The 226,613-nt window shown below is 62.6% G+C and carries 219 protein-coding genes, 5 tRNA genes and 3 pseudogenes; 115 read left to right on the top strand and 112 right to left on the bottom strand.

Features of this window, described 5'->3' with window-relative positions; genetic code table 11:
- The first annotated feature begins 293 nt into the window (after positions 1–293).
- Entirely contained in the window at positions 294–3,941 is a 3,648-nt protein-coding gene (locus tag BLT75_RS01120) for a vitamin B12-dependent ribonucleotide reductase (RefSeq protein ID WP_093026860.1), read from the top strand.
- Positions 3,942–4,316: 375 nt separating this feature from the next.
- On the opposite strand, the gene BLT75_RS01115 is transcribed toward BLT75_RS01120, so the two are convergent.
- Entirely contained in the window at positions 4,317–5,861 is a 1,545-nt protein-coding gene (locus BLT75_RS01115) for a trimethylamine methyltransferase family protein (RefSeq protein WP_093026859.1), read from the bottom strand.
- A gap of 234 nt (positions 5,862–6,095) precedes the next feature.
- A pseudogene (locus tag BLT75_RS01110) lies at positions 6,096–7,313 on the bottom strand (pyridoxal phosphate-dependent aminotransferase).
- 257 nt (positions 7,314–7,570) lie between these two features.
- Between BLT75_RS01110 and cysS the strand changes: the two are divergent.
- The 3 genes from cysS (at position 7,571) to BLT75_RS01095 (ending at position 11,472) form a co-directional block, all read left to right on the top strand.
- Positions 7,571–8,968, top strand: a complete 1,398-nt coding sequence (gene cysS, locus BLT75_RS01105) for a cysteine--tRNA ligase (RefSeq protein ID WP_093026858.1) — start codon at positions 7,571–7,573, stop codon at positions 8,966–8,968.
- 93 nt (positions 8,969–9,061) lie between these two features.
- Positions 9,062–10,693: a citramalate synthase gene (cimA, locus tag BLT75_RS01100; protein ID WP_093026857.1), complete on the top strand. Its 1,632-nt coding sequence runs from the start codon at positions 9,062–9,064 to the stop codon at positions 10,691–10,693.
- Positions 10,690–11,472 carry a squalene/phytoene synthase family protein gene (locus BLT75_RS01095; protein ID WP_093026856.1) on the top strand — a complete coding sequence of 261 codons (783 nt, stop codon included), beginning with the start codon at positions 10,690–10,692 and terminating at the stop codon, positions 11,470–11,472. The genes cimA and BLT75_RS01095 overlap by 4 nt, the downstream gene beginning before the upstream one ends.
- A gap of 123 nt (positions 11,473–11,595) precedes the next feature.
- Here the strand turns inward: BLT75_RS01095 and BLT75_RS01090 are convergent, their stop codons facing one another.
- Positions 11,596–12,813, bottom strand: a complete 1,218-nt coding sequence (locus BLT75_RS01090; RefSeq protein ID WP_093026855.1) for an MFS transporter — start codon at positions 12,811–12,813, stop codon at positions 11,596–11,598.
- A 100-nt stretch (positions 12,814–12,913) separates the two neighbouring features.
- On the opposite strand from BLT75_RS01090, the gene BLT75_RS01085 reads away from it, so the two are divergent.
- Genes BLT75_RS01085 through BLT75_RS01075 form a run of 3 tightly spaced genes read left to right on the top strand, consistent with a single transcriptional unit; the run spans position 12,914 to position 14,529 of the window.
- Positions 12,914–13,546, top strand: a complete 633-nt coding sequence (locus BLT75_RS01085; protein ID WP_093027311.1) for a DNA-3-methyladenine glycosylase family protein — start codon at positions 12,914–12,916, stop codon at positions 13,544–13,546.
- Entirely contained in the window at positions 13,543–14,208 is a 666-nt protein-coding gene (locus BLT75_RS01080; RefSeq protein WP_093026854.1) for an alpha/beta hydrolase, read from the top strand. The genes BLT75_RS01085 and BLT75_RS01080 overlap by 4 nt, the downstream gene beginning before the upstream one ends.
- A gap of 21 nt (positions 14,209–14,229) precedes the next feature.
- Positions 14,230–14,529, top strand: coding sequence for a putative quinol monooxygenase (locus BLT75_RS01075; protein ID WP_093026853.1), 300 nt, complete (start codon positions 14,230–14,232; stop codon positions 14,527–14,529).
- A 147-nt stretch (positions 14,530–14,676) separates the two neighbouring features.
- Here the strand turns inward: BLT75_RS01075 and BLT75_RS01070 are convergent, their stop codons facing one another.
- On the bottom strand, positions 14,677–15,255 hold the full coding sequence (locus BLT75_RS01070; protein WP_093027309.1) for an rRNA large subunit pseudouridine synthase E: 579 nt from the start codon (positions 15,253–15,255) through the stop codon (positions 14,677–14,679).
- A 213-nt stretch (positions 15,256–15,468) separates the two neighbouring features.
- On the opposite strand from BLT75_RS01070, the gene BLT75_RS01065 reads away from it, so the two are divergent.
- Positions 15,469–16,053 (top strand): HNH endonuclease, encoded by a 585-nt coding sequence (locus BLT75_RS01065; RefSeq protein ID WP_093026852.1) that lies wholly within the window; start codon positions 15,469–15,471, stop codon positions 16,051–16,053.
- A 72-nt stretch (positions 16,054–16,125) separates the two neighbouring features.
- Here BLT75_RS01065 and BLT75_RS01060 read toward each other — a convergent pair whose 3' ends face one another.
- The 3 genes from BLT75_RS01060 to rocF form a co-directional block, all read right to left on the bottom strand.
- The gene (locus BLT75_RS01060; protein ID WP_093027307.1) at positions 16,126–16,467 is read right to left on the bottom strand and encodes a zinc ribbon domain-containing protein YjdM; all 342 of its coding nucleotides are present in this window, start codon (positions 16,465–16,467) and stop codon (positions 16,126–16,128) included.
- A gap of 67 nt (positions 16,468–16,534) precedes the next feature.
- The gene (locus BLT75_RS01055; RefSeq protein ID WP_093026851.1) at positions 16,535–17,596 is read right to left on the bottom strand and encodes an ornithine cyclodeaminase; all 1,062 of its coding nucleotides are present in this window, start codon (positions 17,594–17,596) and stop codon (positions 16,535–16,537) included.
- 21 nt (positions 17,597–17,617) lie between these two features.
- On the bottom strand, positions 17,618–18,544 hold the full coding sequence (rocF, locus tag BLT75_RS01050; protein ID WP_093026850.1) for an arginase: 927 nt from the start codon (positions 18,542–18,544) through the stop codon (positions 17,618–17,620).
- A 109-nt stretch (positions 18,545–18,653) separates the two neighbouring features.
- Here rocF and BLT75_RS01045 point away from each other — a divergent pair, with 109 nt between their 5' ends.
- Positions 18,654–19,079: an Lrp/AsnC family transcriptional regulator gene (locus BLT75_RS01045; protein ID WP_093027305.1), complete on the top strand. Its 426-nt coding sequence runs from the start codon at positions 18,654–18,656 to the stop codon at positions 19,077–19,079.
- Between the two features lie 82 nt (positions 19,080–19,161).
- Here BLT75_RS01045 and BLT75_RS01040 read toward each other — a convergent pair whose 3' ends face one another.
- From BLT75_RS01040 to BLT75_RS01025, 4 genes are all read right to left on the bottom strand, one after another.
- Complete coding sequence (locus tag BLT75_RS01040) at positions 19,162–19,623, bottom strand: disulfide bond formation protein B (protein WP_093026849.1); 462 nt, start codon at positions 19,621–19,623, stop codon at positions 19,162–19,164.
- Complete coding sequence (locus tag BLT75_RS01035) at positions 19,623–20,201, bottom strand: YqaA family protein (RefSeq protein ID WP_093027302.1); 579 nt, start codon at positions 20,199–20,201, stop codon at positions 19,623–19,625. The genes BLT75_RS01040 and BLT75_RS01035 overlap by 1 nt, the downstream gene beginning before the upstream one ends.
- Before the next feature lie 185 nt (positions 20,202–20,386).
- Positions 20,387–20,461, bottom strand: a tRNA-Asn gene (locus BLT75_RS01030).
- Positions 20,462–20,593: 132 nt separating this feature from the next.
- Entirely contained in the window at positions 20,594–21,214 is a 621-nt protein-coding gene (locus tag BLT75_RS01025) for a thiamine phosphate synthase (RefSeq protein WP_093026848.1), read from the bottom strand.
- A gap of 201 nt (positions 21,215–21,415) precedes the next feature.
- On the opposite strand from BLT75_RS01025, the gene BLT75_RS01020 reads away from it, so the two are divergent.
- The 4 genes from BLT75_RS01020 (at position 21,416) to BLT75_RS01005 (ending at position 25,401) form a co-directional block, all read left to right on the top strand.
- Positions 21,416–22,162, top strand: coding sequence for an RNA methyltransferase (locus tag BLT75_RS01020; protein WP_093026847.1), 747 nt, complete (start codon positions 21,416–21,418; stop codon positions 22,160–22,162).
- Positions 22,163–22,231: 69 nt separating this feature from the next.
- The gene (ctaA, locus tag BLT75_RS01015) at positions 22,232–23,374 is read left to right on the top strand and encodes a heme A synthase (protein ID WP_093026846.1); all 1,143 of its coding nucleotides are present in this window, start codon (positions 22,232–22,234) and stop codon (positions 23,372–23,374) included.
- 8 nt (positions 23,375–23,382) lie between these two features.
- Positions 23,383–24,852, top strand: a complete 1,470-nt coding sequence (locus tag BLT75_RS01010) for a carboxypeptidase M32 (protein ID WP_093026845.1) — start codon at positions 23,383–23,385, stop codon at positions 24,850–24,852.
- A gap of 84 nt (positions 24,853–24,936) precedes the next feature.
- On the top strand, positions 24,937–25,401 hold the full coding sequence (locus BLT75_RS01005; RefSeq protein ID WP_093026844.1) for an MAPEG family protein: 465 nt from the start codon (positions 24,937–24,939) through the stop codon (positions 25,399–25,401).
- A 9-nt stretch (positions 25,402–25,410) separates the two neighbouring features.
- On the opposite strand, the gene BLT75_RS01000 is transcribed toward BLT75_RS01005, so the two are convergent.
- Positions 25,411–25,761, bottom strand: coding sequence for a DUF6614 family protein (locus BLT75_RS01000; RefSeq protein ID WP_093026843.1), 351 nt, complete (start codon positions 25,759–25,761; stop codon positions 25,411–25,413).
- A 119-nt stretch (positions 25,762–25,880) separates the two neighbouring features.
- The gene (gyrA, locus tag BLT75_RS00995; RefSeq protein WP_093026842.1) at positions 25,881–28,622 is read right to left on the bottom strand and encodes a DNA gyrase subunit A; all 2,742 of its coding nucleotides are present in this window, start codon (positions 28,620–28,622) and stop codon (positions 25,881–25,883) included.
- 192 nt (positions 28,623–28,814) lie between these two features.
- On the opposite strand from gyrA, the gene BLT75_RS00990 reads away from it, so the two are divergent.
- On the top strand, positions 28,815–29,084 hold the full coding sequence (locus tag BLT75_RS00990) for an usg protein (RefSeq protein ID WP_093026841.1): 270 nt from the start codon (positions 28,815–28,817) through the stop codon (positions 29,082–29,084).
- Between the two features lie 283 nt (positions 29,085–29,367).
- Here BLT75_RS00990 and BLT75_RS00985 read toward each other — a convergent pair whose 3' ends face one another.
- Positions 29,368–30,321: a radical SAM protein gene (locus BLT75_RS00985; RefSeq protein WP_093026840.1), complete on the bottom strand. Its 954-nt coding sequence runs from the start codon at positions 30,319–30,321 to the stop codon at positions 29,368–29,370.
- A 158-nt stretch (positions 30,322–30,479) separates the two neighbouring features.
- Between BLT75_RS00985 and zwf the strand changes: the two genes are divergently transcribed.
- Genes zwf through pgi form a run of 3 tightly spaced genes read left to right on the top strand, consistent with a single transcriptional unit; the run spans position 30,480 to position 34,198 of the window.
- Positions 30,480–31,916, top strand: coding sequence for a glucose-6-phosphate dehydrogenase (gene zwf, locus BLT75_RS00980; protein ID WP_093026839.1), 1,437 nt, complete (start codon positions 30,480–30,482; stop codon positions 31,914–31,916).
- The gene (pgl, locus tag BLT75_RS00975; protein ID WP_093026838.1) at positions 31,913–32,584 is read left to right on the top strand and encodes a 6-phosphogluconolactonase; all 672 of its coding nucleotides are present in this window, start codon (positions 31,913–31,915) and stop codon (positions 32,582–32,584) included. The genes zwf and pgl overlap by 4 nt, the downstream gene beginning before the upstream one ends.
- A 9-nt stretch (positions 32,585–32,593) precedes the next feature.
- On the top strand, positions 32,594–34,198 hold the full coding sequence (gene pgi, locus BLT75_RS00970) for a glucose-6-phosphate isomerase (protein WP_093026837.1): 1,605 nt from the start codon (positions 32,594–32,596) through the stop codon (positions 34,196–34,198).
- Here pgi and BLT75_RS00965 read toward each other — a convergent pair.
- Complete coding sequence (locus BLT75_RS00965) at positions 34,195–34,665, bottom strand: acyl-CoA thioesterase (protein WP_093026836.1); 471 nt, start codon at positions 34,663–34,665, stop codon at positions 34,195–34,197. The two genes, pgi and BLT75_RS00965, sit on opposite strands and share 4 nt — an antisense overlap.
- Before the next feature lie 188 nt (positions 34,666–34,853).
- On the opposite strand from BLT75_RS00965, the gene BLT75_RS00960 reads away from it, so the two are divergent.
- Positions 34,854–36,473 (top strand): long-chain-fatty-acid--CoA ligase, encoded by a 1,620-nt coding sequence (locus BLT75_RS00960; protein WP_093026835.1) that lies wholly within the window; start codon positions 34,854–34,856, stop codon positions 36,471–36,473.
- A gap of 311 nt (positions 36,474–36,784) precedes the next feature.
- Here BLT75_RS00960 and BLT75_RS00955 read toward each other — a convergent pair.
- Positions 36,785–36,874 (bottom strand) — tRNA-Ser (locus BLT75_RS00955).
- Positions 36,875–36,998: 124 nt separating this feature from the next.
- Here BLT75_RS00955 and BLT75_RS00950 point away from each other — a divergent pair.
- From BLT75_RS00950 to BLT75_RS00910, 9 genes are all read left to right on the top strand, one after another.
- Positions 36,999–37,838: a DUF2059 domain-containing protein gene (locus BLT75_RS00950; protein WP_093026834.1), complete on the top strand. Its 840-nt coding sequence runs from the start codon at positions 36,999–37,001 to the stop codon at positions 37,836–37,838.
- Complete coding sequence (locus tag BLT75_RS00945; RefSeq protein WP_093026833.1) at positions 37,838–38,644, top strand: DUF2059 domain-containing protein; 807 nt, start codon at positions 37,838–37,840, stop codon at positions 38,642–38,644. The genes BLT75_RS00950 and BLT75_RS00945 overlap by 1 nt, the downstream gene beginning before the upstream one ends.
- 223 nt (positions 38,645–38,867) lie before the next feature.
- Positions 38,868–39,440: a 50S ribosomal protein L21 gene (locus BLT75_RS00940; RefSeq protein ID WP_093026832.1), complete on the top strand. Its 573-nt coding sequence runs from the start codon at positions 38,868–38,870 to the stop codon at positions 39,438–39,440.
- Positions 39,441–39,451: 11 nt separating this feature from the next.
- Positions 39,452–39,721, top strand: a complete 270-nt coding sequence (rpmA, locus tag BLT75_RS00935; RefSeq protein WP_093026831.1) for a 50S ribosomal protein L27 — start codon at positions 39,452–39,454, stop codon at positions 39,719–39,721.
- A 96-nt stretch (positions 39,722–39,817) separates the two neighbouring features.
- Entirely contained in the window at positions 39,818–40,426 is a 609-nt protein-coding gene (locus BLT75_RS00930; protein ID WP_093026830.1) for a LysE family translocator, read from the top strand.
- Positions 40,423–40,959 (top strand): GNAT family N-acetyltransferase, encoded by a 537-nt coding sequence (locus BLT75_RS00925; RefSeq protein WP_093026829.1) that lies wholly within the window; start codon positions 40,423–40,425, stop codon positions 40,957–40,959. The genes BLT75_RS00930 and BLT75_RS00925 overlap by 4 nt, the downstream gene beginning before the upstream one ends.
- A 37-nt stretch (positions 40,960–40,996) precedes the next feature.
- Positions 40,997–42,031, top strand: coding sequence for a GTPase ObgE (gene obgE, locus BLT75_RS00920; RefSeq protein WP_093026828.1), 1,035 nt, complete (start codon positions 40,997–40,999; stop codon positions 42,029–42,031).
- The gene (gene proB / locus BLT75_RS00915; protein ID WP_093026827.1) at positions 42,019–43,125 is read left to right on the top strand and encodes a glutamate 5-kinase; all 1,107 of its coding nucleotides are present in this window, start codon (positions 42,019–42,021) and stop codon (positions 43,123–43,125) included. Before obgE ends, proB begins: the two co-directional genes overlap by 13 nt.
- A gap of 54 nt (positions 43,126–43,179) precedes the next feature.
- Positions 43,180–44,442, top strand: coding sequence for a glutamate-5-semialdehyde dehydrogenase (locus BLT75_RS00910; protein WP_093026826.1), 1,263 nt, complete (start codon positions 43,180–43,182; stop codon positions 44,440–44,442).
- On the opposite strand, the gene BLT75_RS00905 is transcribed toward BLT75_RS00910, so the two are convergent.
- Positions 44,443–45,039 (bottom strand): histidine phosphotransferase family protein, encoded by a 597-nt coding sequence (locus BLT75_RS00905; protein ID WP_093027300.1) that lies wholly within the window; start codon positions 45,037–45,039, stop codon positions 44,443–44,445. It abuts the gene before it with no gap.
- A 49-nt stretch (positions 45,040–45,088) separates the two neighbouring features.
- On the opposite strand from BLT75_RS00905, the gene BLT75_RS00900 reads away from it, so the two are divergent.
- The 5 genes from BLT75_RS00900 to tsf all read left to right on the top strand — a co-directional run bounded on the left by BLT75_RS00900 (position 45,089) and on the right by tsf (position 48,856).
- Positions 45,089–45,271: a DUF3553 domain-containing protein gene (locus BLT75_RS00900; RefSeq protein ID WP_093026825.1), complete on the top strand. Its 183-nt coding sequence runs from the start codon at positions 45,089–45,091 to the stop codon at positions 45,269–45,271.
- A gap of 108 nt (positions 45,272–45,379) precedes the next feature.
- On the top strand, positions 45,380–46,135 hold the full coding sequence (gene olsB / locus BLT75_RS00895; RefSeq protein ID WP_093026824.1) for an L-ornithine N(alpha)-acyltransferase: 756 nt from the start codon (positions 45,380–45,382) through the stop codon (positions 46,133–46,135).
- 1 nt (position 46,136) lies between these two features.
- A complete protein-coding gene (gene olsA, locus BLT75_RS00890) occupies positions 46,137–46,964 on the top strand; it encodes a lyso-ornithine lipid O-acyltransferase (RefSeq protein ID WP_093026823.1) in 828 nt (275 codons plus the stop codon).
- 170 nt (positions 46,965–47,134) lie between these two features.
- Complete coding sequence (gene rpsB, locus BLT75_RS00885; RefSeq protein WP_093026822.1) at positions 47,135–47,902, top strand: 30S ribosomal protein S2; 768 nt, start codon at positions 47,135–47,137, stop codon at positions 47,900–47,902.
- A 78-nt stretch (positions 47,903–47,980) separates the two neighbouring features.
- A complete protein-coding gene (gene tsf / locus BLT75_RS00880; protein ID WP_093026821.1) occupies positions 47,981–48,856 on the top strand; it encodes a translation elongation factor Ts in 876 nt (291 codons plus the stop codon).
- A 481-nt stretch (positions 48,857–49,337) separates the two neighbouring features.
- On the opposite strand, the gene BLT75_RS00875 is transcribed toward tsf, so the two are convergent.
- From BLT75_RS00875 to BLT75_RS00860, 4 genes are all read right to left on the bottom strand, one after another.
- Positions 49,338–50,093 carry an autoinducer binding domain-containing protein gene (locus BLT75_RS00875; protein ID WP_093026820.1) on the bottom strand — a complete coding sequence of 252 codons (756 nt, stop codon included), beginning with the start codon at positions 50,091–50,093 and terminating at the stop codon, positions 49,338–49,340.
- The gene (gene aroQ, locus BLT75_RS00870; RefSeq protein WP_093027298.1) at positions 50,090–50,539 is read right to left on the bottom strand and encodes a type II 3-dehydroquinate dehydratase; all 450 of its coding nucleotides are present in this window, start codon (positions 50,537–50,539) and stop codon (positions 50,090–50,092) included. The genes BLT75_RS00875 and aroQ overlap by 4 nt, the downstream gene beginning before the upstream one ends.
- A gap of 100 nt (positions 50,540–50,639) precedes the next feature.
- The gene (locus BLT75_RS00865; RefSeq protein ID WP_093026819.1) at positions 50,640–51,128 is read right to left on the bottom strand and encodes a MaoC family dehydratase; all 489 of its coding nucleotides are present in this window, start codon (positions 51,126–51,128) and stop codon (positions 50,640–50,642) included.
- Positions 51,129–51,140: 12 nt separating this feature from the next.
- Positions 51,141–51,965 carry an enoyl-CoA hydratase-related protein gene (locus BLT75_RS00860; RefSeq protein ID WP_093026818.1) on the bottom strand — a complete coding sequence of 275 codons (825 nt, stop codon included), beginning with the start codon at positions 51,963–51,965 and terminating at the stop codon, positions 51,141–51,143.
- Between the two features lie 56 nt (positions 51,966–52,021).
- Here BLT75_RS00860 and BLT75_RS00855 point away from each other — a divergent pair, with 56 nt between their 5' ends.
- On the top strand, positions 52,022–52,678 hold the full coding sequence (locus BLT75_RS00855; protein WP_093027296.1) for a histidine phosphatase family protein: 657 nt from the start codon (positions 52,022–52,024) through the stop codon (positions 52,676–52,678).
- Positions 52,679–52,683: 5 nt separating this feature from the next.
- On the opposite strand, the gene BLT75_RS00850 is transcribed toward BLT75_RS00855, so the two are convergent.
- The gene (locus BLT75_RS00850) at positions 52,684–53,679 is read right to left on the bottom strand and encodes an NADPH:quinone oxidoreductase family protein (RefSeq protein ID WP_093026817.1); all 996 of its coding nucleotides are present in this window, start codon (positions 53,677–53,679) and stop codon (positions 52,684–52,686) included.
- Positions 53,680–53,818: 139 nt separating this feature from the next.
- Here BLT75_RS00850 and BLT75_RS00845 point away from each other — a divergent pair, with 139 nt between their 5' ends.
- From BLT75_RS00845 to BLT75_RS00810, 8 genes are read left to right on the top strand one after another with little or no spacing between them, the layout of a single operon-like run.
- Positions 53,819–54,976: an acyl-CoA dehydrogenase family protein gene (locus BLT75_RS00845; RefSeq protein ID WP_093026816.1), complete on the top strand. Its 1,158-nt coding sequence runs from the start codon at positions 53,819–53,821 to the stop codon at positions 54,974–54,976.
- 5 nt (positions 54,977–54,981) lie between these two features.
- On the top strand, positions 54,982–56,097 hold the full coding sequence (locus tag BLT75_RS00840) for an acyl-CoA dehydrogenase family protein (RefSeq protein ID WP_176827796.1): 1,116 nt from the start codon (positions 54,982–54,984) through the stop codon (positions 56,095–56,097).
- Between the two features lie 9 nt (positions 56,098–56,106).
- Positions 56,107–56,925 carry an SDR family NAD(P)-dependent oxidoreductase gene (locus tag BLT75_RS00835; protein ID WP_093026815.1) on the top strand — a complete coding sequence of 273 codons (819 nt, stop codon included), beginning with the start codon at positions 56,107–56,109 and terminating at the stop codon, positions 56,923–56,925.
- 9 nt (positions 56,926–56,934) lie between these two features.
- The gene (locus BLT75_RS00830; RefSeq protein ID WP_093026814.1) at positions 56,935–57,864 is read left to right on the top strand and encodes an SDR family NAD(P)-dependent oxidoreductase; all 930 of its coding nucleotides are present in this window, start codon (positions 56,935–56,937) and stop codon (positions 57,862–57,864) included.
- A 12-nt stretch (positions 57,865–57,876) separates the two neighbouring features.
- Complete coding sequence (locus tag BLT75_RS00825) at positions 57,877–58,878, top strand: NAD(P)H-dependent flavin oxidoreductase (RefSeq protein ID WP_093027292.1); 1,002 nt, start codon at positions 57,877–57,879, stop codon at positions 58,876–58,878.
- Between the two features lie 3 nt (positions 58,879–58,881).
- Positions 58,882–59,532, top strand: coding sequence for a histidine phosphatase family protein (locus tag BLT75_RS00820; RefSeq protein WP_093026813.1), 651 nt, complete (start codon positions 58,882–58,884; stop codon positions 59,530–59,532).
- Positions 59,533–59,542: 10 nt separating this feature from the next.
- Positions 59,543–60,571 carry a phosphotransferase family protein gene (locus tag BLT75_RS00815; RefSeq protein ID WP_093026812.1) on the top strand — a complete coding sequence of 343 codons (1,029 nt, stop codon included), beginning with the start codon at positions 59,543–59,545 and terminating at the stop codon, positions 60,569–60,571.
- A complete protein-coding gene (locus tag BLT75_RS00810; protein ID WP_093026811.1) occupies positions 60,571–61,362 on the top strand; it encodes an IclR family transcriptional regulator in 792 nt (263 codons plus the stop codon). Before BLT75_RS00815 ends, BLT75_RS00810 begins: the two co-directional genes overlap by 1 nt.
- Here BLT75_RS00810 and BLT75_RS00805 read toward each other — a convergent pair.
- Genes BLT75_RS00805 through BLT75_RS00795 form a run of 3 tightly spaced genes read right to left on the bottom strand, consistent with a single transcriptional unit; the run spans position 61,359 to position 63,297 of the window.
- On the bottom strand, positions 61,359–61,961 hold the full coding sequence (locus BLT75_RS00805) for a 2-hydroxychromene-2-carboxylate isomerase (RefSeq protein ID WP_093026810.1): 603 nt from the start codon (positions 61,959–61,961) through the stop codon (positions 61,359–61,361). The genes BLT75_RS00810 and BLT75_RS00805 overlap by 4 nt on opposite strands.
- A complete protein-coding gene (locus BLT75_RS00800; RefSeq protein ID WP_093026809.1) occupies positions 61,961–62,695 on the bottom strand; it encodes an SDR family NAD(P)-dependent oxidoreductase in 735 nt (244 codons plus the stop codon). The genes BLT75_RS00805 and BLT75_RS00800 overlap by 1 nt, the downstream gene beginning before the upstream one ends.
- Positions 62,692–63,297, bottom strand: coding sequence for a glutathione S-transferase family protein (locus BLT75_RS00795; protein WP_093026808.1), 606 nt, complete (start codon positions 63,295–63,297; stop codon positions 62,692–62,694). The genes BLT75_RS00800 and BLT75_RS00795 overlap by 4 nt, the downstream gene beginning before the upstream one ends.
- 166 nt (positions 63,298–63,463) lie before the next feature.
- On the opposite strand from BLT75_RS00795, the gene BLT75_RS00790 reads away from it, so the two are divergent.
- From BLT75_RS00790 to BLT75_RS00775, 4 genes are all read left to right on the top strand, one after another.
- Complete coding sequence (locus BLT75_RS00790) at positions 63,464–64,204, top strand: enoyl-CoA hydratase/isomerase family protein (protein ID WP_093026807.1); 741 nt, start codon at positions 63,464–63,466, stop codon at positions 64,202–64,204.
- A 73-nt stretch (positions 64,205–64,277) separates the two neighbouring features.
- Positions 64,278–65,516, top strand: a complete 1,239-nt coding sequence (locus BLT75_RS00785; protein ID WP_425441105.1) for a serine hydrolase domain-containing protein — start codon at positions 64,278–64,280, stop codon at positions 65,514–65,516.
- A complete protein-coding gene (locus BLT75_RS00780; RefSeq protein WP_093026805.1) occupies positions 65,516–67,471 on the top strand; it encodes an acetoacetate--CoA ligase in 1,956 nt (651 codons plus the stop codon). Before BLT75_RS00785 ends, BLT75_RS00780 begins: the two co-directional genes overlap by 1 nt.
- A gap of 15 nt (positions 67,472–67,486) precedes the next feature.
- A complete protein-coding gene (locus BLT75_RS00775; protein WP_093027290.1) occupies positions 67,487–68,350 on the top strand; it encodes an acyl-CoA thioesterase in 864 nt (287 codons plus the stop codon).
- On the opposite strand, the gene BLT75_RS00770 is transcribed toward BLT75_RS00775, so the two are convergent.
- The 3 genes from BLT75_RS00770 to BLT75_RS00760 all read right to left on the bottom strand — a co-directional run bounded on the left by BLT75_RS00770 (position 68,347) and on the right by BLT75_RS00760 (position 72,375).
- A complete protein-coding gene (locus BLT75_RS00770; protein ID WP_093026804.1) occupies positions 68,347–69,117 on the bottom strand; it encodes an SDR family oxidoreductase in 771 nt (256 codons plus the stop codon). The genes BLT75_RS00775 and BLT75_RS00770 overlap by 4 nt on opposite strands.
- 132 nt (positions 69,118–69,249) lie before the next feature.
- A complete protein-coding gene (locus tag BLT75_RS00765; protein WP_093026803.1) occupies positions 69,250–71,001 on the bottom strand; it encodes a SulP family inorganic anion transporter in 1,752 nt (583 codons plus the stop codon).
- A 147-nt stretch (positions 71,002–71,148) separates the two neighbouring features.
- Positions 71,149–72,375, bottom strand: coding sequence for an acyl-CoA dehydrogenase (locus BLT75_RS00760; protein WP_093026802.1), 1,227 nt, complete (start codon positions 72,373–72,375; stop codon positions 71,149–71,151).
- Positions 72,376–72,472: 97 nt separating this feature from the next.
- Between BLT75_RS00760 and BLT75_RS00755 the strand changes: the two genes are divergently transcribed.
- A complete protein-coding gene (locus tag BLT75_RS00755) occupies positions 72,473–73,384 on the top strand; it encodes a LysR substrate-binding domain-containing protein (RefSeq protein ID WP_093026801.1) in 912 nt (303 codons plus the stop codon).
- Positions 73,385–73,397: 13 nt separating this feature from the next.
- On the opposite strand, the gene phoB is transcribed toward BLT75_RS00755, so the two are convergent.
- From phoB to BLT75_RS00705, 10 genes are all read right to left on the bottom strand, one after another.
- Positions 73,398–74,087 carry a phosphate regulon transcriptional regulator PhoB gene (gene phoB, locus BLT75_RS00750; RefSeq protein ID WP_093026800.1) on the bottom strand — a complete coding sequence of 230 codons (690 nt, stop codon included), beginning with the start codon at positions 74,085–74,087 and terminating at the stop codon, positions 73,398–73,400.
- Between the two features lie 15 nt (positions 74,088–74,102).
- Positions 74,103–74,804 carry a phosphate signaling complex protein PhoU gene (gene phoU, locus BLT75_RS00745; RefSeq protein ID WP_093026799.1) on the bottom strand — a complete coding sequence of 234 codons (702 nt, stop codon included), beginning with the start codon at positions 74,802–74,804 and terminating at the stop codon, positions 74,103–74,105.
- A gap of 17 nt (positions 74,805–74,821) precedes the next feature.
- Complete coding sequence (pstB, locus tag BLT75_RS00740; RefSeq protein ID WP_093026798.1) at positions 74,822–75,619, bottom strand: phosphate ABC transporter ATP-binding protein PstB; 798 nt, start codon at positions 75,617–75,619, stop codon at positions 74,822–74,824.
- A 12-nt stretch (positions 75,620–75,631) separates the two neighbouring features.
- Positions 75,632–76,990: a phosphate ABC transporter permease PstA gene (gene pstA, locus BLT75_RS00735; protein WP_093026797.1), complete on the bottom strand. Its 1,359-nt coding sequence runs from the start codon at positions 76,988–76,990 to the stop codon at positions 75,632–75,634.
- Positions 76,987–78,447 carry a phosphate ABC transporter permease subunit PstC gene (pstC, locus tag BLT75_RS00730; protein ID WP_093026796.1) on the bottom strand — a complete coding sequence of 487 codons (1,461 nt, stop codon included), beginning with the start codon at positions 78,445–78,447 and terminating at the stop codon, positions 76,987–76,989. The genes pstA and pstC overlap by 4 nt, the downstream gene beginning before the upstream one ends.
- Positions 78,448–78,517: 70 nt before the next feature.
- A complete protein-coding gene (locus tag BLT75_RS00725; RefSeq protein WP_093026795.1) occupies positions 78,518–79,546 on the bottom strand; it encodes a substrate-binding domain-containing protein in 1,029 nt (342 codons plus the stop codon).
- 222 nt (positions 79,547–79,768) lie between these two features.
- Positions 79,769–80,818: a sensor histidine kinase gene (locus BLT75_RS00720; RefSeq protein WP_093026794.1), complete on the bottom strand. Its 1,050-nt coding sequence runs from the start codon at positions 80,816–80,818 to the stop codon at positions 79,769–79,771.
- Positions 80,819–80,839: 21 nt separating this feature from the next.
- Positions 80,840–81,364, bottom strand: a complete 525-nt coding sequence (locus BLT75_RS00715; protein WP_093026793.1) for a gamma carbonic anhydrase family protein — start codon at positions 81,362–81,364, stop codon at positions 80,840–80,842.
- Positions 81,361–82,002: a guanylate kinase gene (gene gmk, locus BLT75_RS00710; protein ID WP_093026792.1), complete on the bottom strand. Its 642-nt coding sequence runs from the start codon at positions 82,000–82,002 to the stop codon at positions 81,361–81,363. Before gmk ends, BLT75_RS00715 begins: the two co-directional genes overlap by 4 nt.
- Positions 82,003–82,020: 18 nt before the next feature.
- Positions 82,021–82,911, bottom strand: coding sequence for a YicC/YloC family endoribonuclease (locus BLT75_RS00705; protein ID WP_093027288.1), 891 nt, complete (start codon positions 82,909–82,911; stop codon positions 82,021–82,023).
- Positions 82,912–83,159: 248 nt separating this feature from the next.
- Here BLT75_RS00705 and BLT75_RS00700 point away from each other — a divergent pair, with 248 nt between their 5' ends.
- Positions 83,160–83,825, top strand: a complete 666-nt coding sequence (locus BLT75_RS00700; protein ID WP_245706297.1) for a PAS domain-containing protein — start codon at positions 83,160–83,162, stop codon at positions 83,823–83,825.
- A 45-nt stretch (positions 83,826–83,870) separates the two neighbouring features.
- Here BLT75_RS00700 and BLT75_RS00695 read toward each other — a convergent pair whose 3' ends face one another.
- Positions 83,871–85,241, bottom strand: coding sequence for a class II 3-deoxy-7-phosphoheptulonate synthase (locus tag BLT75_RS00695; RefSeq protein WP_093026791.1), 1,371 nt, complete (start codon positions 85,239–85,241; stop codon positions 83,871–83,873).
- Between the two features lie 168 nt (positions 85,242–85,409).
- On the opposite strand from BLT75_RS00695, the gene BLT75_RS00690 reads away from it, so the two are divergent.
- Positions 85,410–86,414 carry a GlxA family transcriptional regulator gene (locus BLT75_RS00690; RefSeq protein WP_093026790.1) on the top strand — a complete coding sequence of 335 codons (1,005 nt, stop codon included), beginning with the start codon at positions 85,410–85,412 and terminating at the stop codon, positions 86,412–86,414.
- A gap of 94 nt (positions 86,415–86,508) precedes the next feature.
- Here BLT75_RS00690 and BLT75_RS00685 read toward each other — a convergent pair whose 3' ends face one another.
- Positions 86,509–86,919 carry a hypothetical protein gene (locus BLT75_RS00685; RefSeq protein WP_143028492.1) on the bottom strand — a complete coding sequence of 137 codons (411 nt, stop codon included), beginning with the start codon at positions 86,917–86,919 and terminating at the stop codon, positions 86,509–86,511.
- 36 nt (positions 86,920–86,955) lie between these two features.
- Complete coding sequence (locus BLT75_RS00680; RefSeq protein WP_093026788.1) at positions 86,956–88,068, bottom strand: PQQ-dependent sugar dehydrogenase; 1,113 nt, start codon at positions 88,066–88,068, stop codon at positions 86,956–86,958.
- A gap of 159 nt (positions 88,069–88,227) precedes the next feature.
- Here BLT75_RS00680 and BLT75_RS00675 point away from each other — a divergent pair, with 159 nt between their 5' ends.
- The 6 genes from BLT75_RS00675 to BLT75_RS00650 all read left to right on the top strand — a co-directional run bounded on the left by BLT75_RS00675 (position 88,228) and on the right by BLT75_RS00650 (position 93,887).
- Positions 88,228–89,421 (top strand): ABC transporter substrate-binding protein, encoded by a 1,194-nt coding sequence (locus BLT75_RS00675; protein ID WP_093026787.1) that lies wholly within the window; start codon positions 88,228–88,230, stop codon positions 89,419–89,421.
- A 135-nt stretch (positions 89,422–89,556) separates the two neighbouring features.
- Positions 89,557–90,345: an ABC transporter ATP-binding protein gene (locus BLT75_RS00670; protein ID WP_093026786.1), complete on the top strand. Its 789-nt coding sequence runs from the start codon at positions 89,557–89,559 to the stop codon at positions 90,343–90,345.
- The gene (locus tag BLT75_RS00665) at positions 90,342–91,172 is read left to right on the top strand and encodes an ABC transporter ATP-binding protein (RefSeq protein WP_093026785.1); all 831 of its coding nucleotides are present in this window, start codon (positions 90,342–90,344) and stop codon (positions 91,170–91,172) included. Before BLT75_RS00670 ends, BLT75_RS00665 begins: the two co-directional genes overlap by 4 nt.
- A 71-nt stretch (positions 91,173–91,243) precedes the next feature.
- Positions 91,244–91,576 (top strand): hypothetical protein, encoded by a 333-nt coding sequence (locus BLT75_RS00660; RefSeq protein WP_143028491.1) that lies wholly within the window; start codon positions 91,244–91,246, stop codon positions 91,574–91,576.
- Positions 91,576–92,586: a branched-chain amino acid ABC transporter permease gene (locus BLT75_RS00655; RefSeq protein WP_093026783.1), complete on the top strand. Its 1,011-nt coding sequence runs from the start codon at positions 91,576–91,578 to the stop codon at positions 92,584–92,586. The genes BLT75_RS00660 and BLT75_RS00655 overlap by 1 nt, the downstream gene beginning before the upstream one ends.
- Positions 92,583–93,887 carry a branched-chain amino acid ABC transporter permease gene (locus BLT75_RS00650; protein ID WP_093026782.1) on the top strand — a complete coding sequence of 435 codons (1,305 nt, stop codon included), beginning with the start codon at positions 92,583–92,585 and terminating at the stop codon, positions 93,885–93,887. The genes BLT75_RS00655 and BLT75_RS00650 overlap by 4 nt, the downstream gene beginning before the upstream one ends.
- A 192-nt stretch (positions 93,888–94,079) precedes the next feature.
- Here BLT75_RS00650 and BLT75_RS00645 read toward each other — a convergent pair whose 3' ends face one another.
- Positions 94,080–95,630 carry a helicase HerA-like domain-containing protein gene (locus tag BLT75_RS00645; RefSeq protein WP_093026781.1) on the bottom strand — a complete coding sequence of 517 codons (1,551 nt, stop codon included), beginning with the start codon at positions 95,628–95,630 and terminating at the stop codon, positions 94,080–94,082.
- 439 nt (positions 95,631–96,069) lie between these two features.
- Here BLT75_RS00645 and BLT75_RS00640 point away from each other — a divergent pair, with 439 nt between their 5' ends.
- Positions 96,070–96,684, top strand: coding sequence for an invasion associated locus B family protein (locus tag BLT75_RS00640; RefSeq protein ID WP_093026780.1), 615 nt, complete (start codon positions 96,070–96,072; stop codon positions 96,682–96,684).
- Between the two features lie 63 nt (positions 96,685–96,747).
- Here BLT75_RS00640 and BLT75_RS00635 read toward each other — a convergent pair whose 3' ends face one another.
- Genes BLT75_RS00635 through BLT75_RS00620 form a run of 4 tightly spaced genes read right to left on the bottom strand, consistent with a single transcriptional unit; the run spans position 96,748 to position 100,994 of the window.
- Positions 96,748–97,956, bottom strand: a complete 1,209-nt coding sequence (locus tag BLT75_RS00635; RefSeq protein WP_093026779.1) for a beta-ketoacyl-[acyl-carrier-protein] synthase family protein — start codon at positions 97,954–97,956, stop codon at positions 96,748–96,750.
- Between the two features lie 8 nt (positions 97,957–97,964).
- Positions 97,965–98,222, bottom strand: a complete 258-nt coding sequence (locus BLT75_RS00630) for an acyl carrier protein (protein WP_093026778.1) — start codon at positions 98,220–98,222, stop codon at positions 97,965–97,967.
- A gap of 30 nt (positions 98,223–98,252) precedes the next feature.
- A complete protein-coding gene (gene lpxD, locus BLT75_RS00625) occupies positions 98,253–99,344 on the bottom strand; it encodes a UDP-3-O-(3-hydroxymyristoyl)glucosamine N-acyltransferase (RefSeq protein ID WP_093026777.1) in 1,092 nt (363 codons plus the stop codon).
- Positions 99,345–99,380: 36 nt separating this feature from the next.
- Positions 99,381–100,994, bottom strand: coding sequence for a L,D-transpeptidase family protein (locus tag BLT75_RS00620; RefSeq protein ID WP_093027284.1), 1,614 nt, complete (start codon positions 100,992–100,994; stop codon positions 99,381–99,383).
- Positions 100,995–101,353: 359 nt separating this feature from the next.
- On the opposite strand from BLT75_RS00620, the gene mepK reads away from it, so the two are divergent.
- On the top strand, positions 101,354–101,923 hold the full coding sequence (gene mepK / locus BLT75_RS00615) for a peptidoglycan L,D-endopeptidase MepK (protein WP_093026776.1): 570 nt from the start codon (positions 101,354–101,356) through the stop codon (positions 101,921–101,923).
- A gap of 266 nt (positions 101,924–102,189) precedes the next feature.
- Here mepK and BLT75_RS00610 read toward each other — a convergent pair.
- Both BLT75_RS00610 and BLT75_RS00605 read right to left on the bottom strand, forming a co-directional pair.
- Positions 102,190–102,273, bottom strand: a tRNA-Leu gene (locus tag BLT75_RS00610).
- Positions 102,274–102,352: 79 nt separating this feature from the next.
- The gene (locus tag BLT75_RS00605) at positions 102,353–103,483 is read right to left on the bottom strand and encodes a HupE/UreJ family protein (protein WP_093026775.1); all 1,131 of its coding nucleotides are present in this window, start codon (positions 103,481–103,483) and stop codon (positions 102,353–102,355) included.
- Here BLT75_RS00605 and BLT75_RS00600 point away from each other — a divergent pair.
- The 5 genes from BLT75_RS00600 (at position 103,482) to BLT75_RS00580 (ending at position 107,826) form a co-directional block, all read left to right on the top strand.
- Positions 103,482–104,282, top strand: a complete 801-nt coding sequence (locus BLT75_RS00600) for a DUF4198 domain-containing protein (RefSeq protein WP_093026774.1) — start codon at positions 103,482–103,484, stop codon at positions 104,280–104,282. The two genes, BLT75_RS00605 and BLT75_RS00600, sit on opposite strands and share 2 nt — an antisense overlap.
- Positions 104,283–104,383: 101 nt before the next feature.
- The gene (locus BLT75_RS00595) at positions 104,384–105,187 is read left to right on the top strand and encodes a glutathione S-transferase family protein (RefSeq protein WP_093026773.1); all 804 of its coding nucleotides are present in this window, start codon (positions 104,384–104,386) and stop codon (positions 105,185–105,187) included.
- 54 nt (positions 105,188–105,241) lie between these two features.
- Positions 105,242–106,135, top strand: coding sequence for a PfkB family carbohydrate kinase (locus BLT75_RS00590; protein ID WP_093026772.1), 894 nt, complete (start codon positions 105,242–105,244; stop codon positions 106,133–106,135).
- A complete protein-coding gene (locus BLT75_RS00585; protein WP_093026771.1) occupies positions 106,132–107,046 on the top strand; it encodes a pseudouridine-5'-phosphate glycosidase in 915 nt (304 codons plus the stop codon). Before BLT75_RS00590 ends, BLT75_RS00585 begins: the two co-directional genes overlap by 4 nt.
- 78 nt (positions 107,047–107,124) lie before the next feature.
- Positions 107,125–107,826: a DUF502 domain-containing protein gene (locus BLT75_RS00580; protein WP_093026770.1), complete on the top strand. Its 702-nt coding sequence runs from the start codon at positions 107,125–107,127 to the stop codon at positions 107,824–107,826.
- Here BLT75_RS00580 and BLT75_RS00575 read toward each other — a convergent pair.
- Both BLT75_RS00575 and BLT75_RS00570 read right to left on the bottom strand, forming a co-directional pair.
- Complete coding sequence (locus BLT75_RS00575; protein ID WP_093026769.1) at positions 107,823–108,860, bottom strand: patatin-like phospholipase family protein; 1,038 nt, start codon at positions 108,858–108,860, stop codon at positions 107,823–107,825. The genes BLT75_RS00580 and BLT75_RS00575 overlap by 4 nt on opposite strands.
- Positions 108,861–108,908: 48 nt before the next feature.
- On the bottom strand, positions 108,909–109,319 hold the full coding sequence (locus tag BLT75_RS00570; RefSeq protein WP_093027282.1) for a SufE family protein: 411 nt from the start codon (positions 109,317–109,319) through the stop codon (positions 108,909–108,911).
- Between the two features lie 146 nt (positions 109,320–109,465).
- Between BLT75_RS00570 and BLT75_RS00565 the strand changes: the two genes are divergently transcribed.
- Entirely contained in the window at positions 109,466–109,990 is a 525-nt protein-coding gene (locus tag BLT75_RS00565; protein ID WP_093026768.1) for a hypothetical protein, read from the top strand.
- 90 nt (positions 109,991–110,080) lie between these two features.
- Here the strand turns inward: BLT75_RS00565 and rnd are convergent, their stop codons facing one another.
- The 3 genes from rnd to purM form a co-directional block, all read right to left on the bottom strand.
- Positions 110,081–111,238: a ribonuclease D gene (gene rnd, locus BLT75_RS00560; RefSeq protein ID WP_093026767.1), complete on the bottom strand. Its 1,158-nt coding sequence runs from the start codon at positions 111,236–111,238 to the stop codon at positions 110,081–110,083.
- A gap of 126 nt (positions 111,239–111,364) precedes the next feature.
- Positions 111,365–111,961, bottom strand: a complete 597-nt coding sequence (gene purN / locus BLT75_RS00555; RefSeq protein ID WP_093026766.1) for a phosphoribosylglycinamide formyltransferase — start codon at positions 111,959–111,961, stop codon at positions 111,365–111,367.
- Positions 111,958–113,004 (bottom strand): phosphoribosylformylglycinamidine cyclo-ligase, encoded by a 1,047-nt coding sequence (gene purM / locus BLT75_RS00550; protein WP_093026765.1) that lies wholly within the window; start codon positions 113,002–113,004, stop codon positions 111,958–111,960. The genes purN and purM overlap by 4 nt, the downstream gene beginning before the upstream one ends.
- 105 nt (positions 113,005–113,109) lie before the next feature.
- Between purM and BLT75_RS00545 the strand changes: the two genes are divergently transcribed.
- A tRNA-Ile gene (locus tag BLT75_RS00545) sits at positions 113,110–113,185 on the top strand.
- 4 nt (positions 113,186–113,189) lie between these two features.
- On the opposite strand, the gene BLT75_RS00540 is transcribed toward BLT75_RS00545, so the two are convergent.
- Entirely contained in the window at positions 113,190–114,518 is a 1,329-nt protein-coding gene (locus tag BLT75_RS00540; RefSeq protein ID WP_093026764.1) for an ATP-binding protein, read from the bottom strand.
- Positions 114,519–114,562: 44 nt separating this feature from the next.
- On the opposite strand from BLT75_RS00540, the gene BLT75_RS00535 reads away from it, so the two are divergent.
- The 13 genes from BLT75_RS00535 (at position 114,563) to BLT75_RS00475 (ending at position 127,182) form a co-directional block, all read left to right on the top strand.
- A complete protein-coding gene (locus tag BLT75_RS00535; protein ID WP_093027280.1) occupies positions 114,563–115,477 on the top strand; it encodes an MBL fold metallo-hydrolase in 915 nt (304 codons plus the stop codon).
- Between the two features lie 78 nt (positions 115,478–115,555).
- Positions 115,556–115,630, top strand: a tRNA-Asn gene (locus tag BLT75_RS00530).
- 221 nt (positions 115,631–115,851) lie between these two features.
- The gene (locus BLT75_RS00525; RefSeq protein ID WP_143028490.1) at positions 115,852–116,079 is read left to right on the top strand and encodes a hypothetical protein; all 228 of its coding nucleotides are present in this window, start codon (positions 115,852–115,854) and stop codon (positions 116,077–116,079) included.
- 228 nt (positions 116,080–116,307) lie between these two features.
- On the top strand, positions 116,308–116,478 hold the full coding sequence (locus BLT75_RS24275) for a hypothetical protein (protein ID WP_176827794.1): 171 nt from the start codon (positions 116,308–116,310) through the stop codon (positions 116,476–116,478).
- Between the two features lie 179 nt (positions 116,479–116,657).
- Positions 116,658–117,293, top strand: a complete 636-nt coding sequence (locus tag BLT75_RS00515) for a TetR/AcrR family transcriptional regulator (protein WP_176827792.1) — start codon at positions 116,658–116,660, stop codon at positions 117,291–117,293.
- Positions 117,294–117,312: 19 nt separating this feature from the next.
- The gene (locus BLT75_RS00510) at positions 117,313–118,341 is read left to right on the top strand and encodes a zinc-binding dehydrogenase (protein ID WP_093026760.1); all 1,029 of its coding nucleotides are present in this window, start codon (positions 117,313–117,315) and stop codon (positions 118,339–118,341) included.
- Between the two features lie 77 nt (positions 118,342–118,418).
- Complete coding sequence (locus BLT75_RS00505; protein WP_093027278.1) at positions 118,419–119,294, top strand: branched-chain amino acid ABC transporter permease; 876 nt, start codon at positions 118,419–118,421, stop codon at positions 119,292–119,294.
- Positions 119,295–119,298: 4 nt separating this feature from the next.
- Complete coding sequence (locus tag BLT75_RS00500; protein WP_093026759.1) at positions 119,299–120,396, top strand: branched-chain amino acid ABC transporter permease; 1,098 nt, start codon at positions 119,299–119,301, stop codon at positions 120,394–120,396.
- On the top strand, positions 120,393–121,157 hold the full coding sequence (locus BLT75_RS00495; protein WP_093026758.1) for an ABC transporter ATP-binding protein: 765 nt from the start codon (positions 120,393–120,395) through the stop codon (positions 121,155–121,157). Before BLT75_RS00500 ends, BLT75_RS00495 begins: the two co-directional genes overlap by 4 nt.
- Entirely contained in the window at positions 121,154–121,927 is a 774-nt protein-coding gene (locus BLT75_RS00490) for an ABC transporter ATP-binding protein (RefSeq protein WP_093026757.1), read from the top strand. The genes BLT75_RS00495 and BLT75_RS00490 overlap by 4 nt, the downstream gene beginning before the upstream one ends.
- Positions 121,928–121,944: 17 nt before the next feature.
- Positions 121,945–123,828: an AMP-dependent synthetase/ligase gene (locus tag BLT75_RS00485; RefSeq protein ID WP_093027276.1), complete on the top strand. Its 1,884-nt coding sequence runs from the start codon at positions 121,945–121,947 to the stop codon at positions 123,826–123,828.
- A 32-nt stretch (positions 123,829–123,860) separates the two neighbouring features.
- Positions 123,861–125,021 (top strand): ABC transporter substrate-binding protein, encoded by a 1,161-nt coding sequence (locus BLT75_RS00480; RefSeq protein ID WP_093026756.1) that lies wholly within the window; start codon positions 123,861–123,863, stop codon positions 125,019–125,021.
- 70 nt (positions 125,022–125,091) lie between these two features.
- Positions 125,092–127,182: a molybdopterin oxidoreductase family protein gene (locus tag BLT75_RS00475; protein ID WP_093026755.1), complete on the top strand. Its 2,091-nt coding sequence runs from the start codon at positions 125,092–125,094 to the stop codon at positions 127,180–127,182.
- A 162-nt stretch (positions 127,183–127,344) separates the two neighbouring features.
- On the opposite strand, the gene nagA is transcribed toward BLT75_RS00475, so the two are convergent.
- The 6 genes from nagA to BLT75_RS00445 are packed head-to-tail and all read right to left on the bottom strand — an operon-like array spanning position 127,345 to position 133,108.
- The gene (gene nagA / locus BLT75_RS00470) at positions 127,345–128,490 is read right to left on the bottom strand and encodes an N-acetylglucosamine-6-phosphate deacetylase (RefSeq protein ID WP_093026754.1); all 1,146 of its coding nucleotides are present in this window, start codon (positions 128,488–128,490) and stop codon (positions 127,345–127,347) included.
- Positions 128,487–129,377, bottom strand: a complete 891-nt coding sequence (locus BLT75_RS00465; protein ID WP_093026753.1) for a glucosamine kinase nucleotide-binding domain-containing protein — start codon at positions 129,375–129,377, stop codon at positions 128,487–128,489. The genes nagA and BLT75_RS00465 overlap by 4 nt, the downstream gene beginning before the upstream one ends.
- Positions 129,378–129,407: 30 nt before the next feature.
- The gene (locus BLT75_RS00460; protein ID WP_093026752.1) at positions 129,408–130,307 is read right to left on the bottom strand and encodes an isocitrate lyase/PEP mutase family protein; all 900 of its coding nucleotides are present in this window, start codon (positions 130,305–130,307) and stop codon (positions 129,408–129,410) included.
- A gap of 4 nt (positions 130,308–130,311) precedes the next feature.
- Positions 130,312–131,586, bottom strand: coding sequence for a TRAP transporter large permease (locus tag BLT75_RS00455; RefSeq protein ID WP_093026751.1), 1,275 nt, complete (start codon positions 131,584–131,586; stop codon positions 130,312–130,314).
- On the bottom strand, positions 131,583–132,080 hold the full coding sequence (locus BLT75_RS00450) for a TRAP transporter small permease (protein ID WP_093026750.1): 498 nt from the start codon (positions 132,078–132,080) through the stop codon (positions 131,583–131,585). The genes BLT75_RS00455 and BLT75_RS00450 overlap by 4 nt, the downstream gene beginning before the upstream one ends.
- A gap of 47 nt (positions 132,081–132,127) precedes the next feature.
- A complete protein-coding gene (locus BLT75_RS00445; RefSeq protein WP_093026749.1) occupies positions 132,128–133,108 on the bottom strand; it encodes a TRAP transporter substrate-binding protein in 981 nt (326 codons plus the stop codon).
- Between the two features lie 603 nt (positions 133,109–133,711).
- On the opposite strand from BLT75_RS00445, the gene BLT75_RS00440 reads away from it, so the two are divergent.
- A complete protein-coding gene (locus tag BLT75_RS00440; RefSeq protein WP_176827790.1) occupies positions 133,712–134,767 on the top strand; it encodes an acyltransferase family protein in 1,056 nt (351 codons plus the stop codon).
- A 60-nt stretch (positions 134,768–134,827) separates the two neighbouring features.
- Here the strand turns inward: BLT75_RS00440 and BLT75_RS00435 are convergent, their stop codons facing one another.
- From BLT75_RS00435 to BLT75_RS00420, 4 genes are all read right to left on the bottom strand, one after another.
- Positions 134,828–136,069, bottom strand: coding sequence for a glycosyltransferase family 4 protein (locus tag BLT75_RS00435; RefSeq protein WP_093026747.1), 1,242 nt, complete (start codon positions 136,067–136,069; stop codon positions 134,828–134,830).
- Positions 136,066–136,950, bottom strand: a complete 885-nt coding sequence (locus BLT75_RS00430) for a glycosyltransferase family 2 protein (RefSeq protein ID WP_093027274.1) — start codon at positions 136,948–136,950, stop codon at positions 136,066–136,068. Before BLT75_RS00430 ends, BLT75_RS00435 begins: the two co-directional genes overlap by 4 nt.
- A gap of 285 nt (positions 136,951–137,235) precedes the next feature.
- Entirely contained in the window at positions 137,236–137,853 is a 618-nt protein-coding gene (locus BLT75_RS00425; RefSeq protein WP_093027272.1) for a sugar transferase, read from the bottom strand.
- A gap of 430 nt (positions 137,854–138,283) precedes the next feature.
- The gene (locus tag BLT75_RS00420) at positions 138,284–139,624 is read right to left on the bottom strand and encodes a hypothetical protein (protein ID WP_143028489.1); all 1,341 of its coding nucleotides are present in this window, start codon (positions 139,622–139,624) and stop codon (positions 138,284–138,286) included.
- Positions 139,625–139,845: 221 nt separating this feature from the next.
- On the opposite strand from BLT75_RS00420, the gene BLT75_RS00415 reads away from it, so the two are divergent.
- Positions 139,846–140,652 (top strand): methyltransferase, TIGR04325 family, encoded by an 807-nt coding sequence (locus BLT75_RS00415; protein ID WP_093026745.1) that lies wholly within the window; start codon positions 139,846–139,848, stop codon positions 140,650–140,652.
- Positions 140,653–140,659: 7 nt separating this feature from the next.
- Here BLT75_RS00415 and BLT75_RS00410 read toward each other — a convergent pair whose 3' ends face one another.
- A complete protein-coding gene (locus tag BLT75_RS00410; RefSeq protein ID WP_093026744.1) occupies positions 140,660–141,340 on the bottom strand; it encodes a 4'-phosphopantetheinyl transferase family protein in 681 nt (226 codons plus the stop codon).
- Between the two features lie 62 nt (positions 141,341–141,402).
- Here BLT75_RS00410 and BLT75_RS00405 point away from each other — a divergent pair, with 62 nt between their 5' ends.
- Complete coding sequence (locus tag BLT75_RS00405) at positions 141,403–143,181, top strand: CocE/NonD family hydrolase (protein WP_093026743.1); 1,779 nt, start codon at positions 141,403–141,405, stop codon at positions 143,179–143,181.
- Here the strand turns inward: BLT75_RS00405 and BLT75_RS00400 are convergent.
- From BLT75_RS00400 to BLT75_RS00390, 3 genes are read right to left on the bottom strand one after another with little or no spacing between them, the layout of a single operon-like run.
- Positions 143,163–144,272, bottom strand: a complete 1,110-nt coding sequence (locus BLT75_RS00400; protein ID WP_093026742.1) for a glycosyltransferase — start codon at positions 144,270–144,272, stop codon at positions 143,163–143,165. The genes BLT75_RS00405 and BLT75_RS00400 overlap by 19 nt on opposite strands.
- A gap of 13 nt (positions 144,273–144,285) precedes the next feature.
- Entirely contained in the window at positions 144,286–146,502 is a 2,217-nt protein-coding gene (locus tag BLT75_RS00395) for a GumC family protein (RefSeq protein ID WP_093026741.1), read from the bottom strand.
- On the bottom strand, positions 146,499–147,728 hold the full coding sequence (locus tag BLT75_RS00390) for a polysaccharide biosynthesis/export family protein (RefSeq protein WP_176827788.1): 1,230 nt from the start codon (positions 147,726–147,728) through the stop codon (positions 146,499–146,501). The genes BLT75_RS00395 and BLT75_RS00390 overlap by 4 nt, the downstream gene beginning before the upstream one ends.
- 409 nt (positions 147,729–148,137) lie before the next feature.
- Here BLT75_RS00390 and BLT75_RS00385 point away from each other — a divergent pair, with 409 nt between their 5' ends.
- Positions 148,138–149,607, top strand: coding sequence for an oligosaccharide flippase family protein (locus BLT75_RS00385; RefSeq protein ID WP_093026739.1), 1,470 nt, complete (start codon positions 148,138–148,140; stop codon positions 149,605–149,607).
- Positions 149,608–150,348: 741 nt separating this feature from the next.
- Positions 150,349–160,296: a hybrid non-ribosomal peptide synthetase/type I polyketide synthase gene (locus BLT75_RS00380; protein WP_093026738.1), complete on the top strand. Its 9,948-nt coding sequence runs from the start codon at positions 150,349–150,351 to the stop codon at positions 160,294–160,296.
- Between the two features lie 19 nt (positions 160,297–160,315).
- Here BLT75_RS00380 and BLT75_RS00375 read toward each other — a convergent pair whose 3' ends face one another.
- Genes BLT75_RS00375 through BLT75_RS00365 form a run of 3 tightly spaced genes read right to left on the bottom strand, consistent with a single transcriptional unit; the run spans position 160,316 to position 166,024 of the window.
- Positions 160,316–161,959 (bottom strand): hypothetical protein, encoded by a 1,644-nt coding sequence (locus tag BLT75_RS00375; RefSeq protein WP_093026737.1) that lies wholly within the window; start codon positions 161,957–161,959, stop codon positions 160,316–160,318.
- Positions 161,956–163,515, bottom strand: coding sequence for a glucosamine inositolphosphorylceramide transferase family protein (locus BLT75_RS00370; RefSeq protein WP_143028488.1), 1,560 nt, complete (start codon positions 163,513–163,515; stop codon positions 161,956–161,958). The genes BLT75_RS00375 and BLT75_RS00370 overlap by 4 nt, the downstream gene beginning before the upstream one ends.
- Positions 163,508–166,024, bottom strand: coding sequence for a condensation domain-containing protein (locus BLT75_RS00365; RefSeq protein WP_093026735.1), 2,517 nt, complete (start codon positions 166,022–166,024; stop codon positions 163,508–163,510). Before BLT75_RS00365 ends, BLT75_RS00370 begins: the two co-directional genes overlap by 8 nt.
- A 381-nt stretch (positions 166,025–166,405) precedes the next feature.
- Between BLT75_RS00365 and BLT75_RS24270 the strand changes: the two genes are divergently transcribed.
- The 3 genes from BLT75_RS24270 (at position 166,406) to BLT75_RS25035 (ending at position 167,572) form a co-directional block, all read left to right on the top strand.
- Positions 166,406–166,726, top strand: a complete 321-nt coding sequence (locus BLT75_RS24270) for a hypothetical protein (protein ID WP_176827786.1) — start codon at positions 166,406–166,408, stop codon at positions 166,724–166,726.
- 50 nt (positions 166,727–166,776) lie between these two features.
- Positions 166,777–167,268 (top strand): YciE/YciF ferroxidase family protein, encoded by a 492-nt coding sequence (locus tag BLT75_RS24265; protein ID WP_176827784.1) that lies wholly within the window; start codon positions 166,777–166,779, stop codon positions 167,266–167,268.
- Between the two features lie 181 nt (positions 167,269–167,449).
- Complete coding sequence (locus BLT75_RS25035; RefSeq protein ID WP_281243109.1) at positions 167,450–167,572, top strand: hypothetical protein; 123 nt, start codon at positions 167,450–167,452, stop codon at positions 167,570–167,572.
- A 22-nt stretch (positions 167,573–167,594) separates the two neighbouring features.
- Here the strand turns inward: BLT75_RS25035 and BLT75_RS00355 are convergent, their stop codons facing one another.
- From BLT75_RS00355 to BLT75_RS00345, 3 genes are read right to left on the bottom strand one after another with little or no spacing between them, the layout of a single operon-like run.
- On the bottom strand, positions 167,595–168,341 hold the full coding sequence (locus tag BLT75_RS00355) for an SDR family NAD(P)-dependent oxidoreductase (RefSeq protein WP_245706296.1): 747 nt from the start codon (positions 168,339–168,341) through the stop codon (positions 167,595–167,597).
- The gene (locus BLT75_RS00350) at positions 168,338–169,045 is read right to left on the bottom strand and encodes a hypothetical protein (protein ID WP_093026733.1); all 708 of its coding nucleotides are present in this window, start codon (positions 169,043–169,045) and stop codon (positions 168,338–168,340) included. Before BLT75_RS00350 ends, BLT75_RS00355 begins: the two co-directional genes overlap by 4 nt.
- Positions 169,042–169,707 carry an HhH-GDP family DNA glycosylase gene (locus BLT75_RS00345; RefSeq protein ID WP_093027270.1) on the bottom strand — a complete coding sequence of 222 codons (666 nt, stop codon included), beginning with the start codon at positions 169,705–169,707 and terminating at the stop codon, positions 169,042–169,044. The genes BLT75_RS00350 and BLT75_RS00345 overlap by 4 nt, the downstream gene beginning before the upstream one ends.
- A gap of 142 nt (positions 169,708–169,849) precedes the next feature.
- On the opposite strand from BLT75_RS00345, the gene BLT75_RS00340 reads away from it, so the two are divergent.
- The 6 genes from BLT75_RS00340 to BLT75_RS00315 are packed head-to-tail and all read left to right on the top strand — an operon-like array spanning position 169,850 to position 175,647.
- Positions 169,850–170,104: a hypothetical protein gene (locus tag BLT75_RS00340; RefSeq protein WP_093026732.1), complete on the top strand. Its 255-nt coding sequence runs from the start codon at positions 169,850–169,852 to the stop codon at positions 170,102–170,104.
- 19 nt (positions 170,105–170,123) lie between these two features.
- Positions 170,124–170,315 (top strand): hypothetical protein, encoded by a 192-nt coding sequence (locus tag BLT75_RS00335; RefSeq protein ID WP_093026731.1) that lies wholly within the window; start codon positions 170,124–170,126, stop codon positions 170,313–170,315.
- A 38-nt stretch (positions 170,316–170,353) separates the two neighbouring features.
- The gene (gene phbB / locus BLT75_RS00330; RefSeq protein ID WP_093026730.1) at positions 170,354–171,085 is read left to right on the top strand and encodes an acetoacetyl-CoA reductase; all 732 of its coding nucleotides are present in this window, start codon (positions 170,354–170,356) and stop codon (positions 171,083–171,085) included.
- Between the two features lie 44 nt (positions 171,086–171,129).
- Positions 171,130–173,016 carry a PHA/PHB synthase family protein gene (locus tag BLT75_RS00325; RefSeq protein ID WP_093026729.1) on the top strand — a complete coding sequence of 629 codons (1,887 nt, stop codon included), beginning with the start codon at positions 171,130–171,132 and terminating at the stop codon, positions 173,014–173,016.
- Positions 173,017–173,059: 43 nt separating this feature from the next.
- Positions 173,060–174,460 (top strand): bifunctional enoyl-CoA hydratase/phosphate acetyltransferase, encoded by a 1,401-nt coding sequence (locus tag BLT75_RS00320; RefSeq protein ID WP_176827782.1) that lies wholly within the window; start codon positions 173,060–173,062, stop codon positions 174,458–174,460.
- A complete protein-coding gene (locus BLT75_RS00315) occupies positions 174,457–175,647 on the top strand; it encodes an acetate/propionate family kinase (protein ID WP_093026727.1) in 1,191 nt (396 codons plus the stop codon). Before BLT75_RS00320 ends, BLT75_RS00315 begins: the two co-directional genes overlap by 4 nt.
- Positions 175,648–175,687: 40 nt before the next feature.
- Here BLT75_RS00315 and BLT75_RS00310 read toward each other — a convergent pair whose 3' ends face one another.
- The 10 genes from BLT75_RS00310 to atpD all read right to left on the bottom strand — a co-directional run bounded on the left by BLT75_RS00310 (position 175,688) and on the right by atpD (position 182,785).
- On the bottom strand, positions 175,688–175,948 hold the full coding sequence (locus tag BLT75_RS00310; protein WP_093026726.1) for a CBS domain-containing protein: 261 nt from the start codon (positions 175,946–175,948) through the stop codon (positions 175,688–175,690).
- Between the two features lie 220 nt (positions 175,949–176,168).
- Positions 176,169–177,053 (bottom strand): F0F1 ATP synthase subunit gamma, encoded by an 885-nt coding sequence (locus BLT75_RS00305; protein WP_093026725.1) that lies wholly within the window; start codon positions 177,051–177,053, stop codon positions 176,169–176,171.
- Positions 177,040–178,569 (bottom strand): alternate F1F0 ATPase, F1 subunit alpha, encoded by a 1,530-nt coding sequence (locus BLT75_RS00300; RefSeq protein WP_093026724.1) that lies wholly within the window; start codon positions 178,567–178,569, stop codon positions 177,040–177,042. The genes BLT75_RS00305 and BLT75_RS00300 overlap by 14 nt, the downstream gene beginning before the upstream one ends.
- A complete protein-coding gene (locus BLT75_RS00295; protein ID WP_093026723.1) occupies positions 178,566–179,378 on the bottom strand; it encodes a F0F1 ATP synthase subunit delta in 813 nt (270 codons plus the stop codon). Before BLT75_RS00295 ends, BLT75_RS00300 begins: the two co-directional genes overlap by 4 nt.
- Positions 179,379–179,382: 4 nt before the next feature.
- Entirely contained in the window at positions 179,383–179,661 is a 279-nt protein-coding gene (locus BLT75_RS00290; RefSeq protein WP_093026722.1) for a F0F1 ATP synthase subunit C, read from the bottom strand.
- 2 nt (positions 179,662–179,663) lie between these two features.
- Entirely contained in the window at positions 179,664–180,377 is a 714-nt protein-coding gene (locus BLT75_RS00285; RefSeq protein WP_093026721.1) for a F0F1 ATP synthase subunit A, read from the bottom strand.
- Complete coding sequence (locus BLT75_RS00280; protein ID WP_093026720.1) at positions 180,368–180,667, bottom strand: N-ATPase subunit AtpR; 300 nt, start codon at positions 180,665–180,667, stop codon at positions 180,368–180,370. Before BLT75_RS00280 ends, BLT75_RS00285 begins: the two co-directional genes overlap by 10 nt.
- A 45-nt stretch (positions 180,668–180,712) precedes the next feature.
- On the bottom strand, positions 180,713–181,003 hold the full coding sequence (locus BLT75_RS00275; protein ID WP_093026719.1) for an AtpZ/AtpI family protein: 291 nt from the start codon (positions 181,001–181,003) through the stop codon (positions 180,713–180,715).
- Positions 181,003–181,392, bottom strand: coding sequence for a F0F1 ATP synthase subunit epsilon (locus BLT75_RS00270; RefSeq protein WP_093026718.1), 390 nt, complete (start codon positions 181,390–181,392; stop codon positions 181,003–181,005). Before BLT75_RS00270 ends, BLT75_RS00275 begins: the two co-directional genes overlap by 1 nt.
- Positions 181,382–182,785, bottom strand: coding sequence for a F0F1 ATP synthase subunit beta (gene atpD / locus BLT75_RS00265; protein WP_245706295.1), 1,404 nt, complete (start codon positions 182,783–182,785; stop codon positions 181,382–181,384). Before atpD ends, BLT75_RS00270 begins: the two co-directional genes overlap by 11 nt.
- 276 nt (positions 182,786–183,061) lie before the next feature.
- Between atpD and BLT75_RS00260 the strand changes: the two genes are divergently transcribed.
- Entirely contained in the window at positions 183,062–183,247 is a 186-nt protein-coding gene (locus BLT75_RS00260) for a CBS domain-containing protein (RefSeq protein ID WP_093026716.1), read from the top strand.
- A gap of 126 nt (positions 183,248–183,373) precedes the next feature.
- On the opposite strand, the gene BLT75_RS00255 is transcribed toward BLT75_RS00260, so the two are convergent.
- The gene (locus tag BLT75_RS00255) at positions 183,374–184,138 is read right to left on the bottom strand and encodes a Crp/Fnr family transcriptional regulator (RefSeq protein WP_093026715.1); all 765 of its coding nucleotides are present in this window, start codon (positions 184,136–184,138) and stop codon (positions 183,374–183,376) included.
- Between the two features lie 330 nt (positions 184,139–184,468).
- Between BLT75_RS00255 and BLT75_RS00250 the strand changes: the two genes are divergently transcribed.
- The 11 genes from BLT75_RS00250 (at position 184,469) to BLT75_RS00200 (ending at position 189,450) form a co-directional block, all read left to right on the top strand.
- On the top strand, positions 184,469–184,864 hold the full coding sequence (locus tag BLT75_RS00250; protein ID WP_093026714.1) for a hypothetical protein: 396 nt from the start codon (positions 184,469–184,471) through the stop codon (positions 184,862–184,864).
- Between the two features lie 57 nt (positions 184,865–184,921).
- Positions 184,922–185,209, top strand: coding sequence for a sll1863 family stress response protein (locus BLT75_RS00245; protein WP_093026713.1), 288 nt, complete (start codon positions 184,922–184,924; stop codon positions 185,207–185,209).
- A gap of 1 nt (position 185,210) precedes the next feature.
- Positions 185,211–185,711 (top strand): sll1863 family stress response protein, encoded by a 501-nt coding sequence (locus BLT75_RS00240; RefSeq protein WP_143028487.1) that lies wholly within the window; start codon positions 185,211–185,213, stop codon positions 185,709–185,711.
- Between the two features lies 1 nt (position 185,712).
- Positions 185,713–186,198 (top strand): bacterioferritin, encoded by a 486-nt coding sequence (locus BLT75_RS00235; RefSeq protein WP_093026711.1) that lies wholly within the window; start codon positions 185,713–185,715, stop codon positions 186,196–186,198.
- A 64-nt stretch (positions 186,199–186,262) separates the two neighbouring features.
- Positions 186,263–186,868, top strand: a complete 606-nt coding sequence (locus BLT75_RS00230) for an HdeD family acid-resistance protein (RefSeq protein ID WP_093026710.1) — start codon at positions 186,263–186,265, stop codon at positions 186,866–186,868.
- Entirely contained in the window at positions 186,865–187,251 is a 387-nt protein-coding gene (locus tag BLT75_RS00225) for a SpoIIAA family protein (RefSeq protein WP_093026709.1), read from the top strand. Before BLT75_RS00230 ends, BLT75_RS00225 begins: the two co-directional genes overlap by 4 nt.
- Positions 187,248–187,823: a hypothetical protein gene (locus BLT75_RS00220; protein WP_093026708.1), complete on the top strand. Its 576-nt coding sequence runs from the start codon at positions 187,248–187,250 to the stop codon at positions 187,821–187,823. The genes BLT75_RS00225 and BLT75_RS00220 overlap by 4 nt, the downstream gene beginning before the upstream one ends.
- On the top strand, positions 187,820–188,014 hold the full coding sequence (locus tag BLT75_RS00215) for a P-type ATPase actuator domain-containing protein (RefSeq protein WP_093026707.1): 195 nt from the start codon (positions 187,820–187,822) through the stop codon (positions 188,012–188,014). Before BLT75_RS00220 ends, BLT75_RS00215 begins: the two co-directional genes overlap by 4 nt.
- A 46-nt stretch (positions 188,015–188,060) precedes the next feature.
- Complete coding sequence (locus BLT75_RS00210; protein ID WP_176827780.1) at positions 188,061–188,441, top strand: cation transporting ATPase C-terminal domain-containing protein; 381 nt, start codon at positions 188,061–188,063, stop codon at positions 188,439–188,441.
- Positions 188,442–188,601: 160 nt separating this feature from the next.
- Entirely contained in the window at positions 188,602–188,805 is a 204-nt protein-coding gene (locus tag BLT75_RS00205; protein WP_093026705.1) for a dodecin family protein, read from the top strand.
- Positions 188,806–189,000: 195 nt separating this feature from the next.
- Positions 189,001–189,450, top strand: a complete 450-nt coding sequence (locus BLT75_RS00200) for a DUF305 domain-containing protein (protein ID WP_093026704.1) — start codon at positions 189,001–189,003, stop codon at positions 189,448–189,450.
- 33 nt (positions 189,451–189,483) lie between these two features.
- Here BLT75_RS00200 and BLT75_RS00195 read toward each other — a convergent pair whose 3' ends face one another.
- Together BLT75_RS00195 and rpmI are read right to left on the bottom strand one after the other, a co-directional pair.
- Positions 189,484–189,957 carry a baeRF12 domain-containing protein gene (locus BLT75_RS00195; RefSeq protein WP_093026703.1) on the bottom strand — a complete coding sequence of 158 codons (474 nt, stop codon included), beginning with the start codon at positions 189,955–189,957 and terminating at the stop codon, positions 189,484–189,486.
- A 56-nt stretch (positions 189,958–190,013) separates the two neighbouring features.
- A complete protein-coding gene (gene rpmI / locus BLT75_RS00190) occupies positions 190,014–190,217 on the bottom strand; it encodes a 50S ribosomal protein L35 (protein ID WP_093026702.1) in 204 nt (67 codons plus the stop codon).
- 152 nt (positions 190,218–190,369) lie between these two features.
- Here rpmI and BLT75_RS00185 point away from each other — a divergent pair, with 152 nt between their 5' ends.
- Together BLT75_RS00185 and BLT75_RS00180 are read left to right on the top strand one after the other, a co-directional pair.
- Positions 190,370–190,963 (top strand): HPF/RaiA family ribosome-associated protein, encoded by a 594-nt coding sequence (locus BLT75_RS00185; RefSeq protein WP_093026701.1) that lies wholly within the window; start codon positions 190,370–190,372, stop codon positions 190,961–190,963.
- A complete protein-coding gene (locus BLT75_RS00180) occupies positions 190,960–192,402 on the top strand; it encodes a dihydrolipoyl dehydrogenase (RefSeq protein ID WP_093026700.1) in 1,443 nt (480 codons plus the stop codon). The genes BLT75_RS00185 and BLT75_RS00180 overlap by 4 nt, the downstream gene beginning before the upstream one ends.
- A 108-nt stretch (positions 192,403–192,510) precedes the next feature.
- On the opposite strand, the gene polX is transcribed toward BLT75_RS00180, so the two are convergent.
- The 8 genes from polX to qhpG all read right to left on the bottom strand — a co-directional run bounded on the left by polX (position 192,511) and on the right by qhpG (position 202,827).
- The gene (polX, locus tag BLT75_RS00175) at positions 192,511–194,232 is read right to left on the bottom strand and encodes a DNA polymerase/3'-5' exonuclease PolX (RefSeq protein WP_093026699.1); all 1,722 of its coding nucleotides are present in this window, start codon (positions 194,230–194,232) and stop codon (positions 192,511–192,513) included.
- 415 nt (positions 194,233–194,647) lie between these two features.
- The gene (locus BLT75_RS00170; protein ID WP_093026698.1) at positions 194,648–195,346 is read right to left on the bottom strand and encodes a S8/S53 family peptidase; all 699 of its coding nucleotides are present in this window, start codon (positions 195,344–195,346) and stop codon (positions 194,648–194,650) included.
- Positions 195,337–197,091 (bottom strand): ABC transporter ATP-binding protein, encoded by a 1,755-nt coding sequence (locus tag BLT75_RS00165; protein ID WP_093026697.1) that lies wholly within the window; start codon positions 197,089–197,091, stop codon positions 195,337–195,339. Before BLT75_RS00165 ends, BLT75_RS00170 begins: the two co-directional genes overlap by 10 nt.
- Positions 197,088–198,167: a quinohemoprotein amine dehydrogenase subunit beta gene (gene peaD / locus BLT75_RS00160; RefSeq protein ID WP_093026696.1), complete on the bottom strand. Its 1,080-nt coding sequence runs from the start codon at positions 198,165–198,167 to the stop codon at positions 197,088–197,090. Before peaD ends, BLT75_RS00165 begins: the two co-directional genes overlap by 4 nt.
- 12 nt (positions 198,168–198,179) lie before the next feature.
- Positions 198,180–198,503, bottom strand: coding sequence for a quinohemoprotein amine dehydrogenase subunit gamma (gene qhpC / locus BLT75_RS00155; RefSeq protein ID WP_093026695.1), 324 nt, complete (start codon positions 198,501–198,503; stop codon positions 198,180–198,182).
- Positions 198,500–199,936 (bottom strand): quinohemoprotein amine dehydrogenase maturation protein, encoded by a 1,437-nt coding sequence (gene peaB / locus BLT75_RS00150; protein WP_093026694.1) that lies wholly within the window; start codon positions 199,934–199,936, stop codon positions 198,500–198,502. The genes qhpC and peaB overlap by 4 nt, the downstream gene beginning before the upstream one ends.
- A gap of 14 nt (positions 199,937–199,950) precedes the next feature.
- Positions 199,951–201,414, bottom strand: a complete 1,464-nt coding sequence (peaA, locus tag BLT75_RS00145) for a quinohemoprotein amine dehydrogenase subunit alpha (RefSeq protein WP_245706308.1) — start codon at positions 201,412–201,414, stop codon at positions 199,951–199,953.
- Between the two features lie 84 nt (positions 201,415–201,498).
- Complete coding sequence (gene qhpG / locus BLT75_RS00140) at positions 201,499–202,827, bottom strand: flavin-dependent monooxygenase QhpG (RefSeq protein ID WP_093026692.1); 1,329 nt, start codon at positions 202,825–202,827, stop codon at positions 201,499–201,501.
- Here qhpG and qhpR point away from each other — a divergent pair.
- Positions 202,757–204,016: an AraC-like transcriptional regulator QhpR gene (gene qhpR / locus BLT75_RS00135; protein WP_245706293.1), complete on the top strand. Its 1,260-nt coding sequence runs from the start codon at positions 202,757–202,759 to the stop codon at positions 204,014–204,016. The genes qhpG and qhpR overlap by 71 nt on opposite strands.
- 320 nt (positions 204,017–204,336) lie before the next feature.
- Here qhpR and BLT75_RS00130 read toward each other — a convergent pair whose 3' ends face one another.
- Together BLT75_RS00130 and BLT75_RS00125 are read right to left on the bottom strand one after the other, a co-directional pair.
- Positions 204,337–205,758 (bottom strand): ATP-binding protein, encoded by a 1,422-nt coding sequence (locus tag BLT75_RS00130; RefSeq protein WP_342726580.1) that lies wholly within the window; start codon positions 205,756–205,758, stop codon positions 204,337–204,339.
- A complete protein-coding gene (locus BLT75_RS00125) occupies positions 205,755–206,477 on the bottom strand; it encodes a response regulator (protein WP_093026689.1) in 723 nt (240 codons plus the stop codon). Before BLT75_RS00125 ends, BLT75_RS00130 begins: the two co-directional genes overlap by 4 nt.
- A 170-nt stretch (positions 206,478–206,647) precedes the next feature.
- Here BLT75_RS00125 and BLT75_RS00120 point away from each other — a divergent pair, with 170 nt between their 5' ends.
- From BLT75_RS00120 to BLT75_RS00095, 6 genes are all read left to right on the top strand, one after another.
- Positions 206,648–207,232: an EF-hand domain-containing protein gene (locus BLT75_RS00120; RefSeq protein WP_245706292.1), complete on the top strand. Its 585-nt coding sequence runs from the start codon at positions 206,648–206,650 to the stop codon at positions 207,230–207,232.
- A 75-nt stretch (positions 207,233–207,307) separates the two neighbouring features.
- Complete coding sequence (locus BLT75_RS00115) at positions 207,308–207,694, top strand: DUF302 domain-containing protein (RefSeq protein ID WP_093026688.1); 387 nt, start codon at positions 207,308–207,310, stop codon at positions 207,692–207,694.
- A 140-nt stretch (positions 207,695–207,834) separates the two neighbouring features.
- Entirely contained in the window at positions 207,835–208,143 is a 309-nt protein-coding gene (locus tag BLT75_RS00110; protein WP_093026687.1) for a hypothetical protein, read from the top strand.
- Between the two features lie 24 nt (positions 208,144–208,167).
- Positions 208,168–210,501 (top strand): heavy metal translocating P-type ATPase, encoded by a 2,334-nt coding sequence (locus BLT75_RS00105; protein ID WP_093026686.1) that lies wholly within the window; start codon positions 208,168–208,170, stop codon positions 210,499–210,501.
- Positions 210,502–210,649: 148 nt separating this feature from the next.
- Positions 210,650–210,844 carry a heavy-metal-associated domain-containing protein gene (locus BLT75_RS00100; RefSeq protein ID WP_093026685.1) on the top strand — a complete coding sequence of 65 codons (195 nt, stop codon included), beginning with the start codon at positions 210,650–210,652 and terminating at the stop codon, positions 210,842–210,844.
- Positions 210,845–210,911: 67 nt separating this feature from the next.
- Positions 210,912–211,367: a DUF411 domain-containing protein gene (locus tag BLT75_RS00095; RefSeq protein WP_093027266.1), complete on the top strand. Its 456-nt coding sequence runs from the start codon at positions 210,912–210,914 to the stop codon at positions 211,365–211,367.
- A 607-nt stretch (positions 211,368–211,974) separates the two neighbouring features.
- Here the strand turns inward: BLT75_RS00095 and BLT75_RS00090 are convergent.
- The 6 genes from BLT75_RS00090 to BLT75_RS00065 all read right to left on the bottom strand — a co-directional run bounded on the left by BLT75_RS00090 (position 211,975) and on the right by BLT75_RS00065 (position 216,794).
- On the bottom strand, positions 211,975–212,547 hold the full coding sequence (locus BLT75_RS00090) for a c-type cytochrome (RefSeq protein WP_093026684.1): 573 nt from the start codon (positions 212,545–212,547) through the stop codon (positions 211,975–211,977).
- Complete coding sequence (locus BLT75_RS00085) at positions 212,544–213,797, bottom strand: PQQ-dependent sugar dehydrogenase (protein ID WP_093026683.1); 1,254 nt, start codon at positions 213,795–213,797, stop codon at positions 212,544–212,546. Before BLT75_RS00085 ends, BLT75_RS00090 begins: the two co-directional genes overlap by 4 nt.
- Before the next feature lie 64 nt (positions 213,798–213,861).
- Entirely contained in the window at positions 213,862–215,430 is a 1,569-nt protein-coding gene (locus tag BLT75_RS00080; protein WP_093026682.1) for a GMC family oxidoreductase, read from the bottom strand.
- A gap of 22 nt (positions 215,431–215,452) precedes the next feature.
- The gene (locus tag BLT75_RS00075; RefSeq protein WP_093026681.1) at positions 215,453–215,977 is read right to left on the bottom strand and encodes a gluconate 2-dehydrogenase subunit 3 family protein; all 525 of its coding nucleotides are present in this window, start codon (positions 215,975–215,977) and stop codon (positions 215,453–215,455) included.
- A 23-nt stretch (positions 215,978–216,000) separates the two neighbouring features.
- The gene (locus tag BLT75_RS00070) at positions 216,001–216,396 is read right to left on the bottom strand and encodes a VOC family protein (RefSeq protein WP_093026680.1); all 396 of its coding nucleotides are present in this window, start codon (positions 216,394–216,396) and stop codon (positions 216,001–216,003) included.
- Between the two features lie 107 nt (positions 216,397–216,503).
- Complete coding sequence (locus BLT75_RS00065) at positions 216,504–216,794, bottom strand: ribbon-helix-helix domain-containing protein (protein ID WP_093026679.1); 291 nt, start codon at positions 216,792–216,794, stop codon at positions 216,504–216,506.
- A 107-nt stretch (positions 216,795–216,901) separates the two neighbouring features.
- On the opposite strand from BLT75_RS00065, the pseudogene BLT75_RS24690 reads away from it, so the two are divergent.
- Positions 216,902–217,558 (top strand): annotated as a pseudogene (locus BLT75_RS24690) (GntR family transcriptional regulator).
- A 276-nt stretch (positions 217,559–217,834) separates the two neighbouring features.
- Here the strand turns inward: BLT75_RS24690 and BLT75_RS23990 are convergent.
- Positions 217,835–218,176 (bottom strand): hypothetical protein, encoded by a 342-nt coding sequence (locus BLT75_RS23990; RefSeq protein WP_143028485.1) that lies wholly within the window; start codon positions 218,174–218,176, stop codon positions 217,835–217,837.
- Positions 218,177–218,597: 421 nt separating this feature from the next.
- Between BLT75_RS23990 and BLT75_RS00050 the strand changes: the two genes are divergently transcribed.
- A complete protein-coding gene (locus BLT75_RS00050) occupies positions 218,598–219,434 on the top strand; it encodes a hypothetical protein (protein WP_093026676.1) in 837 nt (278 codons plus the stop codon).
- Between the two features lie 101 nt (positions 219,435–219,535).
- Here BLT75_RS00050 and BLT75_RS00045 read toward each other — a convergent pair whose 3' ends face one another.
- Positions 219,536–220,414, bottom strand: coding sequence for a substrate-binding domain-containing protein (locus BLT75_RS00045; protein ID WP_245706291.1), 879 nt, complete (start codon positions 220,412–220,414; stop codon positions 219,536–219,538).
- Between the two features lie 27 nt (positions 220,415–220,441).
- A pseudogene (locus BLT75_RS25215) lies at positions 220,442–220,585 on the bottom strand (LacI family DNA-binding transcriptional regulator); the annotation flags it as partial.
- A 193-nt stretch (positions 220,586–220,778) separates the two neighbouring features.
- Between BLT75_RS25215 and BLT75_RS00040 the strand changes: the two are divergent.
- Together BLT75_RS00040 and BLT75_RS00035 are read left to right on the top strand one after the other, a co-directional pair.
- The gene (locus BLT75_RS00040; protein WP_093026674.1) at positions 220,779–221,420 is read left to right on the top strand and encodes a cobalamin-dependent protein; all 642 of its coding nucleotides are present in this window, start codon (positions 220,779–220,781) and stop codon (positions 221,418–221,420) included.
- A 33-nt stretch (positions 221,421–221,453) separates the two neighbouring features.
- A complete protein-coding gene (locus tag BLT75_RS00035) occupies positions 221,454–222,101 on the top strand; it encodes a hypothetical protein (RefSeq protein ID WP_143028484.1) in 648 nt (215 codons plus the stop codon).
- A 15-nt stretch (positions 222,102–222,116) separates the two neighbouring features.
- Here the strand turns inward: BLT75_RS00035 and BLT75_RS00030 are convergent, their stop codons facing one another.
- The 6 genes from BLT75_RS00030 to BLT75_RS00005 all read right to left on the bottom strand — a co-directional run.
- Positions 222,117–222,851, bottom strand: a complete 735-nt coding sequence (locus BLT75_RS00030; protein ID WP_093026672.1) for a cytochrome b561 domain-containing protein — start codon at positions 222,849–222,851, stop codon at positions 222,117–222,119.
- Positions 222,841–223,827 carry a hydroxyacid dehydrogenase gene (locus BLT75_RS00025; protein ID WP_093026671.1) on the bottom strand — a complete coding sequence of 329 codons (987 nt, stop codon included), beginning with the start codon at positions 223,825–223,827 and terminating at the stop codon, positions 222,841–222,843. The genes BLT75_RS00030 and BLT75_RS00025 overlap by 11 nt, the downstream gene beginning before the upstream one ends.
- Complete coding sequence (locus tag BLT75_RS00020) at positions 223,827–225,080, bottom strand: LVIVD repeat-containing protein (protein WP_176827774.1); 1,254 nt, start codon at positions 225,078–225,080, stop codon at positions 223,827–223,829. Before BLT75_RS00020 ends, BLT75_RS00025 begins: the two co-directional genes overlap by 1 nt.
- Positions 225,080–225,856 (bottom strand): HpcH/HpaI aldolase family protein, encoded by a 777-nt coding sequence (locus BLT75_RS00015; protein WP_093026669.1) that lies wholly within the window; start codon positions 225,854–225,856, stop codon positions 225,080–225,082. The genes BLT75_RS00020 and BLT75_RS00015 overlap by 1 nt, the downstream gene beginning before the upstream one ends.
- Positions 225,853–226,269, bottom strand: coding sequence for a uroporphyrinogen decarboxylase family protein (locus tag BLT75_RS00010; RefSeq protein ID WP_093026668.1), 417 nt, complete (start codon positions 226,267–226,269; stop codon positions 225,853–225,855). Before BLT75_RS00010 ends, BLT75_RS00015 begins: the two co-directional genes overlap by 4 nt.
- A 77-nt stretch (positions 226,270–226,346) precedes the next feature.
- The coding region (locus tag BLT75_RS00005) for an integrase core domain-containing protein (RefSeq protein ID WP_143028483.1) at positions 226,347–226,613 on the bottom strand (267 nt) is incomplete at its 5' end.

Genomic DNA, 226,613 nt, shown 5'->3' with positions numbered 1-226,613 from the left:
GGAGGATGTGGTCAATGGAAAAGTTTCCCTCAAAGACGTAAAATGATCGTTGACCTTCTATGGGTCCATACGTCAGATTGTGTGGGCCGGGTGTTGCGCCACTAAATCTGGTATTGAAGCCAGGGCGTCGCACAGATGGGACGACTGACAACCAACCAGCTCCTTATGGAACGCAGCTGTATCGCCGATGCAGTCGCGGGGGAGGTTTTGAGCCGGCCGGCGTGGGCCAGAGGCCCGGTGACAGATGCAGGCCAAAGGGCCGGGACGGAACAACAAGACCAGGGGCTGGGGATATGAAGATCGATAGAAAGTTCACGAAAGCAGGGCAGGATGCGTATGCGGACCTGGCGTTCGTCTCGGCGACGTCCGAGATCCGCAATCCGGACGGCAGCATCGTGTTCCGCCTTGACGACATCGAGGTCCCCGACGACTGGAGCCAGGTCGCAAGCGACGTGATCGCGCAGAAATATTTCCGTAAGGCGGGCGTTCCCAGCCGGTTGAAGAAGGTGCGCGAAAAGGGCGTGCCCGAGTTCCTTTGGCGTTCGGTCGCCGATGATGATGCCGAGATGGGCGGAGAGACTTCGTCGAAACAGGTATTCGACCGCCTTGCCGGCGCTTGGGCCTACTGGGGCTGGAAAGGTGGCTATTTCTCGACCGAAGAGGATGCACGCGCCTATTACGACGAGATGCGCTACATGCTGGCGACCCAGCGCGCCGCGCCGAACAGCCCGCAGTGGTTCAACACCGGCCTGCACTGGGCCTATGGCATCGATGGCCCGGCCCAGGGGCACCACTATGTCGATTACAAGACCGGCAAGCTGACCAAATCCGACAGCGCCTATGAACATCCCCAGCCGCATGCCTGTTTCATCCAGTCGGTTAGCGACGATCTGGTGAACGATGGCGGCATCATGGACCTTTGGGTGCGCGAGGCGCGGCTGTTCAAGTACGGCTCGGGTACCGGCACCAACTTCAGCCACCTGCGCGCCGAAGGCGAGAAACTGTCGGGCGGCGGCAAGTCCTCGGGCCTGATGGGCTTCCTCAAGATCGGCGACCGCGCGGCCGGCGCGATCAAGTCGGGCGGTACCACGCGGCGCGCGGCCAAGATGGTGATCGTCGATGCAGACCACCCCGATATCGAGCAGTTCATCCAGTGGAAGGTGATCGAAGAGCAGAAGGTCGCGAGCATCGTGGCCGGCTCGAAGATGCACGAAAAGATGCTGAACGGCATCTTCGCCGCGATCCGGTCATGGGACGGGGCCGAGGCGGATGCATACGACCCCAACGCCAACGAGGGGCTGAAGGCCGCGATCCGCGAGGCCAAGAAGGTTGCGATCCCCGAGACCTATATCAAGCGGGTGCTGGACTATGCCAAGCAGGGCCATACCAGCATCGAATTCCCCACCTATGACACCGATTGGGACAGCGAAGCCTACAGTTCGGTTTCGGGCCAGAACTCGAACAATTCGATCCGCGTGACCAACGCTTTCCTGAAAGCGGTCGAAAAGGATGCCGACTGGGAACTGATCAACCGCGTTGATGGCAAGGTTGCCAAGACCGTCAAGGCCCGCGACTTGTGGGAAAAGGTCGGCCATGCCGCCTGGGCCTGCGCCGATCCGGGCATTCAGTTCCACGATACCGTAAACGAATGGCACACCTGCCCCGAGGATGGTCCGATCCGCGGCTCGAACCCATGCTCGGAATACATGTTCCTCGACGACACCGCCTGCAACCTGGCCTCGATGAACCTGCTGACCTTCCTGAAGGACGGTGAGTTTCAGGCAGACGAGTACATGCATGCGATCCGCCTGTGGACGCTGACGCTGGAAATCTCGGTGATGATGGCGCAGTTCCCGTCCAAGGAAATCGCCCAACTGTCCTATGATTTCCGCACCCTGGGTCTGGGCTATGCCAATATCGGCGGGCTCCTGATGAACATGGGGTATGGCTATGACAGCGACGAGGGGCGGGCGCTTTGTGGCGCGCTGACCGCGATCATGACCGGTGTCGCCTACGCCACCTCGGCCGAGATCGCCGGGGAACTGGGGCCGTTCGCCGGTTACCAGCGCAATGCCGAACATATGCTGCGGGTGATCCGCAACCATCGGGCTGCTGCCTATGGCAAGGCCAATGGTTATGAAAAGCTGAGCGTCAAGCCGGTGCCGCTGGACCACGCCAATTGCCCGGACAACCGTCTGGTCGAACTGGCGATGACCGCCTGGGACGAGGCGCTGAGCCTCGGTGAGAAGAACGGCTATCGCAACGCACAGACTACAGTGATTGCGCCCACCGGCACCATTGGCCTGGTGATGGATTGCGACACCACCGGCATCGAACCCGATTTCGCACTGGTCAAGTTCAAGAAACTGGCCGGCGGCGGGTATTTCAAGATCATCAACCGCTCGGTTCCGGCCGCGCTGGAGCATCTCGGTTATTCCAGTGCCCAGATCGAGGAAATCGTGTCCTATGCCGTTGGCCATGGCTCGATCGGCAATGCGCCTGGGATCAACCATACCTCGCTCACCGGTCACGGGTTTGGCCCGAACGAGTTGCGCAAGGTCGATGCGGCCCTGGAGTCGGCCTTCGACATCCGCTTCGTGTTCAACCAGTGGACACTGGGACAGGAGTTCTGCACCCAGGTGCTGGGGATCCCCGACGCCAAGCTGAACGACCCCACCTTCGACCTGCTGCGTCATCTCGGTTTCTCGAAAAAGGATATCGAAGCCGCCAACGATCACGTTTGCGGGACCATGACGCTGGAAGGCGCGCCACATCTGGCCAAGGAGCATTACGCGATCTTCGATTGCGCCAATCCCTGCGGCAAGAAGGGCAAGCGGTTCCTGGGCGTGGACAGTCACATCACCATGATGGCGGCGGCGCAGAGCTTCATTTCGGGCGCGATCTCCAAGACGATCAACATGCCCAACAACGCCACCATCGAGGATTGCCAGAAGGCGTACGAGCTGAGCTGGTCGCTGGGGGTCAAGGCCAACGCGCTTTACCGCGACGGCTCCAAGCTGAGCCAGCCGCTGGCGGCCGCTCTGGTCGAGGATGACGATGAGGCCGCCGAGGTGCTGGAGAGCGGTACGCCGGTCGAAAAGGCCGCGGTGCTGGCCGAGAAGGTGATCGAAAAGGTCGTGGTCAAGGAAGTGATCCGCAGCCACCGCGAAAAGCTGCCGCACCGCCGCAAGGGATACACCCAGAAGGCCATCGTCGGCGGGCACAAGGTGTACCTGCGCACCGGCGAATATGGCGACGGCAGCCTGGGCGAGATCTTCATCGACATGCACAAGGAAGGCGCCGGGTTCCGGGCGATGATGAACAACTTTGCCATCGCGGTGTCCGTGGGCCTGCAATACGGTGTGCCGCTGGAAGAGTTCGTCGACGCCTTCACCTTCACCAAGTTCGAACCGGCGGGCATGGTGCAGGGCAACGACTCAATCAAGAACGCGACCTCGATCCTCGACTACGTATTCCGGGAACTGGCGGTCAGCTATCTCGACCGCACAGACCTGGCGCATGTCAAACCCGAGGGCGCGACCTTCGACGACATTGGCCGGGGCGAGGAAGAGGGTGTGTCCAACGTCACGCCGGTGACCGAAACCGCGGCCTCGAAATCGCTGGAGGTACTGAAACAGATCAGCTCGACCGGCTATCTGCGCAAGCGCCTGCCCCAGGAGTTGGTGGTGCTGAACGGCGGTGCCCTGAACGGCGGCGATCCGTTGGCCGCCCTTCAGACGCTCGTGCCCGAAACCGGCACCGCGACGGTGACGGTCACGGCGCTGAGCACCGGCACCGTGACCGGAATGGATGCTCGCACCAAGGCCCGCATGCAGGGCTACGAGGGCGAGGCCTGCGGCGAATGCGGCAATTACACGCTGGTGCGCAACGGCACCTGCATGAAGTGCAACACCTGCGGTTCGACAAGCGGTTGTTCGTAAGCGCAGGAAAAAGATCGCGCCCCACCGGGGCGTGTAGGGGCCGGGGTTTCCCTCGGAAATCCGGCCCCGACGAGATCCGGAACCGGCGGCGCGGCCCATCCGCGCCCGGCGTTCCAGCCGACGGCTCCACCTGTTGGGGCTGCCGGGTCCCGGGTGCGGCGGGGTGACCAGCCCCCTCACTCGATCACGGGGCGGGTGCGCTCGCCCCAGACGCGTCCAGGCCGCAGGCAGAAAAACCGGGCGGTCAACGAACTGAGCCTGGATCGCGAAACTGGAAAGGGGGCTTCGGCCCCCTTTTTTCTGTGGGGGCCAAGGCGTGCTTACACCCGCGGCCACGCCCGCAAGCGGGCGTGGTAATCATTTGAAATCCGAGCGTTACGCCGGAAGGTAAATGTTGAACCTTGCCCGGATCGCGGCGTCGGTCACCGGATCGAAACGGGCTGGCGAACGCTCGGCCAGAATCTGTTCCTTGCGCGCCTTTGCCTTGGCCACCAGGTCGGGCTTGCCGATCTCGGCCCATTCCTTGGGCGAGGTCCGGTCACCATAGGTGGGGTAGACGTGGTCCATCTGCATCCGGCTCAGCGTCGCGTCGGTGCCCAGGTAGTGGCCCGATCCGCCCAGGCAGACCTGTGCGATCTGGTCCACGGCCAAAGTTTCGTCATTGACTTCGATGCCGCGCACGCAGCGCAGGGCCTGGCCGATCAGGTCATCCGACAGGATCAGGCTTTCGTGGCAGAAACCCAGGAGCGAGGCGTGCATGCCGGCTGCCTCGTAGACCATGTTGAGGCCCGAGAGCCCGGCCATCACGTTCGAACACATCTGCTCCCACCCGGCCTGCATGTCGGGCAGCTTGCTGTCGGCGATGCCGGCCGCCGCGCCGCCCGGCAAGTCGTAGAACCGGTGCATCTGGGCGCAGCCCGCGGTCAGCAGCGCCTGTTCGCCGGACCCGCCGGTCATCGCCCCCGTCCGCAGGTCCAGGCCGAAGGGCCAGGTGCCAAAAATTGCCGGGGCGCCGGGCTTTACGGCGTTTACGTAAACCAGACCAGCCAGGCATTCGGCCACCGCCTGAACGATGGCGCCAGCAACGGTCGAAGGCGCGGTCGCCCCTGCCATGCCGGCCGAGAGCAGCAGTACGGGCATGCCGTATTTGATGCATTCCTCCATCACCAGACAGGATTCGGTGGCGAATTTCATCGGCGGCACGACGAAACAGTTGGAGTTCGAAACGAAGGGCCGCTCCCGCCATTTGTCCTCGCCCCCGGCGATCAGGTGCAGCATCTCGATGGCGGGTTTCACATAGGACGGATCGGTGAACGAGGTGCCCACATGCTTGAACGTGCCCGCGCAGCAGGCATAGACCGTGTTCAGGTCCATGTCGCGGTTGTCGGGAATGTCACGACAGACCATCGGGCGCTGCACGAAATGGATATTGTCCAGTTGTTCGCAGATGCGCGAGGCATCGTGCAGGTCCTGCACCGTCGAATCGCGGTATTCGCGCCCCTCGACATCGACCATGTGAACAGCGGCCCCTGCGGTGCCGTAGTGGACGCGGGTGCCCGACAGGTCCAGATCGGTCTTGCCGTCGCGGCTGTAGAGCGTGACCGAGCGGTTGGCGCGGGCCAGCGTGTCCTCGACCAGCGCGCGGGGGAAGCGGATGCGGCGATCGTCACCCAGGGTGCAGCCGGCTGCGGTCAGATAGTCGATGCCGCTTTGCGGGGCATCGGCCAGGCCGATCCGTTCCAGCGCATCCAGCGCCGCATTATGGATGCGCTCCATGTCCTGCTGGCTGAGCACGTTCAGCGTACCGCCCGACATGCCGGGGCGAATGGGGCGCAGATGGTCGGGCAGGGCCGAGGCGCGGGCGGCACGACGGGCGGCACGACCGCCGGAGCGGGGAGAAATACGAGGCTCTTCGTTCATTTTCTGGATTTCCGGTACGAAAGGATCTGAGGGTCTGGTCTGTTCTCAGACCAGCACGGGTCGTCCGCGCGCCGCGCGACCGCGATCGGCACCGATGGTGCGGCTGACCAGGCAGATCTTGCTGCGTTCGCCTTGCATGTGGCCTTCTCTCCCAATTAGCGAGACGGTACACCGCGTGCCAACGCATTCTGTCCTGTTTGCGACCAGAAGGTCGCAGATGCCATGCGCACAAATTCAGTGAGGCACGGTCGGGTCGGAAGGGGTCCGGCGCGAACTCCGTTCGGATGCCAATTGCGTGGCAAAATGGCAGAGTGTCCGAAGTGCATGGGCAAAAGCGTCATCGCCAATTGTCATGGCCACCCGGATATGGCCACTGGCCGCCCGACCAAAGCTTTCTCCCGGCATCACGGCGATATGATGGGCATCAAGCAGCGCGTTGGCGAACGCGTCTCCCGAAAGGCCCGTCGCCCGGATATCCAGCATCAGGTACATCGCTCCCTGTGCCGGGCTGAGACGGACGGCATTCTGGCCCGCCAGGATTCGTTGCGCCAGGTCTCTGCGACGACGGAAGGGAGCGGCGATTTCCTCTTCGAATTCCCGTCCTTCACCCAAGGCAAAGACCGCCGCGTCCTGCACGAATCCCGGCACGCCATAGGTGGTGTGTGTGGCCAGCGTGACAAGATGCGCGATTGCCTCCTCCGGCCCCACGATCCAACCGCAGCGCGACCCGGTCATCGCGTGGGATTTCGACATCGAGCCGATCACCAGCGTGCGCTCGGCCATTCCGGGCAGGGCGCGGGGGGACAGGTGCACGCCTTCCCAGACCTGGGTGTCATAGACCTCGTCCGAGATCAGCCAGAGATCGTGTTCCCGGCAGACATGGGCAATACCTTCCAGCGTTTCGCGGCTGTAAACCACGCCTGTGGGATTGTTGGGCGAGTTGACGAGCAGCGACACCGCGCCGCCTGCCTAGGCCATCAGGGCCGTGACCTGAGGTTGGAACCCGTCCTCGGCCCGGGCGCTCACCGCGCGCGGCAGGGCACCTACGCCGCGAATTGTTCCCGGATATGTGGCGTAATAGGGATCAATGAAGAGCGCCGTATCTCCAGGGTCACAGGCGGCGCTGTGGGCGGCGAACAGGGCGGCCTGACCTCCGGGCGTTATCAGCACGTTGTCGCGGGTCGTGCGCTGTCCGGTGCGCTCCTGCACCCTTGCAGCAACCGTATCGCGCAGCAGCGCGGTGCCTGGCACCATGGCGTAACCGGTGTGGCCGCTGCGCGCCGACCGATCCATGGCATCGAGAATCGAGCCATGGGTGCGCGTGTCATGTTCGCCGATGGTCAGTTCGGTCACGGCGATGCCTTCGGCGATCATCCGCCGGGCGCGCAGGAACAGGTCCCACCCGTCCGGGCCGCCCCCAGTAAGACCAGTAATACGACGTGATAGTCTCATGATCCGTCCTCTGCCCGCGTTCCCGGCAGAGAGGGGCAGAGCTGCTTCGGCTTGTCAATCGTTCCCCGGTTTTCCGTGTTGGCGAAAATCCTGACACGTGCTAGGACGCTGGCATGACCCGCACCATTCGCATCATTATCTGCTGCATTTCCCGCTGATCCGATCGCGGGCTGGTCATTCGTCGTTTTCTTCGCTGAGACAAGTTGCTAAGCCCGCGCTGACAAGCGCCTGCCGCATGCTGTTGAGGACAAGACCCGATGACGACGATCAAGCTGCACAACACAAGGACGCGGAGGAAAGAGGAATTCGCGCCGATCGACCCCGACAATGTGCGCATGTATGTCTGCGGTCCCACGGTTTATGACAGGGCGCATCTGGGCAACGCGCGGCCCGTGGTGGTGTTCGACGTGCTCTACCGACTGCTGCGGCATGTCTATGGCGCGGATCACGTCACTTATGTGCGCAATTTCACCGACGTGGACGACAAGATCAACGCCCGCGCAGCCGAAAGCGGCCGGCCCATCGGTGACATCACCGCCGAGACCACGCAATGGTTCCTCGATGACATGGCAGCTCTTGGCGCGCTGGAGCCCGACCACATGCCGCGCGCCACGCAATATATTCCGCAGATGGTGGCGATGATCGAAGACCTCATCGCCAAGGGCCATGCATACGAGGCCGAGGGGCATGTGCTCTTTGCCGTCGACTCGTGGAAAGAGCATTACGGCCAGCTCTCGGGCCGGTCGGTCGATGACATGATCGCAGGCGCGCGGGTCGAGGTGGCGCCCTACAAGAAGAACCCGATGGATTTCGTGCTGTGGAAACCGTCGAGCGCCGATCTGCCCGGCTGGGACAGCCCCTGGGGCCGGGGGCGGCCCGGCTGGCATATCGAATGCTCGGCCATGAGCTATGAATTGCTGGGCGCGTCCTTCGACATCCACGGCGGCGGCAACGACCTGATGTTCCCGCATCACGAGAACGAGATCGCGCAAAGCTGCTGCGCCCATCCCGAGGGCCGCTTTGCGAATGTCTGGCTGCACAACGAGATGTTGCAGGTCGAGGGCAAGAAGATGTCCAAGTCGCTGGGCAACTTCTTTACCGTTCGCGACCTCTTGGATCAGGGCATCCCGGGCGAGGTGATCCGCTTCGTGTTCCTGTCGACACATTACCGCAAGCCGATGGACTGGACCGAGAAGAAGGCGCGCGAGGCGCGACAAACCTTGAAGACATGGTTCAGCATCACGGATGGTACGTGCGCCGACGCGGCAGCACCAGCGGTAGTGATAGAGCTTTTGTCCAATGATCTAAATACTTCAGGCGTTATCGCTGAAATGCACGGAATGGCTGCGAGAAGTGAAGCCAGTGCATTGAAAGCGTCTATGAGATTGTTGGGTCTTCCAGACGCTGAGACGGTTGAATGGTTCCGCGAAGCCGCGTTCTCGTCGGCGGTTTCGAACATGCCGGATTTCCTTGATCGCCTAGACCCATTGCTCAGGCGTTGGCAGGATTTACGCAGTGCCAAAAAATATGCGGAAGCCGACGCTTTAAAGCAGCGTATCGAAGCCTGCGGCTTGAAACTTTCGGTAAGTCATGCCGGACCTGAGGCCGAACCTACCGATGAATTTGATCCGGCCAAGTTGGAGGGGTTGGCATGATCTTCGTTTTTGCCCAAGGGTGGCCTTCGTCGGACCGGGGCGCTGCCCCGGACCCCGGAGTATTTTGGACCAGAAAGAAGCAGGAACCGCGGCATGGGTGAGCGCCTCTATCTCTACGACACCACCCTGCGCGACGGGCAACAGACGCAGGGCGTGCAATTCTCGACCGCCGAGAAGGTGCGCATCGCCCAGGCGCTCGACAGTCTCGGGGTCGATTACATCGAAGGTGGCTGGCCGGGGGCGAACCCGACCGACAGCGCGTTTTTCGAGGTGGCCCCGGCCACGCGGGCGCGTCTCACCGCATTCGGCATGACCAAACGGTCGGGCCGCTCGGCGGAGAACGACGATGTGCTGGCCGCCGTGATGAACGCGGGCACCGGCGCGGTCTGCCTGGTGGGCAAGGCGCATGATTATCACGTGACCCATGCGCTGGGGATCGACCTGGGCGAGAATACCGGGAACATCCGCGCCTCGATGGCGCATCTGGTGGCACAGGGACGCGAGGCGCTGTTCGATGCCGAGCATTTCTTTGACGGCTATCGCGACAATCCCGCTTATGCGCTGGAGGTCTGCCGCGCCGCGCTGGAGGCAGGTGCGCGCTGGATCGTGCTGTGTGACACCAATGGCGGCGCCATGCCCGCCGATGTGGCCCGCGTGGTGGGCGAGGTGATCGCCGCCGGTATCCCCGGTGACCGGCTGGGCATTCATTGCCACAACGACACCGACCAGGCGGTGGCCTGTTCTCTGGCCGCTGTGATGGCGGGCGCCCGCCAGATCCAGGGCACGCTGAACGGGCTGGGCGAGCGCTGCGGCAATGCCAACCTGACCTCGATCATCCCGACGCTTCTGTTGAAGGACCCCTATGCGAGCCGGTTCGAGACCGGTGTCAGCCCCGAGGCGCTGGCCGACCTGACCCGGATCAGCCGGATGCTCGACGATATCCTGAACCGGGTGCCGGTGAAACAGGCGCCCTATGTCGGCTCGTCTGCCTTTGCCCACAAGGCGGGGCTGCATGCCAGCGCCATCCTCAAGGATCCCTCCACCTATGAACATGTCGACCCGGCGCTGGTGGGCAACGAGCGCATCATCCCGATGTCGAACCAGGCCGGCCAGTCGAACCTTCGCAAGCGGCTGACCGATGCGGGGCTGAGCGTCGCACCCGGCGACCCTGCGCTGGGGCGCATCCTGGAGCAGATCAAGCTGCGCGAGGACGAGGGCTATTCCTATGACACCGCGCAGGCCAGTTTCGAACTGCTGGCGCGGCGCGAACTGGGCCAGATGCCCGAGTTCTTCGAGGTCAAGCGCTACAAGGTCACGGTCGAGCGGCGCAAGAACAAGTACAACCGCATGGTCAGCCTGTCCGAGGCGGTGGTCGTGGTGAAGGTGGACGGCGAAAAGCTGCTTTCGGTCAGCGAGTCGCTGGATGAAAGCGGCAGCGACCGCGGCCCGGTCAACGCGCTCTACAAGGCGCTGGCCAAGGATCTGGGGCGATATTCCGCGATCCTGAGCGACATGAAGCTGGTCGATTTCAAGGTGCGCATCACCCAGGGCGGCACCGAGGCGGTGACCCGCGTCATCATCGACAGCGAGGATGGCAAGGGGCGGCGCTGGTCCACCGTGGGGGTAAGCGCCAACATCGTCGACGCCTCGTTCGAGGCGCTGCTGGACGCGATCCAGTGGAAGCTCTTGCGCGATTGCGCAGGGCGGGAGGCGGCGGCGGAGTGAGCGCAGGTTTCGACGATGACCTGACCGCCTGCGCGGCGCTGGTGCAGCGCGCCGATCCCGACCGGTTTGCCGCCGCCATGGCAGCCCCGGTGGCGGCGCGACGCGTGCTGTTCCCGTTCCATGCGCTGGCAGTCGAGGTGGCGCGTGCGCCCTGGGTCACGGCAGAGCCGATGATCGCCGAGATGCGCCTGCAATGGTGGCGCGACGCGCTGGAGGAGATTGCCCGCGGGGAGACTGTGCGACGGCATGAGGTCGTCACGCCGCTTTCTCGCGTTCTTGCGCCTGAAACCGCGGCGCGGCTCGATGCATTCGTGGCGGTCCGGCGCTGGGATATCTATCGCGAACCGTTCGAGGATCCGGCGGAGTTCACCCGCTATATCGACGAAAGCGCGGGCACCCTGCTCTGGGCGGCGGCGAGCAGTCTGGGACCGACGGATGAGTCGGTTGTGCGCGACTATGGATTTGCTATGGGACTGGCCAACTGGTTCCGGGCCATTCCCGAGCTTGAGGCGCGCGGGCGCATCCCGCTGCTGGACGGGAGTGCCGAAGCGGTGCGTGAACTTGCCGAACAGGGGCTTGATCGCCTGGCGCGGGCCCGCCGCAGGCGAGATGCCATATCGCGCCCCGCCCGTGCTGCCTTGCTGGCCGGGTGGCAGAGCAAGGCGATCCTGCGGCTTGTGCAGAGAACCCCTGCACGGGTTGCAGCCGGAGACCTGGGCCTCAGCCCCTTTTCGCGCCACCTGCGCCTGGCCTTGCAGGCCGCAACCGGCCGCTGGTAGGATTCTTGCGAGGCTCCGCCTCGCGCTCCGGAGTATTTTCGACCAGAAAGAAGCCGAAACGCGGCGATACACCCGGTTGGGAAACACAAGCGGACTCCACCTGAAAGGGCGCCTGAACAGTGCTCAGGCTTCCCTGGGGCGCAGCACCAGCCAGATCAGCGCGCCGCCGGCCAGTGTCAGCAGAGGCACCATCGCGAGGTTGACGGCGGTCCAGCCTTCGACCGGTGTGCCGCCCGAACAGTTCATCAGTCCGCCCGAGGACAGCGAAGCAACCGTCACACCGCCAAACACCAGCAGGTCGTTCAACCCCTGCATGCGGCCCCGTTCGTGCGGTTCATGGGCGCCCGCCAGCATGGTCGTTGCGCCGATGAAGCCAAAGTTCCAGCCGAGACCCAGCAGGATCAGCGCGACAAAGAAGTTGTTCAGATCGACGCCTTGCAGGGCCACGACTCCGGCCGCCGCCAGGATCACAAGACCCGATGCCACGATTTTCTCCACCCCGAACCGGGCGATCAGGTGGCCGGTGAAGAAGCTTGGGACATACATGGCCAGGACATGGCTGGTGACCACATCCGCCGCATCGCCTTGCGTATAGCCACAGCCCACCACGGCAAGCGGGGTCGAGGTCATCACGAGGTTCATCAGCGCATAGGAGACCATGGCGCAGATCACCGCCACCGCGATACGCGGGGTTTTCAGCAGCTCCAGACGTGACCGGCCCCGCGGGCTGTCGGCGGACGGGACAGGCGGGCGTGGGATGTCGAGGAAAAAGAACAGCGTCGCCCCGATCAGGTTGACCGAGATCACCGCCAGATAGGTGCCCAGGAACGGGATGACAAAGGCGTCCGAGGTGGCCTTGACCAGTTGCGGCCCGATGATTGCGGCGGCAAGACCGCCCGCCATGACATAGGAAATCGCCTTGGGCCGGAAGGCATCCGATGCGGTATCGGCGGCTGCGAATCGATAGAAGCCATGCGCGCTCATGTAGATGCCGGTCAGCAGGCTGCCCGCAAGGAACAGGGGGAAGGAGGCCAGGTAGAGCCCGTAGGCCCCGACCAGGCCCCCGCAGGCGCCGGCGGCCGCCCCGACGAAGAACCCCGCCCGGCGGCCCCATTTCTGCATGATGGCCGAGATCGGGGTCGCGGCAAGCATCGACCCCAGCACGATCAGCGAAATCGGCAAGGTCGCCAGGCAGGGATTGCTGGCCAGGGATTGGCCTGCAAGGCCGCCGATGGTGAAGATCATCGGCATCTGGGCGCCCAGGATCGCCTGTGCGGCGACCAGAACGGCCACGTTCCGTTTGGCCCGGCTGTCGTTCACATGTATATCGATTGCTGTCATGGACGAATGCGTAACCTTGAATTTGTTCAACCACAAGCCGGTTGAAACGCAATGTGATCCGCTTAACCTGCAAAGGGTTCGGGAATCTACAGGGAAACTGATGAACGTGGGGCGCATCATCGAAACGCCGGACTGCGTGGCCGAGGGCGCCGAATGGCTCGCCGTCCGCTGTCCGCGCATGGCCCATGCGCTGAGCCTGACCGGCCCCTTGCCATTGCGCAGACGCCCGGACGGGTTTGCCGAACTTCTCGGTGCCATCGTCAGCCAACAGGTCAGCGTCGCCTCGGCCAAGGCCATCTGGCAGCGTATGCAAGACGCCGGATTGACTGATCCGCGCAGGATCATCGCGGCGTCGGACGACGCGTTGCGGGAAGCGGGCTTGAGCCGGCAGAAGATCCGCTATGCCCGTGAACTTGCCGCCGCAGGGGTTGATTTCAAGGCGTTGCGGTCTGCGCCTGATGCCGATGTCGTTGCCGAACTGGTCCGGGTGCCGGGTATCGGCGTCTGGACGGCCGAGATCTATGCCATGTTCAGCCTGGGGCGCGCCGATGTCTTTGCGCCCGGCGATCTGGCCTTGCAGGAAGCGGCCCGTGTGCTCTACGACTTGCCCGCGCGCCCCAGCGAAAAGGCGCTGCGGCAGATGGCGCTGGACTGGTCGCCCTGGCGGTCGGTTGCGGCGCGGGTGCTCTGGGCCTATTACCGGGTAGCCAAGGACAGGGAAGGGATCAGATGACGCGGGTTTTGAATGCGCTTCGCAAGGAGCCGGTTTCAGGTGCGGTGCGCTCGGCCGTTGTTTTCGTGCATGGCTATGGCGCCAACGGGGCCGATTTGCTGGGGATCGCCGATGTTCTGGGAGAACATCTGCCGGATACGCTGTTCGTTGCCCCGGACGCGCCGGAAACCATTCCGGGCATGCCTTTCGGTTTCCAGTGGTTCCCGATTCCCTGGCTGGATGGCTCGTCCGAGGAAGAGGCCCGCCGCGGCATGGCTGCCGCGATCGAAGACTTCAACGCCTTTCTCGATGCGCTGATGGTGGACGAGGATCTGTTGCCCGAACAGGTGGTCCTGTTCGGCTTCAGCCAGGGAACCATGCTGAGCCTGCATGTCGCGCCCCGGCGCGAGGACCCGGTCGCGGGAATCGTTGCCTTTTCGGGGCGGTTGCTGGAACCGGAATTGCTGGCCGACGAGGTGGTCAGCCGGATGCCGATCCTGCTGGTGCATGGCGATGCCGACGAGATGGTGCCGCCGCAATCGCTGCCGCAGGCGGCCGAAGCGTTGCAGGGAGCAGGGTTCAAGGAGATCTATGCCCATGTGATGAAAGGCACCGGTCACGGCATCGCGCCCGACGGGCTGAGCGTGGCGCTGGCCTTCATGCGCGACAAGCTGAGCCTGTGACTTCCGCCTGGAGAGACAGAGATGCTGATCGTGACCGGAGTGATCGAGATTGCCGAGGACGGGGTTGAGACTGCCCGTGCGGCGGCTGCGGAAATGGTTGCCGAGACCCTGAAGGAGCCCGGCTGCATTGTTTACGAGTTCAGCCAGGTCCTGGGGCAGGAAACCCGGTTTCGTGTCTATGAGGAGTGGCAGGATCTGACCGCTCTCGAAGCGCATTTCGCAACCCCGCACATGGCACGTTTCCGCGCGGCCCTGGCAAGGGCAGGCGTGGTTTCGCGTGATGTCTACCGGCGCGAAGGTGGAGAGAAAGTCTCTCTCTGAGCGGATCGACCCGGCTTGTGTGCCCGGCGTGAGAACAAACACAGGCCGATCACGCGGTTTTGGCGGCGGATGCCTCCGGCGGGAGTATTTTTTGACCAGAAAGAAGACCTGTCGCGGCTTTGCTCGGAAAAGGGCGCCGTGTCCGGTTCAATGTCCAGATCGCGGGTGCGCGGGGGCGGGCAGGGTCTCCCACTGGCCGGGCGCCAGCCCGTCGATCGTCCAGTCGCCGATGCGGGCGCGGATCAGGCGCAGCGTGGGGTGGCCCACTGCGGCGGTCATCCGCCTCACCTGCCGGTTGCGGCCTTCGCGGATGGTCAACTCGATCCAGCTGTCCGGTACCGATTTGCGTACCCGGATCGGCGGATTGCGCGGCCACAGGTCGGGCGGTGTGTCGATCAGACGGGCCCGCGCCGGGCGGGTGCGGCCGTCGTTCAGATCGACCCCTTCGGCCAGCGCGCGCAGCGCCGCGGCATCGGGGATGCCTTCGACCTGCGCCCAATAGGTCTTGGCCATCTTGTGCCTGGGGTCGGCGATACGCGCCTGCAGGCGCCCGTCGTCCGTCAACAGCATCAGCCCTTCGCTGTCGCGGTCCAGGCGTCCGGCGGGGTAAACGCCCGGCAGGTCGATGAAATCCGACAGGGTTTGGCGCGATGAACCGGCACTGCCGCGATCGGTGAACTGGGACAGAACGTCATAAGGTTTGTTGAAGCGGATGAACCATGCCATGCTATTGCCCATAACGATCCGTGCACGACCCGGCAAGCCTGTGGATAACCGTCATGCGCCTGTTACCTGTGCAAGCTATTCGAAGGGCGACATGTAGTGGATAATCAGGACTTGCCAGAGGCCGACCACGATATATAGTCAAATTATGCCGGGGCGGGTGCTCCCCGCTCCGGGACAGGCAAGAGGCGGTCCGGGGCGAGGAGAGAGTCCGAGATGGATGGCGATTTCAGAACGGATTTCGTAAGGGAACCGGGGGCGTTGAAACACCACCCGGCGCTGGTTCTGAACGCGGACTACCGTCCGCTGTCCTATTACCCGCTGTCGCTCTGGCCCTGGCAGGAGGCGATCAAGGCTGCCTGGCTGGACAGGGTGGATATCGTGGCCGAATACGATGAGGTCGTCCGTAGCCCGAGCGTGGTGATCCGAATACCCTCGGTGGTGGTTCTGAAAGACTATGTAAAACCCCAGAAGCGCGTGGCCTTCACGCGCTTCAATTTGTTTTTGCGCGACGAATTCCACTGCCAGTACTGTGGCGGCAAGGGGGATCTGACCTTTGACCACGTAGTGCCGCGCGCCGCGGGCGGGGTCACAAGCTGGGAGAACGTGGTCGCCGCCTGCGCGCCCTGCAATCTGCGTAAAGGTTCGAAATCATTGCGTCAGGCCGGGATGGCCCTGCGCCGGCCGCCGCGTCGGCCGCAGGCAGAGGAGTTGCGAAATGTGGGCCGCAAGTTCCCGCCCAATCACCTGCATGACAGCTGGATCGATTATCTCTACTGGGATGCCGAACTGGATGCGTGAACACGGGTCTTGACCGTTTTGTACGGGCATACGGACGCGGATTGACCGTTTTGCCCATTCCGTTCCGGTGGGTCAGTCCGGCGCTTTCTTCACGAATTGCGACTTGAGCCCCATCTGGCCGATGCCGGGCACCTTGCAGTCGATGTCGTGATCCCCATCCACCAACCGGATGTTGCGCACCTTGGTGCCGACCTTGACCACGGCCGAGCTGCCCTTGACCTTGAGGTCCTTGATCACGGTGACGCTGTCGCCGTCGGCCAGCAGGTTGCCGACGCTGTCGCGGACCTCGGCCAGTGCAGGCGCGGACTCGCCCGCCTGCCATTCGTGACCGCATTCGGGACAGTTGAGCAGGGCATCCACCTGATAGGTGAAGGCAGAGGCGCATTCGGGGCAAGGCGGGAGCGTGTCGGGCATGGTCGCGGCCATAGCAACAGCATTGCCGGAGCGCAAGGCCGGGCGCGCCGCGGCGCCCCGGTACGCCTCAGGCAACGACGGGAGCTGCCCGTTGCAGCATTCCGAACAGGTCGCGCGGATCGTCGGGATCGGCCAGCAGGTCAAGGGCATGATAAAAACCTGTCGTCATCAGCTGGTCGCGCACATAGCGCAGCGCCGAGAAATCCTCGATGGCGAATCCGACGCTGTCAAAGAGGGTGATCTGCCGGTCCGAGGTGCGGCCGGGGACCTTGCCGGCGATCACCTGCCACATCTCGATCACCGGGTGATCGGGCGCCAGTTGCTGGATCTCGCCCTCGATCCGGGTCTGGGGCGGGTATTCGACGAAAATGTCCGAGCGGTGCAGGATCGCGGCGGCCAGTTCGGTCTTGCCCGGGCAGTCGCCGCCGATGGCGTTGATATGTACGCCCGAACCGACCATGTTGTCGGTCAGGATGGTCGCATATTGCTTGTCGGCGGTGCATGTCGTCAGGATCTGGGCGCCTTCGATCGCCTCTTCCGGCGAGTTACAACTGACCACCTCGATCCCCTGACTCGCCAGGTTGCGGGCGGCCTTGGCGGTGGCGGTCGGGTCGATGTCGTAGAGACGCACGGTCTTCAGCCCGCAGATCGCCTTCATCGCCAGGGTCTGGAATTCCGATTGCGCGCCGTTGCCGATCATCGCCATCGTATGCGCACCTTCGGGCGCAAGGTATTTCGCCACCATGGCCGAGGTGGCGGCGGTGCGCAGCGCGGTCAGCATGGTCATCTCGCTCAGCAGTACCGGATAGCCGGTCTCGACCGAGGCCAGAAGGCCGAAGGCGGTGACGGTCTGCAACCCCTCCCTGGTGTTCTTGGGGTGGCCGTTGACATATTTGAAGCCGTAGAGTTCGCCGTCCGAGGTGGGCATCAACTCGATCACGCCGACGGGGGAATGGCTGGCCACGCGCGGGGTCTTGTCGAAGTTTTCCCAGCGGCGAAAATCGGCTTCTATGTATTCGGCGATACCGCGCATCATCTCTTCGACACCGATATGGTGGATCAGCCGCATCATGTGATCGACCGAGACGAAGGGAACGAGCGCCTTGTCCGAAGGGGGGAGGGTGGTCATTTGGGATCCTTTCCGGGCCGATCAGGAATAGCTTTGCGTCGGACGGTCGAAGACACGGCGGCCCAGGGCAGAGGCGGCCAGATCGACCATGAGTTGGGCGGTGCGGCCGCGTTCGTCGAGAAACGGGTTCAGTTCGACCAGGTCGAGCGAGGTCATCAACCCGCTGTCGCAGATCATCTCCATCACCAGGTGACCTTCGCGGATGGTGGCGCCGCCGGGCACGGTGGTGCCGACGGCGGGCGCGATGGACGGGTCGAGGAAATCGACATCGAGCGAGACATGCAGCATGCCGTTCGCCGCCGCCACGGTGTCGAGAAAGGCGGCCAGCGGCCGGGCAATGCCGGTTTCGTCGATCTGGCGCATGTCGTGAAAGCGGATCTTCGTCTGTTGCAGCGCTTCGCGTTCGGGGCGGTCGACCGAGCGCAGGCCGATGATGCAGATGTTTTCCTGTTTCACCGGGTTGGTGATCACCGGGAAGCCGGCAAAGCCGCTGCGCCCCGTCACATAGCCCAGCGGGGTGCCGTGCAGATTGCCGGAGGTGGAGGTTTCGGGCGTGTGGTAGTCGCTGTGCGCGTCGAGCCAGAGCACGAATTGCGGGCGGCCCATCCGGGCGGCATGGTTTGCCACGCCCGCCACGCTGCCGAGCGCCAGCGCGTGATCGCCGCCCAGAAAGATGGGCAGGCCGCGCGGCATCGCCTGCTCGGCGGCGCGGATCAGGCGGTTGGTCCAGCCGATGGTCCGGTTCGGTTGATGCAGATGGGTGCCGTCCGGTTCGGGGCCATGTTCGGCCGGCGTCAGATTGCCCAGATCCTCGACCACATGGCCGAGATCGGACAGCGCCTCGGCAAGCCCGGCGGTGCGGTAGGCGTCCGGCCCCATCAGGCAGCCGGTGCGTCGCTTGCCGCTGTCGACGGGCGCACCGATCAGGATACAACGTCTGGAGGTCATCTTTTCACAGTGTTTAACTTTGCTTGCACCAATTTCTGTTCGAAACGCGTTGAAACCAAGTGTGATATTTGATCATGTTGTGCGTGGATTTATCAAAATGGACATGAAGATGGACAAAACGGATGAACGCCTGGTCGCTGCGCTCAGACATGACGCGCGCGCGTCGCTTTCCGATCTGGCTTTGCAACTGAACCTGTCGCGGACCACGGTGCGGGCCCGGATCGAGCGTCTGGTTCAGAGGGGCGATATCCTCGGATTTTCGGTTGTCCTGAAAGAGGATGTGCTGAATGATCCGGTGCGGGGGCTGATGATGATCGAGATCGAAGGCCGTGGCGCAGCGCGGGTGACGCGGCAATTGCAGGGTCTGAAAGAGGTACGCGCCATTCACTCGACCAATGGGCGCTGGGACCTGATTGTCGAACTTGGCACCGAGACGCTGGAAGATCTGGACACGGCGCTGGCCAAGATCCGGATGTTCGAAGGGGTACAGGCGAGCGAGACCAGCCTGCTGCTGTCAACTAAGAAATCAACCTGACAGGGGGCGCCACCCCCCGGTGCAAAATTCGCAGAATTTTGTCACCTGCCCCCGGAGTATTTGGGAAAAGATGAAAGGCTGGTCAGCTGCGACGGGTCGCCGCCAGCAGCCAGAGCAGCGCCAGCGCCAGCGAGATCAGCCCGTTCCAGCCGGCCATGGAAATGCCCAGCATCTGCCAGGGAATCTCGTCGCAGCGCACCAGTGGCGCGTTCATGATCTGCTCCATCAGCTGTTCGGCGCTGAGCCCTCCGATGGGGCCGGAGGTGCAGGTGGTGGGGCCTTCCCACCAGCCCTGTTCGACGCCGGCGTGAAAGAAGCCGACGCCGGAGGTGGTCAGCGCCGCAAGCGCCCCGGCCCAGGGCAGGAGCCGCCAGCCGGTAGCCAGCGCCAGCGCGCCGATCAGGACCGCCGCGCCATGCGGGTAGCGCTGCCAGATGCACATCTTGCAGGGGGCAAGACCACCGATGTACTGGAAGGCCCAGGCCCCCAATAGAAGCGCGGCAGATCCACCGGCGGCCAGAAGGATCAGGGTCTTGCGGGACATCAGAGGTACCTCACCAATAGAAAGCCGCCGATCAGCAGCGCCATGAAGACGGTCAGCACCAGGCCGAGGCGTTTTTCGATGAAATCACGGACGGGTGCGCCGAATTTCCACAAGAGCGCGGCGACCAGGAAGAAGCGAAGCGCGCGGGCCAGAATCGAGGTGGCCACGAAGGTTGCCAGCGGCATACCGGTCCAGCCCGACATGATGGTGATCACCTTGTAGGGGAAGGGGGTCACCCCGGCGGTCAGCACCGCCCAGAAGCCGAAATCGTTGAAACGCGTATTGAACGCCTCCATCGCCTCGGCCTTGCCCATGGCTTGGAGAATCGGAGCGCCGACACTCTCGTAGAAAAAGGCGCCGATGGCATATCCGAGCACCCCTCCCAGAACCGAGGCCACCAACGCCACCAGCGCGATTGCCCAGGCGCGCGAGGGACGGGCGAGAATCATCGGGATCATCAGCAGGTCCGGCGGGATCGGAAAGACCGAGCTTTCCAGAAAGGCCACTACAGCCAGCGCCCACATTGCGCGCGGGTGATAGGCCAGGGCCATGGTTCTGTTGTAGAGAGAATTCAGCATTTTGCGCACATCCAAGTCTCGGAGTGCTGCAAACCATGTGAAGAATTCGCGGTCAACCAGATTACGACCAGGGTTATTCATCCGTGGGACGGCCGCGCCCCCACTAAACCGGGTTTGGGCGAGACCGCAAAATTGGCCGGCCGAGAGGCATCATTAAATTGGGGGCACGAAGTGTTCTGGAAAGATGGCTCCGGCGGTAGGGATCGAACCTACGACCAATTGATTAACAGTCAACTGCTCTACCGCTGAGCTACGCCGGAACGGTTCGCGCCGTATAGCAACAGCGATTCCGGGCGTCCAGAGGGTTGGGCGGAAATTTTTTGGAAAAGGGCCTCATATTGTATTGAGGCGGGATGACTCCAGGACTGTTGCAAGGGGCCGGCCCGCGCCGGTCAACGCATCGCGTCGACCAGGGTTGCGAGGGTCTCCCCGGGGTTTTGAGTGGACCAGATTTCCTCGCCGATTCCGAAGAAGTCGGTATGCGGGGACAGCACGCGGATCAGGTCGATGTTGAGGCCGCCCTCGGCAACCACGGGCACCTCGATCATCTCGGACCACCACTGGAACAGGTCGGGCTCGGCCCTTTTGCCATCGTCAAGGGCGTGTGCGCCGACGGGGCCGAAAGCCACGTAATCCGCTCCAGCTTCGCCAGCGCTCATGCCATCGTGGCGCGAGGTGCCGCAAAAGCAGCCGACGATGGCATCGGGGCCCAGATCCTTGCGCGCCGTGCGCACCGAGCGCGCGGAATCCGACAGATGGACGCCATCAAGCCCGAACCGCTGCGCCATCAGCACGTGGTCCGAAATCACCAGCGCCACATCGCGGGAATGGGCCACTTCGCGGCAGGCATCGGCGGCACGGCCGATCGTGTCCTCGTCTCGAGTGGCCAGGGCCAGGCGAATACAGGCGATATCGGTCGCGTCCAGCACCCGCGCCAACTGGTCCGGAAAAAGGTCGAGGTCGAGGCTTGGCGGGGTGATCAGGTAAAGCTGTGGCTGCTCGGGGGTATCCATGACGGGGCCTCTGGTCTGGGTTTGGGCCGGTTTAGCCGATCGGGGCGGCAATGGGAATATCGGGAAAGGAGGGGTGCTGCCCCCGCCGCCTGAGGGCGACTCCCCTGGGAGTATTTTCCAAAGGGGAAGAGGCCAGGGAGGCTCGGGGTTGCCCGTGCGCTGTGCGGAGGATAGAGCGGATTGAAATTTTGGAGATGACAGATGCCAAGCGACAAGGCCCAACCCGAAATCGTGTTGGTTCGGCCCCAGATGGGCGAGAACATCGGCGCGGCGGCGCGGGCGATGTGGAATTTCGGTTTGGACAGGATGCGTATTGTCGAACCGCGCGATGGCTGGCCAAATCCGCGCGCGGCGGCGATGTCGTCGGGCGCAGGGCGGCTCCTGGATGAGGCGCAGCTTTTCGGCGATCTGCCGGGCGCGCTGGCCGACCGGACCTATGTCTTTGCCACCACCGCCCGGCCGCGGGAGATGACGAAACCGGTGTTCAGCCCGGAGAAGGCGATGCAACTCGCCGCCGAGAAGGTCGCTGCAGGGGAAAAGGTGGCGGTGCTGTTCGGGCCCGAGAGGGCGGGGCTGGAAAACGATGACATCATTCGCGCCAATGCGATCATCACCGTGCCGGTGAACCCGGACTATGCTTCACTCAACCTCGGACAATGTGTGTTGCTCGTGGCCTATGAGTGGATGCGCCAGACGGGCGACGTGGTCCATCTGGCGGACGATCCCGGCCCCAAGGGAGATTGGGCCACGGGGGTGGAGATCGAGAAACTGGCTGAACATTACGAGGAACGGTTGACGGAGGCAGGCTTCTTTTTCCCCGAGACCAAGGCCGAAGGCATGAAGCAGAACCTGCGCAATCTCTGGAGCCGGATGCGGATGACCCGCGCCGATGTCCAGATGCTGCACGGCATCATGCGGCAGATGGTCCGCTGGAAGGAACGCGGCTGATCCGGGCGCTGGACCTTGCCGCGCCTGCACCCTAGCTTGCAGGCGAAAAGACGAAACGAAGAGGATGACATGAGCGGCAAGCGCAGCATCTTTGAGGAAGTATCCGGCGACAGCCGCCAGGCGGCGGTGCAGCCGGGCATGATCGACCGGGGCAGGGGCGGGGCGCGCGGCGCCATTCGCGCCTGGCTGATGGTGCTCTTTGCGCTGGTGGTCGCAATGATCGTGGTCGGAGGACTGACCCGCCTGACCGACAGCGGTCTGTCGATCACCGAATGGCGGCCAGTCACCGGGGCGCTGCCTCCGATGTCCGAGGCAGAATGGCAGGCCGAGTTCGACAAGTACAAGCAGATCGACCAGTGGCGGTTGCAGAACCAGTGGATGGAACTTGCCGATTTCAAATCGATCTACTGGTGGGAATGGGGCCATCGGCAGCTGGGCCGGGTGATCGGGCTGGTCTGGGCATTGGGTTATGCGGGGTTTCTGGCCGCGCGCAAGATTCCGGTCGGATGGAAAGGGCGTCTTTTGCTGCCCGGTATCCTGGGCGGGCTCCAGGGGGCGATCGGCTGGTGGATGGTCAGTTCCGGCGTCACCCAGGGAGAGGAGATGACATCGGTCGCCTCCTATCGCCTAGCCACTCATCTGGGACTGGCCTTTGTGATCCTTGGGCTTCTGGCCTGGTACATGATGGCCTTGGGGCGCAGCGAGCGGGATCTGATGCAGGCCCGCCGCGCCAGAGAAACAAAACTTTTTGGCGTTGGTACCGGCTGGATGCATTTTGCATTCCTGCAAATCCTGATCGGCGCGCTGGTGGCCGGCATTGACGCCGGACGCAATTATGTCGACTGGCCGCTGATGGCGGGCCGGTTCTTTCCCCCGGATGCGACCGAGTTGACGCCGCTATGGCGAAACTTCTTCGAAAGCCCGGGTCTGGTGCAGTTCATTCACCGGATGGCAGGATATCTGTTGCTGGCTTATGGCGTATTTGCTTGGATGCGGGGACGGCGCAGCGCGCACGCGCAGACGCGGTTTGCCTTCAACGCGGCATTTGCGGCGCTGTTGTTGCAAGTGGTGCTTGGGGTCGTCACGGTTCTCTATGCCGCGCCGCTGCACATCGCCATCCTGCACCAGCTGATGGCGGTCGTCGTGTTCGTCCTGATCCTTCGGGCGCGGTTCCTCTGCGCCTATCCGGTTGCAACCTCTCTCAGGGGATAATCCAGGCCATGACCGCATTTGACGAACTGATGGCATTTCAGCGCGAAACTTCGGCGCTGGGGCAAGTGGCCGGCAGGCTGGGCTGGGACCAGGAAACCGTGATGCCGAAAGGTGCGGCGCCGCAGCGGGGCGAGGAAAAGGCGGCCATGGCCGCGATCCTGCATGAACGCCGCTGCGACCCCCGCGTGGCCGAATGGCTTGCGGCGGCCGAGGCACCGGATCTGGCCGGCGCCGCGCAATTGCGCGAGATCCGGCGAGCCTATGAGCGAACGACAAGGGTGCCCGCGGATCTGGCGCGCGCCATTGCCCGTACGACTACGCGCGCGCATGCTATCTGGGCGCAGGCCCGAGCCGACGAGGATGTGGCCTCCTTCCTTCCGGTGCTGGAAGAGGTTGTCGCGCTGCGCCGGCAGGAGGCCCAGGCGCTGGCGGGCGATGGCGATGCCTATGATGCGCTGGTCGAGGATTACGAGCGCGCCACCACCGGTGCGCAGATCGCCGGGATATTCGACGCGATGCGCCCGCGGCTGGTGGCGCTGCGGGCCGCCGTGCTGGAACGCCCCGCGCCCAAGGTACTGGACGGCAGTTTCGACGAGGCCGCGCAGATGAAGCTGAGCCGCCGTCTCGCACGCGCCTTTGGCTATGACATGTATCACGGTCGGGTGGACAAGGCGGTGCATCCGTTCAGCTCGGGTTCGGGGCTTGATGTGCGGATCACCACGCGCACCAATCCGCTCGACCCGTTCAACTGTTTCTATTCCACCATTCACGAGGTGGGCCACGCCGCCTATGAGCAGAACATCAGCCGCGATTTCCTGCTGACGCCGCTGGGCCGGGGCGTGTCGATGGGGGTGCATGAAAGCCAGAGCCGGATCTACGAGAACCAGCTTGGCCGCAGTCGCGCCTTTACCGGCTGGATATATGGCCAGATGCGTGAGGTTTTCGGCGATTTCGGCATCGACGGACCCGAGGCGTTTTATGCTACGGTCAACACCGTTCATCGCGGCTATATCCGTACCGAGGCGGACGAGGTGCAGTACAACCTGCATGTGATGCTGCGGTTCGAACTGGAGCGCGCGCTGGTGTCGGGCGATCTTGCGGTCTGCGATCTGGAAGCGGCATGGAATGACCGCTTCGAGGCCGATTTCGGCTATCCGGTCGACAAACCCTCGAACGGTTGCCTTCAGGATGTGCACTGGTCCGAGGGACTGTTCGGCTATTTCCCGACCTACAGCCTGGGCAATGTCTATGCCGGCTGCCTGTATCGGGCATTGCGGCAGGCGGTGCCGGATCTGGATGCGGCCCTGGCCGAGGGGGACACGTCAGGGGCCACCAGCTGGCTGGCGGAGAACGTCCAGCAACACGGCGGACTTTACGAACCGCGCGACGTGATTACGCGTGCCAGCGGGATGGAGCCGGGACCCGAGCCGCTGCTCGACTATCTCGAAGCGAAGTTCGGAGCGCTCTACGGGCTCTGAACAAATAGACCGGCCCGGCGGTCGCCATGCCAATGGCGGCCGTGTGATTTCGTGCTAGGCTGCATTGGTCGGAGGAATACACCCATGGACGAAATCAGCCTGAACAACCCGGTGTTCGTGACCTACGCCATCGCCTCTGCGCTGCTGGTGTTGAAGATCATGGGGCAGGGATGGATGACCGTATACCGCATGATGCGGACCAACGGCGGTTTTGTCAGCCCCGAGGACCTGCGCAAGACACCGCTGAACCCGAACCCCCGCCCGGAACAGCTGGAACTGGACGACTATGTCGACCGTTCCCGCCGCATGCACAGGAACGATCTTGAAAACATACCCGGCTTCTGGATGGCGGGTTTTCTACTGGTCATGGTTTCGCCCCCGCTATGGCTGGCCCAGATCCTGATGTACGGTTTCGTTGCGGCGCGGGCCGCCCACGCGGTGGCTTATGCAACCAGGCAAACCCACGATGTTCGGGCGACCTTTTACACGGCAGGGTCCCTCATCGTGATCTTCATGGCGTTTTATGTGCTGGCGACATTGGTGATCTGAGCTGCGGTCCTAAAGCAGGGCCATGCGTTCGGCACGTTCAGGATCGGGGAAGGGTCGGTAAAGACCGAATTCCGTCCGCGCGACCAAGGCCGAAACTGCGCCGTAAAGCCGCTCTACCTCTTCGTCATGCTCGCCCAGCACCCGAAAGGCGCGGTCAAGCTGGGTCATGTCGTCGAATTCGATCTCCAGCAGGAAATCGCGGCAACTGTCGGCCGCGAGATTGAGTTTGCGCCGCATCAGCCGCCAGGCACGGATCACGCCCCGCCCCTGCAGGTAGCCCATCCAGTGATCCACGGCGGCGGCAAAGGCCAATGCCTTTGCCTCATGCTTCAGATCAATCGAACAGTGATAGAGATTCATGGCCGGAACGCTCCTCGGAACAGTTCCGGCAAGATTGCGCCTAAAGCGATTGCCAACCAGTTAAAGAGCAAAGAAAAAGGCGCGGTTTCCCGCGCCCTTGTCCGGTCGGATCGGCGCGATTACTCGGCGCCGTCCTCATCCTCGTCATTCTGTTCGGCGATGCGGGCGACGCTGACCACTTCTTCACCCGGAGCGGTGTTGAACACCCGCACGCCGCCTGCACTGCGCGAGCGGAACGAGATCCCCTCGACTGGCACCCGGATCGACTGGCCGCCGGAGGTGGCCAACATGATCTGGTCATCCATCAGGACCGGGAAGGAAGCCGCAAGTTTGCCTCCGCGCGAGCCGGAAGAGATCGCCTTGACCCCCTGGCCGCCGCGCCCGCGCACCGGGTAATCGTGCGACGACGACAGTTTGCCCAGGCCGGTAACAGTGATCGTCAGGATCAGATCCTGCGCGTCCAGCATCTCCTGATAGCGCTCGTCCGTCAGTTCGCCTTCGCCCTGTGCGGCATCCTCGTCGGCCTCCTGTCCGTCATCCTCCGCCTCGGCGCCCAGGTCGGTGCGGAACCGCTTGATGAATTCGGCGCGCTCCCAGGGTTCGGCCTCGAAATGGCGGATCACCGACATCGAGACCACCTTGTCGCCGTTCAGCAGTCGCACACCGCGTACACCGGTCGAATCGCGGCCCTTGAACACCCGAACCTCGGTGGTGGGGAAACGGATCGCGCGGCCCGCATCGGTCACCAGCATGACATCGTCATCCTCGGAGCAGATGCGCGCATTCACCAGTTCCACGCCATCGGGCAGTTTCATGGCGATCTTGCCGTTGCGTTTCACGTTGGTGAAATCGCTCAGCGCGTTACGCCGCACATCGCCCGCACTGGTGGCAAAGAAGATCTGCAGATCGTCCCAATGTTCCTCGTCCACGTCTACCGGCATGATGGCGGCGATCGAAACGCCGGTCGGGATCGGCAGGATATTGACGATGGCCTTGCCCTTGCCGGTGCGCCCCGATTGCGGCAGGCGCCAGGTCTTGAGCTTGTAGACCATCCCGTCGGTGGTGAAGAACAGCAGTTGGGTATGCGTATTGGCCACGAAGAGGGTGGTCACCACATCCTCTTCCTTGGTCTGCATGCCGCTCATTCCCTTGCCGCCGCGTTTCTGGGAGCGGAAATCGGCCAGTGGAGTGCGCTTGATATAGCCGCCCGAGGTCACGGTCACCACCATGTCCTCGCGCTCGATCAGATCCTCATCCTCCATGTCGCCGGCCCAGTCGACGATCTCGGTCCGGCGGGGAACGGCAAAGGCGTCTTTCACTTCGCGCAGCTCGTCCGCGATGATCCCCATGATGCGCTCGCGAGAGGCTAGAATTTCCAGATATTCCTTGATCTTGCCGGCCAAGGTTTCCAGCTCGTCCGTGACCTCCTTGACCCCCAGTTGGGTCAGTCGCTGCAGGCGCAGGTCGAGAATGGCGCGGGCCTGTACCTCGGTCAGGTTATAGGTGCCGTCGTCATTCATCCTGGACAAGGGATCGTCGATCAGGCGCAGGTAACCGGCGATCTCGGCGGCGGGCCAGCGGCGGGTCATCAGTTTCTCGCGCGCGTCCGCGGCATCGGCCGAGGCGCGGATGGTCGCGACGATCTCGTCCACGTTGGAAACGGCCACTGCGAGACCGCACAGGACATGGCTGCGTTCCCGCGCCTTGCGCAGTTCATGCGCGGTGCGACGCGCCACAACTTCCTCGCGGAAGTCTATGAAACTGGTGAGGAATCTACGCAGGGTCAGCTGTTCCGGCCGACCACCGTTCAGGGCCAGCATGTTGCAGCCGAAGGAGGTCTGCATCGGCGAAAAGCGGTAAAGCTGGTTCAGCACCACTTCGGGCGTGGCGTCGCGTTTCAGCTCGACCACCACGCGCACGCCGTTGCGGTCGCTTTCATCCTGGACATGGGCGACGCCCTCAATCCGTTTTTCCCGCACCGCCTCGGCGATCTTCTCGATCATCGCCGCCTTGTTCACCTGATAGGGGATTTCGTCCACGATGATGGCGTAGCGGTCCTTGCGCAGCTCTTCGACGCGGGTCTTGGCACGGATGATGACGCTGCCGCGCCCTTCGAGATAGGCCTTGCGCGCCCCCGAGCGGCCCAGCATGACGCCGCCGGTGGGGAAATCCGGGCCGGGGACATAGTCGATCAGCTGTTCACTGGTCAGGTCTGGATCGTCGATCAGTGCCAGCGTGGCATCGACCACCTCGCCCAGGTTGTGTGGCGGAATATTGGTCGCCATGCCGACGGCGATGCCGCCCGCGCCATTGACCAGCATGTTCGGAAACCGCGCCGGAAGAACCGTGGGCTCACGATCCTTGCCGTCGTAATTGTCCTGGAAATCAACGGTTTCCTTTTCGATGTCGGCCAGCATGAAGGCTGCCGGCTTGTCCATCCGCACCTCGGTGTAACGCATGGCGGCGGGGTTGTCGCCGTCCATCGAGCCGAAGTTGCCCTGGCCATCCAGAAGCGGCAGCGACATCGAGAAGTCCTGCGCCATGCGGACGAGGGCGTCGTAGATCGCGCTGTCACCGTGCGGGTGATACTTACCCATGACATCGCCCACGGGTCGCGCCGATTTGCGATAGGCCTTGTCGTGGGTATTCCCGGTCTCGTGCATCGCGTATAGGATGCGGCGGTGGACCGGTTTCAGACCGTCGCGCAGGTCAGGGATCGCGCGGGAGACGATGACCGACATCGCATAATCGAGATACGAGTTTCGCATCTCGGATTCGATGGAGACGGTCGGGCCGGCATAGGCGCTACGCACCTGCGGTGTTTCGTCTTCGTTTTCAGGGGTTTCTGGCGTATCGCTCACGTAAGCTGCCCGTTCTTTGTGCAGGGTCTATATATTGTGGGCGTATCTTAACAGACCCCGTACATAAGGTGCAATGCATGGAGCGAAATTAGCTTGGCAGCCGCGGCGGAACAGTGCCAACACACTGTTTTAATGGACTTTTTATTGGAAACTGGCATTCTGGATGAACCGGGGGTTAAACGGAGGTTCAAAATGGGCGCAAGTGAAACCGAACTGATGCTGAAAGGATACGGCCTGACGACGGCGGAATTCTTCTACCGGATGCCGGACCATATACATGTGTTGAATACCTTTGTCTGGCAGGATTACGACCTTGCCCCCGATCATCCGAAACTGTTCGGTTTTATCGAATTCTGGCAGCGCGAGATCGACGGACCGTTGCATTCGGTGCGGTTTACTCATCGCAAGATGATTTCGCCGGGCGAGTGGCGCAACGTGGTCGGCGAATTCCTGTTACACTGAATCGTCCGTTTTCGTACGGGTCCCGGCGGGTCGATTAACCGCTTCGTACAGGGTGAAACGACCTGCGGCTCCATGCGCCAGGATAATCCGGTGAAGGCCACTCTCACCCGTTTTCACGTTCGGGCGGTGCGTGTTGCAAAGCGACAAGTTCCGGTGACGGGTCAGCGACGGTGCCGCGTCGCCAAGGAGTAAACCTACGGCCGCTGCCCCCTTGGTTTCGACCAGTTCGATCTGTTCGGCTGCGCCGAGCAGTCGGGTCCGCGATCGGCAGCCCCGGGAGGGGTCAGGCCGAGCAGCTTGCCCCGCCAAGCACACAGAACTTGGCGCAATGGGGATGGTTGAGATGGACACTGGCCTCGGCCTGTTCGAGCGTTTCGCCCATCTCGAATTCCGGTGAATAGGGCAGCAGCGTGCAGGCCAGCACCACGGGGCGATCGGCCCCCTTGCGTTTGACCACCATGCGCGAACTTGCGCACATCACCTGATCGGGGTGCTTGCCCAGGATATCCCAGCAAGCGGTGGTGATTTCGGGCACTTCGACGGTAACGTCCATTTCCGGGAAAAGCACAGTCTGACCGTGATCTTGTGCGTCGATGTTGAAGCCGTGCTGCCGGTAGAAGGCGGCGTAGCCGGCGCGCGCCTCGGCCTCGCTCTCGTTCCAGACACTGCGGCCTGCAACGGTCATCCGGACACCGGCATCGCGCAGGAACTGCATGCCTTGAAGCGTGCGTGCGAAGCTGCCCGCGCCACGTTCGGCATCGTGCAGGGCGGCGGTATGGTGGTCGACGGACACCCGCAAGGTGAGCCGTTGGCCGAACTCGGCGGCCAGGGCGCGCACGCCTTCGCGCATCCTCTTGCGCATCATCGGGCGCATGGCATTGGTCAGGATCAGCACCTCGTACCCCAGGTCCAAAGCGGCGCGGGCCATGTCAAGGATCTGCGGATTCATGAAAGGCTCGCCGCCGGTGAACCCGATCTCGCGCACCGGCCAGCGGCGCGCCGCGATCTGGTCGAGATATCCGCGCACCTCGTCGGCGGTGATATAGACCAGGGCATCGTTGGTGGGGCTGGACAGGATATAACAGTTGGCGCATTCGATATTGCAGAGCGTTCCGGTGTTGAACCAGAGCGTTTCGGGGTTCGACAGGGCCACGCTGGCGCGCTCCTCGCCCTTGGCTGTCACGAATCTGTCCTGAAACTTACCTATGTTGGCCGTCTGGTACGCCTGATCTTTCATCTTGCTTGCCTGCTTGCGGTGCCGCTTTTCATCTAGCCCAAACCGCAGGAAAAGATAAAGTCACCACAATGACTTTGACGGGTTTGTGATGCGGGGAGAGCGAGGATATGTTTGCGCTAACAGTAGACAGGACGGCAGCGGGGCGCTAAGCACGATCCATGGTTTCGCGCGTTATTCCTGTCGATCCGTTCGACCTGGTGGTTTTTGGCGGCACGGGCGATCTTGCCCGGCGCAAGATCATGCCTGCGCTGTTCCGGCGCTGTGCCGCGGGGCAGATCCCCGATGCGGCGCGGATCATCGGGGTCGCGCGCCATGACCACGACACGAATTCCTATCGAGCCCTTATCGCCGAGAGCCTGCGCGCAGAGGAGGCCGAACCCTGCCATTTGGAAGGGTTCCTGCGGCGGCTGGAGTATCGTTCGCTGGACGCCACCGACCCGGCCGGCTGGGACTCGCTGGCCGCCTGCCTGGGAGAGGGCGTGCGCGCCTTCTATTTCTCGGTCAGTCCGGACCTGTTCGGACCGCTGGCGGAACGGTTGCGCAATCACGGGCTGGCAACGCCCGACTCGCGGATCGTGGTCGAGAAACCCTTTGGCCACGATCTCGGGAGTGCGCGTGCCCTGAACCGGACGCTGGCGGCACATTTCGGCGAGGATCAGACCTATCGCATCGACCATTACCTGGGCAAGGAAACGGTGCAGAACCTTATGGCGGTGCGGTTCGGGAACATGCTGTTCGAACCGCTGTGGAACAGCCAGTACGTGGATCACATCCAGATCACCGTGGCCGAAAGCATGGGGGTGGGCGCACGCGGCGCCTATTACGACCAGGCAGGCGCGATGCGGGACATGATGCAGAACCACCTGATGCAGCTGTTGTGCCTGATCGCGATGGAACCGCCGGCCAAGTTCGACCCCGATGCGGTGCGCGACGAGAAGCTCAAGGTGATCCGGGCGCTGGATCCGGTCAAGCCGCATCATATCGTGCGCGGGCAATATGCGGCCGAGACCGGTTGCGGCTATCGCGAGGAAGTGGGCGACCCGAGATCGATCACCGAAACCTATGTGGCGTTGAAGGCGCATATCAGCAACTGGCGATGGGCGGGCACACCGTTCTACCTGCGCACGGGAAAGCGGCTGGTGGCACGGTCCTCGATCATCAACGTGATGTTCAAGGATGCGCCCCATTCGATCTTTGGCGAGGAGGCGGGACGGCATGCCAATGTGCTGTCGATCCGGTTGCAGCCCAACGAGGGGATCACGCTGAAAGTCACCATCAAGGAACCTGGTCCGGGCGGCATGCGGCTGGTCGACGTGCCGCTGGACATGAGTTTCGCCAAGGCGCTGGGGCCGGAGAACCAGAACCCGCCCGACGCCTACGAGCGGTTGATCATGGACGTGATCCGGGGCAATCAGACGCTGTTCATGCGCGGGGACGAGGTCGAGGCCGCCTGGGCCTGGACCGACCCGATCATCGCCGGCTGGCAGGCTCGGGGCGATGTCCCGAAACCTTATGACTGCGGCAGTACCGGGCCGGGCGACGCCGAACTGCTGATGAAACGTGACGGTCGCCGTTGGCAGGGGATAAATCCATGAAGATACAAGACTATCCCGATCGAGAGATGTTGGCCATCGACCTTGCCAACCGCCTTGCGGGGGAACTTGAAGCCGCGCTGCTCACACATGAGACGGTCACGCTGGCCGTGCCGGGCGGCACCACGCCCGGGCCGGTGTTCGATGGTCTCTGCGCCGCGGATGTGGACTGGCACCGGGTGATCGTGCTGCCGACCGACGAGCGCTGCGTGCCGCAGGCCGACATGCGGTCGAACGCGCGGCTGATCGGCGAGCGGCTGCTGGTAAACCGGGCGAGTGCCGCCAGGTTCCTGCCGCTCTACCTGGATGGGGTCGAGCCCGACGATTGCCTGGCGGAAATCGAAGCATCCCTGGTCCCGAACCTGCCGATTTCCGTCCTGGTGCTGGGAATGGGGACGGATATGCACACCGCGTCGCTTTTCCCCGGAATGCCCGGGCTCGAGGCGGCATTGGCCAGCGATGCGCCGACTCTTGCGGTGGCGCGGCCGGAAACCCAGCCAGAGGCACGGATCACGCTGACCGCGCCGGTGCTGGACGGCGCCTTGTCGAAACATCTGATCATCTATGGCGAGGCCAAGCGCGCTGCGCTGGAGCGGGCGATTTCGATGCCACCCGAGGAGGCGCCGATTGCGGCGGTTCTGGACGGAATTACAATACATTGGGCTGAATAGGTAATTTGAATGTTTCACGAATTGCTGAGCTTGCATGCCGGTCTGGGCGGGCGCCGGATGGTTGATCTGTTTGCCGGAGATCCCGGCCGCGCGGCCGGGTTTTCGGTACGTGCGGGCGAGATGCTGCTGGATTACTCCAAGACGCAGATCGACGACGCCGTGCGCGCGGCACTGGTGGCGCTGTGCGACCGCGCCGGGCTGGCCGAGCGGCGCGACGCGATGTTTTCGGGTTCGCCGATCAACGAGACCGAGGGGCGCGCGGTGCTGCACACGGCGCTGCGCAATCTCGATGGCGGTCCCGTGCTGGTGGATGGCGCCGATGTGATGCCCGGGGTGCGGGCGACGCTGGCGCGGATGCGCGAGTTTGCCGGGGCGGTGCGGTCGGGCCGGCTCGCAGGCGCCGGGGGAGCCTTTACCGATGTGGTCAATATCGGCATCGGCGGCTCCGACCTGGGGCCTGCGATGGCAACACTGGCGCTGGCGCCTTATCATGACGGGCCGCGCTGTCATTTCGTGTCGAATGTGGACGGGGCGCATATCGCCGACACGCTGCGCGGGCTCGATCCGGCGCGGACGCTAGTGATCGTGGCCTCGAAGACCTTCACCACCATCGAGACGATGACCAACGCGCGCACCGCGCGCGATTGGATGGTGGCGGGCGGCGGCGATCCGGCGCGGCAGTTCGCGGCCGTCTCGACGGCCGAGGACCGAACCGCCGAGTTCGGCATCCCGGGCGCGCATGTCTTTGGCTTTGCCGACTGGGTCGGCGGGCGCTATTCCATGTGGGGGCCGATCGGGCTGAGCCTGATGATCGCGGTTGGGTCTGAGGATTTCGACTCCTTCCTGCGCGGCGGACAGATGATGGACAGGCATTTCCAGACCGCGCCCTGGGCCGAGAACATGCCGGTGATGCTGGCGCTGGTGGGGATCTGGCACCACCAGGTTTGCGGATACCCCAGCCGGGCGGTGCTGCCTTATGACCAGCGGCTGGCGCGGCTGCCGGCCTATTTCCAGCAGCTGGAAATGGAGTCGAACGGCAAGTCGGTGGCGATGGACGGCACAGCGCTGGTGCAGGCGGCGGGCCCGATCGTCTGGGGCGAGCCGGGCACCAACGGGCAGCACGCGTTTTACCAGCTGATCCATCAGGGCAGGCAGGTGGTGCCCTGCGAATTCATGCTGGCGGCGCGGGGGCACGAACCGGAGCTGGCGCATCACCACCGGTTGCTGGTGGCCAATTGCCTGGCGCAATCCGAGGCGTTGATGCGCGGCCGCCCGCTGGAGGCGGCGCGCCGGATCGTGTCGGACAAAGGCCTTGAGGGCGCCGAGCTGGAACGGCAGGCGCGGCACCGGGTGTTCGAGGGCAACCGTCCTTCGACCACGCTGGTCTATCCGATGCTGACACCCGAGGTGCTGGGCGCGATCGTGGCGCTCTATGAGCACCGTGTGTTCGTCGAAGGGGTGATCATGGGCATCAACTCGTTCGACCAGTGGGGGGTCGAGCTGGGCAAGGAACTGGCGACCTCCCTTGGGCCCATCGTGGACGGAACCGAAAGCGCCGAAGGCAAGGACGGCTCGACAGCGGCGCTTGTCGACTACGTGCTGCGCAACCGTTAACCCGGCTGCGCCCCGTCGCGGTCGATGAACTGCCGGAGCAGGCGGTCGGGCAGGGGGGACTTGCCCGAGCCGTCGGGCTGCATCGCCACCATCACCGCCTCGAGCCGGGCGCGCAGGTCGCCGGACCAGAGCTGTTGTTCCATCGTGAAGGAGGACTGGCGGAAGCCGGTGACGCGGGCGGTGACGATGTAATCCTCGTCCTGCACCATCTCGCGGATGTAATGCAGGTTGGCGTTGCGGATCACGATGCGCGGCTCCGGCCCGTCGAAGAAGGGGCGGCAAAGCGTGTTGACATAGGCCACGCGCAGGGTCTCGAACCACTCGACATAGGCCTTGTTGTTGACGTGATTGAGAATGTCGAGTTCTGCAAAGCGGACCCTGTCGGCCAGCGCCAGCGGCTGCGGCGCGGCCAGACCATGGGCCAGTTGTTCCCGGGGGTCGAGCGGTGTGTGGTATCGAAGCTGCATGACATCGGGCTAACTGTCGTTGCGGCAGATGACAAGCGGGATATTGTCTTGGCTCACCGGTGTTGGCAGGGTGCCAGGCACGGGACGGATCGTGGCGGCGAACGCGCGGCGCGGTACGCATATAAACGGGGAGACATCGCGGCTGTGACGAGGCACGCGTTGGAATGAGTGAGAGAGAGGAGACGTCCATGTTCGGACAGATGATGACGCAACCGCTGGTGATTTCGTCCTTGATCGACCATGCGGAGCGCTATCACGGGCAGACGCAGATCTGGTCGGTGAGCACCGGGGGCGCGATCGAGGAAACCAGCTGGGCCGGGATCGCCGCCAATGCGCGGCGCATGGGATCGGCGCTGACGCGGCTGGGGCTGGAGCCGCAGGCGCGGGTTGCGACACTGGCCTGGAACAACCGCCGGCATCTGGAATTGTACTATGGGGTGTCGGGGGCGGGGTTCGTCCTGCACACGATCAACCCGCGGCTCTTCCCCGAGCAGCTGATCTACATCATCAACCATGCCGAGGATAAGGTCGTCTTTTTCGACGCCACCTTCGTGCCGCTGATCGCCGGCATTCGCGAGCATCTGACCGGGGTCGAGCATTTCGTGCTGATGGGGCCACGGGACGCGGCGGCGGCCGAGGCATTGCCGGGGCTGGAGTTCTATGACGAGCTGATCGAGACCGGCGACGCCGGGTTCGACTGGCCGGATCTGGACGAGCGCACCGCGTCGAGCCTGTGCTATACCTCGGGCACCACGGGCAACCCCAAGGGGGTGCTTTATTCGCATCGTTCGACCATGCTGCACAGCTTTGGCTCCAACACGCCCGACTGCATCGGGTTCTCGGCCGCCGACGTGGTGCTGCCGGTGGTGCCGATGTTCCATGTCAACGCCTGGGGTACGCCTTATGCCTGTGCCATGGTGGGCGCGCGCATGGTGCTGCCGGGGCCGGATCTGCACGGGGATGCGCTGGTCGGGCTGATCGACACCTACGACGTCACCATCGCGCTGGGGGTGCCGACGATCTGGCAGGGACTGCTGGCCACGGCCAAATCCAGGGGCAGCAAGCTGGAAAGCCTGAAACGGACGGTGATCGGCGGCTCGGCCTGCCCGCCGTCGATGATCGCCACCTTCCGCGATGTCTATGGCGTCGACACGATCCATGCCTGGGGCATGTCCGAGATGAGCCCGCTGGGCACCACCAACCAGCCCTTGGCCAAGCACAAGGCACTGCCGGTCGAGGCGCAGCACAGGCTGCGCGAGAACCAGGGCCGGCCCCCCTATGGGGTCGAGCTGAAGATCGTCGATGACGACGGCAACACGCTGCCCAACGACGGGGTGACACAGGGCGACCTGATGGTGCGCGGGCACTGGGTGCTGGACGGGTATTTCCGGATGCAGGACACCGAAGTGCTGCAGGACGGCTGGTTCGCCACGGGCGATGTCGCCACGCTGGACCCGGACGGCTTCATGACGATCCGCGACCGGTCCAAGGACATCATCAAGTCGGGCGGCGAATGGATCAGCTCGGTCGAGCTGGAAAACATTGCCGTGGCGCACCCCAAGCTGGCCACCGCCGCGGTGGTCGGCGTGCCGCATCCCAAGTGGGACGAACGCCCGCTGCTTGTGGCGGTCAAGGCCGACGGCGAGGACCCGAGCGAGGAGGAGCTGCTGGCCTTCTTCGACGGCAAGATCGCCAAATGGCAGGTGCCGGACAAGGCGGTCTTCGTCGATGCGCTGCCGCTCAATGCCACGGGCAAGGTGCTGAAACGAACCCTGCGCGAGCAGTTCAAGGATGCGCTGACGGGCTGAGGGCACCTGACTCCGGTCAACGTCCATTGAAGCAGCCGGGTTTGGATAGGCCTGCCGGGAGAGTGCCGCCGGAAAGGACAGCGGGCTTCGATATGCCCGCTGCCAATATGGGTATTCCTCATCCCGTGATTCAAAAGGCCTGTTCTGCTCATTTCTCGGCGGGCCAAATCATGCGCTGACCGGAGGCAGGGGCCAACCTGCACCGCATCCAACACAACGGCGGCGTACTGCCATGGGACTTGCCGAACGGTGCGTCGCGCACGGCCGTCGGCAAGAAGAACTGGCTTATTGCCAATGTAATCAGGGGATAGTGGCGGAGAGACAGGGATTCGAACCCTGGGTGGGCTTGCACCCACAACGGTTTTCGAGACCGCCCCGTTCGACCACTCCGGCACCTCTCCGCGGGGGTCTGGTGAGGGGGGGATTTAGTCAGGTTCGCAGATGGGTGCAAGCGGAAAGTTGGAAGTTTTTGCCTTCTCCCGTTTTTCCGTTGCCGCGCCCCGGAAAAGGCTTAGGCTCTGGGTCATGATACATCTTCGTCCTGCCCGCTGGATGCCGCTTGCGGCCATTGTCTTGCTTCTCTCCCTCGCCGTGCTGCCCGCCCGGGCCGCCGACCGGACGCGGATCGAGGCGTTTCTGGTGACCACCGGATTCGATGTGGCGCTCGACTCGATCGCCCTGTCTTCGGCCTCGGCACCGCAGATGCTGGGGCTAGATGCCGAAGCCTTTGGCCAGCAGTGGCGCGACCTTGCGGGAGAAGTGTTCGACACCGATGCCATGCGCAGCGACGCGCTCGACATACTCGAAGAGACGCTGAGTGACGATGCACTTGATCACGCGGTCGCGTTCTATGCCAGCGACCTAGGGCAGCGCCTGGTGGTGGCCGAGAACGCTTCGCACATGGAGGACGACGAACTCAAGCAGGAGGCGGGCCAGGCGATCGTTTCCGAACTCGTGCGGCATGGCTCGACCCGCGTCGAATGGCTGAAGCGGATGAATCGCGCCATCGATTCCTCGGGCACCGCGCTCAGGGCCTTGCAGGAGATCCAGTTGCGGTTTCTGCTGGCGGCCAGCGCCGCGGGGGTGATCGAACTGGACATGGATACCGAGGATCTGCGCACGCTGCTGCGGCGCAACGAGACCGAGTTGCGCAACAGCCTGCAAATCTCGGCCCTGGCGGGGGCGGCATTTACTTATCAGGCGTTTTCGGATTCCGAGGTGCAAACCTATACCGAAGCACTGGAACAGCCCCTGATGCAGGAAGTCTATGAATTGCTCAATGCCGTGCAATATCACATCATGGCCGACCGCTTCGAACGGCTTGCAACACGCATGGCCGGTCTTCAACCGACCCAGGACCTGTGATGCGCTTGATCGCCGCAACTGTTTTGACTGTGGTGCTGGCACTTCCGGTCCGCGCCAGCGAAGCCATCGACCGGCTTGCGGATGCCATGCGGCTTGAGGAAGTGGTGACGATCCTTCGCGAAGAGGGATTGCGGTATGGAGAGACGCTCGACGCCGAGATGCTGGAAGGATCCGGCGGTCAGGTCTTTGCCGCGCAGGTAAAGACGATCTACGACACCGCCCGGATGACGCGAGCCCTGCGCGGCGCGCTGGCCGAGCGGCTGAACGAAGAGGAACTGGTCGCCGCGATCTCCTTTTTCGGCTCGGACCTTGGACAGACGATCCTGAAACTGGAAAACGCAGCCAGACGCGCCTTTGCCGAACCCGAAATCGAGGAGATGGCCTTTGAGGCCGCCAGGGACATGGACAAGAAGCAGCCCATGTACCGGATGATCGACGAGTATATCCGGATCAATGAACTGGTGCCCAGGAATGTACGCGGGGCCATCAGTTCGGATTATTATTTCTACCTGGGTCTGGCAGATGGGCAGGGTACGCCCCGCGACGACGAGGCGGTTCTTTCCGAATTGATCGAAAACCGCGGGGAAACCGAAGCCGAGACCCGCAAATGGGTCTACGGTTTCCTGCTGTTCGCCTATTCGCCGCTGTCCGGAGCCCAGATGCAGGGCAATCTGGATTTTGCGGCCAGTGACGCGGGGCGGGCCATCAACGAGGCGCTGTTCGAAGGGTTCGACGACCTTTATGACGGGATCTCATACGACCTTGGCCGCGCGGTCGGGGTGGCTCTGGGCGCGACCGATCTCTGACCCGCGCTTTTCGGTTGACAAACACCCCTGGTCCGACGATAAGCCCGCATCCCGGCCGGAAATCCGCGCCGGGTTTCGTTATCGTTTGATCCGACCGGAGACGGCGGTTCGCTTAATCCGCCCGTGACAGGGCGCGCTGTTCGCAGGTGGCATCCCTTGATCGGGGGCCGGAACGTCCGGGGAACCGGGGACCGAAGAACGCGGTGACAAGAAGGAAAGACGCATGTTTGCGGTCCTCAAGACTGGCGGCAAGCAGTACAAGGTTCAGGCGGGCGATGTGCTCCGCGTTGAGAAACTGGCTGCCGACGCAGGTGAAAAAGTTCAATTCAACGAAGTGCTGATGCTGGGCGGCGACGCGCCGGTCGTGGGCGCTCCGCTGGTCGATGGCGCGGCCGTTCAGGCCGAGGTGATCGAGCAGGTCAAGGGCGAGAAGCTGATCCATTTCGTCAAGCGCCGCCGCAAGCACAGCTCGCAGCGGACCAAGGGTCACCGTCAGAAGCTGACCCTGGTCAAGATCACCGAGATCCTGACCTCGGGCGCGGACAAGACCGGCATCAAGGCCGCAACCGGCCAAGCCCCCAAGGGCGCTGCCGCTCCGGCCGCTGCCGCCGCCGGTTCGGACGATCTGACCAAGATCACCGGTGTCGGCCCTGCGGCCGCCAAGAAGCTGGCAGAAGCCGGCATCGGCAGCTTCGCCGCTCTGGCCGCCTTGTCGGACGAGCAGATTGCTGCTATCGACGCGGTCAAGATAAAACCCGAGTGGGTTGAGCAGGCCAAAGAGCTGGCTCAAGGCTAAGGAGAGAAAGAATGGCACATAAAAAAGCTGGCGGTTCCTCCCGTAACGGCCGCGACTCCATCGGTCGCCGCCTTGGCGTCAAGAAATACGGCGGCGAATCTGTCGACGCCGGCAACATCATCGTGCGTCAGCGCGGCACCAAGTTCTGGCCGGGCGAGGGCGTTGGCATGGGCAAGGATCACACCATCTTTGCAACCGTCGATGGCGCCGTGAAGTTCCACAAGGGCCTCAAACAGCGCACCTTCATTTCGGTCTTGCCAGTGGCGGAGGCCGCAGAATAAGCCGAAACCCATAAGGTCAAGACAAAATTCATGGGGGACCGGCAAGAATTGCCGGTCCCTTTTTTCGTTTTCACCGAAGTTTGATCCGATACGACCATGGCCGTCGCCACGACCAGCTTTCTGATCTTTGCCGCAAGCCAGATCGGCACGCCGGGGCCTGCCAACATGGCCCTGATGGCGACTGGCGCACGCTATGGCTTTCGGGCGGCCGTGCCTTTTGTGGCCGGGGTTGCGCTGGGAAAACAATTGGTGATCTGGCCGGTCGGCTTCGGACTTATGGAACTTGCGGGACAGGCGCCCGGGGTGTTCCAGAGCCTGAAATACCTTTGTGTGGCCTATATTTGCTGGCTGGCCTGGAAGATCGCCAATCTCCGCCTGAGCCCGATGTCCGAGACCGATCGCGTACCCGGATTTCGCGCGGGCCTGCTGGTGCATCCGCTCAATCCCAAGGCCTGGGCGATGATCGTGGGCGGGTTTGCCGGCTTTGTGGCCACAGGAACGCCGCACTTTCAGGCGACATTGACGATTGCCTTTCTATTGTTGGCCTGTCAGGCGGTTTTTCACCCGATCTGGGCATTTGCCGGTGACCGGATCGCCCATGCGGTTGCAGGACGGCCGGCCGAGAAATACCTGATGTGGATGCTGGCGGCGCTGACCGTCGCATCGGTTTTTTATGTTGTGTTCGGAGGAGGAGCACAGGAATGAAGTTTGATACAATCATAAATCAGCCGGTCATTGAAACCGAGCGGTTCGACCTGCGCCCCCTGCGCAAATCGGACATGGGGCTGATCGAGCACTACGCCAGCGACGAGAGGGTCGCGCGGATGACCACCGCGATTCCGCACCCCTTGCCGCCCGGCATGACCGAGGCGTTTGTCGCGCGGGCCATGTCCGATCAACGCGGCGAGGATATCTGGGCGATGGACGCCACCCGCGACAACGGGCCCGAATTGATCGGGGTGATCTCGCTCAAGAAGATGGACCGTAACCAGTCCGAAGTCGGATACTGGGTGGCGCCGATCTACTGGAACACCGGCATTGCCTCTATGGCGGTGGAAGCGTTGGTTAATACCAACCCGATGGACAACGCGACGATGTTCGCCAGCGTGTTCCAGGACAACCCGGCGTCAGCCAGGGTCTTGACCCATTGCGGGTTTCAGTATCTTGGAGACGCCGAGAGTTATTCGGTCGCGCGCGGCGCGACCGTACCCACATGGACCTATAGCCGAAAGCTGTGACTTGAGCCGCGCGCGGCCTTTGCAGTAGGGAGCACATATGAAATTTCTCGATCTTGCAAAGGTCTACATTCGCTCGGGCGCGGGCGGCGGCGGTTGCGTCAGCTTCCGGCGGGAGAAGTTCGTCGAATTCGGCGGACCGGATGGCGGTGATGGCGGCGATGGCGGTTCGGTCTGGGCCGAGGCGGTCGAAGGGCTGAACACGCTGATCGACTTTCGTTATCAGCAGCATTTCTTTGCCGACAACGGCCAGCCCGGCCGCGGTCAGCAGCGTTCGGGCAAGGATGGCAGCGACATTGTCCTGCGGGTTCCGGTCGGCACCGAAATCCTTGACGAGGATGAAGAGACGGTTCTGGCCGACCTGACGACCGTGGGCGAGCGGGTGCTGCTGGCGCGTGGCGGCAATGGCGGGTTCGGTAACCTGCATTTCAAATCCGCCACCAACCAGGCGCCACGCCGCGCCAACCCCGGCCAACCGGGGGTGGACCGGACCATCTGGCTGCGGTTGAAGCTGATCGCCGACGTGGGTCTGCTGGGCATGCCCAACGCGGGCAAGTCCACCTTTCTGGCCTCGACATCGAACGCGCGGCCCAAGATCGCAGACTATCCGTTCACCACGTTGCATCCCAACCTGGGCGTGGTCGGTGTGGATAACGTGGAATTCGTGATCGCCGACATTCCGGGCCTTATCGCGGGGGCGCACGAGGGGCGGGGAATCGGCGACCGATTCCTGGGCCATGTCGAACGCTGCGCCGTGCTGCTGCATCTGGTCGATGGCACCTCGGGCGACCCGGTCGAGGATTATCACACCATCATTCACGAGCTTGAAGCCTATGGCGGCGATCTGGCCGACAAGCCGCGCATCACGGTCCTGAACAAGATCGATACGCTCGATGACGAGGAACGTGTCTTTCTGGTCGAAGAACTTGAGGATGCCTCGGGCGGCCCGGTGATGATGATGTCGGGCGCCTCGCGCGAGGGGGTCACGGATGTGCTGCGGGCCCTGCGTGCGCAGATTGACGCGGATCGCCTGCGCCACAAACCCGCCGAGGAGGAACAGACTTGGCAACCCTGACAGCGGCCCGGCGGCTGGTGGTCAAGATCGGCTCGGCCCTGTTGGTCGACCGCACTACCGGCGATCTGCGCGCGGACTGGCTGCGCTCGCTGGCGCAGGATGTGGCCTGGCTCAAGGGGCTGGGCATGGATGTGATCCTGGTTTCGTCAGGGTCCATCGCACTGGGGCGGGGGGTGCTGGGCCTGCCGCGCACCGCGCTGCCGCTGGAACAGTCGCAGGCCGCCGCCGCCGTTGGCCAGATCCGGCTGGCCCGCGCCTATGAGGAAGCGCTGGATCCGCACAAGATTACCACCGCGCAGGTTCTGGTCACGCTGGAAGACAGCGAGGACCGGCGCCGGTACCTGAACTCGCGCGCGACGCTGGAAACGTTATTGAGCCTTGGGGCGGTGCCCATCGTCAACGAGAATGACACCGTCGCCACCGACGAGATCCGCTATGGTGACAATGACCGGCTGGCGGCGCAGATTGCGGTGACTGTCGGCGCAGATCAACTGATCCTGCTGTCGGATGTCGACGGGTTCTACACCGGCAATCCCAATGACGACCCGAACGCGACGCGGTTCGACGTGATCGAGCGGATCACGCCCGAGATCGTGGCTATGGCGGGCGATGCGGGCTCGGGCCTGTCAAAAGGCGGAATGAAAACGAAACTGATGGCCGCGCAGATGGCAACGGCCGGTGGCTGCGCCATGGCGATTACCGAGGGATCGCCCTTGAACCCTCTGAAAACGCTGGAAAATGGAGCAAATTGCACCTGGTTTACAGCGATGCTCGACCCGCAGGCCGCCCGCAAGCGCTGGATCGCCGCGATGAAACCGCGCGGAGAGATCACCGTGGATGCGGGGGCCGCCCGTGCGCTTGAAGGCGGCAAGAGCCTGTTGCCTGCTGGCGTGACCGAGGTGTCCGGCGCCTTTGGCCGGGGTGATCCGGTGGTGATTCTGGGTCCGGAGAAGCGGCGGCTTGGGCAGGGGCTGAGCCGCTATACCGGCGACGAGGCGCGGGCCATTCGCGGGCGTCGATCCACGGAAATCGAGGCGACGCTGGGCTATCCGGGGCGCGCCGCGCTGATCCATCGGGACGACATGGCGCTTTGACCTGACCGCCGCGACCCGTTACCCATTGACCAGACCCAAGCGCAGGGGACCGCCATGAAAGACATCGAAGACATCTCCGCCGTCATGACCGGGATCGGCAAGCGCGCCAAGGCCGCTGCCGCCGAACTGGCCTTTGCCAGTGCCGAACGCAAGCACGCCGCCCTGATCGCCGCCGCCGATGCGGTCTGGGCCCGCCGGGCCGAGATCATCGCGGCCAACGCGCGCGATCTGGACTATGGCCGAGACAAGGGGTTGAGCCCGGCGATGATGGATCGCCTCAAGCTGGACGAGGCGCGCATTCAGGGCATCGTTGACGGGCTGCGCACGGTGGCCGAACAAGCCGATCCGGTGGGCGAGGTGCTGGCGGAGTGGGACATGCCCTCGGGCCTCCACATCCAGCGGGTGCGCACGCCGCTGGGGGTGATCGGGGTGATCTATGAAAGCCGCCCGAACGTGACGGCGGATGCCGGTGCGCTCTGCCTGAAATCGGGCAATGCGGTGATCCTGCGCGGCGGCTCCGAGAGCTTTCATTCCTCGGGCGCCATCCATGCCTGCCTGGTCGAGGGGCTGCGCGCGGCGAACCTGCCCGAGGATGCGATCCAACTGGTGCCGACCCGCGATCGGGCGGCAGTCTCCGAATTGCTGACCATGACCGACCATGTTGACGTCATCGTGCCGCGCGGCGGCAAGGGGCTGGTCGGCCTCGTTCAACGCGAGGCGCGGGTGCCCGTCTTTGCCCATCTCGAAGGCATCGTGCACATCTATGTCGACAAGGCCGCAGACCGGCAGAAAACGCTCGATGTGGTGCTGAACGCCAAGACGCGCCGCACCGGCATCTGCGGCGCCGCCGAATGCCTGCTGATCCATCAGGATATCGCCGAGGGGCTGGGCCGCGAGGTCATCGCGGCGCTGCTGGCCGCAGGCGTCGATGTGCATGCCGAAGGCGCACTGGCGCAATCCGGCACCACAACGGCAACGGACGAGGACTGGGGCCGCGAATTCCTCGACATGATCATTGCGGCCAAACCCGTGGCCGATATCGACGAAGCGATTGCCCATATCCGGCAATACGGTTCGAACCATACCGATTGCATCATGACTGAAGATGCGGCCGCGGCCGCGCATTTTTTCGAGAGGCTCGACAGCGCCATCCTGATGCACAATGCCTCGACCCAGTTCGCGGACGGGGGCGAGTTCGGCATGGGCGCCGAGATCGGCATCGCCACCGGCAAGATGCATGCGCGCGGCCCGGTGGGGGCGGCGCAACTGACCAGTTTCAAATACCTGGTGCGCGGCGACGGCACCGTCCGGGGGTGATCAGAACTGCAGGATGACTCGGGTTTCGGAGGTTTCCACCGTGATCCGGCGCCCGGCATCGGCGGCCGCGGCGGGCAACAGGGCGAACTGAACTTGCGCGGGCGTGATCTGACCCAGCGCCGCCGGGTTGCTCAACGCCTCCCACAAGGCCGGGTCGACCGACAGCTTGTCGGCCGTCCCGGTGATCGTCCATCGCCCGGCCGCCTCGCTCAGGGTCACGTTTCCGCCAAGGGGCATCGCCGTTTCGCAGCACTGGAGCGCAAGAAGGGCCAGCCGGGTTTCGGTGCGCGGCACCGGGTCGACGGGCTGCCACCAGGCCTTGACCCGGGCGTTCTGATTCAGATCGTCGAGAAGCCCGCTTACCTCTGTGCGGCCCATCGGCTGGTCGCTCGGCGCCCCGTAGGCGATGCGAAAAAACCTGATCCGCGCGCCTGCGCTGCCGACACTGTCCGAAATCAGTTCCATCTCGGGGCCTTGGACCGTGCCGGTGATTTCAAGCAACTCCAACCCATTGGTGATTGCCCCGATCGGGCTGATCAGGTCGTGGCAGATGCGCGAGCCGATCAGCCCGGCCAGGTTGACGCCGCTTCGGGTCATGCGATACCTCCGTTTGCAGACCTTCACATCCTTGCCTGGGTAGCCGGACATGACCGATCTGAATGCCATTCTTGCACCGGGCATGTACGTGCGCCACCCCGATTACCCCGATTGGGGCATTGGCCAGGTGCAATCCAATATCGCCGGCAAGATCACCGTGAACTTTCCCGATCAGGGAAAGGTGGTGATCGACGGGACACGCATCGCCCTGGTGCCGGTCTTTGATCGGTGATTTACCTTTCTGAAAGGTTAACACCGGACCTGGCTGTCGCTTTCGGTTGCCAACCGTGATGCAGCCGCGCTATGTGCCCGCAACCCGGATTACTGGAACCTCCACCAGATGCCAGATCGCAGTGCCACATTCACTGTCAGGATCGCCGAAGATCCTGACGAGATCCGCGCAGCACAGGCGCTGCGTTACGATGTCTTCGTGCGCGAACTCGGCGGCGGCGGTGCGATGGTCGACCACGCGCTGGGTCTGGAGCAGGACCGGTTCGATCCGTTCTTCGATCACATGATCTGCATTCACAACCAGACCAGGCAGGTGATCGGCGTCTATCGTCTCCTGCGGTGCGAACAGGCGAAGGTGGTGGGCCAGTTCTATTCCGAGGACGAATACGATCTCTCCGTGCTCAAGAATTCCGGTCGTCGGCTGCTGGAACTCGGGCGGTCCTGCGTCCACCCGGACTATCGCGGCGGCATGGCCATGTACCATCTCTGGAACGGGCTGGCGCAGTACGTGGCCGCGCACGAGATAGAGGTTCTCTTCGGTGTCGCCAGTTTTCACGGCACCAATGCCGACGCGATGGCCGAGCCGCTTTCGATGCTGTATCACAATCATCTGGCGCCCGAGGAATTGCGCGTACGGGCACAGCCTGCGCATTTTGTCGAGATGAACCGGGTGCCAGAGGACCGGCTCGACCGCCGGCAGGCAATGCTGGAGGTTCCGGCACTGATTAAGGCTTACCTCCGGCTTGGCGGTTTCGTGGGCGATGGCGCGTATATAGACCACGCCTTCAATACCACCGATGTCTGCCTGATACTCGATACGGCGCGGATGAACGAGCGTCAGCGCAAGATCTATTCCGGGAGCTAGGATGACTCCGCTCTGGAACAGCGAGGAAGCGCCCGACCCGATCGAGATAGGCTCTCTGGGCTGGCTTCTTGTCGTCTTGCGGGGGCTGCCGCTGGCGCTTCTGGTGTTCGGCGGCCTTCTTGTGCTGCTCTGCCTGCGGCTGGTCGAATTGCCGCTCTTTGGAATGCGCCGTCCCGTGACCCCGTTCATCACGCAGTTCGTCTCCCGCAATGCGTTCCGCATCCTGGGAATGGGATTCACATCCAGCGGAGAGCTGATGCGCGAACGGGGGGCGGTGGTGGCCAACCATTCGTCATGGCTTGATATTTTCGCGCTGAATGCCCGCAAGCGAATTTATTTCGTATCCAAGGCCGAAGTGGCGAAATGGCCGGGCATCGGCTGGCTGGCGCGCGCGACAGGCACCGTATTCATCGAGCGCGATCCAAGGAAGGCGCGCGAACAGACCGCCCTGTTCGAAGCGCGCCTGAAAGCCGGGCACAAGCTGCTGTTCTTTCCTGAAGGCACCTCGACCGACGGGCTGAGGGTGCTGCCGTTCAAGACCACGCTGTTCGCCGCCTTCTTTGCACCCGAACTGCGCGATTTCATGTATGTCCAGCCGGTGACCGTGGTGTTTCATGCGCCCGAGGGTGAGCCTGAGAGGTTCTATGGCTGGTGGGGGGACATGGACTTCGGGCCGCATCTGCTCAAGATACTGGCCGCACGCCGTCAGGGGCGGGTCGAACTGATTTATCACGAACCTGTCCGGGTCGCAGGGTTCGAAAATCGCAAGGCGCTGGCCGCCTATTGCGAAGCGGCTGTGCGCCACGCCCACGAACTGGCGCGACCCTGAACGGCATTATGGCCTTGCGCTTGTGCCAATGCTGGCTTATATGCGCGCCATTCAAAACCCGCAGGCGGGGTTTTGGCCCGTTTGGGGGAGACATCCCCATCCGGACCGCCGGTTGGAGCATCTGCTTCTTCTCCCCCGCCAAGGCGTAAACCGGAAAAGGAAAATACCGCATGGCTCTTCCCGAGTTCTCCATGCGTCAGCTGCTTGAAGCTGGCGTTCACTTCGGCCACCAGACCCAGCGCTGGAACCCCCGCATGGCTCCGTTCATCTACGGCGCACGCAATGGCATCCACATTGTCGACCTGACCCAGACCGTTCCCATGCTGGACCAGGCGCTGAAGGCCGTTCGCGACACCGTCGCCAAGGGCGGACGCGTCCTGTTTGTCGGCACCAAGCGCCAGGCCTCGGGCCCGATCGCCGAAGCCGCCGAGAAATCGGCCCAGTACTACATGAACCACCGCTGGCTGGGCGGCACGCTGACCAACTGGAAAACCGTTTCGCAATCGATCCAGCGCCTGCGCTCCATCGACGAGGCGATGGAAGCCGGTGCAGAGGGCCTGACCAAGAAAGAGCGTCTGGGCATGGAACGCGACCAGCAGAAACTGACCGCATCGCTGGGCGGCATCCGCGAAATGGGCGGCGTTCCCGACCTTCTTTTCGTCATCGACGTCAAGAAAGAAGCGCTGGCCATCGCCGAAGCCAACAAGCTGGGCATCCCGGTTGTGGCCGTGGTCGATACCAACTGCTCGCCCGACGGCGTCGACTATATCATCCCGGGCAACGATGACGCCGCCCGCGCCATCGGCCTCTATTGCGATCTGGCCGCGCGTGCCGCTCTTGACGGCATGTCCGCGCAGCTGGGCGCCGCAGGCGTCGATCTTGGCGCACTGGAAGACGCGCCTGCCGAAGAGGCGCTGGCGGAAGAATCCAACGCCTGATCGGCCCCGGTCATCTGAATTTCATATGGGGCAGGGTATGACCTGCCCCAAATCCGTTTCGAATTGAGGAGAGCCAAGATGGCAATCACAGCAGCACTCGTGAAAGAACTGCGCGACAGCACCGGCGCAGGCATGATGGACGCCAAGAAGGCGCTGACCGAAACCAATGGCGACATGGAAGCCGCCATCGACTGGCTGCGTACCAAGGGTCTGGCCAAGGCTGCAAAGAAATCGGGCCGCACCGCTGCCGAGGGCCTGGTCGCCGTCGTCGTGGACGGTGGCAAGGGCGTGGCCGTAGAGGTGAACGCCGAGACCGACTTCGTCGCGAAGAACGCCGAATTCCAGGACATGGTTTCCAGGATCGCGGGCGCCGCGTTGAACGTCTCCGATATCGACGCCCTGAACGCGGCTGACCTGGGCGGCAAGACCGTTGCAGAAACCTTGACCGACAAGATCGCCAAGATCGGCGAGAACATGACCCTGCGCCGGATGGCCAGCATCGAAGGCGACAACGTGGTGACATATGTGCACAACGCAGCCGCCACCGGCATGGGCAAGATCGGTGTTCTGGTCGCCATGAAGGGCGGCGACGAGGCTCTGGGCAAGCAGGTCGCGATGCATATCGCCGCCGTGAATCCGGCTGCGCTGAGCGAAGCCGACATGGACCCCGCAGTGGTCGAAAAGGAAAAGCAGATCCAGATGGACATCGCGCGCGAATCCGGCAAGCCGGAAGCGGTGATCGAAAAGATGATCGAAGGCCGGATGAAGAAATTCGTCGCCGAGTCGACCCTTCTGAGCCAGCAGTTCGTGGTCAACCCCGATCTGACCGTCGGGGCCGCCGCTGCCCAGGCCGGCGCTGAAATCACCGGTTTCGTGCGCCTGGAAGTCGGCGAAGGCATCGTGGTCGAAAAAGAAGACTTCGCTGCCGAAGTCGCAAAGGCAGCGCAGGGCTGATCAGAGGGGCGGCCGAACCCGGCCGGCCCGACCAAGACAGGTTGCGAACCGGCCGCGCACTGGCGTGGCCGGTTTCTTTCTGTTCGCTCCCGGTCATGAAAAAGGCGAAACCGAAGGATCGGTTTCGCCTAAATGGGTAGAGGGACCCCGCTTGATGGGGATGGATGGGGTCCCTCATGTTCTCCGGCGGTGTGTGCCGATCAATAGGCACCCGCCGCCGAACAGGTCAGAGAGCCTCGGCAATAACGAGGATCATTTCCCGATGTCCCTAGGCCAAAGCCACCACTCACGGAACAAGATCATTCTGACCAAGGTGATCCGAGTCCGAAAGTCGGGGATTCCGTACCTAAGGTAAACCTGGCCGAGCTGCTGGTGCAGACCATTTGAAATCGTTGGAGGACTCGTTTCGCAATGCAGGAGAAATCCTGCAACAGCAGGATTAGGTCTACGATGTCCCGGATCTGTTGTTCCCTGTTTGCAATCAGGCTTCCATGATGAATATCTGGTTGTGCAGGGCCGCCTTCAGTACGGCCTGAGCCGTGGTTTCGACCGAAAGCGCCTCGCGCGCGAGGCGCAGGTGTTTTTCCACAGTGGCAGTCGTGAGCCCCATCAGGATCGCGATGTCCTGAGTCGTCTTGCCGTCACCCACCCATTGCAGCGCTTCGCGCTGCCTGCGTGTCAGCGCTCGGTTCGGGGCGACATAAGGCAGGGTCAGGATCTTGAGATGGGCGACGTTGTTCATCAGCAGGATGTCGCGCCCGTGTTTTTCCCAGACCTCGTCGACCTCGTTCTGAGTCATCCCCTTGCGGGCACAAAGAGAGATCGCGCCCTTGGTGCGTGCGGAGATCGAAGTGAAGCTGACCGTATAGCCGGCCGTGACGCCATGCGAGGCGTTGAAGTCATAGACGCGATGTTCCTGCGGGGTCATCGTTTCGCTGGTCAGCATGTCGGCAATCATTTTCCAGCTGCCGGCGCCCTCGTGCTCCAGGGCCCAATGCAGCATCGGGGCGTGAAAGTAGAGGCCGGAATGCAGGAATCCGTCGATGTAGGACTTGTCGTGATTGGTCAGGATCACGAAATCCTCGGGGTCGCCCAGCGATGTCGCGGTGCGATAGCTGGTGTAGCCATAGAGAAGCCGGTCGAACCCGAAATACGCCATCTGCTTGGCATGGGCATCCCAGAGTTCTTCCAGCGTCTTGACGTAACTCAGGAATTCCAGATAGCTGCGCAGCCTCATTCTGCCGCCTCTTTGGCGAAGTGGGCTTTCAGTGCATCCAGCGCCAGAATGTAGCCCTGGGCGCCGAAACCGCAGATCTGGCCAAGGGCGACGGGCGCAATATAGGATTTGTGGCGAAAGGCCTCGCGTGCATGGATGTTCGACAGATGCACTTCGACCACCGGCAGTTCGACCGAGGCGATGGCGTCCATCAGGGCGATCGACGTATGCGTATAGGCCCCGGCGTTCAGGATGATCCCCTGTTCGTGACCTTTGGCTGCGTGAATCCGGTCTATCAGCGCGCCTTCGTGGTTGGACTGGAAACAGGACACATCCAGGCCAAGGGCATGGCCATGTGCAATGCACATCTCCTCGACCATGGCGAGGGTGTTGGACCCATAGACCTCTGGCTGTCGTGTTCCCAACAAATTCAGGTTCGGGCCATTCAGGACCAGAATATTACTCATGACAAATTCATCCCCATTCACGAGTCACTTAAACGGGAATAAGCGATACTGTCCACATTGCAGTCACCCAAACCAGTAAAAGGCGTGCTGTCGTGAAGGGCTAGTTCGTCGCACCCCGGGAATCCGGAAAGATACTGAGGCCAAGCCACTCGGCCACCAGCGCAGGTGTAACCTGGCCTTCGATTTCGACAGTGAGATGATGTTCGCGCAATAATTCCGTGGATGAGCGCTGGCGGACGTCCTTCAACGTGAAGCGCCCGCGCAGACGAGACCCGGCCCGCACCGGCGCGAGGAACCGCAACCTGTTGAACCCATAGTTGATGCCCATGACCTGGCCCGGTTGCGCGGGAAGGACATCATAGACGAAGCGGCTGGCCAGCGACAGGGTCAGGAAACCATGCGCAATTGCGCCGCCGAACGGGGTCTCGGCGGCGGCACGCTCCGGATCGACGTGAATCCATTGGTCGTCGTGGGTGACATCGGCAAACCGGTCGATCATCTGCTGGTCGACTGTTATCCAGTTCGAAACCCCGATTTCGGTGCCGATCTTTTCCCGTTCTGCGGCGAGTGCTGCGGCAAGTGATGACATCTGTGCTCCCTCTTATCGTCCCTTGAATTCCGGTTTCCGCTTTTCCAGGAAGGCGCGCGCGCCTTCGATGTGATCGGCGCTCAACAGGGTGCGGATCATCCTGTCCGCTTCCATCTCCATGGAGGTGCGCAGATCGGCCGTGCGCGCGCGGTTGTGATTTTCTTTCATGTAGCGCAGGGCCATCGGCGCAAAGCTGGCGATTTCCCTGGCCAGCTTCAAGGCTTCATGCTCCAGATCGGTATCCGCAACGACCCGGTTCGCAAGGCCAAGTGCCAGAGCCTCGGCGGCGACGATACGGCGGTTGGTGAAATAGATCTCCTTGGCGCGGGAAGGCCCTGCCAGTTGGCTCAAGAGCCAACTACCGCCAAAATCGCCCGACAGCCCGATGGCGCCAAAGGCGGGCAGCAGGAAACCGCTTTCGGCGCAGACACGCAGGTCACAGGCAAGCGCCAGCGACATTCCGGCGCCCGCCGCTGCGCCGGGCAGGGCGGCGATCGTGGGCTTGCCGAGGTTATAGAGCCGGAGTGCCACCACCTCTTGCGCGTGGCGCAGTCGGCGGATCATGGCATCGGTATCGGGTTCACCGTCTCCGGCAAGCGCACCGCCCATGCTGGTGATGTCACCGCCCGCGCAGAAGGCACCGCCCGCACCGGTGAGGACGAGAACCCGCACATCGGAATCAAGCTCCATCGTCAGCAAAAGGTCGGCCAGGGCTTCGGTCATGTCGCCGGACATCGCGTTGCGCTTTTCAGGGTTGTTCAACGTGATCGTGGCAACATGATCGGTCACCGAACAGAGCACCAGCGGGCTTTTGGTTTCGACCGCGCGACTTGTCATTGCATCTCCTTTCCGGCTTGGGTCAGGATACGCGCAAATTGCAGATCGAGGCGCGCATGTCCCGAGAATACCGTCAACATGTCTTTACGCCGCCCAAAGGAGCGGCCGATCTCTTGCTGATCCGCCACGGCGAAAGCCTGGCCGCCCGTCCGGGCGTGGCCTTTCCCACCCGCGACGGCCACGGCGATCCGGCGCTTCACCCCACTGGCGAGGCGCAGGCCCGCGCCGTGGGCGAGCGGCTGAAATCTGAACCCCTGGCCGCGATCTATGTCACCACCTTGCAGCGCACCCATCAGACAGCCGCGCCGCTGGCGGCGCATCTGGGGTTGAAGCCAATCGTGGAACCCGACTTGCGCGAGGTGTTCCTGGGTGATTGGGACACCGGCGAATACCGCATTCGCGCCGCAAACCGCGACCCCGCCTTTCTGCTGGCGCAGGACAGGCAGGAATGGGGCGAAATCCCCGGAGCCGAAACCACGGCGCAACTGCATGCGCGGGTGCGGTCGGGGCTTTTTCGCATTGCTGGGCGTCATCCGGACCAGCGCGTCGCCGTATTCGTGCATGGTGGTGTCATCGGCGCGGCGCTGGCCATGGCCTGCGGAGCCCAGCCCTTTGCCTTCAACGGGGCGCAAAACGGCTCTGTCAGCCGTCTTGTCGTTCATGGAGAGCGGATGATGATTCTGGGATTCAACGACACAGCGCATCTGGCCTGACCCGATCAGCCCATCGTGATGACGACCTTGCCCAGAACCTTGCGGTCCTGCATCATCTCCAGCGCCTCGGCCGCCTGTTCCAGCGGGAAACGCGCGCTGATGCGCGGCTTGATCCGTCCTTCGCCATAAAGGCGGAACAGATCGGCCATGTTCGCCGCATGGCCTTGGGGTTCGCGAAACACCGAAGCGCCCCAGAAAACGCCAAGGATCTGGCAGCCCTTGAGCAGGGTCAGGTTCAGCGGGATGCTGGGAATTCCGGCCGGGAAACCCACCACCAGGTAACGCCCCTTCCACGCCATCGCGCGCAGGGCGGGTTCGGCATAGGCGCCGCCCACCGCATCATAGACCACGTCGACCCCGTCGCCGCCCGCCAGTTTCTTGATTTCCGCCGACAGCGCCTTTTGCGCGTCCCGGTCCAGTTCGCGCGGGTAGACCAGCGTTTCATCGGCACCGATCTGGCGGCAGAAATCGGCCTTTTCCTGCGAAGACACGGCCGCAATGACCCGCGCGCCGGCCGCCTTGCCCAATTCGATGGCCGCCGCGCCGACGCCGCCGGCCGCACCGAGGATCAGCAGCGTCTCGCCCGGCTGCAAAGCGGCGCGATCCTTGAGCGCATGATGGGAAGTGCCGTAGGTAAAGACGAAACAGGCCGCATCCTCATAGGGCATCGCATCGGGGATCTTCACCGCCGTTCCGGCCTTGATCGTCAGATGGGTGGCAAAGCCACCATGGCCGGTCAGTGCGAGCACCCGGTCGCCCGGCGCATAACCGCTGACACCTTCGCCTACCGCCAGAACCTCTCCCGCGATCTCGCCGCCGGGAGCAAAGGGACGGGGCGGCTTCATCTGGTACAAGTCGCGGATCATCAGCGTATCGGGAAAGTTCACGCCCGCCGCATGCACCCGCAGCAGCAACTCTCCCTTGCCGGGAACCGGGTCCGGCAGTTCGGTCAGTTGCAGTGTTTCGGGGCCGCCCACGGCGGTGCTCAGCATGGCTTTCATATCGGTCGTTCTCCCTGTTGCGGTCGCGTGCGTACCGCGATTTGACGTCAAGTCTTTGGCCCGCCCCCTTGGTTGTCAACCGGATATCGAAATGCAATTCTGCTCTGCAAAACCGTAATCGGATACATGGGGAGGAGACATGCCCGAAGAGGACAAGGCGCTGGCCGCCTTCCGCGACGAGCTGCGCAGCTGGCTGGAGGCGAATTGCCCCGCGGATATGCGCGATGGCCGCAATGACGAGGCTAGCATCTGTTGGGGCGGAAAGAACTGGACCTTTGCGTCAGAAGCTCAGCGTACCTGGCTGCAACGTTGCGTCAGCAAAGGGTACACGGTGCCGACCTGGCCCATCGAATATGGCGGCGCGGGGCTGAGCCGGGATCAGGAGAAGGTGTTCCACCAGGAAATGCGCCGCCTGAACGCGCGCTACCCGCTGCAAAGTTTCGGCATCTGGATGCTGGGACCGGCGCTTTTGCATTTTGGCACACATGAGCAGAAACTGCATTACCTGCCGCCCATCGCGCGTGGCGAAATCCGCTGGTGTCAGGGCTATTCCGAGCCGGGGGCCGGCTCCGATCTGGCAAATGTGCAAAGCCGGGCCGAGGACAAGGGCGATCACTGGCTGGTTAACGGGCAGAAGATCTGGACCTCTTACGCCGATCAGGCCGACTGGATCTTTGCGCTGCTGCGCACCGACCGCGAGGCGCCCAAGCACAAGGGGATCTCGTTCATCCTGCTCGACATGACCAGCCCCGGCGTGACGACACGACCGATCAAGTTGATCTCAGGCGCGTCGCCATTTTGCGAAACCTTCTTTGACAATGTCGAAGTGCCCCGCGAACAGGTGGTGGGTGAGGTCAATCGCGGCTGGGATGTGGCCAAGTACCTGCTGACGCATGAGCGCGAGATGATCTCGGCCGCAGGCGGTACCATGGGCTCGGGCCGGGCTTTGGGGGCGGTGCTGGCCGAAAGCGGCAGCACCGACACCATCCTGCGCGCCGATGCGATGCGGGCCGAGGTCGACGGGCTGGCGGTGGCGCTGACGCTGGAGCGCTACAAGGATCAGGCCGAGGCCGGGCAGGGTGCGGGCGATGCCTCGGCCATGCTGAAATACATGGGCACCGAGCTGAACAAGCGGCGGCTGGAGCTGGTGATGGCGGCGGGCGGGTCCGACGCGCTGGTCTGGGAGGACGGGCGCGCGCCCAATTGGCTGAGGACCAAGGCCAATTCGATCGAAGGCGGCACGTCCGAGGTGATGTTGTCGATCATTTCGAAACGCGTTCTTGGACTTCCGGGGTAAGGCAGATGGCAAAACTGGTACGAAGCGAAGAAGAGGTCATGCTGGCCGACGCCGCCCGCGGGTTCCTGGATCAGGCGGCGCCGGTTGCGCATCTGCGCGGGCTGCGCGATGCGGGCCAGACACAGGACCGGGCGCTTTGGTCCGAGATGGCGGCGATGGGCTGGGCCGGGGTACTTGTGCCCGAGGATGCAGGTGGCAGCGACATGGGCCACGCCGCGGCCTGTGCGCTGGCGGGCGAGATGGGCAGGACGCTGGTCACCTCGCCCTTTCTTTCCACAGCGGTGATTGCGGCCACCGCGCTGCGGCAGGTTTCCGACGCGCGCGCGGCTCAGTCGCTGGCGCGGATTGCGCGTGGTGAGGTGACTTATGCGCTGGCCATAGACGAGGGGGCCAAGTTCGACCCCGAAGCGACGCAGATGCAGGCGCGCGCCGAGGGCAACGGGTTTCGCCTGACCGGCGAAAAACGCTTCGTCGTGGACGGGGCCAATGCCGATCGCCTGCTGGTGTTGGCGCGAACTGACGGGGGGTTAACCCTGTTCGAGATCCCCGCCGACCGCGACGGGATCACCCGCGAGGCACAGGCCATGATCGACAGCCGCGATGCGGCGCGCATCACACTGGCCGACGTGATCGCCACGGGCGAGGATGTGCTGGGCCAGGTCGACGACGCCATGACCGTGCTGGCGCCCGCGCTGCGGGCAGGTCAGGCGGCGCTTGCCGCCGAAATGGCGGGGCTGGCGGCCGGAGCATTCGGCATGACCGTCGAATATCTCAAGGAACGCAAGCAGTTCGGCGTACCGATCGGCGCCTTTCAGGCGCTTCAGCATCGGGCGGCGCATCTGTGGTGCGAATGCGAGGTGACCGCCTCGGCCGTCCTGAACGCGGGCCGGATGCTGGACGAGGATCCCGCGAATGCCGCCATGGCCGTTTCGCTGGCCAAGGCACGCGCCACCGATACCGCGCAGCGTGCGGTGCAAGAGGGCGTGCAGATGCATGGCGGTATCGGCATGACCGATGCCTTTGACATGGGCTTCTACATGAAACGCGCCCGGGTCGCGGCCGAATGGCTGGGCGACTATGGCTACCACGCAAACATCGTCGCGCAAGCGCGGGGATTTTAAGGATTTATCATGACACCTGAGACATTGTTTTCTCTCCATGGCAAGACCGCGCTAGTCACCGGCGGCGCTACAGGTATCGGGCGCATGGCAGCCGAGGCGTTGGTGCGCGCGGGCGCGCGCGTGCTGATTGCCTCGCGCAAGGGCGATGCCTGTGAGGCGGTCGCCGCCGAACTGAATGCGCTGGACACCCTAGGCAGCGCCGAGGGCTTTGCCGGCGACGTGGGCAGCAAGGAAGGCATCGACGCCCTGGTGGCCGAGGTAAAGAACCGCACAGAAACCCTTGATATCCTGATGAACAATTCCGGCGTGACCTGGGGCGCGCCGCTGGGGCAGTTCCCGCACGAGGCCTGGGAAAAGGTCATGTCCGTCAATGTGGCAGGAGTTTTCGATCTGACCCAGAAACTCCTTCCCATGCTGATGGAAAGCGGCTCGGTCGACGACCCGGCGCGGGTGGTCAACGTGGGCTCGGTCATGGGCGAGATCCCGATGGGCGACGGCGCCTACAGCTATTCGGCCTCCAAGGCGGCGGTGATCCATCTGACCAAGATCCTGGCCAAGGAGCTCTCGGCCCATGCCATCACCGTGAACGCGCTGGCACCCGGACCATTCGTGTCGCGCATGACGGCCTTTGCCACCGCCGACGAGGAAAAGCGCGCCCGGGTCGGCGGCGATGTCCCGTTGAGACGCGTTGGCCGGGAGGAGGATATTGCCGGCTGCATGCTGTTTCTGTGCGGGCGCGGCGGGTCTTATGTCACCGGTGCGGTGATCCCGGTTTCCGGTGGCATCAACGTGATGTCGGGCCGCAATATCTTTGAAAAGGCATTGTAAGAGGCGGGCATGAACATTCGGTTTGATGGACGGGTGGCGATCGTCACCGGCGCGGGTGCTGGTCTGGGGCGCGCCCATGCACTGGGTTTGGCCGAGCGCGGTGCACGGGTTGTGATCAACGATCTGGGCGCGTCGACAGATGGCACCGGCGCCTCTTCGGAGGCGGCGCAGGCGGTGGTCGAAGAGATCCGCGCCATGGGCGGCGAGGCCATTGCGCATGGCGCCGATGTGGCGGACGACGCGCAGGTGGCCGACATGGTCGCGAAGACCATGGCCGAATGGGGCCGTGTCGATATCGTGGTCAACAACGCGGGCATCCTGCGCGACAAGAGCTTTGCCAAGATGACGATGGCCGACTTCCGCAAGGTGATCGACGTGCATCTGATCGGCAGCGCCAACGTGACCCATGCCTGCTGGCCGATCATGCGCGAACAGGGCTATGGGCGGGTGGTCTTTACCTCTTCGGCCTCGGGGCTCTACGGCAATTTCGGGCAGGCCAATTACGGCGCGGCCAAGGCCGCCATGATGGGGCTGATGAATGTGCTGCATCTGGAAGGGGCGCGCGACAACATCCGCGTCAACTGTCTGGCGCCCACCGCCGCGACCCGGATGACCGAGGCGCTGATTCCCGAACAGGCGCTGGCGCTGCTTGCGCCCGAGACGATCACGCCGGGCCTGCTTTATCTGGTGAGCGAGGACGCGCCCTCGCGCGTGATCCTCTGTGCCGGAGCAGGCTGTTTTGCGCAGACCCGCATCTACGAGACCGAAGGCATCCTGTTGGAAGGGGGTGCAAACACTCCGGAAGAGGTCGCTGCGCATTTTGCATCCGTACAGGACGAAGCGGGCAAGCGGGAACTGGTGGATGCGTTCAGTCAGACGCGCAAATATGCCCGCAAGGCGGCTGAGGCGCGCGGCATCGACCTGCCTTGGGGGGAATGAGGGATGAAGGACATGACCTTGAAACGCGATGAAAGCCATCTGCCACTAGCCTTGCGGGGCCTGAGGATTCCGCTGATCGGTTCGCCACTTTTCATCATCTCTGTGCCCGACCTGGTGATCGCCCAATGCAAGGCGGGGATCATCGGCTCGTTTCCGGCGTTGAATGCGCGCGAGACCGAAGGCGAACCGCCGCTGTTGGAGGCTTGGCTCAAACGAATCACCGAGGAACTGGATCGCCACAATCAGGAAAACCCTGACAGCCCTGCGGCGCCTTTTGCCGTGAACCAGATCGTCCACCGCTCGAACGGGCGGCTGGAGCGTGACCTCGAAATATGCGCCCGCTGGAAAGTGCCGGTCTGGATCACCTCGCTGGGCGCGCGGGTCGAGGTGAACGAGGCCGCGCATAGCTGCGGCGGCGTGGTACTGCATGACGTGATCAACAACACCTTTGCCAGAAAGGCGATCGACAAAGGCGCCGACGGGCTGATCGCGGTCGCGGCAGGGGCGGGGGGCCATGCGGGCCAGCAATCGCCGTTCGCCCTGATCCGCGAAATCCGGGCATGGTTCGACGGGCCGCTCGCATTGTCGGGGGCTATCGCCTGTGGCGAGAGCCTGCTGGCCGCCCGCGCCATGGGGGCCGATTTCGGCTACATGGGCACGCCCTTCATCGCCACGCACGAAGCCAACGCGCAGCCCGAATACAAGCAGATGATCGTAGACGGCAGTGCCGAGGATATCGTCTATTCCTCGCTCTTTACCGGCGTGCATGGCAATTACCTGAAGAAATCGGTGGAACGCGCCGGGATGGACCCCGACAACCTGCCCTCGGCCGATGCCAGTTCGATGAACTTCAGCCAGGGGTCGTCCAAGCCCAAGGCGTGGAAAGAGATCTGGGGATCCGGTCAGGGGATCGGCGATGTGCACGAGATCGTGCCGGTGGCCGAGCTGGTGGCGCGGGTCGACCGCGAATACCGCGCGGCCGGCGCGCGGCTGGCCGCCGAGTTCTTGGGTTAGCACATGGGCGAACTGATTGTCATCCGCCACGCGCAGGCTTCGTTCGGCTCGGACGACTACGATCGGCTGAGCGATCTCGGGCACCAGCAGGCGGAACTTGTGGGTGCGGCGCTGCGCGATATGGGCTGGGTGCCGGACCGGCTGATCACGGGCACATTGGCGCGGCAGAAACAGACCCTGCGCGGCATGGGGTTTGACAAAGCACCCGAGGAACACGCGGGCTGGAACGAATACGATTTCCACGACCTGTTGCGGGTCAAATTCGGCGGCACCATTCCCGACCCGGTCCAGCACGACCGCAAGACCCACTTTCGCACGCTGCGGGATGTCCTGCGTGAATGGCAGGGCGGCGGTGTCGAGGGCGCGCGTGAAACATGGACCCAGTTCAGCGCCCGGATCGCTTCGGCGCGGCAGGCGGCGACGCGAGAGGGTGCCGAACGGGTGCTGGTGATCAGCTCTGGTGGGGCCATCGGCCAGTTGACCGCCAGCGCGCTTGGCGCAGCGCCCGAGCAGATGATCGCCCTTAACCTTCAGGTCAAGAACACCGCGATCAGCCGCTTCATCTTTACCCCGCGCGCGTTCTTCTTGCATGAATTCAACGCCACCCCGCATTTTGCACCGAAAGAACGTGCGCATCTGCTGAGCTACAGTTGAGGGACCGGACATGAGCGACGATACCCAGAGCCTTGACCTGACCGCTATCGATGCCTATCTGCGCGCCCATCTCGTGGGTTACGAGGGGCCGCTGGAAGCGAAGAAATTTGCCGTTGGCCAGTCCAACCCGACATTTCTGCTGAAAACCCCCGCCCGGAACTATGTGCTGCGGCGCAAACCACCGGGGGTACTGCTGAAATCCGCCCACGCGGTGGACCGCGAGTTCAGGGTGCAAAGCGCGCTGGCCGATACCGACGTGCCGGTGCCGCGCATGTACCTGTTGTGCGAGGATGACGCGGTGATCGGCTCGGCTTTTTACGTGATGGAGCATCTGAACGGGCGCAACTTCTCCGAACCGACGATGGAAGGTGAAACGAACGCCACCCGGACGGCGGTGATCGACGAGATGAACCGGGTATTGGCGGCGCTGCATTCGGTCGATATCGACGCGGTGGGCCTGTCCGACTACGGCCCGCCGGGCAATTACTTCGAACGTCAGCTCTCGCGCTGGACCAAGCAGTATCGTGCCTCGGAAACCGAGACCATCGCGGATATGGATGCGCTGATCGAGGCCTTGGGGCGCCAGATGCCAGCCGATGACGGCCAGCGCACGCTGGTACATGGCGACTACCGGATCGACAACATGATGTTCGAAAAGGGCGGCACCCGCTGTCTGGGCGTGCTCGATTGGGAGCTGTCGACCATCGGTCATCCCTATGCCGATCTGGCGGCCGTGATCATGCAATGGCAGATGCCGCCGGGCAAGGAAGGGCGCGGGCTTGCGGGTGTCGATCGCGCCGCGCTGGGGCTGCCCTCGGATGCCGCGTTCATCGCATCCTATTGTGCCAGGCGCGGGATTGCAGGGATCGAGGATTTCGGATTCTACCTTGCGTTCAACTTCTTCCGCATGGCCGCGATCATCCAGGGGGTCTACAAGCGCGCCCTTGATGGCAATGCCTCGAACCCCGAGCGGGCCATGCGGCTGGGCCAGTATGTCGCCGTGTTTGCGCAAAACGGCAGGAGGGCGCTGCAAGGGTGATGGATGACGTTGGCGGTGCCGAGGCCGAAGGCAAGGACCGAAATTTTGTCACCGCCCTGGCGCGGGGACTGGACGTGTTGCGCTGTTTCCGGCCGGGCGAGGTCCAGCTGACCAATACCGACCTGGCCGAACGCACCGGCCTGCCAAAGCCGACCGTGTCGCGCCTGACCCACACGCTGTGCCAACTGGGCTATCTGGTTCAGGACCGGCACAGCGGCAGTTACCGGCTGGGCGTCGGCGTCTTGCATCTGGGCATGGGCGTGCTGGCCGGTATGGATATCTGCGACCGCGCGGCCGATGTATTGCGCGGCCTGCGGTCAGGGACAAACCCCTACATCACCGCAGCGCTGGGAGAGGCGCACCGGGCCGAGGTGATCTATGTCGCCGTGTCGCGCTCGCGCGAGAATGTTTCGCTCAGCATGCATGTCGGATCGCGCCTGCCGCTGTTCCGCTCGGCCATCGGACGAGCGATACTGGCGGGCATGTCCAGGGCCGATCGCAGCACCGCGGTCCAGACTGTGGCGCGTGACTCGGGCACCGGCCTGGCGGCCCTGGAGGCCGAAGCGGAACAAGCGGTCGAGGAATTCCAGTTGCACGGTTATTGTACCGGCTACGGCGACTGGCGCGCAGATGTAAACGGCATTGCAGTTCCCGTTGTCTCTTTGGGCGGCAGCCGGGTACACGGGCTGAATGTCGGCGGACCCAGCTTTCATGTCACCCGCGAGGAACTGGAGGAAACCTATGCCCCTCTGCTGATCCAGGCGGGAAAGGCGCTGAGCCTGGCCCCTTAACCCGCCTGTTCCAATTCGTATTCCAGATCCGGCAGCGAGTCCTTGCCAAAGAACAGTTCGTCCCCCAACAGCATCGAAGGCGCGCCGAACACCCCGCGCTCTACCGCCACGGCCGTGGCGTCGACCAGCGCCTGCTTGGTTTCGGGCATGTCGACCGCTTCGAGCATACGCCGCACCGGCAAGCCCGCCTCGCGCAGGACCTCTTCGAACACATGGCGCTCGGACGGGTTCTGGCCGTGCACCCACATCGCGTTAAAAATGGCGTCAATATAGCTGTTTTCCCATTCTTTTCCGCGCGCGAACACGGCGCCGCGCATCGGCAGCAGCGTATTGACCGGGAAATGCGGGTTCATATGGAACACCAGCCCGTGACGGCGCACGAAACGTTGCAACTCGCGGGCCTGATAGGTCAGTTTGTGACGCACCCGCGAAAACGCTTCCATCGGGGACTGGTTGTTGGTGGCCTTGAAGATCCCGCCCAGCAATACGGGCGACGGACGCACCGCCGCGCCGTGCCGTGCGGCCAGGTCAGGCAATACCCGATGGACCAAATAGGCATTCGGACTTCCAAAATCGTAAACGAATTCAATCTCTTTCATTACCATCTTTCCCCAAACGGTCGCAGATCCATCTCGAAGCTCCAGGCATCCCGAGTCTGGTGGTGCAAAAGCCAATAGGCTTCGGCCACCGAATCCGGTGACATCAGCGTATCCGGCGGCAGTGTATCAGGATCGTGCCCGGCTTGCTGCATCCGTTCACGGACAAATGCCGTATCGACACCGGCGTCAATGACCAGGTGCGCGACATGGATGTTTTCGGGCCCCAACTCCTTTGCCAGGCTCTGGGCCATCGCCCGAAGACCCGCCTTGCCGGCTGCGAAGGCGGCAAAGCCGGAGTTGCCGCGCAACGACGCACTGGCACCGGTGAAGAATATGCTGCCACGGCCGCGCGGGACCATGTGACGTGCCGCCTCGCGTCCGGTCAGGAAGCCAGCGAAACAGGCCATTTCCCAGACCTTGCGGAACACGCGCGCCGTGGTTTCGCGGATCGGGAAACGGACGTTGCCGCCGACATTAAAGATCACCACCTCGATGGGACCGACCTCGTGTTCGACCCGCGCGAACAGGTCGATGACGCTGTCCTCGTCCCGTGCATCCATGGTGTAACCGTGCGCGGTGCCGCCCGCGGTCCGGATGTCGTCTATCAGCGGCGTCAGATTGTCGCCATTGCGCCGGCCCATGCAGACGGCAAACCCGCCCCGTGCAAAGCGGCGGGCGATGGCCGCGCCGATATAGTCTCCGGCGCCGACGATCAGCGTGACCGGCGCGGTCACAGGCTCATCGCCTTTTGTAGCGCGGGCCGCGCCAGCAACCTGTCGGCATAGGGCTGGAGGTTGGGTTTGTCGGAAAAATCTCCCCCCAACCGCGCGGAGGTGATCACGGCATGTCCGGTCATGATGTCGGCGCCCGAAAAATCGCCTGCCAGGTAATCGCGCCCCTGCAAGCGCTCGTCGACGGCGGCCAGCAACTGGTTGAGCAGTTTGACGGCTCGTTTCACATTCACCTCATTGCGCCGCTCGGGCGGCAACAACACGGTTTCGACAATGATGGTGTTTACGGGAGGCATCAGCATGCCTTCGCAGAAATGAAGCCATTGCAGGTAGTTGGGGAATTCTCTTGAGGTTGTCTCAGGGTGCAGACTGCCTTGGCCGTAACGCGCCAGGACATATTCGACAATTGCGCCGGACTCGAAGATCGTCACGTCGCCGTCGACCAGAACGGGCACCCGGCCCAGCGGGTGAACAAGCCGGTATTCGGGGCTGCGCATGGCGGGGTCGCCGAATGTGAACCTTTCAAGATCATAGCCCAGGCCAAGCTCTTCCAGAAGCCAGGCGATGCGAACGGCCCGGGTGTTCGGGGCAAAGTAAAGCTTCACGACTCCAATCCTCCTTAGGTTTCCGCAACGCTAGGGACCGGTCACGAAGGGTGTCAACATATCCCGTCGTGACGTTGCGCATCTTGCTGCCCGTGCAGCGGTTCCCACTCGACGCCGAGGCCGCAGGACGGCTAGGCTGCCTGCAAGTCAGGGAGGGGAGGACGTGATGAGTGATATCCAGTTGAACCGGCATGAAGGCGGCATTGCCGAACTTGTGCTGAACCGTGGACCTGTGAATGCCCTGAGCGCCCTGTTCCTGCTGGACTTTGCCGGCATCCTGGCGGAGTTGGCGGCAGATGACGATGTCAGGGCCATCGTGCTGTCCAGCTCTTTCAAGGTGTTCTCGGCCGGACTTGATCTGAAAGAGGCGCAAGGTTTCGACATTCCGGCGCAACACGCCATCGTGAAAGGGTTGAACGAAGGGTTCCTGGCGCTGTTCGCCTGCCCCAAGCCAACGGTCTGCGCCGTCAACGGAGCCGCGATCGCGGGCGGGCTGTTTTTTGTGCTGGGAAGCGACCTGAGGGTGGTCTCCTCAAAGGCGCGGCTAGGCCTGGCCGAGGTGCGGGTCGGGGCCAGTTTTCCTGTCGGCCCGATGGAGATCGCACGCGCCACACTGTCGCCCGACATGCTGCGCCGGTTGATGCTGACCGGGCAGCCCATCGACGCAGCAACCGCGCATGCCTCGGGTATTGCAGACGTTCTGGACGAGGACCCGCGCGCCCGCGCCCTGACCGAGGCGCGCGCGCTGGCGCAGATCCCGCCCGGGACCTATGCCATGATCAAGCGGCAGATCCGCGGTATGACAATCGCCTTGATCGAGGCCGGAATAGCCGCCGGCGGCAACACGCCGGAAGGCGGCTGGTTCAATGCCGAAACCCGGTCGGCAATGCAGGCGATGATCGGGTGATGCGTATTCCTACGTACTTTCCTCGGGCACGGGGGCGGGGGACACTCCGCTCCACGCGCAGCCGGAGGAGACCATGCAGATGACAAGCCCGATTTCACGCAAACTCGACATTTCGCGGCTGGACCGTATCGGCGACTGGATGCAGCGCTATGTCGATCAGCGCAAATATCCCGGCTGTTCCGTTCTGGTCAGCCAGGCGGGAGAAGAGGCATATTTCCACGCGACGGGTCTGCGCAGCACCGAAAACGGCCTGCCGTTCGAACGCGACACGATCGCACGCATCTATTCGATGACCAAGCCGATCACCTCGCTTGCAGTAATGATGCTGGCCGAGCGCGGGCTGTTTCATCTCGAGGCGCCGGTGTCGCAGTTCATCCCGTCCTTCTCCGACATGCAGGCGCTGGTGCCGGGGGGCGAGCGGATCGACCAGACCGAACCGGCGCCGGCGCCGACGCTGCACCAGTTGCTGACGCATACGGCCGGCCTCAGCTATCCGTTCAACCCCGGCGTCCTGGCCCGCGAGATGGACGAGCAGGATCTGCTGTTCAAACCCGACCAGGGGCGGCTGGCTGACATGTGCGACCGGGTGGCGGCACTGCCGCTGGCGTTTCAGCCCGGCACCCGATGGGAATATTCGGTCGCCATAGATATCCTGGGACGCGTGGTCGAAGTGGTCTCGGGCCGGACGCTGGCCGATTTTTTCGAACAAGAGATTTTTGCGCCGCTCGGGATGACGGAAACCGGTTTCACTGTCCCGTCCGGGGCAGGGGACAGGTTCGCCTCGCTCTATACACCGCTTTCCGGTGACGCCATGGCGCTGAACGCCGCCCGTGCCGGCGGAGAAACCCTGCGGCTGGTCGATCAGGCGGGGCGCTCGCCGTTCGAGAGCGCATCCATGTATTCAGGTGGCGGTGGGCTGGTCGGCACCATCGACGACTATCGTCGTTTCGCCGAAATGCTGCGCCGGGGGGGCGAGGTGGACGGGCAGCGCCTGATCGGGCCGGCAACGCTGGATTTCATGATGCGCAACCACCTGCCGGGTGATATCGCCGCGATGGGGCCGCAGAGCTTTGCCGAACAGCCGATGGAAGGCATGGGCTTTGGTCTGGGCGGCGCGGTCGTGCTGGACCCCGGCCGGGCCCGCACGCCCGGATCGGTGGGCGATTTCAGCTGGGGCGGCATGGCGTCCACCTTCTTCTGGCTCGACCGGGTGCATGACATAACGGTCGTCTTCTTTACACAGCTCGCGCCGTCGAGTTCCTATCCCTCGCGTTCGGAACTCAAGGCGCTGATCCACGGAGCCCTGATCTGATGTCCGAACCAAGACCCATTCTCTGGACCCCGTCTAAAGAACGCGCCGAGCAAAGCCGCATCGCTGCGTTCCAAAGGTGGCTGAAGGTGAAAAATGGTCTGGAATTCGAAGATTACAACGCGCTCTGGACCTGGAGCGTGAGCGACCTCGATGGCTTCTGGTCAGCGATCCGCGACTATTTCGACCTGCCGTTTTCCGGGGGAACAGGCGTTGTGCTGGCAGAACGGAAAATGCCCGGCGCCGTCTGGTTTCCGGGGGTTCAGACCAATTTTGCCAAGCAGGTGCTGCGCGCCGCTGAAAGCCGGCCTGACGACATTGCGCTGATCGTGCAATCGGAAACTTTCGGACGCAGCGAACTGACATGGGCTGAACTGGCCGGACGCGTCGCCAGTGTTGCAACCCATCTGCGGGCCGTCGGCGTGGGGCAGGGCGACCGGGTGGTCGCCATCCTGCCCAACACCGAAACCGCGACCATCGCCTTTCTTGCCTGCGCCAGCATCGGCGCGATCTGGTCTCTTTGCGCGCCCGACATGGGGCATGTGGCGATCCTCGACCGGTTCCGCCAGATCGAGCCCAAGGTGCTGATCGCGCAGGACGGTTACGTCCATGCCGGCAAGCTGGTCGATCGGCGCGCCGCGCTCGACACCATCCGCGCCGGGCTGGATACCCTCGAACACACCGTTCTGATCCCGGTCGCCGGCGGGCTGGATGGCGACATGATCGCGTGGTCCACCCTGACCGATACAAGGACGGAACCGGAATTCGCCGATCTGCCTTTCGACCACCCTTTGTGGATCGTCTATTCCTCGGGCACCACGGGCAATCCCAAACCGATCGTGCACGGGCACGGCGGCATCCTTCTGGAGGGCGCCAAACAGTCATTGCACCAGGACCTGCACGCGAGCGACCGGTTCTGCTGGCTGACCTCCTCAGGCTGGATCATGTGGAACGCCCAGTTCGTGGCATTGGGGCAGGGCGCGACCGTGGTCCTGTTCGACGGCGCCTCCAACCATCCAGACATGCTCGAGGTCTGGCGCTGCGTGGCGCGGGAACGGATCACAAATTTTGGCGTCGGCGCGGCCTTTGTAACCCTTTGTGTCAAGGCGGGACTCCGCCCGCGAGACGCGCTGGACCTGAGCGCGCTCAGGGCGCTTGGCACCACCGGCTCGCCACTGACGGCGGACGGCTATGAATGGGTCTATGATGCGATCGACCCGGATATCTGGCTGGCGCCGATTTCGGGCGGCACCGATCTGTGCGGTGCCTTCGTGGGCGGCAATCCGATGCTGCCAGTGCGCGCAGGCGAGATGCAATGCCGCTACCTCGGCAATGCGGTTCGCAGTTTTGACCCGGAAGGCAATGAAATCATTGGTGAAGTCGGCGAACTTGTCTGCACTGAACCATTGCCGTCGATGCCATTGTTCTTCTGGGGAGATACCGATGGCAGTCGCTTGCACGAGAGCTATTTCGACACTTATCCCGGCATCTGGCGGCATGGCGACTGGATCGAGATAACTCCCGAAGGCGGCTCCATCATCTATGGCCGGTCGGATGCCACCATCAACCGCAAGGGGCTGCGGCTGGGTTCGTCGGAAATCTACCGCGCGGTCGAAGCCTTGCCCGAGGTGTTCGACAGCCTTGTGGTCGATCTGGAGTTCCTGGGACGTGACAGCTTCATGCCGCTTTTTGTCGTCCCCGCGCCGGGGACGGACCTGGATGATGCGCTCAAGGACAAGATCAACATTGCAATCCGCGAAGCGATATCCCCGCGGTTCGTCCCGAATGAAATCATCGCCATCAAGGAAGTGCCCCGCACACTATCCGGAAAGAAGCTTGAAGTGCCCGTGAAAAAGCTGTTGTTGGGCGGCGATCCGGCCAAGGTGGTGAACCGCGATTCAATGGCGAACCCGAAAAGCTTTGACTTTTTCATCGCTTACGCGGAAATGCGAAAGTAAAGACACGAGATGCCCATGACCGATGCCGAACGCCAGTTGTTCGACCTGCTCGACATCGAACGCCTGGAAACCGATCTGTTTCGGGGCACCGGGTCGGGCGGCGAAACGCCAACACGCATCTATGGCGGGCAGGTGATCGCCCAGGCCCTGGCGGCGGCCTACCGGACGGTCGACGACCGGTTGTGTCATTCGCTGCATGCCTATTTCATTCGGCCTGGAGATCCGAGTATTCCTGTTATCTATCAAGTCGATAGGGCGCGGGATGGAGGGTCCTTCACCACCCGGCGCGTGGTCGCGATCCAGCATGGCCGGCAGATATTGAACCTGTCCGCCTCGTTTCATGCCGGGGACGACGGCTGGGATCATCAGCATCAGATGCCCGCAATCGAAGGTCCCGACGCGCATCCCTCGCGCCAATCCCTGCAAGAGCGGTTCATCGACCGTATTCCCGAAAAATACCACGCCGAATTCACCCGGCCGCGCCCCATCGAGATCCGGGAGGTCGAGCCGCGCGACATGTTCGAGCCTGTCCCGGCCGACGACCGTCACTACCTGTGGTTCCGGATGGGGGCCGCCGCCGGGGCCGATCCGGCCACCCAGCATCTGCTGTTGGCCTATGCCTCGGACATGGGGCTTCTGGGGTCCGGTCTGCGCCCGCACGGGCTCAGCTGGTACACACGTCAGGTGAACAGCGCCAGCCTAGACCATGCCATGTGGTTTCACGCGCCGATCCGGTTCGAAAACTGGCATCTCTACGTGATGGACAGCCCCTGGACCGGTGCGGGGCGCAGTTTCAACCGGGGCAAGATCTATGCCGAGGACGGCACGCTGGTCGCCAGCGTGGCGCAGGAAGGTTTGATGCGACAGCTAAAGGATTAGAGCTTGCCGCCAAATTGCCGGTTGAGCTTGCGCATGCCACCGATCCAGCGGTCATAATCCTGCGTTTTCAATCGCATATAATCCAGAACTTGCGGATGCGGCAGCACCAGAAAGCTTCGTGTGCGGATCGCCTCGACACAGGCCTCGGCCACGTCCGACGGTTCCAGCATGCCATCCAGTGCCGCCACCGACTCTTCATGCCCGCGCGTCATTTCCGACCGCACCGCTTGCGGGCACAGGACAGACACACCAATGCCTTGGTCGCCATAGGTCATCGCCAGCCATTCCGCCAATCCGACCGAGGCATGCTTTGTCACGCCATAGGGTGCCGCGCCGACCTGATTGAGCAGACCCGCCGCCGACGCGGTGTTGAGCAGATAGCCGCCGCCGCGCGCAATCATGCGCGGCACGACATGGCGCGCGGCCCAGACCTGCGACATCACGTTGATCTCCCAGATCCGCTGCCAATCCTCGTTCGGGGTATCGACGCCGCCAAGGGTCAGGATCCCGGCGTTGGAACAGAACAGGTCGATCGGGCCGGTCTCGCGTTCAACCGTGGCGATCATCCGGGAGATATCATCTTCCTTGCTGACGTCGCAGGCGATCGCCAGGCCGCCAATCGCATCGGCGACCTGGCGGGCACCATCAAGGTTCCGGTCGGCGCAGATGACGCATTTCGCGCCTTCGGCGGCAAACCGTTCGGCCAGACCGCGGCCAATACCGCTGGCGGCGCCGGTCACGACGACAATCCGGTCTTTCAACTCCATATCAAGTCCTTACGATGCGAATTGGATTGCAACGATCGTAAGGACTGGATCCTGCGCTGCCAATCCTTTGTCAGCAATTGACGTATCGGCAGAACTCAGTATTTCACCATAATACCGATTATGAGATTTTCATTAGGCAACGCACGCGTCCCTTGAACGCAACTGATCGAAAGCTTCGAATTGCGACAGGAAAACCTGCCCTGTCATCTCCTGCAGGAAATGACTACGTTTCAGCCTGTCCATCACCGGGCCTTTGACTTCGGACAGGTGCAACGTCACCCCGAGGTCGGCCAGCCGCTGATTGATTGCCTCGAGCGATTCCAGCGCGCTGAAATCGACCTCGTTTACCGCCGAGAACATCAGGATGACATGGCGGATCGTCTCGCGGTCGCGCAGAACCCGCTCGACGACCAGATCCTCCATGCGCCGGGCATTGGCGAAATACAGGCTTTCGTCGATCCGCAGCGTCAGGACCTGTGGATCCGTCACCACATTGTGACGCAGGATATTGCGGAAATGCTGGCTGCCTGGCACCTGCCCCACTTCGGCGACATGCGGGCGCGAGGTCTTCCAGACGAACAGCAAGAGCGAGATCACAACGCCGCTGGCGACACCGGTTTCAACACCGGCGGTCAGTGTCAGCGCGATGGTGGTGAACACGGCTGCGAAATCCGCCCGCGAATAGCTCCAGGCCCGTGTCAGGATCGACAGATCGACCAGCGACAGCACCGCGACGATGATGGTGGCCGCCAGCGTGGCCTTTGGCAGGAAATACAGCAGCGGTGTCAGGAACATCGCGGCGACCAGCAGTCCGACGGCGGTGAAGGCACCGGCGGCGGGCGTTTCGGCCCCGGCATCGAAGTTCACAACGGACCGGGCGAAACCACCGGTCACCGGGTATCCGCCGGAAAGGGCCGATGACATGTTGGCGGCACCAAGGGCGATCAATTCCTGGTTCGGTTCGATCCGCTGTTTCTTCTTGGCGGCCAGCGTCTGGGCCACGGACACGGATTCGACATATCCAATGACCGACAAGAGCAGCGCCGGACCAGCCAGCGCCGGGATCAGGGACCAGGCCTCCCACGGGACACCCAGAGGCGGCAAGCCTGTCGGAACCGTGCCAACCACCGCCACCCCCCAGGACTGCAAATCCAGTGCCCAGGTAACCAGGGTGGTGCCGATCACCGCAAAGATCGGCCCGATCCGCGCAAGCGTGGCCGCCAGGGGCCGGGACATCCCCAGATGCCGTTGCAAGGCGCCGGCCATCCCCTTGCGGACCCAGAACAGAAAGGCCAGTGCCGCAACACCGATAATCAGGGTCGCCGGGTTGGTCTCACCCAGATGGGCAAGAAGATCGGACAGAAGTCCCGGCAAGGTATGCCCATGCGCGGATATGCCCAGAATATGCTTCAGTTGGCTCGCGGCGATCAGCAGGCCCGAGGCGGTGATGAACCCGGCAATCACCGGATGGCTGAGAAAATTCGCCACCACCCCCAGCCGGAAAAACCCCATCGCCAGCAGCATCGCGCCGGACAAAAGCGCCAGCATCCCTGCCGCGGTCACGTATTCGCTGACGCTTTGCAGGCCCAGCGGCGCCAGGGCCGAGGCCGTCATCAGCGACACCACCGCGACCGGCCCGACCGCCAGCGCCCGGCTGGTGCCGAAAATGGCATAGGCCACCAGCGGCAGGATCGAAGCATAAAGCCCGACCTCGGCCGGAAGCCCCGCCAGCAAGGCATAGGCCAGCGATTGCGGGATCAGCATCACGGTCACGATCACCGCCGCGATCAGGTCACCGGTCAGTTCCACGCCGCCATAGCGGCGGCCCCAATCCAGGATGGGCAGGTACCGGGCCGTGCCGGCGATTGCGCGCTTGATATCCATGCTTGTCCCCTGCCCCCGGAATTCCGACGATTCAGTTCATATTCACGTTCTCTTATATGTATAAACACATTCAAATGTGAAGTCGGGAACGCAAAAAAAGAGCGCGAACCCTTGGTCCGCGCCCCTGACTGGAAAAATGTGCGTTGATCAGAAGAACGCCTGCAACCCGGTCTGTGCCCGGCCCAGGATCAGCGCGTGCACGTCATGGGTGCCTTCGTAGGTGTTCACCGTCTCCAGGTTGACCATGTGGCGGATCACCTGGAACTCCAGGCTGATGCCATTGCCGCCGTGCATGTCGCGGGCCATGCGCGCAACATCCAGCGCCTTGCCGCAGTTGTTGCGCTTGACGATCGAGATCATCTCGGGCGCCGCCTTGGCCTCGTCCATCAGTCGGCCAACGCGCAGGCTGGCTTGCAGGCCCAGGGCGATCTCGGTCTGCATGTTGGCCAGTTTCAACTGGAACAACTGGGTCTGGGCGAGCGGGCGGTTGAACTGCTTGCGGTCCAGACCGTATTGGCGCGCGGCGTGCCAGCAGCATTCGGCCGCGCCCATCGCACCCCAGCTGATACCGTAACGGGCCCGGTTCAGACAGCCGAACGGCCCTTTCAGCCCGGACACATGCGGCAGCAGCGCCTCTTCGCCCACTTCGACGCCGTCCATCACGATCTCGCCGGTGATCGAGGCGCGCAGCGACATCTTGTTCTCGATCTTGGGCGCGCTCAGCCCCTTCATGCCTTTTTCAAGGATGAAGCCACGAATCTTGCCGTCATGCGCCTCGGACTTGGCCCAGACGACGAAAACATCCGCGATGGGCGCGTTCGAGATCCACATCTTGGTGCCGGTCAGCTTGTAGCCGCCCTCGGTCTTGACCGCGCGGGTCTTCATGCCGGCGGGGTCCGACCCCGCATCGGGTTCGGTCAGACCGAAACAGCCGATCCATTCACCGCTGGCGAGCTTGGGCAGGTATTTCATCCGCTGCTCCTCACTGCCATAGGCATATATCGGGTACATCACCAACGAGCTTTGTACCGACATCATCGAGCGATAGCCGCTGTCGACGCGCTCGACCTCGCGCGCGACGAGGCCATAGGTCACGTAACCGGCGCCGATGCCGCCGTACTGTTCGGGGATGGTGGTGCCCAACAGGCCCATTTCGCCCATCTCACGAAAGATCTCGGGATCGGTCACTTCGTTCCGGAATGCCTCGGTGACGCGCGGTTGCAGCTTTTCCTGCGCATAGGCCCGGGCTGCGTCTGCGATCATGCGCTCGTCTTCGGTCAACTGGTCGGCCAGACGAAACGGATCCTCCCAGTCAAAGGCACCCAGGTCGGGCTTGTCCTTGTCGCGCAGGGCGGGCTTGGCAACGGTATCCATCGATCAACTCCTGATTTGCGGTTTGTGCGCAACATACCTTTCCCGAATGGCAAAAAACAGCGAGACTTTGGCACGTTTTCATGAGTAAAACGCATACATGCTTGCACCCAGACGTTTTCTCCCGTCAATCTCTTCGCTCCGCGCCCTCGAAGCGCTGGACCGTCTCGGCTCGGCTTCGGCCGTGGCCGAGGAACTGTCGCTGACCCAAAGCGCGGTCAGCCGCCAGTTACAGACGCTGGAAACCCAGATGGGGGTCGAACTGATCCAGCGCGACCGCAAGCGCCTTTCGTTGACGCCGGCGGCGCAGGAATACGTGGTCGAGATCCGTGAGGCGCTGAACCGGATCGCACAGGCCTCGCTCAGGTTGCAGGTAACACCTGCCGGCGGCACGGTGAACCTCGCCATCCTGCCCACCTTCGGGATGCGCTGGCTGATGCCGCGCCTGCCCGATTTCGCGCGGCTGCACCCGGATATCACCATCAACATGTCCACCCGATTGCGTCCGTTCAGCTTTGCCTCGGAACCCTTTGATGCGGCGATACATTTCGGAGTACCGGATTGGCCGGGAACGGACCGGCTGCTGCTCAGGGCGGAGCGCGTCCTGCCGGTCTGCGCGCCCGGGTTATTGCCGCACGGCACGCCGAAATCGCCCGCCGACCTGCTGCGCCTGCCGCTCTTGCATATCCAGACACGGCCGCGCGCCTGGCAGGACTGGTTCGACCAGATGGGCGTTGCCCATCCCGATCCCCTGCCCGGCACCCTGCACGACCAGTTCGCCACGATCAGCCAGGCTGCGCTGCACGGGCTTGGAGTGGCACTCTTGCCCAATTACGTGGTGGAACAGGATCTCGCCACCGGGCGGCTGGTGGCCGCCTACCCCGATGCAGTCGAAACCGTTGGCGCATATTATCTGGTCTGGCCCCGTGCCAAGACCGCCGACCCCTCGCTCAGAACCTTTCGACACTGGCTGGCGGCGCAGGCGGAACCCGAAGAGGTATTGCCGCGCTGAACGGCAATCGCCTTCATCCCAGGGCGTAACCCGCCCCACGCACGGTGCGCACCGGATCCTCGCCGCCGTGCTGCGTCAGCGCCTTGCGCAGCCGCCCGATATGCACGTCGACCGTGCGGGTGTCCACATAGATGTCGCGCCCCCAGACCCGGTCCAGCAACTGTTCGCGGCTCCAGACCCGTCCGGGTTTTTCCATGAAGGTCGACAGCAGGCGGAACTCGGTCGGACCCAGTTTCAGCTGCTTGTCCGACCGGCTCACCCGATGGGTTTCCGCATCCAGAACGATATCCTCGTATTCCAGCCGCAGCCCGACAGCCGAAGGCCGTACCCGACGCAACTGGCCGCGGACCCGCGCCATCAGCTCGACTACCGAATAGGGCTTGACCACGTAGTCGTCGGCCCCGGTTTCAAGGCCGCGCACCTTGTCCACCTCTTCGGTCCGCGCCGACAGCATGATCACGGGGATCGAGCGGGTTTCCGGCCTGGTCTTGAGCCTCCGGCAGACCTCGATACCGCTGAGATTCGGCATCATCCAGTCCAGCACGATGATGTCCGGCGTGTCCTCGTCCACCAGCAGCATCGCCTCTTCGCCGTCTTCTGCCTTGAGCACGCGAAACCCTTCGGCTTCGAGGTTGTAGGCCAGCACCTCTCGCTGGGCCATCTCGTCCTCGACCACAAGAACGGTAGGTTGATCAGCGGACATTGCCTGGCCTCCCCGTTACGCCGTCGTCGACGTCACGTCGCCCTTGGGGCGCGCGTCGTCCGGGCGGCTGCCGGTCACAAGGTAGACCACCTGCTCGGCGATCGCGGTGACATGATCGCCCATGCGTTCGATGTTCTTGGCGATGAAATGCAGATGCATGCACGCGGTGATGCTGCGCGGATCCTCGGCCATGAAGGTCAGGAATTGGCGGAACAGCGCGTTGTACATCTGGTCCACGTCCTGGTCGCGGCTGATCACATCCGTTGCCAGTTCGGCATCGCGCTGGATATAGCTGTCAAGCGCGTCCTTGAGCATCAGTTCGACCTCGCGCGCCATGCGGCGCAGGGCCGCTGCGCTGTCGCCTACCGGCGGCGATTCGACCAGGACCGTCGTTCGCTTGGCTATGTTCTTGGCATAATCCCCGATGCGTTCCAGGTTGGTCGCGACCTTCATGACCGAAAGGATCAGGCGCAAATCGATCGCGGTGGGCGCCCGCAGCGCGATCAGGCGCGCGGTTTCCGCGTTGATGAGTTCCTCCAGCGCGTCGATGGCCTTGTCGCCGGCCCGCACTTCCTTGGCCAGTTCCACATCGCGCGTTTCCAGCGACCGGGCCGAAGACATGATCGCGGCCTCGACCAGCCCGCCCATCTTCATGATATGGGCCTGGATCGCCTCCAGATCGCGGTCGTAGGCCGAAGTGATATGCTGTTGCACCATGATATCCGTTCCTGTCCTCAGCCGATGCGGCCGGTGATGTAGCTTTCCGTGCGCGGATCGACCGGGTTCGTAAAGATCTGCCCGGTTTCACCGAATTCGACGAGGTTGCCCAAGTGGAAGAATGCGGTCTTCTGGCTCACCCGCGCAGCCTGCTGCATCGAATGCGTGACGATCACGACCGAATAGCTCTGCCGCAATTCGTCGATCAGTTCCTCGACCTGCGCCGTGGCGATGGGGTCCAGCGCCGAACAGGGTTCGTCCATCAACAGCACTTCGGGTTCGGTCGCAACCGCGCGCGCGATGCACAGACGCTGCTGCTGGCCGCCCGAAAGACCGGTGCCTGGCGCATCGAGACGGTCCTTGACTTCGTTCCACAAGGCGCCGCGGCGCAGCGCCTGTTCGACGATATCGTCCAGTTCCGCCTTGTTCCGGGCCAGTCCGTGAATGCGCGGACCATAGGCTACGTTGTCATAGATCGACTTGGGAAACGGGTTCGGTTTCTGGAACACCATGCCGACCTTGGCGCGCAACTGCACGGGGTCGACGCGCCTGTCATAGATGTCTTCGCCATCGAGTTTGAACTGGCCTTCGACGCGCGCCACCGAGATCGTATCGTTCATCCGGTTCAGGCAGCGCAGGAACGTGGACTTGCCGCAGCCCGACGGCCCAATGAAGGCGGTGACGGTCTTGTCCTCGATATCGACGTTCACGTCCTTGATCGCGTGCGTGTCGCCGTAATAGACCTGACAGTCCCGGCACTCCATCTTGATGTTCTTGGTTCCCACGGTTCTCTCCAGTCGAGACATGTCGTTCATTGTTCGGCTCCCTTACCAGCGCCGCTCGAAGCGTCGACGAAGAACGATCGCCAGGGCGTTCATGCACACCAGGAAGATGAGGAGCACGATGATAGCGCCGGACGCCCGTTCCACAAAGGCCGGGTCGCCGCGCTGTGTCCAGTTGTAGACCTGAACCGGCAGCGCCGAGGCGGGGTCGAAGAACCCGTCCGGCGGGCCGTCGGGAAATTCGCGGACAAAGGCAACCATGCCGATCAGCAAGAGCGGCGCTGTTTCCCCCAGCGCCTGCGCGAGGCCGATGATGGTGCCGGTCAGGATGCCCGGCGCGGCCAGCGGCAGAACGTGGTGGAACACCGACTGCATCTTCGAGGCCCCGACCCCAAGTGCCGCATCCCGGATCGACGGCGGCACCGCCTTGAGCGCGGCCCGGGTGGCGATGATGATGGTCGGAAGCGTCATCAGCGTCAGCACGAGGCCGCCGACGATGGGCGCCGATTGCGGCAGACCGGCCATGTTGATGAAGATCGCAAGGCCAAGAATGCCGAACACGATCGACGGCACCGCGGCCAGGTTGGCGATATTCACCTCGATGGCATCCGTGAGCCAGTTCTGTGGCGCGAATTCCTCGAGATAGACCGAGGCCGCAACCCCCAGCGGCAGCGCCAGCACCAGAACGATGATCATCATGTAGAGCGAACCCAGGATCGCAACCCCCAGACCGGCGGCTTCCGGCCGTGTGTCCGAAGCGTCGGGCGCGGTGAAGAACTGCCAGTTGAACCCGGTGCTCAGCAACCCGGCTGCCTTCAACTGATCCGCCAGTTGCAACTGCGCGGGCGAGACGTTGCGGTCAAGCTCGGCAGAGGCCATCGTGACGCGGCCCTTGTAATAGCCGTCGATCCTGCCCGAGGCCAGCACCTTGAACCGTACCGTCTCGCCGATCTCGTCGATATTGTTCAGCACATAGTTCCGAAGTTGCGCCGGCGCTTCTTTCGACACCAGTTCGGCGGCGTCCTTCTTGCCGAGGCCCTCGATGCTGATGTTGGCCTGTTCCATCGCCTGCTCCATCGCGGTCGCGATCAGGGGAGCATAGCCGAATGTCGTCACCTTGGCGATCTTGTCCGGGTCGCGGTCGCCGTCCTTGTCCAGCTTTGCCGGGTCCAGGAAGACGTCGACGATGATGAAGGTCTGGCTGAAGGCCGAAACACCGTTAGAGATGATAGAGCCCAGCAGCCCCACAAGACAGAGCACGCCAAAGATCACGGCGGCCAGACCCATCATCCGGAACCGGGTTTCGGCCGCGTTGCGCTTGCGCGTCCGGGGGTCCTTGTCGAACAGCGATCCGGCATTCCGGCCCGGGGTTCCCCCGGTTGAGTTCGCGGTTGCGTCGGTCATTCGTACTGCTCCCGGTATTTGCGCACGATGTAGAGCGCCAGGACGTTGAGCCCGAGGGTAAAGACAAACAGGGTAAGACCCAGAGCAAAGGCCACCAGGGTTTCGGGGCTGGCGAATTCGGTATCGCCGGTCAGCTGGCTGACGATCTTCACCGTCACCGTTGTCATCGCCTCGAACGGGTTCAGACCCAGCTTGGCGGCGGCGCCCGCCCCCATGACCACGATCATCGTCTCACCGATGGCCCGGCTGGCCGCCAGCAGAACGGCGCCGACCACACCCGGCAGGGCCGCCGGCAGGATCACCTGCCGGATCGTTTCGGATTTCGTCGCGCCCAGGCCGAACGACCCGTCGCGCATGGATTGCGGCACCGCGTTGATGATGTCATCGGACAGGGAGCTGACAAACGGGATCAGCATGATGCCCATGACCAGACCGGCCGTCAGGACCGACGAGGACGAATTGCCCAACCCCATCGGCTGCGCCAACCAGTCCCGCAGGAACGGCCCCACGGTGATCAGCGCGAACAGGCCGTAGACGATCGTCGGAATGCCCGCCAGAACCTCGATTGCCGGCTTGGCGACGGACCGCATCGCCTTGCTGGCATATTCAGCCAGATAGATCGCGATCATCAGCCCGACCGGCACCGCCAGCAGCAGCGCAATGAACGAGACATAAAGTGTTCCCCACAAGAGCGGCAGGATGCCCAGTTCGGAACCGCCGCGAAACTGCGGGTTCCAGACCGTCGAGAAGAAGAACTCGCGTGCAGGATAGAGCTTGAAGAAATGGAAGGTTTCGAACAGCAGCGAGGTGACGATGCCAACCGTTGTCAGGATCGCCACCAGCGAGGCGCCGACAAGCAGCGCAAGAACGAAGCCCTCGCTTACGTTGCGGGCGCGCTGATCCGGGGAGATGCGCAAAAGCGACCACGCGGCGAAGAGGCCGCAAACGGCCAGAACCGCAATGGACATCAACAGCGAACCGGTCTTGGAGGACGCGCGATATTCCTTTGCCGCCTCGAACACCTGAACCGGAACATCCGATCCCAGCGCCACACCGACATTCCCAAGTTGCGACCGCACATCCGTCTCATCGGCCCGCATCTGGTCGAGCGCTGTCTCGGTCATGCCGCTGTCGGCGATCAGGGCGTCAAGCCCTCCGGCGATGCGCCGCACGTCTGCCATGACCAGGCTGCGCGCACCGCCCTCGGGGATCACGCTGTCGGGGATATTGGCGCTGATGCGACCCTCTATCAGGATCGGTTGCATGAACAGCCAGGCCGTCATCAGCAGCAAGGCCGGAACCGCGGCAAACAGAAACACCATCTGTCCGTAATATCCGGGCAAGGAATGCAGTCGTTTGCCGGAACTCGCGGAGAGAGACAGGGCGCGCTGCCTTCCGAGAAAAAAGCCGAGCACGGCAATGCCGAGGACGATCAGGGTAATGATGCTGACGCTCATCTTGCTCTTCCGCAGAGTGTGAAAAAGGCCGACGGCATCGCGCGGATGCCGTCGGCCGGTGGTCGTTGGCTTAGTTCAGCGGGCCCATCGGGGTCCGGTTGGCAACAGCTTCCTGGGTCGCCGCCAGCTCCGGGTCAGAGACCAGGCCGTATTCCGACAGCGGGCCATCGGGGCCGGCGATCTCGTCGGAGACGAAGAACTCGATGTATTCCTGCAGGCCGGGGATCACGCCCAGGTGTGCGTTCTTGACGTAGAAGTACAGCGGACGCGACACCGGGTATTCACCCGAAGCGATCGTTTCGACCGAAGGAACGACGCCGTCCATGGTGGCGACGACCAGCTTGTCGGTGTTGTTCTGGTAGAACGACAGGCCGAACACGCCGATGCCGTTCTTGTTGGCGTCGATGCGGGCCAGGGTCTCGGTGTAGTCGCCGTCGATGTCGATCGACGCACCGTCGGTGCGCAGCGCGTTGCAGCCCTTGGCCTTTTCGTCGCCAGCGGCCTTGTACAGCTCTTCGGCGCCGGTGGCTTCACAGCCTGCGTGGATCACCTTCTCGTCGAACACTTCACGGGTGCCGTGCTTGGTGCCCGGAATGAAGGCCAGGATGTCCTGATCCGGCAGGTCCGGGTTCACGTCTTTCCAGGTCTTGTTCATGTTGTCGACCAGAACGCCGTCCTTGACCACCTTTGCGGCCAGGGCGTTGTACCAGTCGGCCGGGGTAAAGGCGAAGGTTGCGCCGTTGATGTCGGAGGCGAACACGATGCCGTCATAGCCGATGCGCACTTCCTGGATCTCGGTCACGCCATTCGAGGCGCACAGATCGATGTCCGACTGCTTGATGCGCGAGGACGAGTTGGCAATGTCGATGGTGTTTTCGCCAACACCTTCGCACAGCTTCTTGCGGCCGGCGCCCGAACCACCGGATTCCACGACCGGGGTCGGGAAATCGAAGTTCTCGCCAAAGGCTTCGGCGACGATCGCGGCATAGGGCAGAACGGTGGACGAGCCGGCGATCTGGATCTGATCGCGGGCAGCAGCGGCAGTGGCCGACACGGCAGCGATGGCCAGGGCCGAAGCCGACAGTTTCACAAAGGACATTGCAGTCTCCTTGAATACGGTAATTTAACGATCACCCCCATGATGATCTTGCGCCACCTCCTAGGGCCGGTGCGTGAGCCTTTTGTGACGGTAGTGTAACAGCTATATGACAAACTGCGGTTCGATTGTCGATTTCCCGATGTAACGCTCAGGTAACCGCAAGATGACACTGTCCTGGCGTGGTCTGAAGCCAGCTTCGCACCGCGTGAACGCGAAAACCGGTCAGCGGGGCAGAATCACCGTGAAGGTCGAGCCCTTGCCCAACTCGCTTTCCACCCGCAACCGGCCGCGATGCCGGTTGACGATATGCTTGACGATGGCCAGGCCAAGCCCGGTGCCGCCCTTCTGCCGGGATCGGTGGCTGTCGGCGCGGTAGAATCGTTCGGTCAGCCGTGGCAGATGGATCGGATCTATGCCGGGTCCACGGTCCGTCACCCGAAGCCTGACGGCTGGTCCCCGCACCGCCGGGTCGCGGTCCACCTCGGACAGGCTTATCCTGACCTCGCCGCCGCTGCCACCGTACTTGATCGCGTTCTCGATCAGATTGGTCAGCACCTGGCGGATCTGGTCAGTATCGCCGGTCAGGCTCACCGGATGGTCGGGTCCTTCCGAGATCAGTTCGACACCGGCCTCGGCTGCCAGAGGCCCCAGGGAATTCAGCGTAGAGCTTATCTGCGCGCTCAGGTCCACCTGCTCGCGCGGGCGAACCCTCTCTTCGCTTTCCACACGGTTAAGCGACAACAGATCGCCCACCAGCCGGTTCATCCGGCTGGCCTCCTGTTCCATGATGACCAGGAAACGCTCCCGCGCCTGCGCATCGTCGCGGGCGGGCCCGCGCAGGGTTTCGATGAACCCCATGATGGCGGTCAGCGGCGTGCGCAACTCGTGGCTGACGTTGCCGACAAAGTCGCGCCGCATCTGGCCCGCCTGCTCGACCGGCGTCACGTCGATGAAGCTGACCAGAACCGCGCCCCCCTGCACGGCGCCGACCCCGCGAACATAGCGGCAGCTGACATCGAAGGATGTATCCTGCGCTCCGTCACTGCCCAGATAGCGGCTGGTGGCGCCTGCCTTGTCGCGCAAGGATTTCTCGATCGCCTCGATCACCTGCGGCTGGCGCAGGATGGTGGCGAAATGACGGCCGGTGGTCTGGCCGCCGAACAGCGTCTGAGCCTCGGCATTGGCCGTCAGGATGCGTTCGGACTGGTCCACCAGCAGCGCCGGCAGGGGTACTGCCGCAACAAGTTCATGGATCACGGTTTCCAACGACATGCCAGCCTCGCGAACCCGCCCCTATTCGATCGGAACCAAGGTCTCCCGGTACCGGCGCATGTTGTCCTGATAGTATCGGGCGCTCAGCTCGATCCGGGTGATCGCCGCTTCGTCCAGTTGCCGCACGACCCGGCCCGGCGCGCCCATGACCAGCGAATTGTCGGGGATTTCCTTGTTCTCGGTAATCAGCGCCCCCGCCCCGATCAGGCAGTTGCTGCCGATTCTCGCGCCATTCAGAACGGTAGCCCCCATGCCGATCAGGGTATTGTCGCCGATCGTGCAGCCATGCAGCATCACCTTGTGGCCGATGGTGCAGTTCCGGCCGACGGTCAAGGGATAGCCCGCGTCGATATGCATGACGCAGTTTTCCTGAATGTTCGACCCGGCCCCTACCCGGATCACCTCGTGATCTGCGCGTATCGTGGCGCCGAACCAGACCGAGGCGCCCTCTTCCAGCACCACCTGGCCGATCAGGTTGGCATCGGGCGCGATCCAGGTGTCGGGGTGAATTTGCGGGCGGTGCGCGCCCAGGGCAAAGATGGTCATGACAGATCCTCGAATTCGGTTTGCAACTTGCGTACATGCTCCTGCAAGGCGGGCTGCTGGATGCGGCGCATGCGTTCGGCGCTGACGATGGTTTTCAGTTTCGCCTCGGTGGCGTCCAGATCGTCGTTGATCAGGACATAGTCGTAATAGCCCCAGTGGCTGATCTCGTCCCAGCTTTTCAGCATCCGTTTCGAGATCACCTCGGCGCTGTCCTGGCCGCGGTTTTCCAGGCGGCGGCGCAGTTCCCGGATCGAGGGCGGCAGGATGAAGATCGACAGCGCATGCTTGCCCAGGTCCGAGTTGCGGATCTGGATCTCGCCCTGCCAGTCGACGTCGAACAGAACGTCCTGTCCGGCCTCGATCGTCTCGCGCACGGGTCCGGCGGGCGAGCCATAGAAATTGCCGAACACATGGGCATGTTCCAGCATCTCGCCGCGCCGCACCTGCCCCTTGAACTGCTCCTCGGTCAGGAAGAAATATTCGCGCCCGTGTTCCTCGCCCGGGCGCGGCGGGCGGGTGGTGGCCGAGACCGAGAATCTCAGGCCCGGGTCCCAGGCCATCAGCCTGCGCGCCAATGTCGATTTTCCCGCGCCCGAAGGCGAGGAGAGGATGATCAATAGGCCGCGGCGATCGGTCATGCGCAGGTTTCCTTTCCGTTATTCCACATTCTGTACCTGTTCGCGCATCTGGTCGATAACCGCCTTCAATTCCAACCCTACCGCAGTCAGGTCAGCGTTTTGTGACTTCGAACAGAGCGTGTTGGCTTCGCGGTTGAATTCCTGCATCAGGAAGTCGAGCTTGCGCCCCACCGCGCCCCCCTGGTCCAGCAGTGCCCGCGCGGCGCGCACATGGGCGCGCAGCCGGTCCAGTTCCTCGGTGACATCGGCCTTGACCGCCAGCAGTGCCAGTTCCTGCGCCACCCGGTCCGGGTCGGCTCCGTCCGAATTGGCCAAAACCCGCGCCAGATTGGCGCGCAGGGTTTCGGCCACCGCACCCTTGCGGGCCTCGGCCAATTCCGATGCTTCGGCCGTAAGCTCTTCGACCCGCGCCAACTGGCTTTGCAGGATTTCGCTCAGGGCCGCCCCTTCAGTTTCACGCATCTGCACAAATGCCTGAACGAGAGGTTCAAACTCCGCCTTGAGCTGGACGATGACCGGTGCAAGATCCTCTTCGCCGCTGCCCGCGTCCATAACGCCGCGCAGCGCCAGCAGATCGGCCGCGCAGGACGGCGCCAGCGTCAGCCCCCGCGCCATGGCCTGTTCCTCGGCCTCGGCCAGCGCGTCCAGCACAGCTGCCAACGCAGTCTGGTTCAGCGCCAGGCTCGGCACCTCTTCGTCCCGCCCCAGTCTCAGCGTCAGATTCACGCTTCCCCGGGTGAGCGCCTTGGCCAGATCGGCCCTCAGCGCGGCCTCCAGCCCCTCCAGCCAGTCGGGTACCCGCAGCCGCAGATCCAACCCCTTGGCGTTCACACTTCGCAAGTCCCAGCTCCAGGAAAACGGCGCCTTTTCGCCACGCGCCGAGGCGAAACCCGTCATGGATCTGATCATCTTGGTCAACTCCCGTGTCGAACTGCGACCGTTCCGTTCCGCTGCACCTAATGCGAACCCCTGCCTCAGGGCAAGACCCGGCCGAATTTTCCACCAGTTTAAGACAATTAACCATTCGTTAAGGAAATACTCCAAAATAGAGGCTACCCGTGGCACGTTAACACTTGGGTAACCTGTCCCGCTCGCGCCGATCGCCGGCCTTCCGGGCGGACACAGGCAAACGGGGCATCGGGATACTGGGTGTAGTGATGATGTTTATCTTGGGTAACCGCTCCAAGGGCAAAACGGGGAATGTAATCTCGATGGACCGGTTTCGAAATGGTCGCAGTCTTTCCCCATTGCGCCAGGCCGAGGCCTACTGGTCTGCGCTGCGCACCGGGGACAACATACCGCACCGGTCCGACATCGACCCGCGCGGTCTTGAGAACATTCTCGAATACACGTTCATCCTCGAACGTATAGCGCCGGGCATCGCGCGCTTCCGACTTGCCGGCAACCATCTGACGCTCATCGCAGGTATGGAGGTGCGCGGCATGCCGATTACAGCGCTTTTTTCGGCAACGGCCCGCGCCGAAATCACGGCCACGATCGAAAATGTGTTCCTGGCACCGGCCATTGCCGAATTGTCTCTGACCGCGGCGCCGGGCCATGGCGCCGGCGCGATTGAAGCGCGGGCCGTGCTTTTGCCGTTGAAAAGCGATCTCGGCGATGTCAGCCGCGCGCTCGGGGTCCTGATCGCGGACGGCCCGTTCGGAACCGGAGGCCTCCGGTTCGAACTTTCGAAGTCCAAACTTAGAACACTGACGGCCGACTGTCGGGAAAAGATGCGCTCACCCGTGCCCGGTCTGGCCGAGGATTCCGTGCCAATGCTTCGGGGAAAACCGGTATTGCGCGTGGTGCCGCAGGAAGACTGACCGACGCCGTGATGGCCCGGCGGAACCGGGCCATCACGATCCCTTTCACACCGCCGTGCGGCGGCGCTGCGTGTTGCGCAGCTTTGACAGTTCCTCGGCAACGAGAAACGCCAGTTCCAGAGACTGGCTTGCGTTGAGGCGCGGATCGCAGGCGGTATGGTACCGGTCGCTCAGGTCCTCGTCCGTCACGGCACGAACGCCGCCGGTGCATTCGGTCACGTCCTGGCCGGTCATCTCGAAATGCACGCCGCCGGGCACGGTGCCTTCGGACTGATGCACGGCAAAGAAATCCCGCACCTCGCGCAAGACCGAATCGAACGGACGGGTCTTGTAGCCCGAGGCCGACTTGATCGTGTTGCCATGCATCGGGTCGCAGACCCAGGTCACCTTGGCGCCTTCCTCGCGCACCGCCTTGATCAGGCGCGGCAGATGCTCGCCAGCCTTGCCTGCGCCGAACCGTGCGATCAGGGTCAACCGCCCCTCTTCATTTTCGGGGTTCAGCCTGGACATCAGGATCTTGAGGTCCTCGGCGCTGGTTGTCGGTCCGCATTTCAACCCGATCGGGTTCAACACGCCGCGGCAGTATTCCACATGCGCGCCATCCGGCTGCCGGGTGCGGTCGCCGATCCAGATCATGTGACCGGAACCCGCCAGCCAATTCCCCGAGGTGGAGTCGAGCCGCGTCAGCGCTTCCTCGTACTCCAGCAGCAGCCCCTCGTGACTGGTATAGAATTCGACGGTCGAGAATTCATGCGTGGTGTTCGCCGTGATGCCGGCGGCCCCCATGAAATCGATCGTGTCCTGGATGCGGTCCGCGATCTCGGAATATTTCTGTACATCCTGCTCGTCGGTGAACCCAAGGGTCCAGGAATGCACCCGGCTCATGTCGGCGAAACCGCCGGTCGAGAAGGCACGCAGCAGGTTCAGTGTCGCAGCGGCCTGGGTATAGGCCTGCAACATCTTCCTGGGATCGGGAATGCGCGCCTCGGGCGTGAAGGCCAGCTCGTTGATGATGTCGCCGCGGTAACTGGGCAGTTCGACACCCCCGACCACCTCGGTCGGCGCGCTGCGCGGCTTGGCGAACTGGCCTGCCATGCGGCCCACCTTGATCACCGGCACCTTTGCGCCATAGGTAAGCACCATCGCCATCTGCAACATCACCTTGAACGTGTCGCGGATGCCGTCAGCACTGAACTGTTCGAAGCTCTCGGCGCAATCGCCGCCCTGAAGCAGGAAGGCTTCGCCCCGGCCCGCCGCTCCCAGATGGCGCTTCAGCCGCCGCGCCTCGCCGGCAAAAACCAGCGGCGGATACTTGGAAAGCTGCGCCTCGACCTGGGCCAGAGCGGCCGGATCGGTATAGTCGGGCATCTGAACCCGCGGTTTGGCGCGCCAGCTCGTCTTTTGCCACTCGGTCATAGCTTTTCTCCGCAACGATAACGACAGGTGGCCTCTATACAAAAACCATGTAGCAGTGACCATATCCGATTTGCGGCTCTTGACGTCGTAAACAAGCTCTGCCCAATGTGCAGTAGAGATCGCATATGCGCTGGAGCCGCGCATGATGCAAAACAAGGACATTACACAGTGAAAGAACAACGCCAAGTTGTCAAAGTTGATACTGCCGGCAAGAAGCCGCAACGCTTTGTCTTTGTTCTTCTCGACCAGTTCACCATGCTGTGTTTCGCTTGCGCGGTTGAATCGCTTCGCATTGCAAACCGGATGGCCGGCAAGACGCTGTACGAATGGACCGTCATCGGGGAGGGCGGCGTATCGGCCACCTGCTCGAACGGCACCGTGTTCAAGCTTGACGGCGACCTCGGCGAGTTGCGGCGCGAGGACATGCTCATGGTCTGCGGCGGCATCGACGTTCAGAAGGCCACCACCCGAAAGGTCGTCAGCTGGCTGCGCCGCGAGGCACGCCGCGGCCCGGTCATCGGCGGGCTTTGCACAGCGGGCTACACGCTGGCCAAGGCCGGGCTGCTCGATGGCAAACGCGCCACCATCCATTGGGAGAACCAGGACAGTTTCATCGAGGAATTTGAAGATGTGACCCTGACCAAATCGGTCTTTGTGGTCGACGGAAACCGGATCACCACCGCCGGCGGCACCGCCTCGATCGACCTGATGCTCAAGCTGATCGCCAACCAGCACGGCGAGGAACTCGCCAATGCGGTGGCCGACCAGCTGATCTATTCCTCGATCCGTACCGACCAGGACACCCAGCGCCTGTCGACGCCGACCCGGATCGGCGTGCGTCACCCCAAGCTGAGCCAGGTCATCCAGATGATGGAACGCAACATCGAGGAACCGATCTCGCCCGCCGCGCTGGCCAAGGACGTCGGCATGTCCACCCGTCAGCTGGAACGGCTGTTCCGCCGCTACCTGAGCCGCAGCCCGAAACGCTATTACATGGAACTGCGCCTGCAAAAGGCCCGCAACCTGCTGATGCAGACCGACATGAGCGTGATCAACGTGGCGCTGGCCTGCGGCTTTGCCTCGCCCAGCCATTTCTCCAAATGCTACCGGGCGCATTACAACACGACGCCCTATCGCGAACGCGGCGCGCAAAGCACCCGGCTTTCGGTCTGAACTGCCACGTCAGGGGGCACTGCCCCCTCGGCCCTGACGGGCCTTGCCCCCCGAAGGATTTTCGAAAAGATGAAGGCGCGTGCCGCGCCGCAGGTCAGAACTTGTCGAAGATATTGTCGGAATTTGTGTTGAGGTTGAATTTCAGGACCACCAGTCCCTCTTCGCGGCGGTGCAGGAAGGCATAGAAGTAGACATATGATTTCTGCCGGTTCCAGTAGACCCGCATTTCCTGGCTGAAGTCCGGCGTCAGCTCGACCCGTTTGAGAACCGCGCTGCCGGTGAAGTCGAAGGGCATCGCGTTCAGGAGCTGCGCATTTGTGGCGTTCAGCTGGGCTTCGGTATATTCGTCCTCACCGCCGAGGCTGTTGATCAGCGCTACGAAATCGCGCCACATGATCTTTTCGTCCACGAAACCGGCATATTCATCATAACTGGCGAAGACCCGGTCCTCGGCGCTTGCCGACGCCGGACTTAGAAGCACAAGGAAAAATATCAACCACCGCATCGCACCCTCCATGCCTGATTGCTGGTCGAGATCAGCCTAGGAAGCGGGGCTCATCCTGTAAACAGCGCCGCGCCCCTCGGAGATGAACCAGATCGTTCCGTCGGGTGCTTCGACGATATCGCGCAAACGCTCGGTTTCCGGACCCTCGATCCGCTCCGCCTGGCGCGGCGGTTCGCCCGCCAGCCGGGCGATATGGTCGAATTTGAGCGAGCCGACAAACAGATGGCCCTGCCACTCGGGCCAAAGCCTGCCGGAATAGATCATCAGCCCCGAGGGCGCGATCGAGGGATCCCAGTAGAACGATGGCTGTTCCATCCCGGCCTTGTGCGTACCCTCTCCGATCCTTGCGCCGGAATACTCGGTTCCGTAGGAGATCACCGGCCAGCCATAGTTCGCGCCCTTGCGGATCAGGTTGATCTCGTCCCCGCCCCTGGCCCCATGTTCCGAGGTCCACAGACGTCCGCGCCCGTCAAGCGCCGCGCCTTGCGGGTTGCGATGTCCCCAGGACCAGATTTCGGGCCGCACACCGGAGTTGCCGACAAAGGGATTGTCCGCTGGCACGCTGCCATCACGGCGGATGCGGATCACGCTGCCGTTATGGTTGGAACGGTCCTGCGCAGACGCAGCCTCGCCCCGGTCGCCCAGCGTGACGAACAGCGTGCCATCGGTCGCCTCGACTACGCGGCTGCCGAAATGCCGTCCTCCTTTGCTGCCGGGGGCGGCCTCGAAGATGGTGTTCACTTGCGTCAGACGCCGGTTTTCCGGGCTCAACCGCGCCACTGCAACGGCGGTACCTGCCCCACCCCCCGACTGAGGCCGGGAATAGGTCAGGAATAGCTCGCGGCTTTGCGCAAAATCCGCCGCCAGCGTGATGTCGAGCAATCCGCCCTGTCCCTGGGATCGCGTCCGGGGCACGCCGGTTACGGGCTGCACCCTGCCGTCCGAGGCAAACACCAGCCGACCGCCACGTTCGGTGATCAGTGCCCCACCCTCAGGCAGCGGTGCGACGGCCCAGGGCGTGTCCAGCCCTTCAGCCATGACCTCCAGTCGGACCTGTCCCGCAGACGTCGTCAGGACCGATTGTGCCATCCCCGGAGAGCCGATGAAGCAAAGCGTCAGAATCAAAGCGTTGAACAGACGGTAAAGCATGATCCAACCTCTGGCTGAAGCGGCATTCAAACCGCAGGTTTCCGGCAAACATCTAGGCGATTTCCGCCGCAAAACCACTTTTTCGTTAGGACTTTCCTTTTTCCCGCAGCTTGCCTAATTTCGATGCAGAACGATTGCGTTCCAACAAGGGAGTAACTTATGAAGAAACTGCTCACGGCCACTGCGGCCTCCGCACTGATGGCCAGCGCCGCCTTTGCCGGCGGTCACGCCAAGGAAGTCAAGATCGGCGTGATCCTGGGCTTCACCGGCCCGATCGAATCGCTGACTCCGTCGATGGCCGATGGCGCCGAACTGGCGATGAAGGAAGTCAGCGACTCGGGTCTGCTGCTGGACGGCGCCACCGTCACCTCGGTCCGTGCCGACTCGACCTGCGTCGATGCCGCCGCCGCCACCGCCGCCGCCGAACGCCTGATCACCTCGGACAAGGTCGACGGGATCATGGGCGCCGACTGCTCGGGTGTCACCGGCGCCATCCTGTCGAACGTCGCGGTGCCGAACGGCGTCGTGATGATCTCTCCCTCGGCCACCTCGCCGGCGCTGTCCACCGCCGAGGACAACGGCCTGTTCTTCCGCACCGCGCCCTCGGATGCGCGCCAGGGCGTCGTGATGACCGAGATCCTGATGGAAGAAGGCATCAACGAAGTTGCCGTGACCTATACCAACAACGACTACGGCAAGGGTCTGGCCGACAGCTTCCAGCAGGCTTTCGAAGCCGCCGGCGGCAAGGTCACCATCTCGGCCGCGCATGAAGACGGCAAGGCCGACTACTCGGCCGAAGTCGGCGCGCTTGCCGCGGCGGGCGGTCAGCGTCTGGTCGTGGCCGGCTATGTCGACCAGGGCGGTTCGGGCATCGTGCGCTCGGCGATCGATTCGGGTGCTTTCGACACGTTCCACTTCCCCGACGGCATGATCGGCGCCAAGCTGGAAGAGAATTTCGGCAGCGAGATCGACGGCTCTACCGGCCAGCATCCCGGCACCGACAGCCCGGGCGTGGCCAAGTACGAGGAAATCGTGGCCGGCGCCTTCGACGCAACCTCGCCCTTCACCCCCGAATCCTATGACGCGGCAGCGCTGATCCTGCTTGCCATGCAGGCCGCGAACTCCAAGGATTCGGCCGATTACAAAGAGCACATCATGCATGTCGCCAACGCACCGGGCGAAAAGATCTATCCCGGCGAACTGGCCAAGGCGCTGCAGATCATCAAGGACGGCGGCGATGTCGATTATGTCGGCGCAACCGCGGTCGAGCTGATCGGACCCGGTGAAAGCGCCGGCAACTACCGCCAGATCAAGCTCGAGGGCGGCAAGATCACCACGGCCAAGTTCCGTTGATCGCTCTGCAATGATGGACTGACAAGCAGCCCGGTCCTTGTGTCCGGGCTGTTTCAATGACAAAAAGCCGCACCTCGCACGAGGATGAGGCAATAAACAACAGGGCCGCGCAATGTATGCGGCTTGGGGGAACACATGATCGTCGTCGAAGACGTGCACAAGCACTTCGGCGGGTTCCATGCGGTGGATGGTGCATCGCTGGAAATCGCCAAGGGTTCCATTACCGGCCTGATCGGGCCGAACGGAGCCGGCAAGACCACCCTGTTCAACGTGATCGCCGGCGTCCTGCCGCCCACCAGTGGCAAGGTCACCATGGATGGCGAGGACATCACCGGCCTGCCGCCGCACGAATTGTTCCACAAGGGGCTGCTCAGGACCTTTCAGATCGCGCATGAGTTCAGCTCGATGACCTGCCGCGAGAACCTGATGATGGTGCCCGGCGGCCAGATCGGTGAAACCCTGTGGAACACCTGGTTCGGGCGCAAGCGCATCGCCGACCAGGAACGCGCCCTGCGCGCCAAGGCCGACGAAGTGCTGGAATTCCTGACCATCAGCCATCTGGCCGACCACAAGGCGGGACAGGTCTCGGGCGGGCAGAAGAAGCTGCTGGAACTGGGGCGCACCATGATGGTCGATGCCAAGATCGTCTTTCTCGACGAGGTCGGCGCCGGTGTGAACCGCACCCTGCTGATGACCATCGCCGACACTATCCTGCGCCTGAACAAGGAACGCGGCTATACTTTCGTGGTGATCGAGCACGACATGGATTTCATCGGCAAGATCTGCGACCCCGTGATCTGCATGGCCGAAGGCAAGGTCCTGGCCCAAGGCACACTGGACGAGATCAAGGCCAACGAGCAGGTGATCGAGGCCTATCTCGGCACCGGGCTCAAGAACAAGGCGAAACTGGAGGCGGGCGCATGAGCGGCAATCCCTACCAGGACGATCGCGGCAACAAGGATGCCACGATCACCAACCCGCATGGCGTCGGCACCATGACCCCGGCCCACCGCAAGAGCGGCCCGACGACCAAGGTCGACGGCGGCCCCTTCCTGATCGGCGACACCATGACCGGCGGCTACGGCAAGGGCCCCGACATCCTGCATGAATGCACCATCGCCGTGAACCCGGGCGAGATCGCGGTCATTGTCGGCCCCAACGGCGCCGGCAAGTCGACCGCGATGAAGGCGGTGTTCGGCATGCTCGACGTGCGGTCCGGCTCGGTCCGTCTCGATGGCGAGGACATCACCCGGCTCACCCCGCAGGACCGGGTGGTCAAGGGCATGGGCTTCGTGCCGCAGACCAGCAACATCTTCACCTCGATGACGGTCGAGGAGAACCTGGAAATGGGCGCCTTCATCCGGCGCGACGATATCCGCGAGACCATGGAACAGGTCTATGACCTTTTCCCAATCCTGCGCGAGAAACGCTACCAGGCCGCGGGCGAGCTTTCGGGCGGCCAGCGCCAGCAGGTCGCCGTGGGCCGGGCGCTGATGACCAAGCCCAAGGTGCTGATGCTCGACGAACCCACCGCCGGCGTCAGCCCCATCGTGATGGACGAGCTTTTCGACCGCATCATCGAGGTCAGCCGCACCGGCCTGCCGATCCTGATGGTCGAGCAGAACGCAAAGCAGGCGCTTGCCATCGCCGACAAGGGATATGTCCTGGTCCAGGGCCGCAACGCCTTTACCGGCACCGGCAAGGAACTGCTGGAAGATCCCGAAGTGCGCAAATCCTTCCTGGGGGGCTGAGGGTGGCGAACCACGCGATCCATTCTGCCTGCCTCGCGGTCGTCACCCTGGTCATGCCGGCGGGACCGGCAATGGCCGGCGACCTATATCGCTGCCAGTTCGACCGCGAATGCATGCCGGGCCAGGAATGCCGCACCGATGCCGGGTTCCCGGCGCTGGTGGCGCGCGACGGCGACGGCTGGCAGGTCACGCTGACGCCCGGAACCGCGGCCATCGCCTTTGCCTGGCTTTCGGCCGGCGACGGCATGCTGCACCTGGTGTCGGCGCAGACCGATCCGATGGCCACGGCCGCAACCCTGCTTTCGATTGCCCCGGACGGCACCGCGATGGTGTCGACGCATGGCAACTTTCACATTCCCGGAGCAGTAACACATCTGGGCACCTGTATTTCGGAGGATAACTGATGGACATCCTCAACGCCCTCGTGGCGCTGTCCAACTTCGTGCTGATCCCCGCCATCGCCTATGGCAGCCAGCTGGCGCTGGGCGCTCTGGGGGTGACGCTGATCTATGGCATCCTGCGCTTTTCCAACTTCGCCCATGGCGACACCATGGCGTTTGGCGCGATGATCGCCGTTCTGGTGACCTGGTGGCTGCAATCCGTGGGCATCGGCCTCGGCCCGCTGCCGACCGCGCTGCTGGCCCTGCCCTTTGGCATCCTTGGGTGCATGGCGCTGGTGCTCGTCACCGACCGCATGGTTTATCGCTTCTACCGCGAACAGAAGGCCAAGCCGGTGATCCTCGTCATAGTCTCGATGGGCGTGATGTTCATCATGAACGGGCTGGTGCGCTTCATCATCGGCCCCAACGACCAGAACTTCGCCGATGGTACACGCTTCCTGATCTCGGCTCGCGACTTCAAGGAGATGACCGGTCTTGAAGAGGGCCTTGCCATCAAGTCGACCCAGGCACTGACCGTTGTCGTGGCGGTGATCGCCGTGGCGCTGCTGTTCTGGTTTCTCAACAAGACCCGCACCGGCAAGTCGATGCGCGCCTATTCCGACAACGAGGATCTGGCGCTGTTGTCGGGCATCAACCCCGAGCGGGTGGTGATGTACACCTGGCTGATCGTGGCGGCGCTGGCCACCACCGCGGGCGTGCTCTACGGCCTCGACAAGAGCTTCAAGCCCTTCGTCTATTTCCAGCTTCTGCTGCCGATCTTCGCCTCCGCCATCGTGGGCGGCCTCGGCAGCCCGCTGGGCGCCATCGCGGGCGGATTCGTCATCGCCTTTTCCGAGGTCACGGTGACCTATGCCTGGAAAAAGGTGCTGGGCTACCTCGCCCCCGCCGGCATGGAGCCTGACGGCCTCGTCCAGCTCCTGAGCACCGATTACAAGTTCGCGGTCAGCTTCGTCATCCTGCTGATCGTGCTGCTGTTCAAGCCTACGGGCCTCTTCAAGGGGAAAGCGGTATGACCGAGACAGTGAAGAATGCCGCCCTGTTCCTGGGCGTGGCCGCCCTGGTCGTGATCACCGGCTTCATGCAAAGCTGGAACTCGGCCATCCTGATCGTCAACATGGGGCTGATCTCGGCCATCATGGCGATCGGCGTCAACCTGCAATGGGGTTTTGCCGGCCTCTTCAACGTCGGCGTCATGGGCTTTGTGGCCCTGGGCGGTCTTGCCGTGGTGCTGGTGTCCGAGCCGCTCTCGCCCGAGGCCTGGTCGGCCGGCGGCTGGGGCATCGTCCTGGCGCTGCTGCTGGGTGCCGCCACCGTGTTTGCCGCCGTGATGGCGACCAGGCGGATGCCCAGGGGACGCACCCGCGCCCTGACCATCCTGACGGTGCTGGTCGCGGGATTCGTGATCTACCGGGCCGTTTTCGATCCCAATGTCATGGCGGTCGAGGCGATCAACCCTGCCGCCGCAGGCAATATCGGCGGGCTCGGCCTGCCGGTCCTGCTGGCCTGGCCGGCGGGCGGGCTGCTCGCCGCGGGCGCGGCCTGGCTGATCGGCAAGACCGCGCTTGGCCTGCGCTCCGACTATCTCGCCATCGCCACGCTGGGCATCGCCGAGATCATCATCGCGGTGATGAAGAACGAGGACTGGCTGGCGCGCGGCGTCAAGAACGTGATCGGCCTGCCGCGTCCGGTCCCCTACGAGATCGACCTGCAGAACGACCCCGGCTTCGTCGAAAGCGCGGCCAGTCTGGGTCTCGATCCGGTGACCGCCTCGACCCTCTACGTCAAGTTCGGCTATTCGGTGCTGTTCATGGTGGTCCTGCTTGTCCTGCTCTGGATGGCCCAGATGGCGCTGAAAAGCCCCTGGGGCCGGATGATGCGCGCCATCCGCGACAACGAGGTCGCGGCCGAAGCCATGGGCAAGGATGTCACCCGCCGCCACCTTCAGGTCTTCGTTCTGGGCTCGGCGGTCTGCGGCATCGCCGGCGCGATGATGACCACGCTCGACGGCCAGCTGACACCGGGCACCTACCAGCCGTTGCGCTTTACCTTCCTGATCTGGGTGATGGTGATCGTCGGGGGCTCGGGCAACAACTTTGGCGCGGTGCTGGGCGCCATGCTGATCTGGTTCCTCTGGGTCCAGGTCGAGCCGCTGGGCCTCTGGCTTATGAACCTCATCACCATCGGTCTGCCCGAAGGCAGCGCGCTGAAATCGCACCTGATCGACAGTGCCGCCCATATGCGGCTGCTGACCATGGGGGTCATCCTGCTGCTTGTGCTCAGGTTCAGCCCACGCGGGCTGATCCCCGAAAAGTAGCAACGCCAAAGGCCGCGCCTCCGGGACGCGGCCTTTCCTTAAGACGACAGTGGTCTTTTTGCGAGGCTCCGCCTCGCGCTCCGGAGTATTTTGGACCAGAAAGAAGCAGCACAATTCAGCCCTGCTTCTTTCTGGTCCCAAGTACTCCGGGGGAGTCGCCGACAGGCGACGGGGGCAGAGCCCCCTGCACCCTCAACGGCCCTTGAACAGGCTGCCAAGGATGCCGCGCACGATGCGGCGGCCGGTGGTGCCCTTCAACTCCTTGATCACCGCCTCGCTCATGGCGCTGGTCAGCGTGTCTTCCTTCCTGCTCCGCTTCGGCGACTGTGACGACGACCGGCTGACCCGGCTGCCGGAATAGCGGCGGGCGGAATTGTATTCCCGCTCCCAGGGGCTGGCCGCCTCGGCTTTCACCTCGGCCGCCTCGGCCGCGCGCGCCGCCGCCTCGGCCCGCTGTGCCAGGATCTCGAAAGCCGACTTGCGGTCCAGCGTCGTGTCATACTTCCCCGACATGTCGGAGGCGTTCAGGATCGCCCGGCGTTCCGCCGGGGTGATCGGGCCCAGCTGCGACGAGGGCGGCCGGATCAGCGTGCGCTCGACGATCCCAGGCACCCCCTTCTTCTGCAACAGCGATGTCACAGCCTCGCCCACACCCACGTCGCGGATGGCGTCCTCGGTATCGAAAGCGGGGTTCTCGCGATAGGTTTCGGCTGCCAGTCGCAAGTTCTTTCGGTCCCTGGCGGTAAAGGCGCGCAGCGCGTGCTGGATGCGGTTGCCCAGCTGGCCCAGGATGTCCTCGGGCACGTCCGCCGGGTTCTGGGTGATGAAATAGACGCCGACCCCCTTGGACCGGATCAGGCGCGCCACCTGTTCCACCTTGTCGATCAGCGCCTTGGGCGCGTCGTCGAACAGCAGATGCGCCTCATCGAAGAAGAACACCAGTTTCGGCTTGTCCGGATCGCCCACCTCGGGCAGTTCCTCAAACAGTTCGCTGAGCAGCCAGAGCAGGAAGGTGGCATAGAGCCTGGGCGAGGCCATCAGCCTGTCCGAGGCGAGGATATTGACCATGCCGCGCCCCTCGGCATCGGTGCGGATCAGGTCGGCCAGATCCAAGGCGGGTTCGCCGAACAGCCGCGCACCGCCCTGGTTCTCGATCACCAGCAGCCGCCGCTGGATCGCGCCCACCGAGGCGGGCGAGATATTGCCATAGCGCAGCGAAAGGGATTTGGCGTTCTCGCCGATCCATACCAGCAGCGCCTGAAGGTCCTTGAGGTCCAAGAGCGGCAGCCCCTCTTCGTCGGCCAGCCGGAAGGCGATGTTCAGGATGCCTTCCTGCGCCTCGCTCAGTTCCAGCAACTGCGACAGCAAGAGCGGTCCCATCTCGGCCACCGTGGTCCGCACCGGGTGTCCCTGTTCGCCGAACAGGTCCCAGAAGGTGACCTGACAGGCGCGATAGTCGAAATCGGCAAAGCCGATCTTCCCGGCCCGCTCGGTGAACGGACCATGCAGCTTGTGCGCCGAAGAGCCGGATTTCGCCATGCCCGACAGGTCGCCCTTCACATCCGCCATGAACACGGGAACGCCGGCATCCGAGAACCCTTCGGCCAGGATTTGAAGCGTAACCGTCTTGCCGGTTCCGGTGGCCCCCGCAATCAGCCCGTGCCGATTTGCGTATTTCAGGTCCAGCCACTGGCCCACCCCGTAGTCTGGACCGCCACCGCCAAGAAAAATCTTCCCGTCCATATGGATTGTGCCTCGAATTTTAGCGTTCTACATGGACCATACTAACTTAACCTTTGGCTGCGATAGTCCAAATTGTCCTCCAGGGCGGTCCTGCCGTCGGGGGGCTTCCTCCCTGTCAGACTGGCCGTGCCCAAGGGCACGGCATTTTTCTACCGATTGATCAAAACCTGAACAAAGGCAGGTATTTGACCGGAATTCGGAAAATTCCCCTTCTTAACTGTTGACCCCTCGCCAGCGCTTTCGTAACGTCTGTGCATAATACTAAGTCGGCCAGTCCGACGGGGAGAAAACATAGAAAGGGAACCTGGATCCAGGTTCCCTTTTTTCATGTTCAGACTTGGCGATCAAATCCTCGCCTACGCATGCCTTTGCCCGCTGACAGTCCTCGCGCCGCGTGATAGGTGGAACATTGAGCAGCCATTCTCTCAATGAGGCATTCATGAAAAAGACCCTCTTTCCACTTGCCGCCGCCCTGTTTGCATTGGCGACCTCGGTTGCGGCGCAGACCGACACGCAATCCGGGGAGGCCGCACCAGCCGGCCAGGAAAAGACCGCAGACCAACTTCTCGATCTTGGTCAGCCCGCCGATTCCGGTCCGCAACTCGGTCAGCGCTATTCCAAGGAAAAGACAGGCGACTGGGATCTGGCCTGCATCAAGACCGAAGCCGAGACCGATCCCTGCTCGCTCCTGCAGATCCTGACCGACGACAAGGGCAACCCGATGGCCGAATTTTCGATGTTCCGCCTGGAAGAAGGCGGTGTCGCCGTGGCAGGCGCGACGGTAATCGTGCCGTTGGAGACCCTGCTGCCGGCGCAACTGACATTGCAGATCGACGGTGCGCCGGGCAAACGCTACAATTATTCCTTCTGCAATCCGATCGGCTGTGTGGCCCAGATCGGCCTGACCCAGGGCGATATCGATGCCATGCAGAAAGGCGCCGAGGCCACTATTTCCCTGGTGCCGGCTCCGGCCCCGGACCAGGTCGTGCGGTTGAAAATGTCCCTCAAGGGCTTCACCGCCGGCTACGACAAGGTCGACATCGTCTCGGAGTGAGACGGTCCTGAATGACAAAGGCCGCCCGACCATGTGTCGCGGCGGCCTGTTTGTCCTTCATACTCAGACCTTGCGCAGAGCCAGAACCGCGTTCAGCCCGCCAAAGGCAAAGGCATTGCTCAGCGCCACGTCGACCCTGGCCTCGCGCGCCACGTTCGGTACCACGTCCAGCGCGCATTCGGGGTCCGGTTCCTCGTAGCCGATGGTCGGCGCGATCACCCCATCGCGCAATGCCATTATGCAGGCCAGAAGCTCGACCGCCCCGGTTCCCCCGATCAGGTGCCCATGCATGGACTTGGTCGACGAGATCATCAGGCTGTCGGCATGGGGGCCGAACACATCCGCCACGGCGGCGCATTCGGTCTTGTCATTGGCGGCCGTACCGGTGCCATGCGCATTGATGTAGCCGACCTCGCCCGGGTTGATCCGGGCATCCGCCAGCGCCCCGGCCATGGCGCGCGCCGCCCCCTGTTTCGACGGCATCACGATGTCCGAGGCGTCCGAGGACATTGCAAAGCCGGAAACCTCGCACAGGATCTCGGCGCCGCGGGCCCTGGCGTGCTCGTATTCCTCGAAGACGAAGACGCCCGCGCCTTCGCCCTGAACCATGCCGTTGCGGTTGGCGCTGAAAGGGCGGCAGGCGTCCTTGGACATCACACGCAAGCCTTCCCAGGCCTTGACCCCGCCGAAACACAGCATCGATTCCGATCCCCCGGTGATCATCACCGGGGCCATGCCGCTGCGCACCATGCTGAACGCCTGTGCCATCGCATGGTTGGACGAGGCACAGGCTGTCGACACGGTGAAGGACGGCCCCTTCAGATTGTGCTCCATCGACACATGGCTGGCGGCCGCGTTGTTCATCAGCTTGGGCACGACAAAGGGATGAACCCGGTTCTTGCCCTCTTCATAGACCGAGCGGTAATTCTCGTCCCAGGTGCTGACGCCGCCCCCGGCTGTGCCCAGCACCACGCCCGATTTGGCCGACAATTCACCGTGAAACTCCAGCCCCGACTGCTCGATCGCCTCCTTGGTAGCAGTCAGCGTGAACTGGGTGAACCGGTCATACAGCGACATCTGCTGGCGATTGAAACGCCCCTCGGCCTCGAAGCCGCGTACCTGTCCGCCGATCCTGATCGCCAGCCGTTCGACATCGCGAAACTCCAGTTCGCCAATGCCGCAGCGGCCCTCGCGCATGGCTTCCAGCGTCTCGGGCACCGAGTGCCCCAGCGCGTTGATGGTGCCAGCACCGGTGATGACGACCCGTTTCATGGGGGCGGTCAGACCTTTTCCGCCACGAGTTTTTCGATGCCCGCGATGATCGCCGCCACGTTCGAGATATCGAAATCGCTCTGCGTGGGTTCATTGGCGTTGAACGGGATCGAGATGTCGAATTCTTCCTCGATGGCAAAGATGCTTTCGACAAGGCCCAGGCTGTCTATCCCCAGATCCTCGAGCGTGCTTTCCGGGCTGACGTCCGACGGCTCCAGCACGGCCTGCTCTGCAATGATGGCGATGACGCGGTCGCTGATGCTCATTTCGGTCCCCTGTGATGGTTTGGGGGTGATTTACTCGCTCGAACCGGGTTTGAAAACTGCCTTTTTCAGGTCGTCAATGTCGCGCATCATTCGCGGCAGTCGCCGCTGCGCCTTGTAGATTTCGGTGTGCAGATCCATCTTCACGCCCGGATAGCCCATGATCACCCGGCCCGCGGGCACATTGGACAGGATCTTGGTCCCCCCACCCGAGATCACCCCGTCCCCGATGAAGATGTTGTCGACCACTCCGGTCTGGCCGCCCAGAACCACGTTGTTGCCGATCTCGACCGAGCCCGATACACCGGTCTGGCCACACAGCAGGCAATCGCGCCCCACGCGGGTGTTGTGGCCCACATGAACCAGGTTGTCGAGCTTGCTGCCATCGCCGATCCGGGTGTTGCGGATGGTGCCGTTGTCAACGGTGCAATTCGCGCCCACCTCGACGTCATCGCCGATCTCGACCGAACCCAGAGAATGAATGCGGACCCAGGCCTGCGCCTTGGCCTCGCCTTGGTCGCCCAGCGTCTTTCGGGCGTTTTCGGCCCCCGATACCTCGGGCGTCACGAACGAGAATCCGTCGCCGCCGATCCGCGCCCCCGGTTGGGCAATGAACCGGTCGCCGATCGTCACGCGCGCACCGATGCTGACCATCTCGCGTAGCCAGGCCTTCTGTCCCAGAACGGCATCCATCCCGACCACGCAATGCGGCCCGATCACAGAACCCGCGCCAATCCGCGCGCGGGCACCGATGACACTCAGTGGCCCGATACGCACATCCGCGCCGATCTCGGCGCTTGGATCGACAACGGCTGAAGGATGAATGCCCGGCGCAACCCCCTGCCCCGGATCCAGCATCGCCGTCACGCCGGCCATCGCCAGTCGTGGTCGTGGTGCGAAGATCGCCGCGGCAAGGCCCATCGCCTTCCAATCGGCGCCGGGCCAAACCAGCGCCGCACGCGCCTTTCCATGCCCCAGCGCCTCGGCATATTTCGGCGACATCGCCAGAGCCAGGTCGTCCGGTCCTGCATCCGCCGGTTCAGCGGCGCGCGTGATCACAAGATCGATATCCCCCGCCGCTTCTGTTCCGAGAGCTTCGGCTATCTGGGAAATGGTGAAATGCATGAAGGGCCCCGTCCGCTGTTGGTGCGCCCCGCAGACTTATCCTTGAACGGCAGTCAGGACCACCCCCGCCCGGCTGAGCGCATCCCAAATCTTTGCGTCACGTCCATAAACATCGCGCCGAAACCCGGGATTGCCCCGGTCGTCCACATAGGCCGTGCGATAGATGATATGTACCGGTACGTGCTGCGTCAGGTCCACCTTGGTTTCCCTGCCGGTGTTCAGCACCCCGTGGAAGAAACTCTTGGGGTCGGCCTCCTGAGCCGCCAGCAGCGCATAGGCGAACTCGAACGGCTGGGCCAGGCGGATGCAGCCATGCGAGAACGCCCGAACCTCGCGCGCGAACAGATGTTTCTGTGGCGTGTCGTGCAGGTAGATGTTGTACTTGTTGGGGAACATGAACTTGACCAGCCCCAGTGCATTGTTCCTGCCCGGCGGCTGGCGCATGGCAAAGGGAAAGCTGCGGGTCGAGAACTGGTTGAAATCGACGGCGTTGCGGTCCACCCGACGGCCCCGGCTGTCGGTGATTTCAAGATACCCGTGTGCGTTGGGGTTGTTGCGCAATTTCGGCAGGTATTCCTTGGTGATGATCGAGCGCGGCACATACCAGCTCGGGTTGATCACCATATGCTCCATCTCGTCGGAAAACTCCGGGCTGCGCCGGTCCGAGGTGTTCATCCCGATGACCGAACGGGTCTCGAATGTTACACGCCCGTGATCGACGATCTTGGCGGAGAAATCGGTCTGGTTGACCAAGATATGGCGCTCGCCCCGATCGCGGGGCAGCCAGCGTTCGCGCTCCAGCGCGACAATGACCGATTTCAGGCGATCGGCGACCGACCTGTTGATCTCTTCCAGCGTGGCGTCTCCGGCTATCCCGTCCGGTTCGAGCCCGTGGGCCAACTGGAACGACTGTACCGCCTTCTGAAGCGCGGCGTCATAGGTCGCGGCCGCGCTGCGATCCATGTATCCCATCGCAATCAGGCGGTTGCGCAGTTGCACGACGCGGTCACCCGAATCTCCCGGTGCCAGTTTCCCGCCCGGAACCGTCGGCCCCCAGCCCCCTGCGGCCAATTCCCGCTCGAGGCCCAGCTTGAGCTTCAGCAGGGCGCGGTACTGGGTTGTATGCGGCGCAAGTTCTCGCAGGTAACGGCCCGGATCGGCGGCCTGGAACTCGGCCAGGTATTCGCCCGCGCCCCGGCGCGCGACCTCGCGCACCATGCCCTCGTCAATGGCCGAAGGCACCAGGAAACCGGTCTGTATATCGCTGGCGAACCGCGCAAACACGCGGCTCATGGCCACCTCAAGCAGCCCCATGTCCCGCACGGTGTGCGCGGCCGCCATCCTGGCCATCAGACCTTCGACATCGTAGCGAGATGCCGGAAGGCCATGGATATCCGCCATTGACAAGGCTTCGATCAATGCGGCCCGACGCGCAAGGAACGCCTCGCCCTCACCGGTCCAGACCGGCTGATAGCCATTCTGCCGGTAGAATGCGCCGACGGTTTCGTCCCCGAAGCTGGCCTCCGCGACCGCCTGCTTGTAGGCGGTGACCTGCGCCATCGCTGCGGAGACCGGAACGACGGCAAGCGCACCGGCAAGCACGGCGGCCGTCATCAAGGGGCGAAAGCGAAGTCGAAAGCTCAAAGACATGCGGTGTTTCCTGAAACCAAAGCGTTTTTCAAAACTGGCGAAGCCCTGAAATGTTCCCAAGAACCAAATGGAAAAGTCCATTCACATTCTATTTATCTCGCCAAATCTCGTCCCATCTGATGCGCGGATGCATCGCCGAACGCCCTTCAGGTGAACGGATTTTTGCGTGGATAGATGAATCCACATCACCTGTTTGGGCGAAAATCTGCCGAAAATCAGCCTCAAACCTCAAGATTCCGAAAGAATTCTTGGCGATCGAATCCCCTTGTGCCATAAATTCGGCCATCCGGGGGGATGGAGATTAACAATGTACGCGTAACATCGTGTGCAGGCAGGATACGTACGGGACAGAAAGTCACATGGCGAACACCAGTTCTTCGGGCCTTTCGAGGCGCGCGCTTCTTCGGGCATTCGCGGCGACAGCCGTAACAGCTGCACCCACATATTCCATGGCCGCAGGCTTCCTGCGGGGCGGCGGCGACATACGCCGCATCCGCATGTACTCCGGTCGTACCGGCGAACGGATCGATATGGTCTACTGGATCGACGGCGATTACATCAAGGACGCGGTCAAGGAGATCAACTTCTTCATGCGCGACTGGCGTGTCGATCAGGTCAAGACCATGGATCTGCGCACGATTGACATCATGGCAGCATCTCACAACCTTCTCGACGTGAGCGAACCCTACATGCTGCTCTCGGGCTATCGCAGCCCGCAGACCAACGCGATGCTGCGCAGCAAATCTCGGGGGGTGGCGCGCAACTCTCTGCATATGCAGGGACAGGCCGCGGATCTGCGGCTGGCTTCCCGGTCGGTCAACCAGATCGCCAATGCGGCCAGTTCCTGCCGCGCAGGCGGCGTCGGCAAATACCACCGGTCCAATTTCGTGCACATGGATTGCGGCGACGTCCGCACCTGGGGCGGCTGATCGTCCCAAATCCCTGTCGGCAAAGTGACCCCCGTGCATCCAGCGCGGGGTTCTTTTTTGCGGTAGTCCCTGAAATGACATCACGCGGTTCAAAGCGTTACGCCTCGCCACCGTTTCGCATCAAAACTGTCATCGGCGCGGGTTGAAAGTGCAATCAGCCGCCCAACGATGGACATTTTTGGAAACGCTTTGACAAATGCGGGGAAGCCCTTGTGATCAAAAGACAATTCATCCCGGCGCGGGCATGGCATTCACTGTCTTGAAAGTGGTGCGGGTGGTCGGACTCGAACCGACACACCTTGCGGTAAGGGTGTTTGAGACCCTCGCGTCTACCATTCCGCCACACCCGCACTGTCGAGTGCTTTTAGGCGTCACGGCGAAGGTGGTCAAGATATTGTCTCAGTCGAAATGGCTGATCGTGGCACCGGATCAGAGGACGCGCTCGACGAACCAGTAGGCGCCCACCAGGGCGATGACGATCGACGCCGGAATGGCGATGCGGCCGCGATACCAGGGCTTGTTCCGGAACCAGAGGCCAACCGTCAGGAACGCAAGCGCAACCACGGTCAGTTGTCCGAGTTCCACGCCAATATTGAAGCCCAGGAGCGCGGACAGGAACTGCCCGCCGGGCAGGCCGAATTCGCCCAGAACGCTGGCGAAGCCCAGACCGTGCAACAGGCCGAACCCAAAAACGACGACCGGCCGCCAGGGGTGCAACCGTCGCACGAAGACGTTTTCCAGGGCGACAAATGTGATCGAGGCCGCGATGAGCGGTTCGACAATACCCGGATCGACCTTCACCATGCCGGATGCCCCGAGAGCCAGCGTGACCGTGTGCGCCAGGGTAAAGGCGCTGATCTGCCAGATCAGGGGACGCAGCCGCGACGACAGGAAATACAGCCCCAGCACGAACAGGATGTGATCCAATCCCTTGGGCAAGATGTGATCGAACCCGACCGGGATGTAGGACTGAAAGGTTGCCATCGGACCCAGCGCAGCGCCGCCCCGCAGCGGGATCGCCGGGCTGGATTCCCCACCCTGAAGATATCCCGTATAGGGCTCCTCGACACCCTGCTGCCGCAAAACCAGACCACCTGCTCCGGCCGGCCACCCAATTTTCAGACTGCCTGCGCCTTGGGGGATCTCTGCCGTAAACAGTATGATCGATGTCCGCGGAAGCTCTGGGTTTCCGACCACAGGTATGCGCGCGCCTTCGAAATGCATCTGCAACCGCGCCCCGGCTTCGATCGAGACAGAATCCAGCCAGCGCGGAGCGAACTCTCGAACCAGGGGTTCAAGTTTCGACGCATCCATTGCGCGCAGCCTGTCGTAACTGTCGGACGCATCGGACTCGTCGGTGTCCGCAAGTCCGTCCAGGTCGATTTCGGCAACAAACGCTTCGACGTTCATGCGCAGTTCAAAATACAGCTGGTCCCCGTCAACCCGGAAATCCGCAACTGTCGGCGTGACTTCATGCGCTGTCGCGGAGAAGGTCCAAAGGCTTGACAGCAACACGAGATGCAGCAGTTTGGTGATCAGTCTTTCAAAGGTCCGCCTCATGTTGCGTGTTCTCGCCCTGCTGATTGGTCTCGTTGCCGCCGCCTGCCCCGGCGTTGCCCATGAGTTTTGGATCGAACCCCATGAATATCAAGTGAAAAGCGGCGCAGGGGTGGTTGCGGACCTGCTGGTGGGAGAAAACTTCGAGGGAGCGCCGCAGGTGTTTTTTCCCGACCGCGCCACGCGGTCGGAAGTGATCCGCGATGGCAATGTTCTGCCCTATCAGGGGCGCATGGGCGACGTTCCGGCGATACAGGTGGCGGAACCCGGTGCGGGCTTGCTCATCCTGGTTCACGAAACCCGTGCAACAACCCTCAAGTACAAGGCATGGGAGGACTTTGCCGCCTTTGCCGCGCACAAGGATTTTCCCGATATCGAGGCCCGGCATGACGAACGCGGTCTGCCGCGACAGGATTTCTTTGAAAGCTATACCCGCCATGCAAAGGTTCTGATCGGCGTGGGTGGCGCAGAGGGAGAAGATCGCGAAACCGGGATGGAGACCGAATTCGTGGCGCTGGCAAATCCCTATACCGACGACCTGTCCGACGGGATGCCGGTGCGACTGCTCTATCAGGGGCGGCCACGGGCGGGTGCGCAGGTCGAGGTGTTCGACCGGGCCCCGGACAAGACGGTATCGGTTTTCCTGGCGCGCACCGATGCGGCTGGTGAGGCCATCGTTCCGGTTCAGCCCGGACATGCCTATATGTTCGACGCGGTGGTGTTGCGCCCCGCTCCCGAAGGCGGTCGGCCGGTTTGGCACAGCCTTTGGGCTGCTCTCACATTTGCAGTTCCTGCCGACTGATCCGTTCCCGGGCCTTGAGTCGCGCCCGGGTTCGGACCATTCTTCTTTGAAAACCCTCTTCTTCACTCATCCCAATGCCTAAATTGACCGGAACGGAACCGATGCCAGGAAAATACATTATCCATCACATCCCTGTCTGTCCTTTTTCCCAGAGAATTGAAATACTTCTGGCGCTTCGGGATCAGGTTGACTCGGTCGAGTTCCGCGTCGTGGACATCACCCGCCCTCGTGATCCTGCGCTGCTGGCCAAGACCCGCGGAACAACGGCTCTGCCTGTGCTTGAAACGCCGGACGGTGCGATCCTGAAGGAAAGCCTTGTCATTCTTCGCTATCTTGACGAGGTCTTGCCCGGCGGAGCCTTGCGGCGGCGCGACCCATTGGAACATGCCATCGAATCCATGCTGGTCGCCAAGGAGGGCCCCTTTGTCACCGCGGGATACCTGTTCGTGATGAACCAGGACCCGTCGCAGCGAAACGCGCATCATGATCGGCTTCTTGGTCTTTATCGCGGCCTGAACGACTTTCTTCTGGAGCACAACCCGGACGGCACATGGTTGTTCGATGATTTTGGTCTGGCTGAAACGGTTTACACGCCGATCTTCAAGCGATTCTGGTTTCTCGACTACTACGAGGATTTCACGCTTCCGAACGGCCCGGATTATGAAAGGGTGAGCAACTGGCGCAGCGCCTGCATGGCGCACCCGGCCACCGCACAAGTCACCCAGGAAGAGATCGTCAAACTGTACTACGACTATGCGCTTGGTGCCGGGAATGGCGCGCTGGTCGAGGGGCGGACGGTTTCGAGTTTCGTGTTCGAACCGGATTGGCGGAACCGACCATGGCCACCCCGCAGCAAGTACGACGGCACCGCCTCGGACGCCGAGCTTGGTCTGGTTCTTGCCTGACACCCTTGAAAGAGCCCGCTTGCACCGGTCAGCGGCCTGCGGCATGAGGACAGGATGACCCAATCCTCGGAAATCCTTTGTATCGGCTCGGTCCTTTGGGACGTGATCGGGCGTTCGGCCAGCCACATGCGGCAGGGGTCGGACGTCCCGGGCCGGATCACCCGCCTGCCCGGCGGGGTGGCTATGAACATCGCCATGACACTGGCGCGCTTCGGCATGACCCCTGTGCTGCTGTCCGCCATTGGCCGCGATGCCGAGGGCGACGAGTTGGTCCGCGCCTGCGCCCAGATGGGGATGCGCACGGAACATGTCTATCGCTCCGAGGACCTGCCGACCGACCGCTACATGGCGGTCGAGGGCGCGAACGGGTTGATCGCCGCCATCGCCGACGCCCATTCGCTTGAGGCGGCAGGCGCCAAGATCCTGCGCGCCCTGTTCAACGGCACGCTTGGCAGCGAACAGTCGCCTTATCACGGTCCTGTCGCGCTGGACGGCAACCTGACGCTCGCCCTTCTGGACGAGATCGCCCAATCGCTCGCCTTTTCTCAGGCAGATCTCAGGGTCGCGCCCGCCTCGCCCGGCAAGGCCGAACGTCTGTTGCCCTTTGTCCGCCAGGGCCGCGCGACACTCTACGTGAACCTCGAGGAGGCCGGCCTTCTTTGCCAGACCGAATTCACCGATTCCGCGAGCGCGGCGCGGCGCCTTCTGGAACGCGGCGCGCAGCGGGTTCTTGTCACCGATGGCGGACGCTCGGCGACCGAGGGCGACCACGCCGGGCTGATCACACAGACCCCGCCTGCCGTTCTGGTCACACGGGTGACCGGCGCGGGCGATACGTTCATGGCAGCCCATATCGCGGCCGAGGCGAAAGGTGCTGATCGCGAAACCGCGCTGGCCCGCGCGCTGCAGGCCGCCGCCACCTATGTTTCAGGAGAAACCCCTCTGTGATCGACCTGCACCTGTCCGCCGAAGTTCATGCCGCACGTGTCGCCGGCAAACCTGTCGTGGCGCTGGAAAGCACCATTATCACCCATGGCATGCCCTATCCGCAGAATGTCGAGACCGCGCGCCTGGTCGAGCAGGATATCCGCGATGCAGGGGCCGTGCCCGCGACGATCGCGGTCATGGACGGCCGTCTTCACGTCGGCCTGGATACGGAACAACTGGACGCGCTGGGACGGGCCAGCGGCGTGGCCAAGCTGTCGCGCGCCGATCTGGCCGCCTGCATGGCGTCGGGCGGCACCGGCGCCACCACGGTTGCGGCCACCATGATCGCGGCGCGCTATGCCGGGATCGAAGTATTTGCCACTGGCGGCATTGGCGGCGTTCACAAGGGCGCCGAGACCAGTTTCGACATCTCCGCGGACCTGCACGAACTGGCACAGACCCCCGTCACGGTCGTGGCCGCCGGGGCCAAGGCCATTCTCGACCTGCCCAAGACACTTGAAGTGCTCGAAACCCTGGGCGTACCGGTCATTGCCTTCGGCCAGGACAGTTTTCCGGCCTTCTGGTCGGCGACCTCCGACTTGCCGGCGCCGCTGAGGATGGATGACGCGGCCACGGTCGCCCGTGCCCATGCAATGCGGCGCGCACTGGGATTGCCCGGCGGCCAGCTTGTCGCCAACCCGATTCCCGAGGCCGATCAGATCGCCGCCGGGGAACTGGCCCCGATCATCGAACGCGCGCAGGCACAGGCCGATGCCAGGGGTATCGCGGGCAAGGCGGTAACGCCGTTTCTGTTACAGGCCATTTTCGAGGCGACCGCGGGCCGGTCCCTGACCGCAAACATCGCGCTGGTGCGCAACAATGCACGTCTCGCGGCCGCAATCGCCCGGGAAATGAGCGCCTTGGGAAGCTAGGACGGAGACCGGGTGACACCCCATTGCGGGCGGGTGACGGAATGACTACCTTTTCCAGCAATACCCGCCGGGACAATCATGAACACACCTTTCGACGAAGAACCCAACCACCCGATACGCAGCCGTTTTTCCGGGCTCCGCGCGTCATTCCTTACTGGCATCGTGGTCATCGCACCCGTCGGCCTGACGATCTGGCTGTTCTGGTCGCTGGTCGGCTGGGTCGACAGTTTCGTGCTGCCGCTCGTGCCGCATCAGTTCCGCCCGGAACAGTATATCGGCATCAACCTGCGCGGTGTCGGCGTCATCTTCTTTTTCCTGTTCACCGTTCTGGTGGGCTGGATTGCCAAGGGCATCATCGGCCGCTCGCTGATCCATTACGCTGAACGTCTGGTCGACCGGATGCCGGTGGTGCGCTCGGTCTACAGCGGTATCAAGCAGATTTCGGAAACGGTCTTTGCCCAGACCGAACGCAGTTTCGAACAGGCCTGCCTGATCCAGTATCCCCGCCGGGGCATCTGGGCCATCGGCTTTGTCTCTACCACCGCCAAGGGCGAGATCGCGGACAAGGCAGAAACCTCGGGCCGATTGATGAGCGTGTTCGTGCCCACCACACCGAACCCCACCTCCGGTTTCCTTCTGTATTTTCCCGAAGAGGATGTCACCATTCTCGACATGACGGTCGAGGATGCCGCAAAACTGGTGATCTCTGCCGGCCTCGTCTATCCGAACGACAAGGACCCCAGCCGCCCGCCAGAAAAGAGTAAACCCGAACAGATTTAGCCGAACATCCGCGCCAGATCGACCGTGGAACGTTCTCCCAGATCGGCCTTGTGGGCTGACAGGAACCGGTCGGCGGCATCACGGCCCGCCTCTTTCAGTGTTGTCAGCACGTGCGGCACCGGCACCAGTTTGGTCGCCACCGAAAGGCTGTTCATCAGGGCGTCATCGGCGATCATGTGAACCAGCACCCGGCTCATCCGCCCCCGCTCCAAAGTCCCGTCTTCCAACAGGCGCTGAACGAAGCTGATCGCCCGCAACTCGCGCAACAGGGAGGAATTGAAACTGATCTCGTTGATCCTGTTCTGAATCTGACGCGGGGTAACCGGAAGGTCTTCACGCTCCAGCGGATTGATGTTCACGATCACCACGTCGTCCGGGAGATCACGGTTGAACAACGGAAACAGCGCAGGATTGCCGGTATAGCCGCCATCCCAATATGCCTCCAGCCGGCCCGATTTCGGGTCCCTTATCCGAACGGCCTGGAACAGTGTCGGCAGACAGGCCGAGGCCAGGATCGCATCCGTGGTGATCTCCGGGCCGTCGAACACGCGAATCTTGCCGGTACGAACACAGGTGGCACAGATGAACAGCGCAGGCCCCGAACAGGCGTTGACGCAGTCGAAATCGAAAGCCTCGACAACCGGTCGCAAGGGGTTCGTGTAGAACGGGCCATAAGCATAGGGGGAAACCAGTCGCGTCGCCATGTCCGCGGCGGCGAAGATCGGCATATGTTCAAGAAACCGCGTCAGATGCGAGGCATCCAGCGCCCTCATCCAGGCTGAAAGGCGCATATCCGCCTGTGCGCCCATGCGCCGCCACAAGCTGTCCAGCAGGCTGCGCGCTCCTTCGCGTCCTCCGGACACCATGCCCGCCTTGAAGGCCGCGCCGTTCAGTGCGCCGGCCGAGGTGCCGGTGATCGCCGCCACCTCGACATCCGGCTCGTCCAGAAGCCGGTCCAGCACGCCCCAGGTGAACGCGCCATGCGCACCGCCGCCTTGCAGGGCAAGGTTGATCCGTCTCACTGGCTGCCTCATTACTTGTTTGCGATGGCGATAGGGCATTGCCGCCCTGCCCTGATCGTCTCAGGTTCGCTCGACCGAGACATCGCGGATACGTTCAATCATTGCCCTCACCCCGTTCGATCGCTGCGCCGACAAATGATCGTGTAGACCAAGACGGCCCAGTTCGGCGCGGGCGTCGATGCCTCCGACCTCGGTCACGGCAACCCCGTTGTAGAGCGCCCTGAGAACCGCGATCAGCCCGCGCACGATCATCGCGTCGCTGTCGCCGTCGAACCGGAATACGCCGTTCTCGATCGCGGGTTGCAGCCAGACCTGGCTGGCGCAGCCATGCACCTTGTTGGCCGGTACCTTGAAGGCGTCGTCCAGGGGCTCCATCGCCTTGCCCAGCTCGATCACGTGGCGATAGCGGTCCTCCCAGTCGTCAAGGAATTCGAAATCCTCGACAATCTCTTCGAAGGCGGCGCTTGCCATCATTTGCTCCTGCTCTGTTGACCGGGTCACTTGTGAGGTAAGGTGCCCGACCCGGCCTGTCCACCCCCGGCATGGCTTTTCAAGCAGGCCGGGATGCGCTAACCGATAGACAACGGAGAAAATGCGAAACGGGGCGCGCGCACATCATGCAGAAACCACTGACCGTTCTTGTCTTTGCCGGGATGATGCTGAGTGCCTGCGGTGGCTGGCGGGAGTCGCGGGTGAACCCGTCGAACTGGTTCGGCCCCTCGAACCCCGCACCGGTGGCGACCGCGACCGAAGGCGAGGTCAATCCGCTGATCCCGCGCAATTCCGGCAAGGGCCTGTTCGACCGTCCCGATGCAGTGGATGCCACCGTCCCGATCACCCGCGTGACCGAGTTGAAGGTCGAACCCACCACCACCGGCGCCATTGTCTACGCGGTGGGAGTTGCCAATCGACAGGGCGCCTATGATGCCGAGCTGCGCCGGGTGATCAGCGACGAGAACACCGAAGCCGGGATAATCGCCTACACGTTCCGCGTGAACTATCCCAGGGAGGCAACGCCGCAGGGTCCGGAGAACACGCGTACCGTTCGCGCGGCGGCCAACCTGTCACGCAAGGATCTTGCCGGCATCAAGCTGATCCGGGTCGAGGGCCAGCAGGGCGCGCTGGAGTCCCGACGCCGCTAGAGCGCGACGCATTCACCAGGCATGCTCGGCCTGCTTGATGTCGCATGTCCGGGACGCGCAAGATCGTTTCCCGCTATTGCGCGGCAATCCCTAAAGCTGAACCAGCCGGATGGACTGGCCCTTGGCGGCCAGCGCCACCTTGCCGTCGCACAGCCTGATCGCATCCTCGCCAAAGACCTCGTAACGCCAGCCGGACAGCGCGGGAACGCCGCGCTCACCCGCCGCGATCATGTCGAGATCGGCGCTTGAGGCGATCAGCTTGGCGGCCACGCCCTCGTTCTCTGTCTTGGCTTTCAGAAGCACTCGCAGAAGGTCGGCGAGGGCCGGGTTGACCTGGAGATTTTCGCGCTCGTTCTCGACCTTGGGCATCCGCTCGGGCGGGCATTCGACGCCGCGCTTGACCGCTTCGAGGATACCGTCGGCGATGGCGCCCTTGCGGGCCTCGCGCAGCAGAAGGCGAGAGCCGCTCAGATCGGCCGGGGTGCGCGGTTTGGTCGACGCCAGTTCGATCAGCGCGTCGTCCTTGAACACCCGGCTGCGCGGGACATTGTTGGTCTGGGCAAAACTTTCCCTGAACTGCGCCAGTTCACGCACCACGGCAAGGAACTTGCCCGAGGTGGTGCGGGTCTTGATACGCCGCCACGCCTCTTCGGGCCGGATGTCATAAACGGCCGGGTCGGTCAGGGTTTGCAGTTCCTCCGCGACCCAGTGCTTGCGGCCGGATTTCTCGAGCTCGGCGGAAAGATGTTCGTAGATCCGGCGCAGATGGGTGACATCAGCCAGCGCATAACTCTTTTGTGCGTCGGTCAGCGGCCGCCTCGACCAGTCGGTAAAACGCGAGGTCTTGTCCACGCCCTGCCGGCAGATCTTGCGTACCAGCGTTTCGTATCCGACCTGTTCGCCAAAACCGCACACCATCGCGGCGACCTGCGTGTCGAACAGCGGCTGAGGAAAGACCCCTGCATCCACCCAGAAGATTTCCAGGTCCTGCCGCGCGGCGTGAAACACCTTGACCACAGCTTCATTGCGAAAAAGCTCGTAGAGCGGCTCCAGCGACAGATCCTCGGCAAGCGGATCGACCAGCACCGCGCTCTCCTCGCCTTCACCGGGATAGGCCAGCTGGACAAGACAGAGCTTGGAGTAATACGTACGCTCGCGCAGAAACTCGGTATCGACAGTCACATAAGCGTGGGTTGCGGCGGTGGCGCAGAAATCGGCCAGCTCTTGCGTCGTGGTCAGGGTTTTCATTCGGCTAATGTCTTGCTCTTGCTTTTCTATGCATCCGGTCCCTGCCCTGCGATCGGCCTGGGTTCGATGAGATTAGGATCATACCTGCAGAACTGCAAACCCCCATTCGGCGATATCGGGTTTACATCAGGGCAACCAGACCGGGCGACGGTCTCCGGCCGCGAATCGCCGCAGCACCGCAGGATAAAGCTTGTGTTCCCAAATCAGCACGCGGGCAGCCAGGGTCTCGGGCGTGTCGCCCGGTTCGATGGCGACCCGGGCCTGACCCAGGATCGGGCCGTCGTCAAGCTCGGACGTCACCTCGTGTACGGTACAGCCATGTTCGGTATCCCCTGCCGCCAGTGCGCGCGCGTGTGTGTGCAGCCCCTTGTATTTCGGCAGGAGCGAGGGGTGAATATTCAGCATCCGGCCCTGGAACCGGTCGACAAAACCGGCAGTCAGTACCCGCATGAAGCCGGCGAGGCACACGATATCGGCCCCGGCTTCCAGAATGGGTTTGATCAGTTCCGCCTCGAAGGCGGCGCGGTCCTTGCCGAAGGGCCGGTGATCGACCACGGCCGTGGGCACACTCCGCGCGGCGGCCTTGGCCAGACCGCCGGCGCTTGCCTCGTTCGAGAGCACCAGACAGGGTCGCGCGGGATGGTCGCCGGTCATGCTGTCGACCAGCGTGACCATGTTGGACCCGCCGCCCGAAATCAGGATGGCGACGCGCTTTGGATTCACAGCAGCTTGCCCGTATAGGCGATGCCCGACGTGGTGGTGACGGTGCCAATGCGCGCGACGGTCTCGCCCTGCTCGGTCAGCAACCCGGCCAGCGCCTCGGCCCGATCTGCGGCGCAGACCACGATCATGCCGATGCCGCAGTTGAAGGTCTTGAGCATCTCACCCTCGGCGATACCACCGGTTTCGGCCATCCAGCGGAACACGGGCGGGAGATCCCATGTATCGAGGTCGATCGTCGCCCCCATCCCCTCGGGCAGCACGCGCGGCAGGTTCTCGGTCAGCCCGCCGCCGGTGATATGCGCAAGCGCATGCACGCCACCGGCCCGGATCGCGGCCAGCACCTGGGTGACATAGAGCCGGGTCGGCGTCAGCAGCGCCTCGCCCAGCTTGCCGGGGCCAAAGGGGCAATCCGATTCCCATGTGTTGCCCGAAATCTCGACCAGCTTGCGCACCAGCGAATAGCCATTGGAATGCACCCCGTTCGAGGCCAGCCCCAACAGCACGTCGCCCTCGGTCACGCCTTCGGGCAGAGCGGAGCCACGTTCCATCGCGCCGACGGCAAATCCCGCGAGGTCGAAATCGCCCGCCGGGTACATGCCCGGCATTTCCGCCGTCTCGCCGCCGATCAGGGCGCAGCCAGACTGCACGCAGCCCTCGGCGATGCCTTCGATGATGCGGGCGGCCTGATCGGTTTCCAGCTTGCCGGTTGCGAAATAATCAAGGAAAAACAGTGGCTCCGCCCCCTGGCAGACCAGGTCGTTGACACACATGGCTACGAGGTCGATGCCGACGCCGCCAACCAGGCCGGTGTCGATGGCGATGCGCAGCTTGGTGCCTACCCCATCGGTTGCGGCGACCAGGATCGGGTCCTGATACCCGGCCGCCTTGAGGTCGAAGAGCGCGCCGAAGCCCCCCAGCCCGCTGGCCACGCCGGGGCGGTTGGTGCGTTTCGCGGCCGGCTTGATCCGGTCCACCAGCGCGTTACCCGCATCAATGTCCACGCCTGCCTCGGCATAGGTGATGCCGTTCTTGCCCGCTGTCATCGGTCCATCCTCACGATTGCTTGCGCGGGGGTTATTCGATTGTGCCCGCGCTTGCAACGGTCAGGCTTGACGCGGGTGTAGATCGTGTTAGGCATGGCCCATGGCGGGCCTGTAGCTCAACGGTTAGAGCAGAGCGCTCATAACGCTTTGGTTGCAGGTTCGAATCCTGCCGGGCCTACCACGCCTCACCGCCCGATCACGATATCCGCACATAGCCCGCCAAGGCGTTGGCTGTCGCCCAGCCGGAGCGCGCCGCCATGGGCGCGGGCGACATCGGCCACGATGGCAAGGCCCAGGCCCACGCCGCCGCCCTTGTTCTGGTTGCGCGCCGGATCCAGACGCTGGAACGGCTTGATCGCCTCGGCCCGTTTGTCGGCGGGAATGCCGGGGCCGTCATCCTCGACCCGGATGCGCAGGAATTTCGAGGTCATGGCCAGGCTGACCTCGGCCCGGTTGCCATAGCGCAGGGCATTGCCGATCAGGTTCTCGACCGCGCGGCGCAGCGCCATGGGGCGGAGCATGATCTTCGTTCCTTCCTCGCAGCCCACGCAAGCGATCAGTTCGACGCTGGCACCGCCCCTGCGGGCGTCCTCGACGATCTGCCCCAGTAAATCGGCAAGGTTTACCGGTTCGGGCGCCGTTTCCGTAGCACCCCGTGAAAAATCGAGAAAGCCATCAAGCATCTGCTGCATCTCGTTCACATCCTGAAGCATCGGCTCTGCGTCCACTTCATCAAGCATGGACAGGCCCAGTTTCAATCGGGTCAACGGCGTGCGCAGGTCATGGCTGACTCCAGAGAGCATCAATGTGCGCTGTTCGATTTGCCGTTCGATCCGGGCGCGCATATCCAGAAAGGCGCTGCCGGCGGCCCTGATCTCGATCGCGCCCGAAGGGCTGTAGGGCACCGTGTGGCCGCGCCCGAAAGCCTGGGCCGCATCCGCCAGGCGCTTGAGCGGGCGCAACTGGTTGCGCATGTAAAGAAAAGCGATGGCCGTCATCAGGAAACCGAAGAACACCATCGTCACGATCAACTGGTGTGGCGCGGCTGGCGACATGCGGCGGCGATCGAAGCTGAGTTCCACCGGACCGAGATCGGTATCGAGAAACAGCCGCGCCTGGCGGGTGTCCGGCAGTTCCACCGCCAGAACCTCCGGCAGCCGGCCCCGGATGGTGCGTTGCACCTGGCGGCCCGTGTAGTCGATCCAGGGCAAAAGATCGGCAGCGGGAACCTGATCGCGTGTGACAAAGCGCACATCGATTTGCAAGGGCGAAAGGAACGGCGCGAGCGCCGCCAGCAATTGCTCCTGGTCCGATGCCTCCGGCGCCTGTCGTACGATCATCTGGATCTCGCGCACTACGGTCAGCGTCATCTGCTTGGTGACGTCTTCCAGATGGCGTTGCAGGAAGACGAATGAGACCACGACCTGCACGACGATCACCGGCACCACGATGATGATCGCGGCGCGGGTATAGATGCTGCGCGGAGAATAATGTTTGAGCCCACGGAATTTCATGGCTAAGCGTAACCCGCAGCCCGAAAGAGCAAAAGACGGATATGATGCAGCCACCCGACGATTTCGATCCGCCCGTAGGCGCCGCCATCGACCTGGCATCCGGTCTGCGCCGGATCGTGGCGCCCAATCCCTCGCCGATGACCTATCGCGGCACCAATACCTACCTGGTGGGAACCCGCGAACTGGCGGTGATCGATCCCGGCCCCGACAGCGCCGCGCATCTGGAAGCGATACTGGCCGCGCTCGGTCCGGGGCAGAGCATCAGCCATATCCTGGTCACGCACACGCATCTGGATCATTCCCCGCTGGCCCGGCCCCTGTCCGAACGCACCGGCGCGCCCGTGCTGGCCTATGGCGGGCCCGAGGCGGGGCGCAGTGCGGTCATGCAAGCGCTGGCCAACAGCGGTCTGGCCGGCGGCGGCGAGGGGATAGACCACGGGTTCCTCCCCGACCGGACCGTCGCCGATGGCGAGACCATAGCAGGCGACGGTTGGACCCTGGAGGTCATCCATACGCCCGGCCACCTGGGAAACCATATCGCCCTGGCCTGGGAGGACATCTGTTTCACCGCCGATCACGTGATGGGATGGGCCAGTTCGCTGGTCTCGCCTCCCGATGGGGACCTGACGGATTTCATGGCCGCCTGTGCCCGTCTGCGCGCCCGGGACTGGCGAAGGTTTCACCCCGGACATGGCGCCCCTGTCGACGCGCCCGCGGCCCGGCTTGACTGGCTGATCGAACACCGCATGGGACGCGAAGCCGCGATCCTCGACGCCCTGGCGGACGGCGCGGCAACCGCGCGCCTGCTGGCCGAGCGCATATATACCGACACCCCGCGCGCCCTGCTGCCTGCGGCGGAACGGAATGTCTTTGCACATCTGGTTGATCTTTATGGAAAAGACCGGATCAGGCCGATTGGCGAATTGGCCGCTGACGCGACGTTTGAACGCCTCGGTTAAGGGGGCGCAATTATTGCATGAAATTCCGCCCAACCCTCTGGACGCCCGGAATCGCTGTTGCTATACGGCGCGAACCGTTCCGGCGTAGCTCAGCGGTAGAGCAGTTGACTGTTAATCAATTGGTCGTAGGTTCGATCCCTACCGCCGGAGCCATGAAAAGCCCTTGAGCCGTGCTCAAGGGCTTTTTTGTCTGTTCTGGCGTACTTGATCGCTCTGCGATGGCGCACGTAATGGCGGGGGGTTGCCGCTTTGCGCCCGATCGGCGGGCGAAAAAGCGCCGGGGTTCGCCAACCTTGGAACCGAGCGGCGTTTTCGCTCTGGCAGACAAGAACGCGCCTCTCCATCTATCCCAGAGAAATGCATTGGAGGTCATGATGACACGCGTTCTTGCCATTGTCGGATTGCTTGCGGCAGGTGCTGCCGCCTATTACTTCACCGTCGGGACCGAGCCCTCTCGGACTGCCGTCGAAAAACCGGGCACAGCCGAGGTGACACCTGAAGTCAGTACCTCGCCAACGCTTGGTCAACAGCTTGAACAGTCTGCCGAAGCCCTGCGTGAGGAGGTTGGGACGGCGACCGGCCAGGTCCTGGAACAGGCTTGAGAAGCCCGCGATGCAGCGGTCGAAACCGTCACGGCGGCAATCGATTCCGTGGTTGAACGCGCAACAGAGGCAGAATCCCGAGCCGCCGAAGCCGCAGGCGAGGTCGCGACGGCCACGGCGGATGACGCACTCCAAGCGGTCGACAACGGGTTTAGCGCAGCGATCGGGGAAACGTCGGCTGCACTGGACTCGGCCCGTGATCTGATCGACCGCTGGGAAAGTGAAGGAATGCTGACCCAATCGGGTTTCGACTATGACACGATGGTCGCCGCCTTGGAGGACAGCGCGCTGAACGACACACTCAGGACCGGCATTTTGGGCATTCTGGAAGACATCAAGGCCGCGCCCGAGACCCTTGCTGTCCAGGCGCAGGCGCTGCGGGCCCTGATCAGCAACTGATCAGGCGATTCCGTCGCCGGTCCAGACCCCCGCTTCGGCGGGGGTTTTCACACCCAGTCGGATTCCATTCCTTCTCCTGCCGCCACGTCACGAATACGTTCGGTTGACAGACATACCCGGCGGTATGTTTGATCATACCCATGAGTATGTCCGCTGCACGTTCAGAGGAGACCCCGCCGGTGACCGATATCGCGACCAACGCCCGCAACGACAGGTATGAGGAACTGCTGACGGCGGCCGCGGAGTGTTTCCAGAGTCGCGGCTTCGATGCGACCTCGATCGACACGGTGGCGCGGCACCTGGGGGCGACCAAGGGGCGCGTCTATCACTATTTCCCCTCCAAGATGGACCTGTTCAACGCGGTGCGGGACCGGGGCATGGATATCGTGTTCCAGGCCACCGACCCGGGGTATTTTGCGGATCTGCCGGTGCTTGACCGACTGGAGGCCATGGCGCGCGGCCATGTACGCGCAATGCTGCAACACCATTCCTTCATGCTGGTGCTCAAGGACGGGTTGCTGATGCGCCGGTACACCACCACGACCGAGTTCCAGAAGGAATCGCTGGCCCAGCACATCGCCCGGCGTGATGCCTACGAGGCGCGGTTCCGCGAATTGCTGGCCAAGGGGCTTGCCGAAGGCAGCCTGCGGGCCGGTCCCGATCCGGCGATCACCGTGCAGACCTTCATGAGCGCGCTGAACGGGCCGGTGGCCTGGTTCCGCCCGCGTCCCGGCGACACGCCGGAAAAATTCGACGCGATCGCCGAAGAGATCGTGCGCTTTGCGATGCAGGGCCTGCGCGCCCTGCCCTCCTGACCCGTTGACGAGGACAAAGATGACCGAGATTCCCGAAAAGATGTTTGCCGTGCTGCAAACGGGCGATGGCTATTCCGGCAAGGCCACCGGGCCGGCGATTGACGATGCCGCCGAGTGGCTGGAGCCGGGTGAGGTGGCGGTGCCGACCCCGGGTCCCGGCCAGGTGCTGATCCGTCTGCGCATGGCCTCGGTCAACCCGTCGGACCTGCATTTCATCAAGGGCGAATACGGCCAGCCCCGGGTCAAGGGCGCACCGGCGGGCTTTGAAGGCTGCGGAGACGTTGTTGCTGCCGGAAAAGGCGCCGAGGGGCTGGTGGGCCAACGCGTGGCCTTTGTCGCCTCGGACTCGGGCGCCTGGGCCGAATTTGCGCTGACGCAGGCGCAGATGTGCATCCCGCTGCGCCCGGATATCAGCGACGAGGATGGCGCGGCGCAGATCGTCAACCCGATGACGGCCATGGCCATGGTCGACATCGCGCGGTCCGAGGGCGCGGCCTTCGTCGTGTCGGCGGCGACCAGCCAGCTGGGCAAGCTGATGATCGCGCTGGGCCGCGACCTGGGGCTACACCCCATCGCGCTGGTGCGCCGGGCCGAGGCGGTGGAGCCGCTGAAGGCGCTGGGCGCGGCCGAGGTGCTGGTGACCTCGGACCCCGGGATGGGGCAGAAATTCGCCACGATCAGCCGGGCGCTGAAACCGCGCGTGTTCCTGGATGCGGTGTCGGACCAGACCTCGGAACGCGTCTTTGCCGCCATGCCCAACGGCGCGCGCTGGATATCCTATGGCAAGCTCGATGCCGAACAACCAGTGCTGACCCAGATGGGGCAGCTGATCTTCATGGGCAAGCGAATCGAGGGGTTCTGGCTCACCCAATGGATGATGACCACACCGCCCGCCGATCAGGCCCGCGTGGTGGCCGAGGTCCAAGCGCGCTTTGCCGATGGGCGTTGGAAAACCGATGTATCAGGATACCTTCGACTGCGTGACGTTGTGTCAGGTTTGGCCGGGGCGCTGAAAAAGACTGACGGAAAGGTGATGATCACGCCATAGTGAGGCGAGGCCCGGCAGCCGACACGCTGCCGGGCCAAAAGAACGGGACGCCGGGATACCGGTGCAGGGAGGAAAACTTGGACAACGTACAGCTGCTGATCAGCGGGCTGGCGAATGGCTGTGTCTACGGCCTGATCGCGCTCGGCTTTGTTCTGATCTACAAGGCGACCGAGGCAGTGAACTTCGCGCAGGGCGATTTCATGATGCTGGGCGCCTTTGTCACCATCGGATTGACCAATACCGAATACATGGGACTGCCGTTCTGGATGGCGCTGCCGATCTCGGTGGGGATCATGGCCATTCTTGGCTATCTGCTCGACCGGTTGCTGATCCGGCGCATGTTCGGCCAAAGCCAGACGGCAGTGGTGATCCTGACCATCGCGCTGGGCTTCGTCATCCGCTTTGTCGCCGGGCTGATCTGGGGGCACGAACCGCAAACACTGCAAAACCCGCTGGCGGGGCGCGAGATCTCGTTCGGCGGGCTGGTGCTGGGCATGGAGGACGTCGCGGTCATCGTCGTGACCCTGCTGCTGACCGGCGGCCTGTTCGTGTTCTTCAGCCGCACAAAGCTGGGTCTGGCCATGCAGGGCGCATCGCAGAACCAGCTGGCGGCCTATTACATGGGCATCCCGGTCAAGCGGGTGCAGGGGTTCATCTGGGCATTGGCGGGCGCTGTCGCGGCCATCGCCGGCATCCTGTTCGCGGCCAAGGGCTCGGTCGATCCCGCTACCGGGCTTCTGGGGATCAAGGCCTTTGCCGCGGCGGTGATCGGCGGTTTCGGCAGCTTGCCCGGCGCATTGGCCGGCGGGCTGATCGTGGGCGTCATCGAACCCTTTGCCAGCCGCTACATCGCCGCCGGTTACAGCCAGATCGCACCCTATGCGCTGCTGCTGGCGGTGCTGGTCTTCCGTCCCCACGGCCTGTTCAGTCAGGTCCGCGTCAAGAAGGTCTGAGCCCATGCGCATCGTATTCAAGACCGATTACATGCAGGATATCCGCCCCTGGAAGGACGGGTATCAGCTGAGCCTCTACCTGATCCTGCTGGCCATCGTGGCCGCCGCGCCGTGGGTGCTGGACGTCTTCTACCTGGGCGAACTGACCAACGTGCTGATCTGGGCCATCGCCGGCATGGGGCTGATGGTGCTGACGGGGCACACCGGTCAGGCGAGCCTGGGGCATGCGGCCTTCCTCGCCTTTGGCTGTTACTCCAACGTGATCCTGCTGGAGGCCGGAGTGCCTTTCATCCTGGCCTTTCCGCTGGCGGGGCTCATCACCGGTGCGATCGGGGCATTGGTGGCGATCCCCGCGCTCAGGCTGCATGGCATCTACCTGGCGATCTTCACGCTAGCGATGTCGATCCTGGTCGATGACATCATCGTGCTGACCGAACCCTGGAGCGGCGGCGTCTCGGGCAAGTATATTGCCGGGGTGGATATCTTTGGCCTGACCATCGACCGCTGGGGCACGCCGACGCTGTTCTACTGGATGGTGCTGACGGTTACGGTGATCGTGGCGCTGGGGTACATCAACCTGCTGCGGTCGCCGCTGGGGCGCAGTTTCATCGCGGTGCGCGACAGCCAGGTTTCGGCGCAGGCGATGGGGGTCGATATCGCCCGGACCAAGACGATCTCGTTCGGCCTGTCGTGCATGGTCACCGGCTGGGCCGGTGCGTTCATGGGCATGTTCGCGGGCGCCTTCAACAATGAGACCTTCAGCGTGGTGATCTCGATCGAACTGTTGATGATGATCGTGATCGGCGGCCTGGGTTCGATCCACGGGGCGTTTTTCGGCGCCATCGTGATCGGCTTTCTGCCGCAGTTCCTGTCGATCTCCAAGGAATATGTGGGCGCGGTCTTTGGCGGCAGCACGGTCGCCATTCCGGGCCTTGAATTCGGCATCTTCGGCATGATCCTGATCGCCTTCATCCTGCTCGAACCGATGGGCATCTATGGGCGATGGCTCAAGATCCGGACCTTCTTCGAGCTGTTCCCCTTCTACCGCAAGGACATGTTCAAGCGGCAGAAGTCCTATCTGAAGACGGAGCGCCTGAGATGAGCCTGCTGGAGATTGAGAACGTCACCCTGAAGTTCGGCGGGCTGACTGCGGTCGACAACCTGTCCTTCTCGGTCGAAAAGGGCGAGGTCTTTGCCATCGTGGGGCCGAACGGGGCCGGGAAATCGACGGTGTTCAACCTGATTTCACGGTTCTACGACCCCTATGCAGGCAGCATCCGGTTCGACGGGCACGATCTGCTGGCGGTCAAGCCCTCGGGCGTGGCGGCCTATGGCGTCGCGCGCACGTTCCAGAACATCGAACTGTTCGAACATGCGACGGTGTTGCAGAACCTGCTGGTCGGCCGGCACCGCCACCGCAGGAGCAACGTGGTGTCCGAACTGTTCTTTACCCCGTCGGTACGCCGGCAGGAGCTGGAGAACCGCGAAAAGGTCGAACAGGTGATCGACTTTCTCGACCTGCAGGCCTATCGCGACAAGATGATCGCCGGCCTGCCCTATGGCGTACGCAAGGTGGTCGAGGTGGCGCGCGCGCTGGCCACCGACCCAAAGCTGCTCTTGCTGGATGAGCCCGCCTCGGGTCTGTCGGTCGAGGAAACCAACGACATGCGCTGGTGGATCGACGACATCCGCCGCCAGATGGGCATCACCGTGCTGATGGTGGAACATGACATGGGGCTGGTCTCGGGCGTGAGCGACCGGGTGCTGGCGATGGCGGACGGCGCCAAGCTGGCGCTGGGAACGCCCTCGGAGGTGCAGTCGCACCCGGCGGTGATCGAAGCCTATCTGGGGAAGGCGTCATGAGCGAAGCAATACTCAAGGTCCGCAACATCGAAAGCTTTTATGGGCCGATCATGGCGATCCGGGGCGTCTCGCTGGAGGTGCGGCCGGGCCAGATCGTGTCGATCCTGGGGGCCAATGGCGCGGGCAAGACCACGCTGATGAAGACGATCTCGGGCGTGATGGACCCGGAAAAGGGCACCATCACGTTTGACGGCGAGGACATCCAGGGCTGGGAGCCGCACAAGGTGGTGCAGAAGGGCATCGTGCATGTGCCCGAGGGGCGCGAGGTATTCCCGCTGCTGACCGTGGACGAAAACCTGACGCTGGGCGCCTATACCGCCACCGACAAGGCGCAGGTCGAGCGCGACCGGGAACTGGTGTTCAATTATTTCCCGATCCTGAAGGAGCGCCGCAATCAGGAGGCGGGCACGCTCTCGGGCGGGCAGCAGCAGATGCTGGCGATCGGCCGGGGGCTGATGGCGAACCCCAGGATCATGCTGCTGGACGAACCGAGCCTCGGCCTATCGCCCATTCTGGTTCAGGAAATCTTTGCCATTCTCAAACGGTTGAACGAAGAGCAGAACATGACCATGATGCTGGTGGAACAGAACGCCAGCGCCGCGCTGAACCTGGCCCATCATGGCTATGTGATGGAGGTCGGGCGGATCGTGATGGACGGCTCGGCGCAGGCGCTGATGGCATCCGAGGACATCCAGAACTTCTATCTGGGGGTTCAGGAGGAAGGCGCGCGGGAGAACCGCCGCTGGAAACGCAAGAAGACATGGCGATAACCGGAGAGGTGAGCAAGATGGATACACGCACCCTGCCCGCCCAGACGCTGATCAACGGCGTCAGCTTCAACGCCACGCCGGGCCAGCGCCCGGTGCTGGTCGACGGAACGACGACCATCGTCGGCCTGTTCCAGAAACGCTGCGCCGAACTGGGCAGCCGCACCGCGCACCGGGAAAAGGACTTCGGCATCTGGAAGACCTATTCCTGGGCCGACTATTGGCAGCACGCCAAGTGGATCGGGCTGGCGCTGCGCAAGCTGGGCCTGCAACGCGGCGAGGTCGTCTCGATCCTCAGCGAAGACCGCAAGGAATGGGCCTGGTTCGACATGGGCATCCAGGCGGTCGGCGGCATCGCCTCGGGCGTCTATACGACCGACTCGGCCAACCAGCTGAAATATCTGGTCAATGACAGCGACAGCAGGTTCCTGATCGTGGAGAACGAGGAACAGCTTGACAAGTTCTTGCAGATCGAAGGCGAGGTGCCCGGCCTGCTGAATGTGATCATCCTGGAGGACGAGGGCCTGCACGATCTCGATCACCCGCGCTGCCTGTTGATCGACCGGCTCTACGAGATCGGGCGCGCGGCCGAAAAGGAGGACCCGGGCGCATTCGAGGCAGAGATCGCGCTGGCACGCCCCGAAGATGTGGCGCTGCTGATCTATACCTCGGGCACCACCGGCATGCCCAAGGGCGCGATGCTCACGCACGAAAACATCATGGCCGCGATCGAGGCGGGCGCGCACCGGCTGCCGACGCAGCCGGATGACGAGCAGCTGTGTTTCCTGCCGCTCTGCCATATCCTGGAGCGGGACGTCTCCATCTACTTCCCGCTGGCCTCGAAATGCACGGTGAACTTCGCCGAAAGCCCCGAGACAGTTTTCGCCAACCTGCAGGAGGTCTCGCCCGCCACCTTCACCGCCGTGCCGCGGGTCTGGGAAAAGATCTATTCCCAGGTGCTGATCATGGCGCAGGAGGCCACCCCGGCCGGGCGCGCGGCCTTTGGCTTGGCATTGAAGGCGGGCATGAAGCGCGCCGAGTACCTGATTGAAAACAAACCTGTTCCCGCCGGCGTGGCCGCGAACTACTGGCTTTGGGACAGGCTGGTACTGCGCAACCTGCGCCGCATGCTGGGCATGGACAAGATGCGCCGGGGCGGCACCGGCGCCGCGCCGATCTCGCCCGCGCTGCTGAAATGGTACTGGTCGATCGGCGTACCGCTGGTCGAGGGCTACGGGATGACCGAAACCGCCGGCATCGCCACCATCAACACGCTGGAGGAAAACCGGCTTGGTACCATCGGCAAGGCTGTCCCGGGCATCGAGGTGCGCATCGCGGATGGCGGCGAGATACAGGTCAAGGGTCTGAACACCTTCAAGGGGTACTGGCGCAACAACGAGAAGACCGCCGAGACCTATACCGCCGACGGCTGGCTGCGCACCGGCGATATCGGAAAGATCGATGCCGATGGCTATGTCACCATCACCGGGCGCCTCAAGGACATCATTATCACCGCCGGCGGCAAGAACATCACGCCGGCCGAGATCGAAAGCCGGCTCAAGTTCAGCCATTACATCTCGGACGCGGTGATCATCGGCGACAAGCGCAAGTACCTGACCTGCCTGATCATGATCGACCAGGAGAACGTCGAGAAATACGCGCAGGACCGCAAGGTGCCCTTCTCGAACTTCGCTTCGCTCTGCGCGGCGCAGGAGGTCAAGGACCTGATCGCCGCCGAGGTGGCGGCGGTCAACAAGGAGTTCGCCCGCGTCGAGCAGATCAAGGATTTCCGCCTGATCGACGTTCTGCTGACGGCAGAGGACGAGGAACTGACCGCAACGATGAAACTCAAACGCAGTTTCGTCGAAAAGAAACACGCACATCTCATCGAAGACATGTACTAATATCAAATGGGTTATCCATAGGGAGGAAAACTATGAAAACACTCATCAAACGTCTGGTCGCCGCATCGGCGCTGACGGCCGCGGCCACTTTGGCCAACGCCCAGGCACAGGGCGTGACCGACGACGAGATCGTCATCGGCGCGGTCAACGACCTGAGCGGCATTTTCGCTGCGGTCGGCGTGCCCGCCACCAAGGGCGCCAACGTCTATTTCGACAAGGTCAACGCGGCAGGCGGCGTCCACGGTCGCAAGATCCGCTACGTGGTCGAGGACCACGGCTATCAGATGCCGCGCGCGATGCAGGGCTTCAACAAGCTGCTGAACCGCGACAAGGTGTTTGCGATGATGCAGAACCTCGGCACCCCGATGAACCTGGCCGGGTTCAAGCTGATCGATCCGATGGGCATCCCGAACATCGCGCCGCTGTCGGCCGCGCGCCAGATGATCCAGGATCCGATGCACAACAAGTTCACCTCGTTCTCGAGCTACTTCGACCAGAGCCGGGTGGGCGTGAAATATCTGGCCGGCGCGTTTGGCGCCAAGAACGTCTGCACCATGTACCTGCCCACCGACTTTGGCGAGGAGATCCTTGAGGGGACCAAGGCCGGTGTCGAGGAAGCGGGTCTGACATTTGCCGCCGAAACCACGCACAAGCCTGACGAGACCGATTTCGTGGGCTCGCTCAGCAAGCTCAAGGATGCCGGCTGCGAGATCGTGACCATCGCGCTGGGCGTGCGCCAGGCGATCACCATCGTCGGCACCGCCAAGAAGATGGGCCTGACCGACATGAAATTCATGGGCACCTCGGCCAGTTTCCTGACCGTGGTGGCGCAGGTTCCGGGCGGCGTGACCGAGGGCTTCTATGCCGCGGCCAGCTGGCAGGACCTGTGGGCGCGGGCAGAGGAGCCCGTCGTCAAGGCGTTCATCGAGGAATACAAGGCCGCAACCGGCGAAGACCCGCAGGGCTTTGCGATGCTGGGCTATGCCGCCGCCAAGCAGATGGTGATGGCGCTCGAGGCCGCCGGCCCCGACCTGACGCAGGAAAGCTTCATCGCCGCGATGGAAACGCTCGATTATCAGGACGACCTGGTCGGCAACCACATCGACTATGGCCCGGATGACCACCAGGGCGCGAACTCGGTCTATGTCTTCGTTGTCGAGAACGGCGGCTGGAAGAATATCCACGAGGAGTAATCCGCGACAGGGGCGCCCGTGCGAAACGGGCGCCCTTTTTGTGTCTGCCGCGCCCGAGAGGAGATGCCCGATGACTGAGTCGATGGTCCAGTACCGCAGTTGCAACATATGCGAAGCGATGTGCGGCCTGATCGTGGCCCATGACGGCCAGGACGTGTTGTCGATCCGGCCCGATCCCGAAGATCCGCTGTCGCGCGGCCATATCTGCCCCAAGGCGGTCGCCCTGCAGGATTTCCGCACCGATCCCGACCGGGTGACGAAACCCTTGCTGAAACGCGGCGGCGATTTCGAGGAAATCACCTGGGACGCGGCCTTCGACCATGCCGCCGAACGCATCCGCGCGGTACAGGCCGCGCATGGTCCGGACTCGGTCGCCGTCTACCTGGGCAATCCCAACGCGCACAAGTTCGGCAACATGCTGAACCTGCCCGGCCTGATCAAGGCGATCGGCACCCGCAACCGTTATAGTTCATCGACCGCCGACCAGATCCCGCATCACGTGGCAGCGATCCACATGCTGGGCCATCCGATGCTGATGCCGATCCCCGATATAGACCGGACCGATTTCCTGCTGATCATCGGCGGCAATCCGGTGATCTCGAACGGGTCGATGATGACCGCGCCGGGTTATGGCCGCCGCATGGACGCGATCAAGGCGCGCGGCGGGCGGGTGGTGGTGATCGACCCGCGCCGGACCGAAACCGCCGAGCGCGCCGGCGAGCATCATTTCATCCGCCCCGAAAGCGACGCCTGGCTGATCCTGTCGATGATCCATGTGATCCTGTCGGACGGCCCTGCCCGCCTCGGCCACCTGGCGCCGCTGGTCGACGGGCTCGACGCGCTGGCGCAGGCGGTGCGCCCGTTCACGCCCGAGGCCGCCGCAGAGGCAACCGGTATTGACGCTGGCACCATCCGCGCGCTGGCCCGCGATTTCGCCGCCGCGCCGCGCGCCGTCTGCTACGCACGAATGGGCGCCTCGACACAAAGCTTTGGCACGCTTTGCCAATGGGCGGCCAATGCGCTCAACATTGTGACCGGCAATTTCGATGCCGAGGGCGGCGCCATGTTCACCACGCCGGCGCTCGACTATGTCGGGCTCACCTCGCGCAAGGGCAAGCAGCGGAGCTATCCCGAGCGCCGCTCGCGGGTGTCGGGGCAACCGCTCTATAACGGCGAATTTCCGGTCTCGACACTGGCCGAGGAGATCGAGACACCCGGTGCGGGCCAGATCCGCGCGCTTGTGACAGTGGCCGGCAACCCGGTGCTGACCGCGCCCAACGGGCGGCGGATCGAACGGGCGCTCGAAGGGCTCGATTTCATGCTGTCGCTCGACATTCATGTAAACGACACCACCCGCCACGCAGAACTGATCCTGCCCGGCACCGTGGCGCTGGAGGAACCCATGTATGACATGGTGTTCCACAGCTTCGCGGTGCGCAACACGGTGGGATATGCGCCCGCGCTGTTTGCCCCGCCCCACGGCAACCCGCCCGAATGGGAGGTGATCGCCCGGCTCGCCGCCCGCCTGACCGGCGCCAACAGCATCGGCCCGACCCCGGAACAGGTGCTTGCGATGTTGCTGCCGCAGGGCTTTCACGGCGACCGGATCACGCTCGATAAGCTGCGGTCCGGGGGGCGCCCTGTCGACCTTGGCCCGCTGGTGCCCAACCTCGGCACAAGGCTGGAAACCCCGGACGGACGGCTGCACCTCGCGCCGCAGATGTTTCTCGACGACCTGCCCCGCCTTCTGACACAGACCGATGCCCGCACTGTGCAACGCCCCTTTGCCCTGATCGGCCGCAGGCAGGCGCGCAGCCACAACAGCTGGACCCAGAACAGCCCCCGCCTGGTCAAGGGCCGCAACCGTTGCACGGTCGAAGTCAATCCCGAGGATGCCGCCCGCCTCGGCCTGCGCGACGGGGCGGATGCGGTGGTGACCAGCACCGCCGGCTCTGTGACCCTGCCGGTCGAGATCACCGCGGCGATGGCGCCGGGCGTGGTCTCCATTCCCCAGGGCTGGGGCCAGAAAAACGGCCGCCTCGGCGCCGCCACGCAAACCGCCACCGTCTCGATCAACGACCTGACCGATGACAGCCGCACTGACCCGCTCAGCGGCAATGCCGCCTTCAACGGCCTGCCCGTCGCCCTGCACCCGGCCTGAGACCACCCACAGGGGCTTCTTTCTGGTTCGAAATACTCCGGGGGAGTCGCCCGGCACGGGCGACGTGGGCAGCGCCCCCTCGCGCCGCGCATCGCGCGGCGCCCGGCCCAACCACCGGCGGCGGTTCGCCAGAAAACGGCTCCGGCGGGCGGGAGCCCCCCTTCAGCCGAGTTCGGCCCCGTCTCGCCAGACCCGGCGCAGCACCAGCGCGGGATCGAGGTGAAGCACATCCGCCCGCGCGCCGGGGACAAGCCGGCCCAGGTCGCGCCGGCCGATCAACCCTGCCGGGTGCAGGCTCGCCATTTCCAGCGCCTGCTCCTGTGACAGTCCCGCCATTCTGACAACGTTTCTCACCGCCTGCGCCAGTTCCAGATGCGCCCCGGCCAGGGTGCCATCCGCCAGCGTCAGCCGGTCCCCGCTGCGGCGGATCTCGCGGCCGTTCAGCCGGAACCTGTCGATATCCGACCCGGCCGTCGCCATGGAATCGCTGACAAGGAACAGCCGCCCCGGCCCCGTCTTGGCGCGGATCGCCACCGCCAGCGTGGCCGGATGCACATGGATCCCGTCCGCGATGATCCCCGCCGACAGCTCGCCGAGGGTCAGCGCCGCACCAACCGTGCCGGGTTCACGGCTGCCCAATTGGCCTTGCGCATTGAACAGATGCGTGACACAGCGCGCGCCCGCCGCGACTGCCGCCCGGCATTGCTCATAGCTGGCGTCCGTATGCCCCAGGGACACCAGGACACCCGCCTGCGACAGGCGCTCGATCTGGGCGGATGTGGCGCTTTCCGGCGCCAGCGTCACCTTCAGCAAGGGCAGGCTGCGCGCCGCGTCCAGCAGCATCGCCAGATCCTCCGGGGTCATCGCCCGGATCAGGGATGCGTTATGCGCGCCCTTTCGGGCCACCGCCAGGTGCGGCCCTTCGAGATGCAGGCCGGCAATCCCGGGAACGCCCCGCGCCACCGCATCGCGCACCGCGGCTACGGCGTGCGCCACAACCTCGGGCGTGTCGGTGATCAGGGTGGGCAGGATCGTCGTTGCGCCGATGCGCGCATGCGCCTCCGCCATGCGGCGCAGGGTCTCGAATGTTGGGGCATTGTTCAGCATCACGCCACCGCCGCCATTGACCTGGAGATCGACGAATCCCGGCGCCAGCAGACCGCCGCCCAGAGCGACGCGCTCCGCCGTTGCGGGAATGTCGGCCTCGGGGATCACGGCGGCGATCCTGCCCGCCTCCATCACCAGCGCCTGCCCGTCCACCATGCCACCTGGGGTCAGGATGCGCGCACCGGTCAAGGCCCGTGTCATGCCGGGCCTCCTGCCATCCGCTGCGCCAGCCGCCGGGCCAGGATCAACCCGCCGTCAAGTGCCGTGCCGGTGGCCGGGGTCACACGCGCCGCGATTGTCTCTGGCAGATAGCGCAGGTAACGCGGCGCAACGCTGCCGTGCAGATGCACCGGCCCGGTGTCAGCCTGTCCGAGCGCCCGCAGCGCGTCGACCAGGTAATCTGCGCCCGAGCGCACCAGCGAAACCGCAACCGGATCACCGGTATCGGCCGCGTCGAATATCGGCGGCGCGAGCCGGGCGAAATCCTTCGGGCGCGCAGATGCCGAGAAAATAATGACTTGTGAGGCATTGTTATCGAATTCCCGCAAGGTGAAGTCGATCAGTTCCGTTCGTGCGTCGATACCGTCCAGCGCGCGCAGGCAGCGGCGCAGCAGCGCCTGCCCAAGCCAGCCGCCCGAGGCGTCGTCCCCCAGGAGCCAGCCGTGACCGCCGATCAGGGTGATCCTGCCCGCGGACTGGCAGCCGACAAAGGAACCGGTTCCGGCGCTGATCAGCGCGCCATCCGCATCGCCGAGCGCCCCGACGACGGCCGGAACCCGGTCATCGGCCACTTCGACGACAGGTGCGTCGATGAGCATGGCTACCTTTCGGGCCATGTCGGGGTCGATCACCCCCGCAAGACCGGCGAACACCGGTATTTCGGCAATCGCCTGTGCGGGCAGTCCGGCCTGCGCGAGCAATCCGGAGAGGCCGGTATTCACGACCGTCAAGGCGCTTTCGAAATCGGAGAACACATTGGCGCTGCCGAGTTTTACCTCATGCCGGACACCCGCCGAAACCAGCGCGAACCGGCAGGATGTGCCGCCACCATCGACGGCGATGACTGGATGCGAAGGAGACTCGGTCATGTCTCCACCTTTCAGACCGGGCGCTGCCGGTCAACGTGTTTTGCCGCCGGGGCCATGATCGCGTTTCGATGAGGCATAGCGCTCGGATGCCTGGTAATAATCGTCGAACCCGATGCGCTGGCGCAGTTCGGCAAAATTCATCAACCCGGTCCGCGTGTCGCCCCGCATCTGCCGAAGGCAGGTGACCATCGCCTGCATGGCTGCCGCCATCAGCGACAGCGGATAGGCGGCGATGGAATAGCCGATGTCGTGCAGCGCGGCATTGGGCAGGTCGGGGGTTTCCCCGCCTTCGACGATATTGGCCATCTTCGGTCCCGGCAGGTCGGCGCAGACCTGCCGCATCTCGGCCTCGTTGCGTGGCGCCTCGACAAACAGGATGTCGGCCCCCAGTTCGGCAAAGCGTTCGGCGCGGGCGATGGCCTCGGCCAGGCCGTGTTCGTGGCGCGCGTCGGTGCGGGCGAGGATCAGGATATCGCCGCCCGCGGCACGCAGTTCCTCGCGCGCATCGACAGCGGCACGGATGCGATCGAAGGCCTCGTCGCGCCCCACCACCGCCTTGCCGGGCGTATGACCGCAGCGTTTGGGCGCCAGCTGGTCCTCGATCATCACCGCGGCGCAGCCCGCGCGGGCGAAGCCGGTCACCGTGCGGCGCACGTTCATCGCGTTGCCATAGCCGGTGTCGCCATCGCCGATCAGGGGGATGTCGATCGCCTCGGTGATGTTGCGGGCCTGGTCGACCACCTCGCCATAGCTCATCAGTCCGAGGTCCGGCGCGCCGATCCGGCTAGCCGAGGTCGCGAACCCGGACATGAAGGTCAGCGCGTAACCTTCCTGCGCGATGAGCCGGGCCGAGAGCGCATCATAGCAGCAGGGCATCACGTGGCAGCGGTCCTCGGCCAGCAAGGTTCTCAATTTCTGTGCTTGTATCATGGGGTTACCACTTGAAGGGAATGTAAAGGGCGAGGTCGGGCCAGATGAACAGAACCACGACCGTCAGCAGCATCAAAAGCAGGAATGGCCAGACCCCGCGCGCCACCTCGCCCAGCGAGACGCGGGCCACCGCCTGGATCACGTAGAGGTTCAGCCCGACGGGCGGCGTGATCAGGGCGCATTCGACCATGATCACCATGAAGATGCCGAACCAGATCGGGTCGAACCCCAGCGCCATTGCCGCGGGCAACAGCACGGGCGTCATGATCAGGATCATCGACAGCGCCTCGAACACCAGCCCCATCAGCAGCAGCACGACGGAAACCAGCAGGATGAACACCACCGGCCCGTCGATATGGGCGGCGATGAAGGCCGAAATGTCCTGCGGAATACGGTAGAGCGCGATCGCCTTGCCGAAGATCTTGGCCCCGGCGATGATCAGAAGGATGGCGGTGGTGGTGATGGCGCTGTCGCGCACCGCCTCCCACAGCTTGACCCAGGTCAGGGTCCTGAGGCCCAGGCCGGTGATGACCAGCGCGGCGGCGAAACCGACGGCGGCCGCCTCAGTCGGGGTGAAGGCGCCGGAATAGAGGCCCAGCACGATCAGCAGCGCCAGCCCCAGCGACGGCAGCGCGCGCAGGGTGGCGGACATGCGTTCAGCCGCCGAGGCCTTGGGCATGGGCGTGTAGCTGGATGAGACACGCGCATGGATCATCGCGAAGACGATGAACATCGCCACCAGCAGGATGCCCGGACCGATCCCGGCCAGGAACAGCGCGATGACGGATTCCTCGGCCACGAAACCGAAGACGATCATCGGGATCGACGGCGGGATCAGGATGCCCAGCGTGCCGCCGGCAGCCAGCAGCCCGTAGACGAAGCGCCGGTCATAGCCGCGGCTGACCATCTCGGGGATGGCGACGGTGCCGATGGTGGCCGCCGTGGCCACCGAGGAGCCCGAGATGGCGGCGAACAGGCCGCAGCTGAGGATCGTGGCCACCGCCAGCCCGCCGGGCCAGTGCCCGACCCAGGCCTGCACCGCGGCAAACAGGTCGCGCCCGACGCCGCCCTTGAGCAGGATGTTCGACATCAGCAGGAACAGCGGCACCGCCAGCAGGATGAACCCATCGAGCGTGGAGAGCACCGCCTGCGGCGCCATCAGCGGCGAGAACCCGCCCAGAATAAGCATGCCAAGACCCAGCCCGCCCAGAGCAAAGGCAACAGGCACGCCGACCAGCAGCAGTACGAAGAGACAGACGAGAATCAGGATAATGGTCATTCGTGGCTGCTTCCCAGTGAGGCAATGTCGCCATGCCGAAGGGCCGCCAGTTCCACCAGCGCCTGCGCCGTCAGCAGGGCAAACCCGACCGGAACCGACAGTTCCGCCACCCAGCTGGGCAGGTCGAGCAAGGATCCGGTGGTGCGGCCGCGCGTGAAACTGTCATGGAAGATGTCCCAGCCCCAGATGGTGACGATGATCGAAAACACGATCACCGCCAGAAGGGACAGCGCCACGCACAGCTTTTGAACCGCTGGCGGCAACAGGGCGGTGACAGCGTTCACCGTGATATGACGGCGCATATTCAGCACCCAGGCTATCGCTAGCAGGCACCCCCAGATCAGGCAGAGCTGGCTGAGCTCTGCCGCCCAGATTGTTGGTTTTACGAAGAAATAGCGCGCGACGACCTCGTAGGTCAGCATAACGCCTGTGGCTGTCAACAGGCATGCGCCAAAGACGCCCGCCCAACGGGAGATGGTGGTAACCAGTGTCATGGCAAGCCCCTTGGGCGGCCGTTGCCAGCCGCCCCTAATGGATCGGTTCAGTTGCCCGCGGCGGCAAGGATCGACTTGCCCACATCGCCCGTCGCGGCCAGGTAGGCGTCATAGACCGGCTGCGCCACGGCCTTCCAGGCGGCGAGATCCTCGTCGCTGAGTTCGACCACGGTCATGCCATTATCTCTGGCGGCCGCATAGGCTTCGGCCTCGATCTCGGACATGCGGTTGCGCACGTCCTCTTGCGCGATGCTGGCGGCCTCGGCGATCTGGCTCTGGATCTCGGGCGAAAGGCCGTTCCACCAGTCGGTGTTGACCACCACGACGAATTCGATATCGGCATGGTTGGTCACGGTGATCGTATCCATCACCTCCCACAGTTTGCGCGACTTGACGCCGGACACGCCGGTCATGCCGACATCGACGGTGCCACGCTGATAGGCCAGGTATTGCTCGGAACCCGATACCAGGGTCGGCGCCCCGCCGGCGGCGGTGACAAAATCGCCGAGCGTCTTGCCGAAGACCCGCACCTTCTTGCCCTTGAGGTCCTCGGGCGTCTTGATCGGCCCGCCCTGGGACAGCATCACCGCGCCGCCATAGGCCTGCCAATAGAGGATCTGGCCGCCGGTCTTGGCCACCTCGGTCTCGATCGCGGTGCGAATCGGGCTGCCCTCGGCGACGGCTGCGCGCACCTTGTCCTCGGAATTGAACAGGAACGGCATGTAGAAGACATCGACCACCGGCGCATCGCCCACATAGCGCGTCAGCGAGGCCACCCCGGCCTCGATCGCACCGGAGCCGACAGCGGCGGGCACTTCCTTGTCCTTGTAGAGCGTTGCGCTGTCGTAGATCTCGACGTCGATGGCGCCGCCGGTGCGGGCCTCGACCTCTTTCTCGAACAGTTGCAGATTCTGGCCCAGGTGGCTTTTCAGTGGCAATTGCAAGGAAATGCGCATCTTTTCGGTAGCGCTTGCGGCGGATGCCATCAGGGTCAGGCCCAGAGCGGTGCCCAGGAACGTATTCATCATGTCTCTCTCCTCCCGTTGGTGGAGCGAGACTATCGCGAAAGTCGAAATTGACAAATACTCTGATCGAAAGGCGGCCACCAATGTCCGGAAACAGTTGAACGCAACAACATAAGAAATTGAAATTACATAATTATGCCGAATGCTCCCGGCCGGGCCCTCCGCCCGTCACATACACGTGACAAAGTTCGCTACGCCACCAACGGTGCGTTCATCGTCCACATTACCTGACGCCTGCACCAAAATCCGCAAGGTCGGTCGTGGGGGCCCCTGCGTGCGGGTTGGAGTGAACCGGGACCGTTACAAGTTGACACCTTGAAACATCGCCGAATGGATTGGATCAGGGCCAGGAACCTCGCAGGATATTGCACGAAGCCCCCAAAGCCCGCTCCCCGGCGCAAGCCCGTTTGATCTGACAAGATCCGGGCCGAAACCACTGACAGAAAACAAGGGTTGCCGTTGCAGGCAATGACGACATAGTCTGAAACGGCACCCGGTGAGAGCAGAAGCTTTTGCATTTCTTTTGATGTCTTGCATGCGGATGGAATATTGAACGCAGGAAATACCAAAGGCCTCCGGGACAAACGCCTTCTTCAGATTGATGGCTTGCGTACGATTGCGATCTTGTGGGTAAGCCTGTTCCACTATGCCGTTTTCTGGACCCCATCGGGCAAGGGGCTCCCCCTGTTGCCCTATGGCGATGCCTTGGCATGGATACCAATGGCCGATGTCGGTTATTTCGGCGTCTACCTCTTTTTCGTCGTATCGGGCTTCGTGATCTTTCTCAGCCTCGAACGCAGCAAGGGGCCGATGGATTTCGCCTTGATGCGCGGCATCCGATTGTGGCCGACCCTTCTGATCTGCGGCTCGCTGACCTTTGGACTGACTTCACTGCTGGGGCCGGCTCCGCTGGAACGCTCGGTTGCCGAATATCTGATCAGTCTCACTTTCTTGCCCCCCGCACATGTGGGCAAGATCATCGGGCAAGACGGTTTCGAGTGGCTGGATGGCGCTTATTGGTCACTTTGGACAGAAGTGAGGTTCTATACCGTGGCTGCGGTGCTCTTCTTCCTTGGCCGCAACCGCTTTCTTGCGCTGTGGTTCGGTTTCGCGCTGGTCTGTTCTGCAATCTTTCTTGTCGGCACGGTGTGGGGCGGCGCTTTCGACGCCCTTTCCCGGCTGCTCTTTGCCGAGCATCAACCGTATTTCTCGGCCGGGATCGCCTTGGCGGTTCTGCGACGCAACCCCCATCCCAGACTGGCAAGGGTGCTTCTTGCCGTTGCCATTCTACAGGCCTTCACCTATGCGGTGCTGAACTCGGCAAGCGGGATAACACCCTCGCACATCCTGGGGCTGATCTTCGTTTTCGCATTGGCGAGCCATGCCATGCTTGCACATAGGTCTTTTCCGTTCCTGTCTTCCAGGCTCATGGTCCTGGGCGGATATGCCTCCTACGCCTATTATCTGCTTCACCAGAACGCCGGCATGGCACTGCTCGGCTTTCTTTCGGCGAAAACCGCTGTCTCTGGCGTTATCCTGATGTTGTTGATTCAAGCCGGCCTGCTTGTCCTGGCGATCACTCTGACGCTCTGGATCGAAGCACCACTCAGGCGGAATCTGCGGCAGTTGGCCAGAACGCGGGTCAGGGCGACAGCAGCCTGACGCCCGGCAAACCTGCCCTTTACTGATCCATCATCAGATACATTTGCGCGGCCACCGGATTCAGGCCCTTGCATCTCTGCCCGCGTCTTCAAGAAGTCTTTCGTAGATCTCCGTCAATGCAGCACACCAGGCTTCGGAACTCAGCGACAGTTCCCGCCCCCTGGCCACAGCATTCCGCGACATCAGGGCAACGCGCGCATCGTCCCCGGCAAGTTCGGCAAGCAGCTTTGCCAAAGCCTCACTATCGCCCGCCCTGAATACCCGCCCCATGTCCCTCGTTTCGATTTCCCGACCCAGAAGCATTTCATCCGAAATGATAACCGGCACGCCGGACAACAAAGCTTCGACAGGCGCCAGGCCGAAGGGTTCGGGTCCAAGAGTCGGCGCCACCAGCAGCCGCGCCTCGGCCAATATCCGGCACAGGCCCTCCCGGTCCTGCCACCCTGCATAGTGATGCTCGGGATACTCCTCCCGAAGGCGCGAAAGATCCTGACCGGCTCCTGCGAACACAACGGACAGCCCGGCGCGCCGGCCCGCCTCGGCCAACACGAACACACCCTTGTATTCGTGGATGTCACCAACGAAAACCAGCGCGCGGTTGCGCTCGGCCGCGACGGGGTTTGCCAGCATCGGATCGGCAGGGTTTGCAATCGAAAACACCTGCCCGCCGCCACCCTGCGGAAACAGGCGCCTTTGCATCCCGTCGTGCAGCAGGATCGTACCCACCTCCGGCAGCAGACGGGATCTTGCCCGGTTCTGGAGTGTCTGCCGCGCCACGCGCCAGAGCTTGTGACCATAGTTCCGCTTGTCGCAATTGCGCGCGATGCACGGCCATGACAGCGCCTGGCGATTGCAGGTCCTTGCAGCCCGGAAGTCGAAGAAGGCGCCATTGGGACATGCAAGAAAATAGTCGTGCGCATGCATGACGGTTCTATTCCTGACGCGCTTAAGAGGGGCCAGGACAGATGGTGACAGCGTCTGATGATAGCCGTGGACATGATAGATCGTGGCCGGCGTGTCATTTGACGCAATCCAGTCGCGTAGCAGGACTTCGGCCTTTCGGTTCCACAAGCCGGCGATCGCCGCCTCCAGCTTGCCCTGATCCAGCAATCTGCGCCCGCCGAGGCTGACCAGATCGACACCGGCCGGCAGATCGGCCTCGCTATCGCCGGTAAAGAAGGTGACCGGCACCCCTTGGCGCGTCAGTTGCCCGGCCTGCATAACCGCCAGCTTGGACGCACCGCCCCGGACGGTTGCGAAATCACTCAGTATGACCACCCGGCCCGGACCTGCGCCTGTCATTCAAACGTCAGAATCCGCTCAGGCTGCAACCGGCCGCGCATCAGATCGCCGAATGCCTGCAGATTTCCCTTCAATCGTCCCAACCGGTCGACTTCCGGCTCGGGCCTTACGGACTTGACCAGGTTGCTGATCAGATTGCGCCCGACAATGTTCAACACTCGTATCGGCGCCATCGTGCCCTTTCGGTTCAGGTAGAGCGGATTTGCAACCTGTGAATAGCCCAATCTCAAGCCGCTGCTGCGCCCCGTCTTGGTTCCCAGATGCACCCCCCGCAATGCCGCCGATTTGACGATCCGCCCGTATGCCGCCATCTGGCGCGAAAAATCAACGTCTTCCAGCCAGCCATACAGCTTCAATCTCTGGTCGAACCTCACCCCGTGGGCCACCACATACGACGCCCTGAGCGCCATGTTGCAGCCATAACAGTTATAGATGTCCTTCGGGCTCAGGGCAGTCGCGCCAGGCAAGGCCACGTTCATGGTCAGATTCCGTCCGTATTCATAGCTCAAACCCGGCCCGTGAATGCCATCTGCAAGGACGGTGCCGGTGGCCATGACCACATCCGGGTACTCCCTGAACAGGCGTTCCAAATTGGCCAGATAGTCGGGCGCCATCACGAAATCATCGTCCAGGAACAGCGCCAAATCGTCGGCTTCGAGCATACCCAGCGCGACATTACGCTGACAGGTCAACCCGCGCTCGCTTTTCTGGACCGCAACAGGAAATGGCAGACCCTCGATTGCAGCCGGATCGATATCCGACTCGTCGGCGACCACGACCAGAACCAGATCAGGCAACCGCGATTGTCGCGCAATATCCTGAATCGTCAGCGCGACAACTGCTGCGCGATTGGTTGTCGGAATTGAGACTATCAAGCGCATCACGCTTATCACTTCCCATTTGCACACAAGTTGTTGGCACTTGCCATGCCCCGCGCGCTAGATATTGACAAATTAACGGATCAGGGCGATAATAAACCAGTAAAAATAAGATGCCGAGCAGATTCCAATGAATTTTCAAAACACTACTTCTCGCTTGATGTGCGAACGCGTTTTAAGCCGCCTTTCGCCAAGTGCCCTCAGGGTCGCTGTGGTGCTCGGATGCTGTTTCACTTGGATTGCGGCGGTCAGCATCATCGCCGAATAAGCCGGTTCAGCGCCTCAGGCTCACTTCGCCCCATCCCCAAGAAGCATGACCTTCACCGTCTTTGCGATGATTGCCAGATCCTTCTTGAAGGTCCGCGTGTGGACGTATTCCACATCCATTTGAACACGTTCATCGTAAGTGGTCTTGCTGCGTCCGTTGACCTGCCAAGCACCGGTAATCCCAGGCTTCACCGACAGGTATTCGGCAATGTGGTCGCCATAGTGATGCATTTCTGACGCCACAATCGGCCGAGGCCCCACGATGGCCATTTCACCCTTCAAGACATTCCAGAACTGCGGCAGCTCATCCAGGCTGGTCTTGCGGAAGAACTCGCCGATGCAGGTAATACGGGGGTCGTCATCCAGCTTCTGGTTGGCTTCCCACTGCGCCCGAGCTTCCGGGTCCCGATCGAGCAGTTTCTGAAGCTGTTCTTCAGCGTCCAGAGCCATGGTCCGGAACTTGAGGCAATTGAAGGTCTTGCCATTCCGGCCAACCCTCTTGTGCCCGAAGAAAACCGGCCCGCCCTCGGTAAGCCAGATCAGCATTGCGATGCTCAAGAAGAATGGCGCAAAGAAAAGAAGCGCAACCATGGCGAAGCCCTTCTCGAAAATCGAACGTGCCAGACTATCGACTTGCATCTCATATCTGATCACCGTGTCAGATACGGCTTTGTGCACCACTGCAAATCCGGATTCTGATCCGGGATGAACCTTCGTATTTATAGTCATAACCCCACCGAACAAACATAGGTTGTTACAAAACGAAAATTTCGCCCCAAATATTGGGCGAAGGCGAATCATATGCAGCATTCCGATTATAGGTGAAAATCGACGACGACAGGGAAAATCTTTGTAATTCTTCAGTTATTTAGGCATTCCGCCCCAAACCCGCAGAAAATAAGGGGGATAGCTTGTGGATAACTCAAAAAATTTTCGTCTATATGAAATTGACAAAATTATGACACAACCCATGCACCTATTGCCTTAATCCCACTCAATCAAACGACGCGACCCAAGCGAAAATGCTCCGGACATTACTCAGTCCACGGATAGCCGGGGCGCTGCAATTCTACGTCTGTTCCACTGCCATTTCGCGGACTGCGCGTCTCGGATTGACCTGGTGACTTATCCACGACGCGTCACGCGCCGAAACAGCAAGCGCTGTGACCGACATCAGCAACAAGGTGGGATCGGGCACGGTAGCCGACACCATCATCGAAGTCAGCAAGGTCAGCGCGCTCACACGGCTTGCATAATAGATGCGGCGCATCTCGAGACCGGCCTCACCGATCGGTTTTCCAACAGCGTAATACAGGAATCCCAGGAAGCATATCGTCCCCGGAAGGCCGACACTGCCCAGCATGACCGAGGCCAACCCGCTGCCCCGCAATGACCCGGGACCGGCCCCGAAACCCCAGGTCTGAAAGAAGGCGTTGAAGCCGGCCCCGGCCCAAGCCGAGCGCTCCATGCCGGACAATGTTCCGCGTTTGGACAAGAACAAGCGGTCGAGAAGGTCTGCGGCCAGGTCGAGCACGGGTGTGAGCATGACCGCGACACAAAGCAATGACACCAATACGGCCAGTCCGATGACAAAGACATGCCCGGCGGTGCGCGAAATGGCGCCGTGAAGGTACGTGCGGGCGTGCAACACGACCAGCACCACCGCCACCGCAAGCGCCAGAAAGGCCGTGCTGGACAGCGCCAGAGCCGCAAAAGCCATGTTGCCAAGTGCCAGGAACCCGTCGCGGCCGCGGCGGCCGATCAGAAATGACATAAGGAAATACCCGGCAAACGCCGCCGAGGCCGCGCCGAAGACCGATGCTTCGGAAAACCCTCCGATCACGCGGGCCATGCCTGCGACCGTGTGCTCGTTGGCCAGCGAATAGTCGGCGGTCCGGATCACGCCGAGCAGGCTGTCGAGCCCCAGCAAGTCAAGCAGCCCCAGCAGGATATTTAGACCGCCAGCCCAGACCAGCCCGGTCTCGGCAAACCGGGGGCCTCGCCTGCGCAGGACGAGAACCGCAGCCAGGAAGAACCCACATGAAAGCAGAATATAGAAAGACTGGGAAATATTCGACTTGGTCGGATGCAGAGGCCACATTGTGGACGGGAAGAACACGCTGACCTGAGTGGACTTGTAGGTAACATTCATGGGGAAGACCAGGAACTGCCCCTGAAAGATCCGAACCATGACAAAGCCCGCGAACAGGGAATAGAGCGCAAAAGCCAGCAGATAGAGTCCAGCCGGTGGAATATGGAACGGCTCCCGCCTGCCCCGCCAACTCAAGCGGCGCACCAACAAGATTCCGATGGTCATCATGGCCAACAGATTTGCCAACAGCAGAGACAGCCCGCCAAGGGCCAGAGCTGCAAACATGCCGAACGGCAACATGGCCATGACCAAGGGCACGCCGTTATCTGCATTCCGGATAACCGACCAAAGCCATAACAACAAAAAGACTCCGGCCGCGGGGTATAAAGCCATTCTTGCGTCCGCCCGTGTTTGATCGCAGTCTACATCATGCGTTGCTGGTTCCAAGTTGCTTCGACCGGCACAGAGAATTGTCTCGTCCGTCTGGCGCCAACCGACCGTCAATCATCCAGACGCAAGCAAGATGCACCGGAGAAGCCATGTCCATTCGATCAATCGCAAAGGCCCTGCTCGGAACACTCAAACGCCGCATCGGTTGGCCGGTTTCTGCGCTCTGGGCAAGGATTATGGCGCTCGGGATTCGCCCGCCGGCCTTCATCGGCGCCTATCCCGACCGGAATACGGCGGTTGCCCAGGTCAGCAAGGGCACGCCAAGCAGCTACGATAATGATAAGATCGCGCCGCTCAACTTCGAACTGATGAGCGAAACCCACATCTGGGACTATCCGATCATGTTCTGGCTGGAACGCCTTATGCAGCCCGGGCTGAACGTGCTGGATGCCGGCGGGCATTTCGGCACCAAGTTCATCGCCTTCCGCGACCGTATCGACCTCGGTCAGGTTGACTGGAACGTCTACGATGTTCCGGCGACGATCCGCGCCGCGCTCAGATTGCAGCAATCCGGCAAGGTTCCGGATCAGATCAAGTTCTTCGATGACCTTTCGAAAGCACAAGCCCCCGATGTCCTTCTGGCTTCGGGGCTGCTGCAATATCTGGATATCGGGTTTCACGAACTGGTGGATAGCCTGCCCAGTCCACCGAAGCATATTCTGCTCAACAAGGTGGCAACAACCAATGGCCCCACCGTTGTGACCCTGGAAAAGATCGGCTCGGGCCGGATTCCCTATCAGATCAGAAACCGGGCGGAGTTCGAACACGGTATTGCCGCAATGGGCTATCGGATCCGCGACAGCTGGCACATTCCAAGCCTGGCCAGAACTATCGCCACGCATCCATCGCTGGGAGCGAGCACCAGCCGGGGTTATGTCCTCGAACGTGCGGAATGAACGCTGCTTACTCGAAGGAATGTGCGGTACGCCAGTTCAGCCGGATTTCTTCGCCGCCCGTCCGCGCGGCAACTGCACCCGACCAGCCCGGACCAGGATCGAAATGCAGCAGACGCCATTGCTCGGGCTCATCTCCTTCAATCCGGATCAGCCGCGCGGGCGTGCCCGGGGTCAGGGATACGTCGAAACTGTCCAGCGGCCTCGACAATCCTTGGCCGTCCGTCTTGATGATGGCCTCTTTCCGCGTCCAGCAGCGATAGAACCCTTCAAGCCAGCGCCCCCCGTCCAAACAGCCAAGTTCAGCGTATTCGTCAGGAGAAAAATGGTAACGCGCGACGCTGTCTTCGATTGGCCTGTGCTTCTCGATGTCGATGCCCAGAGCAAGATCGCGGCTTATGGCGAGAGCCGCGGTGTCCTCGGAATGGCTGAGATTGAAATGGGGGCCATCGCGAAGAAGGGGCTTGCCATTTTCGCCATAGGTAAACGAGATGTCGCGCGGATCCCGGCCCGTTTCCGCGCCGAGAAGCCGACGCAGCCGCGCCCGTCCCAATATATAGCGGTCTCGGTGGACCTGCCGGACAAATCGCGCGGCGCGCCCGATTTCGTCCTCGGACAAGAGCGCCCGTGCCGCCATCACACGGTCTGCCGGAGCATCAAGCGACCAGAGCCAGACATCCGCCCTATACAAATGCGACCACCCCCGCCATCGTTAATGTGATTTTTGCCACAACAACCGAGGACCCAACAGATATGAAGCGGTTAACGATCATGCTCGGGATTGTTCTGACAGGTCTCATTATTGCCCCGATATGGCCGTTGGACGATTTTGCCGGGTCCATGCGCAACAAGCTGGCCTGGCAGGTTCAGGCCGGCTCCCCCGACCTCGCCGATGTCAGGATTACCATGCAGGACGGCATTGAGCTAGCGACCGATATCTACCTTCCCAAGGGCAATGCCCCGGCTCCGACGGTGCTGATGCGCCTGCCATATGGCAAGCGCAGCTATGGAGAGGTTCGCTTTTGGGTCAAGGAGCTCGTGTCGCGCGGCTTTGCTGTCGTAGCCCAGGACATGCGCGGCCGTCACGGGTCCGATGGCGTGTTTACGCCCTACCCCAACGCCGGAACGGACGGCGTCGAAACCCTCGACTGGATCGTCGCTCAACCCTGGTCAAACGGCAAGGTCGGTACCTTGGGCTGCTCCGCGCTGGGCGAGACACAGTTGATGCTGGCGGCCCAGGCCCATCCGGCACATCGCGCCATGGTGCCCATCGCCGCTGGAGGCGCGATCGGCACCGCAGGCGGGCGCAATGCCTATTTCAGCGTCTTCGAAGGCGGAATCCTCAATCTGTCGACTGCCGCCGGCTGGTTCGGCACCGAAGGCGGAAAGACGCCCGCGACCTCGGGACACCGGCCGCTTGTTCCCGAAGCTCTCACCAGCCTGCCGGTCATCGACGTGGTGCGCCACATGCGCCCTGACCCCACGGATTTCGAGGATTTCCTGAAGAATTTCGAGGACGCCGATTATTGGAAGAGCCTAGGCTATGTGACCGGGCAAGAAACCTTCAAGACGCCGGCCCTTTTCATCGACACTTGGCACGACCCCGGGGTCAGTTCCACCCTGGTGCTGGCCGATACACTGCGCCGCGCCGAGGCGCCAGTCAGCACGATTATCGCTGCGGGCACCCATTGCGGCTACCTGGGCAGCGATCAGGCCACAATGGTCGGCGACCTCGCTGTCTCACCTCAAGAAACCTTCGGCTTTGTCGAAAGCATCGTCCGGTTTCTTTGGCATCACCTGGCGGACGGCCCTGCTCCCGACCTGCCGTATCTCAGTTTCTATTCCCTGGCCGAGGACAAATGGCACCGGTCCGAAACCTGGCCCCCCGCAGACACGGCCGAGACACGATTTTTCCTGAGCGGTTCAGGCAGTCTGGAACAGGGCCGCGCATTGATAGATGCCGCCGCGCGCCGGTTTCTGTCGGACCCGTCGAACCCTGTCCCTTCGATCGGCGGGGCGATCTGCTGTACCGGCGATCCCGATGAACGTAGCGGCCCGGTCCATCAGAACGCCATCGAAGACCGGGCCGACGTGCTGCTCTATTCCTCGCCCCCTCTGGACGCGCCCTTGCGCATCGCCGGTGCTGTGCGGGCAAAACTGCGCGTTTCAGCAAGCACGCCCGACACGGATCTGGTCCTGCGCCTCATAGATGTCGATCCCGCGGGGAATGCGCTCTTGGTTCAGGAAGGGGCCCTCCGGCTTCGCTACAGGAACGGATTTGCTCAGCCCAGCCTGCTGCAACCGGGCGAGATCTACGACATCGACGTCTCTCTGCGCGACATCGCCTATCGCTTCGATGCAGGGCACCGTATCCGACTGCATGTTGCCGGCACCAGCTTTCCCCGGCTCGAGCGCAACCTCAACACGGGCGGCCCGAACCATTCCGAAACCCGGATGCGCACCGCAGAGATCACACTGCACTCGTCCCCTGACGCGCCATCGGCGCTGGTGCTTCACGCCTTTCCGGACTGACTGGCAATGACACGCTCGACAACGGCGGAAAACTCGCGCCGGAAGCGCTCGGCACCGAATCCGGCCGCATGGGCGCTGATGTATTCGGGATCGAATTGCGATTGCCGGGTTTCAAAGGACAACACCGCCTCGCGGATCGCCTCCGGGCTCTGGTCGTCGAAGAAGAGACCGGTCTTGCCGTCGATCACGCTGTCCAGCGCGCCACCGCGGCCATAGGCCAGCACCGGCGTGCCACAGGCCATCGCCTCGACCGGGACGATGCCGAAGTCCTCCTCGGCGGGAAAGATCAGTGCCCGGGCATTCTGATAGAGGCCGGGCAGGTCGGCAGCCGGCACCTTGCCCAGCAGCGTCACGTTCCGGGGCAGATTGCGCTCCAGTTCGGCACGCTGGCTGCCATCGCCGACAACCAGCAGCGGATGGTCCAGCCCGCGGAAGGCCTCGATCACGAGGTCCGCACGTTTGTAGGGCACAAGCTGCGAAACGAAGAGATAGGCAGCGCGTGTGCTCGGTGCGTTCGGCAATCGATAGGCATCAAGATCGACCGGCGGATGCACCACATCCGCGTCGCGGCGATAGAAGCGCCGGATTCGCTCGGCGACGAAGTTCGAATTCGCCACGAAATGATCGACCCGCGCGGCGGTGGTCACGTCCCATATCCGCAACCGGTGCGCAAGGCGCGAGAAATACATGCGCCCCACGCGCCCCAACAGGGCGCTGTAGGACACGTAGTGATCCCAGATATACCGCATGGGCGTATGGACGTAGCAGATATGCGGTGTGCCGGGCGGCACGATCACGCCCTTGGCGGGTCCGCTTTCGGATGAGATGACAAGATCATAGCCCGACAGGTCCAGTTCCTCCAGCGCCCGCGGCATCAGCCCCAGATATTTCTGATAATGCCTCTTCGCGCCCGGCAAGCGCGCGATGAAACTTTCCGTGATCGGCCTGTTGGCCAGCAGCGGTGAAAGCCTGTCGGGGTCGGCTACATGGGTAAAGAGATCGGCATCCGGATAGAGCCGGACGAGTTCTTCCAGCACGCGTTCGCCGCCGCGCATACCGACGAGCCAGTAATGGACCAGAGCGACCTTCAAGCCGATTTTACCTTCAGTACTCGTAGCTGTACATTTCAAGCTCGTTGCGCGCGGCATGGGACCGGCGCACCATCGTAAGGACCGTTCCGACCACTGGCGCCTTGCTGGATTTTTGCAGATGCTTGAGCGAGACGCTGACCACATCGGAAGGTGTCTTGTCACACTGAACCGCAAGCAGGGTCGCGTCAGCCAGGTTCCCAAGCAGGATGGTGTCCGACAGATGCAGCACGGGCGGCGCATTCATGATGATCACATCATATTTCGCCGACATCCGCGTCAGCAGACCCGAAAAGTCGTTTGAGGCCAGAAGGTCAGCCGCATTGTTGGCCGACTTCGCAGGCGAGATCACGTCGGCCCCCAAAAGTTCCGAGGTCTGGACGATCTCGGTGAACTTCACCTTCCTTTCAAGATAATCGATCAAACAGCCCCCCTCCAGCGGCAAACCCAGCGCGATCCGGATATCCGGGCGTCGCAAGTCCCCGTCAAGCAGGAGGACCTTCTTCTTGGGCTGAGCCAGCACTTTCGCAAGGGCGCAGCTGAGCGAGGTCTTGCCCTCGTCCGGGACCGAAGAGGTGATCATGATCACCTTTGGCTCGCTGTTCAGCGACGCGTTGTAAAGATGAGTCCGGATCGACCTGATGCGTTCCAGAAAGGGTGAACCCCTCTCTGTGGCGAGTTCTCGCTTCAGCCAGCGCTTCCTGTCGAAGATGCCTCCGACGTAAGGCAACGAGGCGAGTGTGGGAAGCTGGGTTAGTGCCCGCAGTTCGGTCGCGGTGGTAACCGGCGCCCTGACGAGGTTGCGAATGAAGACAACCGCGACCGCGATGGCTCCGCCCAATACGACCGAGGCGATCATCATCATCGTCTTCCTCGGGCCCGACGGCACGGACGGAACAGTCGCCGCTCCGATGACACGGGCTTCGGGCGTCTGGTAATCGGCCTGTGCACTGGTTTCCTTGTAGCGCGCCAGGAAGTTCTCATAAACCAGGCGCGTCGCTTGGGCCGTACGCTCCAGTTGCCCCAGGCGAACGGAATCCTTGGCAAGGCTGTCGGCGCGTTCCGAGACAGCTTCGATCTGAAGCCGCAATGCGTCTTCCCTGTTTTGCGTCACGCTCACATCGCTGCGCATTTCTTCGATGCGCCGGCGCAGTTCGGTTTCGATACTGCGATCGATATCCGCGATCTGCGCGGTTATGCGGATCATGTCAGGGTGCCTGCGTCCCAGGGTACTGGCCATCTGCGCCTTCGAGGCCGCCAATTCCGCGCGCTGACGTTGCAGTGTTTCCAGCAACGGAGAGGTCAGGACAAAGGCGACCGATTCCAGGCCACCGCTATTCTCCAGCGCCTCGACCTGGCTCAGGCGCACTTCCGCATCGGCGCGCTCGGTCGAGCTGCCCACCAGTTTGGTGTTCAGTTCGGCCAGAAGCTGGTTGATGCTCTCCTCGTTTCCGCCGGCGGTGTCGATCATCTCGGCCTTGAAACGTACCACGGCGGCGTCTGCATCCTCGACTTGCGCACTCAACTCGGTCAGGCGTTCACCCAGCCAGGAATTGGCCCGCAACGTCGCCTGCATCTTGGCATCAAGCTGGCTGTCGATATATTTGGCGGCGATGGCATTGGCGATGTCCGCCGCCAGCTTCGGATTGCCATTCTCGACACTGATCCCGATGGCATAGGACACGCCGATCTGCGAAACCGACATCTTGCGCCGCAATGCGTCGATCACCCAGGAACGCAGGGTTTCTTCCGGCAATCGCGCGGCTACCTCATGCGGCTTTTCACCTCTTCGCAAGACCCGTTTCACGAAACCCATGGGGCTTTCGCCCCGCGGTACGCGCGGGTCGAATTCGGGCGCATCGACAAGCCTCATTTCATCGACCACCTGCCCCACAAGGATGTTTGACCGGATGGTGACGATCTCGCCCGCGACGACCGAGTTGGTCACATTGAGGTTCGACATGACCTCCTGCACCGGCGTCACCCTCTCTTCCCGGGTGTCGAGGATGACCTGTGCATAGGCTGTATATATAGGCGGAAGCGTCTGAAGATAAACGAACATCCCGATGACGCAGGCAAGGGTGATCGCCACGATCAGTTTGAGGTTCACCCGCAGGACCGAAAAGAGGCCCCAAAGGTCGATCGTGTGTAACGGCTGGTAGCCGTGATCGAAGGCGGGTTGTTCGCCGTAATCATAGCCCGAGACACGCTTGGACTGCTGGTGCGAGTTCATTGCCCGGCCTCCAGCGTTTCCGGAGAGCGCACGACGACGACCAGCAGGTCGCCGGGCAAAAGCTCGTCATAGGGTTTGACCACCACGTCCTTGATCCGCCCGTCCTCGCGGCGCCGGACCTGGTATTCCAGCAACATTTCGGTATCCAGGCCGCGCGCCGCATTCATCCATTGCTCCAGAAGGTGCATCCGATCTTCCAGAGACACGCGGGCCGATCTCAGCTTGTTGATTTCGCTCCAATAAACCTGCGAGTCGTTCAGCAGATTCTTTTCACGGTCGGAATCGAACTGCGAAAGCTGGCTGGCCAGATCCGCAAGCTGGACCCGCGCCGCGGACCGTTGCTCCTTGAGTTGCAGCAACTGGCTTTCGACCTGCTTGGCCCTTAGCTCGTTCTCATTGATGCTGGATTTCGGCACCAAACCGCGCTCAGCCATTTCCTTGACACGATCAAGTTCCCTGAGGGTTACCTCCTGAACCTGTTTTTGCACCGCTTCGCGCTCTTCCAGCAGCTTGATGCGTGTCCTGGCCTCATCGGCCGCATCCGTCAGGAGCTTGCGTCGCGTGGTCACGTCCTGCGATGCAAGAGTGATCACCTGGTCTTCCTTGGCCTTGTGTTCGTCAAAAAGCTCCCGGTTGATGTCTGCCCTGAGGTCGGGGGGCACATCGTTCCATTCCGCAGCGTCCTTGCCGGCCATCTGGGCCTGCACCCGGGCATATTGCGCCGCGGCCAGTGCCAGGTCGAACTCCAGCCCGTTCAGACGCCCTTCCAGATCACGCCGCTCCAATATTCGTGCCTCTTCATTATTGGCGGAAATCGCTGGCCCACCGGCAAGGCCCACCGCTTGCTCGGTCGTCATGAAGGGCTGGTAATCGAAGTTTCCGGGCCTGCGAACATCTCCCAGAACGGAAATCGGACGAAAACTCGCGATCGAAAGCTCGATGGACGGATTCACGAATATCTCGCGCTCGACATAACTTCGCTCGATCAGAACACGCGCTTCGCCGACAGGGATGGCGGCAACTTCAAATGTACCGATGAACGGAAGCTGCACCGCCCCATCCCGCCCGACCGTGAACCGCTGGGGCGGGTCATTGTCGTCAAGGATATCCATCTCCAACTCGTCACCGACATTGATCAGGTAACTATCGGGCGTCGCAGCAAGCGCAATCGACACCGCTCCAAGCACGCCGCAGAAGGCGACCGAAACCGCCCGAACACCGGCCATGAACCGATGGAACCTTGGCTGCTTAATGCCTGACATATCTATACGTTTCGAATCACATGGTTTCTTTCAAGTGTCTCAAGGATAGCACCTCCAAGGCATTACGCTACAACTAGGCGAAAATTGCTCCCCGGGTGCGTGCCTTCCTGGCCCGCCCATTGTTTTCGCAGCCGGTCAATTTGATCTTGCCAATATCCGTTTTGCAGGCCGCCACCGCAATCAACAAGGCAGGCGTCCTGCCGGATCGCGCCACACCAAGTTTCGCTTGAATACTGGATTGCACCGACCATACTCGGAGCCAAACTGTTATCGACACCTCATCCGAATTTCAGGCACCTTGATTGAATGAGCGGGTTCTTGCGGGCATCCTTCGCGCCTCGTTTTTCCCGCCGGCGAAAATGCAAAGACCGGTATGACCAAATCTCACGAACCGCAGAAAAAACCGGAAACGGCTTTGAGCGGCGGCAGTTGGACCGTCGTTTCCCGCGTCTTTGTACAACTCGCCCAGTTCACGATCCTGATCTTCGCCGCTCGTATGATGTCGCCGGAGGAATTTGGCCTCTTCGCCTTTGTCGCGGCCTTCATCGTCATATTGAACCAGTTGGCGACCGCAGGGTGGCCGGAATACATCATGCAATGCGAAGACGATGTCTATCGCTTGCGCGGCACACTGCTGGTCGCCATGCTCAGCGGCGGGGCGGTGGTGATCCTGGGCGTGGTGATTTCTCTTTTCGCCCATGTGGCGACCGACGCGCCCGATGCCACCAGGGTCGGCCTGGTGCTTGCCTTCAGCGTCTTCTTTTCCTCGACTGGGGCCGCTTACGGAGGTGTTCTCAACCACCAGAACAAACTGACCGCCTCGGCCTTGAGCGTCATGATCGGAGAGGCGGTCAATCTCGTGGTCGCAATCTGGGCGCTTTACGCAGGTCATGGCGTCCTGGCTCTCGCCTATGGACGTTTGGCCAATTCGTTTACATGGTGCCTGTCCGCGGCCGTGGCCTCGCGCCTCAGTCCGGTCCGGCAGATACCGCTGTCCCTTGTGGGCGAGATGGCCCAATTTTCAAAACACATCATCGCGACACGCATCCTGGTCAACCTGCGTATCTATGCCGCGACATTCGTCATTGCCGGGTTCATGGGGGCCGCGGCTGTCGGGTATTTCCGGGCGGGCCAACGCATTGTCTCGGCCTTCGAGGAGATCGTCGGCGAACCGACCCGCGTACTGGCTTGGAACCTGTTTCGCAAGGTCCGCAACCGTGAGACACAAGGCGACGGGTTCGATGGGTTTTCGCAGGTCTTCTTCCGCATTCAACTCTACGCCGCAACCCCGATCTTTGTCGGTGTGGCCGTGCTTGCACCAATCCTGGTTGACGCACTGCTGGGCGCCGATTGGGCCCCGGCCGCGCCCGTCGTGCAAATTCTTGCCCTCGCGAGCCTGATCCGGATACCGGGTCACGCCACTGTTCCGATCATGTCATTGAGCGGCAAGACGGAACTGCTGCCGCGCCTGATCTTGATCTACTCGGTCATTTCCATAAGTTGCGTCACGATCGGCGCTAGGTTCGGGCTTGTGACAACCGCCCTGGCCGAGGTCGTCGCCGCGATCATGGTCTTCATTATCAGCGCCGTGGTGATGCGCCGGCAGCTCAACATCAACTGGGCCCGGATCCTTTTCCAAAGCTGGCGGATCTTCCCCGCACTTCTCGCGGCTCTGGCATTGCCGCTGCTGGTGCAACATACCGGAGTGATGCAGCATATGTCCCCCCTGGCACGCTTCCTTCTGCTCTGCCTGTGTATCCTGCTCGTCTACATTCCGGTCCTTCTTATCCTGGACAGGAACCTGAACGGCTCAATCCGTGGTGCCCTTGCACGGCGGCGATAGGCACCATCCCACGAAAACCCTGCAACCAGGGCCCGCCGCGTTCGGGCGACGAGTTCGCCACCACTGGGCCATGATGGCAAGTCCGCATCAAGCAGCCGTTCGGTAAGCCGTTTTTCGCCAACCCACACTCAAATCTACCGAATTTGTAAAGATGCAAGGAAAGCACGATATAACGCGGCATGGACAGCGAGATCGAAGCCTCACGTAACGCGTCGCCTGCACAGGGCCATAAATGGCAGTCACAGCGCATGTGCCTACCGGCCAGCGGGCGGGCATTGCGCTGGGTGGTCATCGGGTTTTGCACAACCGCCTGGGGCGCTATTCTCTGGATGATTCTTTCCTAGGCCGAAAAATCCCGGAAACTGTGTGATCAGACCATCGGCACGGCAGGAATTTGAGGCAACACAATTTCACGCAGGTTGAATCTTCGGATTATTACTCTCCCCAACATTTTGTGGTATCGAGATCCGCAAATACCGTCTGCGCGAAACATCAAGCCAATTCCCGTAAAAAAACCTTCGCAAACCGGGTGGGGTTCGGGACCCCGTCCAGCTTGAAAAACCAAAATCCAGTTTACAATTTCCCAATCCTTCTCTTACGCTCGACCTATCAAGGTACGATTTCGCTGTTTGTTCAAAGTCTTGGGGGAGCGGGCCAAGCCGATACGGCAAGGTTCTTTTGCAGCCATTACACTCACGCGCGAAGGATTTCGCACCCCCAAGTTTTTATTGGGGACGCCGAATGATAGACACGATTGAACGCGATGACTTTTCAAATCTGAAATACGATCCCAATTCGGATCTGTATTCCCATTTTCTTCGCGCATGCGCACTGTTTCCGGACAATCTCGCCCTCACCGGCGATGGAAGGCGGTACAGCTATGCCGAAATGGCCGATGCCGCGGACCGCATTGCCTGGCATCTGATCGCCAACGGGGTAAAACCAGGGGACAATGTCGCCCTGATCACCGACAGAACACCTGAATCCGTGCTCGCCATGGCGGGGATCATGCGGGCCGGGGGAGCCTATGTTCCGCTCGACCCTGCCTATGATTCCAAGCAGCTCGCATATGTCATCGATGACTCCCGCCCCTCGGCCATCCTCTGGGACGATCCCTATCTGGACCTGGCCGAAAGCCTGACCATTCAGGGCACGGCGCGCCTTGCCATCAAGGACGTCCTGCGCAAAGCACCATCGGCCACGCCTGATTTCCCGCAGCGCGGCGGCGAAGATGCCTGCTATATCATGTACACCTCGGGCTCGACCGGCAAACCCAAAGGCGTAGTCTTGCCGCACCGGGCGATTGCGCGGTTGGGCTACGATCAGCCGTTCGACCCGTTTTTTCCTACCGACGTTTGCCTCGCCAATTCGACGATCGCGTGTGACGGATCGACCTGGGAAATCTGGGCTCCGCTGCTGATCGGCGCCGCAGTCGTCGTGGTGAGCCAGCCGAAACCCGCGCTCGATGTTCTGGCCCGGACCATTCAACAGGAAAAGGTCACCGTCGCCTTTTTCTATACCGGTCTCGCCCACCTGATGATCGAGCATCACCTCGACACTCTTGTGGGCCTGCGGCAGTTCCGCGCCGGCGGCGACGTGATGTCGGTGCCGCTGACCCGCCGATTGATGCAGGCAAATCCCCGGATCGCGATCCTAAACGGCTATGGGCCGACCGAAAACTCCGTCTTCACAACCATGCATCTGGTGACCGCCGCCGATCTCGATGCCGGCTCGATCCCGATCGGGGTTCCGACCGGGCATTGCGAATGTTTCGTGATCGATGAAAACCATGCGGTTCTGGGCGAAGGAGAGCTTGGGCAACTCGTCGCCGCTGGTCCCAGCGTGGCGCTTGGCTATCTCAACCAGCCTGACCGCACGGCAGAGTCCTTCATCGAAGATCCCCGCCCCGGGAAAACCGGCCGGGTCTATCTGACGGGGGATCTTGTGCGGCGCCGCAAAGACGGGGTCTATGAGTTCCACGGACGGGTCGACCGGCAGGTCAAGCTCGGCGGTCGCCGCATCGAACTGGATGAAATTGAACACAACCTCCGTGCCCTTCCCATGCTGGTCGATGCCGCCGTCGTGTTGGTCACGGCCAGGACGGGCGAGAAGCGCATCGCCTCATTCCTGAAACCCGAAGGCCCGATGCCCGAGGATCATACCGTCTATATCCGCGAGGTCATGCGCGAATTGGGCAAGGTCCTGCCCGACGGCATGTTGCCCCGGGTGAACCGTGTGGTCGCCGATTTCCCACTGACCGTGAACAGCAAGGTCGACCGCAAGGCGCTGCTTCGCCTGCTCGAGACCGAAGACGCGCCGGCGCAGAGCCCCGCGCGCCCCACCTTCCACAGCCAACGGGTGAAAATGACCGCCAGACAGGCCGAAGCGATTGTCGCCCGGCTTTGGGACGAGGCCTTGGGCTGTGGCCCGGTCCCCGACGACATGACCTTCTTCGAAGCCGGGGGCACGTCACTGCAACTGGTCGATGTACACGCGGCGCTCATGAAAAAGCTGGGCACCAGCTTCGACATCACCATCATGTTCGAGGTGCCCCGGCTGGGGGCGCTTTCAGCGAAGCTGGCCCAGATCGTCAACGAAAGCGCTCCGGCCGACCCCCTGCTCCTGACCGCCGCAACTCCCCGCCCCGCACCCGGCGACCGAAAGGAAACGCCGGCGGATCTTCCGGAGAATGCCATTGCCATCGTCGGCATGGCGGCGCGACTGCCCGGCGTCAACTCGATTCCCGAATTCTGGGAGCACCTGCGCAAGGGCACGAACCTGATCCGTCCCTTTGCCCCGGAGGAGCTTGAGGACAGCTTTACCGCAACCCAGCGGTCCGGCGGCAACTACGTCCCGGTCCGGCCCGGCCTGCCCGATGCCGGACTTTTCGACGCCAAGTTCTTCTCGATGTACCCGCGCGAAGCTGCCGTCACCGATCCGCAGGCCCGCGTCTTTCTCGAAATCTGCTATGAGGCGTTGGAAGACAGCGGGCGCGATCCGCTGCACATGAAGGTGCCGGTCGGAGTCTTTGCAGGCTGTTCGATGAGCACCTACCTGATCCACAATCTTTTGGGTGACCGCAGCCAGGCCGAGGAGTTCACCTCGAATTACCAGACCGGTAAATTTGCCGAAATGACAGGCAATCTCAACGATTGCCTGTCAACGCGGGTTTCCTACAAACTGAACCTTCGCGGTCCGGCGATGACCGTGCAGACGGCCTGTTCCACCTCTCTGACGGCGATTGCGCAGGCGATGCTGAACCTCCGCTCGGGACAGTGCGACACCGCGCTGGCCGGCGGTGTCTCCATCACCTTCCCGCAACGCCGCGGATACCTGACGCAAGAGGGCGGTCTTGCATCGGACGATGGCACCTGCCGCCCGTTCGACGCCGAAGCCTCCGGCACTGTCTTCTCGAGCGGCGCCGGCGTGGTTGTCCTGCGCCGCCTGAAAGACGCGGTCGCGGATGGCGATCACATCTATGCCGTCATCCGTGGTGCCGGGATCAACAATGATGGCGCGGACAAGATCTCTTATACCGCGCCTTCGGTTTCCGGTCAGGCCGCCGCCATCGCACTGGCTCACAAGGATGCCGATATCGCGGCCGGAACTGTTTCCTATGTCGAATGCCACGGCACCGCGACCCCGTTGGGCGACCCGATCGAAATCAGCGGGCTGCGCCAGGCTTTCGGAAATGGCCTGCCCGAGGCGAGCTGCACCCTCGGTTCGGTGAAAGGCAACATCGGCCATATGGATGCCGCCGCAGGAGTTGTCAGCGTCATCAAGACCGCGTTGATGCTGACCCATCGCGAGCTGCCGCCGGTAGCGAATTTCAAGACGATGAACAAGAACATAAACCTCGCCGATACGCCCTTCCGGATTCCCACCGGTCTGGCGCCATGGGACGCTCCGCACCCGTTGCGCGCCGGGGTCAGTTCATTCGGGGTCGGCGGGACAAATGCCCATCTGATCATGGAAGAAGCACCGAGGCTGCCCGCCGTGGAAGAGCCAGAGACTGTCCAGGCCATCGTGCTCTCGGCCAAGACGCCCGAGGCCCTGTCCGAAATGCAAGGCAGATTGGCGGATACGCTCGAAGCAGAAAACCCGCCGTCCCTCGCCGACGCCGCCTTTACCCTTCAGGAGGGCCGCGCCACGTTCGAATATCGAACTTCCGTTGCGGGCAAGGATCACGCATCCATCGCCTCGGCCCTGCGCGGCGCAGCCGTACCGCGCAAGCCGGCTTTGGCAGGCAACCCACCGGTTTCGTTCATGTTTCCTGGTCAGGGTTCGCAATACCCCGGCATGGGAAGCGGACTTTACAGCAGCGAGCCGGAATTCGCCCGATGGATCGACGCAGGCGCCGAGATCCTGCGTCCGATCCTGGGGCTCGATGTCAAGACCATGCTCTGTTTCGGCGATCCCAGCGATGAAAGCGCCGCTCGCGCCCTGCGAGAGACCCGGCTGACCCAGCCCGCCCTGTTCCTGACCCAGTTCGCCTGCGCCAAACTCTGGATGGCGCGCGGCGTACATCCGAAGGCGATGATCGGCCATTCCGTGGGCGAGTTCACCGCAGCCGCGCTTGCCGGCGTGATGGATTTCGAAACCGGTCTCGGCATCATCGCGCAGCGCGGAGAACTGATGCAGTCGCAGCCGGGTGGGGCGATGCTGTCGGTTCGTGCTCCCTTGGATGCCCTGACGCCCCATCTGGACGGCAGCGTCGATATCGCGGCCCGAAACGCGCCGCAACTGAATGTGCTGGCCGGCGGTTTCGACGCGATCGACCGGATGGAAGGACGGCTCAAGGCAGCAGGCATTGCCTGCTCGCGCCTGCACACCTCGCATGCGTTCCATTCGAACATGATGGACCCTGTCTGTTCCGCCCTGGCAACAGCCCTGTCCGGGGTCCGCCTCAACCCGGCCGGCATTCCTTATGTCAGTTGCGTGACGGGGAAATGGATCACGGATGCCGAATGCACCGATCCATCCTATTGGGCGCATCAAGCCCGCGCGACGGTCAATTTTCAGGATGCCGTCAGCACCCTGACCGCGGAGACCCCAGCCATTCTTCTGGAAGTCGGGGCAGGAAACACCCTGTCGGCCTTTGCAAGGCAAACCCTGCCGCGCGACGCGGAGGTGGCGATCGTCCAGTCCCTTCCGGACCACACCCGCACCGAAAGCGACGACATTTCAATGGCAAAGGGCTTCGGTCAGATCTGGTGCGCCGGCGGCCAGGTAGACTGGCGCAAACTTGGTCCGCGCGGAACCCGGCGGGTGCCGCTGCCCACATATGCATTCCAACGCAAACTGCATTGGATCGAGCCGCCCCGCCCCGGCGCCGAAGCCGTGACAGAACAATCCGTTCCGGACGCCGCTCTCCCGGCCTCCGCCATTGCAACGACCCAATCCATTTCCTCCGAGGTGCCTCCGATGGCCACTGCTGCCCCTGCCCCTGCCCCGACTGCCGACCGCAAACCGCGGCTCGCGGCCGAACTTCTCGCCATGCTGAGCGACATATCCGGCGAGGACCTTTCGCCCGAGGATGCCGACGTTTCCTTCCTCGATCTCGGTTTCGACTCGCTGTTTCTTGGACAGGTCAGCCAGAAACTCACAGCGGATTACGGCGTTGACCTGACCTTCCGCCAGTTGCTGGCCAATTACCCGACAACCAACGCCGTGGCCGCCTATCTGGACGAGAACCTTCCGCCCGAGCCTGCCGCCGTCGCGGAAGCAGCCCAGCCGGTGGCCCAGCCCGCACAGCAGGCGCCCCTACCCGAGCAGGCCGGCGTCGCCGTGCCTGCCCCCGCCGCGACGTCGACGCCCCTGCCCGCGGATGGTTCGGTCGCCTCGCTTATGCAGATGCAGCTTGCGACGATGCAGCAGATCATCTCGCAACAGATTTCGGCGCTTTCCGGCGGCGTTCAGGCGACGGTCAGCCCGGCGCAATTCGCCGCCTCGCCGACACCGGCGCAGCCCGCCGCTGCACCTGCCGCGATGCCTGCCGCAATACCGGCCCCGGCCCAGCAGCAGGACCAAGCGCCCGAGGAAAGCGCCCAGGACAAGCCCGCGCCCAAACGCGTCTTCTCGATCGGACGGGCCACCAACGCCGCAGGCGGAGATCTGACGCCGGAACAGCTGGTTTTTGCCCAGGATCTGGCAAGGCGCTACAGCGAACGCAGCCCGAAATCAAAGGCTTATGTACAGAAATACCGCCATGTCCTGGCCGACCCCAGAACCGCTTCCGGCTTCCGTGCGGAATGGAAGGAACTGGTCTTTCCCGTGGTATGCGAACGCTCCAAGGGCGCCCGCCTCTGGGACATAGACGGCAACGAATACATCGATCTGGTCAACGGCTTCGGCCAGACCGCTTTCGGCCATTCGCCGGATTTCCTGATCGAGGCCATCACCCGCCAGATGGAACGCGGTTTTGCCATCGGTCCGCAGAGCGATAATGCAGGCCCGGTCGCCGAACGGTTCGCCAGGTTCGTGGGTCACGAACGCGCGACCTTCTGCAACACCGGTTCCGAGGCAGTCATGGCCGCCATGCGGGTGGCCCGCACCGTAACCGGTCGGGAAAAGATCGTCGTCTTTTCCAACGACTATCACGGCCAGTTCGACGAGGTACTCGTCAAGGGCAAGAAAGGCACGGGAGAGCCCGCCGCCCTCCCGATTGCCCCCGGCATTCCGCGATCAAGCCTGTCGAACATGGTGGTCCTGCCCTACGACAGCCAGGCCAGTCTTGACTGGATCCGCGCGAATATCGCAAGTGTCGCAGGCGTCGTGGTCGAACCGGTCCAAAGCCGCCACCCAGACCTGCGCCCGCGCGACTTCGTTCTGGCTCTCCGCGAAATCACGCGCGACGGGGGCGCGGCCCTGGTCTTTGACGAGGTCGTGACCGGCTTCCGGGTCGGGCCACGCGGCATGCAGGGCGTTTGGGATATCCAGGGCGATATGGCGACTTATGGCAAGGTTGTCGGAGGCGGCATGCCCATCGGCATGCTTGCCGGTTCGGCCCGGTTCATGGATGCCCTCGACGGCGGCATGTGGCAATTCGGCGATGACTCGGTTCCCGAAGCGATGCCGACTTTCTTTGCCGGAACCTTCGTGCGGCACCCGCTGGTTGTCGCCGCAGTCGACGCAACACTCGAATATCTCGAAAACCATGGCGATGCGCTCTGGACCGAAACCGCGAACCGCACTGCCGAGGCCGTCGCCAAGATGAACGCCGTCCTTGCCGCGCGTGGCCTTCCCGCCATGATCGAGACCTATTCGAGCTGGTTCGTCCCGCATGTGACCGACCATGACGCCAATGCCGCGCTGCTTTTCCCACTGATGCGATCTGCAGGCATTCACGTTCAGATCGGCTATCCCTGCATCTTCACAACCGCCCATGCCCCGGCCGATTATCAGAGAGTGGTCGAGGTGTTCGAGCAATCCATCGACGCGCTGCGCAGCGTGGGCATTCTGGCCTCCGGCCAGCCGTCCGAAACGGCAACCGTGGCACGACCAGCCGCAATGGCCCCCGTTCAGCGGGAAACTCCGCCAACAACAGACATCCCGCTGACCGAGGCACAGCGTGAAATCTGGATGACGAGCCAGCAAGGTGCCGCTGCATCGTGCAGCTTCAACGAAAGCGCGTCCTTCGACTTGCGCGGGCCTCTGGATACCAAAGCGCTTCAGACCGCGTTCGATACCCTGATCGCACGCCATGACGGGCTGCGGCAGGTCTTTGCGCGAAATGGCGAAACCTTCGATATCCTCGAACCCTTTACTCTACCGCTCGCACTACACGACCTGAGCGGCGAGGACGATCCCGAAGCGGCGCTGCGGCAGCTTCTGGAGGAGGATTCGGCCACCGAGATCGACATCGTTTCCGGCCCGCCTTTCCGCGCCTTCCTGGTGCGACGTTCTGTCGAAGACCATGTTCTGGTTATCAATGCACATCACATCGTGTGCGACGGCTGGTCTTACAACGTGCTGTCCAGGGAACTTGCCGCCCTCTATCGTCAGGAGGTTGACGGAACCCCGGCCAACCTGCCCCCGGCCCCTTCTTTCGCTGCCTTGGCCAAGCGCAAATCCGGCGTCGAACCCTCGGTCGAAACCCGCGACTTCTGGCGCGCGCAATATGCGGATGTCCCTGACCTGCCCGAGCTTCCCACCGATCGGCCCCGGCCAGCCCTGAAGACCTATCACGGCGCGACATGCACGGCGCATATTCCGGGCGATGTGATGCGCGCAGCCCGCAAGGCCGGCGCATCGCTGGGCTGCACGCTGTTCACCACGCTGTTTGCCGGGCTGCAAATCGTCATGAGCCGGCTCAGCGGCTCGGACGATATCGTGCTGGGCGTTCCGACGGGCGGCCAGGCCCTGCTTGAAAACAGCGATATGGTCGGGCATTGCGTCAACTTCCTTCCGATCCGGGCAAAACAGACTGAAGGCGGATCGATTGCGGATCACCTCAGCCATGTGAGCGATCAGGTGATGAACGCCTTCGATCATCAGGATTATACCTATGGCACCCTGGTCCGGGATCTGAATGTCGAACGGTCGCTCAACCGCCTTCCGCTGACCGAGATCCAGTTCAACCTGGAACGGCTGAGCGAAAGTGTCGAGATGGGCCCGGTGCGGATGACCGTCGCGCCGAACCCGAAGACGGCGGTGAATTTCGACCTGTTCTTCAACATCGTCGAGCGCCGCGACGGTCTGCGCGTTGATGTGGACTACAACTCAGATGTCTTCGATGCGGAAACCGTTCAGCGCTGGATCGGGCATCTGGAAACCGTCCTGTCCGAAATCGCGGCCGATACAGGCCGGCCCTTGGCGGATCTGTCCGTTCTAACAGCCGATCAGGCCGCGTGGATTGCCGAAGCAACGAACCGAACCACACAGGACCTGCCAACCGTCCAGACCGTGCATCAGCTGATTGGCCAGCGCACCGCCGAACGACCCGACAAGGTGGCGCTGGAATGCGGCGTCCAGCAGATGACCTATCGGCAGCTGGCGGAGCGAAGCGACGCCATGGCGAAGGCCATCCAGGATCTGGACCTTGCCCCGGGCGGACGTATCGCAGTTGCCCTTCCGCGTTCGACAGACTGCGTGGCCGCTTTGCTGGGCGTGATGAAATCCGGAAACGCCTATGTTCCGATAGACCCGTCCCAGCCCATGGCCAGGCTGCGCATGATCCTGGAAAATGCCGACGTGTCAGGCATTGTCCACGATCAGCCTGGCATGCCGGAATTCGCAGCAGGGCTCGATCTTCCCGCGATCCCGCTGCACTCGCTCGATACCGGCGGCGCGCCCGCGCCCGTCAAGGTTGGTGGCGATGCCACGGCCTATGTGATGTTCACCTCAGGCTCGACCGGAACACCAAAAGGGGTCGAGATCAGCCATCGCTCTGTCGTCAACCTTCTGACCTCGATGGCACGAGAACCCGGGTTCGGCCAGAACGATGTTCTCCTGGCGGTCACGACGACGATGTTCGACATCTCGGTGCTCGAGATATTCCTGCCACTGATCCAGGGCGGCCGGACTGTAATTGCGTCGCATGAGGACGTGCTGGATGGCTTCCGGCTGGTCAATCGCCTGAAGATGGGCGACATCACCCATATGCAGGCCACTCCGACCCTCTGGCAGATGATGCTCGAGGCCGGTTTCACCCCCACGCCGGGATTCACCATGCTGGCCGGGGGGGAACCCCTGCCCGCCGATCTTGCCGGCAAGCTGACGGCTGGCGGCGGCGCAGTCTGGAATGTCTATGGCCCGACCGAAACCACGATCTGGTCGGCTATTGCGCGGATCGAACCCGAAGCGCCTGTCACCATAGGACATCCGATCGCAAATACCTCGCTGCATGTTCTCGACCCGCAGAACCGCCTGCTTCCCATTGGCGCCATTGGCGAACTCAACATTGGTGGGGCCGGTCTTGCAAAGGGCTATTTCCGCCGCCCGGACCTGACAGCCGAGGCCTTCCGCCAGGTGACGGTGAACGGCAAGACCGAAACACTCTACAAGACCGGTGACCTGGCCCGACGCTTGCCAGATGGGTCGATCCAGGTGCTCGGCCGCAATGATGGCCAGATCAAGCTCAGAGGGTTCCGTATCGAACTGGGCGAAGTCGAAGCCGCCTTGCGCGCGCATGCCAATGTCAAGCTGGCGGCTGTCGCCCTGAAACCCTCGCCACGGGGCGACCAACAACTGGTCGGCTATGTCGTCGCCGAAGCCGGACGCGACCCCGGACCAGATGCCCTTGCCCAATACCTGTCCGAAAGGCTTCCGGGCTATATGGTACCTTCGGCCTGGGTGTTTCTCAGCACCTTGCCGCAAACGGCAAATGGCAAACTTGACCGGAAGGCCCTGCCCGACCCCGAGGTCTCGGCGACGGTGACGGCGCTCCATACGGACCCGAAAACACCGACCGAAACCAAGATGGCAGAGATCTGGAGAGAAGTGCTTGGACTCGACAAGGTCAGCACCTCTCAGACGTTGTTCTCGCTGGGAGCGGACTCGCTCACCGTGTTCCGCATCGCGGCACGGCTGATCGATGCTGGCCTGAACCTCGAAGCTCGCCACTTGCTGCAATACCCGTCGATTGCGCGGCTGGCGGCATTCGCGGACAGCAACGAAGGAGAAACCGGCGGGCCGAAGAAGCCGTCGCTGAAATCCTATCGCCGGACGGCCCGGCCGGCGGCGAACTGAACCTGCTACGTGCCCGCCCTCAACCGGATGAGGGCGGGCCAAACACCCGAATGCGGCGCTGTACCGATCCGTCCCCGTCCGGACCCGTGGGCGCCAATTCGAAATCCAGAGTGTCCCCGGCATCGAGCATCACCGACAGGCCGCCCAGCGAAAACCGCTCTGGTGTGATCTTGGGTACGTCCAGCACCACCTCGCCATTGTGGCGGATGATCAACCGTGAACGCTCGGTCTTGGGTGAAGCCTGCCACCACCCCTCGACACGATAGGCGCCTCCCCTGGGCGCGGTGAAGCGTTCAATGGCGTGATAGGGTTCGCCTTGAAACCGGGCCGTGGTGATCCATTTGTCGCCGATTTGCAGGGGCCTCAGATCAGGCGCACCGCGATAACTGGTCCAGTTCCAGTCCATCATCTCGAGCGTCGTCAACTCGCCCCACGGAAGCAGGGCAAGATAGCTCCAGGGCGGTTGGCTGAACTGATACTTGGTGTCTGCGACCACTTGCGGATCCTCGACCGAAACCCGAAGCCCCTCTCCGAACAGGATGACCGGCCTGTCCGAAAGCTGCGCCACGGGCGCGATGGGCCTGCCCCGCGTATCGACATAGTCTGCCTGCCCCTCGACATGCAGCCGCGCGCCGCTGCCCCATGCAACAAAGCCCCTCCCGCCTGTACCGAACTCGAACAGCCGCACCGTCGGCACATCGCTGCGTGACCTCACAGGCCCCAGCGGCAAGAGCCGCGATTGCAGCAGGAGAAAGGCATCCTCCGCGGGTTTCGCAGTTACGCCATCCTTCTCCAGCAGCCCCATGTTCGGCCACCATGGTTCGTCTATCAGCGCGTACCAGTAGGCCTCGCGCACACCCACCGCAGCCATCTGGGCGACCATCTTGACCATATAGTCCGGCGCTTCCCCGGCATCGTCGAACCATTTTCCAAACTCGGTCACATGGATCGGCTTTTCACCGCCGAATTCCCGCATCAGATCCTTCAACCGGTCCAACTCCATCATGACCGTGTCGGGATTGTCACGATAGGGATGCACCGATATGCCGTCACAAGCCTGCAACCCGCCCTTTTGAAAGAACGCGCGAAGAAAGCCCATGGCGATGGTGTTCAGCCCGGTGCAGATGATTTGCGCATCCGGATGGTCCCGGTCCAGCCTGTCGCTCACCGCCCGGACCGTTTCGGCAAGTTTGCCTGGCTTGTCGCGCACGAAAGGGCCCGAGACGAAATCATCGGAATTCACCTCGTTTCCGATCTCGATCTGGATGTTGCCCACTCCGTAATGTGCGAAAATGGCGCTGATGTAGCCTGCCAGACCGGCGATGCCATCCTCCGAATACGGCGTCTTGCCGTAGTCATAATGCCGGTTATCATCGGTCATGACGATCAGGGGCGTAAGACCGATTTCGATCAGCGGCCTCATGTAATGGTCAGCCTCGGAAAAGTCGTAGAAACCCTTCACCTCCTCCACCCGCGACCAACTCAGTTCGTCACGTACCGCCGGAGCGCCCAGCCGCTTGGCCTCGCCGATCAGCCGCGTCGGCCAGCCCTGCTGAAAATGTGTCTGCACACCAAGAACGAAACCTGGCGCTGGCTCTTCGGCCGGGGCCGCTCCCCCCAGCGTCATCGCCAGACCGGCAAGGATTGCGCTTGCGGCCTTCATTCGCCGCACCAGTCGAAAACATACTGGTCTCCGACCACGCTCAGATGATGCAGCGCCAGACTGCCCGGTTTGTCCTTGGGGGTCAGTTGCCATGCCAGACGCTCCTCATAGCCCTCGCCATCGAGACGAAGGACTTCCATCAGGTTCAGGCCATAACCATAGACGCCAAAGCTGTTGTTCTGCGAGGGCCGGTACAAGCGCCCCCGGTGCCGGATGATGGCCCCGGCGTTGCGGGCCAGATCAGCCCCGAAAACGACCGGGTTCTTAGGATGTGGGGAGATCGAGTTCAGATCAGGACCATCGACGGCAAAAAGGTAGAGTTCGCTGGAATGGTCCTGGAACGCGTAATGATCGGACAGGTTCGTCAACAGCCACCATTGCCCGTGATCGTCGCGAAAAAGGCTCGATTCAGCCAGGTACTGCCCCTCGAAAGCGGTCGCATGCAAAACCCATTCGGTAGGGAAATCGGTCGCCCTCCAAACCTCGAGACGGCGGGACTGCTGCGTTTCAGGGATCATGAAGATGTCAGAACCTTCGGAAAACACGAAAGGAAAAGACAGGTGATAGGGGCGCGTCAAGGCCGTAACCGAAGGCCCGGTGCCTCCTGGCAGAAGCCGGGCCGCCTCGATCCAACCGTTGCCCCCGCCGCCGCTCATCGCCTCGTAAAAGACCCACAGCTCTCCCTGATGTTCGAAAAGGAAAGGATCCGCCATGATCTGCCTGCGGTCCGGCAGATCCGCCGCCTCCATCGGGTTGATCGCGGTCACGGACCCTGTGCCATGGGCAACGCGCCAGAACTGGCGCGCCCGGTTTTGGCGCTCACGTATCCGTTCGGAAAACTTGCGGAAAGAAGTGCGGGCAAAGGCGCCTGCATAAGACAGTACATCCCCGAGAGCCGGTGGCGCCGGCGCGATCAGGGGTGTCCCGGAACCCTGCGGAACGGCACGCCTGTCGGCAAGTTCGCTCAAGGCATGATGCAGGAACAGAACCGATTTTTCCGCAACGAAAGCTCCGGTCAGAACCGCACCGGGCTTGGGGTTGTAGCTTGTCCGCCGGATCGTGACCGGCGCGGGAGACGCGCTGTGCCGCTGCGTGATTTCGACCTCGACGCGGGGTTTCGCGCGCAAGTCCGGCACAGTCCAGATCCAGCCTGGATCAGCAGCCCCGCCATAGGACAGCATCCATTCCCCGAACCGGGCCAGTGCAAGCTGCTCGGCCGCCAGTCGCTTCGCACCGAGCACCAGCGCCAGGTCGAAGGCCCCTGACCCGGCATCTGGCGCGACCTCGGGCAAGCCCGCCATCAAGCGCACAGCCTTCCGGGTGTCATAGGGAAGAATCCGGCGGCCGACGACAAACCGTTCAAGACCCAGAAAGCCACGCAAACTGATGGGCAGCGGGTCAGCCCGCTGGCCAGCCGTACCGGCGATCCGCCCACAAATCACGACCTTCGGGTCCGCGCTCAACCGGTCGATCAACAGCGCCTCGGCATCAGTCAGATCGTGCAGCGCATCGACAACCAGCACAATCCGCAAGGGCGGATGTAGGGGATCACTCATCCGAAGTTCGGACCGCGTTCAACCTTGCAGCCTTGACATCAAGGACCCCGATGATCCGCCCGAAACCCGACCGCATCAAGGCATCCCCGTGCCAGCCGTTGACGGGGAAGACCGCCACATCCGGCAACAGCAGGTCAGACCAGCCGAGGACCCCATCGCGCGGGACCATCCCCTGCGAGCGGGTCACGAAAAGCGCGACCTCGCCGTCATAGTGCGCGAATGTATAGGCCTTGGTCTGTTCAACCAGGCGGTCGACCGTCGCATCGACCAGAATTGCGGTTTCATCCTTTGCCGGCGACCGGCTGAACATGGAAAGCAGCTTGGCCGCGAAATCATTCTGCCGCAGGACATCGCCCCAGCCGATCTCGCCCTGCCGCCGCAGGCCCAGATAGTAGCGCAGCCGCCTCAGCCGGATCCGCCACCGGTCAAGCCCCCGCTCGAAGGCAGAAAACGCCTTGATCGCGCCGGGCGCCCAGGTATCGATCATCGCTACGCATGAAACGGTCTGCCCCTTGTCCTTCAGCCTTTGTGCAAGCCGAAGCGCCACCCGACCATCCACGCAGAGCCCGCACAGCATCAAGGGCCGCCCGGAATAGCGTTCGAGAACAGGCGAAAGCGCCTCGTCGACCGCCTTGTCAAAGCCCGCCTGTTCCAGCGTGTTCAACTGGGCCATCCCCGGCACGTTCAGGCTTGCCACCGCGCAATCCGATGTCATCTGACGCGCCAGGGCCTGATACATGAACGGCTGATTCACCGTGATCAGCACCGGCGCCCCGGTCGAAGACTTCCGCAACTCGAACAGATCCCAGATCGCGCCCGGTTGCGACTCCAGGGCCTTTTGCGGAGCGGCCAGCGGCTGCGCTTTTTCCAGCAGAGCCGCAAGGCCCTCGACTGTCGGCTCGGCCAGAAAGGCATTAAGGCTTGGGCGCACCCCAAAGCATTCGCCGACCTTTGACAGCATCCGCAACGCCAGAACCGAATACCCTCCGAGATCGAAGAAGTTGCCCGTAACCTTTTCGGCCGGCAAGGCCAGAACCTCCGACCAGATCTCCCGCAACCGCGACACGACTTCGGACTGCCGCTCCGCCGGTTCGGCTGCCGGCCTGGCGCGGATCTCGGGGGGCACCAACTCCCCGACAAGCTCGGCCCGTACATCCGGAACTCCGCTGTCAATCTCGTGGATCCGCGTCTCGACCCGGTGCATCAGCCCGTCAAACACCTCGACGACCAGCTTCGACAGCCGCTCGATCGTCACCTCATCGAAGAGATCGGCGTTATAGTCGATAACCATTCGCCAGCCCGCATTCCGGCCAACGATGTTCACGTTCAGATCATAGAGCGTACCCGGCGAATGCGACTGGACCGACACCAGTTCGACCGAACCGTAGGTGCGCTCTTTCAGAAAGGCCCTTTGCAGGTTGAACATGATCGAAACCAGCGGAATGCGCAGCGGGTCCCGAGGCGGGTTCAGAACCTGGACAAGCCGGTCAAACGGTAGCGTCTGATGCGCCAGCGCACCGTTGACCACGTCACGGGTCCGCTTGGCATGATCGGACAGAGACGCATCCGGGTCCACGTCAAAGCGCAGCACGATCGGATTGGTGAAGATCCCGATCAGCGGCTCCAGATCCACCTCGTTCCGGCCGGCGACCTGAATCGCGAAACTGACATCCCGGCGCGAAGAAATCCGTTCAAGGGCAATGCCGAAGGCGGCCGTCCCCAGCGCAAAGACCGAGGTTTCCAGCGCCTTCGCCGTCTCGGCGAGGCGGGTTTCGAAATCCGCGGGCAGATCGGCCGCAAAGCTGCGGCTTTCCGGCTCCTTGGCCCGGCGCGGCCGATCCGGGGGAAGCTCGAAATAGCGCATCCCCTCAAGGGTCTGCCGCCAATATTCCTCATCCTCGGCGAAGGCGCCGCTCGCCTCGTAATCGGCCTGCCACATCGCGAAATCGCCATATTGCAGCTGCAGTTCGGGCAGATCGGCGGGCTTGCCTTCTTCCTTCGCGGCCAAAAACGACCCCAACTCGTGGCCCAGCACCCCGATGGAATAGCCGTCGAAAACGCTGTTGTGCACCGAGATCAGCAGCGCGGCGCGTTGCGTCTCGATCCGCACCATCGCAACCCGCAACAGGCCGGCCTCACTCAGGTCAAACGGTTCTTCTGCATGTTCGCGCGCGATCTGCCGCAGCTTCTCGTCACGCGCTGCCTCGGGCAGGTTCCGGATATCAAGCCGATTCAGCTTGAACTCGACCCGCCGCATCACCTCCTGAAGCGGTTCCCCATCGCGTTCCACGAACCGGGTGCGGAATACCTCGTGACGATCCACGATCTTCTGGAATGCGGCCTCGACAGCATCGCTGCTCACGGGTCCTCGCAGTTCCCATCGGACCGCGATATTCAACCCGCGATTGCCTGGATGGATCTGATCCATGAACCAGGCGCGCTTTTGCGTTATCGAGGTAGGGAAGGTTCCGACAACGTCATCGGAACTCAATGCATTGATGTCAACCATTTCTTACCTTCTGCCACCTGCCTTCTGCCGGGCCGAAAATGACGAGTTGCACGGCGTCTTGCGAAAGGCTTGCAACAGCCATGCCGAAAAAAATATGCCCCGAGTGTCCACTTCCTGTCGTCCGTGAGTCAAATGAAATCCGCCGATTTCAAGCCCATCAACCGCAGACCCGTACCGGATCGACACGGGAAAACCCGACAAACGGCCCGTCTGCACAAGTAAACCTGGCCTGCCAGGGCAGCGGTTAGAACACGGCGCTAACGCCGGTTAAGGCGCACGTCCCCTCTGGATCGCATACTTTCCCGAACAAGCATCGCAGGAGGTCCGCCATTTGACGCGGTAGCTGCCAAAGATGCCCTCGCGAACCGCCAAGGAGCAGACATGACCAACACTCTCTCGGACCAACCCACAGCATGGTTCATCGCCATCTTGGCACTCGCGGCATGCTGGCCGATCGCGCAGGCGTTGCGACACGAAAAGCTTCATCCACTTGCGGCTTATCTGCTGTTCACCTCGTTGCTGGTGCTTGTCTCGGCGGCCGCGTTCTGGATCCTGATCCGGGTTGCCAGCACGGTTTTCGCACCCGGCGCGTTGGATCGGACCGGTTTCGCCGTTGCGATCATCCTTTTGTCTCTTGCGCCAGGATTTGCCGCCGCACGCTGGATCGTGCGACGCCCGCAATGGCGCCGCATGCCGAAGTGAGGTGCAGATCACCGGAACAGGCAAACACACCCAACTGGAAAGGCAAACCAATGAAAGTGAACGATTTTCAGGATCTCTACATCGCCGAACTTTCGGAACTGCGTTCCGTCGAGGCTCAGATGGCAGATCATCTGGGAGCCCTGGCAACGCAGGCGACAAACACGTCGCTTGCGGACGCGATTACGGCCCACCGCAACGCGACGGAGAACCATCGCGACCGGATCGACACGCTTCTGCAGGGACACGGCGCAACAGCCGGGGACAGTCACGACGACGCCTCGATGCATGCGATCCTCGCCGAGACGGACAAATGGGCGGAGATGATCGACGACAGCAACCTCAGGGATGCCGGGCTGATCGCCTCGCTTCAACGCATGGAGCACTACGAAATCGCGGTACTGGGCACACTGGCAAGCTGGGCCAGCAAGCTCGGATACGATCACGATGCCACGGTTCTGTCGGGAATCCTCGAAGACGACAAGGTGTGCGATGCCCGTCTGACCCAAATTGCCCAGAACGGCATTGACACGAAGTTGCATTGACAAGGACGCACCGCCGCGACCCAGCACCCTCCCGGTCGCGGCGAGACGGCCTTTTCGTCAGCCCAGCTTTCCAAGCCATTTTGATTACTGGTCTGGATCTCTGAACACTGCTTTTGTCCACATTCCTCGCACGCACAGAACCTGTGCCTTTGGGTTTTCATGGCCTGACGGGCGGTGCCGCATGGTTCAGAGGAAGGCACAGCCGATCCGCCAACCGATGATCGGCCGGGAAATCGGCGGGATCGACGGCGTGGTTCGGTTTGTGCTTAGGGAATTCCTGCCGCTTGGTGATGTCGGTTACTAGCGCGCGGTATAGCCGCCATCGATCACAAAAGCTCGGAGCCGACCACGAACTTGACGTCGCCGGATGCGAGATAGGCTATCCCGGCGGCGATGTCTTCGGGCACACCGACATGGCCGACCGGATGCAACTCGTCGAGATGCGCGAGGAACGTCTCCGGCCCATCTTCGGAGGCTTCGGCCATGGCCTCGACCAGCGGAGTCCAGATGAACCCGACATTGATCGAATTGACCCGGATGCCCTCTTTTGCATAGAGAACCGTGTCGGTCTTGCTCATCTCGCGCACGGCTCCCTTCGAGGCATCGTAGGGCGGGATGTCGGGCGCGCCGACAATGCCATAGATCGAAGACAGGTTGACGATACTGCCTCCCCCGTTCTGCCGCATATGCGGGGTCGCGGCCTTGGTGCAGCAGAAGACGCCGTTGACATTGACGTCCATGACCTTGCGCCATTCCTCCGACGTGACCTCGTCAGTCGGCTTGTCGGCACCGAAGATACCGGCGTTGTTGACGACGACATCGACTCCACCAAACCTGTCGGCGACTTCGCCGAATACCGTTTCGACCGCATCCTCGTCCGTCACGTCTAGATGCCAGTATTCGGCGGTGCCTCCGTGCCCGACGATGTCTTCGCACAGGCTCTGGCCGTCGTAGTCTTCGATGTCGGTGATCGTGACCCTGGCGCCTTCTTCGGCCAGCCTCAGGCAGGTGGCCTTGCCTATGCGATGGGCACCGCCGGTAACGATGCAGGTTCTGCCATCGAGCCGTTTCATTGTGATTTCTTTTCCTGAAGCTGCGTTCGAACGAGGAGGCCGGGCCGATCCAAAGGCGTGCCGCGCCGTTCCAGATGTGGCGCGAAGAGCCGCGACAGCGCATCGCCGTAGGACCGGTTGGCAAGGGTCCCGAGGTGCAACGGATCGATCGCCAACGCAATCGATGGAAGATCGGGCGCTTCGAGTGCAACCGTTCTCCCTGTCCAGCCGCCGACCGCGACTCGACATATCTCGGCCCGACAGCCGCCGTTTCGGAACAGCATCCGGGACTTGCGCACCGTTTGCGGAAAGACCCGACCGTCCCGCGCGTCAATCGCGGCCAGAAGATGCGCAGGTGACAGGCTGGCGGCTCTTGGCAGGTCGCCATGCAGGCTCAAGGCTCCGGCGAGCCTGTGGCGGCCCGAAGCCGTCAGCGGGAACTCACTTGTAAACGGCATCGTCCAATACTGGATCCTGCCCACATCCCCTTCGCGACGCTTGATTTCGAGACGGCGACCGGATCGCAACTTCACCAGTATCCGGTCGCTGGCTGCGTGGACGAGATAGATGTCGCTGCGGCGTTCGGCAGCGACCAGCGGCCAGTTGCTGTTCAGAATGGCTATGGCCGGGTGCCCCGGTCGTGGCCAGACACGATATTCGTAACGCCCGTCGTTCCCAGTCGGAGCCTGAATGCTTTCCGAAATGACGAATTCGCGGGGCGTCATGACGCTGCTCCTTCCCCGGTTTCGAGCAGCCGGGACCGGTCGATGCCCTTCAACTCTGCCCGGACAAGCCCCGTGACAAGATGTGGATAGCTTTCCCGACCTGCCCATTCGGCGAGGGTGTCGGGAGTCTCGGGCACACCGAGTCGCTTCGCGGCGTTCCGTGCCATCCTGTCGAGAAACGGATAGTGTTCAGACCAGACCATCTGCATTTCGCGAAAGAAGATGTCGGCCCCGACATCTCCGACCCCCTTGAACGCCCTCAGCGCCGCCCGCTCGACCTCGGGATCGCGGCCCGACGCCTCGCGGAGCTTGCGCAGGTCCCCTTCATACTCGTCCTGCGCGCGCTCTGCCGTTTCGCCCAGCATGCGGGCTGTTCTTGCGTCGATGCGCGCATAGCCGGCACGGTTGAGCACCTCGACGCGGTCGTCCCAACTGCTCTGAGCCATTCGATCAGCCGTCGTCCAGCCTGCATCGGACAGGGCGCGGGCCGCCTCGATCGCGATCTCATGAGAAATCCGGGCGCTCATCACAAGCGCGCCGCAAAGCCATTGAAACAGAACCGACGGGGAATTCCGCGCCAGATCGAGGCCGAGTTCCTCGGAAAACAGTGTTCCATGGCGGTCAAGCAATCGATCAAGGACAAGGTCGGTCTCGGTCGTCATTTTGGGGCCATCCCCCTTTTTGGTCATGACCCGCATTCAGCCAAACCGCAGAGGTTCGGTCGTTAACGCGCGTTAATGCCGACTGGTGCAAGAAAGGTCAGCCTGCGACCCAGCGCCAATCGCCGCGAAAAGGAGGCAACACATGGACCGCCTGAGTATCGTTCTGATCTTCATGACCGGGCCTGCCCTCGTGGGCGGTCTGCTAATCCTCGTCCTGTCGCTGGGCTACTACAACTGGCAGCCGATCGCGGCGGCGATTGCCATCGGGTTGATCCTGACGTGGCCCGCCGCATACGCAGTGTCGCGCTGGATCAAGCGGGATGATCCCGGGTGGCGATCCAGAAGCGGCAAGACCGATTCCAAGCCGGACGACAGCGTCGATTTTCCCGAAACCTGATCTCGTCTAAGGAGATCTCATGTCGCAGACCAAGGTGAGGCTCTGCCATGCCCGGCGGATGCCCACGGGACGTTCCGGCGGGATGCTCGCCTCCAGGCCAGCCCCCGCTTCAGGTGCCTCGGTCAAGCGCGGCGGGACTGGTCGTGGCCTGGTGTCGTTCTGCATCGGCGGCGGCCGGGACATCGCCTTGATACTTGAGCGCGACATGTGACCCCGGCAATCGAGCAAACCCAAGAAAGGGAGCAGCTTATGGCAGCAAAACAGCGAACCGCCCTCGTCACCGGAGGTGTGCAGGGCCTCGGTGCAGCGGCCGCACGTGCGCTCGCCGAAGCCGATGTGGTGGTGGCCGTCGGGCATCTCGGCTGCGGCGCGCAGGCCGAGGCGTTCGGCCGCGAGACCGGGATACCGGTCTTCGAATGGGATGTCGGCGACTTCGACGCCTGTGCCAGGGGAGTTGCTGACGTGGAAGAGGCGATCGGCCCGATCGACATTCTCGTCAACAATGCCGGCGTCAATCGCGATGGCATGTTTCACAAGATGGACCGCAAGGATTGGGACGCTGTCCTGCGTGTCGATCTCGGTTCGATGTTCAACGTCACGCGACAGGTCATCGGCGGCATGCGCCAGCGCGGGTTCGGACGGATCATCAACATCTCGTCGGTCAACGCTGCGAAGGGCCAGGCGGGCCAGACGAATTACTGCGCCGCCAAGGCGGGCGTCGAGGGCTTCACCCGTGCCCTGGCGCACGAGAGCGCCGGCAAGGGCGTTACCGTCAATGCTATAGCGCCCGGCTATGCCGATACGGCCATGGTCGCGGCGCTGCCCGACGACATCCTGGACCAGATCCTTGCAAAGGTGCCGCTATCGCGCCTGGCCGAGCCTGATGAGATCGGCCGCTGCGTGCGGTTTCTCGCCTCGCAGGATGCAGGGTTCATCACCGGCGCGACCCTGCCGGTCAATGGCGGCCTGCTTATGGGCTAGACACCCCGCCATCAGCAAAGACCGCGAACGCAACGAGGAGCATCATGCCCGACACCAAAGCAGTGACCGAAGATCTAAAGACAAAGGCAGCCGGGGAAACCTCCAGGCAGAGCCCGGACAGCAAGGAACCCTCGGGCTCCCAGGAGGAAGAACGTAGCGGTCTCCATGCCGAGCCTCCCGAAATCGTCTACACCTCGCCGCTCGAAGCGCTGGATCGTTACAGCACCAAGAGTCTCGACAGGGCCGCCAATGCGCATCTCGCGCGCTTCACGCTTGGCGTCTCGCCCTATGGGTTGTCATCGACCTTCTTCACCTGGTGGGTGCATCTCATGGGGGCGCCCGGCAAGCAGGTGCAACTGATGGAAAAGGCGGCCCGCAAGGCCATGCGGCTTGGCATCTACGCAGGGCAGCTTGCCCGCGACCCTGAAACGCCGCCCTGCATCAAGCCTCTGCCCCACGATCACCGTTTCGAGCACGAGGCCTGGCAGACATGGCCCTACAACCTGATCTACCAGGCTTTCCTGCTGAGCCAGCAATGGTGGTACAACGCCGCCTGCGACATCGATGGGGTCAGCGCGCGCGATGAGCAGGTCGTGTCGTTTCTCAGCCGGCAGATGCTCGACATGATCTCGCCGTCGAATTTCATAGCGACGAACCCCGAAGTTGCGCAGACGACCCTGCGCGAAGGCGGCGCGAACCTGCTGCGCGGCTATCAGAACTTTCTCGAAGACTGGGAACGGGCGGTATCCGGCAAGCTGCCGATCGGGACCGAAGACTACCTGCCGGGGCGCGACGTGGCCACGACGCCGGGCAAGGTGGTGTTCCGGAACCGCCTGCTGGAACTCATCCAGTATGCGCCGACGACCGGGAAGGTGAAGCCCGAACCGATCCTGATCGTGCCGGCCTGGATCATGAAGTATTACATCCTCGATCTCAGCCCGCACAATTCGCTGGCCCGCTATCTGGTGGACCAGGGATTCACCGTCTTCATGGTCTCGTGGCGGAACCCGACGGCCGAGGATCGCGACAAGGGGATGAACGACTATTTCGGCGCCGTGGCCGAGGCGATGGATGCCGTTACCGCGATCGTGCCCGATACCGGGATGCACGGTGTCGGCTACTGCCTCGGCGGAACCTTGATGGCGGCGAAAGCCGCACAGATGGCGCGCGACGGCGACGACCGGCTGGCAACGCTGGCTCTGTTCGCCACGCAGACCGATTTCGAGGAGCCCGGCGAATTGCAGCTTTTCGTGAGCGAAAGCGAGGTCGCTTTCCTGGAAAACATGATGTGGGACCAGGGCTATCTCGAGACCAAGCAGATGGCGGGGGCGTTTCAGCTTCTGCGCTCTGCCGACCTGATCTGGTCGCGCTACATCCACGAATACCTGATGGGTCGCCGGCAGGAGATGTTCGACCTGATGGCCTGGAATGCCGACGCGACACGGATGCCCTACAGGATGCACAGCGAATACCTGCGCCAGATCTTCCTTGGCAACGAATTGGCCGAAGGCAAGTACAGGCTGGGCGGGAAACCCATCGCGATAGGTGAGATCGACGTGCCGATCTTCTGTGTCTCGACCACGTCGGACCATGTCGCGCCCTGGCAATCGGTCTACAAGCTGCATCTGCTGGCGGACACGCCGATCACTTTTCTGCTGACCAGCGGCGGGCACAATGCCGGGATCGTCAGCGAACCGGGGCACGAAGGCCGCGAGTTCCGCATCCGGACGACGGGCGAGGACGAGCCCTATGCCTCTCCCGAAGACTGGCTGGCGGCAGCAGACCGCCGCGACGGGTCCTGGTGGCCCGAACTTGTCGCCTGGCTAAGCGAGCGGTCGGGGAAAGAGGTGCCGCCTCCGGGGCTCGGGACAGATACGGCCCCTTATCAGGCGATCGAGAATGCGCCCGGTTCGTATGTCTTCCAACGTTAACCAGATTTCCAGCGCGCGCCGGGGGAGGAACATGGAGCCTGCGATGACCCGCCTCGTGCGCAACCGTCCATTCCCGGATCTCCGGGTCGGCGACACCGAAAGCGTTCGGCGCCTGATCGCCCATACCGACATCCGTTCCTTTGTCACTTTCCTTGGCGATGTGCTGGAGGATTCGGTGGATCTCGAATTGGCCGCCGATCCCGGTTTCCGGGCGGTGCTGTCGCAGGGCGGCATGGCGGTCAGCCTGCTGGTGGGGCTTGTCGCCACGCGCCTGCCGGGGCCCGGAACACGTCTGCGCAGACTTTCCGTCGACATCGGGAACCCTCTGCGCAAGGGGGATGTGGCCGTGGCCGAGGCAACCATTGCCAAGCTGGACGCGGACAGCCGAACGGCAACCCTCGATATACGATGCTCTCGCGCGGACGGCACCCCGATCCTGTCCGGCAGGATCGAGGCGGTCGCGCCGGACGCACCGATCTCTCGCCCGTTCGGCAGGCCGGTGGCCCTTGAAACAGATACACCGCCCGACAGGCTGGAGCAGATCGAAGAGCTTGGCCGCAGGGCCGGACCGGTCCGCACCGCGGTCGTCAATCCGATCGACGCCCCTTCGCTGTCAGGGGCGCTGGACGCAACCGAGGCCGGCTTGATTACACCCGTTCTGATCGCCCCCGAGGCGGCGCTGCGCAAGGCCGCTAGGGACGCCAGACGTGACATGTCAGGCGTGGAGACAATCGATTGCGTGAATGCCGAAGCCGCCGCGAGGAACGCGGCCAGCCTGGCCGCGAAGGGTGAGTGCGGCGCGATCATGAAGGGCAAGATCCACACCGACGCCCTGCTGCATGCCGTGCTGGATCGACGGGAACTGCGAACCGGACGCAAACTCAGCCACGTCTTCGTCGAGGATGTTCCAGGCTATCTGAGGCTTCTGTTCGTTGCGGATGCCGCCGTGAACATCGCGCCCGACCTCTCCACGTTGCGCGATATCGTGCAGAACGCGATCGACCTTGCACATGCGCTTGGCATCGAGCGGCCGCGGGTCGCGATGCTGTCGGCGGTTGAAACCGTGACCGAGACCATCCCCTCCACCATCGCCGCCGCGGCGATCTGCAAGATGGCGGACCGGGGCGAGATCACGGGCGCCGATGTCGATGGGCCACTCGCGATGGACAATGCAGTGTCCGAACAGGCGGCACGGATCAAGGGCATCGCGTCACCCGTCGCGGGCCGGGCCGACATCCTCGTCGCGCCCGACATCGAGGCCGCGAACATCCTCGCCAAGGATCTCGACTATCTGGCCGGGGCCGAGGCGGCGGGCATCGCGCTTGGCGCCAGGGTGCCGATTGCCCTGACCAGCAGGGCCGACACCGCGCGCGAACGACGCGCCTCGGCGGCTCTGGCCGCAATCATGGCGGCCGGCAATGGCCACGGCGGTGACATTCCATGACGGCGAATACCCTCGTCACTCTCAACGCCGGGTCATCGAGCCTGCGCTGTGCGGTGTTCGACCGGACCGACGACGGACCGCGGCCCAGGATCCGCCTGAGCCTGCGCGGACTTCCGGCAAGGATGATCTTGGAACGCCGTGATCTCTGCGCGGACGAGACCGAGGAATTTGAACTCGACCCGCCCGAAGACAAGGCGACGGCACAAGGCGCGGCCCGCGCTACCATGGTGCAGCGACTGGTCGAGGAAGTGGACGAAAAAGCCATCGCGGCGATCTCGCACCGGGTTGTCCATGGCGGGGCGCGCTACGCCGACCCGGTCAAGGTCGACAGTACGGTGCTTTCCCGGCTCGACGCGCTCTCGCCGCTCGCGCCAAGTCATCAGCCGCACAACCTGGACGCCATCCGCGACCTTTCGGAGAGGTTTCCGGGTGTCCCCCAGATCGCCTGTTTCGACACCGCCTTTCACCGCAGCTTGCCGCACAACGACCGAATCTTCGCGCTGCCCAGGCACCTGTCGGAGGAAGGTGTGGTCAGATACGGTTTTCACGGGCTGTCCTATGAACACGTGGCCGCGGCTCTTGCCGGGACCCGGCCCGCGCTTGCAAGGGGTCGGGTCATCGTTGCGCATCTCGGCCATGGGGTGAGCATGTGCGCGCTCAAGGGCGGAACCTCCGTCGCCACGACTATGGGCATGACCGCGCTCGACGGGCTGCCGATGGGCCGTCGCCCCGGAGCGCTCGACCCCGGCATCATTCTCTATCTGATTGAAGAAAGAGGCATGTCCCCGGCGGACCTGCGCGACATGCTCTATGAACGCTCGGGCCTTCTCGGCCTGTCGGGTATCAGCGGTGAAATGCCGGACCTCCTGGCCAGCGACAGCAAGGATGCCGCCCGGGCCGTCGACTTCTTCGTCTACCGCTGCCAACGCGAGATCGGATCCCTGGCCGCAGCGCTTGGCGGGCTCGACGGGCTCGTATTCACCGGCGGCATCGGCGAACACGCGCCCGCGATCCGCAAGCGGATCTGCTCGGACCTCGGTTGGCTCGGCGTGGTCCTGGACGAAGGTGCAAACCGGAAGGGGGCAACGCAACTGTCTGCCGCGCAGGCGCGTGTGACAACGCTGATGATCCCGACCGACGAGGAATCCGTATTGGCCCGGCATGCGGAAGGGCTGTTGCGTTCCTGATCCGCAGACACCGTTGACCAAGGGCGCGCACAAACATGACCTAATGCCTTCCGAACGCGACCTGTTCGGGAGGAGCAATCATTCCTGCTATCCGCCCAATTCCTCGCTGATCCCTTCTGGCGCCGTTTCCGATGATAGCCGTGACGATGTCCCGGTCGGTCAGCATGCCCACGAGACGCCCGTCCTGTTCGACGGGAACCGCGCCGATACCGTTGGCCCGCATGATCTCGGCGACACGTCTGATCCCGGTATTCCAGTGAACCCGGCAGACCTTGCGTGTCATCAGAGAACCGACTTCCATTCTGATGTATCCGCATATGGATCAAGATTTTCGAAACCGCCCCTGTAGCACCGCCATTTTTGAAACCAGATTTATCGCGAGAGCGCCATCACTGGCCTTAACATGCGCTAACGGTGAGGCAAGCCGTCGGGTCCGGCGAAACATGCAGCGCCCCGGCACCCGGAAGGATCCCCCCTCGTACAAGGCGACAGTTCCGGAAGCATGAACTGTGCGGTGACGCTTAGTTGTCCGGAGCGTTGACCGCCTCGAACCCCGATACGATGTCCAGCAATTCGCGGGTAATCGTTTCCTGCCGTTTCAGACGATAGGCCGCGTTCAACTCCTCGCGGCGCTCTTCGATGTTGCGCTCGGCGTTCTGCATCGCCGCCAGACGGGTCGCATGTTCGCTGGCCAGAGCCTCGGCCAGCGCGCGATAGAGGACAACAAAGAGCCGTTGCCGCACCAGCCAGGACAGCAGACGCTCAGGGTCGGCGCGAAAGAACGGCAGCCCCCTGCCCGGCCATCCGTCTTGTACAAGACCCTCCAGATAGCTTTCGGGAATCGGCAGGAGCTGGCGCTCGACGGGCGCCGCACGCGACCGACCCTCGCGGCGGTTGTGAACGACGCGCACATCACCCACGCCGCGACTGCGGGTCCAGCGCTCGATCTCGACAATGACGGAGTGCACAAGGGGCCGCAGGCCGGCCACGGATCCCGGCTGCAGAAACAACCGGTCGACGCTGTGACCAGAGGCATCAAGCCGCGCTGCGGCCCGGGCACCGATGACGGCGAGAATGGCGGTTCGGTCGCTCATGCGCGTTTCGGCATAGCGGGCAATGATTTCGTTGTAGCGACCACATAATCCACGGTCCGAACCGATCACGACAAGTGCTTCTCCCGAGGCGGGGCTTCCGATGGTCCTCGGCAAGGCGAGACCCCGCGCCCGCCTGTCCCCGAGCATCGCCGCAAGGCCGAGGTCAATGGTCTGCTCATATGCCGACATCGCGGCCTCGGCGCGTTCATACTGGCGAATGCTGACGGCCGAGAGCGATTTCATCGTACGAACGATGGACTGGATGTCACCTGTCGTATCCAGCATGTCCGAAAGGGATTCAAGCGTCTCCATTTTTCTGCCCCCGCTCCAATACCTCGCGCATCGCGTCGATCAGCCCTTGGCGGTGCTCGTCGGACAACGGTTCGCCCGCGGTGATCTCTGCACCCAGGTCGGCCAGGTCTTCCCGCATGGCGCGCCGCAGCTTCGTCTCGGCGTCCGGGATTGCGCCCGGCTCCAGATCATCGAAAAGACCCTCGGTCGCGGCGAGCAGAACGGCGATCTGTTCGGGAACCGTCAGGTGATCGTGTTCGTTCTGGGTCAAGACAGCGCGCACGCGTTGCCCGCGGGTCAGTTTGGCCCGCGTCTCCTCGTCGAGTTGTGTGCCGAAGCGGGCGAAGCTCTCCAGTTCCTCGAACTGGGAATAGCTGAGCCGGAGGTTTCCCGCGACGGCGCGGAACGCCGGCAACTGTGCCTTGCCACCGACCCGGCTGACCGAGGTGCCGATGTCGATCGCGGGAAGGTGCCCCTTCTCGAACAGGTCCGGCGAAAGGTAGATCTGCCCGTCGGTGATCGAAATGAGATTGGTCGGGATAAAGGCCGAGATGTTCTGTGCCTGGGTCTCGATCACCGGAAGCGCGGTCAGCGATCCGCCACCATGTTCGGCGCGCAGATGCGTGGCGCGTTCCAGCAGCCGGGAATGGATGTAGAAAATGTCGCCGGGATAGGCCTCGCGCCCCGGAGGACGGCGCAGCAGCAAGGACAATTCCCTGTAGGCCCGGGCATGCCGGGTGAGATCGTCGTAGACAAGGAGCACATCGCGGCCCTTCGCCATGAAATACTCGGCCATCGTGGTCGCGGCATAGGGCGCGATGAACTGCAGACCCGGCGCGTCGTCGCCGCCTGCAACCACCACGATGGTCCGATCGAGCGCGCCGGCCTTTCGCAGGTCATGTACGACGCGCGCAACCGCCGACGCGCGCTGCCCGATGGCGCAGTAGACCGAGATCACCCCGCTGTCTTGCTGGTTGAGAATGGCGTCGACGGCGATGGCTGTCTTGCCGGTCTGCCGGTCGCCCACGATCAGTTCACGCTGCCCACGCCCGATGGGAATGGCTGCGTCGACCGCCTTGATCCCTGTCTGAAGCGGCACCTCGACGGGATCGCGGTGCATGATCGGTGGCGCGGGACGCTCAACAGGCAGGCGGTCCTCGGCATCGATCCTGTCGCCGCCATCCAACGGCCGGCCAAGTCCGTCCACGATCCGGCCCAGAAGCGCCTCGCCGACGGGAACATCGGCAACCCGGCCTGTGCGGCGCAGCCGGTCACCGGGCCGCAGTCCGTCCGTGCTACCCAGGACGATCACGCCAATCTGGCGGCGGCCGAGGCTCGATGCGAGGCCGACAACGCCGTTCGAAAATCGGACCAACTCGTCCGCGTGAAGGTCGGTGAAGCCCGTCACCTGCGCGACCCCGTTACCCACCGACACGATCCGCGCCAGTTCGGCCGTATCCACCTCCGGTCGTACCTTGCGCAAGGCGTGTTCGAGCGGTGCGAAGAAGTCACGCGGGATGTCCTTCAGCGAAATCATCCGGACCCCCTCTCTGCGGTTGCAACATGCTCCTGCTCTGGTCCCCCTCCGTGACTGCCGAGGTCGATCGCTTCGTCGAGTTCGGCCCTGAGCCGGTCGAGATAGCGTGCCGCCGACCATTCCGCCGTCACGCCACCGATGGTCAACCTGACGCCGAGCACCATCTCCTCGTCTTCGCGGTAGTCCACGTCGATATCGCTCGACAGGACGTCATGAAGCGCCCGGGTGATCCGGCGCTTGGCGCTGCTCGTCAGCGCCGCCCCGGTCTCGACCACTGCGGTCTCGGCCTCCGATGCCGCTTCGGTCAGTTTGGCGCGCTTGTCCGGATTGAGAGAGGCCAGTCGGTCGGCGAAGGTCGCGACCAAGCGTTCGGAAATCTCCATATCTGCGTACTCGGCCAGGATATGACCGGTGATGTCGAGAATCTGCTGTCCGGCCTTGCGCTGCAAAGCAGAGACGAAAGCCTCGCGTTCCTCGGCGAGATGGGCGCGCCATGCGTCGCGCTTCTCCTCCATCTCCTTGCGGATCTCGCCTTTCAGCTTTTCGCGCAACTCATCGGCCTCCTCCCGCGCCGAAGAGAGGATGCCCTCCTTGCTTTCCTCCAGTTCCGCCTTCTTCCGCTTCAGGGACGCCGCCTCTTCTTCCGCCTCCTCACGAGCGGCCTTGGCCTCGGCGAGACGTTCCTCGATGCGCTCCTCGCGGCGGCGCATGGCGTTCGTGATCGGCCTGTACAGGAACCTTTGCAGCAGCCAGACCAGGACCAGGAAGTTGACGATCTGGGCCGCGACGGTCAGCCAGTCGATCTGCACGGGCTCAGCCTCCGGCGGTTTGGGTCACGAGATCGATGAACGGATTGGCGAAGATCAGGATCATCGAGACCACGAAACAGTAGATTGCGGTGGATTCGATCATCGCGAGGCTGACGAAGAGCGTCCGCGTGATTGTATCCGAGGCGTCGGGCTGCTGCGCGATGGCCTGCAGCGCCTGCGATGCGGCCCGGCCCTCGGCGAATGCGGGGCCGATGGAGCCGATGGCGATCGTGAGGCCGGCGGTCACGATGGAAATGATGGCGATCCATGTCGCTGGGTCCATGGTCAGTCTCCCTGATCTTTGGAATTTTGCCTGTCACCCTCCTGCCCGGAGGATCGGTCGCGGCTGGCTGATGCGATGTAGACCATCGCCAGAACCGCGAAGATGTAAGCCTGGATCAGCCCGGTGAGCAGACCCAGGAGTTGCAGCAGGATGGGAAAGAAGAACGGTGCAACGCTGATCAGGATGCCGACGATGACCGTCCCGCTCATCACATTGCCGTAAAGGCGGATCGCCAGTGCAACGGTGCGCGACACCTCGCTGATCACGTTGAAGGGCAGCATCAAGGGCGTCGGGCGGACATAAGTCCTGAGATACCCGCCGAGCCCGCGCCGACCGACGGAAAAAAGCGGCACGGCGATCAGCACGCAGATCGCCAGCGCCGCGGTGGTCGACAGCGAGCCGGTTGGCGGCTGGTAGCCCGGCACGATCATCAGCAGATTGGAGGTGGCGATGAACAGGAACAGCGTACCGATGAATGGCAGGTAACGGTCGGGGTCGCCGCTGCCCATGTCGTCGATCTGATCGCGGATCTGGGTGACGATGACTTCGAGCATCACTTGCCAGCGGGATACCTTTTCGCTGTCGCTGAGCCGAGACGTCACCGCCCGGCACCCGATGACAAGAACGGCCATGACGGCCCAGGTGAAGACAATCGTCGCGGTCAGTTCAAGACCGCGCCATTGGTAGAGGACCCATGCGTCGGGGCTTATTTCCATGTTGCCTCCTTCCCGACCCGGTCACGAACCATGCGCGTCGCCGCGATGCGCGCCGCGAGGAAACCCGCAAGCGCGGCCACGAACTCTGGCGCACCCGCGCCAAGCGCGGCCAGCCCCGCCAGAGCGGCGACGACGAGCGCCGTGCGCAGGATCGCGAACGCGATGAAGACCCGTGCCGGGCGTGGACCGGCAAGCGCCCGTGTCGCAACACGCAGGAGCGAAAGATGAAGCGCCCCGAAGACTGCACCCGCGAGGAAGGCCGCCAGAACCAACCCGATATCGAGAGTCATGCGTCACGCTCCTTTCGCTGTTCTGCCGGTCTGCGGACGACAGGGTCAGTCATCGCCCCTGCCCTCCCTTTGTACCCAGTACCAGGCGTTCAGACATCCAAGGGCGACCCCGGCCAGCAGCAGCGCCAGCGTCCAGGACCTTTCGCCCGGCCAGCGCGAGTCGATGTAAAGGCCCAGTGCGATGCCCGCGACCGTCGGCACCGCCACGGCCCACCCGACCATGCCGAACATGCCCAACCCGAACCAGGCGTTGCCGCGGCCTTGCCTGCGGGCCTTTTCCAGCCGCCGGGCCTTTCGCTTGATTTCCCGAGTCTCTTCCGATCCGTCGTCGCTCATCAGCCCAGTCCCTCGAGATCGCGGAACCGCCGGATCATCCCGGCCTCGAGCCGAGCCAGGGCCGCCCGGGCCGCACGTTCGTCCTCGTCCTGCTGGCGGAAATCAAGCTCGACACGCTCACTGAGCCACGCCAGATCGTCGCCCTCGATCGCGCCCTGCACGGCCACGCGCACGTGTCCCCCGCATTTCACCAAGGTGCCGGAATGCAGCGCGACGAAACGGTCGGGCCCTTCCTTTGGCGCGTAGACAAGGATGCCGGGCACAAGTTCGCTGACGAAATCGCCATGGTTGGGCAGGATCCCGAAGTGGCCTTCGGGCGCCTCGGCCACGATCCGGCGCACCTGCACGTCGACGCAGGTTGTCGCGGGCGTAATCACCTCAAGCCGCATCCGTCTTCTCCCGTTCAGGCATCTCGTCCACGGTGCCGATCATGTAGAAATCACCTTCGTCGCGGTCCGGGAACCTGCCCGAAAGGATCGCCTCGCAACTCGACAGCGTGTCCTCGAGAGGCACCAACCGCCCCTCGGCGCCGCTCATCGCCGCCACCGAGAAGAAAGGCTGGGTGAGAAAACGTTCGAGTTGCCGGGCCTGCCGCACCGTGGCGCGGTCCTTCTCAGACAATTCCTCGAGCCCCAGCATCGCGATGATATCCTTGAGCTCCTCATACTCCGCCAAAGTGTTGCGCACGGAGCGGGCCACCCGGTAATGTCGGTCGCTGACCGCGCCGGGGGTCAGCAGCTTGGAAAAGGATCGCAGCGGGTCGATGGCCGGGTAAAGCCCTTCGGACGCCTTCTTGCGCGACAGGACGATCGACGCCGACAGGTGGGCGAAGGTATGCGTTGCGGCGGGATCGGTGAAATCGTCGGCCGGAACATAGACGGCCTGGATCGAGGTCATCGCGCCGCGCTCGGTCGAACAGATGCGTTCCTCGAGATCGGCCAGTTCGGTGCCGAGTGTCGGCTGATACCCGACGCGGCTGGGAATGCGCCCCAGCAGCCCCGACACCTCGGAACCGGCCTGCACGAAACGGAAGATATTGTCGATAAGCACCAGCACGTCGCGGCGCAGCTCGTCGCGGAAATACTCGGCCATGGTCAATGCCGCGTGCCCGACCCGAAACCGTACGCCGGGACTTTCGTTCATCTGGCCAAAAACCATCACGGTATTGTCGAGAACTCCCGCATCGCGCATCTCGCGATAGAGTTCCTCGGCCTCGCGGCAGCGTTCGCCGATGCCGCAGAACAGGCTGACGCCATCGTATTCGGCGACCATGTTGTGGATCATCTCGGTGATCAGCACCGTCTTGCCCACGCCGGCGCCACCAAAAAGCCCCGCCTTGCCTCCGCGCTCGATCGGGCTCAGAAGGTCGATGGCCTTGATGCCGGTTTCGAACAGCGCGCTGTCGACCCGCCGCCGCGAGAGCGGGACCGGATCGCGCAGGATGGGCCTCCGGCTCGTATCGCCGAGCGGTTCTCCGCCGTCGATCGTTTCGCCGAACACGTTGAACATGCGCCCCAGAACGGCCTCGCCCACCGGCACGCGGATGGGCGAACCGGTATCGCGCACACCAAGGCCCAATCGCAGCTGCGGGTTGGGGTTCATCACCAGCCCCCGAACCATGTCCCGGGCCGGAAGCGAGGCGACCTCGATGGTGATTTCCGGATCGCTCAGCGTCAGCAGGCGCGAAGCGTAGGACGGAAGCGGACCGGTATCGAAACGGACATCCACGATGCCGCCTTCGATGGAAACGATGTGTCCCACACCGGTTTTTGTCCCGTCCATCCGATTGTCCATTCCAATCCGCAACGCTGTCCCCGGCCGCACAGCGTGAGACCGGGCCAGCCCCTTCAACAGCAAAGGCGTAGTACCGGCATTAACGCAGGTAAAGGCGCGCCGTCCTCGAACTGATGATCCTGCAGCTGTGCCATCGGGTCAAGAAGCATGGGGAACCAAGGGGATGCAGTCGAAAGCGGGGCGCGGGGTCCGGAGGCTCCCGATCCTGATCACTCTGTCCGACTTGGGCGGCACGACATGCGACCCAGCCTGAGGAGGCTGACGATGGGCTGCAATCTGAAGAACCGGTATTTCCTGGGCCTTAGGGATTTCGCGCCGGACGAGGTCCAACTGAGCGTAGGCATCGCCACCAACCGCGACCTTGTCCTGCGCGGACTACCGAAGTTCCTCGGCAAAGACATACGTGACTTCATGATCGGCGACGTGATGTCGCCGCATCCCATCACCTGACGCATGAATCAGAGCGCCGACCAAGCCGCGGCGATCTTGCGGGACGAAACAGTCAGATAGCTTATACCCCCGAGAACATCCCAGAGCTATCAGCCGGACGGCGCTTGGAGAGATCAACGAGGCACGCTAGGCGGCGGTTGGTCCATTCTCCACGATGATATGTTCGCGCAACATGCTCACATCAATTTCGGCAATCTTGGCAAGCGCGTCCAGGTCATGGATCACGATGTCCATGTGATCCGCCATGCTGATCACCCCACCGCGCGTCAAACGTCTGATCGTTCGGCAGACGTGGACAGACGACAGGCCGGTGTATTCGCCAAGAAGTTGCTGAGTGAGCGGTAAATGGTAGCTGTTTCCCGTCGCCTCGCCAATCGCGGACACGCGCAGACAAAGCTCTATCAGCGCATAGGCGATGCGGGCTTCGGCCGAGGCCTTGCCCAGGCGCAGCATGCGTTCCGACATTCTAGATTGCGCCGCGGCGATGCTGTCGGCATGAAACTGCAGGACGGAGGGGTCATCTTCGTTGAGCTGCATCCAGTCGGAGCGAGGCACAACCGCGATCCTGGCATACGAGAGCGTTTCGATCTGAACCGTACTGGTTGACCCCTTCGCCGAGGACGGATCGATGATCCCGCCCGGCAAAATGATATCCACGATCTGCCGTGCGCCGTCCTCCATCGACTTTGAGAGGGCGAGCCAACCCGAGATCACGACATAGACCGAGGCGCTGTCTCCGCCTTCCAGCTTCACAGTCGTTCCAGCTTGGAAGCCGCGCTTGTTCGCCTTGAGTACGCGCGCCAGATCTGGCGACGCCCCAAGGAAAGGAACTTCCCAATCCGGTCCAAATACATCGAGTTCCGTAGCAGAGCCTGCTACCTTGTTTTCCATTGGCGGCCCCCGTTGCGTTAGAGATCTTGGGAAATCCTGATAAATAAGCAGGATTCACAAACCCGGTTTACGGGTTCACCCAAACTCTCGAGAATTATCAGTGCGCAAATGGTAACATACAGCCGCTTCAGCGCAACCCGAGATCGCCGGAACTCAGAAAACCTCCTGTTTCATTGCGCGTCTTTCTGACCGTCGCCACCTTTACCCAGGTTAATGCGACGCCCTTCTTCCGCTTCCACATTGGCGGAACCAAGCGCGCGATCATGTGCGACCGGTCTAGATGGAGGTGACCTGATGGCAAGTAAAGAGACGACAGCGCTTGGAGAACTGATGGAACAGGCGCGCGGCATGATGGCTGTCAATCCGGCGATCGCTCCGCAGATGGAACATTTCTGGAAGGCTCAGGACCGCATCCTCAGCGAGACCGAGGCCTTTTCGAAGGCGTGGTTCAAACGCCGCCACGAGGCGGCTCAATCCGCACTGGATGCGGTGCGCAAGTTGAATGGTGATGCTGCCGACCCCTCGGCGGCGATAAGGGCCATGGCCGATTGGCAGCAAAATTCGTTCAAGCGCGTGGCCGAAGACATGCAGCAATGGGTCGAACTCTGCGCGAACTGCACCGGACGTATGGCCGAAGCAGAGGCGGAAGCCGGGAAGGAAGGTGCCGAAGAAGTCGCCAAGAGGACGAAATCTGCGGCCAATACCAAGCACTCGACCCCAGTGTGACCATGCCTGCCCAGAGAGGTAAGCCCGTCATCTTAATCGAAAAAAGGAGAAAACCCGATGGACGAAAAAAACGCATACCGTCAGAAGCTCGAGGCGCGCCTCGACCAATGGCGCGCCGATATCGACAAGTTGCAGGCCAAGGCCAACGAAGCCAGCGCCGATGCCCGTCTGGAATATGAAAAGCAGATCGAGAAACTGCGCGGGCTGCAGCAAGAAGCGCGCGAGAAGCTCGAGAAACTCGATCAGGCCGGCGGTGAAGCGTGGAAGGACCTCAAAAGCGGCATCGAAAAGGCCTGGGACGATCTTGGTGCGGCGGTGAAAAGCGCATCCGAAAGGTTCGGCTGATATGAGTATCGGAACAATTGACCGGACGCGGTTGTCACGCCATCTCCTCGCCACTTGCCTGGGAGCGGCATTGCTCGCGCTGCCATCTTTGGCATGGTCGCAGCAGTCCGACACTCAGACAAACATCGACGATGTGCAGGCGGAGGTAACTGAAGCTTTCGAGGTGATCGGCGCCTATTCCGCAGGGCAGCGCGAAAAGGCGCTGGACGCGGTGGAAACGACCCTCGCCCGCATAGACCAACAGATCGATGACCTGGAACGCCGCGTCAGAGACCAATGGGCGGACATGTCCGAGGCCACGCGGGAACGAACGACTGCCTCCCTGAGTGCCCTGCGCGAGCGCCGGAACCGGCTCAGCCAGGCATTCGGCGCGCTGTCACAAGGTACAGGCAGCGCATGGGACGATCTGATGATGGGTGTGCGAAACGGCTGGACCGATCTGGAAACTGCCTGGGACGAGACCGCGGCGGCTTTGGATTCCGACCCGAATACAGGAGAGTGACATGACGGAGCAATCCCGCAGCCTGGAGAGCCTTCAGAAGGCGCTCGCCATGGAAATGACAGCGGTGCACCAATACCTGTTGCATGCGCATGTTCTCGACGACTGGGGGCTTGACGTCCTTGCAGCGAAGATGCGCGAGGAAATGACCGAAGAACTCGGTCACGCAAGCCGTTTCATCGACCGGATTCTGTTTCTTGGCGGCGAACCGAAGGTGAAGGCAGGCAAGGCACCTGATTACGCCACCGGGCTGGAAGGTCTGTTTTCCGCCGATCTAGACGAAGAAAAGGGGGCGATCGCGTTCTATTCCGATGCAGCCCGGGCGGCGGACGAGGATCGCGACCTCGGCACAAGGATACTCTTCGAGGAGATCGTGCTGGACGAGGAGGGTCACAAGGACTGGCTCACGCGCCAGTTGAGCCTGCTCGAACGTCTGGGAGAACCCACCTACACGGCCCAGAACATGAGCGACGTCGCGGAAAGCGTCTGACCGTCCAGCTACCGCTCCACGAGACTCGATTACTGGTCCATGCCGGGTTGGGAAAGGAGTGCAAATGAGCGTGCAAGATGCAGTCTTTCCAAGTTCGGGACAGATCCGAAGCTTCAAGATCGGGCTTTGGATCGCCGGCGTCACGTCTGTCATCCTCGGCGCTTTGGCGATCTTGTTCCCGCTCGTCGCAACACTGGCGGCAGAATTGCTGTTCGGCATTCTTCTGGCGGCATTGGGCGTGCTTCAGATCCTTCGCGCAGCGTTTTCCGCCGGCATCGTTTCGCGCATATGGGTGTTCGTTTTCGGCTTCCTGTCGCTCACCACGGGTGCTGCCCTGATCATGTTCCCGCTTGAGGGTGCCGTGACACTGACGATCCTTCTCGCCACCTTCTTCGTGCTCGGCGGAATCGTGAAACTCTGGGGCGCCTGGCAGCTGAGCCCGCCAGGCCGCGAGGCCAACCATCTGCCGGAAATCCCCGGTTGGAGCTGGCTGGCGTTTTCCGGTATCTTGTCCCTCGTGCTGGGGGTGGTCTTGTTTCTGGGTCTGCCTGTCACTGCCGTCTGGGCGGTTGGCCTGCTCATCGGATTGGACCTGACCTTGCTCGGAGCTTCGGAAATTGCCCTGGCACTGGCGCTGTCTTCGTCCGACGGCATGGTGAGTTTGACATGATCCGCATCGAGCATAACCGCGAGCGTGACCTGATCATTCTTCGTACCTCGGGCACGTTGACGACGCAGGACTACATCGATGCCATCCCGGAACTTGAACATGTGTTCGAAGCGACAAAGGGTCCGCTGCGGGTACTGATCCATCTAGAGGATTTCCGGGGCTGGGAAATCGGCGCCCTGTGGCACGAACTCGAACTGGACCTGGAGTATCGCGGTGACTGCGGCCGGATCGCAGTTCTCGGCGAAACTCATCTGAAAAAGTGGGGCTCCACACTGGCAGCACCCTTCGCAAAAGCCGAGATGAAATTCTTTCCGATCGAACGCGAAGCCGACGCCGAGGCCTGGCTTGCCGAGACCCCAGATGAAAATGACGCAAAAAAATGACACCCGGGAAACAATCGCCTGAAACCGCGTCGGACAACAGGGATCGCGAGTCTTCGCGTCCGCAGCTGTTTCACCGTATCGCTGACGTGTTCATCATTGGTGCGGCCGCATTCTATGCGTTGGCCGCATTGGCCATGGCTTCGGTTTCTCTCGGCCTGATCACCTTGTCTGTCTTTCGCCTGTACACCGCGATTGCAACGCCGGAATCGAGCGAGACCGTCCTGCTGGACGCCGTGAGCTCCCTGGTCATATCAGTGGCCGTTCTGGATGTCGCGAAATACGTGATGGAAGAAGAGGTGCTGCGCAGCCGCGAGTTGCGACGACCGCGCGAGGCCCGCGAGGCCGTGACCAAGTTCATGGTCATCATCGCGCTGGTGGTGTCGATCGAGGGGATCGTGCTTGTCTTCGAGCTTGGCAGATCCCATCCGGAACTTCTGCTTTATCCCATCATGCTTCTTTGCGTTTCGGTCATCATCGTCGTTGGCCTTGGCGTATTTCAACGTCTGAGTCTGAAGTCGGAACAACACCTGAAACGTGAAGCAGACGATGCCGCGGCGGCAAAACCCTTGTGATCGACGCGACGGATATCGTTCCGGCTGACATTGTCATTCTCGAAGCCGGAGACATGGTGACGGCGGAGCTGAGGCTGACCGAAGCTGCCAATCTGGAAATCGACGAGGCCATTCTGCCCGGGGAATCCCCGCCCTGGCTCTCGGCCTCGGACCCGGCGGCGAGAATGTCATGGGGCGCCCGCGCCCCGTGACCCCGACGAACCCATCGTAAACCGCACCAACTGGATCCACACGGCGGTGCTCGGTGGGTTTCTGACCGTCGGCATTCTGGGGGCTTACGGCCTCGCGCTCTATTGGCTCGAACTCGAGACCGGCGCCGCCGTGACGGTGGCGTTCCTGACCCTGGCGCTGGGACACTTGTGGACTGTCATCAACCTGCGCGCTTTGGAAACGGGGTTAGTCGTGAATGACGTTTCGCACAACAGATACGTCCGGGGCGCCATCGTCCTCTGCCTTTGCCTGATCGGGCTGGAACTTTGGCTGACAGGGCTGTCCGGGATTCTCAAACTCGAGCCATCCAGCCGGGCCGGACTTGCACTCGCAGCCGGCGCGAGCATCCTCCCGCTGCTCCGGGGTCAGGCATGGCTGGTATGGAAAGGTCGCGCCGGCGCGAACTGATCGGGGGATTTCAGCCTGCCGCGAAGGGCAACACAATAGGCGACAACACGCGTCGACATCTTAACCGAAGTAAATGCCCACTGATCTTCAAAGCTCCAGAATGCCGGAAGCTGTCCCAGGGAGCCCCCCGTCAGCACAAATGACTCAAAGGAGATTATCCATGTCGACGATCAAGGTCATCGAAGTCCTCGCGAATTCACCCGGCGGATTCGACCAGGCCGCGCAAGAAGCTGTGGCCCAGGCCTCGAAAACGGTTCACAACATCAAATCCATCTACATCAAGGAAATGAACGCCCGGGTCGAGAACGGCAAGATCACCAGCTACGGGGTGAACGCGAAGATCAGCTTCGAACTCGACGGCTAGTCTACCCAGACGCAAGGGTATTCAGAGATGAAACCGCAACCGATCGACCTCGCGGTCGAAATCGCGTCATTCGCCGCCGCCGCGAACCCGATCTTCTCGGGAATGAGTTTCGTGAGCGAACCGGCCGATCTCGACGACTGACTGCGCCCGACGGGCCGTAACCGGCCCGCTCGGTCGCACAACCGGGAATATGCTATGTCATACCTGCGTTTCGCGGCGATGATCGCAACCTCGACCGTTGCGATGTACGTCATGATGTATCTGAACACGTACAGTTTCGAACACGTCTACTGGAGCCAGACCCGAGCGTGGATGGCGCTTTACATGGGTGCTGGCATGGCGATCATTATGCTTGGATACATGTTCGGCAAATATCGCGATCCTGCGCTGAACATCGCGATCATTTTCGCCGCCGCGCTGGTCTTTGCGGCATCGGTCTTCATGCTGCGCACCCAGCGGAGCGTTGGTGACATCGACTGGATGCGCGCGATGATCCCGCACCATTCCATCGCCATTCTGACAAGCGAACGCGCCAAGATCACAGACCCGCGTGTGCGCCAGCTCGCCGACCAGATCATCGACACGCAACGGCGTGAAATCGACCTGATGAGGCAATTGATAGGCGATCTCGAACCCGCTCGATGAACGGTGGTCGCCAGCCGCGGTCAGGACGGCGGATCACCCGGCATTGTAGGCCTTGATCGAAGCCTCGATCCCGTCAAGCGGCAGGTTTGTCAGATCCTTGTCGATCTCGGCCACGATCACCGATCTCAGCGCGTCATCATATGCCTTGCGCATGGTCCCCAGCGATCGGGGATCCGCAACGATGACAAGATGCCGAAACCGTCCCGAGGCCGCCCAGTCCTTCAGCTTGCCGGCGAGTTCGTCGGCAAATCGCGTCTCGGCAACGCGGTGCCAGTCGGTTTCCTCCATTGCACTCTTGCCCCAGCTTTCGACCTGCCCCGACACGTCCCGCGTGGCGTCATGCTGACGCCCGGACCGATCCGAGGAAAGCTCATGCGCCGGGGCGTTCGGACTGGCTGCATGATCGACGACCTCGAGATGCAGGAAGTCCTGATCCCCCTTGTTGCGCAGGAGCAGGTATTTCTCGCCATCGGCGACGACGACCCAGGTGCCGTTTTCCAGATTCATGGTTCTCTTTCCTTTCTCCAGGCTTACCGGTCAGAGGGCGCGCGGCACGCGCCCGCTCAGTTTCCATAAGGCAGGTAGTGCTTGCGGACCGTCTGTGCGTCGGCCTCGTCCATCACGACCATGCCGCGCTTGTCGCGGATCTGCTTCTTGGTGCGCTTGATCATGCCATGGCGCTTGCCAGCCTGCGCGCGCAGCACCTTGCCGGTGCGGGTGAACTTGAACCGTTTCTTGGCTGAACTCTTCGATTTCAGTTTCGGCACATCAGCCTCCCGGGTGCGGATCCGTCTCAGGGCAGCATCCTATTGAGAAATCCCGAGGGCGACTTAACCCATGCTAAGGCACGAGCCCGCACGGCACAGGTACAAGGCGGAACACCCGCCAAGAACGAACAGCCAGAGCTGAAGGATTCCCGATGCAAACACCAATCGAGCTTTCATTCCAGCATGTCGAGCCATCCGAAGAGATCAAGGCATTGGTGCACGAAAAGGCGGAACAACTGGAAAAGTTCTCCGACAGGATCACAAGCTGTCACGTCTACATCCGCGCGCCGCACAAGAGTCAGCGCAAAGGCAATCTCTACGAGGTGACGATCGAAGTACGGGTTCCAGGAAATGAACTCGTCGTCCGGCACGACCAGAACGACGTCGCAGAACATGAACATTTGCGCGTCGCCGTGCGCGACGCCTTCGCCGCAATGGCAATCGAATTGAAGCGCTGGAAGAACCAGATCGAAGGTAATGTGAAAACCCACGACGGAATGCTTCAGGGCAAGATCGTCGAGATCCGCCACGATGAGGGTTTCGGCCAGATCATTACAACGGACAATCGAATGATCTACTTCCACCGAAACAGCGTCGTCGATGGCAGCTTCGACGAACTCCAGCCCCGGGACACCGTCGAACTGGTCGTCCAGACCGGCGAAAGCCCCATCGGGCCGCAGGCCAGCACCGTGCGCCGGATCGGCACGATGGAGTTCGTGCCCGAAACCAAGCCAGGCCGGCGATGACACCCGAACCTCTCGATGTTGCGATCATCGGTGCCGGCACGGCCGGTCTTTCGGCGCGATCCGAGGTCGCTAAAGTCACCGACAGCTACCGGGTATTCGACCCGGGCCCCTACGGCACGACCTGCGCGAGATCTGCCTGCATGCCATCGAAGGCGTTCATTCAGTCTGCGCATGACTTTCACCGACGGCATGCCTTCGGCTTGCTCGGGATTGTCGGCGGTGAATCCCTCGACGTCGATTCCAAACGCGTTCTGGCCGAAACCCGCCGCGTGCGGGATGGCTTGGTCGATGGCGTGATCGAAGGCATGCGGGCATGGCGCGAAAGCAATCTCGTACCGCATCAGGCTGTGTTCGAGGCCAAAGGCGTCCTGCGGGCGGGCCAGGCGCGATTCCAGCCTCGTGCGACCGTAATCGCAACCGGATCGCGCCCACGGATCCCCAAAGACTGGCACGACAAGCTCGGGGATCGCCTTCTCACCTCGGACGATCTCTTCGAACTCCCCGAACTCCCGCAGCGTCTGGCGATCATCGGCCTCGGGCCGGTGGGGCTGGAACTCGGCCAGGCGTTCGCCCGACTGGGTGTGCAAGTGACCGGGTTCGATCCCTCACCGTCCATCGGCGGTGTGGCCGATCCCGATCTGCAATCCCGACTGCGCGAGGCGCTCGCGGCGGAGATGACCATCATCATGGATCAGGCCGAGCCGGTTCATGTCGACCAGACCGGCATCAGGATGCGATGGAACGAAGGCGAAACCGAGGTGGATTATGTACTGGCGGCAATGGGACGGGTGCCGAACCTCGACAGGCTAGGCCTCGATGTCCTTGGCGTCGATCTTGGTGAAACCGGACGTCCGGACCTGCCCGAGGACCGGCTCGACCTGCCCGGCACACGGCTTTATTTCGCGGGCGATTCCGGCCCGGGCCCTGCCCTCTTGCACGAGGCCTCGGACGAAGGCCGCATCGCCGGCTATTTCGCCGCACGCGCTGAAGATGCCGTTTTCCGGCGCCGGACGCCGTTGCGCCTGGTGTTCTGCGATCCCCAGATCGCGCATGCGGGGGAATCCTGGGATACCCTGGAAGCGCGAGCGGACGGGGTGGCGATCGGTGAAGCAACATTCGACAGGAGCGGCCGGACCAGGTTGCAGCGTGGCCAGGGCGGCGTCATTCGTATCTACGCCGAAAAGGCGACCGGCCGTCTCCTCGGGGCAGCCATCGTCGCGCCCGAGGCAGAGCACCTGGCCCACTTGCTGGCTTATGCAGTCAGCCGGGATGACGGCCTCAAAAATCTGCTCAGGATGCCGTCCTACCATCCGACTCACGAAGAAGTGTTGCGGCGCGCACTGCGGGCGACGCTTCGGAACTGCGATGTCGATGTTGGAGAACTCGAGGCCATCCGATGCAAGGACGCCCCCGTGGATTGCGATAACGGGCAACCCTAGTGGCCAGGTTCCGAAACCTGTTCATTCACCGAACGGCAGACCCGCTCCTGGCCGATTACGGGCTTGACGTCACGGGCGATCCCGGAGGCCCGGCGCACGACGAGCCCGTCAGCCGCGCTTGAGCATTTTCTCCAGATCGCTCCAGTCAAGCGTGTTTGCCACATCGTCGGCCGACAGCCAGCCGCGTCTGGCCTGATCCACACCGTATCGCATGTGTGCAAGCCCACCTGTCGCGTGGGCATCAGTCGAAATGGCGATCTTGACGCCCCGTTCGACGGCCATGCGGCACTGAATGTCGCTGAGGTCCAGACGGTTCGGGTTCGCGTTCAGTTCCAACACGCATCCGCGCTCCCCTGCTGCCTCGATCAATCGTTCCATGTCAACGGGATAGGCCCTTCGCTGCCCGAGAAGCCGGCCGGTCGGATGTCCGATGATGCTGACCGCCGGGTTGTCCATCGCACGGATGATCCGGTCGGTCTGCGCCTCTTCGCCAAGATTGAACTTCGAATGCACCGAGGCCACGACAAGATCGAGCCGTGCAAGCAACTTGTCCGGAAAATCGAGATCGCCGTTTTCGAGGATATCGACCTCGCAGGAGGCCAAAAGGCGAAACCCCTCGAACCCTTCATTCAGTTCCGCAATCTCGTCGATCTGCGCCTCCAGCTTGTCGGCGCTCAGCCCTCCGGCCTGGGTCTGGCTTCTTGAATGATCGGTGATCGCAAGATAGCCGTACCCGCGCTCCATCGCCGCTTCAGCCATTTCAAGCAGCGAATTCCTGCCATCCGAGGCCGTCGTATGGGCGTGCAGATCGCCCCTGATGTCGTCCGGCTTTATCAGGTCGGGCAATTCGCCCTTCTCGGCCGCCTCGATCTCACCACGGTTCTCGCGCAGGACCGGCTCGATCCAGGGCAGGCCGATTCCTTCATAGACACCCTCTTCGGTTGCACCTGAAATGCGGGTTTCACCGTCATAAAGCCCGTATTCGTTGAGTTTCAGACTACGGTCCTGGGCCCGCCTGCGCCCGGCGACATTGTGCGCCTTCGATCCGGTGAAGTAATGCATCGCCGCACCCCAGCTCGCCTCGGGCACGACTCGCAGATCCACGTTCAATCCCGCGCGCAGCGTCACGGTCGACCGGGTCTTTCCTTTCGAGACGACCTTGTCGACCTCGTCGTATTCCACGAAGCGATCAATGATTGCGCCACCATCCTCTCCGGCCGCCAGAATATCAAGATCCCCGACCGTTTCCTTGCGACGGCGATAGCTGCCGGCGATCTCGGCCTTCTGCACACCGTCGATCCTGCGGACATAGGCAACCAGCGGTTCCGCGAAATCCTCGGCAGTATCAAGTCGGAAGCGGCGTTCGGTGATGTCGCCCTCTGCCAACTCCTCACGGATCTTCGCCTGCGTCCTCTCGCCGAAGCCCTTTACATCGGCGATCCGACCCTGCTCGGCGGCCTGTCTCAGATCGTCGAGGGACTTGAGGTCAAGCTCTTCGAACAGCGCCCGCGCCCGTTTAGGCCCGACGCCGGGAATGCGCGTGGCTTCGACAATGGCCTCGGGCACGTCCTCCGATAACTCATCCAGCAGTTCCAGATGACCGGTGCGCACGATCTCGGTGATCTTGCCTGCAAGATCGTCGCCGATATCCGGCAGTTGGGACAGGTCGGCCCCCTCCTCCACCATGCGCGCCATCGGCCGGCTCTGGTCCCGGATCGTGTTGGCGGCGTTGCGGTAGGCGCGCACGCGAAAGCGGTTGGCGCTCTGGACTTCCAGCAGGTCGGCGACATGGTCGAACATCGCCGCGATTTCGCTGTTGTGCACAGGCATCACCTCTCCTTTCCTGACCGAGTATGCTTGCAAAGGCGTCTTGGTCCAACATCCAGACACCTTCGAACTGCGCTTTCTCCAGTTTGAAGCCGGGATCGGCCCCGACCACGACGTGATCCGTGTCGCCGCTACCGGGCGTTGGTGACAGTCGTGGCCGCCGGTAAAAAGGCATCAACGAAAATCCCGCACACCGGGCCTTCTCCGTCTCCGGCCCGTGACATGCTCATCCTCGAACCCTTCCGCGCCTTCGCCCTTGAAGCGTTCGAAACAAACGATTTAGGAAGCGCGGAACGCCGGTTTTCTCCTGCTCGGGAAAAACCGGCATCGCCGTCCCAATCGGCTGCGGCGGCGCTTGCCAACGCCGCAAGCGCGCGACTGGCCGCTGAAATCCGGAAGCATTGCGAGAACATCCAGGTTAGGCACCATCATGCCCGGCCGTTACGCCGGGAGAACGACAAAGGGCCAACGCGTCCGGCACCTCCTGACTTCGCAATATCCGTTCTCGGCCCCGAAACGCCGGGTCCGCTCTCAGCGTGCCGAGCGAGTTCAGGGCCAGCGCCCGTGCCAGATGCCCCGAAAAATGCGCAGCCGCAGTACTTGCGCCGTTTGTCATCCCGTCCGGCCCATGCGGGCAGGCACCGAATTCGGCATGGGACAGGTTGAGGTGCGACCACTGACCGGGCGTGCACCGCGCATCTCCTTGCACCGCGATCACGCCCTCATAGGCCGCCGGGAATGATACCGCCCCCCGGGCCGGTGCAGAGGCGACAAGGAACTTGCCCGAGGCCAGAATCCGCGCGACCGACTTGCCAAGTTCCGGAACATCCCGGCCGAGTCCGAACGAGCAATGCACGATGCTCGCATCGCTCTGCGCCGCGTACGCAAGAGCATCGCACACTGATGAGACCGAACAGGCCAGGGAACCGGCAAAGACGCCAAGGCTTTCAAACTCTGCGTCCGGCGCGTTGCGCCGGATCGCCAGCGCCATCTGCATCGCGTGGCTTGTTGCCGGGCTCCCGGATTGGTACGGCTGCGTTTCATGGAAGGCGACCCGCTCCTTCAACCCGGGCCATGCGCGCGGCAAAAGCCCGTCTATCAGGGCGATCACCGGCATCGCGCAGCCCCCGAAAGCTCGAGCACCTGATCGAAGGCTCCGTAGGATTCGACGCTGGCGTGTGTTGTGACGATGCGGGTAAGCCCGGCGAACTCGCGGTCGATAAAGGCCATGATCGCGCTAACCCGTGCGGTGTCCACCTCCGAGAGGGCTTCGTCGAGCACGAGGATATGGAACGGGGAAAGAAGCGCGCGGGCAAGGCAGATACGCTGGCGCTCGCCTCCTGACAGGGTAAGACCGTTTTCTCCCAGAACGGTGTCCAGCCCTTCGGCCGAACGAAACCGGTCGCCCAGGTCCAGCGCGTCCAGCATGGCCCAAACCTTGTCGTCGGCATCCGGGCTGTTTACCAGACTGTCATCCAGGAACAGGTTTTCGCGCAAGGTTGCCTGAACAATGATCGGACGTTGCGAGACCATGGCGAAGATGCCCGCCGACGTGTTCTTCGCCAGCGAGCCAACGTCGACGCCACCAACCAGGACCCTACCGGAGATCGGGCGCTGTTGTCCAAGAACCAGCATGAGAAGGCTGGTCTTTCCCGCGCCGCTTGGCCCGGTGAGCAGCAGCTTGGTGCCGTGCCGAATGTCGGCATCGACCGGCCCGAACGGATGCGTCCTGTCAGGTCCAAACGACACACCTTCGAGCCTCAGGTCAAAGGCATCAGGGCAGGCCGCAGCAACAGAGTCAGTCTGGCAGGGGCCGGTCGTCATGAGCGCATCCAGACGCCGCAGCGCCACCCGGGCGCGCGCTTGCGCGTGCCAGATTCCCAGAAGCGACTGCATGGGGCCGATCATGAAGCCCATGTAGGCGACAAAGGCTATGAGCGATCCCAATGGCCAATGGCCCTGAATGACCATGATGCCGCCAGCGATGAAGATCCCCGCACGCAGAAGCGCCGAGAGCACTTGCGGCACGGCTCGGATGAACTCGGTCCAGCCTTGCTGGATCATCAATCGTTCATTGAGCGCCCCCTGATCCATGACGGTACGGCCGCGCGCCCAGTCGGTGCCGCGCGCGAGTTGCAGGGCCGGCATACCGTGCAGCGTCTCGGACAAGCCGGCGGTCAGCCGTCCTCGGGCCGACCGGGCAGTTCCGGCCAGACGCTCGGTTCGCGGCCGCGCCCAGATCAGGAAGGCCAGTTCGATCGGGGCGAGTACAGCCGCCGCCAGCCCCAGTTTCCAGTTCAGAACCAGCAACATGGCCGTGCCACCGATCAGCCGCACGATCGACGACAGGCCTCCCAGAACCGAGTTGAACGCAAACTGTTGCACTTCGCCTGCATCGCCATCGATCCTTGCCAACAGCTCCCCTGCCCGTTGCGCGCCGTACCACTGTGGCGGCCGCGCGATCAGCGCGTCCAACAGCGTGCGCCGGAGATCGGCAAGCATCCGGACGGACGCGCGCATGTGCAGGATATTGTTGAGCGCGCCGAACCCGACGGCAAACAGTCCGACCGCGAACAAGGTGCCAGACCAGAAGACGAGCGCGTCGATATTGCCCGCCATCAGCCCCTGATCAATGACCAGCTTGCTGAGATAGGGCGGTACAAGGCCGATGCAGGCAGCGATCAGACCCAACAGCAGCAAGAGTGACAGTCGCGCCGAATAGGGCCGCAGGATCGGCATCAGCCAACCGGCAGGCGACGCCCCGAACAGGGCCTGCCCAGCACGCGCCGCGAGCCCACCGGACGACCGGGGCGCCAGAGGGCGCTCCGGTCCGGGACCGAGTATGTCGGTCGTCTGGCTCATCCTTGCGGGATGACATGCACGGTTGACACCCCCATGTCGCCACCCGATGGCATGCGGATCTCTCCGACCCGTTCGAGCGTCTCGGAATCGTAGATGCCAATGTCGTCATTGGTGCCACCGACATAGAGTTCCTTGCCGTCCGACGAGACGTTGATGACATAGTAGGTATGCGGCAGGTCAACGCGCTTGACGAGTTCGTTGGTCTCCAGGTTGTGCTTGGAGAGCTGCGTATAGACGCCATAGAGGTGCTTTGGATCCGTGGCGGACCGTACAGCCGAGAACATCAGCACTTCGAACGAGGTGAAATCGGCAATCTCGGTCTCGCCGGTGGTCAGGTTCACCGACTCGTAGCCCCAGACGAAATCCGCCAGCTCCTGCTGGGACTCGTCGGAAAAGACCGCCGCCGTATACATCAGCAGGAACTCGTCGTTCTGGCTGCCGGTGGGCCAGAAAGCCAGAACATCGGGCGGGCTGTAGGTCGGCCGGTCCCAGGAGGCGTTGGCAATCGCGACCTCGGTATCGCCCGTGGCCGGATCGACGCGATAGATATCATGTCCGGCGATATAGACCGATCCCTTGCGGTCAGTGGCCATAAGGGTCGACCGACGCGGCGCATCGAACAGCGCAACGGGTTCCGCCCCCAGTCCCGCAGAAATGTCGAACACCGCAAATTCGGTGGGTAGCACCTCGAACCGGTCGCTGTGCTTCCGAACAGGATTGCGCACGGTGTAAAGCTGCGTCCCATCTTTCGAGACCGCGAAGGACGCGATGGAGCGGCGGATGATATCCTCCGAGGATTGCCGGGCGTGAAACACCTTTTCACAGGTTTCGATGTTCACACCGATCACGTCTTCCCAGTTGTTCACCAGCACGAAGGCCACGGAATTGTCGGGCGACATAACGGTAATACCGGGCAGCATGTTGCTGCCCAGATCGCAATCGTTCTTGAGCGACCGGGTCGCAGCATCAAACACATAGAGGTTCGAAGGCCGCGCCGTCGTCAGCAAGAGGTCTCCCGCCAGAGCAGGAAGCGTTCCCGCCAGCGCCAGGACGACGGCTGTCATTATGGTTTTCATCTCTCGGTCTCCTCAGGTCTCTGCGTCTTTGGGATAGGCCGCCCCAAGCGAGCGCCAGTCGCGCGCCGCATTGTCGGCCCCGTCGTCCCAGGACTTGTGATTGATCGTGGTGTCCGGCACCTGTGCGGGCCACCAGCATGGATCGGTACAGCCGTAAAGGTCGGCCTCCATCGGTTGGCACAGGGCTGCGACACCACCAAAGGGGTCGACTTCCCAGCCGGGGTCAAAGGTGGTGGCGCATCCCGCGGTCACGGTCTGCATGGCGCGCACTTCGTCCATCTTGTCCTCGGCCGCCGCCTGCTGGACGCGTTCGGCCTTTTGGTTCAGCGGTTTCATTTTCCAAACGCCCTCCTTGGCGAGATGTGGTTGTGGAAATATTCCGGGGCCTCATTGATCAGCCGCGAATAGACGCCAATCCCGAAGTCGACCCAGTCGCGCATCAGATCGCAGTAGTGATAGGTCGGCTTCATCGGGTCGGAGAAATGCGCATAGCTTTCGTGGTAGCAGCCGCCTGCGCACAGGTTGCGGATGCGGCAGGTGGAACAGCCCTTCTCGGTCCGGTCCGAGCGCGCCTTGATGAACCCGGCAAGCTCCTTGCGGGCGATGCCGGTTTCGACCGACCCGAACTGCTGCATCTCGGACCCAACGAAACGGTGGCAGAGATTGAGCGCCCCGTCATGGTTGACGGCCAGCATGCCCACACCCGCGCCGCAGGGCAGCGCCTTCGACCGGCCCTCCCAGAGATCTTGCATCAGTTGATGCATGTTGGAATAGCCGATATTGCGGCCCGCGATTGCCTCTTGCAGGAACAACTGCCCAAGCGATTTCATGCCTTCGAACACCTCGTGCAACTCGTCGCCGTTGAGGTTGAAGGCATCCATTTCGCCCGAGGTGACGGGCGAAAAGCCCACTTCGGCAAAGCCCAGGTCGTTCTTGAGGTGATCCCAGATCGCGTGGATCTGCGTTACCCCGGCGGTCAACGTGACCCGGGCACCGACCGGCTTGGACCGGTAGCGGGACAGCAGCATGCGCACCTTGGCGGCCACCGTATCATAGGTGCCCTTGCCGCCCACCGTCTTGCGGTTGAGATCGTGCAGCGCCTTGGGCCCGTCCATCGACACGGTGAGGCCAAAGCGATGCGCATCCAGCCAATCGACGATCTGTTCGTTGAGAAGTGTCGCGTTGGTGGTCAGGCTGAAATCGACCTTCTTGCCGAGGGCGGCGAAATGCGGCTCGGCCCAATCGACCACCTGCCGGATCAGCGGCAGGTTCGACAGCGGTTCCCCGCCAAAGAACACGACGTTATAGCTGTCGCGGCCGGGATTTTCCTTGAGCAGCAATTCGACGGACTTCACCGCCGTGTCAAAGGCCATCTTCTGGCCTTTAGACGGGATCGCCAGATCCTCCTTGTAGCAATAGGAACAGGCCAGGTTGCAGCCCGTATTCACGTTCAGGACGATGGTCGTGAGCGGAAAGTTCTCGATCTCGATTGGCGGGCGTTCGGGCTTGAGCGGGCGGCCGTCATTGACCACATCGAGCCGCACGAAGGTATCCAGTCGTTCCGCTGCAAGGCGCGCCGCGTCGCCCCCGAAGCGGTCCTCAAGTTCGTCAAAGGTAAAGCCGGTTTCCTGCGCAGAGGCAAAGTCCAGAACGGCCACATCCATTGCGTCCATCGCAAAAAGCGACGTGGTGGGTACGTGGAACAGCATGTCCTGCCCCTCGACCGTCACCCTGTGAGAGTTCGCGGGTTGATAGAAAAAATCCTTCATCGGTTTTCTCCTGATCAGCGGATCGGCGGATCGATGAAGCGCTGGACGGTCACGATCAGCGTGGCGCTGCCGCTCTGGCCCATCGCGTCGGCGACCACCGTCAACTCACCGGCGTTGTTGGTGCTGAAGGGCCGTTCGGCGTTGGGGCCGGCGACGGCTGGGGTAAATATCCCGGTGTCGTCGATTTGACCCGCATAACCGGCATCCTCCATCTTGGCGGCATGTTCGTGCAGGTTGGTTACGGTCCATTCCGCGTTGACCCGTCCGATGCGGACATCGTCCTCGGTCCCAGGCGCCCCGTCCGGGCCGTTCCACAGACCGATGGCCCGGAAATGCGCGGGCACGGCCTCGGGGCCCACTTCGCTGCCGCCGCCGATGCGGGCAATCGTAAACGCCGGGTCGACGGCAATGCCGTCAATCGTTGTGTAATAGGCGACTTTGGCTTCGCCCGCGTCGGTGGACAGGGTCACGAAGCCGTTGCCCTCGGTCTCCAGCGCGACCGCAGCGCCGTATGTGTTGGCGCTCGCACTGCCGTTGCTGGCGCTCAGCCCGTCCAGCCCGCTGCCGACCACCTGCACCGTGGCCGAACCGGCCGGCACGGCCGAAGGAACCGTGCCGAGCATCACACCCGGCTGATCGGCGCGGACCCCGCGCAGGCTGCCGCCGAGACTGTCATGATCACGTTGGAACTGTCGCCCAGCGAGCGTGGTCCCGTCTTCGGATACAGCCAGAACCTGGCGATAATCCTGGCCGTCAATGTCGAGCGTCGCCCGCCATTCGTAGCCGGTGTAAAGGTTCATGGTGCCCGAGACGGAGCGGCCCTGGCCATCGGCAGACATCAGCGTGCCTGCGACCTGGTATGGCGACGCGTCCCCGGACACGCTCAGCCGTCCATAGGCCTCTCCGACCCCTGGCAATTCCGTGATCACGATCCAGTCACCGGCCACCGGAACTTTCTCGGCCTCTTGCCAACTGTCCCACTCCGATGTTTCCAAAGGATAGGCCGCAGCGAGATAGGGCGCGATTTCTTCACGGGCGATCTTGTACCATTCCCGGTCCCGGCCAAGGGCTTGGTACTCGATGGTAGGATAGTTTCCGACGTGGAAATCCATGTGAATCAGCCACTCGTCCGCCGTGCGGCGCTGCAACCCGACCCGCGCGCCGGTGTGGCACCGCGCGCACATCGAGGCCATGGGTTCCTCGAAAGTCTCGACGTGGTTGGGGTCTTTCTCAAGAGCATAGCGGAAAGGCGCCGCCTCGGCGGGGGCCAATCCTTGCGTATCGGCAAGGAACTGGACGATGGCGCGCCTGTCCTCGACCGAGACTTGCAGCCCATGCTGATGCTGCATGCGAACGATGGTCATCATCCATCCTTCCGGCGATTTGCGCTGACCGGAAATTCGGCTCAGTTGGTTGTCGGTTTCAGAATGACAGCTCCCACAGGTCTTTTTCAGCAACTGTGCGTCGGCATGTGCCATCTGCGCCCCGCCCGCCGCTAACAGGATCGCCGCGCTCAGGCAGCTCGTTTTTGTCCACATCGTGCAGTCTCCTTGTCGGTTCGTTCAGTTCATGACGGCGGGGGTTTGGCCCAGCCCTCGGGAAATCAGCCAGCCGTGCAGCTGCGCGGCCGTGCTTGCAGGAAGTGAAGGCAGGTAGGTGCGATGAAACACGGCTCTTTCAGGCAGCGGCCTGTTTCCGATGGCGCGCAGGATCGGGGCGATCGCCTGTCCCAGCACGAAGGCAGCCCCCCCGGGGTCCCGTTCTGTCACCAGAACCTCGCCACGGCAAAGCGCGCCGTCACACAACAGAACGCGGGGCTCCAGCCGGGGACGCGCCAGCGGCGGATGCGCCGGGCGCGCGTCGGGCCAGACTCGCCGCGACAGCCAAAACACCCCGTCTTGTCCCGAACTGGCATAGAAGTCGCGCCCGATCCGGGCTTGACGCCAAAATGTGTCCACTACCCGGTCACGGTAAAACTCGCGCGCCAAATCCGCGTGCCCGCCAAGAAGCGCCTGCGCCATGGCCGGGGTCATCAGGGCGGACGAGATCGCCCAGAACAGACCGTGCCCCGATAACGGGTCCAGGGCAACCGCCGCGTCACCCAGTGCCGGGCAACGCGGATCCAGTTCCGGGCTATTCAATCTGAGGCCGGCGGCGCTCACATGAAAGGTCGATGGCAACGGCGCTTTGGCGCTGCTCGCGCCAACCACATGCTGCCACATCCCCGCCAGACGCTGGCTTGCGGACTGTCCGCCGCGCAGTTCTCGCTTGTCGCCAACGACCTGCAACCATTCACGCCCGTCAGACAGTCTTGCGCGCCAGGTCCAACCTTCGGGATGAGCCTCGATATGCGACCCGGCCTGATCCAGGAACGGCGCGTCCAGAAACCCGGATATGCTGATGCTTTCAGGGCCGATCAACTGGGCCCTGTTCATATCTGAATACGCTTTTCGCGGAGCCCGTCGACCACGGGCATCAAACAGCAGCCCGGCCAGCAGTCTCCGGCCATCGGCCATGCGGATCACACTTTCGTCAGGCTGCATTGAGGCAATGTTACCCGTCAGAACCGTGACACCTTCTGTTCGGGCCTGCGCCAGAAGCCCCTGATCGAACGCTTTTCTCAGAACGATCCGTTCAACATTCTGCGCACCCGCCATGACCCCCCATGCGGCGCGGCGCTGTGACGGTCGTGATACCCCGTTCAATGGAAGCCGATGATTGCGCAACATTTCCGCAACCCGCGTCGACAGACCTTCAATCCTATCGCGCCGTGGCACGGAGGTCGCGAGGCCCACGCGATACCCTGCACGCGCCAGCAGGATGGCGGCCACCGCACCGGCCGGCCCACCTCCGCCAATTGCGACATCGAAAAGTTCAAAGGTTTCTTCCATCCGTATATTCCAGCGTGGAACAGGACGGCGCCTCCAGTACAGCGGCGGACAGCGACACAACATTTCCGGACAAAATCGGCTTTGGGCTTCGTGCGGAGAGCGGGATGCCCAGATTGATCTTGGTCAAACCCCCGACTCGACCGTAAACTCGGCCAACAAAGCAAGCCAAACAGCCATGCATGCCATTTACAGTCCGCAAATCGTCGCTTCCGCTTTGACAGACCCGTTCCGTGTCTATCAGGAACTGGGTGGCGATTTTGAAGGACTCGGCAACGCGTCCGGAATGAACCCGCTCGACATGGACGAGACCATTTCGCTCAGCAAATACGTGGCGTTTTTTGAAAAGGCGGCCGCCGACTTGCGCCACCCGGTTTTTGGCTGGGAGGTCGGGACACATTTTGACCTGCACAATATAGGGGCCTTCGGGGAGTTCATCCTGGAAGCGCCGACGCTTGGCGCGGCGCTTTCGCTTTTCAAGAACGCGTTTTCCTTGGTCCAGAGCGATTCCGAACTGGCTCTGCAGGTAGAGGATGACGAAGCCGTCCTGAACTACCGCATCCTTGACCTCGATATCTGGCCCCGCGCCCAGGATTCCGAAATGACGATCTCGGTGTTTCACCAATTGATCAAGTCTGTCGCGGGCAAGGATTGGCGACCGACCTTGGTGTCAATTGAGCATGAGACAAGCGCGATCTGGAATGACGCGCGCATTGGACCCAGATGCCCCGTCCAGTACAATGCCCCAGCCAACAGTTTGCGTTTTCCGGCGCGCTTGCTGGATCGTCCGATGGCGCAAGCGAAGGCCGAAAATCACAACGATGTCTCCCGAGCCTTCTTGCGCCACGCCTGGCAGCAAGAGCGCGAGGCGCCTGTTTCCGCCCGGGTAAGACGGGAAATCGTACGGCGGCTGGGTCGGGACGAGCTGGATCAGACAATCATTGCCGCCGCGCTGGGGCTTTCCCGGCGCACACTTCGCCGCAGGCTGGAGGATGAGAGCAAATCCTTCAATTCCATCCTCTCTGACTGCCGTATCCGATTTTCCGAAATCGCCCTTCGGGAGTCCGGCAAGTCGGTATCCGAAATATCGGACTATCTGGGTTACAGCACCACCTCGGCCTTCGAACGGGCCTTCAAGTCCAGAAAAGGGCTGACACCAAAACAGTTCAGAATGCAGAACAGATCCAATTAGAATGAAACCATCGGCCTGGGTCAGTGGGTCGGAGGGAGTATCTCGAATTCATGCCCGGACATCCGGTCGACGTCACCCTGGTGCTCGCCGGGCAGACCTGACACTGCATTGCCGCGCGCCCGTGTCAGGACATGTCGATCACCCCCGATCTTTTCCCGCCCAGGCGTGTACGTTCGGGTCGCGTTGCATCACTTTTCCATCACCTTTCGCCGACGGTCGAACTCTTCCGTCGTTCTTCCTGCCAGTTTTCCCCGACGCCCGAGGCGGCCGGAGGCGGCGCCGCAAGACCCGTGATTGCAGGACGTGCCGTTCGGTTCATTTCAATGCTCCTTCTGCCGCCGCCCATCGTCGACGGCGCCGTCCTCATCGAGCGGGATGAAAATGGACGCCTTCAGCCCGCCTTCGGGGCGGTTTTCGAGCCGGATGTCGCCGCCGTGCCCGCGCACGATCGCGCGGGCGATGGCAAGGCCCAGCCCGTGCCCGCCGGTTTCGAGTGAGCGGGACGCTTCGAGTCTGTGAAACGGCGCAAAGACTTCTTCAAGCTCTTCGTCCGGGATTCCGGGCCCCTCATCGATGACCTCGATTACCATATCATCGCCCGCGCGGTGCCAGCTGACCGTGGCGCCGCCAGCATAGCGGACGGCATTCTCCGCCAGGTTGCGTACGGCCCTGCGCAGCGCAAGCGGGTGTATGCGCACCTTCATCGACGGGCCATCGGTCAGCTCGAAAGGTGTGGCCATGTCCCGCGCCAATGTCTGGAGCCAGTCGTCCAGATCGACAATCTCGGAGGGTTCGCGGCCTGCCAGCCCCTCGGCGAAGTTGAGCGTGGCTTCAGCCATCGTCTGCATCTCGTCGATAGACGCGATCAGACTCTCGCGGATCACCTCGTCCTCGACGAGTTCGGCATCGCACCGCATCGCCGTGAGCGGAGAACGCAGATCATGGCTTACGGCCGCAATAATGCGGGTACGATCCGCGACAAAGCGCGTCAGCCTTTCCTGCATCCGGTTGAACGCGCGGGTGAGATTCCGCACCTCGTCAGGACCGGCGACCGGCAACGGGGCGACCTCATCGCCGCGCCCCACGTTCTCGGCGGCGCGCGAAAGTTCGCGCAGCGGCCCGGTCAGGCGGGTCACGACGAACCAGAACGCCGCGACAAGGATCAGCGCGGCGGTCAGTCCGAAAGTCAGGACGGAGGCGAGCGGCCATTGCAAGGGCGGGCGTTCGAACCGGGTTCCGACGTTCAGCCATTGGCCACCGTCCAACGCGATTGACAGGGTCATTTCGACCGCCTGCATCCGGCCATGCATCATCTCTTCATGCAGTTCGGCCATCTGTGGCGACAGGTTCGGGATCGGATGCAGAGGGACCAGGGTTTCCCTTAGGTTGACCCGGATATCGCGATCAGTGTTGTGGCCAAGCAATGCCCGGACGCGCGATTCGATATAGGTGGCGTGATGATGGTCGGGCGTCGTGACGCGCGGGGCAGACGCGAGGTCGAAACGCACCAGCGGCGAATTCGCGGCCCGCACGATCGCGTCGGAAAGATCCGGCGGAGCTTCCTCCAAAAGGCGCACGATGTGGGCGGCGCGCCCGGCCGCCTCGAAGCCGAGCGCAGCCCGGACGGCCAGGCTGCGCTCGTCCGCGAAAAGCCACAGGCTTACCACCTGCGCGATTGCCAGCGCCCCAAGAATGAGGATCACAAGCTGTGTGCGCAGGCTGCCCATGCGGGGCCGGGTCACGCGATCACCTCGACGTCCGCGTTCAGACTGTAGCCGTGGCTGCGGACGGTGGTGATGAGCGCCGGGTGCAACGGGTCCGCCTCGATCTTGCGCCGCAGCCGGCTGATCTGGTTGTCGATCGTGCGGTCGAGCGGGCCCGCCGCGCGCCCCGCCGTAAGATCAAGAAGCTGCTCACGGCTCAGAACCATGCGCGGACGCGCGAGAAGAACCGTCAAAAGCCGAAAATCCGCTGTTGTCAGTTGCACGCGAGTGCCATCCCCGTCCATGATGACATGGGCATCGGTATCGAGCGTCAGCCCGCCGAAACGCAGAATGCGACCCGAAATCGTCCCGGCCTCGCTCGTCTCGTAGGCTGCGCGGCGCAGCACCGCCTTGATCCGGGCCAGAAGTTCCCGCGGGTTGAAGGGTTTTGGCAAGTAGTCGTCCGCACCGATTTCCAGCCCGACGATACGGTCCGAATCCTGCCCGAGCGCCGTCAGCATGATGATGGGCAGCCTTTTCTCGGCCGAGATACGCTTGCACACCGAAAGCCCGTCCTCGCCCGGCATCATGACATCCAGCACCATCAGGTCGTAGTGACCTTTGGCGAGTTTCTCGTCCATTTCCCGGGCATCTTTCGCCGCCGTCGCCCGCATGCCATTGCGTTCCAGGAAGCGCGTGACCGAATCCCGTATCTGGCGGTGATCGTCGACAACCAGGATATGTGGCAAGTTGTCCATTCCCCCTGTTTGACAAGGCGGCGACCCACAGTCAGCACCGCGATTGTAACGCTTTGTATCGGACGCGCGTTTTGCGACGAACGGATACAAATCCGCACATGACGCGGCCTTGGCGTTCTTTTCTACTTTCCCATGTCGGTGAGGCAATTCACATAGGAAAGGATGCTGACATGACAACAACAAGGAAACTCGCGGCGGCAACGGCGGTCCTGATATCTCTGGGGAGTACCGCGCTGGCTGCGGGCGATCATGGCCATGGCAGTCAGGGAGCCCGAGGCCAGGGGACCAGCAATCACGACATGAAGCAGATGATGATGCGGATGCACGCGCATATGATGGGGTCCGGTGGCCACATGTCGAGCATGGGCATGATGGGCGATGGCGCCTCGCTGATGAGCATTGCCAAGGACCTGTTCGACACGGATGGCGATGGCAAGATAACATCGCAGGAGGCCCGCGAAGGGCTCCAGACCCTGCTGGCTGAATATGACGCCGACGGCGACGAAGCCCTGTCGCTGAGCGAATTCGAGACACTCCACAGCGCGCTTGTTCGCGAAACCATGGTGGACCGTTTCCAGTTTCTTGACGACGACGGTGATGGCGCGGTGTCGGCGTCAGAGATCGTCAAGCCGGCCGACATGATGAAGCACAAGGAGATGATGCATCACGACATGATGCCGGGAAACAAAGGCGGCATGCACGGAACCGGCGGCATGATGGGGACACCCGGCCAGGGTGGGACGGGCAGCAACTGACCCCGCCGGACAACTCCCCCCTTCCCGGTCCCGCATCGCGTGGGGCCGGGGCTTAACCGTGAAAGGACAGACAGAATGGCATACACGCACGACCGCCTGCTGGCGGACACCGGCATCGACGAGGCGGAGGCCCGCGTCCGCGCGGCGCTGACGGCCAGGGGTTTCGGCATCCTGACCGAGATCGACGTCAAGGCAACGATGAAGCAGAAGATCGACAAGGACATGGACGGCTACAGGATCCTCGGCGCCTGCAATCCGAAAATGGCCTGGGAGGCTATCGGCATCGAGCCACGAATTGGCGCGATGTTGCCCTGCAACGTGATCCTGCGCAGCGTGGAGGACGGTACCGAGGTAAGCGCCGTAGATCCGGTCGCGTCCATGGCGGCTGTCGACAATACCAAGTTGCACGCGGTTGCCGGTCAGGTCCGCGACATGCTGGTTCAAGCAGTGGATGCAGCCTGAAGGAAGTATGCGATGAGAACACCTCCGGGCCGCCGGGCATCATCCGGGACCATACGCCTGTCTACACGGTCGTGATCGCCGGTGCGCTGACCGTCTTTTTCGACTTCAGCCGCGTCGCCTCGCTTGGGCCCCCTTCCAGGATGGACATACTGATCCATCGGGGCGACTGGCGACACCTCAGGACGGAGATCGGCGCACGGGGCTGGATCCTTCTTACCGCTATCGGACTGGACGCCATGGTGATCGGAGCCTTCGCGGTGATGCAATGGCACAGCGACCCGGCGAATCCAGTGATTGCCCTTGCCAGCATGACAGCCGTCCTTGCGTTCGAGCGCGTCTTCCTGAGGCTCAATCCGCCCGGGGACGAAGACCATGATCACGGCCGAAAGGAGGCCGATGACCCCAAGGCTACGCCCCCCTTGACCTTCCCTCAACTGGAACCCCCATAAAGACCGAGTGAAAGGGGATATCCTATGTCCGACCACGCCCATCACGATCACCGCGCTCCCGCACCCGGAGCCGAGACCGCGACAGATCCTGTTTGCGGCATGCAGGTCGAAGTAAGCGAGGATGCCCGCTCGCGCGAATACGGCGGCAAGACCTGGTGGTTCTGCTCGGAAGGCTGCGAAGCGAAGTTCGAGGCCGATCCCTATTTCTATGCCTCGGGAAATGCCGAAAAGGCTGGTCAGCAAGCCCTGCCCGGCACGCAATGGACCTGCCCGATGCACCCTGAGATCGTCCGCGACGAACCCGGAAGCTGCCCAATCTGCGGCATGGCGCTGGAACCGGTTGTTCCGACGGATCAACCCAGTGAGGAATTGACGGACTTCACGCGCCGAATGTGGATCAGCACGGCCGCGGCCGTGCCGCTCATGATCCTGACAATGGGAGAACTGATCGGCCTGCCGGTGCGCGACTGGCTGGGTCATCAACTCTCGGTCCATATCGAGTTTGCCTTGGCCACGCCCATCGTTCTCTGGGCGGCTCGTCCGTTCTTCCTGCGCGGTTTCGACTCCTTGCGGAACCTGTCTCCCAACATGTGGACGCTGATCTCGCTTGGGGTCGGGTCTGCCTACCTGTATTCGCTTTTCGCCACCTTCGCGCCCGGTGTGTTTCCGGAACAATACCGCATGGGCGAAGGTGTCGGCACATACTATGAAGCCGCTGTCGTCATCATCGCCTTGATCTTCGTGGGTCAGGTGCTCGAACTTCGTGCGCGAGAACGGACCGGCGACGCGATCCGCGCGCTTCTGGACCTCGCGCCGAAGACCGCCCGGCGCATCTTGCCGGACGGTAGCGAATATGACGCGCCGCTTGAGAACATCGTCGAAGGCGACCTGTTGCGTGTGCGACCGGGCGACAGCGTGCCAGTGGACGGCGAGGTGGTCGAGGGCCGATCGTCCATTGATGAAAGCATGATCACGGGCGAACCCGTGCCTGTGGAGAAGACCACAGGTGACCGTGTCACGGGCAGCACGATCAACAAGAACGGAACCCTGGCCATCCGCGCAACGCAGGTCGGCGCCGACACGGTGCTTGCCCAGATCGTCGACATGGTGGCCGGCGCCCGGCGCTCGCGTGCTCCGATCCAGGGGCTGGCCGACAGAGTCTCGTCAATCTTCGTTCCGACGGTCGTCGCGGTAGCGATCGCGGCGTTCTTTACCTGGCTTGCCTTGGGTCCCGAACCGGCGCTGGCCTTTGCCATCGCCTCGGCCGTTTCCGTCCTCATCATCGCCTGCCCCTGCGCGCTCGGGCTTGCCACGCCGATCTCGATCACGACGGCGGCCGGACGTGGCGCCCAGGCGGGTGTGCTGATCAAGGACGCCGAGGCGCTGGAACGGATGGCGCGCGTCGACACGGTGATCGTGGACAAGACCGGAACGCTGACCGAAGGCAAGCCGAAACTCACGGATGTCATTGCGCTGGAGGGGCACGAAGAGAGCGAGGTCCTGTCACTTGCCGCGGCCCTCGAACGCGGGTCCGAGCATCCGCTGGCAGAAGCCATCGTGGAAGGCGCGCGCGCGCGCGATACGGAACCCGGTCAAGCGGAAGACTTCGACGCGGTTACCGGCAAGGGGGTTCGCGGCACTGTAAATGGACGCCCGGTGGCACTTGGCAACAGCGCCATGATGGCCGAACTGGATATTCGCATCGATGACGCGGACGAGGCAGCCGACGGGTTGCGGGCCGAAGGGAAAACGGCGATGTTCGTCGCCTTCGACGGCAAGTTGGCGGGGATTGTCGCCGTAACCGACCCGATCAAGAAGACCACCGAAAGCGCCATCCGCGATTTGCACGCCCTGGGGTTGACCGTGATCATGGCGACCGGGGACAACCAGCGAACAGCAGAGGCGGTGGCGCGGAAACTCGGCATCGACGAAGTGCGCGCGGGCGTTCTTCCCGAAGACAAGAAGACGCTCGTGGAGGAGCTCCGGGCTAATGGAGCCCACATCGCCATGGCAGGCGACGGTGTGAACGACGCGCCCGCTCTCGCTGCCGCGGACGTCGGCATCGCCATGAGCACCGGCGCGGACGTCGCCGTTGAAAGCGCCGGGATCACCCTGATGCGCGGCGATCTCGCGGGGCTCGTGCGTGCCCGGAAACTCGCAAAAGGGACGCTGCGAAACATCAAGCAGAACTTGTTCTTCGCCTTCGCCTACAACGCGGCCGGAGTGCCGATCGCGGCCGGTGTCCTCTACCCGTTTGTCGGCCTGCTGCTTTCGCCGATGATCGCGGCGGCGGCGATGAGCCTGTCGTCTGTATCGGTCATCTCGAACGCCCTCCGGCTTCGGCGTCTGGAACTCTGAGAGGTGCCACCTGCCAGACCCGGCTTTCCCGCAGTTTCAATTTGTCGGAACACCGGCCTGCGCGGATTCTGCCCAGGGCCAAAGGATTTCCGTCAGCTTGAATCCCGCAGACGACCCTTTAGAATTCAGTAGGAAAGGAGAAAACGAAATGAAGTTTCACATCCCCGACATGAGTTGCAGCCACTGCACCGCCGCCATAGACAAGGCCCTAAAGGCGATCGATCCGGATGCAAAGGTCGATAGCGACCTGACCTCGAAGACCATCACGATCACGTCGGGAAAGGATGCTGCTGCACTCCGGGCCGCCCTGACGGATGCCGGCTATCACGCGACACAGGTCTGACGACCCGACTGGGCTCCGGCACCGGATGACCGCTGAAACCGAAAAGGATTTGGAAATGGACATACGAATGAACAGACGCGCTTTTCTGGTTATCGGCACCGCTGCCGCCGGGCTGGCGGGGCGGGTTCGCGCTCAGACCCTGGCGCCCCGCATCGTGGTCTACAAGTCACCGACCTGCGGATGCTGCTCGGCATGGGTCGAGCACATGGAAAGCGCCGGGTTTGTAGTGGACGCGCGGGACGTCGACCAGGACAGCCTTAACGCGCTCAAGCAGCAGTCCGGCATTACGCCGGACCTCATCTCCTGCCACACCGCGCTTGTCGATGGGTATGTCCTGGAAGGCCATGTGCCTGCCGGTGATGTCGAGCGTCTGCTCACTGAACGGCCTCAAGCTCTGGGCCTGTCGGTGCCCGGCATGCCGATCGGCTCACCGGGCATGGAGATGGGAAATCAGCGCGAGACGTTCGATACCTTGCTGATGTTCTGGGATGGATCGACGGAGATATTCCAACGACATATCTGATCCGGCGGTGGACCGACCACAGCCTGTTCGCGTATCGCCGCGCGGTCGGTCTCCATTGCGCTGCTCAACGGAGAGATTGCAGGACTTGAGGAGGCTGACAAACCTATCCTGATCGATTTTCACCAAACGGGTTGCATCCGTGAAGTCTGTCAGGCGGTTTGGCCTCCGTGGCGTTCCCTATTCAGGCGCCGTTCCCAGTCGGAGCAAGTCAGTGCGCTCACGACGATCCGGGAACTTTTGAAGTTTGCTGCGAATGAATGAGCCGGGTAGCACAAGCTTTTGCGTTGGCTAGGCCGTGTTGACAAAAGGGATTCAAACACACCGTTCCGCTGGAGCGGGGCGGATGCATGAGATCAAAAGACCACTACTGACCAACTGACGGCTTCAGGAATGCGTCCAGTTGGGACGCGTGGCCAGGATCAGGCCAGCCTTCTGAAACGCGGCCCCTCCGCAAGACGCACGGGAGATGACCGCGAGGACCACTTCGACCGATCCACCATCCGACGCCAAGCCGACCTCAGTGGGGTTGCTCATCGCTGCGGCGCAACTCAATCCGTAAGACGGGCCCGACGTGGTTGAAGGGCGGCCCAATAGGCCACCCTTGCGTTCATTCGACGCTCAGTTGGATCGAGGCATACCAGCGCGCCATCACCTTGATGTCTTCGTCCGAGAGGCCAGCGGCAATGCCAGGCATAACATCGCCACCGCGCGTGCCGTCCCGGAAGGCCTGCAATTGGGCTGTAAGGTACATCTCAGAATCACCCGCCAGATGCGGCACACCTTCGCCCACCGCGATTCCATCGGCACCGTGGCAAGCGGTGCAAATCGCGGGCGCGTCGCCCGGATCAGCCGACAGCGTAGACACAGGCGTCTGCTCAGTGAACCAAGCGGCGATATCCGCGATGTCCTGATCCGACAGCGTCTTGGCAATCACGGACATCATCTCGTTCTGGCGAGTGCCATCGCGATAGGCCTGTAGCTGCGCGCCCAGATACGACGCAGGCTCGCCCGCTATGTTGGGCGCGATCATCAACTTCGCGATCCCGTCCGCACCATGGCAGGTCCGGCATTTCGGCATCAAGGATTCGCCGCTTGCGGGATCGCCCACAGGCAGATCCTGCGCCGCGGCGACCCCGGCGAGCATCAGCCCGCCGAGTGCCAGTATCGGGGCCCGGATCATTCGCCGGTATACGCGATGCGCCAGACCGCTCCCGCGAAGTCGTCAGAAACCAGCATCGAGCCGTCAGGCAGGAAGGCGATGTCCATGGGACGGCCGAGGTATTCGCCGGTCTCCTCAACCAGCCAGCCGTCGGCAAAGACTTCGATCTCGCCTGCGTTGCCGTCCTCGGCGATGGGGACAAACATCACCCGCGCGCCGACCGGCGTAGTGCGGTTCCACGACCCGTGCTGGGCGATGAAGATGCCACCCTGATATTTCGCCGGGAATTGCGAGCCTGCGTAGAAGCGCATCCCAAGGTCGGCGGCATGGGCCGTCGTCTTGACCTGAGGTTCAGTGAAGGAGACGCCTTCGGGGCGAGGCACGTCCTTGTAGTCGGGGATCTCGTATTCGCCGTTGGTCCAAGGGAAACCGAAGTGCTGGCCGGCTTCGGTCTGACGGTTGAGCTCGCCCGGCGGGATGTCATCGCCCAGGCCGTCGACCTGGTTGTCGGTGAACCACAGCTCGCCTGTCGCAGGGTTGAAGTCATGCCCAACCGAGTTGCGCACGCCGCGGGTATAGACCTCGCGGTCCGAGCCGTCGGTGTTCATCCGGATAATGCCGCCGATACCGATCTCGTCGTACATCACGTGCTTCTCCACGGGCTGCACATTGTAGGGCTGCCCGAGCGAGATATAAAGCTTGCCGTCCGGTCCCACGCGGCAGACGCGGGCCGAGTGGTTGAAGCTTTCTTCTTCCTCGGGGATCAACTCGCCCTGAGGGACGACAACAGCTACCGGCTGATCGGGGCCTTCGAAGAAGAATTCGGCCGCCGGGAAGTTCAGGACACGGTTGCGTTCCGCGATATACAGGAACCCATCGCGCGAAAAGCACGGCCCGTTGGGGATGTCGAAGGTGACCGAAGGTGCGAAATCCTTCACCTCGTCGGCGACGCGGTCCTTGTCGCGATCGACAATGGACCAGACCTTGTCTTTGCGGGTGCCCACGAAGGTCACCGTGCCCTGCGGCGCCACCGCCATGGAACGCGCATCCGGCACCACGGCATAGAGCGAGACCTCGAACCCTGCGGGCACGTCGATCGCAGGCAGGATTTTTTTAAGCGCATCTGCGCGTTCGCCGTCCTGCGCGATGAAAGTGAATTCAGCGTCGGTCTTCTGCATGTTACCGAGCCGTTCCATGTTGTCCTGTGCCGCCAATGGCGCGGCCAGAATGGTCGACAGCAAAAGCCCTGCGGTCAGCTTCTTGATCGTCATTCAGTGTCCTCCCTGGTTGAAATAACTTTGGGCGCGCCGCTCCTCGTCGGCGCGCCCCGGCGGGTCAGATGTTACCCGCACGCAGCTCGCGGGCCATGTGGTCGGCTTGGCGAATAGCCAGCGCCACAATGGTCAGCGTCGGGTTTTCGGCGGCACCGGTGGTGAACTGCGACCCGTCCGAAATGAACAGGTTCGGAATGTCGTGGGTCTGGCCCCACTTGTTCACCACGCCGTCCTCTGGGTTCTCGGACATCCGGTTGGTGCCAAGGTTGTGCGTGGACGGATAGGGCGGCGTCGGCAGGGTGCGCGTGGCGCCCACCGCGTCATAGATCGCCATGCCCTGCTTGTAGGCGTGGTCCCGCATCGCCCGGTCGTTGGGGTGGTCCGAGTAGTGGACGTTCGCGACCTTCAGGCCCCACTGGTCCTCGACATCCGACAGAGTCACGCGGTTCGTGGCCTGCGGCATGTCTTCGCCCACTATCCACATGCCGGCCATGTTCTCATAGGAATCAAGCGCCGTGGTGAATTCGCGCCCCCAGCTGCCTGGATCGAGGAAGGCGGCCATGAAGGGCAGGCCCAGCGACAAGGTCTCAAGCTCGTATCCGCCGACGAAACCACGCGACGGGTCGTGACGGGCCTCGTCCTGAACGATGCCAGCCATGGTGGTGCCGCGCCACATCTTCACCGGCTTGTCGAATATCCCGTAAACCGAGCCGGTCAGGTGACGCATATAGTTGCGCCCCACCTGCCCGGACGAGTTCGCAAGCCCCCCGGGGAACATCGACGAGGCCGAATTCAGAAGTATCCGGGGGCTTTCGAAACTGTTGCCCGCGACAGCCACGACGGCGGCCTTCTGCATGTGCAGATTGCCGTCGGCGTCGAAATATTCGACCCCGGTTACGCGGCCTGCTTCGTTGTGCAGGATGCGCGCCACATGGGACCGCTCGCGGACCTCGAGGTTGCCGGTCGCCTCGCCGTTGGGGATGTCTGTATAGGCGGCCGACCACTTGGCGCCCCACTTGCAGCCCTGAAAGCAGAAACCGGTCTGCTGGCATTTGATGCGGTCGCCGTCATCGTGGCTCATGATCGCCATGCGGCCGGTGTGGACCTCTTCATAGCCCAGCTTTTTGGCGCCAGCCTCGAAAACCTTGTAGTTGTTGTTGCCCGGCAGGCCCGGCCAGCCGTTGGTGCGGGTCACGCCAAGTTTCTTCTCGGCCAGATCGTACCAAGGATCCATTTCCTCGGCGTCGATAGGCCAGTCCAGCAGGCTTGCGCCCTCGACCGGGCCATAGGTCGTCAGCGCCTTCCATTCGTGCGGCTGGAACCGGATCGAGGCCCCGGCCCAGTGGGTCGTCGTACCGCCTACGGCCTTCACGATCCACGCGGGCAGGCCCGAGAAATCCTTGGCCACGCGCCAGTCGCCCGACGTGGTGCGCGGATCGGTCCAGGCCAGTTGGCCGAAGCTGTCCCATTCGTCGTTGATGTAATCCTCGGGCAGATAGCGCCCGCCCGCCTCGAGCGCGACGACCGAGATCCCGCGCTGCGCAAGTTCATTCGCCAGCACGCCGCCACCAGCGCCCGTGCCGATCACCACGACAATGCTGTCGTCATTCATGTCAAAAGGTGCAGCCATAACTCTGTCCTCCCCTGCCGGCTCAGAGCCAATTGATGTCGTTGAAACCGCGGTCGATGTAACCGCCGTACTCGAAGGACGAGCCCTCGTAGCCGAAGATCGGCCAGACTGCCTTCTGGTTATAAAGCCCGGTCACAAGGCCACCGCGGATCGTCTGGAAGAACCCGTCGTCCTCCATCGAGCGCAGCACATCCACGCGGTCCCGTTCCCAGCCCAGATCAAGGTAATCCTGCCCGTGCATCTCTTGGGCGCGGGCGTTCATCGCCTTGATGCCTTGCTCGACCATGTCGGCCGCATCGGGCGTGTCATAGCCCTTGACAGCCAGCACATAGTTTTCGTCTGGCACCTTGTCGTGGGGGTAGATGTCGCGCGCCATTTGTACGAGCGTCGCGAACGTTTCAGGGGCTACGGCGTCTATCTCGGCGGCCCAGGCCGCGTCGCGGGCGGCCAGAAAACCGCTGCCGACCACGAAGGATGCACCGGCCGCTGTCGCACGCGACAGAAGCTGGCGACGGGTCAGGCCCTTGGGGCCCATCGTCTTGGTCATTGTCTTTCCTCCCATAAGTTCAGTCACTTGAAACGTCCGGAGCGTTCCAGAACTTCGATCTGGTAGCCGTCTGGATCGGCCACGAAGAAGAAGCGCCCGACCAGTTCGCCGGCGGGTGCGAATTCAACCAACTTGCGGGGGTTCATCCCTTCGGCCTCGAAGCGGGCATGTTCGGCGTCGAGGTCATCGACCGACACCGCCAGATGGCCGTAGCCCTCGCCAAGATCGTAGGGCTCGGTCCGATCCTTGTTGATCGTCAACTCAAGCTCGAACTCCTGTTCGGCGTTCGACATATAGATCAGGGTAAAGGTTGGAAAATCGAGCCGGTCGGCGACGTGCAGGCCGAAAGCTTTTTCGTAGAACGCGACCGAACGGCCCTCGTCCAGCACGCGGATCATGGAGTGGATAGTCTTGGCCAAGAGAGGCCTCCCTTAGGTTTTCATCATCGGTTGTCTGATGATGAAAAGCCTGCCGGGAGGCCGGGTAGTATCGGTTTACTACCCGCCGCATTTTTGAGCGATCATCGTTATGCTGCGGCGATCATCGTCGGGCGGGACGCGGAAAGTTCCATGAATTTCAAGCAGGTACAGCGAAGCAGAGAGGTAAAGTTTTCGGGCTCCCCACGCAGTTCCAGCACTTCCGAGTGCAGAGTGGAAATGAACGCGGGCGTGGTCATCCCTTCGTCCTCGGCCATTCCATCGAGCACGTCCCAATAGGCGTTTTCAAGCCGGATGCTGGTCGATTGACCGTTCAGACGCAGGCGCCGCGTGGTGCTGGCATAGCGGTTCGGGTCCTGATTGGCGAATACGTGACACATGGTGGCTCTCCTCCGTCTCAATTCTGTATTCTGTATACGAAATTCGGAAATTGGTCTACCGACGACGCATCAGACTGGATTTTGGATCACGACACTGTTAGGGCGGAATGTGCATGGATACGATCAGGCCCAAGAAAACGCTGACAGAAGAGACCTATGACATTCTGGTCGAAGCGATCTGCAGCGGAGAGCTGAAGCCCGGCGAACGCCTGACTCAAGACGAAATTGCTGCCCGTTTAAACGTGTCGCGGCAGCCGGTGAACAGTGCGATTTCGATCCTTAAGACGAATCGTCTTGTCGAAGACACGGGTCGCCGCGGTGTCGTAGTTGCGCCGATTGACCCTATGTTGTTCGCCTCGATCTATGAGCTCCGTCTCGCGATCGAGCCATTCGTCCTGCGCCTTGCCGCCAAGCGCATGCCAGCCACCGCCGCCGAAGAAGGACGGCAGATTATGGCTGAAGGAGCAGAGGCACTGGCCAGCGGCTCGGTGCGCGCAGTGGTTGATGCCGACATGCACTTCCACTAGATGCTTTATCGCTGGAGCGGCAACGATGTATTCTTGTCGTCGATGGCAGGAAATTGGCATCACATTCGCCGTGCCATGGTCATTGTGCTTCGTCAGCCCGGCCTGCCGGAAAAGAGCTGGCGCGACCATGAAGCCATTCTTGCGGCGCTACTTTCGGGAGATGTGCCCGGTGCGCAAAGCGCTATGGTCCGTCATATTGAGGAAGCCTCGGAGCGGATTGTCGGTGGCTTGAGGTAGGCCCGCAAAATCCCTGCCCAATCCTTGTCAACATGTGATTCCGGGACACGGCTGAAGCGCTTGCGTCAATCGTCGCCCAGCCAGGTGCGTTCCGCTTCGTCCCGGGGGTCCAATGCCTGAAGGTCCGGAACCCTTCCAATTGTTCCCGCCGCCTCGCTGCTGCGGCGAACTTCCGCTTTCCGCCCATTCAGTTAAGTCCCGCGGAGATACCATCACACCCGGAACGCGCTGCAAGAATTATCTGTTCTCCATGAGCCTGAACCCACCTAAAGGCGCTTACTTCGAAACGGAAGTCTTCGAGAAAACCGCTGATATGATCGAAAAAAGCTGGGGCTGGAAGGACAACCCCGCGCCATTCTCTTCCATGGAAATGATGGCAGACGCAATTCGCATGTTGTGTGGTCGCGCATCGATACCGAGAAGATGCGCGCGATCAACCTGCCCCACTACAAGACGAAGTTTCCCGATGTGTCGCGTTCGCTCTTTCCCGAACATGGCTAAGACATGCCGCGCGGCCTGCAAGATCGGCGTCTGCGTGATCCGCTGACCGTCACGGGCAACGAGTGGCAACAAGCAAAGCGCGCGGAAGTCGATCCGCGTGAGATCAAGGCGGCGCACCCCTTTCGATCCTTTTAACAACGCACTTACCGCACATCGCAAGCGTCGCGCCCTTACGTTCCATCGTGCTGCTCAAGGACGAAGGCGACAACGGAACGAAAGGCTATGCCCGGAAACGACATGACCGATCTCGTGACAGAAGACGAAGAAGCTGCACATATCGGCCAGCGTAAGCGTGGCGAAAGAGCGTTCTTTGTTGAGCGCAATATGCCATGATGCACGATTTTCAAAATCAAGTGGATCAGCGATGGCAGGTATTTGTTCGCTGGTCACAAGCGGGCCGTTCGCTTGCAGGTATGGCAGCATAAGAGATACAGTTGCTAGCGCTCCGCTAAAACACCTGCAACCAGCAAAGTTGTTTTGCTGGCGAGGGTTTTGTTTCCTCGCGACATGGCGTCGGATCTCCAAGGAGACCTCGACCATGGAACCTACGACTGGTCTGATCCTGCGACGGATCACGCAGACAAATCTCTCTGTTGCAGCGCACAAGCTTGCCACCCTCATCCTTGATGCTATCGCCTGGAAGGATGGCTACAACGGTTTGTCGCGCGGAACGGCAGCCTTCACCCTCTCGGCCCTGGCGGAGAAGATGGGTGTTTCACGGCAGTATCTTACGGTTCTTCTGAACGAACTTGAGACGTCGGAGTTGCAGCTCGAGCGAGCGAAGACGAATGGCAAGTTCGCACCCTGGATCTTTCGGTTTTCCGCCTTCGATGAGGAGAGTGAAACCCATGATCTCGTGTCAGGTGAAGGTGACACATCACTATCTAGAGATAATAATAACAAAACTATCTTCTCAGGACTGATCGACATCACCGCGAGTTCGAACGTTTTTCAGACCAGTTGGGCGGAGCTCATCAAAGCAGCGAAGGCCACGCTGCCCTGCTGGAACGTCGACACCCAGATCATCTGGGACCGCTTCCTCGCGTTCAATCGGTCCCGAGGCAACGGAAAGGTGCCGGCCGGCTTCCTGCTTGGCTTCATGCGCCGATGGCGAAATTCGTCGGGAACTCCAACTCGTCCCGCGGCCAAGCCGCCCGCGAGACCAATAACGGACCCCAAAGAGCGCGAATTGCTGAAACAGATGCAAGCCGCACCAACTGCGAACCGCCAGTTCCACGCGTCCGACCTGTGTCGTTTGATCGGGCATGCTGCCTATGAAGCGCGGGTACCCGACGTGATCCGCAAGTTCGGGTGCCGGAGGTTTTCAGCAACGTTGGCGGTGCATGAACGAGCGATGCTGGCAGGGGAAATATAGACGTGAAGCCTAAACTCGAAGAAAGATCCGGCAGCGCTGACAATCGTTCCGTCAGCGGCATGATACGACTGATCTGAAAACGCCATGCGAGTTCGTGTCGATCAGGTCTCGTTCTTCGTCTGCCCAGTGTCGATCCGCCGCACCGTATCGCGCAGGATGAGAGAACCGGGAAACCGTGTGATCTTGGCTTCGGCTTCTGAATTTTCCATCCGCTCAACCAGCATGTCGACGGCCTCGCGGATCATCCGCCGAATGGGTTGGCGAATGGTTGTCAGCAAGTGCCCGGGCCAGGCCGCGGATGGAATATCGTCGAACCCGATCAGCGACAAGTCCTGCGGCACGCGCAAACCCAGCTCGAACCGGACCGCGTGCAGCACGCCGAGTGCCATAACGTCGCTGGCACAAAACACCGCGTCCGGGCGTTCGCTGCGCGCAAACAGCCGCAGACCCGCTTCACGCCCGCTGACAAAAGTATAATCGCCCGTCTCGACCTGAACCGGGGACAAGCCGTCCGCGCGCAACCGTTCCTCGAACCCCGCCCGCCGCTCGCGAGAGGTTTCATCCTCAGTGTCGGCGCCGACAAACGCGATCCGATCGTGACCCGCTTCGCGCAACAGGTCCGCGGCAAGTCGCCCGCCCTCGCGGTTGTCAATCACCACCGAGCTGACGCCGCTTTCGGCGGCACTGCGGTTGTAAAGCATCACCGGAATACCCTTGGAGCGGCATACCTTGGTCATGTGGTTGCTCAGTAACGCCGAGAGGATGATCACGCCATCAATCTGGTATTGCATCAGCGCGTTCAGCGCGTCGTCGACTTGGGCCTGGCTGTCGACAGTAAACAGCAGCATGTGCCAACCCTGCGCCTGAAGATTCCGGCTGAAATGGGCGATGGTGTGAGCAAAAAACGGGTCTTCCAGACGGGTGACAATCACGCCGACCATACCTGATTTCTGATGGTCATCCTTACGCGCGGTCGACATACTTCTTGCAATGGCATTCGGCTGGTATCCCAGCTCTTGCGCGGCCCGCAGCACTTTTTTTCTGGTGGCGTCAGCGATGGACGCGCCGGGGGAAAAGGCCCGGGACACAGCCGATTGCGACACACCGGCGGCTCGGGCGACATCATATGATGTAATTGATCTTCTTTTCATTTTTCGACAACCTCGGCACGTTTGTCTTATCGGCATTCGGTACGTTCTATCTCCGTCCGCGCCGCCTGAAAACCTTTATCGGCGAAGACAAGCGCAGCATGATGCACGGCTCACGCCTATTTTGCAATGTTGACGGCGCATATCAATGCATGATATTGAATGCGCATTCATCGCAGAATCGAAAGCCTGATCTATGCTGACCGAAGACGAAAAAGACGCCCTGTTCGAGGCAATCTGTGACGGGGATCGCGACTGCGTCGTCGCGCTCGTCACCAAAGCCCGCGACGCCGGCGACGACCTTGCAGTTTTGCTGAACGAAGCGATGATCCCAGCCATGGCCGAGGTGGGCGAACAGTTCTCTGCTGGCGAGGTCTTTGTGCCCGAAATGCTTGTCGCCGCGCGCGCAATGCAGGGTGGGATCGACATTATCGAACCCGTGCTAGCCCAAACTGACCACGAACCGCTGGCGCGCGTGTGTATCGGAAGTGTAAAGGGGGACTGGCACGACATCGGCAAGAACCTGGTCGTGATGATGCTGAAAGGCGCAGGCTTCGAGGTCGAGGATCTTGGCGTGGACGTGGCGAACGAAGAATTCGCCAAGGCGCTGGAACGCGGCAACCAGGTTGTCTGCCTGAGCGCCCTTCTGACGACCACCAAGCCCCAGATGATCAGCGTTGTGAACCATTTGCGCGAGGTCAGCAACGGCGCCAAGATTGTCATCGGAGGCGCCGTTATCACCCAGGATTATGCCGACAAGATCGGTGCCGACGCCTTTGGCGAAGATGCTCCGGGTGCGGTCAAGGCGGTCAAACGCGCGTTGGGAATGGTGGCCTGAGCGCCTCTTGGCGTGATGAGCCTCCTTGGCGCCATGACTCATACTGAGGTGCGGTTCACATTGCCTGTATCCGGGCTCCTGGATATCGCGCGGGCGCGGCTGGCGCGTCAGACGCAATATGCGCGCGCGCTGGATAAAGGCGGCAAGCGGGCGGAGGGGCTGGCGGCGTGGTTCGACCAGGCATCAGCATGTATCACGGCGCTGGCCCGGCCCGAGGCATTCTTCATGCCAGTGACGACCACGATGACCGATCGGGGTGTGCTGCTCGCGGACCGGGTGCTGCTGGAAGGCATCGTTGATGCAAATGATCTGCAACGCGGCGCCACGATCACGGCCTATCTTCTCACCCTGAACTACACGCAAGCGCAGGCTTTTGACTGGCTTGGCAAGGACTATGGCGCGCATCACGTTCAGTCCGATCTGGGTGGCGAGGTCTTGTTCGCACTGGGACGCGACGCACACCGATATCTGCGGAACAATGCGGCAACTGGCCGAACGCGTCGTATCCCCGTGCTGGCCAGCGAACAATGTGGCGTTCGGCGCAGCTGGGATCCGGCACGGGTGCAGGCGCTGCTATCCGTCTTCGACAACGCCAATCCCGGCTTCAAGGTGACGGACACCGGCTGTTTTCAGCCGTTGAACTCGCTTCTCGGGCTTGCGCTGCACCTGCCCGACGATTAGGCACCCGCGACCGACTCAGGGTCTCTCGTCCTGCTCGGTCAGCATCCTGCGAAACCGCCGCTTGTTGAAGGGGTGATTGGGATGACTGCCATAGACCGATTGACAAGTGTCGTGGTGATGGCCACGACCTTGAAGGACGACTGCAAGAACAAGGCCTGCAAACACGATGGCTCCCAATGAGATTGCAATCCCGGGCATCCAGAATTGCGACAGGCCCGTCGCCACCGCCCCAACGGCCAGGAACAGGGCGAAATATCCCCCGGTCTTGTGATACGCTTCGAACCACCAGCGCTGCGCGGTCATGTTGAAATGATTACCGCCCCATGTGGCGCGGTTATCAGGATCCGCCTGCGGGTCCTTGCGCCCGCCATGGCTGCCGCGAAACCAGGATGACACCACTTGCAGCACACCCAGGATCAGGGTGCCGACACCAAACCAAGCATGGAGCGACCCTGAGAACCCACCGCTGAGAAGCATCGCGAACCCAGTCCCGCCCACGGCAAGAAACATCGCCACATAGAGAAGCTTCTTGTGCACGGTCCAGCAGAGCTCTGGCCACGCCCATTTCGGGGTGCCGCGCGGGATGCCATAGGTCGTCGGGGGAATCTTGCCGAACCGCAGGAACAACACCGCCACAGGCACCAGCAGAAACCAGATGCCGAACATCAGCAGCGCATGGTTGTCCCAATGAATGGGGATCGTGATGTCGACAATCGGCAAATATCCGTGGGTTGGGATGTCAGACTGCATGCCCGGCCTCTTCCAATGCACGGCGGTTGAAGATCAGTTCGCGGTTCACACGGCTGTTCAGACCATCCACGACGTTCTGGGCCGCGACCGTGCCCATCCTGCGGACGGCCTCGGCACTGAGCGCTGCCGAATGTGGACTGAACACGACATTGGGCAAGCCAAACAGGGGCAGGTCCGGTGCGGGTGGTTCGGAAGTCAGGCAATCCAGCCCGGCGCCACCTTGTGCCATCGGTCCGCCAAGGGCGGCGTAAAGCGCATCCTCGTCGATCAGTCCGCCGCGCGCGGCGTTGATCAGGATCGCGGTCGGCTTCATTCGCGCAAACTCGGGCGCCGCGATCATACCCCTGGTTTCGGGGGTTGCGGGCAGATGAAGGCTCAGAACATCCACCTCGGGCAGGTTTGCTTGCCAGTCGGCGATGGGCAGGCAGCCAGCGTCTAGCACGATCTCCGCCGAGACGAAGGGATCGAACACACGAACTTCCATATCGAAGGCGCGGGCGCGCCGGGCAACCTCGCGACCGATACGGCCAAATCCCAACAGCATCAGGTTTTTCCCGGCCAGTTCGCTCATCACGATGTGATTGCGAAAGTTCCAGTCTGACCCACGCACCGCGGCATCCCCCGGCACCAGTTGCTTTGCCAGCACGAGCATCATTGCCATCACCTGTTCGGCGACCGAAACGGCATTGACCGGACCGACGATGGTGACGGGCACGCCGCGCGCGGCCAGTTCGGCGGTGGGAAGATTGTCGCAACCCACACCATGACGCGACACGACCTGCAGATTGGGCATCTTTTCAACTTGCTCTGCGGTCACCACCCCATAACGGATCAGCAACGCATCGGCCGAAGCAAGGCTGTCCATCGGGACCGGCGTACCGGGGTCGGTGAACAGCTCGACCTCTAATCCCGGTTCCGCGTTCAGAATAGCCATCCCATCAGGGTGAATTTGTCCAGACACTACGACCTTCGCCATCACAGCCCATCCATTTCCATGATATACAGACCCGCATTCATGTCTGTGGTGTAGATCAGGCCCTGCTTGTCCACATAGACATCTGTGGTGTCGACCACCAACGGGCGATTGGGCCGATAGTCCATCAGCCTGGTTGGGGCGGGTGGAACGCAGGCGGCAACCTCTTCCGGGCGGAACGGGTTCGAGATGTCATAGACCCGAAGCCCGGCGTTTTGGTAGGTGACGAACATCAGTTCTTCGCTTTGGAACCCTTCCGACCGGTTTTCATGAACATTGTGCGGCCCGAACTGCCCGCCTTTGTGCTTATAGTCTTCCTCGCCCGGTGGCAGCGTGGTCGCGATGGTCACGGGGTTCTCCGGGACCGAGATGTCATAGACCCAGTTGCGCTTGATCCCGTCCTCGCAATTATCCGCCTGGCTTTCTTCGACGACAAACAGCAGCCCGCGCCCCGGAAGCGGCAAGGTGTTGTGCGTGTGACCGGCAAAAGGCGGGCAAGGATTATCGTGACTGATGAACCGCGGGTTATAGCGATCGGACACGTCAATCAACGACATTCCCCCGTCCCGCCACGCGGCAGCCCCCAGATCACCCTTGATGATCGCATGATGCAACGCATAACGGTACTTGGGATCCCACCGCGGCTTCTCGCCTCCTGCCGTGTGCATGCCCTCCTTCCAAAGCTTTGAAACCACTTCGGGCTTCTCGGGGTTGCGGAAGTCAACAATCATGAAGATATCATCCGAAAACCCCGGAGGAAGAGCGGAGATATAGGCCCAATCGCCGCCATCCCAGAACACCCGATGGACGCCCAGGCCGGGCACGTCGAGAAATGCGATCTCACGCGGGTTGGCCCGGTCTGATATGTCATAAACCCGCATGCCCGCGGAATAGGGCTTGTCTCCGCCCGACAGGTCCACTTTGTCGGCGACAGACCCTTTGTAATACTCGCCCGGATCGAATGCGCCCGAGGTCTCGACCTTCAGCATGTCACACATGTTGTTGACGATCAGAATATCGCCATGAGTCTGAAGGTGCTGGCTCCAGGTGCCTTCAGGCTGCGGGATGTGTTTTACGAAGACCGGGTTCTTAGGATCGCGCACGTCGATGACCGAAAAGCCGTTGTTGAACACGTGCCCCAAATAGGCATAGCCGCCCGAGACCATTATCTGAATGCCGTCGGCACGTCCCCCCTGGTCGGAATGACCCAGAATGCGGATGTTGCGCGCAAAATCGGGGGTGAGAAGGCTGTTCATCATGTCTCTCCTGTCGTCTTGTTGGCGGGGGTGAAGCTGGCCTTCAACGCCTTGGCGCCGTGTTGCAGCAAGCTGTGATCAGAGCCGGTGACGAAGAAACTTGCACCGCAGGCCCGCCAGGGGCCGGGATCCTCGCCCGGCGCGCAATAAAGGCCGGTGGCAGCCCCCTTGGCAGACAGAACGTCGCCGCAAATCTTTGCGGTTTCGGGCGCGGCAAAATCGTCAAGCCCGTATGAAACGCTCAGATCCGCCCGTCCGACAAACAACGCATCGACCCCATCAACCGCGGCGATTCCGTCATAGCAATCGACACCTTCGCGATCCTCAATCTGGCAGATCAGCGACACCTCGGCGCTGGATGCCTTGCGATGTTCCGTCAATGGCCGCACACCGTACCCGCCGGCGCGGGTGGTGCCCGCAATTCCGCGGCCACCAGCCACATAATGCATTGACCGCGCCAACTTGCGCGCCTGCTCAACGCTTGTGACATGAGGCGCCACCACCCCGGCGGCCCCGCAGTCCAGAACACCCAGAATGGTCGAAGGGTCGTCATTCGGCACCCGCACCAGCACGGCGCAACCAACGGCGCGGGCGGCAAGCATGCAAGCGTCGATCGCGGCGCGGTCAAAGGGCGAATGTTCACCGTCCAGGATCAGAAAATCCAGCGGCCCGGCCCCCAGAACTTCGACGACAATCGGGTGCGGCGTCTTGACGAAACACCCGACCAGGGGCTCACGCGCGATCAGGCGTGCCTTGAAGCGGGCATTGGGTGTCATTCCCCACCTTCGCGCTTCAGTCGCTCGAAATATGAGGCGCCGCTGGACAACGCCGCATCCAGATCAAGCGGATACCGCCCCATGTCACGCACCATCTGAAAGAACGCCAACGTGTTCTCGGGCGGAATGTCGTGACCGATATTGTGGCACGGTGCGATGATATATCCCCCATTGGTTCCCAGATCCTTCATGCGGCGGGCGACTTCCCATTTCAGCTCGTCCTGCGTCGCGTTCGGCATCATTTGCTGCACGTCCATCGCGCCGTGGAACGCAATCCGATCCCCAAATTTCTGGTTCAGGGCGGCAGTGTCACCCATCCCGGCCGTCGACGTCTGCACCGGGTTCAGAATATCCGCTCCGGTCTCGATCAGGTCGTCGATCAGGGGCAGCACCGCACCATCCGTATGCATCATCAGTGTCCGTCGTCAGGGTTTTTCGGACTTCGCAGGCCGTTTCGTAACGGAGGCTCTGGTTCGGTTTCTGTTTAAGTTTAAGCGGCAGCTGCTTGGTGCTGCAAGCGGCGTTGCCGGATTGTCTGTTTCTTGATCTCCTCTCTCATCTTCAGGATCTTCGCGCCGCGACCATGGTAGACGTCGGCCGGGGTCAGGTTTGCCAGGCTCTCGTGATATCGGTGGTTGTTGTAGTGGTCGACGAAGGCGCCGATCTGGCGTTCCAACTCGCCGGGCAGGAAGTAGTTTTCCAGCAGAACGCGGTTCTTCATGGTCTGGTGCCAGCGCTCGATCTTGCCCTGGGTTTG

The sequence above is a fragment of the Ruegeria marina genome (assembly GCF_900101475.1).
Classification (GTDB): Bacteria; Pseudomonadota; Alphaproteobacteria; order Rhodobacterales; family Rhodobacteraceae; genus Ruegeria_B; species Ruegeria_B marina.
The sequence above is the reverse complement of the archived record's forward strand: the minus strand, read 5'-3'. Positions and strand labels throughout refer to the sequence as shown.

Coding starts and splice junctions, on each gene's coding strand:
- BLT75_RS01120 (WP_093026860.1), top strand. CDS start 294: ATGAAGATCGATAGAAAGTTCACGAAAGCAGGGCAGGATGCGTATGCG.
- BLT75_RS01115 (WP_093026859.1), bottom strand. CDS start 5,861: ATGAACGAAGAGCCTCGTATTTCTCCCCGCTCCGGCGGTCGTGCCGCC.
- cysS (WP_093026858.1), top strand. CDS start 7,571: ATGACGACGATCAAGCTGCACAACACAAGGACGCGGAGGAAAGAGGAA.
- cimA (WP_093026857.1), top strand. CDS start 9,062: ATGGGTGAGCGCCTCTATCTCTACGACACCACCCTGCGCGACGGGCAA.
- BLT75_RS01090 (WP_093026855.1), bottom strand. CDS start 12,813: ATGACAGCAATCGATATACATGTGAACGACAGCCGGGCCAAACGGAAC.
- BLT75_RS01085 (WP_093027311.1), top strand. CDS start 12,914: ATGAACGTGGGGCGCATCATCGAAACGCCGGACTGCGTGGCCGAGGGC.
- BLT75_RS01080 (WP_093026854.1), top strand. CDS start 13,543: ATGACGCGGGTTTTGAATGCGCTTCGCAAGGAGCCGGTTTCAGGTGCG.
- BLT75_RS01075 (WP_093026853.1), top strand. CDS start 14,230: ATGCTGATCGTGACCGGAGTGATCGAGATTGCCGAGGACGGGGTTGAG.
- BLT75_RS01070 (WP_093027309.1), bottom strand. CDS start 15,255: ATGGCATGGTTCATCCGCTTCAACAAACCTTATGACGTTCTGTCCCAG.
- BLT75_RS01065 (WP_093026852.1), top strand. CDS start 15,469: ATGGATGGCGATTTCAGAACGGATTTCGTAAGGGAACCGGGGGCGTTG.
- BLT75_RS01060 (WP_093027307.1), bottom strand. CDS start 16,467: ATGCCCGACACGCTCCCGCCTTGCCCCGAATGCGCCTCTGCCTTCACC.
- BLT75_RS01055 (WP_093026851.1), bottom strand. CDS start 17,596: ATGACCACCCTCCCCCCTTCGGACAAGGCGCTCGTTCCCTTCGTCTCG.
- rocF (WP_093026850.1), bottom strand. CDS start 18,544: ATGACCTCCAGACGTTGTATCCTGATCGGTGCGCCCGTCGACAGCGGC.
- BLT75_RS01045 (WP_093027305.1), top strand. CDS start 18,654: ATGGACAAAACGGATGAACGCCTGGTCGCTGCGCTCAGACATGACGCG.
- BLT75_RS01040 (WP_093026849.1), bottom strand. CDS start 19,623: ATGTCCCGCAAGACCCTGATCCTTCTGGCCGCCGGTGGATCTGCCGCG.
- BLT75_RS01035 (WP_093027302.1), bottom strand. CDS start 20,201: ATGCTGAATTCTCTCTACAACAGAACCATGGCCCTGGCCTATCACCCG.
- BLT75_RS01025 (WP_093026848.1), bottom strand. CDS start 21,214: ATGGATACCCCCGAGCAGCCACAGCTTTACCTGATCACCCCGCCAAGC.
- BLT75_RS01020 (WP_093026847.1), top strand. CDS start 21,416: ATGCCAAGCGACAAGGCCCAACCCGAAATCGTGTTGGTTCGGCCCCAG.
- ctaA (WP_093026846.1), top strand. CDS start 22,232: ATGAGCGGCAAGCGCAGCATCTTTGAGGAAGTATCCGGCGACAGCCGC.
- BLT75_RS01010 (WP_093026845.1), top strand. CDS start 23,383: ATGACCGCATTTGACGAACTGATGGCATTTCAGCGCGAAACTTCGGCG.
- BLT75_RS01005 (WP_093026844.1), top strand. CDS start 24,937: ATGGACGAAATCAGCCTGAACAACCCGGTGTTCGTGACCTACGCCATC.
- BLT75_RS01000 (WP_093026843.1), bottom strand. CDS start 25,761: ATGAATCTCTATCACTGTTCGATTGATCTGAAGCATGAGGCAAAGGCA.
- BLT75_RS00990 (WP_093026841.1), top strand. CDS start 28,815: ATGGGCGCAAGTGAAACCGAACTGATGCTGAAAGGATACGGCCTGACG.
- BLT75_RS00985 (WP_093026840.1), bottom strand. CDS start 30,321: ATGAAAGATCAGGCGTACCAGACGGCCAACATAGGTAAGTTTCAGGAC.
- zwf (WP_093026839.1), top strand. CDS start 30,480: ATGGTTTCGCGCGTTATTCCTGTCGATCCGTTCGACCTGGTGGTTTTT.
- pgl (WP_093026838.1), top strand. CDS start 31,913: ATGAAGATACAAGACTATCCCGATCGAGAGATGTTGGCCATCGACCTT.
- pgi (WP_093026837.1), top strand. CDS start 32,594: ATGTTTCACGAATTGCTGAGCTTGCATGCCGGTCTGGGCGGGCGCCGG.
- BLT75_RS00965 (WP_093026836.1), bottom strand. CDS start 34,665: ATGCAGCTTCGATACCACACACCGCTCGACCCCCGGGAACAACTGGCC.
- BLT75_RS00960 (WP_093026835.1), top strand. CDS start 34,854: ATGTTCGGACAGATGATGACGCAACCGCTGGTGATTTCGTCCTTGATC.
- BLT75_RS00950 (WP_093026834.1), top strand. CDS start 36,999: ATGATACATCTTCGTCCTGCCCGCTGGATGCCGCTTGCGGCCATTGTC.
- BLT75_RS00945 (WP_093026833.1), top strand. CDS start 37,838: ATGCGCTTGATCGCCGCAACTGTTTTGACTGTGGTGCTGGCACTTCCG.
- BLT75_RS00940 (WP_093026832.1), top strand. CDS start 38,868: ATGTTTGCGGTCCTCAAGACTGGCGGCAAGCAGTACAAGGTTCAGGCG.
- rpmA (WP_093026831.1), top strand. CDS start 39,452: ATGGCACATAAAAAAGCTGGCGGTTCCTCCCGTAACGGCCGCGACTCC.
- BLT75_RS00930 (WP_093026830.1), top strand. CDS start 39,818: ATGGCCGTCGCCACGACCAGCTTTCTGATCTTTGCCGCAAGCCAGATC.
- BLT75_RS00925 (WP_093026829.1), top strand. CDS start 40,423: ATGAAGTTTGATACAATCATAAATCAGCCGGTCATTGAAACCGAGCGG.
- obgE (WP_093026828.1), top strand. CDS start 40,997: ATGAAATTTCTCGATCTTGCAAAGGTCTACATTCGCTCGGGCGCGGGC.
- BLT75_RS00910 (WP_093026826.1), top strand. CDS start 43,180: ATGAAAGACATCGAAGACATCTCCGCCGTCATGACCGGGATCGGCAAG.
- BLT75_RS00905 (WP_093027300.1), bottom strand. CDS start 45,039: ATGACCCGAAGCGGCGTCAACCTGGCCGGGCTGATCGGCTCGCGCATC.
- BLT75_RS00900 (WP_093026825.1), top strand. CDS start 45,089: ATGACCGATCTGAATGCCATTCTTGCACCGGGCATGTACGTGCGCCAC.
- olsB (WP_093026824.1), top strand. CDS start 45,380: ATGCCAGATCGCAGTGCCACATTCACTGTCAGGATCGCCGAAGATCCT.
- olsA (WP_093026823.1), top strand. CDS start 46,137: ATGACTCCGCTCTGGAACAGCGAGGAAGCGCCCGACCCGATCGAGATA.
- rpsB (WP_093026822.1), top strand. CDS start 47,135: ATGGCTCTTCCCGAGTTCTCCATGCGTCAGCTGCTTGAAGCTGGCGTT.
- tsf (WP_093026821.1), top strand. CDS start 47,981: ATGGCAATCACAGCAGCACTCGTGAAAGAACTGCGCGACAGCACCGGC.
- BLT75_RS00875 (WP_093026820.1), bottom strand. CDS start 50,093: ATGAGGCTGCGCAGCTATCTGGAATTCCTGAGTTACGTCAAGACGCTG.
- aroQ (WP_093027298.1), bottom strand. CDS start 50,539: ATGAGTAATATTCTGGTCCTGAATGGCCCGAACCTGAATTTGTTGGGA.
- BLT75_RS00865 (WP_093026819.1), bottom strand. CDS start 51,128: ATGTCATCACTTGCCGCAGCACTCGCCGCAGAACGGGAAAAGATCGGC.
- BLT75_RS00860 (WP_093026818.1), bottom strand. CDS start 51,965: ATGACAAGTCGCGCGGTCGAAACCAAAAGCCCGCTGGTGCTCTGTTCG.
- BLT75_RS00855 (WP_093027296.1), top strand. CDS start 52,022: ATGTCCCGAGAATACCGTCAACATGTCTTTACGCCGCCCAAAGGAGCG.
- BLT75_RS00850 (WP_093026817.1), bottom strand. CDS start 53,679: ATGAAAGCCATGCTGAGCACCGCCGTGGGCGGCCCCGAAACACTGCAA.
- BLT75_RS00845 (WP_093026816.1), top strand. CDS start 53,819: ATGCCCGAAGAGGACAAGGCGCTGGCCGCCTTCCGCGACGAGCTGCGC.
- BLT75_RS00840 (WP_176827796.1), top strand. CDS start 54,982: ATGGCAAAACTGGTACGAAGCGAAGAAGAGGTCATGCTGGCCGACGCC.
- BLT75_RS00835 (WP_093026815.1), top strand. CDS start 56,107: ATGACACCTGAGACATTGTTTTCTCTCCATGGCAAGACCGCGCTAGTC.
- BLT75_RS00830 (WP_093026814.1), top strand. CDS start 56,935: ATGAACATTCGGTTTGATGGACGGGTGGCGATCGTCACCGGCGCGGGT.
- BLT75_RS00825 (WP_093027292.1), top strand. CDS start 57,877: ATGACCTTGAAACGCGATGAAAGCCATCTGCCACTAGCCTTGCGGGGC.
- BLT75_RS00820 (WP_093026813.1), top strand. CDS start 58,882: ATGGGCGAACTGATTGTCATCCGCCACGCGCAGGCTTCGTTCGGCTCG.
- BLT75_RS00815 (WP_093026812.1), top strand. CDS start 59,543: ATGAGCGACGATACCCAGAGCCTTGACCTGACCGCTATCGATGCCTAT.
- BLT75_RS00810 (WP_093026811.1), top strand. CDS start 60,571: ATGGATGACGTTGGCGGTGCCGAGGCCGAAGGCAAGGACCGAAATTTT.
- BLT75_RS00805 (WP_093026810.1), bottom strand. CDS start 61,961: ATGAAAGAGATTGAATTCGTTTACGATTTTGGAAGTCCGAATGCCTAT.
- BLT75_RS00790 (WP_093026807.1), top strand. CDS start 63,464: ATGAGTGATATCCAGTTGAACCGGCATGAAGGCGGCATTGCCGAACTT.
- BLT75_RS00785 (WP_425441105.1), top strand. CDS start 64,278: ATGCAGATGACAAGCCCGATTTCACGCAAACTCGACATTTCGCGGCTG.
- BLT75_RS00780 (WP_093026805.1), top strand. CDS start 65,516: ATGTCCGAACCAAGACCCATTCTCTGGACCCCGTCTAAAGAACGCGCC.
- BLT75_RS00775 (WP_093027290.1), top strand. CDS start 67,487: ATGACCGATGCCGAACGCCAGTTGTTCGACCTGCTCGACATCGAACGC.
- BLT75_RS00770 (WP_093026804.1), bottom strand. CDS start 69,117: ATGGAGTTGAAAGACCGGATTGTCGTCGTGACCGGCGCCGCCAGCGGT.
- BLT75_RS00765 (WP_093026803.1), bottom strand. CDS start 71,001: ATGGATATCAAGCGCGCAATCGCCGGCACGGCCCGGTACCTGCCCATC.
- BLT75_RS00760 (WP_093026802.1), bottom strand. CDS start 72,375: ATGGATACCGTTGCCAAGCCCGCCCTGCGCGACAAGGACAAGCCCGAC.
- BLT75_RS00755 (WP_093026801.1), top strand. CDS start 72,473: ATGCTTGCACCCAGACGTTTTCTCCCGTCAATCTCTTCGCTCCGCGCC.
- phoB (WP_093026800.1), bottom strand. CDS start 74,087: ATGTCCGCTGATCAACCTACCGTTCTTGTGGTCGAGGACGAGATGGCC.
- phoU (WP_093026799.1), bottom strand. CDS start 74,804: ATGGTGCAACAGCATATCACTTCGGCCTACGACCGCGATCTGGAGGCG.
- pstB (WP_093026798.1), bottom strand. CDS start 75,619: ATGAACGACATGTCTCGACTGGAGAGAACCGTGGGAACCAAGAACATC.
- pstA (WP_093026797.1), bottom strand. CDS start 76,990: ATGACCGACGCAACCGCGAACTCAACCGGGGGAACCCCGGGCCGGAAT.
- pstC (WP_093026796.1), bottom strand. CDS start 78,447: ATGAGCGTCAGCATCATTACCCTGATCGTCCTCGGCATTGCCGTGCTC.
- BLT75_RS00725 (WP_093026795.1), bottom strand. CDS start 79,546: ATGTCCTTTGTGAAACTGTCGGCTTCGGCCCTGGCCATCGCTGCCGTG.
- BLT75_RS00720 (WP_093026794.1), bottom strand. CDS start 80,818: ATGTCGTTGGAAACCGTGATCCATGAACTTGTTGCGGCAGTACCCCTG.
- BLT75_RS00715 (WP_093026793.1), bottom strand. CDS start 81,364: ATGACCATCTTTGCCCTGGGCGCGCACCGCCCGCAAATTCACCCCGAC.
- gmk (WP_093026792.1), bottom strand. CDS start 82,002: ATGACCGATCGCCGCGGCCTATTGATCATCCTCTCCTCGCCTTCGGGC.
- BLT75_RS00705 (WP_093027288.1), bottom strand. CDS start 82,911: ATGATCAGATCCATGACGGGTTTCGCCTCGGCGCGTGGCGAAAAGGCG.
- BLT75_RS00700 (WP_245706297.1), top strand. CDS start 83,160: ATGATGTTTATCTTGGGTAACCGCTCCAAGGGCAAAACGGGGAATGTA.
- BLT75_RS00695 (WP_093026791.1), bottom strand. CDS start 85,241: ATGACCGAGTGGCAAAAGACGAGCTGGCGCGCCAAACCGCGGGTTCAG.
- BLT75_RS00685 (WP_143028492.1), bottom strand. CDS start 86,919: ATGCGGTGGTTGATATTTTTCCTTGTGCTTCTAAGTCCGGCGTCGGCA.
- BLT75_RS00680 (WP_093026788.1), bottom strand. CDS start 88,068: ATGCTTTACCGTCTGTTCAACGCTTTGATTCTGACGCTTTGCTTCATC.
- BLT75_RS00675 (WP_093026787.1), top strand. CDS start 88,228: ATGAAGAAACTGCTCACGGCCACTGCGGCCTCCGCACTGATGGCCAGC.
- BLT75_RS00670 (WP_093026786.1), top strand. CDS start 89,557: ATGATCGTCGTCGAAGACGTGCACAAGCACTTCGGCGGGTTCCATGCG.
- BLT75_RS00665 (WP_093026785.1), top strand. CDS start 90,342: ATGAGCGGCAATCCCTACCAGGACGATCGCGGCAACAAGGATGCCACG.
- BLT75_RS00660 (WP_143028491.1), top strand. CDS start 91,244: ATGGCCGGCGACCTATATCGCTGCCAGTTCGACCGCGAATGCATGCCG.
- BLT75_RS00655 (WP_093026783.1), top strand. CDS start 91,576: ATGGACATCCTCAACGCCCTCGTGGCGCTGTCCAACTTCGTGCTGATC.
- BLT75_RS00650 (WP_093026782.1), top strand. CDS start 92,583: ATGACCGAGACAGTGAAGAATGCCGCCCTGTTCCTGGGCGTGGCCGCC.
- BLT75_RS00645 (WP_093026781.1), bottom strand. CDS start 95,630: ATGGACGGGAAGATTTTTCTTGGCGGTGGCGGTCCAGACTACGGGGTG.
- BLT75_RS00640 (WP_093026780.1), top strand. CDS start 96,070: ATGAAAAAGACCCTCTTTCCACTTGCCGCCGCCCTGTTTGCATTGGCG.
- BLT75_RS00635 (WP_093026779.1), bottom strand. CDS start 97,956: ATGAAACGGGTCGTCATCACCGGTGCTGGCACCATCAACGCGCTGGGG.
- BLT75_RS00630 (WP_093026778.1), bottom strand. CDS start 98,222: ATGAGCATCAGCGACCGCGTCATCGCCATCATTGCAGAGCAGGCCGTG.
- lpxD (WP_093026777.1), bottom strand. CDS start 99,344: ATGCATTTCACCATTTCCCAGATAGCCGAAGCTCTCGGAACAGAAGCG.
- BLT75_RS00620 (WP_093027284.1), bottom strand. CDS start 100,994: ATGTCTTTGAGCTTTCGACTTCGCTTTCGCCCCTTGATGACGGCCGCC.
- mepK (WP_093026776.1), top strand. CDS start 101,354: ATGGCGAACACCAGTTCTTCGGGCCTTTCGAGGCGCGCGCTTCTTCGG.
- BLT75_RS00600 (WP_093026774.1), top strand. CDS start 103,482: ATGTTGCGTGTTCTCGCCCTGCTGATTGGTCTCGTTGCCGCCGCCTGC.
- BLT75_RS00605 (WP_093026775.1), bottom strand. CDS start 103,483: ATGAGGCGGACCTTTGAAAGACTGATCACCAAACTGCTGCATCTCGTG.
- BLT75_RS00595 (WP_093026773.1), top strand. CDS start 104,384: ATGCCAGGAAAATACATTATCCATCACATCCCTGTCTGTCCTTTTTCC.
- BLT75_RS00590 (WP_093026772.1), top strand. CDS start 105,242: ATGACCCAATCCTCGGAAATCCTTTGTATCGGCTCGGTCCTTTGGGAC.
- BLT75_RS00580 (WP_093026770.1), top strand. CDS start 107,125: ATGAACACACCTTTCGACGAAGAACCCAACCACCCGATACGCAGCCGT.
- BLT75_RS00575 (WP_093026769.1), bottom strand. CDS start 108,860: ATGAGGCAGCCAGTGAGACGGATCAACCTTGCCCTGCAAGGCGGCGGT.
- BLT75_RS00570 (WP_093027282.1), bottom strand. CDS start 109,319: ATGGCAAGCGCCGCCTTCGAAGAGATTGTCGAGGATTTCGAATTCCTT.
- BLT75_RS00565 (WP_093026768.1), top strand. CDS start 109,466: ATGCAGAAACCACTGACCGTTCTTGTCTTTGCCGGGATGATGCTGAGT.
- rnd (WP_093026767.1), bottom strand. CDS start 111,238: ATGAAAACCCTGACCACGACGCAAGAGCTGGCCGATTTCTGCGCCACC.
- purM (WP_093026765.1), bottom strand. CDS start 113,004: ATGACAGCGGGCAAGAACGGCATCACCTATGCCGAGGCAGGCGTGGAC.
- BLT75_RS00540 (WP_093026764.1), bottom strand. CDS start 114,518: ATGAAATTCCGTGGGCTCAAACATTATTCTCCGCGCAGCATCTATACC.
- BLT75_RS00535 (WP_093027280.1), top strand. CDS start 114,563: ATGCAGCCACCCGACGATTTCGATCCGCCCGTAGGCGCCGCCATCGAC.
- BLT75_RS00525 (WP_143028490.1), top strand. CDS start 115,852: ATGACACGCGTTCTTGCCATTGTCGGATTGCTTGCGGCAGGTGCTGCC.
- BLT75_RS24275 (WP_176827794.1), top strand. CDS start 116,308: ATGCTGACCCAATCGGGTTTCGACTATGACACGATGGTCGCCGCCTTG.
- BLT75_RS00510 (WP_093026760.1), top strand. CDS start 117,313: ATGACCGAGATTCCCGAAAAGATGTTTGCCGTGCTGCAAACGGGCGAT.
- BLT75_RS00500 (WP_093026759.1), top strand. CDS start 119,299: ATGCGCATCGTATTCAAGACCGATTACATGCAGGATATCCGCCCCTGG.
- BLT75_RS00495 (WP_093026758.1), top strand. CDS start 120,393: ATGAGCCTGCTGGAGATTGAGAACGTCACCCTGAAGTTCGGCGGGCTG.
- BLT75_RS00490 (WP_093026757.1), top strand. CDS start 121,154: ATGAGCGAAGCAATACTCAAGGTCCGCAACATCGAAAGCTTTTATGGG.
- BLT75_RS00485 (WP_093027276.1), top strand. CDS start 121,945: ATGGATACACGCACCCTGCCCGCCCAGACGCTGATCAACGGCGTCAGC.
- BLT75_RS00480 (WP_093026756.1), top strand. CDS start 123,861: ATGAAAACACTCATCAAACGTCTGGTCGCCGCATCGGCGCTGACGGCC.
- BLT75_RS00475 (WP_093026755.1), top strand. CDS start 125,092: ATGACTGAGTCGATGGTCCAGTACCGCAGTTGCAACATATGCGAAGCG.
- nagA (WP_093026754.1), bottom strand. CDS start 128,490: ATGACACGGGCCTTGACCGGTGCGCGCATCCTGACCCCAGGTGGCATG.
- BLT75_RS00465 (WP_093026753.1), bottom strand. CDS start 129,377: ATGACCGAGTCTCCTTCGCATCCAGTCATCGCCGTCGATGGTGGCGGC.
- BLT75_RS00460 (WP_093026752.1), bottom strand. CDS start 130,307: ATGATACAAGCACAGAAATTGAGAACCTTGCTGGCCGAGGACCGCTGC.
- BLT75_RS00455 (WP_093026751.1), bottom strand. CDS start 131,586: ATGACCATTATCCTGATTCTCGTCTGTCTCTTCGTACTGCTGCTGGTC.
- BLT75_RS00450 (WP_093026750.1), bottom strand. CDS start 132,080: ATGACACTGGTTACCACCATCTCCCGTTGGGCGGGCGTCTTTGGCGCA.
- BLT75_RS00445 (WP_093026749.1), bottom strand. CDS start 133,108: ATGATGAATACGTTCCTGGGCACCGCTCTGGGCCTGACCCTGATGGCA.
- BLT75_RS00435 (WP_093026747.1), bottom strand. CDS start 136,069: ATGACAGGCGCAGGTCCGGGCCGGGTGGTCATACTGAGTGATTTCGCA.
- BLT75_RS00430 (WP_093027274.1), bottom strand. CDS start 136,950: ATGCGCTTGATAGTCTCAATTCCGACAACCAATCGCGCAGCAGTTGTC.
- BLT75_RS00425 (WP_093027272.1), bottom strand. CDS start 137,853: ATGCAAGTCGATAGTCTGGCACGTTCGATTTTCGAGAAGGGCTTCGCC.
- BLT75_RS00415 (WP_093026745.1), top strand. CDS start 139,846: ATGTCCATTCGATCAATCGCAAAGGCCCTGCTCGGAACACTCAAACGC.
- BLT75_RS00405 (WP_093026743.1), top strand. CDS start 141,403: ATGAAGCGGTTAACGATCATGCTCGGGATTGTTCTGACAGGTCTCATT.
- BLT75_RS00395 (WP_093026741.1), bottom strand. CDS start 146,502: ATGAACTCGCACCAGCAGTCCAAGCGTGTCTCGGGCTATGATTACGGC.
- BLT75_RS00390 (WP_176827788.1), bottom strand. CDS start 147,728: ATGGCCGGTGTTCGGGCGGTTTCGGTCGCCTTCTGCGGCGTGCTTGGA.
- BLT75_RS00385 (WP_093026739.1), top strand. CDS start 148,138: ATGACCAAATCTCACGAACCGCAGAAAAAACCGGAAACGGCTTTGAGC.
- BLT75_RS00380 (WP_093026738.1), top strand. CDS start 150,349: ATGATAGACACGATTGAACGCGATGACTTTTCAAATCTGAAATACGAT.
- BLT75_RS00375 (WP_093026737.1), bottom strand. CDS start 161,959: ATGAAGGCCGCAAGCGCAATCCTTGCCGGTCTGGCGATGACGCTGGGG.
- BLT75_RS00370 (WP_143028488.1), bottom strand. CDS start 163,515: ATGAGTGATCCCCTACATCCGCCCTTGCGGATTGTGCTGGTTGTCGAT.
- BLT75_RS00365 (WP_093026735.1), bottom strand. CDS start 166,024: ATGGTTGACATCAATGCATTGAGTTCCGATGACGTTGTCGGAACCTTC.
- BLT75_RS24270 (WP_176827786.1), top strand. CDS start 166,406: ATGACCAACACTCTCTCGGACCAACCCACAGCATGGTTCATCGCCATC.
- BLT75_RS24265 (WP_176827784.1), top strand. CDS start 166,777: ATGAAAGTGAACGATTTTCAGGATCTCTACATCGCCGAACTTTCGGAA.
- BLT75_RS25035 (WP_281243109.1), top strand. CDS start 167,450: ATGGTTCAGAGGAAGGCACAGCCGATCCGCCAACCGATGATCGGCCGG.
- BLT75_RS00355 (WP_245706296.1), bottom strand. CDS start 168,341: ATGAAACGGCTCGATGGCAGAACCTGCATCGTTACCGGCGGTGCCCAT.
- BLT75_RS00350 (WP_093026733.1), bottom strand. CDS start 169,045: ATGACGCCCCGCGAATTCGTCATTTCGGAAAGCATTCAGGCTCCGACT.
- BLT75_RS00345 (WP_093027270.1), bottom strand. CDS start 169,707: ATGACGACCGAGACCGACCTTGTCCTTGATCGATTGCTTGACCGCCAT.
- BLT75_RS00340 (WP_093026732.1), top strand. CDS start 169,850: ATGGACCGCCTGAGTATCGTTCTGATCTTCATGACCGGGCCTGCCCTC.
- BLT75_RS00335 (WP_093026731.1), top strand. CDS start 170,124: ATGTCGCAGACCAAGGTGAGGCTCTGCCATGCCCGGCGGATGCCCACG.
- phbB (WP_093026730.1), top strand. CDS start 170,354: ATGGCAGCAAAACAGCGAACCGCCCTCGTCACCGGAGGTGTGCAGGGC.
- BLT75_RS00325 (WP_093026729.1), top strand. CDS start 171,130: ATGCCCGACACCAAAGCAGTGACCGAAGATCTAAAGACAAAGGCAGCC.
- BLT75_RS00320 (WP_176827782.1), top strand. CDS start 173,060: ATGACCCGCCTCGTGCGCAACCGTCCATTCCCGGATCTCCGGGTCGGC.
- BLT75_RS00315 (WP_093026727.1), top strand. CDS start 174,457: ATGACGGCGAATACCCTCGTCACTCTCAACGCCGGGTCATCGAGCCTG.
- BLT75_RS00310 (WP_093026726.1), bottom strand. CDS start 175,948: ATGGAAGTCGGTTCTCTGATGACACGCAAGGTCTGCCGGGTTCACTGG.
- BLT75_RS00305 (WP_093026725.1), bottom strand. CDS start 177,053: ATGGAGACGCTTGAATCCCTTTCGGACATGCTGGATACGACAGGTGAC.
- BLT75_RS00300 (WP_093026724.1), bottom strand. CDS start 178,569: ATGATTTCGCTGAAGGACATCCCGCGTGACTTCTTCGCACCGCTCGAA.
- BLT75_RS00290 (WP_093026722.1), bottom strand. CDS start 179,661: ATGGACCCAGCGACATGGATCGCCATCATTTCCATCGTGACCGCCGGC.
- BLT75_RS00285 (WP_093026721.1), bottom strand. CDS start 180,377: ATGGAAATAAGCCCCGACGCATGGGTCCTCTACCAATGGCGCGGTCTT.
- BLT75_RS00280 (WP_093026720.1), bottom strand. CDS start 180,667: ATGACTCTCGATATCGGGTTGGTTCTGGCGGCCTTCCTCGCGGGTGCA.
- BLT75_RS00275 (WP_093026719.1), bottom strand. CDS start 181,003: ATGAGCGACGACGGATCGGAAGAGACTCGGGAAATCAAGCGAAAGGCC.
- BLT75_RS00270 (WP_093026718.1), bottom strand. CDS start 181,392: ATGCGGCTTGAGGTGATTACGCCCGCGACAACCTGCGTCGACGTGCAG.
- atpD (WP_245706295.1), bottom strand. CDS start 182,785: ATGGACGGGACAAAAACCGGTGTGGGACACATCGTTTCCATCGAAGGC.
- BLT75_RS00260 (WP_093026716.1), top strand. CDS start 183,062: ATGGGCTGCAATCTGAAGAACCGGTATTTCCTGGGCCTTAGGGATTTC.
- BLT75_RS00255 (WP_093026715.1), bottom strand. CDS start 184,138: ATGGAAAACAAGGTAGCAGGCTCTGCTACGGAACTCGATGTATTTGGA.
- BLT75_RS00250 (WP_093026714.1), top strand. CDS start 184,469: ATGGAACAGGCGCGCGGCATGATGGCTGTCAATCCGGCGATCGCTCCG.
- BLT75_RS00245 (WP_093026713.1), top strand. CDS start 184,922: ATGGACGAAAAAAACGCATACCGTCAGAAGCTCGAGGCGCGCCTCGAC.
- BLT75_RS00240 (WP_143028487.1), top strand. CDS start 185,211: ATGAGTATCGGAACAATTGACCGGACGCGGTTGTCACGCCATCTCCTC.
- BLT75_RS00235 (WP_093026711.1), top strand. CDS start 185,713: ATGACGGAGCAATCCCGCAGCCTGGAGAGCCTTCAGAAGGCGCTCGCC.
- BLT75_RS00230 (WP_093026710.1), top strand. CDS start 186,263: ATGAGCGTGCAAGATGCAGTCTTTCCAAGTTCGGGACAGATCCGAAGC.
- BLT75_RS00225 (WP_093026709.1), top strand. CDS start 186,865: ATGATCCGCATCGAGCATAACCGCGAGCGTGACCTGATCATTCTTCGT.
- BLT75_RS00220 (WP_093026708.1), top strand. CDS start 187,248: ATGACACCCGGGAAACAATCGCCTGAAACCGCGTCGGACAACAGGGAT.
- BLT75_RS00205 (WP_093026705.1), top strand. CDS start 188,602: ATGTCGACGATCAAGGTCATCGAAGTCCTCGCGAATTCACCCGGCGGA.
- BLT75_RS00200 (WP_093026704.1), top strand. CDS start 189,001: ATGTCATACCTGCGTTTCGCGGCGATGATCGCAACCTCGACCGTTGCG.
- BLT75_RS00195 (WP_093026703.1), bottom strand. CDS start 189,957: ATGAATCTGGAAAACGGCACCTGGGTCGTCGTCGCCGATGGCGAGAAA.
- BLT75_RS00185 (WP_093026701.1), top strand. CDS start 190,370: ATGCAAACACCAATCGAGCTTTCATTCCAGCATGTCGAGCCATCCGAA.
- BLT75_RS00180 (WP_093026700.1), top strand. CDS start 190,960: ATGACACCCGAACCTCTCGATGTTGCGATCATCGGTGCCGGCACGGCC.
- polX (WP_093026699.1), bottom strand. CDS start 194,232: ATGCCTGTGCACAACAGCGAAATCGCGGCGATGTTCGACCATGTCGCC.
- BLT75_RS00170 (WP_093026698.1), bottom strand. CDS start 195,346: ATGCCGGTGATCGCCCTGATAGACGGGCTTTTGCCGCGCGCATGGCCC.
- BLT75_RS00165 (WP_093026697.1), bottom strand. CDS start 197,091: ATGAGCCAGACGACCGACATACTCGGTCCCGGACCGGAGCGCCCTCTG.
- peaD (WP_093026696.1), bottom strand. CDS start 198,167: ATGAAAACCATAATGACAGCCGTCGTCCTGGCGCTGGCGGGAACGCTT.
- qhpC (WP_093026695.1), bottom strand. CDS start 198,503: ATGAAACCGCTGAACCAAAAGGCCGAACGCGTCCAGCAGGCGGCGGCC.
- peaB (WP_093026694.1), bottom strand. CDS start 199,936: ATGAAGGATTTTTTCTATCAACCCGCGAACTCTCACAGGGTGACGGTC.
- peaA (WP_245706308.1), bottom strand. CDS start 201,414: ATGGCACATGCCGACGCACAGTTGCTGAAAAAGACCTGTGGGAGCTGT.
- qhpR (WP_245706293.1), top strand. CDS start 202,757: ATGGCGGCCACCGCACCGGCCGGCCCACCTCCGCCAATTGCGACATCG.
- qhpG (WP_093026692.1), bottom strand. CDS start 202,827: ATGGAAGAAACCTTTGAACTTTTCGATGTCGCAATTGGCGGAGGTGGG.
- BLT75_RS00125 (WP_093026689.1), bottom strand. CDS start 206,477: ATGGACAACTTGCCACATATCCTGGTTGTCGACGATCACCGCCAGATA.
- BLT75_RS00120 (WP_245706292.1), top strand. CDS start 206,648: ATGACAACAACAAGGAAACTCGCGGCGGCAACGGCGGTCCTGATATCT.
- BLT75_RS00115 (WP_093026688.1), top strand. CDS start 207,308: ATGGCATACACGCACGACCGCCTGCTGGCGGACACCGGCATCGACGAG.
- BLT75_RS00110 (WP_093026687.1), top strand. CDS start 207,835: ATGGACATACTGATCCATCGGGGCGACTGGCGACACCTCAGGACGGAG.
- BLT75_RS00105 (WP_093026686.1), top strand. CDS start 208,168: ATGTCCGACCACGCCCATCACGATCACCGCGCTCCCGCACCCGGAGCC.
- BLT75_RS00100 (WP_093026685.1), top strand. CDS start 210,650: ATGAAGTTTCACATCCCCGACATGAGTTGCAGCCACTGCACCGCCGCC.
- BLT75_RS00095 (WP_093027266.1), top strand. CDS start 210,912: ATGAACAGACGCGCTTTTCTGGTTATCGGCACCGCTGCCGCCGGGCTG.
- BLT75_RS00090 (WP_093026684.1), bottom strand. CDS start 212,547: ATGATCCGGGCCCCGATACTGGCACTCGGCGGGCTGATGCTCGCCGGG.
- BLT75_RS00085 (WP_093026683.1), bottom strand. CDS start 213,797: ATGACGATCAAGAAGCTGACCGCAGGGCTTTTGCTGTCGACCATTCTG.
- BLT75_RS00080 (WP_093026682.1), bottom strand. CDS start 215,430: ATGGCTGCACCTTTTGACATGAATGACGACAGCATTGTCGTGGTGATC.
- BLT75_RS00075 (WP_093026681.1), bottom strand. CDS start 215,977: ATGACCAAGACGATGGGCCCCAAGGGCCTGACCCGTCGCCAGCTTCTG.
- BLT75_RS00065 (WP_093026679.1), bottom strand. CDS start 216,794: ATGTGTCACGTATTCGCCAATCAGGACCCGAACCGCTATGCCAGCACC.
- BLT75_RS00050 (WP_093026676.1), top strand. CDS start 218,598: ATGGAACCTACGACTGGTCTGATCCTGCGACGGATCACGCAGACAAAT.
- BLT75_RS00045 (WP_245706291.1), bottom strand. CDS start 220,414: ATGTCGACCGCGCGTAAGGATGACCATCAGAAATCAGGTATGGTCGGC.
- BLT75_RS00040 (WP_093026674.1), top strand. CDS start 220,779: ATGCTGACCGAAGACGAAAAAGACGCCCTGTTCGAGGCAATCTGTGAC.
- BLT75_RS00035 (WP_143028484.1), top strand. CDS start 221,454: ATGACTCATACTGAGGTGCGGTTCACATTGCCTGTATCCGGGCTCCTG.
- BLT75_RS00030 (WP_093026672.1), bottom strand. CDS start 222,851: ATGCAGTCTGACATCCCAACCCACGGATATTTGCCGATTGTCGACATC.
- BLT75_RS00025 (WP_093026671.1), bottom strand. CDS start 223,827: ATGGCGAAGGTCGTAGTGTCTGGACAAATTCACCCTGATGGGATGGCT.
- BLT75_RS00020 (WP_176827774.1), bottom strand. CDS start 225,080: ATGAACAGCCTTCTCACCCCCGATTTTGCGCGCAACATCCGCATTCTG.
- BLT75_RS00015 (WP_093026669.1), bottom strand. CDS start 225,856: ATGACACCCAATGCCCGCTTCAAGGCACGCCTGATCGCGCGTGAGCCC.
- BLT75_RS00010 (WP_093026668.1), bottom strand. CDS start 226,269: ATGATGCATACGGATGGTGCGGTGCTGCCCCTGATCGACGACCTGATC.